Here is a 172,762-nt window from a genome sequence, read left to right as displayed (position 1 = left end):
CGAGGCGGTAAGGCCTTGCACCATGGCCGTCAGCTTGCCGGCGGCGTCCTTGAGGCCGGAAGGCGCGTGCCGCGCCGGGCGAGGCAGCCCTCGACGAGCGTGCGCTGGCGCTCGGTTTCGGCAAGGTGTTCCTCGATCCTGCGGCGGAACTGGGGATAGTTCTCGAGGCGCTGGATCTGGGCCCGCAGCACCTGCTCGGCCTGTTGCTCCATGGCGTGGGCGTCGCGCAGCCAGCGATCGAGCCATTCGTCTTTCGTCGGCATGGTCATGTCTCCGTCGGGTTGTGATGGGCGCGGCGGAGCGGCAACGTGCGAAGCGCACCGGCCGGGAGAGAGGCAACGATGACGCCTGCGAGCGGCCGGCACGCCCCGCGGTTTCCAACCGTAGCGGGTTGCGATGTTTCCGTGCGGCCCGTGGCGCGCTTCAGGTGTTTCGAGCGGCGCCCGGGCCTCAGGCCGCGCCTGTTCGCGCAGGTGCAGATGGCGCGGATTGAACATGGCGTAGTCCTCCAGCGCTTCGAGGTCGGGCATCAGGACCTCGCCGTTCTCGAAGTCGACGACCCCGCGGCGGCGCAGGAACTGCAGCGTCCGGTTGACGTGCACGACGGAGAGGCCGAGGGCATCGGCGAGCTCCGGCTGCGTCACCGGAAACGTGAACCGCCCCCCGTCCGCCAGACCCACCGCCTAAGCCGTGGTAGATCTCGCAGAAGAGATGGGCGGTGCGTTCGCCGGCCGACCGCCGGCCCATGTTGAGGATCCATTCCCGCGAGATCGCCTCCTCGACGAGCGTCGCCCACCACAGGGCGGTCGTGATGCGCGGGAAGCGGGCCGTGATCCCACGGATTTCCTCCGCCGCAGGACGACGACCTCCGCGCGTCACGGCGGCGATGGAATGGTCCATCTCCTCGAGGATGAACACGCGCAGGTCGCAGATGTCGCCCGGCACGAAATAGCCGAGGATCTGCCGCCGGCCGTCGGGCAGGGCCTTGTAGCGGCAGGCGAAACCCGACAGGACGAGATTGACCCCCTGCGGCCGCTCGCCCTCCCCGATGATGATCTCGCGCGGCGCATAGAGCATGGGCTCGGATGCCAGCGCTTCGATCGCGGCCGTTTCCTCGGCGTCGAAAGTGCTGAAGTTGCTCAGTTTTCTCAACAGGGGGCTCATGGCTCGCTCCGTCCTCGTTCTGCGGCCGGGGCGCCCCGGCGGTCGTCATCGCTCAATGCGGAGCCGATCGGCGCGGTTCCGCCGGCGGGGGGAACAATGGGGGACGGGCGCGATTGGGAGGGCATTCGGACAGGGAGAATCGCCATGCATCACATCGACCAGAACATGCGCGCCTGCATCGATGCGTGCCTTCATTGCTACGGGACCTGCCAGTCGACCGCGATGGGCCACTGCCTGGAGCTCGGCGGCGCCCATACCGAGAAGCGGCATTTCACCCTGATGATGGCCTGTGCCGAGATCTGCCGCACGGCCGCGCATTTCATGCTCATCGGCTCCGAGCATCACCGGCACGTCTGTGCCGAATGCGCCGAAATCTGCAGCCAGTGCGCCGACGATTGTGAGCGTATCGGCGACATGCAGGCCTGCGTGGAGGCCTGCCGCACCTGTGCCGAGCACTGCCGCAAGATGGCGGCGTGACCCTGTTCCGCAGCACGGAGGTTTTCATGTCCGACACTCGCCAAGGCATGTCGAGCGACGCCGGCGCCGCAGCGGCGCGCCAGCGTGAGGTGCAGAAGCAGGTCGATGCCGCCGACAGCCGCAAGGACGGTGGCGGCGGCGATGCGCGATGCAGGCCGGCGCGCGCCGCTATCCCGAGCCGCCCTTCCCGGAGCAGCATCACCGCAAGCCCGGCGTCGAGGCCAAGCTCTCGCCGGCACCGATGTACGATGCGCCCTACTACCTCGGCTCGAAGAAGCTCGAGGCAAGACGGCGCTCATCACCGGCGGCGATTCCGGCATCGGCCGGGCCGTGGCGGTGCTCTTCGCGCGCGAGGGGGCGGATGTCGCCATCGCCTATCTTTCGGAGCACGAGGACGCCGAGGAGACGCGGCGTGCGGTGGAGAAGGAGGGCCGCCGCTGTATCCTGCTGCCCGGCGACGTCGGCAGGCAGGAGACCTGCGAGGAGACGGTGAAGCGCGTGCTCGACGAATTCGGCAAGCTCGACGTGCTCGTCAACAATGCCGCCTTCCAGTACCACGCCTCCGACATCGAGGATCTCACGCCGGAGCATTTCGACACGACGCTGAAGACGAATCTCTACGGCTACTTCTTCATGGCCAAGGCGGCGATCCCGCACATGAAGCCGGGCTCGGCGATCATCAACACAGGCTCGATTACCGGCATCGACGGCAGCAAGGAACTCATCGACTATTCGATGACGAAGGGCGGCATCCACGCCTTCACGCGGGCGCTGGCGTCCAACCTCGTGTCGCGCGGCATTCGCGTCAACGCCGTCGCCCCCGGGCCCGTGTGGACGCCGCTCAACCCGTCCGAGCGGCCGCCGGAGCAGGTCGCGCAGTTCGGCGCCAAGGTGCCGATGAAGCGCCCGGCCCAGCCGGAGGAGATCGCGCCCGCCTATGTCTTCTTCGCCTCGCCGCACTGTTCCAGCTACATCACGGGCGAGATCCTGCCCATCATCGGCGGCTACTGAGGCGGAGGACGGAGGCACCCATGGGTGAGTATTTCTGGTTCTTCCTCGTCGCCATCGGCCCGGTGTTGTTCGCGGCCGCCGTCATCTACGTCCTGATGCGGCGCCGGCGGCTGAGCCCGGCGAGCGGGAGAAGCAGCACCGCAAGATCAAGGAGCTCTACGGAGACCGCCGCGAGTGAGCGCGGGGCGGTTTCGCCCCTTCTCAGGCGTCTTCGGCGGAAGGGCCGGTGTAGCGCGCACGGGGCGGATGAGCCTGTCCCCCAGCCGCTGCTCCAGCGCGTGGGCGATCCAGCCGACGGTGCGGCCGACGGCGAAGATCGCGAGCGCCGCGCCCGCCGGCAGGTTGAACGCCCGGCGCAGGGCCACCAACGCGAAATCGATGTTGGGCAGCCGCCCGGCGCTTGCCTGCATGACCTCTGCCAGGGCCTCGCGGGCAGCATCCGCCGGCAGCAGCGGCAGGAGGGCGGCGGCGCGCGGGTCACCCTCCGGATAGAGCGGGTGGACGAAGCCCGGCACGCCTTCGCCCCGCCTGAGCCGCGCCTCCACGACCGCGGCCGCATCGCCGGCCCGCTCCACCTCATCGAACAGGATCTCGACCAGGCTCGTCGTGCCGCCGTGCAGGGGACCGCTCAGGGCCGCGAGGCCGGCGTTCAGGCAGGCGCCGAGCGAGGCGCCCGTCGATGCGACGACGCGCACGGCGAAGGCCGAGGCATTGAGCTCGTGATCGGCGGCGAGCACCAGCGCCCGCCGCAGGATGTCGGCGCCCGTCTCATCGAGGTGCCAGGCCCGGGTGAAATGCCGGTGGATGTCGTCACCGTCCGGCTCCGTCCCGCTGGCCGCGGCGGCGGTCGCACGCAGCAAGGCCGCGGCGCCGGGCCAGAGGCTGCGCACGTCGCGCTGCCAGGCGATGGCGCGGCCGGCGGGAACGAGCGGCAGCAGCGCCTGGCACCGTTCCGTCAGCGGCAGGTGGGCGAGGCGGGCGAGGAGCGCGGCATCCCAGGGGGCTCCTGTGGGCGCCCCGGCAAAGGGATCCCGCCCCTCGCAGTTCCAGAGGAGCCGCGCCGTGTCCTCCAGCGTCGCCGTCTCGGCCCAGCGGGTTGCCTCGTGGCCGCGATAGTAGAGGCGGCCGTCCTCGATGAGCGTGATGGCGGATGCGAGGACCGGCAGGCCCCAGTCGAGCGTCGTCTCCGCGACCCGGGCGGGTCGGCGGCCGGTTTCCTTGCGCCGCTTGAGCGCCTCGATGTCGTGCGCGCTGTAGAGGCGCCGGCGCGGATCGCCCGCGGCCTCGCCCGTGCGGATGAGGCCGCGGCTCACATAGGCATAGAGCGTCGCCCGGCTGACGCCGAGGCTCTGCGCAGCCGCCGCCGCGTCCATGAACCGGTCGTGCTCCGCCACCGTCGCTCCTAGATTGATTACATGAATCAATATTGACTATATGTATTCCAGCGCCATCCTCGCGGCAAGCTTTTCGCGAGGATGACCATGACGAGCCGTTCAAACCCATCACCGCCCGCCCTTGCCCCGCTTGCCGCTCATGCCGCGCCGGGGCTCGACGATGTCATCGCCGCCGAAACCGTGCTGAGCCATGTCGATGGCGCGGCCGGGCGCCTGATCGTGCGCGGGCACGATCTCGAGACACTGGCGGGCCGGAGCTTCGAGAGCGTGCTCGCCCTGCTGTGGCGGGACCTTGCGCCCGAGCCGATGGAGGAGGCCGAGATCCGCAGCGCGCTCGGCCGCGCGCGCACCCACGCCTTCGCGCTCCTGCCGCCGCTGCTGCCGGCGACGGACGGCCTCGCGCCGGTCGAGGCGCTGCGCCTGCTGCTGTCGGCGCTGGCGGACGCGGAGGAGGGGCCGCATCACGTGCTCGCCGTCGCGGCGGTGCCGGTCTTCGCGGCGGCGATCCACCGCCGCCGCGCCGGGAAGGATCCGGTCGCGCCGGATATGGATCTGGGGCAAGCGGCGGATTTCCTCAGGATGCTGCACGGCAGCCCGGCTGCAGAGAGCCACGTGCGCGCGCTCGACACCTATCTCGTCACCGTGGCCGACCACGGCCTCAACGCATCGACCTTCACGGCGCGCGTCATCGCCTCGACCAAGGCGGGGCTGTTCTCATCGGTCATCGGCGCGCTCTGCGCGCTCAAGGGGCCGCTCCACGGCGGGGCGCCGGGGCCGGTGCTCGACATGCTCGACGCTATCGGCGAGGAAAGCCGCATCCGCCCGTGGCTGGCGGAGGCATTGGCGCGCGGCGAACGGCTGATGGGCTTCGGCCACCGCATCTATCGCGTGCGCGACCCGCGGGCCGACGTGCTGAAGGGCGCCGTGGCCGGCCTGCGCGATGCCGGCGGCCGCATCCGCTTTGCCGAGGCGGTGGAGGCGGAGGCCCTTGCCCTGCTCGCCGAGCGCAAGCCGCTGCGGCCGCTCGAGACCAATGTGGAGTTCTATACGGCGCTCGTCCTCGAGGCCGTGGGCTTCGCACGCGAGGGCTTCACCAATGTCTTCGCGGCGGGCCGCATGGCGGGCTGGACGGCCCACGTGCTGGAACAGGAGAAGGCCGGCCGGCTGATCCGGCCGCAGTCGCGCTATGTCGGGCCGATGCCGGCCCCGCGGACGGGCGCCTAGAGCCGGATCCGATCAGGTTGGAACCTGATCGGATCGGACCCGGGGAGCGCGTCCGGCGCTTGAAGGGCAACGTCAGCCGAGCAGGGGCGCGACGCGCTTTACCGCGTCCGCCATGGCGTCCTGCGGCGTCTTCATGCCGAAGACGGCGGCCTGCGTCTCCTCGATGAAGATGTCGTGGGCGCGGGCCTGCTCGTCGAAGGCGGGCAGGTGGATGCGCGAGGCGGCCACCGCCTCGGCCTCCACGGCGGCGTAGGGATAGCTCTTGCCGAAGGCCGGGTCGGCATAGGTCTTGATGCGCACCGGCCCGTTGCCGTTGAGCGCCATCTGCGTCGTCGCGGCGGGCGAGGACAGGTGCCGGATGAAATCCCAGGCGGCGCGCTGGTTCCTGGAATTGGCCGGGATGACGAGCGACCAGAACTCCACCGTCGGGGCATAGCTCGCCTTGCCGGCGAGCGCCTCCGCCATCGGCGGCACCAGCGGCTTGAGCTTGCCCGGATAGCGCGACTTCTGCGGGTCGTTGTAGGAGGCGAGGCGGGCGAAGGGCTGGATGCTCATGGCGGCGCGGCCCTGCTGCATCCAGGTCGTCAGCTCCTCGTTGTTGAGCGTCGCCGTGTTGCGCGGCAGGACGCCGTCCTTGTAGAGCGAGGCGAGCACCGTCAGGGCCTCGACCATCGGCGCCTCGGCCGCCACGATCTTCCGGTCCTCGGTCATGTAGTCGCCATCGAGGCAGCGGGCGATCGTCAGGAAGTTCGAGGCGAAGACCGGCGTGAAGGCGAGGCCGTAGACCTGGGTGCCGTCGTCGCGCTTGAAGGTGAGCTTGCGCGCCGCCTCGACGAGTTCCTCGAAGGTCTTCGGCAGGGCGACGCCGCGCTCCTCGAACAGGGCCTCATTGTAGATGATGACGTTGGTGGCGTGGCGCACGGGCACGCCGTAGAGCGCGCCGTCGAGCTGCAGGGGCTTCACGAGCCCCGGCGCGATGTCGTCGAACTCGGCGATCGGCGCCTCCTTCAGGAAGCTGTCGAGCGGCGTGAAGAGCTTGAGGTTGCGCGGCACGGCCCGGCCGTTGAGCAGATAGGCAACGTCGATCGTCGTCGTGCCGAGCGTCGCCTCGCGCAGGAGGCGCTCGTGGATGGCGTTGACGTCGCCGAGCGTCACCCACGAGGCGGTGTTGCCGCTCTCCTGGCGCCATGCTTCCGTCGCGTCGCCGCCCGGCCCGGTCGTCGCGGCAGCCTGGTGGACGCGATGGCCGAAGACGTTGAGTTCGAGCCCCGCGGCCATGGCCGTGCGCGGCAGGAGGCCGGCGAGCGCGGCCCCGGCCGAGAGCTGCAGCATTTGGCGGCGTGACAGACGCCAGCCGTCATTCCTTGCCCAAGCGATATCCTCCGCCATCGCGGATCTCCTCCGGTTTCGTTGTTTTAATCGCCCGCCGCGCTGCGTCGTCAGGACGGCAGCAGCGGCCTGACCCGTTCGACGACCGATGTCATGGCCGCCTCGGGGCTCTTCATGCCGAGGACCGCCGCCTCGGCCTCTTCCTTGAAGATGTCGCCGGCACGCGCCGCCTCGTCGAAGGCGGGCACCGGCACGCGCGCCACCTTGAGGACGTCGCGCTCGGCATCCGCATAGGGTACCGACGCCCGGAAGCCGGCATCGTCATAGGTCGAGGCGCGGACGGGACCGTTGCCGCTCAGCGCCATCTTGAGCGTCGCGTCCTTCGTCAGCATCGCCTTGATGAAGCTCCAGGCGAGGTCCTTGCGCGTGCTGTTCTTGGGGATGGCGAGGCCCCAGAACTCGACCTTCGCCGGCGCGACCGCATAGCGGTCCTTCAGCGTTTCCGAGATCGGCACGGCCCCCGTCATGATCTTGCCGGCGAACTTGCTCTTCTGCGGGTCGTTGAAGATGCGGTTGCGGCCCATGCTCTGCAGGGCCATGGCGGCGCGGCCCTGCTGCATCCAGGTCGCCACCTCCTCCGTCGTCAGGGCGGCGAAGTTGCGCGGGAAGGCGCCGGCCTCGAACAGGCCGCGCAGCAGGCGGATGGCATTGAGCATGCCCTCCTGATCCGCCACCACCTTGAAATCCTTCGTGATGAAATCGCCGTCCCAGGCGCGGGCGATGTCGATGACATTGGGATAGGTGACGCCCGGCATGCACAGACCGACGCAATTGGTGCCGTCGGCGCGCTTGTAGGTCGAGGCCTTCGCCACCTCGACGAGCTCTTCCATCGTCGCCGGCGGTTTCTCGAAGCCGCGCTCGGCGAGGATGTCGGCATTCCAGTGCAGGCCGGACGAGGCATGCCGCACGGGCACGGCGACGAGCCTGCCGCCGACGGTCATGCCCTCGATGAGGCCGGGGAAGATGTCGGCGACGTCTTCGGGCGGGTCGCTGCGCATGTAGTCGTCGAGCGGCTCGAAGAGCTCGGCCGTGCGCGGCACCGCCTGGGTGTTGAGGATGAAGCCGACGTCGACGCTCGTCTGCGACAGGGAGGCCTCGCGGAACAGGCGTTCCTGCAACGGTCCCGTGTCGAACGTCGTCCATTCGACGGCAATGCCCGTATCGGCCGTCCAGGGGGCGGTGACGTCGCCGCTCTGGCCGGTTGCCACGGTCTTGTGGACGCGGTGGGAAAAGACCTGCAGCGGCGGGCCCTTGGCCGCCTGGCCGAAGGCGATGTTCGGGGCTGCCAGCGCCGCGCCTGCCGTTGCCAGCAGCGTCCTTCTGTCGATCGGTGCCATTCTCGTTCCCTCCCTTCGGGCCCGTTCTGCTGCGGGCCTCGCTGGTGATATGGGCCTAGCCCGGCCGGCCCGGCGTCGGGTCCGGCCCGAAGATCTCGCGGATGGCGGCATCGGCGGCGGCGAAGTGGCTGCGCATGGCCGCCTCCGCCGCGGCGGGATTGCCCTCCTCGATCGCCTCGGCGATGAGGGCGTGGCGCGCCAGCGTCACGCGCCAGTCGTCCATGGTGCGCGCCTCGCGCGCGTTGAAGCGCACCATCATGATGCGCACGACCGGCTCGAGCCCCTTGAGCTGCAGCATGACGAGCCGGTTGTGCGCCATCGCCGCCACCTGGTTGTGGAAGGCGAGGTCTGCCTCGATCCACGCCGGCACGTCGCCGAGCGTCGCCTCCATCCGCTTCAGGATGTCGTGCATCACGGCGATGTCGGCCTCGGTGCGCCGCTCGGCGGCGAGGGCGGCGATATGCGGCTCCAGCATGCGGCGCAGCTCCACCGCCTCGCGCAGGCCGTGCTTCGTGCTGCCTATGGCGAAGCGGTAGAAGCGCGCCAGCGGCCCGCTGTCGATGGCGCGCACGCGGCTGACCTTGCCCTGCTGCACCTGGATGACGCCCATCGCCGCAAGCTCGCGCAGCGCCTCGCGCGCGATCGGCTTGGAGATGCCGAAGGTGGCGGCGATCTGCCCCTCGGAGGGCAGGGGATCGCCGGGCTTGAGGCGGCCGTCGATGATCGCTTCCGTCAAGCGCTCGATGACCGCGTCGCCGAGACGGCTCGGCGCGATGTCGGCGGCGCCGAGGAGCGTCGCCCAGTCATCGGCGCGGGCATCGGTCGCGATGTCGAGTTGATCCTGCATGGCGCCTTCATCGCATAAACCCAGCAGGGTTGCAACCTAGAAACTTATCAGATAGGTGAGATGCAGAGAGGAAACCAGAGGCGGGATCATGCCCGACACCAAACGGCCGGCAGCCGGCCGCATCGCACGGGTTGAGGCGCATCCACTGCGCGCCACGCTGCCGACAGCGCAGCGGACATCGCAGGGCGACTGGGCGACGATCGAGATCGTCGTCGTCGAGGTGGAGACGGACGAGGGCCTCGTCGGCTTCGGCGAGTGCCTCGGCCGGCGCGGCGCGGCCGCCTACGCGCGCTTCATCGAAGGCGTGCTCGCGCCGAGGATCCTCGGCGAGGATGCGCTCGACCGGCGCCGGTTGTGGAACGCCATGCGCGGCGCGCTCACCGGCCGCGTCGGCGGCATGCTGGTCGAGGCTGTCGCCGGTGTCGACATCGCCCTGTGGGATATTGCCGGCAAGGCCGCCGGCATGCCGGTGGCGAAGCTCCTCGGCGGCGTCGGGCGCGGCACGGTCCCGGCCTATGCCTCCTCGATCAACTGGTTCGACGACGCGTCCGTCGAGGCGGAGGTCGCGGCGGCGCTCGATGCCGGCTTCCATCAGATCAAGGTGAAGACCGGCCGCTCCGTGCCCGCCTCGATCGACCGCATCCGCCTCGTGCGCCGCCTCGCCGGCGATGCCATCGGCCTCAGCGTCGATGCCAACTGGGCCTATGACCTCGACGATGCGGTACGCGTCGGCCGCGCGCTCGAGGAGTGCGGCTACGACTGGTTCGAGGAGCCGCTGCGGCCAGAGGACCGCGCGGGCTATCGTCTGCTGCGCGACAAGCTCGACGTGCGGCTCGCCGCGGGCGAAAGCGACTTCACGGCGCTCGACGCCCTGCCCATGCTGCAGGACCGGTCCATCGGCCTCATCCAGCCGGACGTGGCGCGGGCCGGCGGCATCACCGAGACCTGGCGCATCGCCGAGCTCGCGCAGAGCTTCAACGTCGCCTATGCCCCGCACGTCGGCTGGTCGGGCGCCATCTGCGTCGCCGCCAGCCTGCAGCTCGCCGCCGCTGCGGAAAACTGCCTTGCCTTCGAATGCATGGTCTATCGCAACCCTTTGCGCGAGGCGCTGCTCATGGAGCAGGTCGGCGATCCGGCGACGATGGTCGACGGCGCGCTGCCGGTGCCGGCCGGCCCGGGCCTCGGCATTACCGTCGACCGGGCGGCGCTCGCCGCCCACCGCATCACGGAGTGACCGCATGGCGGCCTTCTCGATCTCCGCCATGCAGGAGCCGCGCCGGGCGCTGCCCTATGTCGCCCCCGCGCTCGCGCTGCTCGCCTTCGTCATCCTCATTCCCGCCGCCTATGTGCTGTGGCTTTCCTTCCAGCAATCGACCTTCGGCCGGGCGGCGACCTTCGTCGGCTTCGCCAACTACGCCAAGATTCTCGCCGATCCCTATTTCTGGCGGGCCCTGGGCAACACCGTCGTCGTCGTGCTCATCGTCGTGCATGTCGAGGTCGTGCTCGGCCTCGCCATGGCGGTGCTCTTCGCCGGCGGCCTACCCTTTCGGAAGCTGCTCATCGCCGCCGTCCTCGCGCCTTATGCGGTGAGCGAGGTCGGCGCCGTCGTCATGTGGCGCACCTTGTTCGATCCCGACACCGGTTTCATGACGCGGGTGCTCACCGGCCTCGGCCTGCCGCCGCTCGAATGGTCGGTGGTGCCGAGCCACGGGCTCGCGCTCGTCGCACTGCTCAGCATCTGGCTGCACCTGCCCTTCACCTTCATCATCCTCTATGCGGCGCGGCTCGCCATCCCGAAGGACCTCTACGAGGCGGCGGAGATCGACGGGGCGAGCGCCTGGCAGAGCTTCCGGCGCGTCACGCTGCCGCTGCTCATGCCGGCCATCCTCGTCGCCATGCTGTTCCGCTACATCTTCGCCTACCGCCTGTTCTCGGAGGTGTGGCTGCTGACGCAGGGCGGGCCGGCGCGCTCGACAGAGGTCGTCGCCGTCTACCTCTATCTCGAGGCCTTCCGCTACAACGACTTCGGCGCGGCGAGCGCGACCGGATGGCTGATGGTGGTGACCTCGCTCCTGCTCGCCGCCTTCTACCTGCGCCGGCTCTACCGGGAGATGTTCGCCCGTGCCGACTGATCCTGCCTTCACGCCCTCCGGGCTCATGCGCCTCCTCGGCAAGGCCGTTGCCGTCGCCCTGGTGCTCGCCTGGTCGCTCGGGCCGATCGCGCTCATCGTGAGCGCCGCCTTCACGCCCGAGCGCGACATCTTCGCCACCGGCGTCGCCTGGCGGCCGACCTTCGAGAACTTCGTCGCCCTGTGGCAGCGCTGGGGCGACTTCTTCACCGGGCTCGCCAACAGCTTCATCGTCACCGTGGGCGCGACGCTGCTCGCGGTGCTCACCTCGACGCTCGCGGGCTTCGGCTATTCGCGCTGGCGCAGCCGTTTCCTCTCCGGCTCCGTCTTCGCCATGATCGCGCTGCGTCTCCTGCCGCCCATCGTGACGACGCTGCCGCTGTTCCCGATCGTCAACGCGCTCGGGCTCAACGACACCCATGCGGTGCTCATCATCCTCTATGCGGCCTTCTTCGTGTCGCTCGGCACCATGGTGATGCGCACCTTCATCGACCAGATCCCGCGCGAGCTCGACGAGGCGGCGATGATGGACGGGGCGAGCCAGGCGCAGATCTTCCGCCGCGTCATCCTGCCCCTGTCGGCGCAGGGCATGGTGGCGGTCGCCATCTTCGTCATCGTCTATGCGTGGAACGAGTTCCTCTTCGCCTTCATCTTCACGACGAAGAACGCCAAGACCGCGCCCCTCGTGCTGTCCGAGATGATCGGCTCGCTCGAGGGCGTCGAATGGGGCGTCCTCTTCGCCGCCACCACTGTGCAGCTCCTGCCCATCCTCGCCTTTGTCGTCCTGTGCCAGCGCCATCTCATCGAAGGCCTGACGGCGGGCGCCACCAAGGGCTGAGAAGGACCATCCCGATGACACTCGACCGCCATGAGATCGCTTCGGCCCTGCGTCTCGCCGATCCCGCCCTGTCGCGCTTCGACCCGCTGCGGCGCATCATCGCCTTCGACGATTTCGACCGCGGCTTCTGCGGCTGGACGCAGCTCGTCGGCAATTACGAGGACACGCTCGATGCCATGCATCCGGGCTATGCCCAGCATTCACAGGCCATGCTGTCGACCTTGCCGACATGGGACTTCGGCAGCCATGGCGGCTTCGACGGCAGCTATGCGCTGAAGATCGCAACCCGGCCGCGGGCGGGCGCGCGCAACGTCTCGATCAAGCGGCTCACCTTCCGCCGGCGCGGCCCCATCCGGCTCGAGTTCTACTTCACCTTCAAGCCCGAGGCGAACGAGCTGCGCCTGTCGGAAACCGACGTGCGCTCCATCGGCTTCCTCTACGACCTGCAGACGGGGGACCAGGACGGCGACGCCTGGCGCATCATGCCGCATCTGCGCTTCCTCAACGCGCTCGACGGCGCGCATGTGCAGAAGTGGCAGTTCAAGCGCCGCAACGAGCCCTTCGCCGCGGTCGGCGCCGGGAACAAGACGGTGACGCACTATCACCTGGCGCCGGAAGGGTGGGAGGACATCGCCGGCGGCGGGCAGAGGCTCTGCTACAACGAGATTCCGACCAAGGTGAACTGGCACTACTGCCGCTTCGACTTCGACCTTGCGACCATGCAGGCGACCGGCCTTGCCTGCAACGACCGGGAATTCGACCTGTCGGGCTTCGACAGCATGCGCATCCCGGCCATGCGCAACCTCTGGTGCATGCTGAACCTCGCCTTCTTCGTCGAGACGGACACGGACAAGCGCGCCAGCCTCTTCATCGATTCCGTCTGCCTGTCGGGAGATTTCTGATGCTGCGCGAAAGCCAGGCCGCCGTCGTCGCCCGCAACGAGGAGTGGCGGGGCGCATCCGCCACCGAACCCTACGAGGCCGGCTGGGCGAGCGAGGCCGTCGTCTTCGTGCGCGCCCTGAAGGACGCGGTCGGCGCGCCGGGCCGTGCCCGCGTCGAGCTGTCGCCCGACGGCATGCACTGGGTGGCGGAGGGCAGCGCGTTCGACCTGCCGGTGCGGGCCGGCGAAGTCACCTTCGCGCGCGTCGCGCATTTCGGGACGTGGCTCAGGATCGCCGCGGACCTGCCCGAGGGGGCCGCGCTCACCGTCCTCGTCACCTGGCATCTGAAGGCCTGAGCCATGGGGAGCCCATTCCGCAACGACGGGCGCGTCGCCCTCGTCACCGGGTCGAGCCGCGGCATCGGGCGGGCGGTCGCGCTCGGCCTCGCGCAGAGCGGCGGCGCCGTCGCGGTGCACGGCGCGGAGAGAAGCGCGGCGCTGGACGATGCGGTGGAGGAGATGCGCACCGCCGGTGTCCGCGCCGAGGCGTTCGCCGCCGATCTCGCCGAGGCGGACGCCTGCCGGCGCCTGCCGGAGGCCGTGGCCGAGGCGCTGGGGCCGATCGACATCCTCGTGCTCAATGCGTCCCTCGAGCTGCGCCGCGACTGGCGCGACGTGACGGAGGAGGAGATTGCGCAACAGGTCGCGGTCAATCTCACCGCGAGCCTCCTCCTCCTGCAGGCCGTGGTGCCGGGCATGGCGGCGCGCGGCTTCGGCCGCGTCATCGCCATGGGCAGCATCCAGGAGGTGCGGCCCAATCCGCGCCTGATGGTCTATGCGGCGCTGAAGAGCGCCCAGATCAATGTGATGGTCAACCTGGCGCGCCAATATGCGGCGCAGAACGTCACCTTCAATACGGTCTCGCCCGGCGCCATCGCGACCGAGCGCAACGCCGCCGTCCTCGCCGATCCCATCTATCGGGCGCGCGTGGAGGGCGAGATCCCGGCAAGGCGCATCGGCATGCCGCAGGACTGCGTCGGCGCCTGCCTGCTGCTCGCCTCCGATGCCGGGGCGTACATCAACGGCGCCCGGCTCTTCGTCGACGGCGGCTGGCATGTCGGTTGAGCGGGGCGAGCGCGACCGCCCGCAGGTTCACTGATTCATGCCCGCAGGCGCCGCTGCGGCGCGGGCGATGGCGTCGGCGACGGCATCGTAGCGGTCGCTCAGGATGCCCGTCGCCACGCGGATGTGGCTCGTCGCGCGCACGGAGCATTTGCCGCCCGGCAGGACGGCGATGCCATGGGCGGCCAGGGTCACGAGCGCATATTGCTCCGAGATGACGGGGACCCAGACGCACAGGCCGTCGCCCGCGGGCAGGGCGACGCCGCGCGCGGCGAGCGCCCTGGCAAGGGCTGCGCGGCGGGTGGCGTAGACCTCGCGTGCCGCGGCCACCAGGCCCATGCTCGCTTCATCGTTCAGCAGCCAGGCGGTGGCCGCCTGCAGGAGGCGGCTCGTCCAGCCGGAGCTGAAGCTGCGGTAGGACTGGATCTGCCGGACGATGCCGGCCGAGCTCGACAGCACCGCAAGGCGCAGGTCCGGGCCGAGGGCCTTCGAGAACGAGAGGATGTGCACCACCCGGTCGGGGAAGCGGGCTCCTAGGCTGACGGGCGGCAGCGGCGAGACATCGCCGACGCCGTCGTCCTCGATGATGAGCGTGTCGCTGCCGTCGAGCACGCGGCCCAGCTCGCCGAGGCGCCCGGGCGTGATGGCCCGGCCCGTCACCGAATGGGTGCGCGGCTGGTAGATGAAGGCCGTCGGCTTGCGGGCGAGCGCCCCGGCGAGCGAGGCGGGCAGGGGGCCGTCGTCGTCGCAGGCGACCGGGATGATCTCGGCCCCGAGATCCTCGATGATGTCGAGGAGCCGCATGGCGGTCGGATCCTCGATGGCGACCGAGGCACCGGGCATGACGAGCGCGTGCAGCGCGGCATAGACCGCGTTGTAGCCGCCGTTGGTGGCGAGAAAGGTCTCGGGCCGGTAGGGCCAGCGCCGCTCCGCCGCGGCCTTCAGCTCGGCGAGGATGGGCGTGCGCTCGTAACTGTTGACGTTCTCGGCCGTGGCGCCGTGGGCGAGGGCCTCGGCCAGCGGCGGCAGCAAGGCGCGGTCCGGCACGGCGAGCGACAGGTCGAGCACGCCCTCGCCGAAATAGCCGACGCTGCCCATGCGCGCCGGGCGCGGGGCCACCGTGTCGCCGAAGACCCATGTGCCCTTGCGGCCGCGGCCGCTGATCATCTTCTGCCGCCTGAGCTCGCTCCAGGCCTCGGACACGGTCGCGGGGCTGACGCCCAGCCGGAAGGCGAGGTCGCGCACGGTCGGCAGCTGCGAGCCGATGGGCAGGGCGCCGGAGCGGATGAGGGCGCTCGTCTCGACCGCGATGCCGCGGGCGGTGCGCTCGCTGAGCCGTTCGGCGAGCCATTCGGCGTCATGGGTGCTCATGATTCTCGCTTATAATGTTCAGTAACATAATAGCTATTGATCGGAGATAGTGAACATTCAATTCTCGCCATGGCGACCCGGGGCCACTAGCCGGCCACGGGAGTGGAGCCATGGGAGAGGATGTGTGAAGGTCAGTATTCGTCTCGCGGTGCGTGATTGGGACTATGTGACGCCGCTGCTCCTTGGCGACGTCGCCTCCGAGCGGATCGACCTGAAGATCGAGCGCCTCGCGACCCTGCCGGAGGATTTCGCCAGCGATCCGCGCTTCGACGCGAGCGAGATCTCCTTCAGCCGCTACACGACGGCCCGCAGCCGGGGCGAGACGGCGGTTCTCGGCGTGCCGAACTTCCTCATGCGCGGCTTCCGCCACCGCTGCATCATCACGGCGCGCGACAGCGGCCTCGTGCGGCTCGAGGGCCTCAGGGGCAAGCGCATCGGCGTCACGGGCTGGCAGGATTCCGGCAACACCTGGACGCGGGCGGCGCTGGCGCGCGCCGGGGTGGGCATCGACGATGCCCGCTGGTACGCGGGACGCCTCACCGAGGCCCATCCGGTCACCGACCGGCTCGGCCGCTATGCCCACCCCGGCCGCATCGAGCCGGTGCCCGGCGAGCGGCCGATGCTGGAGCTTCTCGACGAGGGCTGGCTCGATGCCGTCTTCACACCCTTCATGCCGCCCGGCTTCTTCGAGCGGCAGACGCGCTATCGCCTGCTCCTGCCGGATGTGCGCGCCGCCGAGCGCGCCTATTTCGAGGCCGTCGGCTATGTGCCCGGCATCCATGTCCTCGGCATCAAGGCCGCCTTTGCCGCCCAGCATCCGTGGGCTGTCCAGGAGCTCAGCGATCTGATCGACGCGGCGCGGCGCCTGTGGCTGGAGAAGCGGCGCAAGTACATCGACACGACGCCCTGGCTGATCGAGGATCTCGTGTCGACCGGCCGGGACCTGCCGCCCGACTGGGACGCGAGCGGGCTCGGCGCCAACCGCCACATGATCGCGGACTTTCTCGACGAGGTGCGGCGCCAGGGCCTCGCCGACACCGGTCTGACGCCCGAGAGCCTCTTTCCATCGATCGCCGAACTTGCGGGAGAACCGGCATGACCACCTCTTCGAGCACCCGTTCCGTCGCCCGCGTCGCGCTCGGCCAGTTCGCGGTGAGCCGCGACTGGCAGGAGAACGCGGACACAGTGGTGCGGCTGATGCGGGATGCGGCGGCTGGCGGGGCCGCGCTCCTCGTGCTGCCCGAGGGCATCCTCGCCCGCGACATCGCCGATCCGGACATCGTGCTGACGTCGGCCCAGCCCCTCGACGGCCGCTTCATGCAGCAGGTGCTGGCGGCGAGCCACGGCAGCGACCTCACGGTGATGACCTGCATCCACGTCCCCAACGGCCGCGGGCGCGTGTTCAACGTGCTCGTCACCGTGCGCGACGGCGCCATCATCGGGAGCTACCGCAAGCTGCATCTCTACGACGCCTTCGCGGCGCAGGAATCGGTCAACGTCGAGCCCGGCGACGAGATCCCGCCGCTCGTCGAGGTGGCGGGGCTGAAGGTCGGCACCATGACCTGCTACGACCTGCGCTTTCCCGAGCTCGCCCGGCGGCTCGCCGTCGACGGGGCCGAGGTCATCGTCGTCCCGGCGGCCTGGGTGAGGGGCCTCGGCAAGGAAGCCCACTGGGAGGTGCTGGCGACGGCCCGTGCCCTGGAAAATACCTGCTACCTCGTCGCCGTGGGCGAGTGCGGCGAGCGCAATATCGGCGCGAGCATGGTCATCGATCCGCTCGGCGTCGCCATTGCCCGCGCCGGAGAGGCGCCTGCGCTCGTCTTCGCCGATATCGATCCGGCCCGCATCGCCCATGCGCGCGCCGTCCTGCCGGTGCTCGCCAACCGCCGCTTCGCCCGGCCGGAACTGGCGGCACCTGCCGCCGCAACGACGGCGGCAGCCTGACCAGAACCACAAGCAGAGCCAGAATCGGAAGGGGAACGACAACATGAACATCCGCAAGCTCGCCTGCGCCTCGGCGCTCGCTTTCGCCGTCATCCAGGCGCCCGCGCTCGCCGCGTCCGGCGATGTGCCGGCGCAGCAGGTCAACGAGGCGCTGCGCGCCAAACTGCCCGAGAACATCCGTGCCGCCGGCAAGATGGTGTCGGTCAACAACGGCTCCTTCCCGCCCTACGAGATCGTCACCGACACCAATGCGATGACCGGCGCCAGCGCCGATCTGTCCGAGGCCATCGGCCAGATCCTCGGCATCAAGATCGAGCATGCGTCCGTGAGCGGCCTGTCGGCCCTCCTGTCCGGCATCAAGTCCGGCCGCTACCAGTTCGCCATGGGGCCGGTCGGCGACTTCAAGTCGCGCCAGGAAGCCAATGATTTCGTCGATTATGTGCGCGAATACGTCGTTTTCGCCGTGCAGAAGGGCAATCCGAAGGGCATCAACAGCCTCGACGAGGCCTGCGGCAACCGCATCGCCGTGATGTCCGGCGGCTCGGCCGAGCGCGTCATCAAGGCCCAAGCCGAGAAATGCGCTGCCGAAGGCAAGCCGGCGCTCGAGGTGCAGTCCTTCACCGACCAGCCGACCTCGATCCTCGCCGTGCGGTCCAAGCGCTCCGACGCCTTCTTCTCCTCGCAGGCGCCGCTGACCTATTTCGTGCAGCAGGCGGGCGGCGAACTCGAGCTCGCGGCCGTCGGCAAGGCCAACGGCTTCCAGGACCTCTATCAGGGCGCCGTGGTGTCCAAGGGCTCGCCGCTCGGCGAGGTGCTGCTCGGCGCCATCAAGGAACTGGTGGCGAACGGCACCTATGACGTGATCATGAAGAAGTGGGGACTTCAGAACAACATGATCTCCGACCCCGGCCTCAACCTCGCTTCCCAGTGACGGTCATGAGCGCCCCGAGCGTGGATGAGCGCAGGGCCGCGGATGCGGCCCTGCGCGATGTCGCCAACGCCCACCGGCCGATCGCCTGGGAACGCTGGCTCCTGTGGGCCCTCGTCCTCATCGTCGCGACGGATTTCGGCTGGATCGTCGCCAACAACGAGAATTTCGGCTGGCCCGTGGTCGCCGAGTGGTTCACGGCGCCCTCCATCCTGCGCGGCCTGTCGGTCACGCTCGGGCTCACCGTCGTCGCCATGGTGATCGGCGTCATCATCGGGCTTCTGCTCGCCATCGCCCGCATGTCGGACGACCGGCTGCTCAGCTCGCTCGCGGGCCTTTACATCTGGTTCTTCCGCGGCACGCCGCTGCTGGTGCAGCTCATCTTCTGGTACAACCTGTCGACCCTGTTCCCGCAGATCTCCATCGCCATCCCCTTCGGCCCGACGCTGGCGAGCTGGGACACCAACGACCTCATCACGCCGATGACGGCGGCCATCGCGGGGCTGTCGCTGAACGAGGCGGCCTATATGGCGGAGATCATCCGCGGCGGCCTCCTGTCCGTGGACAAGGGCCAGGTCGAGGCGACGGACGCCTTCGGCATGACGCGGGCGCGGGCGCTGCGGCGCATCATCATTCCCCAGGCCATGCGCTCCATCATCCCGCCGACGGGCAACCAACTCATCAGCATGATCAAGGCGACCTCGCTCGTCAGCGTCATCGCCATGGCCGACCTGCTCTATTCCGTGCAGGCCGTCTACAACCGCACCTTCGAGGTCATCCCGATGCTCATGGTGGCGGTGATCTGGTATCTGCTCGTCACCTCGATCCTCAACGTCGGTCAGGGCTTCATCGAGCGCTACTATGCCCGCGGCGAGCGTGGCGCCGGCGGCGACAAGGCTCCCGCGCGGGCGATGGAGGAGGCGATATGAACGTCGCTGCGAGAGACAGCGCGGCCGCGGCCTCCGCCGCCGTGGCGCCGCTGGTGCGTGCGCGCAACGTGCACAAGTCCTTCGGCGCCAACGAGGTGCTGAAGGGGATCGACCTCGACGTGGCGCCGGGCGAGGTGGTCGTCATCCTCGGGCCGTCGGGCTCGGGGAAATCGACCTTCCTGCGCTGCATCAACCATCTGGAGGCGATCGACCGCGGCTCGATCGAGGTCGACGGGGAGCAGATCGGCTACCAGCTGCGGCACGGGCGCCTCAACAAGCTCTCGAGCCGGGCGATCGCCGTGCAGCGCCGCAAGATCGGCATGGTGTTCCAGCAGTTCAACCTCTATCCGCACATGACGGCGCTGGAGAACATCATCGAGGCGCCCGTCGGCGTGCACGGGCAGGACCGGCGCGAGGCGGTGGCCTATGCCATGGACCTGCTCGCCCGCGTCGGCCTGTCCGAGAAGGCGCCCGCCTATCCGCGCCAGCTCTCGGGCGGCCAGCAGCAGCGCGTCGCCATCGCCCGCGCGCTCGCCATCCGGCCGAAGCTGATGCTCTTCGACGAGCCGACCTCGGCCCTCGACCCCGAGCTCGTCGGCGAGGTGCTGAACGTCATGCGCGACCTCGCCGGACAGGGCCTGACGATGATCGTCGTCACGCACGAGATCGGCTTCGCGCGCGAGGCGGCCGATCGGGTCGTCTTCATGGATGGGGGCATCGTCGTCGAAGAGGGCCGGCCCGAGGACATCCTCGCCAACCCGCAGCACCCGCGCACGCGCCTCTTCCTCAGCCGCTTCATCGACACGGCCTGAGGCGCGGGCCGCGGCTCAGACGGCGACGAGATGGCCGGGGCCGGCCTCGGCGAAGTGCTGCGCTGGCGGCGTGAAGCCGACGGGATTGATGGGGCTCCTGCGCTCGCGCAGGGCGAGCCTGCGCGGGCCGTGCCTGAGCGCCGGATCGGCCACCGGCACTGCGGCGAGGAGGTCACGCGTATAGGGGTGGCGCGGATCCGAGAGGACGGCGTCGGTCGGGCCCGTCTCGACGATACGGCCGCGGTCGAGCACGGCGACGCGGTGGCTCATGCGCTCGACCACGGCGAGATCGTGCGAGATGAAGAGATAGGCGATGCCGAACTCGTCCTGCAGCTCGCGCATCAGGGCGATGACCTGGTCCTGCACCGAGACGTCGAGGGCCGATACCGGCTCGTCGGCGACGATGACGCGCGGTCTGGACGACAGCGCCCGGGCGATGGCGAGGCGCTGGCGCTGGCCACCCGAGAACTGGTGCGGATAGCGGTCGAGGCTGTCCGCCGGCAGGCCGACCCGGCGCATCAGCTCGGCCGCGATCTCGCGCCGCGCGGGCGCCGGCAGCCGGTCGTGAATGGCGAGCGGCTCCGTGACCAGCTCGTGCACCGGCAGGCGCGGGTTGAGGCTGGCGTAGGGGTCCTGGAAGACCATCTGCGCATGGCGGCGCAGGGGGCGGACGGCCTGCTGCGACAGGTCGGTGACGTCGCGGCCGCAGATGAGGATGCGCCCGGTCGTCGGCTCGACGAGCCTGAGGATGGAGCGGCCGATGGTCGACTTGCCCGAGCCGGATTCGCCGACGAGGCCGAGCGTCTCGCCGCGCCGCAGCGTCAGGCTGACATCCTCCACCGCATGCACATTGGCGACATGGCGGCGGAACGGTCCCTTGCGGATCGGAAAGCGGGTGACGAGGCCGTCGACGCGCAGCACCTCGCCGGTATCGCCGGCGTCTTCCGCCCTGCCGGCGCGCGGGACGGCATAGATCGGCGCGCCGGCGCCGAGGCGCGGCACGGCCGCGAGGAGGGCGCGGGTATAGGTAGCCTGCGGTGCCGCGAAGAGATCGGCCGTACGTGCCGTCTCCACATGTTCGCCCTGGCGCATGACGACGACGCGGTCGGCCATCTCGGCGACGACGCCCATGTCGTGGGTGATGAAGAAGACGGACGTGCCCGTCTGCTGCTGCAGGGCACGGATGAGATCGAGGATGCCCGCCTGGATGGTGACGTCGAGCGCCGTCGTCGGCTCGTCGGCGATGAGCAGCCGCGGCCGGCAGGCGAGCGCGATGGCGATCATGACGCGCTGGCGCATGCCGCCCGAGAGCTCGTGCGGATACTGGCGCATGCGCCGTTCCGGATCGGTCAGCTGCACTTCGTCGAGCAGGGCGAGCGCCGCCCGCTCCGCCTCGCGTGCGCCGATGCCGCGATGCGCCAGCAGCACTTCCGCCACCTGCTCGCCGATGGTCAGCACCGGGTTGAGCGAGGTCATCGGCTCCTGGAAGATCATCGACATGGCGTTGCCGCGGATGGCGCGCATCGCCGGCTCGTCGAGCCGTGCGAGGTCGACCGCGGGCCCGTCGTGCGGGCGGAAGAGCATCTCGCCGCCGGTGACGGCGCCGCCCTCGCGCTCGATAAGGCGCATCAGCGACAGCGCCGTGACCGACTTGCCCGAGCCCGATTCCCCGACGATCGCCACCGTCTCGCCGGCCCCGACCGAGAAGGAGAGGTTGCGCACCACGGGCGTTGCGCCGCGGCGCGACCGGAAGGCGACGCAGAGGTCGCGCACGTCGAGAAGGGGGGCAGTCATGGCGCCGGTCCTGAACGTCTATTCCGCCGCCTGCGCGACTTGGCTCGCAACTTGCCGAGCGGCCTGGGCTGCGTGGCGCAGGCGGATCTCGGGATGTTCGTGGAAGGGCGGCAGCGGCGTCACCCAGCGCCGTGCGGTCTCGGCGGCGTCGAGCGAGACGGCAAAACTGTCCTTGCCGAAGACACGCCAGTCGATGCGGTCCGACAGTTCGAGCAAGGCGAAGCTGCCGGCGGGCTCGGGATGGGTGGTGAAGCTCTCGGTCAGCGACTGCAGGGTGAAATGCGGCTGGCCGTTCACCATGGTCAGCGTGTTCCAGTGCACGTGGCCGGCGAAGCAGGCGACCGGCACGCGCGCCGCCGCCAGAACGGCCCGCGCCCGCTCGGCCCCGCCGGGATAGGTCGAGGCGTCGGGGTTGCGCTCGAAGTAATAGTTGCCGTCCTGCGCATGGCCGGACACCGGCACGTGGCTGAAGAGGGCGATCGGCTTCGTCGCCGTGCGCACCACGCCGGCGAGCCACAAGAGGTCAGCCTCGGGCAGCACGAAGCCGCCCGGGCGATGGATCTTCGTGTCCGCCCGCCAGATGACGAGCTGCCAGGCGCCGAGATCGACGACCTGATTGCCGAGCGCCTGGCCGAGGATCTCGGCATTGTCGGCGACGGTGAGATGGTCGCGGTCGTGGTTGCCGCAGATGTGGAAGACCGGTGCGGCTACGGCGCGAAAGCCGTCGGCGACCTCGCGCTCCAGGCGCCTGTCGGTTTCCGTGTCGACGTCGGAGATGCGGTCGCCGAGGTCGATCACGGCGTCCGGCCGCGTCTCGTTGGCGAAGCGGGCGAATTCGGCGAGCAGCGGCAGCGCGGCCGTGCCCTTCTTGGTGAAGCTGTCGGCACCGTGGTGGATGTCGGCGACGAGGCAGAGGCGGAGCGCGGTCATGAAAGTCTCGCGGCGGGCGGATGGAGGATCGGGATGAGGGGAGCAGGGCGTGTCCGGCTCCCGCAGGAGGTCAGCCGTCGACCCGGATGGAGCCGGCGCGGAAGTCGAGCACGTAGGGGATGTGGCCCGGCGCCGGCGCCCAGTCGACGGTCTTGCGCATGCCCCAGCTCTCGTAGGGCTGGTAGAGCACGAGGAAGGGCGGGTCGTTCTTGATGCGCTCCATCAATTCGCCATAGGCCTCACGGCGCGCCGCGACGTCGGTGGAGAAGCGGAAGCGGTCCCACTTCTCGGCATAGTCGGCGTCCGTCTTGAAGCGGCCCTCGCCTTCGGAGGGGCCGCCCGGCGCCCACATCACGCCGAAGGAGCCGAAGGGGTCGGGGAAGTACATCGGGTTCGACCAGTTGCGGGCGTTCATCGTCGGGTCGTTGCCCGTCCACTTGTCGTCGACATTGATGCGCGTCTTGACGCCGATGGCGCCCCACATCTCGGCGACGGCCTGCATGGCGAGGAGGCCGTTGGTGTAATAGGTGGCCGAGGTGTCGATGCGGATCTCCTCACCCTTGTAGCCGCTCTCGGCGAGCAGCTCCTTGGCCTTCTCGATGTCGTATTCGAAGGTCTTGAGCTCCGGCATGTAGAGGGCGCCGAAGGGCTCCATGGTATGGCTCGCCGGCACGACGGCCTTGCCCTGCCACAGGGCCTCGCTCAGGGTCTGCCGGTCGATGGCGTGGTTGAGCGCCTGGCGCAGCTTCGGGCTCGCCATCTTCTCGTTGAGCGTGTTGTAGATGAGCACGTGGAAGAGCGGCGTCACCATGCCGGCCGTCTTGAGGTTCGGGTCGGCCTCGACGGTGGCGAGCTGGTCCGGCGGCAGGTTGGTGATGATGTCGACCTCGCCGTTCTTCAGCGCCGTGATGCGGGTCGCCATCTCGGGGATGGAGCGCACGGTGACGCGCTCGAACGGGGCCTTGTCGCCCCAGAACGCGTCATGGCGCTGCCAGACGATGCGCTCGCCGGGAATGAACTCGGCGATACGGTAGGGGCCGGAGCCGACCGGGGCGAGCGCGAAGGCCTCGAAGTCGGAATTCTCGGCGACCTTGGGGTCGCCGGTCAGCCCCTTCACATAGTCCTCGGGCACGATCATCAGCTGCTGCATGTTGATGAGCGTTTCCCAGAGCGGCTCCGGCTTCTTCGTGCGCACCCGCACCGTGAGGTCGTCGACCTTCTCGGCCACGTCGAAGTTGTTCAGCCGGTCCTTCGAGCGCACCGCATAGGGCGGGAAGCTCGCCTGGAACATGCGGTTGAAGGAGAAGACGACGTCGTCGGCCGTGAGCGGCTCGCCGTTGTGGAAGACGACGCCCGGCCGCAGCTTGAACTCCATCGTCAGGTCGTCGATGCGGTTCCATTGCGTGGCGAGGCCGGGCAGGAACTTCGCCTCGGCGGTCGAGTGGTCCTTCTCGATCAGGGTGTCGAAGCTGTTGTAGTAGAACTGCGAGCCGACATTGGAATGGTCGCGGCCCGGATCGAGATAGGGCGGCATGTTGGAGGCGCCGACCTTCAGTTCGGCCGCCAGCGCGGGGGTGAGTGGGGCGAGGCTTGCGAGCGACGTCGCCGCGAGGGCGAGGACGAGCGAGCGGGTCATCATGGCGTGAAGGCCTCCGTTGTGGCGGTCGCGCCGTGCGGCCCGCCGTTGCTTGCTGGGAGGCGGCGGCTGTCCGCCTCCGGTCTCTCGATTGGCGCTCAGCGCTCGCGCAGGCGCACGTCGGTGCGGTCGCGCAGGAAGTCGCCGAGCATCTGGATGACGAAGGTCACGAGGAGGATGAGGAGCGCCGGCGCGGCGACGATCCAGGGCGCCGAGGGCAGGTAGTCGCGCCCCATCCCCACCATGGCGCCGAGCGTCGCCGTCGGCGGGCGCAGGCCGAGCCCGAGGAAGGACAGCGTCGATTCCAGCAGCACGATGTTGGAGATGTTGACCGTGAAGACGACGACCAGCGGCGAGACGAGATTGGGCAGGATGTGCTTGACCGCGATGCGCCAGCCCGAGGCCCCGGCGGCGCGTGCTGCCTCGATGAAGGGCATCTCGCGCAGGCGCAGCACCTCGCCGCGGGTGATGCGGGCGTACTGCTCCCAATAGGCGATGCCGAGCACGGCGATGAGCACGGTGAGGTCGCCGCCGAGGAGCGCCACCGTGAGCAGCGCCACAAGGGTGAAGGGCACGGCGATCTGGATGTCGACGAGGCTCATGACGAGATCGTCGACCCGGCCGCCGGCGATGCCGGCGAAAAGCCCGAGGCTGCCGCCGAGGAGAAGCCCGATGACCGCGCCGAGAAGCGCGACCCCGAGCGTCAGGCGCAGGCCGTGGAGGCAGCGCGAGAGGATGTCGCGGCCGAGCTCGTCCGTGCCCAGGAGATAACCGTCCTTTGCCCCGGCAAGGCCCATCGGCGGCTTCAGCCGCGACAGCAGGCTCTGGGCATTGGGATCGAAGGGCGCGATGAGCGGGGCGGCGAGCGCCAGCACGACGAGGACGAGGCCGAGCACCGCGGTGAGCCGCACGATCCAGTTCATGTCCGCCCAGACGTCGGCGAGCCCGGCGCCGAGGCGCGTGGCGCGGTGGAGGAGCGACGGCGCGGCGGGCGGCGCGGAAAGCGTGGTGTGGACCATCGGCCTTGCCTCCCTCACGACCTTGCCAGGCGCACGCGCGGATCGGCGGCGCCGTAGGCGAGATCGACGAGCGTGTTGATGAGGATGACGGCGAGCGCCACGGCGATGACGCCGAACTGCAGCACCGGGTAGTCGCGCCGGAGCGCGGCGGAGACCAGCATCTCGCCGATGCCGCGCCAGGCGAAGATCGTCTCGATGACGACGTTGCCGGCCGCGGCGAGGCCGGCGATCTGCAGGCCGAGCACGGACAGAATGGTGATGAGCGCATTGCGCAGCGCGTGCTTGAAGATGACCCGCGGTTCGGCGAGACCCTTGGCGCGGGCGGTGCGCAGGTAGTCCTGGCTCAGGACGTCGAGCATGGCGTTGCGGGTGAAGCGCGTCAGGCTCGCGATGTAGAAGGCCGACAGCGCGACGACCGGCATCACGAAATGGGCGAGCGAGCCGTTGCCGGAGCTCGGCAGCCAGCCGAGCCAGAAGGAGAGGGTGAGGATGAGCAGGACGGCGAGGACGAAATTGGGGATGGCGTAGCCGAGGAAGGCCGCGCCCATGATCATGCTGCCGGCCCAGGACTTGCGGTAGACCGCGGCGAGCGTACCCGCCGGCACGGCAACCGCGAGGGTCAGCAGCACGGCACCGACGAGGAGCTGCAGGGAGGGGCCGACCCGCTCCAGGGCGATGGTCGAGACCGGCCGGCGCTCGACGAGCGAAATGCCGAAATTTCCCTCGGCGAGGGCACGCAGGTAGCGCCAGTACTGCTCGAGCCAGGAGGCGTCGAGGCCGTAATAGGCGACGAGGGTCGCCCGGTCCGCCGCGCTGAGGCCTTCGCCGCCGATGAAGTCGACCGCATTGCCCGAGAGCCGGGTGGCGAAGAACACGCCGGTGACGATGACGAGCATCGTCACGACCATGCGCAGCAATCTCGCCAGGGCATATTCGAGCACGGGCCGGTCTCCGCCGTTCGGGTTCGGCAGCACACCTAGCGCCGTCGTGTGACAGTCGAATGAATGTTGCTCAATCAAAAATCATATTGACATTGAGAATATATCAATGAAGCCTCCGCAAGGAATTCGACGACGGCAAATCAGGTGTCCATGTCCCGCCCCCGCGGCTATCTCCTCGACCTCGACGGCACCCTCATCAGCGGCCGCAGGCTCCTGCCGGGCGTGGCCGCGCTCGTCGCCGAAACCGGCGGGCGCTTCGCCATCGTCTCCAACGACGCCGAGCACACGCCGCACGAGCTGTCGCGCCTGCTCGGGCGGCTCGGCCTTGCCGTCGCTGCCGAACGCATCGTCCTCGCCGGCACGACGGCAATCGACCTTGTGGCGCAGCGCCATCCGGGCGCCCGGGTAATGCTGCTCGCGGGGCCGGCGCTGGAGCGCTATGCGCGCCGGCGCGGGCTGCGGCTGTCGACCGGCGCCTGCGACATCATCATCGTCGGACGCGACCGGCGCTTCAGCTACCGGCGCCTCGCGGCAGCGGCGCATGCCGTCTCCCTCGGGGCGAAGCTCGTTCTCGCCTGTCCGGACACGCACCACCGTGGGCCGCTCGGCGAGCCCGTTCCGGAAGTCGGCGCGCTGGCGGCTTCCATCCTCTCCTGCGCCGGGGCGGGCGAGTGCGAGGTGGTGGGCAAGCCCGAGCCGCTGCTCTTCCGCCTCGGCTGCGAGCGGCTCGGCCTTCCGCCGCAGGAGGTGGTCATGATCGGCGACAATCCGGCCACCGACGGCAAGGGTGCCATGCGGGCGGGCATGCGCTTCCTGCACGTCCGGCCCGGCGATTTCGTGGAAGGCCTCGGCGCGATGGAAAGGAAGGTGGCCTGATGGCGGGTCCGGCAAACGGTCAGCAGAAGGATCGGCAGGCGGCGCTGCGCGCGGGCGAGTTCAACGGCGTGCTCGACCGCGTCGCGGTGCTGCGCCCGGACCTGCCGCCGACGGCGGCGCGCATCGCCGACTTCATCAGGGACAACGCCGGCGACGTCATCCACATGTCGGTGACGGAGGTGGCCGAGCGTGCCGGCGCCAGCGAGGGCAGCGTCATCGGCTTTTGCCAGATGCTCGGTGCACGCGGCTTCCAGCAGGTCAAGATCGCGCTCGCCCGCGAATTCGTGCAGCCGGTGCAGTTCATCCACGAGGATCTCGCCGAGACCGATACGGTCGAGGCCGTCATCGACAAGGTCTTCAAGTCGGACCTGCAGGCTTTGCAGGACACGCAGAAGGCGCTCGACGTCGCCGCCATGCGCGCCGCGATCGGCGCGATCCGCAAGGCGAGCCGCGTCGAGGTGTTCGGCATCGGCAGCGCAGCGCCCATCGCCGAGGACGCGCATTACCGGCTGATGCGCATCGGCATCTCCTCGCGCGTCAGCGTCGACAGCCATGTGCAGGCCATCACGGCCTCGCTTGCAGGGCCGGATGTCGCGACGCTCACCATCTCCCACTCGGGCAGCACGGTGGAGACCCTGACGGCGACGCGCCTCGCCAAGGAGGCGGGGGCGACGACCATCTGCGTCACCAATTTCGGCAAATCGCCCCTCCACGCCCATGCCGACATCGTCCTGCACACGCTGGCGCGCGAGACGCAGTTCCGCACCGAGGCGATGACGAGCCGCATCGCCCAACTCGCCGTCATCGACGCCCTTATCGCCGGCCTTGCCCTCGCGGACCACGACCGCTCCGTGGCGACCATCGCGAAGACCTTCGAGGTGCTGACCGACAAGCGCGTCTAGCGACGCGATCCGTCCATGGGCCACAGCGGTCGCCTGCCCATGACGCGCCGGGGCACCGGCGGTAGGATGGCCGTGGCGCCGTTCTATGCGAGGGCGCCACGGGGCGGGACAGGAGTGGGCCATGCCTTTTCTCAACCGCATGGAGGCGGGACGGCGGCTCGCCAAGGCCTTGGCGGGATGGCGGGACGAGGATCCCGTGGTCCTCGCCTTGCCGCGCGGCGGCGTGCCGGTCGCCGCCGAGATCGCCGCTGCCTTCGCCGCGCCGCTCGATCTCGTGCTCGTGCGCAAGCTCGGCGTGCCGCGGCAGCCCGAGCTCGCGATGGGCGCCGTCGTCGACGGGGCCGAGCCCATCACCGTGCGCAACGAGGATGTCATCGCAGGGGCGCAGATTGCGCCCGCGGACTTCGAGGCGGTGCGGGCGCGCGAACTCGCCGAGATCGAGCGCCGGCGCCGCTTCTATCTCGGATCGCGCCCGCCCGTGCGGGTGGAAGGCCGCTGCGCCATCGTGGTCGACGACGGCATCGCGACGGGCGCGACCGTCAGGGCGGCCCTGCGGGCCATCCGCCGCCGCGCGCCGGCGCGGCTCGTGCTGGCGACGCCGGTCGCGCCGCGCGACGTCGTCGCCGATCTCAGCGACGAGGCCGATGCCGTCGTCTGCCTCGAGACGCCGGAGCCGTTCTGGGCCGTCGGCGCCGCCTATCTCGATTTCGACCAGGTGGAGGACGAGGCGGTGATCGCGACGCTGGCGCGCTTCCCGCCGGACGAGGGCAGCGCCCGGTCGTCCGCGCCGCAGCCGTGAGGCCCGTCAGTTCTGTGCCAGGACAAGGCGGGCCCGCGCGAGAACCTCGTCCGGCGTGCCGTCCGTGTCGACGGTCCTCCAGTCCGGCTCGGCGGCGACGTCGCCCGTTTCACGCGTGGCCTGGATCGCGACGACTGCGGCATCCGCATCCGATGCATCGCCGTGGCGGGCCTCGACCCGCGCGAGAAGCCTGTCGAGCGGCGCCGAGAGCCACAGCCCGGTGAAGGGGATGCCGAGGTCGGCGGCGAGCGCTGCGACGGCGGCGCGCTCGCCCGGGCGCTGGTGCACGGCATCGACGATGACCGGCCGGCCGGCTTCGAGCGCCGCCCGGGCATCGCGGCACAGCCTGTCGTAGACCACGGCGGCCGCCGCTGCATCATAGGCGCTGTCCGGCAGGCGCTCCGTTTCCGCCACGCCGCTGAGCTCTTTGCGGATGACGTCGCTGCGCAGGTGAACGGCGCCGGGCGCGCGGCCGACCAGCGGGGCGAGGGCGGCGGCAAGGGTGCTCTTGCCGGTGCCCGAGAGGCCGCCGATGGCGACGAGCCGCGGCGGTCCGGGGTCGAGGACAGCTTCGGCGAGGCTAAAATAGCGCCGGCACTCGGCGCTCGCCCGCTCGCGCGCCTCCTCGTCGAGATGGGCAAGCCCGGCCGCTGTGACCTTGGCCCGGATCGCGGCGCGGACGCTGATGAAGAGCGGCAGCGCGGCGAGCCCGGCAAGGTGCGCCGGCTCTCGGCTCTCGACGAGGTAGCGGTTGAGGAGGAGGTTGGCCTCGCCCTGCAGGTCCCGCTCGATCAGGTCCATCAGCAGGAAGGCAAGGTCGTAGAGCACGTCCGTCGTCGCCAGCGCCTCGTCGAATTCGAGGGCGTCGAACAGGCGCGGCGCCCCGTCGATGAGCACGAGGTTGCACAGGTGAAGATCGCCGTGGCAGCGGCGGACGTGGCCGTCCCGGGCGCGCTGTGCCAGGCGCGCGGCCACGCGCTCGCGTGCGGCGAGCGACTGGCGCGTCAACCGCTCCCTCCGCTGCGGGGGAAAGAGGGCGGGCTGCTCGGCGAGGCTCGTGCCGTTCTCGACGATGATGGCTGCGAGCGCGCCGGCGAAATCCACGTCGTGGCGGACGGGCGCACGCGCGTGAGCCTCGGCGACGGCCCGCGCCATGGCGGCGACGATGGCGGGCGTCAGCGCCCCCTCGGCCGCGAGGCGGTCGAGCGTGCAGGTCTCGTCGAAGCGGCGCATGTGCACCGCCCATTCCACGATCGTGCCCGGGCCGCCGAGATTGAGCGTACCGTCCCGGCGCACGATCGGGACGAGGCCGAGATAGATATCCGGCGCGCCGGGTCGGTTGATCGCAATCTCGCGCTCGCAGGCGGCGCGCCGCTTCTCCAGGCTGGAGAAATCCATGTAGGGGAAGCGCACGGCGCGCTTCACCTTGTAGGCGTCCGCGCCGGTGAGGAAGACGATCGCCCCGTGCGTGTCGATGCGCTTGACGGGGCCGTCCGCGCCATGGCTGTCCGACGAGGCGAGGAAGCGCAGGATCTCGTCCTGGTCTTCGGTGACGTGGGAGATCGGCGTCATCCTGCCTCGAAGGACCGGCGTGGAGCCGCGCGCTCAGTGCTCCGTATGGATGACCTTGTCCTCGGCCTTGCGCACGAGCGTCGCGAATTCCTGCGTATAGTCCGTGACCGCCTGTTGCGCAAAGGCCGTCTGCCGCTCCACCGCCTCCGGAACGTCCCGGCAGCGGCCGAGATCCTGCCAGAAGGAGGCCTGGGCCTCGAGGCGGCGGGCCATGAAGTGCAGCATCTCCGTGCCGAGGGCGACCGGCAGGTCGAATGTCGAGGCCTTGAACCAGAGCGGAAATGCCTCGAGCGGCAATTGCATGTCGCCGGCGTTCGGACGGCGCGGATGCGTGGCTTGCTTGTCCGGGGTCATCGTCTCTCCCTCCCTGTCGGAGAATCCATGCTTGCGCGCGCGGTGGACCGCGTCCTTGATGAAGCGCAATCGTGCCCGGAAAAGACGGCCACTTTCCGGCCGGGGGCTGCGGCGGAGCCTCTTTTGTCAGGTGGCAGGCACGTGGCCTCGCGCGGTGAGGAGATCGACGATGCGCCCGGCTTCCTGCTGCGGCGTCTCGGCCGTGCCGTCGAGGCGAAGGTCGGGCGCCTGCGGCCGCTCGTAGGGGGCGCCGACGCCGGTGAAGTCGCTGACGAGGCCCTGTCGGGCCCGCCTGTAGAGCCCCTTGGGGTCGCGCGAGGCGCAGACATCGAGCGGCGTGTCGACGAAGATCTCGTAGAACGGCACGTCCTTCGCGATGGCGCGGGCGTTCGCCCGGTCCTGGGCATAGGGGGCGATGGCCGCCACGATGGCGATGAGGCCGGCATCGGCGAGGATATGCGCCACCTCGGCGAGGCGCCGCACGTTCTCGGCGCGCTCGGGCGGCGAGAAGCCGAGATCGCGGTTGAGGCCGTGGCGCACGTTGTCGCCATCGAGCACATAGGCGTGGCATCCGGCCGCGGTGAGCTGGCGCTCCAGCGCGTTCGCCACGGTCGACTTGCCGGCGCCGGAGGGGCCGGTGAGCCAGAGGATGGCGGGGGTCTGCCGCCCCGCCGTCGGCCGGTCCGCCGTGTCTGTGTCGAAGCGCTGCCAGTAGAGGTTGGCGGCGGCGTTCACGGCCTCGACCACCATGCCCGCGGCGAGCGTCTGGTTGGTCAGCCGGTCGATGAGCAGGAAGGAGCCGAGCGCGCGGTTGTCGCCATAGCGCTCCACGACCACGGGACGGGCCGTCTCGATGGTGACGGTGCCGATGTCGTTCGCGCCGAGCGTGGTTGCCGGGTCCTCCGCCATGCGCACGATGTCCAGCCGGTTGCGCAGGGCGGTGATGCGGCACGGCACGAGGTCCGTGCCGTGCCGCATGAGCAGCTCCCGGCCCGTGGCGAGTGGCGTCTCGGACAGCCAGACGAGGCGCGCGACCACGTGGTCGACGCAGGCCGGCGCGTTGTCCGGAGAGGCGAAGACGGTGCCGCGGCCGGCCTCGATCTCGCGGTCGAGCACCAGCGTCACGGCTTCGCCTGGCCCCGCTTCCTCCACCTCGCCGTCGAAGGTGACGATCTGCGTGACGCGGCTCGGCTGCCCGCCGGGCAGAGCGACCACGGGATCGTCGCGCCGAACGCGGCCGCCGGCGACCGTGCCCTGGTAGCCGCGAAAGTCCGCATCCGGCCGGCTGACGCGCTGGACGGGGAAGCGCAGGCTGCCGATGCGCGGCGGCGCGAGCGTGAGCGTTTCGAGGAGGCCGAGGAGGGGCGGGCCCGCGTGCCAGGGCATCGCAGCGGCGGGATGGACGATGTTCTCGCCGAGGGCCGCCGAGACCGGCACGGGACGGACATCGAGGCCGAGGCTGTCGGCATGGGTGCGGAATGCCGCCACGATGGCCCCGAACACGCTCTCCTCATGGCTGACGAGGTCCATCTTGTTGACGGCGAGTATGACGTCGCGGATGCCCATGAGGCTGGCGATGGCCGCATGCCGCCGCGTCTGCGGCAGCAGCCCCTTGCGCGCATCGACCAAGAGCACCGCGACGTCGCAGACCGAGGCGCCGGTCGCCATGTTGCGGGTGAACTGCTCGTGTCCGGGGGCGTCGACGACGATGAAGCTGCGCCGCGCGGTCGCGAAATAGCGGTAGGCGACGTCGATGGTGATGCCCTGCTCGCGCTCGGCGGCGAGGCCGTCGAGCAGCAGGGCGTAGTCGAAGCCATCCTCGCCGCTGGCGCAGGCGACGGCCGCCATCTGGTCCTCCGGCACGAGGCCGGCATCGGCCATCAGCCGCCCGAGCAGGGTCGACTTGCCGTCATCGACCGCGCCGCAGGCGAGGACCCTCAGCAGGCCGGGTTCCTCAATCGGTGCGGCGCTCGTCGCGGAGGGATCGATGATGCGCACTCAGAAATATCCTTCCGCCTTCTTGGCCTCGATGGAATCCGCCCGCTCGCCGTCGATGAGGCGGCCGGCGCGCTCCGACCGGCGCGAGCCGCGCAATTCGTCGATGACGGCATCGAGGGTCGCAGCTTCGGATACGACCGCCGCCGTCAGCGGGTAGCAGCCGAGCGTGCGAAAGCGCACCCGCATCGGCTGCGGCGTCTCGCCCGGTGCGAGCGGCAGGCGGGCGTCGTCCACCATGATCAGGCTGTCGCCGCGGCGCACGACGGGCCGTTCGCGCGCGAAATAGAGCGGCACGACCGGGATCGCCTCGGCGCGGACATAGGCCCACACATCGTGTTCGGTCCAGTTCGAGAGGGGGAAGACGCGCATGGTCTCGCCCTCGAGGAGCCGGGTGTTGGCGAGCCCCCACGGCTCGGGGCGCTGCATCTTCGGGTCCCAGCGGTGGCCGGGTGCTCGCACCGAGAAGATGCGCTCCTTGGCGCGGCTCTTCTCCTCGTCGCGCCGCGCCCCGCCGATGGCGGCATCGGCGCCGAGGCGGTCGAGGATCTGCCGCAGCGCCACCGTCTTCATCGCATGGGTGTAGGGGCCGGCGCCGTGGCTGACGGGCGATATGCCGGCCGCGAGCCCCTCATGGTTGGTGTGGACGACGAGGTCAAGGCCGAGCGCCCGCGCCTGCGCGTCCCGGAAGGCGATCATCTCCCGGAATTTCCAGGTGGTGTCGACATGCACGACCTTGAAGGGAATGGGGCCCGGGTGAAAGGCCTTGCGCGCCAGGTGCAGCAGGACGGAGGAATCTTTTCCGATCGAATAGAGCAGAACCGGCCGGCGGAACACGGCCTCGGTCTCGCGCAGGATGTGGATGGCCTCCGCCTCCAGCATGCGCTGATGGGCGCTCAGCATGGGGCGGGCGGTCGAACGGCTTGAAGACGGGGCGGCGCTGGTCGCGTCCTGCATGGCTCGGCAATCGGATCAAAAAAGGAGAAATTGCAAATAACGCAAACAAACAAGCGGAACATGTAGCCGTCGGCGTAGCGGCTGGCAAGCCCGTGGCGCGCGCCGAGGCGAGGGCGGTTGACATAATGTCCCATTATAGGTTTAATATCCTATATCGGATCATTCATGGGGACTGCCGTGGCCATCGCTCCCGAAACCACCGCCAATCTGAAGCTGCCCTATATCGCCGCCGGACAGGCGCAGAAGCACGTGACCCACAACGAGGCGCTGCGCATGCTGGATGCGCTGGTGCAGCTCGCCGTCGCGGACAGGGACCGGTCCGTGCCGCCGGCCGACCCCGCCGAGGGCGCGCGCCACATCGTCGCCGCAGGCGCGACGGGTGCCTGGGCGGGCAGGGACCACCATGTCGCCGCCTTCATGGACGGAGGCTGGTTCACCTTCCCGCCGGCGCCGGGCTGGACGGCCTATGTGGCGGGCGAAGGGCGCCTCTGCGTCTGGACCGGAACGCAATGGGAGGGCGTCGAGGGCGGAGCGGCGACCGAGCTGCACGATCTCGTCGGGCTCGGCATCGGTACCCAGGCGGACGAGGTCAATGCCTTCGCCGCCAGGCTCGAGAATGCCGTGTGGTCGGCGAAATACGCGGGCGAAGGCGGCAGCGGCGCCCTGCGCATGGCGCTCAACAAGGAAGGCCCCGCCGACACCGTCTCGCTCATCTTCAAGACCGACTGGTCGAGCCGTGCCGAGGTCGGCCTCGCCGGCAGCGACAATTTCGAGATCAAGGTCTCGGCCGACGGTTCGCTCTGGACGCAGGCCCTGCGGATCGATCCCGCGAGCGGCGCGGTCACGCTTCCGCAGACGCGGCAGGAATGCGGCCTGCGCAATCTCCTCATCAACGCCCGCGGCCTCGTGAACCAGCGCGGCTATGTCTCGGGCACGGCGACGGCGGCCGCCAGCCGCTACACGCTCGACCGCTGGCGGGTGGTGGCCGCAGGGCAGGCCCTGTCCTGGACCGAGGCCAACGGCTATCGGACCTTCACGGCGCCGGCCGGCGGCGTCGAGCAGGTGATCGAGGGCGTCGACGTCGTGGCCGGCACCTACGTGCTGTCGTGGACCGGCACGGCGAGCGCCAGCATCAACGGCGCGGCCGTGGCGAAGGGCGGCACCGTGTCGCTTGCCGGCGGTGCGAATGTCACCGTGCGCTTTTCGGGCGGCACCTTCGCCTTGCCGCAGCTGGAGCGTGGCACGGTGCCGTCAGCCTTCGAGGTGCGGCCGTTCAGCCAGGAGCTGATCATGTGCCAGCGCTACTTCGAAAAATCCTACAATCTCGAGGTGGCGCCGGGCACGGCGAGCCAGATGGGCCGGCGCAACCAGAACACCTTCCAGATCGCCGCCAACCACCGGGCCGACATTCCCTTCCGCGTCATCAAGCGCGCGGCGCCCACGGTGACGATCTACAACCCGAGCACCGGCGCTGCGGGACAGGTGCGCGCCCAGCCGGATGCCGACATCACCATCGGCGGCATCTACGTGCCCGGCGGGGCCGGTTGCATGATCGACTTCGTCACGACCGCCACGACCCAGGCCGTCTACTGGCACTGGGCGGCCGAGGCCGAGCTCTGATGCGGCGGACGGCCCGCCCGGCCGGGTCGCTCTCGGCTGCGACATGCGCCTGCTTCAGAGTTCCGTCTCGAAGCGCGAGCCTTCGATGACATGCCCGCCGATCGTGGCCGCCGTGCCGCTCCGCTCCGCCCAGGCGGCGAATTCGCGCTCGAAAGCGGCATGGCGGCCTTCGGACACGGCGAGCACGTTGCGCTCACCCGCGATCGGGATCACCGCATAGCCGACGGAGGTGAAGAAGGCGGTGAGCCTCTCCTGCGCCGCAGCGTCGAGCGTCTCGCAGATGAAGGCGGGCCGGTAGGCGGCAATGAGGTGCCTCGCGCCTTCCAGCACCTCGGGTTCCACGCCCTCCACGTCGATCTTGACGGCGGCGACGGGGCGCTCGGCGATCGCCGCGAGCTGCGGCGCATTGAGATAGTCGGGCCGTGCCGGCTGCAGGATGCTGTCCAGCGGCACGGCCTTGACCGTCTCCGTGTGGTCGACCGCCTGGGTCTGCGTGATCTTCTCGCCCGAGCAGAGGCTGAAGAAGCCGTATCTGTGCGGCAGGGTCAGGATTTCCTCCTGCTTCCAGGCTGCGAGATGGCAGGGCACGATGCGCGGATTGAAGCCGTTGAGCTGGATGTTGTAGACGAGCCGCCCGAAGGTCACCGACGACGGCTCGAAGGCGATGGACAGGACGTCCCGCCGGGCCCGCGCCGTCAGCAGCGAGAACAGGCCCGTATAGGCTCCGACGTCGAGGACCATCGCGTTCTGCGGTGCGCTCTCCACCAGGAAGAGCCAGTAGGCGAGGGACCTCGGCTCGTCGAAGGAGCCCTGCCGCATGGCGCCGAGCAGGTTGTCGTCCTCTCCCCACGGTGCGGTGATGCTGTGCATCGTCACGCCGTGCCCGTTGATGGTGATGGCGGAGTTCTGGAAGACGAATTTCTTCACGGGAGATCCCTTGATGGCGGCAGGGGCGGGCGGGGCCGGCGGGGCGCCGTCCTCGGTGAGCATCCAGGCATGGGGCGTGCCGGCGAGCGCCCTTTCCACCTCATCGTAGTTCCGGATGGATTCAGCGAGGCTGCGCGGCGCCTGCTTGACGAAGGAGGGCTTGCGCTGCGTGATCGGATCCGCCGCGAAGGCGCGCGCGATCTCGTCGGCCTTTTCGCGTGCCAGCAGCCCGTCCGCGTCGAACATCTCCTGATAGTCGAGGGTGACGAGGGGGCGGTGCCCGCCGAGCCACCGCTCGATCACCCCCTGCTCGCGCTGCATGTCGTCCATGAAGCGCAGCAGCTTCGGAATGTCGACGACGGCCGAGCGGATCTTCGCTTCGGCCGCATCGGCCGTGTGCCAGATCTTGTTGGCGGCGGCGAGCAGGCCGGAGACGAAGACCTCCAGCAGGTTCTTGCGCGTGAGGTGGATGACCGGCGCGCCCTCGGCCCGCGCGAATTCCAGGAGCCACGGGCGGGCGAGCGGCGCCTGCCAATGCCCGTTGAGGCTGTGCAGGCTGTTGTACTTGACGTCGGGCAGGAGCGTCCTGCCCTCTTCGGCGAAGGTCCCGAGAAATTTTCTGAAATTCTGCGGTGCGTTCGCCGCCATCGCATTCAGCGGATCCTCCCGAACGTAGTCGCGGAGGTGCGTGAAATAGTTGTGGCGATCGCCCAGGCCTTCGGGGTGGAAGATCTCGCCGAGATAATAGAACTGCGGATGGTTTTGCCGGTCGAGGAGGCTGCCCAGCGCGCCGGTTCCCGATCTCTGGCGGGCGACGAGAAGGCCGAAGGGAGGGATCATGATTGTTCCTTCTATGGGGCGGCGGGGCTCGGCGGGAGGCTGAAGGCGGGCGCGCCGACGCCGCAGGATGAGCGGCATTCTTCGCGCCGTCAGAGGGTGTTCTCGTTGAACCAGAGCTCCACGCGCTCGAAGGCGAGGTGGCAGTCGCTCTCCTCACCGCGTGGCGGCAGCCGCGTGATGAGGAGCAGCCGGTCGTTGCCCCGGCTCGTGCCATAGGCGGAGAGCTCGATCAGCGCCTGCCGGCCGGGTCCGACGGTCTGCCAGGCGCTGAGGGCGATGTCGTCCGCGGCGCCACCCCCGTTGAGATGGGCCAGGATGCGTTGCGTCTCCGCGTTGCCGCGCGCCAGGGCGACGGCAGCCTCGACCCCGCCGTTGTTCTCGTTGAGGTTGCGCACATGGGCGACGATGCGGCCGACCCGGCGGTGCGGGCCGCGCAATTCGCCGATCGTCACCTCCCCCGCGAGCGGGTGGACGACGATGCCCTGGGCGCCGCCATGCCATTGCACCGGCTCCCACTCCCGCACGCGCCCCGGCGGATGGACGCGCGAGACCGGCCGTAATTGCTCGCCATGCAGCGCCAGCGGCCGGTCGGGCCCGTCGCCGGGCGGCTGGACGGGGTCGAGGCTCAAGAGGCGGGCAGGCAGCCCGGCCGCGATGCCTGCCGCATCGGTGAGCCCGCCGGAGATCTTCTTGGTCGTCTCGCGTCGCCCCGCCAGAAAGGCGTCCATGGTGGCCGCGATCACGGGCATGACGAGGATGCCCTCGCCCCTCAGCGCACATTCCCGGGCGAAGACCTCGAACCAGAGGTCGCCGGCCCGCGGATCGAACGGCACCCGGGCCGGCAGGTCGCGTCGCAGCAGACAGAACGACGATGCGATGCGGCTCGAGACGAGCGCCATCGACGGCGCCTCGCCGGCATAGGCGCGCAGATAGTCGCTTCTCGCCGTATGCGGGTCGACGAGTTCCACATGGCCGCAGACGAGGCCGAGTTCCGCATCCCGGGCCATCGCGTTGAGCGCGTGGGCGAGAAAGCCCGGCGCGGCCTCGAAGCCGAAGGGGTAGAGCAGCACCGCCTCCCGCTCCAGCGCGGCGAGTCGGCGCGCCAGCATCTCGGGGCATTCGCTCTTGCCGGAGGTGAACACGGCCTGCCAGCCGCGGGCCTCGACACGGCGCGCCTCCGGCCCGTCCGGAGCGAAATGTCCCCGCGGCAGCAGGACATGCACCGCATCCCGGCCGCCCGCGACGTCAAGCTCGGCATCGAGGTGGAGCACGGTGTCGAAATGCCGTTCGAACTCGGCGGGCGAGCGAACGCCGTGGCAGACGACCGTCACGCCCGGGCGCTCCTTCGCTGCCGCGGCGGATCGCGGAACGGGCCACGATGCCGGGCGCAGCCAGTAGGGCGTGTCGGGTGCTACGCTGGCCGGGGCCGACGGCGCCCAGCCCAGGGCCTTTTCCATCGCGGTCGCGAGGCCCGCGACGGAACCATCGAACAGGAGGCAGTTCTCCCCGTCCCGCCAGCGCGAGGTCTCGCCGAAGGCGGGGCAGCGCCCGTTGAGGATGACCTTGCAACCCATCCGGCTCGCCTCGAAGGCGAACAGGCACAGGCTCTCGTAGTCGGACGGCACGACCACGATCGAGCGGGCGAGATGGCTCTCGCGCTCGGCGGCACTGGCGCCGAAGACGAACAGGATCTTCTCCCTGAGCGCCTCCGGCACCAGCGCCCGCAGGCCGGCGATATAGGCCTCGTCCCATCCGTAGGACACGAGCCGGAAACAGCCCTCGTGGTCCGGATGGTTCTCCAGGAAGAGGACCGCGGCGCGGATGAAGAGGTCCGGTCGCTTGAAGGGCTGCAGGCGCGAAGAGAAGATGAAGTCCGCCGGCTTGCGCTCCGCCTGCACCGGGCGGTCGCCATCGTCGAGGAGGATGGGCGGGAATTCCAGCAGAGAGCGCCCCCGCCAGCGCTCCGCGAGGCCGTAGTGCTCCTCGTTGAAGGCCAGCACCGTGCGCTCGTGCCCCACGACGAGATCGGCATGAGCGAGCAGATGGCGCTCGGCATCGAAGAAGATGCCGAGCGAATGGCCGGGATGGTGGGTGAAGCGCTCTGCCCGGTAGATCACCCCCTGCGTGGAATGGATGCGGGCGGCGATGAGCGTCTGCGTGAAGGCGAGGCCGGCGCGCTTGGCTTCGATGCTCGCCGCGGCCCAGCCGCCGAAGTCGGGGAATTCGATGATGTCGAACGGCGCGCCGCGCCTGCGCTCGGCGGCGAGGAGGCCCTGGTAGTACCGATAGGACTCGGCCTGGTGCCATTCCAGCGTCCAGGGATGGGCGCCGGCGCGGGCGAGCAGCTGGGCCGTCAGGTCCGGCCGGCTCGCGAGGTCCGGGCAGACGTGTACCTGCGCCAGCCCGTCGAACGTGCCGGCGAGCAGCATCGACGCATCGGGCCGGCTCGCCAGGAGTTCGGGCGGCACGAGGAAGTGGATCTCAGCCGGACAGCCCATCGCCTCGTTGTGGCGGGCGAAATTGTGCAGCATGCGCCCGATGCCGCCGGGGCCCAGCGGATAGAGCTCGTTGGTCACGAAGCAGATCGCGGGCTTTGGCATGTCACAGCGCCAGGAAGTCGGCATAGCGCTGCGCCGCCAGGGCATGGCGCCGGGCGAGATGGCTGGTGATCATCTCCTGCATGGCCGGAGGGTCGTCGTGCCGGGCCGCGACCAGCCGTTCGATGTCGCGCGCCAGCAGGGCCGGGTTGTCGAGATGCGGCGTGGTGCAGAGCCGTATCAGCGGATCGTCGTCGAACTCGCGGATCGCCAGCGGCCCCGTCATGGCGGGCGTGCCGACGGCCAGGCTCTCGAGCTGGGTCATGGGCTGGCATTCGGCGAGGGTCGCCAGAAGCACGAGCGAGCTGCGCGCCATCTCCTCGAAGAGGTCGCGCCCGCGCAGATAGCCGACGAGCCGCAGCCGGTCGAGATTGACGAGGCTTTCGAGGCCGTTGGGGAAATTGGCGGTCTTGACCTGCTCGATATTGCCGGCCGTGAGCGCGCCGAGCACGTTGGTATACATGTTCTTGCGCCAGCCCGCGTCGAGCGGCGCATAGACCGAGCGCAGGTCCGGCGGCTGCCGAGAGCCCTGCGACGGCAGGTCGGGCGCGAAATTGACGATGAGGCCCGGCCAGTAATTCTCGAAGACGGCGCCGAAATCGGGCTTGACCGAGGCGAGGCCCTGGAGGGAGCCCATGCGGAGACGGATCAGCAGGCGCGCCTGCATGACCATCTCGAAATGATGCTCGAACTGCGCCGTGGTGACGTGCGTGATCGCATGGCAGCGCAGCCCTGCGCCGAAGCGTGACTTCAGGGACAGGAGCAGCTGGTCGGCATTTTCGGAATAGCCTTGGAACACGACATGCGTGATGCCGAGGGCCTGGATCTCCTCTGCGATCTGGGCCTTGTCGGCTTCTTCCAGCGCCCCGTCGGCGGGGATGAGCAGCTTGTGCCCGGGGCAATAGGCCGTGGCCTGGCGGATGCCGTGCCATTCGTGGTGCGCGACGTGCAGGACCCGTTCGAAACCGGCAATGCGATGCGCCGCGCGCAGCATGGCGGGCGTGTCGAAAACCGGCTTCAGAACGTGTTGCGTGCCCGGGGCCGGGCGGGCGTTGTCGCGCGCCTCCGCGACGTTGCCGGCGTGACGGCCCGGGCGGCGCCGGCCCTCGAAGCGGCCGAACAGCAGGAAATGCAGGTAGCCCGAGTGGAGCTCTCCCTTCTGCACGGCGTCCGCCACGTCCGGGTTGTCGGCAAGATAGGCGGCCTCGTCGAAATGATCGGGGACGGGGACGGAGGCCTTCAGCTTCTGCAGGGCCGCCAGCGCCTGGTTCCATCCCGCGTCAGGCTCGAGCGGCCGGATGCGCAGCGACCTCACCAATGTCTTGAGGGACCTTCCGGCCAGGCTGCGGTTGACGCTGCCGATGACCCAGTCGAGATCCGCCCGGTCTTCGTCGCCGGCCGTGTCGGGGACGTTCGGCGGCCGCTGCACCGGGCCTGCCGCGGCCGCCACCTCGCCGGGGCGCATGTCGTCGATGTGGCCGAGGACGAGGCTGAGCGCCACCGCGGCCTTGTCCATGTGGCGGCGCAGGAACGCGTTGCGCACGACCGCCGCAAGTTCGCCGTGCCGGTGCCCTGCCGCAATGACCGAATTGGCATAGACGTTCGCGACCGGGGCCTGGTCCCTGTGGTGGTAGAAGGCCAGCGGCTCCGGCAGGACGCCGATGTCGGCCTTCAGCAGGAACTCCAGGTTGAAGAACCAGTCGCCCAGAACCGGCAGGTCCTCGTTGAAGCCGCCGATCTCGTCCCACACGGGGCGGCGAAACAGGAAGGAGATCGGCGGAAAGAAATTGCCGCGGAGCATCTGCGCCAGTTGCACGTCGCGCACCGCGGTCTGGAAGGGACGGCGCTGACGTTCGATCACCTGATCGTCGCGGATGTCCTCGGAGACGTGGATCGAATGGGTGATGACGCCGCCGTAGCGCCGGCCCCGCGGGCCCGAGAGGAAGGCGACGGTCTTCTCCAGGAAATCAGGCGCCCAGCTGTCGTCGTCGTCATGGATCACCACGAATTCCGATCGGCTCGCCGCGATGCCCGCATTGGATGCGGCCTCCATGCCGCGGCTCTGCGCCAGGGAGAGAAAGAGGACACGGTCCCGGTCGAGCCCGGCCCCTTCGACGATGGACCGCGCCGCCTCCTCGTCGCCGCCGTCGTTGACGACCACCCAGACAAAGTCCCGGAAGGTCTGGCGGCCGATGCTCTGGGCCGCGCGGCGCAGCAGGAGCGGCCGGCTCCGCGTGCGCGTGACGACGGCGACCGTGCGCCAGGGGCAGGCTGCGGCGCACACATCGCCGGGGCAGCATCGCCGGCAGGAAGAGAGGGCGTTGCGATGTCCATATGAAGCTGTCGCATAGTATCGGTTCGGTTTTGGTCCTGCGCCGGGACTCGCTCCCGTATCCCGCGCCTCACGGCCGGCTATCCGAGCCGCGGGAACGGGGCCGCTCTCTGCCGCTCGCTCCGCCGGGACATGAGCCTGCCGTCGCTGCTGCTCGGGCACGCCGCCGGATCGCCCGCACCAGCCTTTCGTCCGCGAGGCCGCGCTCTTCACCGCCGGCGGATGCCGGCCGCTCGAAGGCGCCTGCGCGGCAAGGCTGACCGAGGATCGGTCCCTTGCAGGACGTGAATGCCCCGGGCTCCGGGTGGCGGATCCGGGCAGGCGCTAGGCGCTGTGCTCGGCGCGCTCGTCGCCCGCAGCCCGGCTGGCGCACGTCTTCCTTCCGGAGCACATGCGACAACCCGACCTCGACCTTCGAAGGATCCGGCTATCCCGCCGGATCGCAGCCGTCGGCCGGAGCTGGCATGAGCGTTTCCGCCGGAGGGCAGGTCCCTCGCAGCAAGCGATTACATGGCGGTGCTTCAGGGGAGGTGGTGCTGATAAGAATATGTCATGGGCAATCTTCCAATGAAACGGGATCAGGGGCCGTAATCAAACTAAACCGGCACTATACAAAATAGCTTATTGTCACGTTTGTTTGCAGTCAAGTGGCGCCGGCCGGCCTGCTCCTCGCGTTGCCGTGGCCGCTGCACGGACGACGTGGTCGCCGCCCGGTTGATGTGTGCGAAAGGCCCGCGCGCTCCGTTGCATGGTCGGACGGCAAGTGATCCGGATCACGGGCCGGTACGGAGCGCGTCCGCCCGGCGCGCCTGTCGCTGGGTTTCTCGGGAGTTGGCTGCGACGGCAGCGGTGGCGCGCGTGCTGCGGCGGACTGCCGCATGAGCAGGGCGGCCGCGCCTTCACCTTGCCGGGCGGGCCCGTCTTGACAGGGGTTCGGGGATGCCTGAGGATGCAAAACGCATAAAAATCTAGTTGAATTTTAAAAATCTGAATGCCACGTTTCGCGTATATTTTCTACTTGTCTTATTGGCGCGGGTATTGTGTTAACCTTATCATTGCGCATCTATTCAGGGGTCGTCACGTATCGACCTGAGCAGGCATTGCTGCTGGATCTGGTGTCGGTATTGGCCCAGACAACTGAATGCGTATTGATATTCGCGAATTCCCCGTTGTCGCAGGTTCATCGGGAAGAGTTACTGGCCGTCGGCGGCAGTGCTCGCATCGAGATCATCCAATCGCGCGAGAACGTCGGGCTCGGCAGTGCCTATAATGAGATTCTGCGGCGCGCCGGCCAGTATGGTGGCGATGCGGTGCTGCTCGTCGACCAGGATTCGACATTGCGGCCGCAGGTGGTCCGGCACCTCGCCGATCTGATGGTGGAGCTTGCCGCGGCGGGGCAGCAGGTGGCCGCGGTGGGGGTCCAGCCCGTCGGCCCCCGGCAGGCGACGCCGGCTTTCAAGGACGTGCGCATCTTCCTGCGGCCAGGCCGCGACGGGGCCGCTCGCTTCCGGGCCGTGGATTTCGTGATCTCGTCGGGTTCGCTCGTCTCGATCGCCGCCTATCAGGCGGTCGGGCCTTTCCGCGATGATTTCTTCATCGATGCCGTCGACATCGAATGGTGCTTCCGCGCCTGGCACCGGGGCTTCTCCTGCTGGGTCGCGCGCGACGCCCGGATGGAGCACCGGCTGGGGCGAGGGTCCATTGCGGTGCCGCTGCTGCGGCTCACGCTGCCCGTGCAGCCCCCGACGAGGCTCTACACCTACGTCCGCAACCAGGTGCGCATGCTCGCCATGCGCCATGTGCCGTTGCGCTGGAAAGCCAAGATGCTCCCCTACATCGGCCTCCAGGCCATCGTCTACGCCTTGAAGGGGCGGCGCCGCTCCTATGCGCTGACGGCGATCGCCCGCGGCGTGTGGGACGGGTTGCGGACCATGTCCGCGCCCGCCCAACAGCCGGCGCTGCCGCGGTTCGTTGACGAGATATCCCCGCCGGAGCCTCCCGGCAGCACGGCCGAGCAATGACGCCGATCCGGAAAGATGCGGCGCTCGTCCCGCTCCTTGAGGGCGCTGTGCGCCATCGCGCGGGCTGCAGGCACGAGCACCGAAGCGGATGAGGGCGGCCGCGTCCGGCGCACAATGCCGCAGCGGTCCGTCCCATGCGGTGCCACGCAAACAGCAAGAAACCAGCAGATGTCCCTTTTCCCGACGAGAGCAGACTGGCGGCGCGCCGCCGAGGACCTCACCCAGGGCCTCGCAGCCTGGCATATCTGGTCGCTGCTCGCCTTCAACGACATCAGGCAGCGCTACAAGCGCTCCCGCTTCGGCCAGTTCTGGATCACGCTGAGCACCGGCATCTTCATCGCCGGCATCGGCATCGTCTATTCCTATCTGTTCGATCGCCCGATCGAGACCTACGTGCCCTACCTGTCCGTCAACATCGTCATCTGGACGCTGCTCGCCGGCATCGTCACCGACAGCACGGGCGTCTTCACGCAGGCCGGCCATATCCTCGGGCAGCAGGCGATGCCGAAGACGATCTTCGTCATGCGGGTCATCGTTCGCCAGCTCATCATCCTGGCGCACAACCTGGTCATCATCGCGCTCGTGTTCATGCTCTTCGGCATCGTCCCGACCCCGGCCGTCGTCATGGTCGTTCCGGGACTGCTGCTCGCCCTCGTCGCCTCGCTGCTCACGGCGATGGCGATCGGCCTCCTGTGCACGCGCTTCCGCGACCTGCCCCAGATCATCCAGAGCCTGCTGCAGGTCGCCTTCTTCCTGACGCCGGTGATGTGGCACACCGATCAGCTCGGCGGCCAGGCATCCTACATCGTCGATTTCAATCCCTTCGCCGTCTTCCTCCTCATCGTCGCCGACCCCCTGCACGGGCAATGGCCGGGCGTGGAGCGCTACCTGCAGGCGCTCGCCGTCATCGTTCTGATGGGGCTCGTGGCGGCGCCGCTCTTCGCGCGGTTCCGGGCGCGCATCGTCTACTGGCTGTAAGGAGCCGGCATGCCCTCCATCGCCCTGCACCGCGCCTCGGTCGACTTCCCCATCTACAACTCGCGCAACCGGTCGCTCCGCAACGCCCTGCTGGCGCGGGTAGGCGGCCGGCTGGAGGAGGCGGGCGACCTCGTCACCGTGCGCGCGCTCGAGGATATCTCGCTCACGCTCAATCCCGGCGACCGGCTGGCGCTGGTCGGCCGCAACGGGGCGGGCAAGTCCACCCTGCTGCGCGTGCTCGCCGGCGCCTATGAGCCGACCTCTGGCTCGGCCGTCATCGACGGGCGGGTGTCCTCGCTCTTCGACCTGACGATGGGCATGGACGCCGAACTGACGGGGGCGGACAACGTGGTGCTGCGCGGCGTCTTCCTCGGCATGAGCATCGCGGAGGCCCGCAGCTACATTCCCGAAGTGGCGGAGTTCTCCGAGCTCGGCGGCTTCATGCACCTGCCCATGCGCACCTATTCGAGCGGCATGCGCCTGCGGCTCGCCTTCGCCATCTCCACGGTGCGCACGCCGGACATCCTGCTGCTCGACGAATTCATCAGCGTCGGCGACGAGAGCTTCGTCCGCAAGACGCGCGAGCGCCTGGAGCGGATGATCGACAAGGCGCATATCCTCGTGCTCGCCTCGCACTCCCCGCAGACGCTCAGGGCCTATTGCAACCGCGCGCTGCTGCTGCACGAGGGGCGGATCGCGGGCGAAGGGCCGATCGAGGAGATCCTGGCGCGGTACAAGGAGCAGGCCGCCTGAGCCGGCCCGGAGCTGCGCGACCGGCATTTCCATGATTGTCGCTTTGCGCTAGGAAGCGGCATCGAGCGCGACTCGCACGACGACACTCGACGGGGGAAGGGCGCGTGGCGCCGGCGCCTCTCGTCGGCTGACGGGAGGGCCCACATGGCGAAGCATCCGCGGATTGTCCCGGTCGTTCTGTCCGGGGGCACCGGCACGCGCCTGTGGCCGCTGTCGCGCGAATCCTTTCCCAAGCAGCTCCTGGCGCTCGCCGGCGAGGAGAGCCTGCTGCAGCAGACGCTGGCGCGCGTCGCCGGCGAGCCGGGCTTTGCCGCGCCCGTCGTCATCGCCAATGCGGAGCATCGCTTCGTCATCGCCGAACAGGCACGCCAGGCGGGCATCGCGGGCGTCACCATCGTGCTGGAGCCGGTCGGCCGCAATACCGCGCCGGCGGCGGCGGTCGCGGCGCTGATGGCGGCTGAGAGCGACCCCGATGCGCTGATCCTCATCATGCCGGCCGACCACGTGGTGCAGGACGCCGCCGCCTTCCGCGCCGCGGTGGCCACCGGCGCGGCCGCGGCCTCGGCCGGCCGCCTCGTGCTCTTCGGCATGCGCCCGGACAAGCCAGCCACCGGCTACGGCTACATCCGCCGCGGCGATCCGCTGCCGGGAACCCCTGGCATCAACGTCGTCGCCGCCTTCGTCGAGAAGCCCGACCGGCCGACGGCCGAGGGCTATGTCGCCGGGGGCGACTATTTCTGGAACAGCGGCATCTTCCTCCTGCCCGCTGCCGTCTTCGTCGCCGAACTCGAGCGCCATGCGCCCGCCGTGCTCGCCGCGGCGCGGGAGGCACTGAAGGGCGCCGTGCGCGACCTCGACTTCCTGCGCCTCGCGGAGGCCCCCTTCGCCGCCGGACCATCGATCTCGATCGACTATGCCGTGATGGAGAAGACCGACAAGGCCGCCGTAGTGCCGTCCGAATTCGGCTGGAGCGACATCGGCAGCTGGTCGGCCCTGTGGGAGATCGGCAGCCGGGACACGGACAACAACCTGTGCGTCGGCGACGTGGTGGCGCTCGAGACGCGCGGCTCCTATCTGCGCGGCGAAGGCCGCCTCGTCGCGGCCCTCGGGGTCGAGGACCTCGTCGTCGTGGCGACGCCCGATGTCGTGCTCGTGACGCGGCGCGACAGCGACCAGAAGGTCTCGCAGCTCGTCGCGACGCTGAAGAAGGACGGCCACGCCGCGGCCACGCAGACGCAGCGCGTCTATCGCCCGTGGGGCTTCTACCAGTCCGTGCACGACGGCGAGCGCTTCCAGGTCAAGCGCATCACCGTCAATCCCGGCGCCAAGCTGTCGCTGCAGAAGCATTTCCACCGCGCCGAACACTGGGTCGTCGTCAACGGCACGGCCCTCGTCACCCGGGACGAGGAGCAGATCCTGCTGCGCGAGAACGAATCGATCTTCCTGCCGCTCGGCTGCGTGCACCGGCTCGAGAACCCGGGCAAGCTGCCGCTCAACCTCATCGAGGTGCAGTCCGGCCCCTATCTCGGCGAGGACGACATCGTCCGCATCGAGGACATCTACAAGCGGGTCTGAGAGAGTTGTGCGCTTCGTTCACGGCGTGAACGTCACGCTTGACGTTCACGCCGTGAACGACTATTCGAGCCGCCGGATCGCACGAGACGCAGGGCAGATGGCGGACAAGCTCCCGAACGAGGTCGACCTCGAGTTGCTCGCCTCGCTGGAAAGCGGGGAGGTGGTGACGCAGATGTCGCTGTCGCAGCGCATCGGTGTCTCCATCGGCCTCGTCAATGCGCTGCTCAAGCGCGCCATCCGCAAGGGCTATGTGAAGGCCAGGGCCGCTCCCTACAAGCGCTACGCCTATTACCTGACACCGAGCGGCTTTTCCGAGAAGAGCCGGCTCGTGGCCGATTATCTCGACATTTCCCTGCGCTTTTTCCGCGATGCGCGCGAGCAATATGCGGACGGCTTCCGCCGCCTCGATGTCGTCGGTCTGCGCCGCGTCGTTCTTGCGGGTGCAGGCGAGCTTGCCGAGATCGCCATTCTCGCCGCCCGCGACAACGCGATCGAGGTCGTCGCGGTGCTCGATGCCGAGACCAACCGCGGCCGCGTCGCGGGCGTGCCGGTGGTGCGCGCGCTGAAAGAGGCGCCCGCCTTTGACGCCGTGGTGGTGACGGATGCGCGCACGCCGCAGGCGACCTATGACCGCCTCGGCGGGCAGGTCGACAGCAACCGCATCGTGACCCCGCCGCTGCTGCATGTCTCCGTGGCCGCCGCCTCCGCCGGAGCCGGCACTGAGGCGATCGCTGACGAGACCCTTGCCCGCGGCGAGGATCGACCGGATACCGGCGCGCAGCGCGCGCCAGCAATGGAAGGATGAGCAACTTGTCTAAACGTGCACTCATCACCGGCGTGACCGGCCAGGACGGCGCCTATCTGGCGGAGCTGCTCCTCGCCAAGGGCTACCGCGTCTGGGGCGTGAAGCGCCGTTCCTCGTCCTTCAACACGGCGCGCGTCGACCATCTCTACCAGGACGTGCACGAGGGCGACCCGCGCTTCCGCATGATCTACGGCGACATGACGGATGCGACCAATCTCATCCGCATCGTGCAGGAGATCCAGCCGGACGAGATCTACAACCTCGCCGCCCAGAGCCATGTGCAGGTGAGCTTCGAGACGCCGGAATACACGGCCAATGCCGACGCCATCGGCACCCTGCGCCTGCTCGAGGCGATCCGCCTGCTGAAGCTCGAGGGCAAGACGCGCTTCTATCAGGCCTCGACCTCCGAGCTCTACGGCAAGGTGCAGGAGACGCCGCAGCGCGAGACGACGCCCTTCTACCCGCGCAGCCCCTATGCCGCGGCCAAGCTCTATGCCTACTGGATCACGGTGAACTACCGCGAGGCCTACGGCATGCACGCCTCGAACGGCATTCTCTTCAACCACGAGAGCCCGATCCGCGGCGAGACCTTCGTCACCCGCAAGATCACCCGCGCCGTCGCGGCCATCGAATGCGGCCTGCAGGAGGCGCTCTACCTCGGCAATCTCGACGCCAAGCGCGACTGGGGCCATGCGCGCGACTATGTCGAGGGCATGTGGCGCATCGTGCAGCAGGATACGCCCGAGGATTATGTGCTCGCCACCGGCGAAACCCATTCGGTGCGCGAATTCGTCGAGCTCGCCTTCGCCGAGCTGGGCCGCACCATCGCCTGGCGGGGTGAGGGCGTCGACGAGGTCGGCATCGACGAGGCGAGCGGCAAGACCCTCGTGCGCATCGACCCGCGCTATTTCCGCCCGACCGAAGTCGACCTCCTCCTCGGTGACCCCTCCAAGGCCCGCGAAAAGCTCGGCTGGCAGCACCGCATCAGCTTCCGGGAGCTCGTGAAGGAGATGGTGGAGAGCGATCTCGCCGAGGCCCGTCGCGAGGAACAGATGCGCGCGCTCAGCAACACCGCCGTGCGCAATGGAGCCGCCGGCGAATGACGACCATTCTCCTGACGGGCGGAGGCGGCATGGTCGGCCGCAACATCATCGACCTGTGCCGCGAGCGCGGGATCGAGGTTGTTGCGCCCCGGCGCACCGAGCTCGACCTGACGGATCATGCGTCGACGCTCCGCGTCCTGCGTGAGGTGCGTCCCGACATCGTCGTGCACGCGGCAGGGCGCGTCGGCGGCATCCAGGCGAACATCCGCGAGCCTGTCCGCTTCCTGACGGAGAACTGGGACATCGGCCGCAACATCGTGCTCGCCGCGCGCGAGGCGGGTGTCACGCGGCTCCTCAACCTCGGCAGCTCCTGCATGTTTCCACGCAACAGTCCGGATCCGCTGAAGGAGGAGGATGTCCTCAGCGGCACGCTGGAGCCGACCAATGAAGGCTATGCGCTGGCCAAATGCGCCATCGCCCGGCTGTGCAGCTATGTGCATCGGGAAGATCCCTCGCTGCTCTACAAGACGATGATCCCGTGCAACCTCTACGGGCGGCACGACAAGTTCGATCCGGCCGTGTCGCACCTGGTGCCGGCGGTGATCCACAAGCTCCACGTGGCCAAGCGCGACGGTCTTCCGGAGGTGGAGATCTGGGGGGACGGCACGGCGCGTCGCGAGTTCATGTATTCCGGTGATCTCGCCGACGCCATCCTGTTCGCCGTGGACCGCTTTGCTGAAATGCCGGATGTGCTGAACGTCGGCCTCGGCGAGGACTACAGCGTCAACGAATATTACGCGGTTGCCGCCGAGGTCGTCGGCTACACGGGCAGCTTCGTGCATGACACGACGAAGCCCGTCGGCATGATGCGCAAGCTGCTCGACGTCTCACGGCAGAAGGCTTTCGGCTGGCAGGCGCAGACGTCCCTGCGCGAAGGCCTGCGTGCCACCTACGATTTCTATCTCTCCTCGGGAGCTGCTGATGCGTTATCCGCTCGCTAATTCAAGCTGGGACCACGAGGAGATCGCGGCCATCCAGACCGTCGTCGATTCCGGCATGTTCACGATGGGCGCGCGCGTCGCCGAATTCGAACGCGCCTTTGCCGATTACACCGGCAGCCGCCATTGCGTGATGGTCAATTCCGGATCCTCGGCCAACCTGCTCATGGTGGCGGCTCTGCGCTATCGCAAGCAGGGTGCGCTGGAGCCCGGCGCCGAGGTGATCGTGCCTGCCGTCTCCTGGAGCACGACCTACTATCCGCTTTACCAGTATGGCCTGAAGCTGCGCTTCGTCGATGTCGACCGCGACACGCTGAACTATGACCTCGGCAAGCTCGCCCGCGCCGTGGGGCCGCAGACCCGGGCGATCATGATCGTCAATCTGCTCGGCAATCCGAATGATTTTGCCGAGATCGCAAGGATCGTCGGCGACCGCGACATCGCCCTCATCGAGGACAACTGCGAATCCATGGGCGCGACATTCGAAGGGCGCCAGACGGGCACCTTCGGCGTGATGGGCAGCTTCAGCGCCTTCTTCAGTCACCATATCTCGACGATGGAAGGCGGAATGGTGGTGACGGACGACGAGGAGCTCTACCACATCCTCCTCGCCCTCAGGGCGCATGGTTGGACGCGCAACCTGCCCAAGTTCAATCATGTCTCGACGCCCAAGAGCGACGACCCCTTCACCGAATCGTTCCGCTTCATCCTGCCGGGCTACAACCTGCGCCCCCTTGAGATGAGCGGCGCCATAGGCCTCGCGCAATTGCGCAAATTGCCCAATCTCGTCGCCGAGCGCCGCAGGAATGCGGAACGCTTCCTCGAACTCGTGCGGGACTATCCCTTCCTGCGGCCTCAGCGGGAGATCGGCGAAAGCAGCTGGTTCGGGTTCAGCATGATCGTGGAGTCGGATGCACCGGTTTCACGGGCCGATCTTATCGCCGCATTCACGCGCGCCGGGATCGATGTAAGGCCGATCGTCGCCGGCAACTTCGCCAAGAACGAGGTGCTGCGCTGGTTCGACTACACGATCAGCGACAATTTGCCGAACGCCGAACGCATCGACGAGGCGGGCTTCTTCATCGGTAACCACCACTATCCGCTCGAGGAGGAGTTCACGGTCCTGCGTGCCGCCATCGAGGATGCGGTTTCGTCTCGCGCGCCCGTCTCCGCGTAAGACGGCGCGGATGGAAAGGTTGGAATGACAGTTGCTCCCATGGATACGCCCGCGTCGCCGCAGCAGACGGAAGTGGTGATCCGCGCACGCGCCGATCACCACCTGATACACGACATCGCGGACGTGTGGACGAACCGTGATATCGCCTGGACGCTGGCGCTGCGCGAGATCCAGATCCGCTACAAGCAGTCGCTGATCGGCATCGCCTGGGCCCTGCTGCAGCCCGTGCTGACGACGGCGATCTTCACCTTCGTGTTCAGCTATCTGGCCCGCATTCCGACGGACGGGATTCCCTATCCGATCTTCGTCTTCTCCGGCCTCCTGATGTGGCAGTACTTCAGCCGCGTCGTCGTCGAGGCGTCGGGCTCGCTGGTGAAGAACGAGGCCATCATCACCAAGGTCTTCTTCCCGCGCCTGCTCCTGCCGCTCGTGCCGACTCTGTCGGCGGCCGTCGAGTTCCTCATCGCGCTCGTCGTGCTCGTCGCGATGATGCTCGCCTATGGCATGGTGCCGTCGCCGCTGATCGTCCTTTTGCCGCTCATCCTTCTTGCCGCAGGGCTCCTCGGCTATGGCATCGGGCTCGTGCTCTCGCCGCTCAACGCGATCTATCGCGATGTCGGCATTGCCCTGCCGTTCTTCGTTCAGATCGCCATGTATCTGACGCCGGTGATCTATCCGGTCACCTTCGTGCCGCCGCAGTATCAGTGGCTCTATGCGCTCAACCCGGTGGCGACGCTCATCGACACGATGCGCGCCATCATCATTGCCGCGCCGTGGCCCGGTCTCCTCAGCTATGCGGTCCTTGCCGCATGGGTCATCGGCCTTACGGCGCTCGGGCTCGGCACGTTCCGCAAGCTCGAGCCGGCCATCGTCGACAGGATCTGAGCGATGTCCGCCATCATCACCGTCGACAACCTCGGCAAGCAATATGCATTGAGCGGCACCGGCGCGCCGGCCTATGCCACCTTGCGTGAAAGCCTGGCCGATGCCGCCCGCCGGTTGTTCTCACGCGCGCCGGCAACAGAGCAGAAGGAGGCCGCACGGTCCTTCTGGGCGCTGCGCAACGTCAGTTTCGACGTCGCCGAAGGCGAGGTCGTGGGCATCGTCGGCCGTAACGGGGCGGGAAAAAGCACCTTGCTGAAGGTGCTGTCGCGGATCACGGCGCCGAGCGAAGGCATGGCCCGCATCCGCGGGCGGGTGGGCTCGCTGCTTGAAGTCGGCACGGGCTTCCATCCAGAGCTTTCAGGGCGAGAGAACATCTACTTCAACGGCGCCATTCTCGGCCTGCGCAAGCACGAGATTCGCGCCCGCTTCGACGAGATCGTGGAGTTCTCAGGCGTCGGCGATTTCCTCGATATCCCGATCAAGCGCTATTCCAGCGGGATGAAGATGCGCCTCGCCTTCTCCGTGGCGGCGCATCTCGAACCTGAGATCATGATCGTCGACGAGGTGCTTGCGGTCGGCGATGCCGATTTCCAGAAGAAGTGCCTCGGCAAGATGAAGGACGTGGCGAATTCCGGCCGCACCGTACTGTTCGTGTCGCACAACATGAATGCGGTGATGCAGCTGTGCTCGCGCGTCCTGTGGCTGGAGCGCGGTGGCGTTCGCGAGGACACGCGCGCAGTGCACGAGGTTTGCGGGCGCTATATGAAAGGAGATAGCGTTCAGCTGAGCGGAGAGTTCATTGCAACGGGCGAAAGTGGAATTGATACGGAGTATTTTCGGCTATCGTCGATCCGTATACTGAATAATGATATAGGTGAAGTTAGATTTCCGATATCGAACGATAAGTCCGTCGAGATCGAAATCGATGTATATATAAAGAAAACACACCCCGCGTTAAATTTTGGTTTCGCTATTTTTGGCGATAAAGGGCAAGAAATACTATGGACATTTACTACTGATACTGAAGAGCCGAATTGGCCAGAGCTTGTTGTTGGTAGGAACGTTCTGCGGGCGCGAATACCCCCGAGGCTGCTTAACGAAGGCACGTATCGGATTGATTTTATGGCGTCGCTGCATGCGAAGGAATGGTTTTCTGAGCCTGGAAATACGTCATGTTTTGTTCAGATGCAAATAATGGGAGGGTTGAGCGATTCGTTATACTGGCGAAAGGCAAGGCCTGGGATTGTGGCCCCGGTTCTGCCTTGGAAAAGAATCTATCCTTGACTATAGGGTAGTATCTTTATGATTTCGGACGTTTGTGTGCAACGTTCTGGACTGTATTGTGCAGAGGGGTTGCGGAAGCTCTGAGGCGATCAATATCGTTGGATTCGAAAAGGGGTGGGCAGATGAAGTCACTATTGACGGTCGATAGTAGTGGTGAGGCCTCGGTGAGCAGATATTTACGGAAGGTTATAGCACTGGCAAACAGCATAAGGGGGCCCTCCCCTCTTGATAGCATGCAGGATGTTACAATTGGTCGGAATATCGAAGCGAAACGCGAGGCATGGGTTCTCGAACAGTTGCGCGGGCTTCCATCGGGGGTGCGTGTCCTGGACGCTGGAGCGGGGCAGCAGCGCTATCGTAAACCGGCGGAGGCGATGGGGCTTGAGTATATAGCTCAGGACTTTGGCAAGTATGACGGAACTGGCGACGGAAGTGGGCTTCAAACGGGCAGCTGGAACTATGGTGACTTGGATATCATTTCCGATATTACGGAAATCCCTGTTTCGGATGCATCCTTTGATGCGGTCCTTTGTGTAAGTGTTTTGGAGCATATACCCGATCCGATTTCGGCCTTGAAGGAATTTTCACGTATTCTTAGAGCAGGTGGAAGTTTGATACTCACTGCACCAGCACAATCTTTCGTGCATTTCGCTCCATATTTTTTCTGCAGTGGATTTAGCAAATTCTTTTATAATAGGTATCTTCCTGAGGCGGGGCTCTCTATCGTTAAGCAGGATTTCAACGGGTCCCTGTTTGAGTATCTGGCTATGATTATGCGGCAGCTTCCTGCGCACGGAAATAAATATTCCGGTCTTACGTTATCGCGGAATGAGGAATATGCTATGGTGACAATACTCAAGGCTCTACAGCGGGCGGAGAACACGGATAGTGGGTCGTGGGAGTTTTGCGCAGCCGATGTTATGCTGGTGGCCAATAAGGTCTGACACTCGGTGAGAGCAGGTCGCAGGTGGGTGCTTATCGCGATGCTGATCTAAGCAGGGAGATTACAGGAGTTATGATCGGCAGGCTAACTTCAGGTGTGGATGTTATTATCCCTGCTTATAACGCCGCTCGTTATCTGGAGGAGGCGGTTCGGTCAGCCGCTATGCAGACCTTGCCTCCCGAGAGTATTGTCGTGGCCGATGACGGGTCTACCGATCAAACCCCTCTGATCGCGCAACGACTGGCGCAAGAACTGCCTATGGTTAAATATCTAAAGCTGGAGCATAGAGGGGTTTCAGCGGCTCGCAACGCGGGCATTAGAGCTTCAAGCTCAGCCTATGTCGCTTTCCTCGACGCTGATGACATCTGGCATCCCTGTAAGTTGCAATCGCAGCTGGATGTCTTCTTCAAGGCAGCTGATTCAGTCGGATTTGTGCACACGGGGTATGAGTATATAGATGAGAAGGGGAGTTTAGTTTCTGGCGATCCCATATTTGAGCCAAGACTTAGGGGTAACATTTTCATCGATTTGCTGAAGAATGGATATGTCGTCTCTGGATCGGCGTCAAGTGTTGTTGTGCGGCGCTCAGTTCTTGATCGTGTTGGTTTATTTGATAATGAATTATACTATGGTGAGGATTGGGATATGTGGCTGCGGCTAGCGGCCCATAGCGAAATTGATTTCTGCAATGAAGCGCTAGTAAAGATCCGAATTAATCCAAATAGCGCACAAAGGAAGAATTATGATGATAAAATGATTGATTTTTATTTTCAGTTACTTAGGGTGTATGAGAAGTGGCCTGACCACGTTCTGGAGGATGACGAGGTGCGCGCGAGCCTGCGTGACCGAGCGGGAGTGATGTTATTGCCACTGCTGCGTCGCCCTTGGAAGATCGAGCGATTTTACAGGACTCTTCGGTTAGCTGGGCCTTTCTCAGCGGCTCTTTTTGCTGGGCGCGGTGACCTGTGGTTCAGCGTCGGCCGATGGGTGGCGAGGTACGTTTTCTGGAAGTGGCGGTCCCTTTGGACTCAAATAAGGAAGCCTCTAGGTGGTTGAGAAGCGCGTTGTTGTTCGAATCGTCGGGGGGCTCGGCAACCAAATGTTTCAATACGCCGCGGGATTGGGCCTTGCGATGCATCATGGTGCCAAGCTTGAGCTCGATCTTTCGGCCTTCTCGAATTACACAACTTGGCCATATCAGCTGGACAGACTTCGCGTGCCACAGGACATCACGTGTGAGCAGTCTCAGGAGCCGCTTGGACGGCGCCGTTTCTTAACTCGTTTGCGGTCACGGGCATTCCGCAAGATGGAGAGTAAAGCCAACTATTATCGGGAGCCGCATTTTCATTTTGATGAGAGTTTTTTTAAGCTTAACGATAAAGAGATGCGAATTTTTGGCTACTTCCAGAGTCCAAGTTACTTCGAAAACTGCGGCGATATGCTGCTGAAATATTTTCAGCCTGCGACGCCGTTGGGGGCTATCGCACAAAAATGGGCTGACCGTATTGATGCCGCAAATTGCAGTGTATCTCTTCATGTTCGAAGGGGCGATTATGTGACAAATCTAAACGCAGCTGCGGTGCACAACGCAATTGGAGAAGGGTATTATAAACGGGCAATCGCGTTGATGCGTAGAATTTTCGGAGATGTACAATTCTTCATATTCTCGGATGATTCGGCTTTCGTGGAGCAGATGTTCGGGGATCTTCCTCGAGCTTGTATTGTTCGCACTGATCCCGCGCGTAGTTGGGAAGATATGTTTCTGATGGCCCGTTGCCGGCATCATATTATTGCCAATAGCTCGTATTCGTGGTGGGGTGCGTGGCTGAATGCTTCTCCGGACAAATTGGTCATAGCGCCAGGTCGGTGGTTCACTCGCCAGCGATTGTCCACGACAAACGTTATGGATATTTATCCGGAAGGTTGGATCATTTTGAAATGAACAATTCCATGCTCAGTGTTCTCCTGCCTGTTTACAATGGTGAACCATTCCTGGCGGAAGCGATTGAAAGTATACTGCGCCAGTCATTCAAGAATTTCGAATTTATTATTATCAACGATGGATCGCAAGACAGTAGCGGAGAGATTATTGATTATTACGCTGCGAATGATAGTCGCATTCGGGCCTTTCATCAAGATAACCAAGGGCTCGTTGCCACCCTCAATCGCGGCGTCGAACTTGCCCGTTCCCCCTTCATAGCCCGTATGGATGCTGACGATGTTTCGTTGCCACAGCGGTTTGAACTGCAGCTACCGCAGCTGATCGCTCAACCGCGCCTCGCTGTTGTCGGTGGTTTCATTAATATTGTCGACGAGGAAGGTAGATTTTTGAAGCATGCTGCGTATCCTGTCGGAAAGGATGATGTCGCACGTTTTTTGGAAGCAGACTCGCCGTTTGCCCATCCGACGGTAATAATGCGCCGGAGTGTTGTTGAAGGTATCGGTGGATATCGAAGCGCATATAGATGCGCGCAGGATTATGATCTCTGGTTACGTATTTATGACGCTGGATACGATCTTGAAAATGTGCCGGAAACCATCTTAAATTACAGGCAGCATGCCGGTAGCATTTCGCTTCGCAACGGATGTCAGCAATTGCTGGCCGCGAGGGCGGCGCGCCTAGCGCACAGAGCCAGGCAGAACGATATGCCGGATCCCACCGATCAGGCCGTCCATATCACAAAATCCACGATTTCGGATTTTCCTGCCGAGCTTCGGGGAGATGTCGATGCTGAGTTATTTGCCCTGCAGCATAATATGGGCGCCTTTCCAGCTATAGATGAGCTCTATAGGGCCTTGGATGGGTATCGCATGCTCTCAAAGTACGCGAGGAGGGATGCGAGGCTCGTTCATTTTCATAGATGGGCAGCGCGGGGGTTCTATCTTCACGGAAAATACACGGCGGCTATTAGAGAAGTACTCTATGCTGCATGGCGAGATCCGCTGGTGATAGCGCGGATTCTTCAATTGGCATGTGGTGTTCGGCGGCGGTAATCTGTTTGCAAATTCGATGCCGGACTGCGGCAAACGGGGGTCCAGGAGTTAGATGTATATTTTCCTTTTTAGTCGACTTTCTCAGGTCTCGGCTGCTCGGTCCAATTCTTGGTTCGATGAAGGGAGTGTCGCGCTCTCGGACGGTGGTTCGCGCGCTTGGTGGCAATCGATGTGACGTACCTTTATCCCGAAGGCTGGATCATCCTCAAATGAGCGGCCCCGCGCTCAGCGTGCTCCTGCCGGTCTACAATGGCGAGCGGTTCCTGGCCGCCGCCATCGAGAGCGTGCTTGGCCAGACCTTCGGGGATTTCGAGTTCATCATCATCAATGACGGCTCGCGGGACGGCAGCGCGGCGATCATCGACGGCTATGCCGCGCGTGACCGGCGGATCCGTGCTTTCCATCAGGAGAACCGGGGGCTCGTCGCGACGCTCAATCGCGGCATCGAACTCGCCGTCGCGCCCTTCGTTGCGCGCATGGACGCCGACGATATCGCCCTGCCGCGACGCTTCGAGCTTCAGCTCGCGCGGTTCGAGGGGCGACCGGAACTCGCTGTCGTCGGTGGCTTCGTCAACATCGTCGACGCCGAGGGCCGGCTTCTGCGGGGCGGGGACTATCCCACCGGCGGCGAGGCGCTGACGCGCTTCCTCACGTCGGATGCGCCGCCGCTCGCTCATCCCACGGTCATCATGCGCCGTGACGTCGTTGCGCAACTTGGCGGCTACCGTCCGCAGTACAAGCACGCGGAAGACTACGATCTCTGGCTGCGCATGCACGACGCCGGCTACGCCATCGAGAATGTTCCGGTTCCGGTCCTCGATTACCGGCAGCACGGTGAGAACGTCTCCTTCGTGCACCGGCGCCAGCAGGCTCTCGCGACCATTATCGCTCGTCTCGCCCACCGGGCGCGCGCTGCCGGTCTCGCCGATCCTACGAGCGATATCGACATCATCGGCGACACGACGATCGAGCTGATACCGCCGCATCTGCGCAGGGGCATCGAGGCGGAACTGTTCACGCAAAGACACAACATGCTCTCTCTCGCGGACCTCGCCACGATCGAGCAGGCTCTGCGCGACTATGCGCAACTGCCCGCTGAAGCGCGGCGGGATCCGCGCCTGGCCCATTTCCTGATGCGCGCTGCGCGCGGTTTGTGGGCGCAACGCCGGCGTGGGGCTTCCCTGATGCTGCTCGGGCGAGCGCTGCTGCGGCATCCGAGCGTCGCGCTGCAGCTCCTGCATGGAAAATTGCAGCGGGCCGGGGCAAGCGCTATTTCCAGGGGCGGCCGCTAGCCCGGCCTTGGCATCGGGGCAGGGCTGGCTTAGTAGCCTCGCAAGGCTGATGGAACCTTTCAAACCGATGCATCCCTCCGAGATCAGCGTCGTCATCCCCACCTACAACCGGGCGCACTGCATCGTGCGGGCGCTCGAGAGCGTCTTTGCGCAGTCGCTCGCGCCCGGGGAGATCATCGTGGTGGACGATGCCTCGCACGACGACACGGCGGCGGTGCTCGCGCCCTATGCCGGGCGGATCCGCGTCATTCGGCACGAGACGAACGCCGGGGCTTCCGCGGCGCGCAACACGGGGATCGCCGCGGCGCAAGGCACGTGGGTGGCGTTTCTCGACAGCGACGACGCGTGGCGGCCGGACAAGCTCGCGCGCCAGCTCGCGTTCATGGCCGCCCACGGCATCAACGTCTGCTGCACCAATTGTGATCTCATCTGGCCCGACGGGCAGGTGGAGCCGGCCTACCGGCCCTATCCGCCGCGCATGGAGATCGGTCACTACGTCTGGGGATGCTTCACCTGCCCGGGATCGACGCTGATCGCGCGGCGCGACCTCATCGCGGCCGTCGGCGGCTACGATCTGCGCTATCCGCGCTACGAGGACTGGGACCTGTTCCTGCGCCTCGCCGACCACTCGCAAGTCGTGCTCGGCTTCCTCAACGACTATCTCGCCGATGTCTGGCGCGACTCCTCGGCCAACACCGCCCTCGTCGACAAGGGCCTCGACCTGATGGTGGACGACCACCTCGAGCGCCTGTCCCGGCGGGAAGGGGCGCTCGGCCGGTCCTTCCGGGCCGCCATCGCCTTCGCGCGCTCGTCGAACGAGACCTCGCGCGGCCGCTACCTGGCGGCGGTCGGGCACCTGATGGAGAGCTTCGTGCTCGCCCCGGTGCGCAACGAGGCCTTCCGCATCATCCTGTGGCCGTTCCTCAGGCGCAAATGCCTCGGCACGATGCCGCGCTGACGGACCTCGTGGGAGACGCCTTCAGGCGCGCATCCCCGCGATCAGGGTTCGGACCAGCTTGGCGCCGACCTCGACCAGAGAAAAGGCGCGGTTGCTGCGCAGCCACTCGTTGAGAAGGCCGCCGAAGACGCATTGCAGGGCGCGGGCGGCCGTCTCCGGCTGCCAGCCGGGCGCCAGCGTGCCACCGCGCTCGGCGAGCTGCATGATGCGCAGCAGCCGGTCGGCGACGTCCCGGTTGATCTCCTCCACCTGCGCGGCGACCTCCGCCATCGGGCCGCTCGTCGCATAGGTGCGCGAGAGGATGGCGTGGATGCGCTGGCGGCGCTCGTCGGCGGCTACGATCTCCAGGATGGCGACACCGGCGGTCTCCAGGAGGCCGAGCGGATCCTCGTGCCCGTGCGCCAGCGCGTGCTCCAAAAGGTCCTCCTGCGGCAGGCGCGTGCTCTCGCGCAGGGCCTTCAGCACCTCGGCCTTGTCCTTGAAGTGCCAGTAGATGGCGCCGCGCGTCACGCCGGCGCGCCGTGCGATCTGCTCCAGCGTCGCGCGTTCGGCACCGTGCTCGAAGAAAACCTCGGCAGCCGCATCGAGCACCGCCTCGCGCGTCTGTTCCGCTTCGGCCTTCGTCCTGCGCATTCACAATCCCCTGATCCGACCTTCGGCCTCTTTACAGACATTCATGAATGTATATATGCTGCACTGCAATGTCGACCAGCTCCGTCCGGTGATCCGCCATGGCCATTCGTACAGCTTTTCCCTCGTCAATCGCAAAGCCGCTCGCAGCGACCCTGGTGGCTGCGCTTCTCGCGGCCGCGCCGATCGGGCAGGCGGGGGCCCAGCAGGGCGCGCCGCCGCCGCAGGTCACCGTGGTCGAGCTCGCGGCGCGGGATGTGCCGCTCACCTTCCAGTACGCCGCCCGCATCTCCGCCTTCCGCGAGGTGCAGGTGCGGGCGCGCGTCGGCGGCATCCTGCTGGAGCGCAAGTTCACCGAGGGCGCCCGTGTTAAGGCCGGCGACGTCCTCTTCGTCATCGATCCGGACCGCTACGAGGCGGCATTGGCCGAGGCTAAGGCGCGCCTGCAGCAGGCTGTCGCGCAGCATAACCAGGCGGTGCGCGACGCCGAGCGGGCGGCGAGCCTTTACGAGAAGAACATCGGCAGCGAGAAGGCGCGCGATGATGCCGTCTCCAACGAGGAGCTGACGCGCGCCGCCATGGCTGCGGCCGAGGCGGCGGTCAAGACGGCGCAGCTCAACCTCGACTATACGCAGGTGACGGCGCCGATCAGTGGCGTCACGAGCCTTGAGGAGGTGCCGGAAGGCAGCCTCATCGGCACCGGGTCGGATGCGAGCCTTCTGACCTCCATCACCCAGCTCGATCCGGTCTACGTCAACTTCTCCTTCTCCGATGCGGAGGCGGCCGACATTCGTCGCCTGCTCGCGCGGCAGGAGGAGAGGGGCGGGCATTCCACGGAGCTCAAGGTCGCCATCGCCTTCGGCGACGGAACGGCCTACGAGCGCGAGGGCACCATCGACTTCACCGCGAGCAGCATCGACGTCTCCACGGGGACGCTGCGCGCCCGCGCCGTCGTCGCCAATCCCGAGGGCCGGCTCATCCCCGGCCAGTTCGTGCGCGCGACGATCAAGGGGCTCACCCTGGACGGGGCCATCGTCGTGCCGGAGGGCGCCCTGATGCAGGGGCCGAAGGGGCAGTTCGTCTATACCGTCGACACCGAGGGCAAGGCGCAGGCGCGTCCGGTCACGACCGGCGCGCAGGTCGAGGGCGGCTTCGTCATCCTCTCGGGCCTTGCGGCGGGCGACAGGCTCATCACCGAAGGCGTCATCAAGGTGCGTCCCGGCGCGGCCGTCGCCGCGACCCCGCCCGTGACCAAGGCCCATCTGGCAGCAAGACAATGAACCGCTTCTTCGTCGACCGGCCGGTCTTCGCGGCCGTCATCTCCATCGTCATCGTGCTCGCCGGCATCGTCGCCATCCGCGTCCTGCCGATCGCGCAATATCCCGAGCTGCTGCCGCCACAGGTCGTCGTCTCCGCGACCTATCCGGGCGCGAGCGCGGAAACCGTCGCCCAGACGGTCGCCGCACCGCTGGAGCAGCAGATCAACGGCGTCGAGGGCATGCTCTACATGCAGTCCTCGAACTCCTCGAGCGGCCAGATGCAGCTCACCGTCACCTTCGCGCAGGGGACGGATCCGGACCAGGCCACCATCGACGTCAACAACCGCGTGCAACGGGCGACCTCCTCGCTGCCCGAGGCGGTGACGCGCCTCGGCGTCACGGTAGCCAAGCGCTCGACCTCGATCCTCGGCCTCGTCGCCATGTATTCCGAGGACGGCCGCTATGATTCCACCTATGTCGGCAATTATGCGCTGCTCAACGTCATCGACGATCTGAAGCGCATTCCCGGCGTCGGCGATGCTTCGCTCCTCGGCCAGCTCGACTATTCGATGCGCGTGTGGCTGCGGCCGGACAAGCTCGCTCAGTACAACCTGACGCCGTCCGACGTCGCCGCCGCCATCCGCGAGCAGAACGCCCAGTTCGCCGCCGGCCGCTTCGGCGACGAGCCCAACGACAAGACGGTCGCCTTCACCTATTCGGCGACCACGGCCGGGCGCCTGCCGGACGCCGCCGCCTTCGAGAACATCATCCTGCGCGCGGACGCGAACGGTGCGGCGCTCAGGCTGAAGGACGTGGCGCGCGTCGAGCTCGGCGCGGAGAGCTATGCCGTTCAAGGCAAGCTCAACGGCACGCCGGCGGTGCCGATAGCCGTCTACCTGCAGCCCGGCGCCAATGCGCTCGACACCATGTCGGCGATCAAGACGCGGCTCGACGAGTTGCAGCAGGGGTTCCCCGACGGCATCACCTATCGCATTCCCTATGACACGACGAAGTTCATCGAGGTCTCGATCGAGGAGGTGATCCACACCTTCGTCGAGGCCATCGTGCTCGTGGTGCTCGTCGTCTTCCTCTTCCTGCAGAACTGGCGGGCGACGCTCATTCCCGTCATCGCCGTGCCGATCTCGATCATCGGCACCTTCGCCGGCATGTATCTGCTCGGCTTCTCCATCAACCTGCTCACGCTCTTCGGCCTCGTGCTCGCCATCGGCATCGTCGTCGACGACGCCATCGTGGTGCTGGAGAACGTCGAGCGCATCATGACGAGCGAGGGCCTGAAGCCGCGCCAGGCGGCCATCAAGGCCATGGGCGAGGTGACCGGGCCGGTCATCGCCATCGTGCTCGTCCTGTGCGCGGTCTTCGTGCCCGTCTCCTTCATGGGCGGGCTCGCCGGCGAGATGTACAAGCAGTTCGCCGTGACCATCGCCATGTCGGTGACGATCTCCGGCATCGTGGCGCTGACGCTGACGCCGGCGCTCTGCGCCCTCATCCTGAAGCCGGGGCATCACGAGCCGGCGCTGCCCTTCCGCCTGTTCAACCGCGCCTTCGAGCGGCTGACGGACGGCTATGCGGCGGGCGTCGCCTTCTTCGTGAAGCGCTTCGTCATCGGCCTCCTCATCTTCGCGGGCGTGTGCGGCGGGGCGGCCTATCTCTTCGCCAAGGTGCCGGGCTCGCTGGTGCCGGACGAGGACCAGGGCATGCTCTTCAGCGTCGCCATCCTGCCGCCGGCCGCCTCGCTTGCCCGCACGGAGGCGGCCATGGAGGCCGCGACGACAAATATCGGCAACCATCCGGCGGTGGAGAACGTCTTCTCGGTCGCCGGCTTCGACCTCCTGTCGTCCGGCAGCAAGACGAGCGCCGGCACCGCGTTTGTCACGCTCAAGGACTGGAGCGAGCGCAGGACGCCGGAGCTCGACGCGCGCAACCTCGCCGGCCCCTTCATGGGCATGAATGCCGGCATCAAGGATGCGATGGTGCTCGCCTTCAACCCGCCGCCGATCATGGGGCTCAGCACGACCGGCGGCTTCGAGCTCTATGTCCAGGATCGAACCGGCGGCGGCATCGACGCGCTGGCGGCCGCGACCTCGAAGCTCGTCGAGGCGGCTGCGCAGCGGCCGGAGCTCACCAACGTGCGCACCACCTTCAGCACCAGCGTGCCGCAATATCGCATCGACCTCGACCGGGAGAAGGCGAAGGCCCTCGGCGTGCCGATCAGCTCCGTGTTCGAGGCGATGCAGGCGACCTTCGGCAGCCTCTACGTCAACGACTTCACGCTCTACGGCCGCAACTACCAGGTCAACCTGCAGTCGGAGGCGCCGTTCCGCCAGTCGCCGGACGACATGCGCCACGTCTTCCTGCGGGGCGACAACGGCAGCATGGTGCCGCTGAGCGCCCTTGCCCGGGCGGAGCGCATCATCGGGCCGGACCAGCTCGAGCGCTTCAACGCCTTCAATGCGGCCAAGGTCACGGGCGATCCGGCGCCGGGCCATACCTCGGGCGAGGCCATTGCGGCGATGCTGGCCGCGTCGCAGGAAGCGCTGCCGAGCGGCTTCCAGGTGGCCTGGACCGGATCGGCCTACCAGGAGCTGGCGACGAGCGGCACCGGCGCGCAGGCCATGATCTTCGGCATCATCATGGTCTTCCTGATCCTCGCCGCGCAGTACGAGCGCTGGAGCCTGCCGTTCGCGGTCATCACCGCCGTGCCCTTCGCGCTGCTCGGCGCGCTGCTTGCGGTGTGGCTGCGCGGGCTGACGAACGACGTCTATTTCCAGATCGGCCTCGTGACGCTCATCGGCCTCGCGGCGAAAAACGCCATCCTCATCGTGGAATTCGCCGTCCTGAAGCGCGAGGAGGGGATGAGCGCGGCGGAGGCGGCCATCGCCGCGGCGCGCCTGCGTTTCCGGCCCATCATCATGACCTCGCTCGCCTTCATCCTCGGCGTCGTGCCGCTCGCCGTGAGCTCCGGTGCCGGTTCGGCCAGCCGGCACTCCATCGGCACCGGCGTCATCGGCGGCATGCTGGCGGCGACCTTCCTCGCTACCTTCCTCATCCCGATGTTCTACCGCCTGATCGCCTGGAAGGCGCCGCGGCAGGAGGCTGAGAAGGACGATGACCATGCCGCCATCGAAGAGACCCGGCCGTCCACCGCGGATACCACTTCCACGTAGCCCGCCGACCGTTCGTCACGGGCCATCACATGGCGAATCTCGTCCCTCGCGAAGCTGCCGTTCCTCATAAGAAAGGGACATTGGCATCGCTTGGCACGCCGAAGATGACCTCGACGCCCGTGGCCTATCGGCATGTCCATGAGGATCGCGGCACCGCGCATCCTGCTTCATCAAAGCAGCGATCCAGGGCATCGGGATCGCTGTTGGTCCTGTTTCGCGACTGGCTGCTGCGGCAAGCCCGCAGGTCCGAGCGGCTGCCGACCGCATAAACGACGCCGCCGCCATCGTGTGTGATGATCTCTCCACTCCGGTTCGGGTGGAGCAACTCGCTGGCGCTCGGTTTGCAGGCGGATCGCTGGCGATCCTGGCCTCGCGCCCCCTCCGGAAGACGAAGCGATCGCTTGTGTTCAGCAGAACGGTGCAACCGCACGGGCTCCATTGTGCGCTGCAGCAACGATTCAACTTGGCACTCTATTCATCATACGTATTATGTAGCCAAGGCCGCACAGGTGGCCGCATTCAACGCGTGGGAGGAATGGATGAGCGAGATCCGGGGCGAAGCGCGCTCAAGGCGGCTGTCGGCGTGAAGGCCGAAGAGCCTCGTCGCATCCCCGCCATGCGCTCCCTGCACCAGGACGCCGTGGACCGGCTCGCCGGCTGGATCGTCGCCGGCCGGTTCGACGTTCACGATCCCCTCCCGAACGAGACGGAGATCGGCGCCGAGCTCGGCGTCAGCCGCACGGTGGTGCGCGAGGCCATGCGGACGCTCGCCGCCAAGGGCATCGTCAGCGTGCGGCGCCGACACGGCACGCGCATCGAGCCGCTCGACCGCTGGCACCTGTTCGACCCGCAGGTGATCGCCTGGCGACTCGAGTCCGGGGTCACCCGCGAATTCGTCAATGATCTAATCGGTTTTAGGCTCGGCATCGAGCCCTATGCGGCGGAGCTCGCGGCGCGCAATCCCGATTTCTCTGCGGCGGCCCTCGACGAGGCCTTCAAGCAGATGACGGCAGCCGCCGTCCACGGCGAGGGGGATTATCACGCGGCGGACCTCGTCTTTCACGAGACCATCCTCAACGGCTCGCGGAATCAGTTCCTGCGCCATCTCGTGCCGATCGTCGCCAACGCCCTCAAGCTCTCGTTCCATCTCTCGGTGGTGGACATGGAAAGCGCGCGCAGGGCTCTGCCCCTGCACCGGGCCGTGGCCGACGCCATCATCGGCCACGACGGCGAAGGTGCCCGCCGGGCACTGACGCAACTCATCGAATCGGCGCGGCAGGACATCTACGTCGCACTCTCGACACGACATCTGGAGAATATCGTCCATGCAAGGATTGATCGACCGGACGTTCCGGCTGCTTGAAGTCCTCCTCGTAGGGCTTCTCGTCTGCATGGTCGTCATGGTGTTCGGCAACGTGGTGCTGCGCTACGGCTTCAACTCCGGCATCACGGTGTCGGAGGAGCTGTCGCGCTACTTCTTCGTGTGGCTGACCTTCATCGGCGCCGTCGTCACCTTTCGTGAGCGCGCCCATCTCGGCGTCGAGACCTTGGTCGGTATCTTTCCGCGCGCTGGCCAGCTCATCTCGATGATCCTGTCGGACCTCATCATCCTCCTGTGCTGCGTCGTCTTCTTCTGGGGCACCTGGAAGCAGTATCCGATCAACGCCACGATGACCGCGCCCGTCACGGGGCTGCCCCTCAGCTACGTCTTCGGCATCGGCTTCTTCACGGCGGGCGGCATCGGGCTCATCACGCTGGCGCGCATCCTGCGCGCGCTGACCGGCCGCATCACCGAGGACGAGATCCGCCTCTTCGCCGGCCACGGCACCAGCGAGATCCGGGAGCACGCCGAATGACCATCGTCGTCTTCCTCGCCTCGCTCCTCGGCTCCATGGCGATCGGCACCCCGGTCGCCTTCGCGCTCATCTTCTGCGGCATCGTGCTCATGACCTACATGGGCATCTTCAACACGCAGATCGTCGCCCAGAACATGATCATGGGCGCGGATACGTTCACGCTGCTCGCCATCCCCTTCTTCCTGCTCGCCGGCGAGCTCATGAACACGGGCGGCTTGTCGAAACGCATCATCGATTTCGCCGTTTCCTGCGTCGGGCACATCCGCGGCGGGCTCGGCATCGTCGCCGTCATCGCGGCCGTCATCATGGCGAGCCTCTCCGGGTCGGCCGCCGCCGACACGGCGGCGCTGGCGGCCGTCCTCATCCCGATGATGCGCGACGCCGGCTACAACGTGCCGCGCGCCGCCGGCCTCATGGCCTCCGGCGGCATCATCGCCCCCGTCATCCCGCCCTCGATCGCCTTCATCATCTTCGGGGTCGCCGCCAACGTCTCGATCATCCAGCTCTTCATGGGCGGCATCGTGCCCGGGCTCATGATGGCGATCGCGCTCCTCATCACGTGGAACATCCTCGTGCGTCGGGAGAAGGTCGCGGTGCTGCCGCGCCAGCCCGCCGCGGCGCGCCTCAGGGCGACCGCCCGCGCCGGCTGGGCGCTCGTCATGCCGCTCATCGTGCTCGGCGGCATCCGCTTCGGCGTCTTCACGCCGACGGAGGCGGCCGTCGTCGCCGCCGTCTATGCGCTCTTCGTCGGCATGGTGATCTACCGCGAGCTCAAGCCGCGCGACCTCTATGGCGTGCTGCTGCGCGCGGCGAAGACGACCTCGGTCGTCCTCTTCCTCGTCGCCTCGGCGCTCGTCTCCGCCTGGCTCATCACAAGCGCCAACATCCCGGCGGAGATCGGCGAATTGATCCGGCCGCTCATCGACCGGCCGAAGCTGCTGCTCTTCGTCATCATGCTGCTCGTGCTCGTGGTGGGCACGGCGCTCGACCTTGCACCGACGATCCTCATCCTGTCGCCGGTGCTCATGCCCATCATCAAGCAGGCGGGGATCGATCCGGTCTATTTCGGCATCCTCTTCGTGATGAACACCTGCATCGGCCTCATCACGCCGCCGGTGGGCATTGTCCTCAACGTGGTGAGCGGCGTCTCGCGCGTGCCCCTCGGCCAGGTGATCGGCGGCGTGGCGCCGTTCCTCCTGGCGCAGGTCGCCGTGCTGTTCCTGCTCGTCATGTTCCCTGAGCTCGTGCTCGTTCCCCTGTCCTGGCTGAGGTAGGCCCGGGACGGTGCGAGACATTGTCTGTAACCCTATCGGGAGGAAGAAAATGAAGACGCGTATCCTCGCCCTCGCGGCCGTCAGCCTTCTGGCGCTCGCCCTGCCTGCGACAGCCGAGATCAAGGACCGCAACATCCGCGTGTCCAACGGCGTCAATGCCGACCACCCCGTCGGTGACGGCGTCAAGGCCATGACGCAGTGCGTGACCGACAAGTCCGGCGGCAAGATCAAGCTCACCGCCTTCTGGGGCGGCGCGCTCGGCGGCGACCTGCAGGCGACCCAGGCCCTGCGCTCCGGCACGCAGGAAATGGTCATCACCTCGACCTCGCCGCTCGTCGGCATCGCGCCGGCGCTCGGCGTGTTCGACCTGCCCTTCCTGTTTGCCAACGAGAAGGAGGCGGATGCCGTCCTCGACGGCGAGTTCGGCAAGTACGTCAGCGACATGCTGCCGAACTACGGCCTCGTGAACCTCGCCTATTGGGAGAACGGCTTCCGCAACCTGACGAACTCGAAGGTGCCCGTCGAGAAGTGGGAAGATCTCAACGGGATGAAGGTTCGGGTGATGCAGAACAACATCTTCCTCGATACCTTCAAGAACATGGGCGCCAACGCGACGCCGATGGCCTTCGGCGAGGTGTTCGCCGCGCTCGAGACCAAGGCGATCGACGCCCAGGAAAACCCCTTCGTCACGATCGACACCTCCAAGTTCTACGAGGTGCAGAACTATCTCTCCGTGACGCGCCACGCCTACACGCCCTTCATGGTGCTGTTCTCGAAGCCGATCTGGGACACCTATTCCCCGGAGGAGCAGACGATCCTCAGCGAATGCGCCGTGGTCGGCCGCGATGCGCAGCGCAAGGCGAGCCGGGAGCTCTCCGAGAAGTCGCTCGCCAAGCTGAAGGAGGCGGGCATGAAGGTGAACGAGCTCTCGCCGGACGAGCAGAACCGCATGCGCGAGAAGGCGCAGGTCGTCTACGAGAAGCACGCAGGCTCGATCGGCGCGGACGTGGTGAAGCGCATCCAGGACGCGCTCGCGGAAGTGCGCAAGAACTGACCGGCCCCTGACGCGGACGGGGAGGGCGGCGAGCCGCCCTCCCTGCCGGGGCCGATCACACACCACGACCGGGAATGTCGCGATGAAGATCACCGCCGTCGAGACGCTGCGGCTCGGAGAATTCGCCAACATCGTCTGGATCCGCCTCCATACGGACGAGGGGCTCGTCGGGTTGGGCGAGACCTTCATGGGCGCGGCCGCGGTGGAAGCCTACGTGCACGAGACGGTGGCCCCGAGGCTCCTCGGCCGCGATCCCCGGCAGATCGAGGCCATCAACCGAGACCTCACCGGCTATCTCGGCTGGCGCGGCGCCGGCGTCGAGACGCGCGGCAACTCGGCCGTCGACATCGCGCTGTGGGACCTGTTCGGCAAGACGCTCGGGGTGCCGGTCTCGGTCGCGCTGGGCGGGCGCTCGCGCGAGCGGGTGCGTACCTACAACACCTGCGCCGGCTATCGCTACATCCGCGATGCCCGCGCCCAGGCGGTCGCCAACTGGGGCACCGGCGAGGCAGAAGGCCCCTACGAGGATCTCGACGCCTTTCTGAACAACGCCGACGAGCTCGCGCTCTCGCTCCTCGAGCAGGGCATCACGGGCATGAAGATCTGGCCCTTCGACATCGCGGCCGAGCGCACGGGCGGACTCGACATCTCGGCGGAGGAGCTGAAACGGGCGCTCGAGCCGTTCGAGAAGATCCGCAAGGCGGTGGGCGAGCGCATGGACATCATGGTGGAGTTCCACTCGCTGTGGCAGCTCCCGGCGGCGCAGCGCATCGCGCGGGCGCTCGCGCCCTACGACACGTTCTGGCACGAAGATCCCGTGCGGATGGACTCGCTGGAGACGCTGAAGGCCTACGCCCCGCACTCGCGCGCCATGATCTGCGCTTCCGAGACGCTCGCCTATCCTCACGCCTTCCGCGACTATCTCGCCACCGGCGTGGCGGGCGTCGCCATGCTCGACCTCTCCTGGTGCGGGGGGCTGTCCGAGGCGCGCAAGATCGCCGGCATGGCGGAGGCGCACCACATTCCCGTCGCCCCGCATGACTGCACGGGGCCGGTCGTCTTCATGGCCTCTTGCCATTTCTCGCTGCACGCGCGCAACGCCATGATCCAGGAGAGCGTGCGCGCCTTCTACACGGGCTGGTATCGGGAACTGGTCACGGACCTGCCGCGTGTCGAGCGCGGCGAGATCACCGTGTCGGATGCGCCGGGCCTCGGCATCGAGTTGCTGCCGGATCTCGCAGCGCGCCCCGATGCCGTGGTCAGGATCAGCCGGCCGGACTGAGCCTGCGCTCTCGGCGCGGGATGGCCGCGTGGCCCCCAGCGCTAATGGAAGCAGTTGGTGCGGGCGAGGATCGTGAACGGGTCCAGCTCGAAATCGGCTTCGAGGCTCCTGCCGAAGAGCTGCAGCCAGCGCTCCTGCGCTTCAAAAGCCATCTTCTCCCGTTCCCCGGGACAGGCGAATTTCAAGCCGCCCATGTGCTGGAGGTGGTGGACCATCTCGTGCACCAGCATGGAAAGATCTGCCGAGGTCTTTCCCGACCATCTCTCCGGCAGATAGATCGTCCTCGCCACGGTGTCGTAGATGGCGAGGACATCCTCGCCAGTCTCGATGGGAAGACGAGAAGCCGTGTAGCCGGCTCCGGTGCTGGGCGACACCTCGCGATGGTGAAGGCTGCGCATGTGGCGTCTGGACGCCAGGTTGACAGCCGGCAGCTCCTCGACCGGCGGCAGACCGAACTCGGACGAGAGCCACGCCGCGATCGCCTGCAGCAGAGCTGTCGGCGAATGGCCGGACCCCGTCACGACAGGGGCGCCCGGTTCGACAACAAATCCTGTTCCCGGCAAGACGACCGGCCCGGGGGTGGTTCCGACGCCGGCACGGTGGGCCGGACGTTCCGGCAACTCGCCTTCGGAGGCAGAGCATGCGAGCGGTGCAGCGATCCCGAAAATCACGCCCGCTATGAGCCGTCTGGTTACACAAGTCATCTGTGCCACCATGGCCGTCGCGTCCAGCAAGCCGCCGCCGGTGCACATCAATCCGTGACCTGCGCCTGATGGGTGCGTCGCTTGAATGGGTCTCTCGTGCGGAGGCTGCGCTCATTCAGGTGAAGCCGTCTTGGTCAGCGGCGCACTGCGGCCGGACCGGGATGTGCGCAATTGGCCGATAGCCGGCGCGGTGTGGTATAAAGGGGGTGCTGAGCCTGATGCCGTAGACAGAAATTCGGCAAGGGGCGTTGCGCCATGACAATGCAACGCGATGCGATCCGTCGATGGCGCGAGCAGTACGCCCGGCGCTCCCTCCGCATCGACTTCAGGCCGTTGACGGACGCACCGTTCAGCACCTCCTTCGAGCCGATCTATGATGACCTTCGGGTGGCACGTACGCGGTTCAGCCCCGGCATCACCTTCCGAGACGATGAACTCGTCAAGGATGGCGACGACGCCTTCAGCCTGGTGATCTGCCCGTCGAGAAGCCTCCATGTTACGCACCAGGGGCGCGAAGTCCGCCTGGGGCGAGGCGAGGCCGTTCCCATGCATGTCTGCGAGACGGGGACCGTCGGGTCTTCCGAGGATTTCGCATTCATCGCCGTACTGGTTCCGAGCGCGGAATTGCGTGCGCGGGTGGCTCATCCTGACGACGCTGTGATGCGACGCCTGCCGCGGAGCTCCGAAGCTCTGCAGTTGCTGCGCCACTACATCCATTCGCTGGAAAAGAGCCGCTTCAACGGTTCAGCGGAAGGTCGAGAACTCGTCAGGGGGCATATCATCGACCTGATGTCGCTGGCACTGACACAGGTTGGCAAGGTGGGCGAGAGCAGCCAGAGCGCCATCGTGGCGGCACGCACCGCATCCGTGCTTCAGGAAATCGCGGCCTCCTTCCAGAAGCCGGAACTCAGCGTCGGCCTGGTCGCGCGAACGCTCGGAATCTCGCCACGATACCTGCAGCGACTGCTGGAGATGACGGGTGCCTCCTTCAGTGAGCGAGTGAACGAATTGCGGCTGCAGAAGGCCTTCTCGATGCTCGCGGACCCCTGCAATAGCCGCCGGCTGATTTCGGACATCGCGTTTGAAGTCGGGTTTTCCGACCTGTCGCACTTCAACCGCCTGTTCCGGGCGCGCTTCGGAGGGCCTCCCAGGAGCGTTCGACACCGCGCCAGCGGCGGCGCCTGCGAATGATCCGCCCCGGCCGCATCGGGGCAGGGCGGTCCTTCATGCGCGAGAGGACGGCTGCGGCTGCCGCCCGACAGGTGCGGCAGCCGCGGCGTCGCAGGCGCCCCCCTATACGAGTTCCACCTTGCCGGTCGCCAGATCATAGAGCCCGCCGACGACCTTGACCTTGCCGTCGCTGACGAGCCGCGAGACGATCGGCTCGGCCTTGTTCAGCTCGGCCACGTTGTGGCGCACGTTCTCGATGATGGCGCGGTTGAGCAGGTCGTCGGCGCCTGCCTTCTTGGCCGCCTCCACCGCCGGCTTGATGGAATTGACGAGCTCCGGCAGGTGGCCGGGCAGCTCGGCATTGTCCTTCAGCACCTTGATGGTGGCGTCGACGGCGCCGCAATTGGTGTGGCCGAGGACCATGACGAGCGGAATGCCGAGGAACTTCACCCCGTATTCCAGGCTGGCGAGCCCGTCGGTGTTGACGAAATTACCGGCGACGCGGACGACGAAGAGCTCGCCCGGTCCCTGGTCGAAGGCAAGCTCGGGCGCGACGCGGGAATCGGCGCAGCTCACGATTGCGGCGAAGGGGTGCTGGCTCTCCGCCCGCGCCGCCCGGCCGGCGGAAAAGTCCTTGTTCGCGGCCGTGTTCGCCGCATAGCGGGCATTGCCGTCGACGAGCCGCTTCAGCGCCTCGTCAGGCCCGATGGCATTGGGCGGTGCGCCCGTCTGGGCCACGGCCGGGCCGAGTTGCATGCCGAGCCAGGTCGCGGCGCCGGCGGCCAAAAGTCCCCGCCGCGACAGGTGCAGGCGGTGCCCGCATCGTGGATCATTGCACATGTTCCGCCCCCTATTGATCCGAGATCCTGCGCCAGGCGACCGCCATGACACGCCGCGCCTGCGGGGCCCGCTCACGCATGGCTCCGCATCGACGCGGCATCGCACCCGGCAATAGCCGGATTGTTATACGTTGCGTGCAGGCTTGGAATGCCCAAACTTTGCATGTAGTGACGGGATCGCAAATAATATTGCGTTCATCGTTGCTGCATTTATGGAATATTTTAAGAAACTTTGAGCATACGTGCCGTAGGTGGCGGGGGTACGCTTGAGCGCTGTATCGCAGGACGAACGGGGACCGCTCTCGGGGGAGGCGCTCGCCGACGCCGCAGAGCTCGCAGCGCTGGAGGAAGCTGCCGCGCGCCTGCGCCGGCATCCCGGCTTTCGCGCGGCGCTCGCCGCATATTGCCGGGGGATGAGCAGCCCGGCGCGCATCGACTGGCCGGTCTACAAGCTCTTCGACCAGATCGGCCGCTATATCGTCTGCTACATGCTGATCCACAACTACTACGCGTGGATCTGGGGCGCGGGGCCGGCGCCGACGCTCACCGCCCTGCAGAAGGTTTCCGGCGCCAGTGAGCGGCAGACGGCCGGGTTCGTGGCCGCCCTGAAGTCCGGCCGCCTCATCCTCACCGAGCCCTCACCGAACGATCGCCGGGTCAAGCACCTGCGGCCGGCTCCGCCGATGATCGCGGAAATCGGGCGCTCGGCGCGGCTGTTCATCGCTGCGTCGGATGCCCTTGCGGGCAGGGGCGAGGCGCGCGCTGCGCTGCTCGCGGACAATCACGATCTCCTCGGGGATGTGATCCGCCGGTCCGCCGCCTATGTGCTTGCGCACGGCACCATCATCCACCCCTTTCCGCGCGTTCTGCATTTCGCAGAGCGCGACAGCGGCTACCTGTTGCTGACAGCGGTGTTCGCGGCCCATTTCGATGGCCTGTCCCCGTCCCCCGTGGAGGGCTCGCTGAGCTACCGGCAGCTCGCGCGGCGCTTCCAGGTCTCGGCTGCCCACATCGGCAGCCTGATGAACGAGGCCCAGCGTGAAGGCTGGTTCCACACCGATGGACGCGGCCGGCTTGCCGGCATCGCCCCCGATCTCGTCGAGGAATTCGAGCAATGGGCCTCGTGGCAGATGGTCCATTGCACCGGCCTCATCGAGGCGGCACTCGCCGCAACCGATTCGGCGTCGGTGGAGGTGAGGGGACCGGGCGTTCCTGCCGACGCCGGTTAGCCGAGGGCCGCCGGGCTCTCTTGATGGCTGGGACGGATTCTCCGATCGGGCTTCAACCTGATCGGAACCGGCTCTAAGGCCGCAGGCCCTTCCGTTCGCTGCCGTCGGCATTCACCTCGACCCACGGGCTGCCGCAGGTCGGGCAGGCAGCGGGAGCGGGCGACGCGATCATGCCCATGGTGCGGCAGCGCGGGCAGCCGGCCAGCGCCGGCACCAGACGGGGCGGGCAGGTCCGCATGGCCTCGCTGCAGCGGACGATCGTCTCCATGGCAGCCTCCGGCAGCGGTTGACGCCCGGTGGCTTCTGCCCATCGGGCGAATGTTCAATTCTATCACCGATCGGAACCCCGGCGAAGCCGCAGGCGAGGCTGCATCGCTCTTTCGGCATCTTGACTGTTCGATCAGTCAGTGCATGCTGAGCGCACTTTCCGCCGGGAGCCTCAATGTCCGCACCGAACGCCAGCACAGCCATTCTCGACGCCGCCGAGCGGGTCTTCGCGCTGCACGGCTTCGACGGGGCGAGCATGCGCCAGATCGCGACCGGGGCGGGCGTCGCCCAGGCCCTGCTGCACTATCATTTCGGCTCGAAGGAAAAGCTGTTCGAGGCGGTGTTCGCCCGTCGCTCGGATGCCATCAACGCCGAGCGGGCGGCGCGGCTGGACAGCCTCTTCGGCGACGATGCCGGGCCTCGGCTCGAGGATCTCATCGAGGCGCTCTTCCGCCCCACCATGGAAGCAGGACACAGCGGGCAGGGCGGCAATCTCTTCTCGCGCATCCTCGCCGCCACGGCCAATGCCGACGACGAGCGCTCGCGCAGCCTCATCGGCGCCCACTACGACCCGATCGCCCTGCGCTTCATCGAGGCCTTCCGGCGCGTCGAGCCGCGCCTCGGCGAGGCCGATGCGGTCTGGGCCTACATGTTCGCCATCGGCGTCGGCATGACCATGATGGCGGCGACCGGCCGTGCCGGGCGCCTGTCGGGCGGCGCCTGCGACGACGGCAATGTCGACGCCATCATGACCCGCATCGTGCCTTTCATCGCCGCCGGCATCCGCGGGCTCGTCGAGACCGCCGGCGCGCCTTCCCCGCCCCGCGGGGGGAGGGCCTGACCACACCCGTTTCAGCCCAAACCGAAGACCGGATCGAACCGGCGCCATCCCTCAGGAGGAGACGTCAACCGTGCGTATGTTGTCAGCTGCCGCGCTCGCGGCCCTTATCGCCTCCGCCTCGCTGGCGCAGGCCGAGACCGTCACCATCACGCTCGTCAACGGCCACCCGCCGGTGTTCCGCTGGGTCAAGCACCTGCAGCAGACCTTCGTGCCCGCCGTCGACAAGGCGCTCGAAGGCTCCGGCATCACCGTCAACTGGAAGCAGCAGTACGGCGGCTCGCTCGCCAAGGTGGGCGAGGAGCTGGAGGCGACCCAGGAGGGCGTGGCCGACATCGCACTCGTGCCGACCATCTTCGAGCCGGCCAAGCTGCCCCTGCAGAACGTGACCTACTACACCCCCTTCGTCTCCACCGACCCCGGCGTCGTCACCGAGGCGGTGCAGGTGGTGCAGAAGGAGGTCCCCGCCATGATGAAGGCGTGGGAAGACAACGACCTCGTCTATCTCGGCGGCGGCTTCGGCCTCGACGACTACCTGCTCTTCACCAAGTTCCCCATCAAGAGCGTGGACGATCTCAAGGGCCGCAAGATCGGCACGCCCGGCCCCTCGGTGAACTGGATGAAGGGCACCGGTGCCGTCGGCGTCGCCGGCAACCTGACCGAATATTACAACGCTTTGCAGACCGGGCTCTACGACGGCGTCGTCACCTTCGCCACGGCCGCCGTCCCCGCCAAGATCCAGGAGGTGGCGCCGCACATCACGCGTATCGGCTACGGCGCCCAGTATTCCGGCGGCATCGCCGCCAACCGCGACTGGTGGGAGGCGCAGCCCGAGGCCCTGCAGAAGGCGCTCATCGCCGGCGCGGATGCGTTCGAAAAGGCCTATCTCGACGACCTGCGCAAGGCGACCGAGCAGGCGCTGAAGGACCTGGCCGCCAACGGCGGCATCATCAATGCCGATTCCGAGGCGCTGAAGGCGGCCTACGTCAAGGTGATGGAGAACCCGACGACGGCCTGGGTGATGGAGCTGCAACAGCAGAAGCTGCCGGCTGCCGAGGTGCTGGAGCGCTACATGCAGGCCGTCCGCAACGGCGGCGCCGCCCCCGCGCGCGACTGGGGCAAGAACTGACGGCCCGGGACAGCCGGCGCGGATGAGCGCGCCGGCTGTCGCCCGCAAGGAGGTCGATCCATGGCCGAGACCGTCGAAGGGGCCGAGGGCAAGGCCGAGGACCTGCCCTTCGGCGAGGCATTCCTCGTGCGCATGCTCGATGCGGCGACTGCCGTGCTGAATGCCGCCGGCACGTTGCTCATCGTCGCCGTCATGCTCGCCATCAATGCCGACGTCCTCTCCCGGGCATTGTTCAACGCACCGATCTCCGGCGTGCCGGAACTCGTCGCCATGTCCATCGTCGCCATCGTCTTCCTGCAGGTGCCGCACGCCCTCAGGCTCGGCGGCCTGACGCGCGCGGGGATCCTCATCGAAAGCCTGCCCCCGCGCCTCAGGGCCGGGCTCGAGGTCATCTACTGCCTTCTCGCCGTCGGCTTGTGCATCGTGCTCTTCAACGGACTGATGCCGCTCTTCGAGCGCGCCTACACCCGCAACACCTTCGTCGGCGCCATCGGCGACTTCACCGCCCCGATCTGGCCGGTGCGGCTCGTCATGCTCGTCGGCACGGTGGCGCTCGGCCTGCAGTTCCTGATGCGCGCGGGGCGCGCGGCGCTCTTCGCCGCAGGGCTGGGCAGCATCGAGGAGGCGCGCCCATGAGCGACCTCGCCATCGGCGCCCTCGCGCTCGTCGGCATGATCGGCCTCATCTATGCCGGCATGCACGTGGCCATGGCGCTCGCGCTGTGCTCCTTCCTCGGCGTCTTCGCCATGAAGGGCAACATGGCCGTGTCGGGGCGCATGCTGGCGCTCGCCGCGACGGAATCGATCGAATCCTACATCTTCGGCGTCGTGCCGCTCTTCGTGCTCATGGGCTTCGTCGTCTCGCAGGCCGATATCGGGCGCGACGCCTTCGACGTCGCCAACCGATTGATAGGACGCGTGAAGGGCGGGCTCGGCATCGCCACCGTCGGCGCCAATGCGATCTTCGCCGCGATCACGGGCATCTCCATCGCCTCGGCCGCCGTGTTCACGCGTGTTGCCGTGCCGGAGATGCTGCGGCACGGCTATTCCAAGCGCTTCGCCTACGGCATCGTCGCCGGCAGCTCCGTGCTCGGCATGCTCATCCCGCCGAGCCTGCTGCTCATCCTCTACGGCGTGCTGACGGAACAGTCGGTCGGCGACCTCTTCCTGGCCGGGGTGGTGCCGGGCATCATTCTCGCCATCGCCTTCGGCATCGGCGTCTATGTGATGGCGCGGCGCTGGCCCGCCTTCGCCGGCGGTGAGATCTCGGAGGAGGTGACGCCGCTCTCGGCCATCGCGATGACGGGCAAGGCGGCGCCTATCGTCCTCCTCATCGCGCTCGTGCTCGGCGGTATCTACGGCGGCTTCTTCACGCCGACGGAGGCCGGCGCCGTGGGCGCGCTCGGCGCCGTCCTCATCGGCTTTGCCCGCCGCGCCCTGCCGCCCGGGCGCATCTGGCGCGTGCTGACCGACACCGGCCAGGTGACGGCGGCCATCTGCTTCCTCATCATCGCCGCCAGCATGTATTCGCGCATGCTGTCGCTGAGCGGCCTGCCGGAGGCGTTGAGCGGGATGATCGCGGCGAGCGACATCGGCTACTGGGGCATCGTCCTCGCCTATGTCGCCCTCGTCATCGCCATGGGCATGCTGCTCGACAGCTCCTCCATCATGCTCATCGTCATCCCGCTCTTCATGCCGATCATGAAGGCGCTCGCCATCGATCCGATCTGGTTCGGCATCATCACCGTGCTCGCCGTCGAGGTCGGCCTGCTGACGCCGCCCTTCGGCCTGTCCGTCTACGTCATCAAGGGCACCTCGCCGGACAGGACGCTGAAGCTCGGCGAGATCTTCGCCGGATCGGCGCCCTTCGCGGCGATCATGCTCGCCGTCATCGCCCTTATCCTCGTCTTTCCGGGTCTCGCCACGGGCCTCGTCGGACGCTGACCTCAAGAACGCACCAGGGACGTCAAGCCATGGCCCGACGCATCGTCGACCTTTCCGTCGCTCTCGAGACCGGCATCGCCTCGGACCCGCCGGGCCACCTGCCGTCGATCGACTATCTCGACCACCGCGCGACGGCCGCCGACATGGCGGGCTTCTTCCCCGGGGCCACCGTCGCCGACCTGCCGGGCGGCGAGGGCTGGGCCATCGAGCGGCTCGCGATCTCCACCCACAACGGCACCCACCTCGACGCGCCCTACCATTTCCATTCGACCATGGACGGCGGCAAGCGGGCCATCACCATCGACGAGGTGCCGCTCGAATGGTGCTTCAACCCGGGCGTGAAGCTCGACTTCCGCCACCTGCCGGACGGCCATGTCGTCAGCGCCGCCGAGGTGGAGGCGGAGCTCGCCCGCATCGGCCATCGGCTGCGCCCGCTCGACATCGTCGTCGTCAACACCTCGGCCGGCGCGCGCTACGGCGAGGCGGACTACGTCTCCTCCGGCTGCGGCATGGGGCGCGAGGCGACGCTCTATCTGACGGAGCGGGGCGTGCGCATCACCGGCACCGATGCCTGGAGCTGGGATGCGCCCTTCGTGCACACGGCAAGGCGCTTCGCCGTCGAGCACGACCCCTCGATCATCTGGGAGGGGCACCGCGCCGGGATGGAGCGGGCCTATTGCCACATCGAGAAGCTGGCGAACCTCGACCAGCTGCCGCCCACCGGTTTCACCATCGCCTGCTTCCCCTTCAAGATCCGCGGCGCCTCCGCCGGTTTCACGCGCGCCGTCGCGATCTTTGAGGACTGATGAGGCCCGCTAGAACGAGGACACGTCCCATGTCGCAGCAGATAACGCCGCAGCAGACAGCCACTCCGGCGAAGAAGGCCGCCGCCAAGGTCATCATCACCTGCGCGGTGACGGGCGGCATTCATACGCCCACGATGTCGGACGCCCTGCCGTATCGCCCGCAGGACATCGCCGAACAGGCGATCGCCGCGGCAGAGGCGGGCGCCGCCATCCTCCACCTGCACGCCCGCGACCCGGAGGACGGGCGCCCGACGCCGGATCCGGCCGTGTTCATGCAGTTCCTGCCGCGCATCAAGCAGGCGACGGACGCGGTGGTGAATATCACCACCGGCGGCGGCCTCAACATGACGGTCGAGCAGCGTCTCGCCGCTCCGCTCCAGGCACGGCCCGAGATGTGCTCGCTCAACATGGGCTCGATGAACTTCGGCATCTATCCGCTCGCCGACCGCTACAAGAGCTGGAAGTTCGACTGGGAGGAGCCCTATCTGCGCGGCACGGACGACTTCATCTTCCGCAACACCTTCCGCGATATCGAGCGCATCCTGAAGATGCTCGGCGAGGAGCACGGCACGCGCTTCGAGCACGAGTGCTACGACGTCGGCCATCTCTACAACGTCGCTCATTTCGTCGACCGGGGGCTCCTCAAGCCGCCGTTCTTCATCCAGATGATCTTCGGCATCCTCGGCGGCATCGGCGCCGATCCGGACAACCTCTCCTTCATGAAGCGCACGGCGGACAAGCTCTTCGGCGACGACTACCGCTGGTCGGTGCTGGCCGCGGGACGCCACCAGATCCCCTTCGCCACCCAGGCGGCGATGCTCGGCGGCTCGGTGCGCGTCGGCCTCGAGGACAGCCTCTATATCGGCAAGGGCAAGCTCGCCGCGAGCAATGCCGAGCAGGTGGCGAAGATCCGCCGCATCCTCGAGGAACTCGGCCTCGACATCGCGACGCCGGCAGAGGCGCGCGAGATGCTCGCGCTGAAGGGCGGCGACAGGGTCGGCTTCTGAGGTTGGCCGTGATGCGCCCCAACCCCATCGACGGCTTCATCGTCGACCGCGCGGCCATCCGCTATGTCGGCGAAGGGCTGCAGCGGCCCGAATGCATCCTTGCGGAGCGCGACGGCTCGCTGTGGTCGGCGGATGCGCGCGGCGGCGTCGTGCACATCCGGCCCGACGGCACGCAGCGCCTCGTCACCCAGCGCGTCGCGGAGGGCTTCGCCACGGCGGCCGACGAGGAGACCCGCTTCGTCGCCGGCACCCTGCCGAACGGCCTCGCCTTCGCCCGCGACGGCGACATCGTCATCTCCAACTTCGGCACCGACTGCCTCGAGGTGATGACGCGCGACGGCGAGACGCGCACCCTCGTCGACAGCATCGACGGCGAGCCCATCGGCAAGGTCAATTTCGTCCTGCGCGACAGCCGCGACCGCCTGTGGCTGACGATCTCGACACGGGTGAAGAACTGGATGCGGGCGATCAGCCCCAACATCGCCGACGGCTTCATCGCCCTCTACGACCGCGGCCGATTGCGTGTTGTCGCCGACGGCTTCCATTTCACCAATGAGATCAGGCTCGATGCGCGCGAGGAATGGCTCTACGTGGCCGAGACCTGCGGACGGCGCGTCACGCGCCTGCGCGTCGGCGACGACGGCAGCCTCAGCGACCGCGAGATCTTCGGCCCGACCGATCACGGCGCCTTCATCGACGGCATCGCCTTCGACGCCTTCGGCAATCTCTGGGGCACCCATGTGATGACGGACCGCATCTTCGCCATCACGCCCGGGGGCGACCTGCGCATCCTCCTCGACGACGACAACGACAGCGCCGCGGGCAGGGCGCTGATGGCGGCCTTTGCGCGCGATGAGGCGACACCCGAGCTGATGCTGGCGGCCGGCGGCACCATCGCCCCCTGGTTCGCCAGCATCACCTTCGGCGGCCCCGACCTGTCGACGGTCTATATCGGCAGCCTGAGGGCGGACAGGATCCCGTATTTCCGCTCGCCGGTGCCGGGCTTGCCGATGGTGCACTGGTAGACGTCGGTTCGGGCTTCCGGATTCGGGGGCTCGGCGGCGCTCCACGCGCCTGCCGGCCCTCGCATTTGCCGTGGGTATATGCCATTTGCGGCCTCTCGTTCGGCCGCTGCATGGATGGGCATTGCCTCGATGTCACCTGAACCCCCGCTTCCCGCCGCATATCTCGAACGTTGGCGACTTGTCCCCGACGGACCGCCGGTCATGACGCATACCAGCCTGCTCCTGCCCGTGCTGCAGAATGGCGTGCCGGCCATGCTCAAGCTGACGCGCGACGCCGAGGAGGTGCATGGCGGCAGGCTCATGCAGTGGTGGGACGGCGACGGTGCCGCGCGGGTGCTGGCGCGCGCCGACGGAGCGCTGCTCATGGAGCGGGCGCCGGGCAGCCGGTCGCTTCTCCCCCTTGCCGTCGACGGCGGCGACGATGAGGCGACGCGGATCATCTGCGCGGTGGCCGCGAGGCTCCACGCCCCGCGCGGCAATCTGCCGGACGGCCTCGTGCCGCTCGCGGAGTGGTTCGCACCCCTTTTCCCCGCAGCACGGGCCCACGGCGGCTTCTTCGCCCATGCCGCCGCGGCGGCCGAGGCAGTGCTGGCGTCCGAGCGCGAGATCACGGCGCTGCACGGCGACCTCCACCACGACAATATCCTCGATTTCGGGGCGCGCGGCTGGCTCGCCATCGATCCCAAGCGCCTCGTCGGCGAGCGCAGCTTCGAATATGCCATCCTCTTCTGCGACCCGGATCTCGGCGATCCGGCCATTCATCTCGCCCGGCGGCCCGACATCTTCGCGCGCCGCCTCGCCATCGTCAGCGAGGCTGCGCGGATCGAGCGGCGCAGGCTTCTCAAATGGATCCTCGCCTGGTGCGGCCTGTCGGCCGCCTGGGCGATCGGCGACGGCGAGAGCGCGCCGATCGAGCTCGCCGTGGGCGAGATGGCACGCGCGGCCCTCGCAGAACCCATCGCGATGAAAGGCGGCTGAACGTTGAGGGCGGACAACGTCCGGCCCGTCAGTCCTGATGCTACCCTCGGCGTGATCGGGACGATGCAAATCTCGTCTTGACACGTATATTCGAATTATCGTAGATTCGCAGCAATGAACATCGACAGCCAAACCATGCAGCGGGCTGCGGACGAGGCCAGCGAGCTTCTCAAGGCCCTGGCCAACCGGCATCGCCTGTTGATCCTGTGCCAGCTCATCGACGGGGAGAAGTCGGTCGGCCAGCTCGCGGAGTTCCTGGGTATCCGGGACTCCACCGTGTCGCAGCACCTGGCGCTCCTGCGCCGTGACCGGCTGATCGCCGGCCGGCGGGACGGGCAGACGATCTGGTACCGGATCGAGAGCGAACCGGCGCGGGCGATCCTGGTCGCCCTCTACCAGTCCTTCTGCGAGCCTCAGGTGCCGGAGGCCGCGGGCGCGGAGGGCTGAGCGGGACTGCGGAGTGGGCTGACGGTGGTGCTGACCGCCGCGGCCGGAGCGGGACGTCGAGACGGGACGCCGGCCTGCGCCCCTCGGGTGCGCGGGGTTTTTTATACCTTAACGATTGCAAATAGTCGCAATCGTTATCGTGAAAGTGTCAACCGAAGGCGATGGCCTTCACGCGAAAGGGCATGATCATGACGAGGAATATCGGAGGCATCGACCGGGCGGTCCGGATCATCGTCGGCCTCGCGCTGCTGTCGCTCGCCGCCTTCGTCGAAAGCGATGCGCGCTGGTGGGGGCTCCTCGGTTTCGTTCCGTTGCTGACGGGCCTGTTCTCGGTCTGCCCGCTCTACACGATCCTTGGCGTCAACACCTGTCCTGTCACGGGAGAGCGCAGGTGAAGCGCGTCTGGATCACCGAAGCCCTTGCCGTCGGCGAGCAGATCCGGCCCGAGGACGTCGAAACGCTCGCCGCCGCCGGCTTCGCGGCCATCGTCAACAACAGGCCGGATGGCGAGGCTCCGTGCCAGCCGGAGGCTGAAGCGATCGCCACGGCGGCGCGGCGGGCCGGGCTCGCCAGCATTCACCTGCCGGTTGTCGGCACCGACATCGGCGAGGACACGGTGCGGGCCTTCCAGCGGGCCTTGGCCGCCAGCCGGGGCCCGGTCCTCGCCTTCTGCCGCTCGGGGACGCGTTCCCTCACGCTCTGGGCCATCGGCGAAGTACTCGATGGCCGGATGGCGAAGTGCGATCTTGTTCCCTTCGGGGCCGAGCGCGGCTTCGATCTCTCCGCCGCAGTCGGCTGGCTGACGACAAGGGGCGTGCCGGACACCGGCCCTCAGACGCGTATCAGGAAAGGAACAGCCATGGCGCAGCAACCCGAAGTGACCGGCTTCTTCGATCCTCGCACCTGGTCGGTCCAGTATGTCGTTGCCGACCCGCAGACGAGGAAATGCGCGATCGTCGATCCCGTCTTCGACTTCGACGAGAAGTCGGGCCAGACGGCCTCGAAGAACGCCGATCGCATCCTCGCCTTCATCAGGGAGAAGGGCTACGAGGTCGAGTGGATCCTCGACACCCATCCCCATGCCGACCATTTCTCGGCCGCGGCCTATCTCAAGGAGAAGACGGGCGCCCCGACGGCCATCGGCGCGAAGGTGACGGAGGTCCAGAAGCTCTGGAAGGGCTTCTACAACTGGCCGGACTTTCCGGCCGACGGCTCGCAGTGGGACCGGCTCTTCGCCGACGGCGACACCTTCAAGGTGGGCAGCATCGACGCGCGGGTGATGTTCTCGCCCGGCCACACGCTCGCTTCGATCACCTATGTCATCGGCGATGCGGCCTTCGTGCACGACACGCTGTTCATGCCGGACAGCGGCACCGCGCGTGCGGATTTTCCCGGCGGCAGCGCCAGGGTGCTGTGGCGCTCGATCCAGGACATCCTGGCGCTGCCGGACGAGACCCGCATCTTCACCGGCCACGACTACCAGCCGGGCGGCCGCGAGCCGCGCTGGGAATCGACCGTCGCCGAGCAGAAGGCGAAGAACATCCATATCTCGGAATTCAGAACCGAGGAGGCCTTCGTCGCCGCCCGTGAAGCGCGCGACAGGACCCTGCCCATGCCCAAGCTGATCCTGCAGTCGCTGCAGATCAACACCAATGGCGGGCGCCTGCCGGAGCCGGAAGGCAACGGGCGGCGCTATCTCAAAATCCCGCTCGACCTCCTCGAGGGCGCGGCGTGGGAGTGAGGTCCGTGACGGAAAGGCCCTTCGACGAGTTGTCCGACATGAAGGAGAAGGTGGGCGATGCGTCCGCCTTCCTGAAGAAGATGTCGAACCCAGACCGCCTGCTGGTCTGCTGCGCGCTCGTCGAGGGCGAGCGCTCCGTGCGCGACCTCGAGGAGACGCTCGGCATCCGGCAGCCGGGCCTGTCGCAGCAGATCGCGGAACTGCGCGAAGCCGGCCTCGTCACCGGCCGCAAGGAGGGCAAGCACGTCTTCTACCGGCTCGCGGATCCACGCGTCCAGGCCTTCATCGAGACCATGCACCGGCTGTTCTGCGAGACCGGTGCGCCGCGCCGGCGTTCGCCGGCCTGACACGAGATCGACCCATGACAGAGTTCACGCCCGTCGCCTCCTTCCTCGGGGGCACGATGATCGGCCTTGCGGCCGTTCTCCTCATGGCCGTCCATGGCCGCATCGCGGGCATGACGGGCATCCTCGCCGGCCTCTTGCCGCCGCTCGCGGCCGACTGGGCCTGGCGCGCGGCCTTCATCGCCGGGGCCATCGGCGCGCCGGCGCTGATTGTCGCGCTGGCGGGCCGGTCCGCCATCGCCTTCGAGAGCGGCGTGCCGGCCCTCTGGCTCGTCGTGGGCGGGCTCGTCGTGGGCATCGGCGTCCATTTCGCCTCCGGCTGCACCTCCGGACACGGCGTGTGCGGGCTCGCCCGCCTGTCGCCGCGCTCGATGGCGGCAACGGTGACCTTCATGGCCTCGACCGCCGCCACCGTCTTCGTCATCCGCCACGTCCTGGGAGGCTTGTGATGGCGCGCATCGTCCTCGCCCTTCTCGCCGGCCTCGTCTTCGGCACCGGCATCGCCGTGTCGGGCATGATCAACCCGGCCAAGGTGCTCAACTTCTTCGACCTTGCCGGATCATGGGATCCGTCGCTCGCCTTGGTGATGGGCGGCGCCCTCGTCGTCACGGCGGTCGGCTACCGTCTCGTGCTGCGGCGGCCGCGCCCGCTCCTCGAAGAGACCTTCCATCTGCCGACGGCGCGGCGGATCGACCTGCCGCTCGTTTCCGGCGCGGCCGTGTTCGGCATCGGCTGGGGCATCACCGGCTTCTGCCCGGGCGGCGCCGTGCCGGCGCTCGGCCTCGGGCAGCCGAGCGCGCTCGTCTTCGTCGGCTCGATGCTCGCCGGCATCGCGCTGGCGCGTTTCGTCCGCGGCGGCCTTGCCGGGCGGGCCCGGTCGCGCGCCGCCTGACGGTCTTCCGGAGCGAGGCAACCATGCGCAGCGCCGCAGCAAGGCTTGAACGCTACCTGCCGCTCCTGGCGTGGGGCCGGGCCTATGACCGCGCCAGCCTCGTGAGCGACCTCGTGGCGGCGCTGATCGTCACGATCATGCTCATTCCGCAGTCGCTGGCCTATGCCATGCTCGCCGGCCTGCCGCCGGAAGTCGGCCTCTATGCGTCGATCCTGCCGCTCGTCGCCTATGCGCTGTTCGGCACCAGCCGCACGCTCGCCGTCGGGCCTGTCGCCGTCGTCTCGCTCATGACCGCCTCGGCCGTCGGCGAGATCGTGGCGCAGGGGACGGCGGGCTATCTGACGGCGGCCGCGGCGCTGGCCCTCCTCTCCGGCGCGATGCTGGTGCTGATGGGGCTCCTGCGGCTCGGTTTCCTCGCCAATTTCCTGAGCCATCCGGTGATCTCCGGATTCATCACCGCCTCCGGCATCCTGATCGCGGCGAGCCAGCTCAAGCACATCCTCGGGGTTCCGGCCGGCGGCGACACGCTGCCCGGCATCATCGCCGCGCTCGCCGGCGCCGCCGCGGGCGTCAATCTCCATACCGCCGCCATCGGGATCGGCGTCCTTGTCTTCCTGCTCTTCGCCCGCACGCGGTTGAAGCCCTTGCTGATCCGGCTCGGCCTCGGGCGGCGCGCGGCCGATCTCCTCACCAAGGCCGCGCCGATCCTCGCCGTCGCCGTCACGATCCTCCTGGCGAAGGGCCTCGACCTTGCCGCGCACGGTGTTGCGCTCGTCGGCGCCATCCCGCAGGGGCTGCCGGCGCTCGCCGCGCCGGACATATCGCTCGATCTTCTGGCGCAGCTCGCCGGGCCGGCCTTCCTGATCGGCATCATCGGCTTCGTCGAATCCGTCTCCGTCGCGCAGACGCTCGCCGCCAAGCGGCGCCAGCGCATCGTGCCGGACCAGGAGCTGATCGGGCTCGGGGCCGCCAATATCGCGGCCGGCCTGTCGGCGGGCTATCCGGTGACGGGCGGCTTCGCCCGCTCGGTCGTCAATTTCGATGCGGGGGCCGAGACGCCGGCGGCGGGCGTGTTCACGGCCGTCGGCATCGCGGTTGCGACCCTCTTTCTCACGCCGTTCCTTGCGGCCCTGCCGCAGGCGACGCTCGCCGCGACCATCATCGTCGCCGTGCTTTCGCTCGTCGACATCCGGGCGATCCGCCATGTGTTCGCCTATTCGCGGGCCGATTTCACGGCGATGGCGGCGACCATCGTCGTCACGCTGTCCCTCGGCGTGGAGCCCGGCGTCGTGGCGGGCGTCGGTCTGTCGCTCTTCCTTTTTCTCTATCGCTCGAGCAGGCCGCACATGGCCATCGTCGGCCAGGTGCCGGGCACGGAGCATTTCCGCAATGTCGCGCGCCATAGGGTGCTGACGGAGCCGCACATCCTCTCGCTGCGCGTCGACGAGAGCCTCTATTTCGCCAACAGCCGCTATCTGGAGGACCGGATCGCGCAACTGGTGGCGGAGCGGCCGCAGGTCCGCCACATCGTGCTGATGTGCCCGGCCGTCAACGAGATCGACGCGAGCGCGCTCGCCAGCCTCGAGGAGATCAACCGCCGCCTCGCCGATGCCGGCATCGCCTTTCATCTGAGCGAGGTGAAGGGGCCGGTCATGGACCGACTGCGGCGCTCCGATTTCCTCGACCAGCTGACGGGCGAGGTGTTCCTCAGCCAGTTCGCGGCTGTCAGCAGGCTGCGCGGTGCGGAGCACCGGCCGCTCGCGGTGGTCTAGGTCAGCGGCTTCCGATCCTGTCGGTGGCGGCAGGGTGCCTTTGATCGCCGTCAATGCAGCAAGGCGTGCCCCCGCGCAGCATCAGCCCGTTCACGACCGGAGGGTGGGGATCATGCCGTGCACGGGCCGAGGTTGCCGCCGCGCAAGGGGGCTCCAACGAATATTCGCACTTGCGCATATACGGCAGGCGGCGTATAGAATTTTCAGAAATTTCTGAAATTAATGTCCGGATGTGCGGCCATGAACCTTCCTCCCCTCGTCCAGTCCTTCGTGCTGCATTTCGGCGAGATGGGCAGTCGCTGGGGCATCAACCGCACGGTCGGGCAGATCTATGCGCTGCTCTATGTCTCGCCACAGCCGCTCTGCGCCGATGAGATCGTCGAGGCGCTCGGCATCTCCCGCTCCAATGTGTCGATGAGCCTGCGCGAGTTGCAGGCCTGGAACCTCGTCCTGCTCAAGCATTTGCCCGACGACCGGCGCGACTTCTTCACGACGCCGGACGACGTCTGGCAGATCCTTCGGACGCTCGCCGAGGAGCGCAAGAAGCGCGAGATCGACCCGACCCTCTCGGTTCTGCGCGAGATTCTGATGCAGAAGCCGGGCAATGACGACGAGCGCTTCGCCCAGGAGCGCATGGCCGAGATGCACGGGCTGATCGAGCGCCTGACGACCTGGTACGACGACGTCAAGCAGCTCGACACCGACCGGCTCGCCATGCTGCTCGGCCTCGGCTCCCGCATCACCAAACTCCTCGAAGCCAAGGACAGGATCGTCTCCATCGGCCGCCGGAAACCGGCAGCGCGCGAACGCGAGGAATAGAGATGGCACGGGCCGGCACGATCAGCACCGCTCCGACGACGGCCGCGCGGGCCGCCGTTCTTCCGGTGAGCGACGATCGTGCCGTCGCGCAGGGGGCGGGTGCGGGTGAAAGCCGCGCCACCACCCGCGCACAGCGAAACGCTGCGACGCGCACCGGCGCGATTCTCCAGGCGGCGGCCTCGCTCCTGTGGATCCCGCAGGCGGGATTGCTCGCTTTGTCGGTCGCGGACATCGCCGCCGGCGGCGGCGTCGACGCCGTTCTCCTCAATGCGGCCGGCGTCCTGCTCATCGGCATCGCGCGCGCGCTCCTCGATGGGCTCGGCGGCCGCATGGTCTTTCGCCAGGCGCGCGCCGTGCTCGCGGAGCAGCGCCGCGAGGCCGTGGCGGCGCTTGCCGCGCGTTCCCCCGTCGATGTCGGCCGCCCGGCGGCCGGCCTCGCCGCGAGCACGCTCGCCGAACAGGCCGAGGCCATCGTGCCCTATCTTTCGCGCTTCCAGCCGGCGCGGCTGCGGGCGAGCATCGTGACGGTCGCCATCCTTCTCGTCGTGCTCGCCTGGTCCTGGGCCGCGGCGCTCGTGCTCCTCGTCGCCGCGCCGCTGATCCCCGTCTTCATGGCGCTCGTCGGCTGGCGTGCGAAAGCCGCGAGCGAGGCGCAGCTCGTCGAGCTCGGCGGCATGAACGCCTTCCTGCTCGACCGGCTGCGCGGCCTTGCCACCATACGCTCGCTCGATGCCGTCGATGCCACGGCGCGGCGGCTCAGGGCCGATGCCGAGAGCCTGCGCATCAGGACCATGGCGGTCCTCAGGATCGCCTTCCTGTCCTCGGCGGTGCTCGAGCTTTTCGCCGCCCTCGGCGTCGCCATGGTCGCCGTCTATGTCGGCTTCCACCTCCTCGGCCAGCTGCCCTTCGGCACCTGGGGCGATCAGCTCACGCTCGGGGAGGGGCTCTTCATCCTCCTGCTCGCGCCCGCCTTCTTCGAGCCGCTGCGCGACCTGTCCGCCGTCTGGCACGACCGGGCGGCGGGCGAGGCGGCGCTCGATGCGCTCGCGCGCCTGTCGCAGAAGGGCTGCGACCTGCCCGGCGCGGAAGACGGGCACCCGTTGCCCGGGCCGGTTGCCGGTGCTGCGCCGTCCGTCCGCATCGAGAAGCTGCGCTTCGGCCATGCGGGGCGGGGCGGGCCGGTCTTCGACGATTTCAACCTCGTGGTGGCGCCGGGCGAGCGCGTTGCGCTGCTGGCGCCGAGCGGCGGCGGCAAGTCGACGCTCATCGTCCTCCTCGCTGGCCTCGTCACGCCTGAGAGCGGCCGCATCCTCATTGCCGGTGAGGCCCTCACGGCCCGGAGCGCCGGGCGCCTGCGCCGTCGCATCGCCTGGATCGGCCAGCGTCCGCATGTCTTCGCGGGGTCGCTCGCCGCCAATGTCACGCTCGGCCGGGACGGGATCGGCCGGGATGCGGTCGAGGACGCGCTGGCTCTCGCCGGCCTCGCCGAGGTGGCGGAGCGGCGGGGCGCGGCTTCGGTCGGCGAGAACGGCGTCGGCCTGTCGGGCGGGGAGGCATCGCGCCTTGCGCTCGCGCGCGTCGCGGCGGCGCCGGAGGCCGGCCTCATCCTCGCCGACGAGCCGACCGCCCATCTCGACAGCGTGACCGCCGCGAGCATCACCGAGGCGCTCATCCGGCTTGCCGAAGGGCGGACGCTGATCGTGGCGACGCACGATCCGGTGCTCGCCGCCCGCATGGACCGCATCGTCCATCTCTCGGCGACACGCCTGGAGGACGCCGCATGACCGGGCTTGTGCGCCAGCTCCGTCCCGTCGCCGGGCTCTTCCTCTCCGGCAGCCGTGCCATGCTGCTCGCGGGTGTGCTGCTGTCGGTCGCGACGGCCCTCTGCGGCATCGCGCTTCTCGGCCTCTCCGGCTGGTTCATCACCGCGACCGGGATCGCAGGGGTCTCGGCCGCCACGGCGCTCGCCTTCGACGTCTTCGTGCCGTCCGCCGGCATCCGCTTCCTTGCGCTCGCGCGGACCGCGTCCCGCTACGGCGAGCGGCTGACGACACATGACGCTACGCTCGCCGTGCTCGCCGCGCTGCGTGAGCGCCTGTTCCGCGGCTGGGCGCAGCCCGGTGCCGCGCGGGACCTCGTCAAGCGGCCGGCGCGCCTCCTGTTCCGCCTGACGCTCGACATCGACGCTCTCGATTCGCTCTACCTGCGCGTCATCGTGCCCATCATCGGCGCTTGTGCCGTCGCGCTTGCGGCGGGTGTCGCGCTGGGGCTGATGCAGCCGCTCCTCGGCCTGTCTGCCGCCGGCTTCCTCATCCTCGCCGGTGCCGGCCTGCCGGCTGCTGCGGCCGTGGCGGCGCGGCGGCCCGCGCGGCGCCGCGCCCATGGGCTCGAGGTGCTGCGCTCGCGCGCCATCGACCTCGTGAGCGGCCAGACCGAGTGGATCATGGCCGGGCGGCTCGCCGCGCGGCAGGACGGCTTGGCGGCCGCCGACCGCTACCTGTCCGCGAGCGACGATGCGCTGAACCGCATCGAAGTGCGCACCGGCGCCGGTTTCGCCGTCGCGGGGGCACTGCTTCTCGCCGCCACCCTCGTCGCGGTCGCGCTGCTGGCCGAAAGGGGCGCCATCGGCGCGCCGGTCGCGGCGCTCGGCCTGCTGGTGGCCCTTGCGGCGATGGAGCCCTTCGCGGCGCTGCGGCGGGGCGCGGTCGAGCTCGGCCGCACTCTGCTCGCGGCCGGACGGATCGCGCCGCGGCTCGCTTCGCCCTTGGAAGCAGCAGGCCCCGTCGCGCCGCCCGCCGGCATCGCCGCCCGTCTCGATCGCGTCACGGTGCGGCATCCGGGCGCCGCGAGGCCGGCCCTCAGCGCCATCACCCTCACCATCGGCGAGGGCGAGCGCATCGCGCTCATCGGTGCGAGCGGTGCCGGCAAGTCGACCTTGCTCGGCCTGCTGGCCGGTGAGGTCGCTCCGCAGGCCGGCCAGGTCGCGCGCCGCGCGGCGACGCTGCTCACCCAGCGCACCGAGCTGTTCCAGGATTCCCTGCGCGACAACCTGCGCCTCGCCGATCCGCGGGCCGACGATGCCCGCCTGATCGAGGCGCTCGACGCCGCCGGCCTCCGGGACGACGTCGAGGCGCTGCCGAACGGGCTCGACACGCGCCTCGGCGAGGGCGGCCACGGCCTGTCGGGCGGGCAGGCGCGGCGGCTCGCCTTCGCGCGGCTGCTGCTGCGCCCGACATCGCTCTGGCTCTTCGACGAGCCGACCGAGGGGCTCGACGGGACGACGGCACGCGACGTTCTCGCCCGTCTTCGCACGCGCGCCGGTGACCGGACGATCGTCATCGCGACGCACATCAGGCGCGAGGCGGAGGCTGCCGACCGCCTCGTCATCATGGATCGGGGGACCATCACCGCCATCATCGCCCGCGGCGAGCCCGGCTTTCATGCCGCCCTCGCCGCGCTGCGACCCGACTGACGGTATTCGACCGCAGCAAGGCGCCGCCCCCAAGCGACGCCGCAAGCACAGGGGGCCCGGGCAAGCCGGACTTGAAGTCAAATGGAACTCGACATCGTCGCCCTATCGCGGCTGCAGTTCGCGATGACCGCGCTCTACCACTTCCTCTTCGTGCCCTTGACGCTCGGCCTGTCCGTGCTGCTCGCCATCATGGAAACGGTCTATGTCATGACCGGCCGGCCGATCTGGCGCCAGATGACGAAATTCTGGGGCACGCTGTTCGGCATCAACTTCGTGCTCGGCGTCGCCACCGGCATCGTCATGGAATTCCAGTTCGGCATGAACTGGAGCTATTACAGCCACTACGTCGGCGACATCTTCGGCGCGCCGCTCGCCATCGAGGGCCTGATGGCCTTCTTCCTCGAGGCGACCTTCGTCGGGCTGTTCTTCTTCGGCTGGGACAAGCTGTCCAAGGTCGGGCACCTGATGACGACCTGGGCGGTGGCGCTCGGCTCCAACTTCTCGGCGCTGTGGATCCTGATCGCCAACGGCTGGATGCAGAACCCGGTCGGCTCGGCCTTCAACCCCGAGACGATGCGCATGGAGGTGACCGACTTCTTCGCGGTGCTGTTCAACCCCGTCGCGCAGGCCAAGTTCGTCCACACGGTCTCGGCCGGCTACGTCACCGCCGCCATCTTCGTGCTCGGCGTCTCCGCCTGGTATCTCCTCAAGGGGCGATACACGGAGCTCGCCAAGCGCTCCATGACCGTGGCCGCGTCCTTCGGCCTCGCCGCCTCGCTGTCGGTCGTCGTGCTGGGCGACGAGAGCGGCTATCTCTCCACCGAGCACCAGAAGATGAAGCTCGCCGCCATCGAGGGCATGTGGGAGACGGAGCCGGCGCCGGCCGCCTTCACCCTCATCGGCTTCCCCGACCAGGAGGCGCGCGAGACCCATTACGCGGTCAAGATCCCGTGGGTGATGGGGCTCATCGGCACCCGCTCGCTCACCGAGCAGATCCCCGGCATCGACGAACTGGTCGCACGGGCCGAGGGGCGTATCCGGCAGGGCATCTCGGCCTTCGACGCGCTGCAGCAGATCCGCGCCGCCGGCGGGGCGGACAAGGTCGCTCCCGAGGTCCGTCAGGCCTTCGAGAACAACGGCCACGATCTCGGCTATGCGCTGCTCCTGAAGCGCCATGTCGACGATCCGCGTGCGGCGAGCGAGGCGGAGATCAGGCAGGCGGCCTGGGACATGGTCCCGCACGTGCCCACGCTGTTCTGGTCCTTCCGCATCATGGTCGGGCTCGGCTTCTTCTTCATCGGCCTGACCGCGCTGTTCTTCTACCTGTCGGCGCGGCGCCGGCTCGACCACTATCCCGGCCTGCTGCGCCTTGCGGTCCTCGCCATACCGCTGCCGTGGATCGCGGCCGAGCTCGGCTGGGTCGTGGCGGAGTTCGGCCGCCAGCCGTGGATCATCGAGGGCGTGCTGCCGACCGCCGCCGCCGTCTCGAGCCTCGGCGCCTCGACGGTGCTCCTCACCATCATCGGCTTCGCCCTGATCTACACGGTCCTCATCGTCATCGAGATGGCCCTGATGGTCCGCGCTATCCGCAAGGGGCCGGAGGAGGACGAGGAGCCGGAGGCCGAACTCGTTCCCCAGTCTCTCGTCGCTGCAGAGTAAGCGCCATGATCCTGCATCAACTCATCGACTACGAAACCCTGCGTGTCGTCTGGTGGCTGCTGCTCGGCGTGCTGCTGATCGGCTTTGCCGTGATGGACGGCTTCGACCTCGGCACGGCCGCGCTGCTGCCCTTCGTCGCGAAGACGGACGTGGAGCGGCGCGTCGTCATCAATGCCGTCGGTCCCGTCTGGGAAGGCAACCAGGTCTGGCTCATCCTCGGCGGCGGCGCCATCTTCGCTGCCTGGCCGCCGCTCTATGCCGTGTCCTTCTCGGGCTTCTATCTCGCGATGTTCGCGATCCTGTTCGCGCTCATCCTGCGCCCGGTCGGCTTCAAGTACCGCTCGAAGCGCGACAGCGCGGCCTGGCGGGCCGGATGGGACTGGGCCCTCTTCGTCGGCGGGCTGGTGCCGGCGCTCGTCATGGGGGTCGCGGTCGGCAACGTCCTTCGCGGCGTGCCCTTCCGGCTCGATACGGACCTGCGCATCTTCTACGAGGGCACGACGCTCTTCGAGCTGCTGAACCCCTTCGGCCTCCTGTGCGGGCTCCTGTCTGTCGCCATGCTCGTCATGCATGGCGGCGCCTGGCTCGTGCTGAAGAGCGAGGGCCCGGTCGCCGAACGCTCGCGCACCTACGGCAGCATCGCGGCGCTCGTCACGGCCGTCCTCTTCGCGCTCGGCGGGCTGTGGCTGTGGCTCGGGGTCGACGGCTACCGCATCACCAGCGAGATCGCCACGACCGGCGCCTCGAACCCGCTCGCCAAGACCGTCGAGCAGGCCCCCGGCGTCTGGTTCGAGAACTACGGGCGCCACTCCTGGATGATGCTCGCGCCGCTCCTCGGCTTCGCCGGTGCCCTCGGCAGCCTCGCCTTCTTCAAGGCCCGGCGCGAGGTTCCGGCGCTGCTGGCCTCGTCGGTGTCGATCCTCGGCATCATTTCGACGGTGGGGCTGTCGATGTTCCCCTTCATCCTGCCCTCGTCGATCGACCCGCAGTCGAGCCTGACGGTATGGGACGCGTCCTCGAGCCATCTGACGCTCTTCATCATGCTCGTGGTCACCGTGATCTTCGTGCCGCTCGTCGTCGCCTACACCGCCTGGGTCTACCGCATCCTCTGGGGCAAGGTGGACGCCAAGGCGATCAGCGACGGCAGCGGCCACGCCTATTGAACGCGCAAGGAGAGTGCAATGTGGTACTTCGCCTGGCTTCTCGGCCTGCCGCTCGCAGCCGCCTTCGCCGTCCTCAACGCCATGTGGTACGAGCTCATGGACGACGCGGCGAAGCGGCGGACCGAGCCCGTCCTCGTTCTGGACGGCGAGCGCCCGTCCCGCTGAACGCGAGGAGACGCCGCCCCCGGGCGGCGTCTTGCCGTTGGTGGCCGGCCGAAGCTCAGCTGTAGGGCGACCAGCACGGCTGGCGCGGGCCGTAATGCGGCTGGTAGCTGTTGTCGTAGGCGCGGTAGGACCGATAGTGGGCATAGCACCAGCGGATGTGCGCGGCCGGCAGGGGCGGCGTGAGCGCCCGGCCGGCCGCAACGCCCGCGGCGAAGGCGGCCGGCGGGAACCAGTAGCCGTTGTGGTACCGGTAGCCGGGGCGGGCCACCACGAAGCCGCGGTAGCCGTTGTAGTAATAGATGCCGCCGACGGCGTAGAAGCCGCGGCGATGCACGATCCTCTCGACGAGATCGGCCTCCGCGACCGAAACGGGCATGAATGCGCCGGCGGGGAACGCGGGCGGCATGGCGGCGGCCGGCGTCGCCGCCGAAACGAGCGCGAGCGCGACGGCGCCGCCGGCTGTGAGCAGCCTGTGTCTCATTGGATCTCCCGGGGCTGGGGCTTGTGGGGAAGGGACTGGTCTAGCGCCTGAGCGCCCGCAGTTCGGAGAGCGACAGCGCGCGGTCGCCATCCGCGTCGGCACGCAGCAGGCGATCGGGAACGAACCGGGCGAACTCCTCCCGCGAGATGCGGCCGTCGCCGTTCGCGTCCATGCGCTCGGCCCTCGCCTCGAGCCCTTCCAGCGATGCGGCCTGGAACCTGCCGGCCTCCTTCAGGCGCGCGGCTGCCGCCTTCGCTTCCTCGGGGTCGAGAAAGCCGTTGCCGTTGCGGTCCATCCTGTCGAAGAAGCGCCCGCGGGCTTCCGCGATCTCCGAGAACTGCAGGGTCCTGTCGCCGTTGCGGTCCATCTGCCTGAACATCTGACGGGCTCCGGGGCCGTCGGAGGCGCAGGCGCTGCCCGTGACGAGCAGCAACATCGCCGCCGCGAGAGCTTTCCACTTCATGCCGATCTCCGTTCGTGAGGAGCGCTGTAGCGCTCCGACGACGGTTCTACGCAGGCCGGCGGGCGCTCCTACGCGGCGCGCAAGTTCGCTTGCAGCGCGTAGGACGAGACGCCGCGGACCGTATTGGTCGAGGCTGGCGCAGTTGCGGCTGCGCGGCTGGAACGGAGGGAAACTCGCCATGAACACTCTTATGAAGATGGCCCTTATGGCGCTCGCAACCCTGGGCGCGACATCCCTCGCGGTGTCACAGACCCGGCCGGCGCCGGATATGCGTTTCATCGAACGTCTCGACGCCGATGGCGATGGCGTCCTGTCGCAGGACGAGGTCGCCGCGGCGCGGCAGCGTCTCTTCGCGCGGCTCGACCGCGACGGCGATGATGCGATCGATGACAGGGAGATCGAAGCCCTGCGCGACGCCGTCATGGATCGCGCGGTCGCCCTGCAGGCGCGTCTCGGCCGCGCGTGGCGGCGGATGGATACGAACGGCGACGGCCGGGTCTCGGCAGAGGAATTCCGCGCCCGGACGATCCTGTTCGATGTTGCCGACCGCGACGGCGACGGCCGGCTGTCGTCCGCCGAAATCGCCTTCATGCGCGACCTCATCCTCGGCGGCCGCGGTTGACGACGGTCCTTTTCCGACGGCCACTGTCACGTTCAGGGAGTGCCTCCATGCGTTTCTCAGCCACGACTGTCCCGGTCCGGCTCTGTCTTGCCGTTCTCGGCCTCGTCGCGACGGGCGGGGTCGCGCCTGCAGCGGAGTGGACGCGCGGCACCGTCCACGGGGGCCAGGTCAGCCGCCATGCCACCGGTGACGGCCTCGTCTACAGCGGCCAGACGACACGCGTCGGCCCGAACGGCGGCACCTACAGCGCGAGCGCGACCTGCCTCAACGGCGTCGTCGACCGCTGCCGCCGAAGCTACTCGGCGACCGGGCCCGGCGGCCGGACCTATTCCGGCGAACGGGTGAGCGCGCGCGGGCCGTTCCGGGTGCGCTCGGTCGGCCGCATCACGGGTCCCGACGGCGGCGTCGCCGTCGGTGGCCGCCGGCGCTGGAGGTGAGGCGGGGTGGAGCGGGGGCAGGCGCGCGATGCCGCGGAAACGCCGGGACAGGGCGAGGACGAGCGCCTGCTCGCCCGCATCGCGGCTGGTGAGCAGGCGGCGCTCGTCCGGCTCATCGACCGCCATGGACGCGGCCTTCGCCTCTTCGCCATGCGCTATCTCGGCAGCGCGGACGACGCCGAGGACGCGGTGCAGGACGTGTTCGTCACGGTGTGGAAACGCGCTGGGCGGTTCGACCCCGCAAGGGGGCGGGCGACGACCTGGCTCTACCGGATCACAACCAACCGCTGCATCGACATGCGCCGGTGGCGCAGCCTGCGCGTCTTCGTCGGCCTCGACGAGGTGGCGGAGACGCTGCCGGCGACCGGCGTCGACGCCGACATCCGCCTGTCGGCGCGGCAGGAGCTCGCGGCAGTGCGCCAAGGCCTCGCGCGCCTGCCCGAGCGCCAGCGCATGGCGCTGCTGCTGCGGGCCGTGGCCGACCTCGACGTCCCGGCCATCGCCGAGGTCATGGGATCGAGCACGGGCTCGGTCGAGCAACTGCTCGTGCGGGCGCGGCGCACGCTGCGCGAACGCACGACGGACGTGAGCGCAGACAACAAACAAGAAGAAGGGACGTTGCGATGAACAGGGACGATTTCGAGCAGCTTCGGCGCCGCTTCGGCGAGGACGTGGCCGCATGGCCGCCGCCATACCGGCAGGAGGCAAGGTCCTTTCAGGAGGGGGGCGGCACAGACGACGACCTCGACCGCCTGCTGCGCGCAGCTATTGACGCCCCGGCCGACGAGCGGGCGCTGGCGCGCAAGGTCCTGTCGCGGATCGAGGGATCGCGCCAGCCGGCTCATGTCCTGTCCGCCTCCTTGCGGCATATGCCCTATTCCGCTGTCGCCGCTTGCCTGGCGCTGGTCCTCGTGGTGGCCGCCGCCGCCGGCTACTGGCTCGGCGGACGGGGCCCGGAGGCGGCGAACGACACGCTTCTTGCGTTTGCGGCGGGTGAGCCGGCGGGCCTCGACGATGTCGTGGAGAGCCTTGGATCCATCGGAGGCGAACTGTGAAACGCGTTGTCCCGATCCGGCTCCTTCTGGCCGCCGGCCTTGCGATCTCGCTCATCGCGAATGTCTTCCTCGTCGGCTTCATCGTCAGGGGCGAGCGCCAGGCGCGTGGCGCGGGTTTCCTCGCCGAGAGCATTGCCACGGCCTATCCTGAGGAGATTCGCGCCGGCTTCCGCCGTCAGCTGCGGGACAACCGGCCACGCGTGCTGGATGCCCTGCGCAACCTGCGCGATGCAAGGCGCACCCTTGCCGCAACGGCCAACACGCCGCCGCTCGACGAAGCGGCGGTGGAGCGGGCGATGGAGGACGTGCGCACCGCGACGGATGCGCTGCAGCGGCTCATGCAGGATCTCCTCCTCCAGACGCTGCGCGCCCAGCAGGGGGCGGACAGGCCCTGATGGGCCCGTCCGCGGATATGCACTCGCGTGGGCGACGCGGCGTGGCCGCATGCGCCCATCCGTGCTCCCGATGTGCATGAGAAGCCCTCCGCACGGCGCGGAACGGCCCCCACGCCTGCGGCGGCTCCGCAGATGTGCCGGGCCCGTTGATCCTCGTCAAGAGATCGCCGCGCGCGTTCCTTTAGTCTTCGGCCACCGATGCCTGCCCATGGTGCCGGCCACCTGCGGGTGCGGCGCGCAGGCGCAACGGAAGGAGCTGATCATGGCACGGAAGATGAAGGCGGCGATTTTCGTCGAACCGAACCGCATCGTCCTCGACGAGAAGCCGATGCCGGACGTCGGCCCGCTCGACGCGCTGATCCGTATCACCACCACCACGATCTGCGGCACGGACGTGCACATCCTCAAGGGCGAATATCCTGTGGAACGGGGCCTGACCGTCGGCCACGAGCCGGTCGGCGTGATCGAGAAGCTGGGTTCTGCGGTCGAGGGCTACCAGGAGGGCCAGAGGGTCATCGCAGGGGCGATCACGCCGAGCGGCCACAGCGCAGCCTGCCTCTGCGGCTGCCATTCGCAGGACGGGGCGGGCACGCGGCACGGCTTCAAGCCCATGGGCGGATGGCGCTTCGGCAACACGATCGACGGCGCCCAGGCGGAATACCTGCTGGTGCCGGACGCGATGACCAATCTCGCCCCCATCCCCGATGCACTCAGCGACGAGCAGGTGCTGATGTGCCCCGACATCATGTCGACCGGCTTCTCCGGCGCCGAGCGGGGGCGGGTGAAGATCGGCGACACCGTTGCCGTCTTTGCGCAGGGACCGATCGGCCTGTGCGCCACCGCAGGGGCACGGCTCATGGGCGCGACGCGGATCATCGCCGTCGACGCGGTGCCCGCGCGCATGGAGATCGCCCGCAGGATGGGTGCGGATCACGTCGTGGACTTCAGCAAGGTCGATCCGGTGGACGAGATCATGCGGATCACCGACGGGCGCGGCGTCGATGTGGCCATCGAGGCACTCGGCCGCCAGGAGACGTTCGAGGCCGCGCTGCGGGTGTTGCGGCCGGGCGGAACGCTCTCGTCGCTCGGCGTCTATTCCGGCGATCTGACGATCCCCCTCGGCCCCTTCCACGCCGGGCTCGGGGACCACACCATCGTCACCACCCTGTGCCCCGGCGGCAAGGAGCGCATGCGCCGGCTGATGGAGGTCATCGCCTCGAGCCGTCTCGACACGCGCCCGCTCGTCACGCATCGTTTCCCGCTCGACCGGATCGAAGAGGCCTACGATCTCTTCGCCAATCAGCGCGACGGAGTGCTCAAGGTCGCCATCACGCCCTGAGCCCGACCTTCATCGTTATCGGCCCACCGCGCCTGATCCCGCGGTGGGCGCTGCAGAGGAGCTCCACGGCATGCGCAGCCTGACTTCCGCACCCGATGCCACGCCGTCGGCCCGTCCTGCCCAGGCCGGCGCCTGCGTGGAGCAGGCCGTGCTGGATCTCGACCGGGCCTGGCATGCCGTCACGCCGGCCGAGGCGCTGCAGGCGGCCGGATCGTGCCCGGACGGCCTCAGCGAGGCGGAGGTGGCGCGACGCCTCGAACGCTTCGGCCCCAACCGCCTGCCCCAGGGGCAGCGGCGCAGCGTGCTCACGCGCTTCCTGCTGCAGTTTCACAACCTGCTCATTTACGTGCTGCTCGGCGCCGCCGTGCTTGCGGCGGTGATCGGCCACGAGACCGACGCCCTCGTCATCGCCGCCGTCGTCATCGTCAACGCGATCATCGGCTTCGTCCAAGAGGGTCGCGCGGAGGAGGCGCTCGAGGCCATCCGCGCGATGATCGATCCGCACGCCTCCGTGATCCGCGACGGCCGGCGCGTGACGACCGCGGCGGACGAGGTCGTGCCGGGAGACATCGTCCTGCTCGAGGCGGGCGACCGGGTGCCCGCCGACCTGCGCCTCGTCAAGGCGCGCAGCCTGCGTGTGGACGAGGCCATCCTCACGGGCGAATCCGTTCCGGTCGACAAGGCGCTGAACCCCGTCGACGTCGATGCGGCCCTCGGCGATCGCGTCTCGATGGCCTTCTCCGGCACCTTCGTCACCGCCGGCCAGGGCACGGGCGTCGTCGTCGCCACGGGCGCCGCGACGGAGCTCGGCCGCATCAGCACGATGATCGGTGCCGTCGAGCAGCTCACCACGCCGCTCGTGCGCCAGATGGACGAATTCGCGCGGCAGATCTCCGTCGCGGTGCTCGGCATCTCGGCTCTCGTCTTCGGCTATGCCGTACTCGTACAGTCCTATGGCCTCGACGATGCCTTCATGGCGGTGGTGGGCCTTGCCGTTGCGGCCATCCCGGAAGGCCTGCCGGCCGTCATGACGATCACGCTTGCCGTCGGCGTGCAGCGCATGGCCCGCCGCAACGCCATCATCCGGCGGCTCCCGGCCGTGGAGACGCTGGGCTCGGTCTCCGTGATCTGCTCGGACAAGACCGGCACCCTGACCCGCAACGAGATGATGGTGAGCGCGGTCGTCACCGCCGACCGCGAGATCACGGTCGACGGCACGGGCTACCGGCCCGAGGGCGACTTCCGGGCGAAGGACGGGCGGGAGCTCGATCCGGCCGCCGATCCGGTGCTGGAGGAGCTGTCGCTGGCAGCGCTCCTCTGCAACGACGCGCAGCTGCGGCGGCGGGACGGCGACTGGATCGTCGACGGCGATCCGATGGAAGGGGCGCTGGTGTCGCTCGCCATGAAGGCGGGGCACGACACAGCCGCGGCGCGCGCCGGCTTTGTCCGCCTCGACGAGGTGCCGTTCGATTCCCGTCACCGCTACATGGCGACCTTGCACGCCCGCAACGGGCACCCGCCCGTGGCCTATGTGAAGGGCGCGCCCGAGCGCATCGTCGCCATGGCGGCGCGCGTGGCGACCCTCGATGGCGAAGAGCCGATCGATCGCGCGGCCTGGCACGGCCGGATCGATGCCCTCGCGGCTGGCGGGCAGCGCGTCATCGCGCTCGCGCGCCGGACGATGGGCGAGGGCGCCCGCGAGCTGGCGTCGGACGATGTCGAGCGCGACCTGACGCTGCTCGGCCTCGTCGGGCTGATCGATCCGCCGCGCCCGGAGGCGATGGCCGCCATCGCCGAATGCCGGGCGGCCGGCATCAAGGTCAAGATGATCACCGGCGACCATGCGGCGACCGCGCGCGCCATCGCGCTCCAGCTCGGCCTCGCGGACGACCCGAAAGCGGTGACCGGCCAGGACCTCGACGCCGCCGGCGCGGACGATTTCGACAGATACACGCGCGAGGCCACCGTCTTCGCCCGCACCAGCCCCGAGCACAAGCTGCGCCTCGTGGAGGCGCTGCAGCAGGACGGCTCCATCATCGCCATGACCGGCGACGGCGTGAACGACGCCCCGGCCCTGAAGCGGGCGGATGTCGGCGTCGCCATGGGCGGCAAGGGCACGGAAGCGGCGAAGGAGGCGAGCGAGATGGTCCTCGCCGACGACAATTTCGCCTCCATCGTCGCGGCCGTGCGCGAGGGGCGCACGGTCTACGACAATCTGACCAAGGTGATTGCCTGGACGCTGCCGACGAACGGCGGCGAGGCCTTCACCATCATCCTCGCCATCCTCTTCGGCCTCACCCTTCCCATCACGCCCGTCCAGATCCTGTGGATCAACATGATCACCGCGGTCGCCCTGGGGCTCACCCTCGCCTTCGAGCCGACGGAGCCCGGCGCCATGCGGCGCCCCGCGCGCCCGGCCGGCCAGCCGCTGCTGTCCGGGCGCCTGCTGTGGCGTATCCTCTTCGTCTCCGCACTGATGGTCGCCGGCACCTTCGGCATCTATGCCTGGGCGAGCGCCCGGGGCCTCTCCGTCGAGACCGCGCGCACGATGGCCGTCAACACCATCGTCGTGATGGAGATCTTCTACCTGTTCAGCGTCCGCTACGTGCACGGCACGTCGCTGACCCTCCAGGGCGTCCTCGGCACGCCCGCCGTGCTCATGGGGCTCGCGACCGTCGTCGTCGCGCAGCTGGCCTTCACCTACCTGCCCTTCATGCAGACGGTCTTCGGCAGCAGCCCGGTATCCTTCACCGACGGGCTGGCGATCATCGCCGTCGGCGTGGCGCTCCTCGTGATCGTGGAGGTCGAAAAGCGCCTCGTCTCCCGGTGAGTTCTCCGCCGGGCCCGATGCATCGTGCCGCTCACGCCGCGCCGGCGGCAGACGGGCGGGGCAGCACGAAGGGGGTTGCCGGCACGGCGCCGACGCTCAGCCGGACATCGAAGACGTCGCGCAGGAGCGCGTCCGTCAGGACCGTCTCCGGGGAACCGTCGGCGAAGACGGCGCCCGCCTTCATCACGACGAGCCGGTCGCCATAGGCGGCGGCGAGGTTGAGGTCGTGCAGGATGGCGAGCACGGCGACGCCCTCGCTGGCGAGGCGCCGGGCGTGCTCGAGCAGGCCGAGCTGATGCCTGAGATCGAGGCTCGCGACCGGCTCGTCGAGGAAGAGCGCGAGGTGCTTCTCCCGCCTGCCGCCGACCATGAGCTGGCCGAGCACGCGGGCGAACTGAACCCGCTGCTGCTCGCCGCCGGACAGGGTCTGGTAGTTGCGACCGGCGAGATGGCCGACATCGGCGGCGGCGAGCGCGCGGCGCATCATGTCCCTCCGCTCGGCCGCATTGCCGGCCCCGTCGAGCCCCAGGCGCACCACCTCGGCGACGGTGAACGGGAAGGCGAGCTGCGCGCTCTGCGGCAGCACGGCGCGTTTCGCGGCGAGGCGCCACGGCGGCATCGCGGCGACCGGCGTTTCGCCATAGACGACCGTGCCGCTCGCCGGCGCGACCTCTCCGGCAAGAACCCTGAGCAGCGTCGACTTGCCGGCGCCGTTCGGCCCGATGACGACGGTGAGCTCGCCGGCAGCGAGTGCGAGGTCCGTCGGCGCGAGGATCGTCCGGCCGGCGGCCTCGAGGCTGATGCCGGTGGCGGTGACGACGGCGGTCATAGGGCGAGGCTCCGACGGCCGGCGAGCAGCAGCCAGAGGAAGAAGGGCGCGCCGATAGCCGCGGTGACGATGCCGATGGGCAGTTCCGCGGGCTGGACGAGCGTGCGTGCCAGCATGTCGGACAGTACGAGCAGCATGCCGCCGAGGAGGGCGCTCGCAGGCAGCAGCACGCGGTGGTCGGGGCCGATGGCGAGGCGCAGCAGATGCGGCACGACGATGCCGACGAAGCCGATGATACCCGAGACGGCGACCGAGGCGCCGACGGCGATGGCGACCAGGAGGATCGCCACCTGCTTCAGCCGCTCGACGGCGATGCCGAGGTGAAAGGCCTCCGCCTCGCCCAGTGCCAGGGCGTTGAGCCCGCGGGCGAGGAACGGCACGGCAGCGAGCACGGGCAGGATGGCCGGAGCGACCGTCGCCGTCTTCGCCCAGGTGGCGCCGCCGAGGCTGCCGAGGGACCAGAAGGTGAGGTCGCGCAGCTGCCGGTCGTCGCTGAGGAAGGTGAGGACCCCGGTGAGCGCGCCGGCGAGGGCCCCGAGCGCGACGCCGGCGAGGAGCAATGTCGCGACGGAGGTGCGGCCGGCGCGGGTCGCGATGCGATAGAGCGTGAAGGTGGTGAGAAGCGCGCCGCCGAAGGCCGCCATCGGCAATGTGACGAAGGGCAGGGGCCCCGTGACGGCGACGAGGCGCTCCCCGAGAACGATCATGCCGGCGGCGAAGAGGGCGGCCCCGGAGGAGACGCCGGCAAGGCCCGGATCGGCGAGCGGGTTGCGGAACAGCCCCTGCATCAACGCACCCGAGACGGCGAGCGCCGCCCCGACGAGGAGACCGAGCAGGGTCCGTGGCAGGCGGATGCCGACGACGACGAGCGCATCGCGCGCCATCTCCTCCGGCACCGCCCCGGTGAGCACGGCGCGCAAAACCGCGACAACCCGGGAGGGGGCGAGGGCGAGCGCCCCGATGCCGATGGACAGCACCGAGACGATGACGACGCCGGCGCCGAGCAGGAGGAAGAGCACGAGCACGCGCAGCCGGCGCCGCGCCAGTGCTGCGTCGATCGCATCGCTGGCCATGGCGGCATCCGTGCTCACGGCGCTTTCTCACCCGTCGCCAGCGCCGGATAGAAGGCGCGCATCAGTTCCCCGGCTGCCTGCGGTGCACGCGGGCCGAAGCCGAGGACGAGTTGCCCGTCCATGGTCACGAGCGCCCGCCGGCTCGCCGCCGGCGTGCCGGCGAAGGCGGGCGCGGCGAAGACCTCCTCGGCGCGACCGGCCGCATGGCCGCCGTTGGCCATCATGACGATGACGTCCGGCGCCGCGGCGATGATGGCCTCGTCCGTCATCGGCTTGAAGCCCTCGATGGCGCCGGCTGCGTTCTCCGCACCCGCGAGGCGCAGGATCGCGTCGGCCGAGGTGGCGTGTCCGCCGACGAGCGGCCGGCCATTCTGCATGGCGAGGACGAAGAGGGCCTTGACCGGCTTCTCGATGCGCTCCCGCGTCGCCGCGAGGTCGGCGAAGCTGCGGCGCACCTCGGCGGCAAGCACATCGGCTTTCGCCTCCGTTCCGGTCAGCCGGCCGATGGTCTCGATCTTCCCGACGATCCCCTCGGGCGTCGGCTCATCCGGGAGCTGCGTGAAGGGCACGCCCGTCTCCTTGATCAGCCTGATCGCGTCGGGCGGCCCGGCATTGCCGATGGCGATGACGTGCGACGGGTTGAGCGCGATGATGCCCTCGGCCGGCAGGGCGCGGACATAGCCGACGTTCGGCTTCTCCTTCAGCGCCTGCTCGGGAAATGTGCTGGTCGTGTCGACGGCGGCGATGCGCGCCTCGAGGCCGAGGGCGTAGAGGATTTCCGTGACCGCGCCGCCGACGGCGACGATGCGGTTGCCGCCCGGCGGTTCGCCCGCCTGCGCCAGTGCGAGCGGCGCGGGAGCAAGGAGGAGGGCGGTGGCGAGCAGCCCGTTCAAGGCGCGCCGTGACAGGAGGTGTTGCAGTCTGCCGGTCATGGCGGTCACTTCGTCAGGATGAGCTTGTCATTGGCCGTGATGCGCAGGTGATAGCGCTCGCCGTTGTGCAGCAGCACCACCTCGCGCCCGCCCGCGAAGAGCGAGCGCACATCGATGGCGGGCGGCTCGGTGGCCTTGAGCGGAGCCTGGCTCGGCGCGGAAGGCAGGGATGGCGTGGACATGGCGGCGGCCGCTTCCTTTTAACTGTTCAAAATTTTGTTTTGAACGATTCTCAACTTTGCAGAAGTTTTGAATAGTACAAAACTACTGTCGATTTGCTTCGATTGACGTGCATACACAAGGCGTATAGGAAGCGCAAATGCGCTCCTCGGCAGGAGCGCGACAGCGCCAGCCAGCCGGGGCCCCGAAGCCCGCAGCCAGCCAGCCGAACCAGACAATTCGGACATTCGGGGGCTTCGATCACATGCGCGTTATGGCTCGCGCGGCGCTCTGCGCCACGGTTTCCTTCATGGCTCTGTCGGCCGCTCTGGCGCAGGAGGGGGCTGCCCAGCAGGCTGCCGCTCCGGGCGGGGAGGTGACGCTCGACGAGATCACGGTCACGGCGACGAAGACCGAGGACAGGGTCATCGATGCGCTGGCGGGCGTCAGCACGGTCAGCGAGCGCGACATCACCCGCCTGCAGCCCTCGCGCATCTCGGACGTGTTCCTCGGCGTGCCGGGCGTCACGACGTCGACGGACGTCAACGATCCGGGCCAGGCCATCAACATCCGCGGCATGCAGGATTTCGGCCGCGTGGCCGTGCTCGTCGACGGTGCCCGGCAGAACTACGGCAAGAGCGGGCACGGCGCCAACGGCAGCTTCTACCTCGATCCCGAGCTCGTCGGGGGCATCGACATCACGCGCGGTCCGGTGTCGACGATCTACGGCTCGGGCGCCATCGGCGGCGTCGTCGCCTTCCGCACGCGCACCATCGACGACGTCCTCGACGAGGACGAGCAGATCGGCGTCGTCCAGCGCCTCGGCGCCGGCACCAACGGCGCCAATTTCCTGAACAGCACGATGATCGGTGCGCGGCTCGGCACGGCGGCCGACATCTTCGGCCAGTTCGTCTGGCGCAACGAGACGCCCTACAAGGACGGCAGCGGCACGACCATCCGCGACACCGGCAGCCAGATCTCGGCCGGCAACGTCAAGTTCAACCTGCGCCCGGCGGACGGCCACACCATCTCGGCGACCGCGCTGTTCCAGGAATACAGCTACACCAACAGCGCCTACAACGATGCCGGCCAGGCCGTCGGTGCGCGCTTCGGCCACGAGGTGCAGACCGGCACCTATACGCTCGGCTACCGCTTCCAGCGGCCGGACGTGCCCTGGCTCGACCTGTCGATCAAGGGCTATTACGCCACGACGACGGACGACCAGCGCCTCATCAACCCGACCTCGGCCTATAGCTTCCTCGGCGCGCGTGCCGGCGCGGCGCGGCGCTTCGATGTCGGGACCCTCGGCTTCGATGTCTACAACACGGCGCGCTTCAGCACGGCCGCCGTCGACCATGCGCTGACCATCGGCTTCGATGCGTTGCGTGACGACGTCACCACCACCGACACGGCCGGCGGCTTCGCCTCGGCGCTGACGCCGTCGGGCCGGCGGCGCCTCGCCGGAGCCTTCGTCCAGGACGAGCTGCGCTACGGCGGCTGGCTGCGCGTCATCGGCGCCCTGCGCTTCGACGACTACAAGCTCGAGGGCGGGGGCAATGAATCGAGCGGCAGCCGCCTGTCGCCGAAGATCACCGTCGGCGTCACGCCGATCGAGGGCATCGAGCTCTACGGCACCTATGCCGAGGGCTATCGCGCGCCGACCGTAACGGAGACGCTGATCGCCGGCACGCACCCTTTCCCGGCCTTCAACATCCTGCCCAACCCCGGCCTGAAGCCGGAGGTCGCCAAGACCTGGGAAGCCGGCGTCAACGTGAAGTACGACGGCATCTTCACCGAGAACGACAAGTTCCGCGGCAAGGCCAACGTCTTCCTCAACAACGTCACCAACTTCATCGACATGGTCGAGGTCGGCGAACCCTACCGGATTCCGGTGGCGCCGGGCTTCCCGGCTGCGTTCTGCCGATTCCCCGGCACGCCTTGCGTCGAATTCTACGACCAGCAGTACCAGAACGTCGCTAAGGCGCGGCTCACGGGCGTCGAGCTGGAGGCCGCCTACGACTGGGGCGGCGGCTTCATCTCGCTGGCGGCGACGCATATCACCGGCAAGAACAAGCAGACGAACATGCCGCTCAACAGTGTCATGCCGGACCAGGTCAGCACGACGCTCGGTCTGCGCTTCCTCGACGACAAGCTGACGGTCGGCACGCGGCTCACCTTCGTCGACAATTCCAGCGAGGCGGTGTCCAACCCCACCAAGGGCTACGGTCTCGTCGACCTGTTCGCCTCCTATCAGTACAGCGACCGGATCCGGGGTGACGTCATCGTCAAGAACGTGTTCGATCGTCAGTACACGCAGTATCTCAATTCCGAGCCGAGCCCGGGGCTGACAGCCAAGTTCGCGCTCACCGTCAAGTTCGCGGCGAAGTAGTTGCAGTCACAGCAGCCGGGGGAGCCGATGCCGACGATTCCGATGGATACCGCGATACCGGTTCTGCCCAGCCGCGATTTCGCGCGCACGATCGCCTTCTACGGGCGGTGCGGCTTCGCCCTCGCCAATCGCTACGAGGATTACCTGATCCTGCGCCGCGACGGCATCGAGCTGCACTTCTTCGCCTTTCCCGAGCTGGAGCCGGCGAAGAACATCGCCGGCTGCTATCTCAGGGTGAGCGATCTTGCGCCCTGGCGGGAGGCTTTCGAGGCCGCGGGCCTGCCGCGGGAAGGTTGGCCGCGGCTCACGGATGCGGCCGACACCAGCTACGGATTGCGCGAATTCGCCGTGCTCGACGAGGATAACAACCTCGTCAAGTGCGGCGCGCCCCTGGCGCCGTAGGGCGCCTGCCCAGATCCATCCAAGGAGAAGAAACCATGTACATCGCCATGAACCGCTTCAAGGTTCATCCCGATTCCTGCGCCGACTTCGAGCGGGTCTGGCGCGAGCGCGACGTCTACCTGCATGAGGTGTCGGGGTTCGTCGAGTTCCACCTGCTGCGCGGGCCCCAGCACGACGACCACGTGCTCTATTCCTCGCACACGGTCTGGGCGAGCAAGGAGGCCTTCGAAGGCTGGACGAAGTCGGAAGCCTTCCGCAACGCCCACAAGGATGCCGGGCAGAACAAGGTGCTCTACCTCGGCCATCCGCAGTTCGAAGGTTTCGAGGTCATCCAGACCGTCACCAAGGACGGCGAGCGGGTGAACGCCGCCGCCTGAGAGCGAGAACCCCCATTCTGGAGACGGCAGAACGGGCGCGCTCCTGCCGGGGCGCGCCCGCTCCCGTTCCGTTCCGCTCAGGCCGCGGAAAACGGCTGAGGCACAGGTCGGCGCCAAAGCGGAAGACCCGCCGATTCAGGGAATGTTAGAGACCGGTGCGCATAGTGCCGGCCGCGGGCGGGCGCGTGCCCTGCGACGCCTGCATGGGCGGATCGACAGCGACAACACGTGAGGCGCTCCGGTGCTGGACCTTGTGACCGGCTTCGTCCTGTTCTCGGCCGCGGTCGCGACGGTCATGGCGGTGCTTCTGTATGTCTGGCTGCGCAACCGCCGCCATTACGGCAGCCTGTTCTGGGCCGCGGCCTTCGCATCGCTGGCGGCGGGCAGCCTGCTGATCGGCGCGCGCGGGCAGATCGCCGATCCCCTCTCCATCCATCTCGGCAATGCGCTGATGCTGCTCGGCTTCGCGCTGCTTCTGGCCGGCATCGCCAGCGTCAACCGGGAGCCGCTGCGCCTCGTCTTCCTGCTGCCGCTCGGCATCTGGCTTGTCGGCATGGCGGCGCCGCAATTCGCCGGCAGCGTCGCCTTTCGCATGGTGCTCTATCACGAGGCCGCGCTCGTCGCCTATGCCCTGATGGCCTGGAGCCTGTGGCGGAGCCGGCGCCGTTCGCCGGCAAGGCTCATGCTCTTCTATCTCAGCTGCGCCAGCGTCGCGACGAGCGCGGTCATCATCGCGGCCGTCGTGCTCTGGCCGCCCGAGGATTTCCTGACCTATCGCCTCGGTCCCTATGTCCTCATCGCCGGGACCATGGCGCTCATGGGCACGGTGCTCGTGGGCGGGCGGCTCCTGAACGAGGATGCCGACGTCACGCTCACGGTCCTCGCCGAGACCGACGACCTCACCGGCGTTCTCAACCGTCGCGGCGTTACTCGCCGGTTTGCGGCCCTCCGGCATGCGGCCGGACAGCCGCTCGTCGGCGTTCTGATGTTCGATCTCGACCATTTCAAGCGTATCAACGATGCTCACGGCCATGCGGTGGGCGACCAGGCGCTCGTCCATTTCGCGGCGGTGGCGCGGGCGCATCTGCGGGACGGCGACATCTTCGGCCGGCTCGGCGGCGAGGAGTTCTGCGCCATCCTGGCGGTCTCATCGGCCGGGGAAGCCGTTGCGGTGGCGGAACGGATCCAGTCGGCGCTCAAGGCGGTGCCGCTCGTCACCGCCGCCGGGCATGTCGGCGTCACCGTCAGCACGGGCGTCTGCGTAGAACCTGCCGGAGGCGCGACGCTCGAAGCGCTCCTCAGCGCTGCCGATGCCGCGATGTACCGGGCGAAGTCGCGCGGCCGTGACTGTATCGTTGCCGATGTCGCCCGTGCCTCCCGGGATCTTCGCAGGGCTGCCGGCTGACAATCCCGGGAAGAGTGCTCTGGAATGGCGTCGCAGGCTGGCCATCCCGCCTGGCAACAGCCGTCCTTTGATCACACGTGCCGTCAGATCAATTCGCGATCCGAGCGAATTGCAGATCGTAATATTCATCGGGAAATACGAACGAGTTTTATGCCTTCACGATATGAAAGCATGATATTCGCGTTCTTGGAAATTGTAATAATTACAAAATACGAGCTTTATATTGCCAGTACGGAGATGAAGTCATAAGACGCGCCATCCGCCGATGGTGGCGGACGCCCATTGGCGTGACATCCCTTCGTACGAGAGAATGGCCATTCCCGGTCTTGCAAGACATGCCGGCGCCGCCTGCGTCCTGATCGCCCTTTCGGCGGCGTGGTGGCTCGCTTCGGCGGGCGGGCTCGTCTCGGCCTTCCTGCTGCCGCTGCCCGAGACGGTGCTGGCGACGGGCTGGGAACTCATCAGCGACGGCACGCTCGGCGCGCATGTCGCGGTGAGCATCGGGCGCATCCTTGCGGGCTATGGCCTTGCCGTGGCGCTCGCCCTGCCGCTTGCCTTCCTCTTCGGGGTCTCGCCGGCGGCCCGCCAGGCCTTCGAGCCGGTGCTGGAGTTCCTGCGCCAGGTGCCGCCGCTCGCGATGATGCCGCTCCTCATCCTCTGGCTCGGCATCGGCGAGGCGCAGAAGATCGGCATCATCGTCCTCGCCTGCTTCTTTCCCATCTTCCTCGGCGCGCTCGGCGGCATCGCGCAATGCGATCCGAAACTCGTCGAGGTCGGCCGCGTCTGCGGGCTCGCACAGCGGGACATCCTGCGCCGCATCGTGCTGCCGGCGGCGCTGCCGTCGATCGTCATCGGCCTGCGCCTCGCGCTGGGGCAGGGGTGGCGCGCGCTCGTCGGCGCGGAGCTCGTCGCCTCAGCGGCGGGGCTCGGCTACATGATCGTCGATGCCGAGCAGCTGGCGCGCACCGACATCGTCATCGTCGGCATCTTCGTCATCGGCACGCTCGGCCTCCTCGCCGATTTCGGCGTGCGCCGGCTGATCGCGCGCACCGCGCCGTGGCTGCGCCAGCGCACCGAGATCACCCATGCTTGAGCTCCGTGGCCTCGGCAAGCGCTACACGGTCCGCGAGCGGGAGGTCGTGGCGCTGGCGGAGGTCGACCTCGCTTTGCCGCCCGGCAGCTTCACGGTCGTGGTGGGCCGCTCGGGCTGCGGCAAGTCGACCCTGCTGCGCCTGCTCGCCGGCCTGACCGCGCCGACGACGGGCGAGATCAGCCACAGCCGCGGGCGACCGACCGTCGGCTGCGTCTTCCAGGAGCCGCGGCTGATGCCGTGGCTCACCGTGGCCGGCAATGTCGGCTTCGGCCTCGTGGGGAAGGTCGCGAAGGTCGAGATCGCCGCGCGGGTCGAGGCGGCACTCGCGCTCGTCGGTCTCGCCGATTTCCGGCACGCCTATCCGGACCAGCTGTCCGGCGGCATGGCGAGCCGGGTGGGGCTGGCGCGCGCCCTCGTGCTCGAGCCCGAGCTGCTGCTGCTCGACGAGCCCTTCGCCGCGCTCGACGCCTTCACGCGCCGCGGCCTGCAGGGCGAACTGACGGACATCTGGCTGGCACGCCGGCCGACCGTCGTCTTCGTCACGCATGACGTCGAGGAGGCGGTGCTGCTCGCGGACGAGGTCGTTCACATGGATGGCGGCCGAATCATCGGGCGCCGGCCGGTGCCGCTCCCGCGCCCGCGCGATGCGACGGACCGGGAGCTCGTCGCCCTGCGCCGCGCTATCCTCGACGACCTTTCGGGCGGCGCGGGCCGGCGGCCGCAGCCCGCCCAGGACTTCTTGCACCGCGACCCCTTCTTGCAACAGGAGACGACTCCGTGATCCCGACGACCCGCCGCAGCATCATCACCGCCGCCCTGGCGCTTGCCGGGGCATTCTCGCTGGCCGGCGCGGCAGGCGTCGCCACGGCCGCCGAGAAGCCGAAGACGGTGCGCATCACCTATGTGGCATCGCCCTTCAACGTGCCCTCCATCGTCATGCGCGCCAAGGGCTACCTCGACGAAGCCTTCGCGCCCTTCGGCATCACCGTGGAATCGCCGGAGATCACCTCGGGCGCCCAGCAGGTGCAGGCCATCGCGGCGGGCGAGATCGACATCGCGAGCGTCCTCGGCGGCTCCTCGGCCATCCTCGGCAAGGCGAACGGCGCCGACGTCATGGTGATCGCCGCCTACAGCCGCAATCCGGAAGCCTACGGCATCCTCGCCGCCAAGGGCGGGCCGGCCTCCGTCGCCGATCTCAAGGGCAAGACCGTCGCCGGTCCCAAGGGCACCGTCCTCAACCAGCTGCTTGCGGCGGCGCTCAAGGCGAACGGCATGACGCTCGCCGACGTCGACTACATCAACATGGACCTCGGCGCGGCCCGGGCCGCGCTGCTCGCCGGCAAGGTCGATGCCGCGACGCTCGCCGGCAACAACGCGCTCGCTGTGGAGCAGGCCGGCGGCCATGTCATCGTCAACGGCAAGGGCCTCCTCAACCCGACGACGGTCATCGGCGTGCGCGGCGCCTTCCTGAAGGAGCACCCGGACCTCGTCGAGGCCTATCTCGCCGCCCATCGCAAGGCGCTCGACTTCATGGCGAAGGAGCCGGAGGAGGCGCTGAAGCTGGCCGCCGAGGAGCAGAAGATCTCGCTCGAGGACGCCCGCCGCATGAACGCCTGGTACGACTTCACCCTGGCGATGACGGACGCCGACGTCGCCAATCTCGCTGCCGACCAGGACTTCATGGTCGAGGCCGGCATGCTGAAGAAGACCATCGACGTGAAGGCCGACCTCATCGCGCCGATCGCCTTCGGCAAGTGAGGCGGCGATGATCGACGCTCTGCTTCTGGATTGCGAGCAGACCGAGGGCGGCGTCAACTTCCTCATGAAGAGCGTCGATCTCGGCTCGCGCCTCGACGTCGTGCCGCTCTACGAGCTCGGCGGCGTCGACCTTGCCGCCTATCGCGGCCTGCTGATCGGCCTCCACGCCGATCAGCGCTACCTGCTCGCCCGTAAGGCGCAGCTCGAGGCCTTCCTGAAGGGGGCGGCACCATCGTCTTCTGCGGGCATGTCGCCTATCCGTTCCTTGACGAGCTGGCGCCCTACCGGGCCATTCCCGACTATACGGTCGCGGATCTCGAAGTGGTGCGGATCGCCGACCACCCCGTCTGGGAGGGGGTCGATCCGGCGCATCTCACCTTCCGGCGGGGCGTCGCCGGCTTCTATGGACGCGGCGCCAATCCGCCGCCACCCGGCGCGCGCGTCATCCATGCGCTCGGCCCGGGCCGCCATCCGGTCGATTTCGAGGCAAGGCCCGCCGCCGGTGGGCGCCTGCTGGTCCATGCGGGGGCGGACCTGTGGGGCTACGTGGATTCGGGCACGAGCGCCGCACGCATGGCCCCGCAGCTTCTCGACTGGATCGCCGCTGAGGAGGACACGCGATGAGCCTTGCGGTTGTCGAAGGCGGTTCCTACTACCACCACGAAACGATCAACGCCCCGCGGTTCCGGGACCGTTTCGACCATGCCTTCTATGCGCCGGACCTCGCGGAAGGTGATCTCGACGGCTTTGCCGCGGTCATGGTGGCGGACCGGGTCAGCCCCACGGTCCTGCGCGCCAAGCGGCGGCTCTTCCTGCGCTACCTCAGTGAGGGCGGCACGCTGATCGTGCTCGGCGAGAACCAGGCGCATACCTGGGCGCCGGGCGTCGAATGGACCTTCAGGCCGACGAATTTCTGGTGGTGGCTCGACAAGGGGACGGATCCCGGACACCGGATCGCCAATCCCGACCACGAGATCTTCCGCCACGTGTCGCAGCGCTCGGTGGTGTGGCACTTCCACGGTCTGCTGCACCCGCCGCCCGGCGCCATCCCGCTCGTCACCATCGCGCCCGAGATGGGCGGCGGGCCCGACGGCACCCTGCTCTACGACCATCCAGGCGTCGCCGGCGGCAAGGGGCGGCTGGTGGTGACGACGCTCGACCCCTTCTACCACAACGGCAGCCACTTCATGCCTATGGCGACCGCCTTCCTCGGCGGGCTGCTCGACTGGACCGACGCGACCTTCCGGCGCTGATGCCGGTCGTTTGAACATGAGTTCAGATTGGTGCGTGCGTTGATCCTCCCCCGCAGGGGGAGGTGGCGCACGAAGTGGCGACGGAGGGGGCACGCGGCTCAGACTGTGAACACCATCCCCGGCCTCGACCCCGCCCGTCTCGCGCCTTCGAACTCGGGCTTGTTTGAGTTCGACATCTTGAATGCCCGAAGTCGGATAAATCCGACTTCGGATGGCGCGATCCATCCTCTCCTCAAGGGGAGGGATCAAGCCGAAGCCAAGCTCAAGCCTCCGGCGCCGCGTTTTATTCAAACTGTCTAGCGCGGCGCCTGGTCGAGCCGGGCCTTTTCCGCGGGCGTCAGGTGCCGCACGGCACCCTTGGGCAGGTCGCCCAGCATGAGGCCGCCGATCGCGACGCGCACGAGGCGCAGGACCTCGATGCCGAGGGCTTCGAGCATCCGCCGGATGTGGCGGTTCCGACCGTCGTTGAGCACGATCGCGAGCCAGGCGTTGCGCTGTCCGGCCCGCAGCACGGCGGCCGATCTGGCGCACAGGTGCTCGCCGTCGACCGTCAGGCCGGCGGTGAGGCGGGCGAGCACCGCCTCGTCCGGCACGCGGTCGATCTGCACGTGATAAGTCTTCTCGACATCGGAGGCCGGGTCGAGGAGGCGCTGGGCCCAGCGCGTGTCGTTGGTCATGAGGAGAAGGCCCTCGCTCGCCTTGTCGAGGCGGCCGACCGGCGCGACGAAGGGCAGTGTGAGCCCGTCAAGGCAATCGTAGACCGTTGCCCGCTCCGCGGGGTCGTCGCGGGTGGTGACGAGCCCCCGCGGCTTGTTGAGCATCAGGTAGACCTTGCGCTCGGCGACGACCGGCTTGTCGTCGACCGTGATGCGCGCCCGGCCTGGATCGACCCGGATCGTCGCATCACGGACCGTGCGTCCGTCGAGCTTGACGCGACCCTCGGCGATCAGGGCCTCGGCCTGCGTGCGCGAGCAGAAGCCGAGCTTCGACAAGGCGCGCGGCAGGCTGACGACCGCGCCTGCGGTGTGCCGGGGCCCGCCTCGGCCCCTCGGAAGAGGTCGGTTCACGGCCGGCCACCGGGGGCGCGGGCCGCTGCGTCACGGGACGCGCGGGGCGGGCAGGAGATAGGACCTGCGTGCAATTGATCCTGCTCCTGCCGGATGGGTTGCCGGCAGGCGCTTTAGGGTCTTCCATGCCGCAATGCAATATCGCTGCTGCAATGCAGCGCTGCCTTTCCCGCCGGCCGCGGCCCGGCCGGTCAGTCCGGCAATCCGGTGTAGTTCTCGGCGAGGCTCGTCGCGGCGGCGCGCGAGGACGTCAGATAGTCGAACTCCGCCCGCTGGATGCGGCGGCCGAAGGCGCCGGTCGTCGGGAAGACGTGGAGCAGCGACGTCATCCACCAGGAGAAGCGTTCCGTCTTCCAGGTGCGGGCGAGGACCTTGGCCGAATAGCCCTCGATGCCGGCGCCGGACTTGTCGCCATAGTGCTCGATGAAGGCATCCGCGAGCAGCCGCACGTCGTGCATCGCCATGTTGAGACCCTTGGCGCCGGTCGGCGGCACGATGTGGGCGGCATCGCCCGCAAGGAACAGGCGGCCGAAGCGCACCGGCTCGGCGACGAAGCTGCGCAGCGGGGCGATGGATTTCTCGATGCTCGGTCCAGTCGCGAGCCGCTCGGCCACCTCCGGGTTGAGGCGGCGCCGCAACTCGTCCCAGAAGCGCTCGTCCGACCAGGCCTCGACCTTCTCGTCGGCGTCCACCTGCACGTAATAGCGGCTGCGGCTCGGCGAGCGCATGGAGCAGAGCGCGAAGCCGCGCTCGTGGTGGGCGTAGATCAGCTCCTCCGCCACGGGCGGCTTGTCGACGAGCACGCCGAGCCAGCCGAAGTGGTAGACACGCTCGAAGATCTGGATCGCCTTCTTCGGCACGCTGACGCGTGTGACGCCGTGGAAGCCGTCGCAGCCGGCGATGAAATCGCAGGCGATCTCGTGCGTGACGCCGTCCTTGCGGTAGCGCACGCGGGGGCGCGTGCCGTCGAAATCGTGGATCGAGACGTCCTCGGCCTCGTAGATGGACAAGGCGCCGGACCCTGCCCGCGCCTCCATCAGGTCGCGCGTCACCTCGGTCTGGCCGTAGACGGTGACGTGGCGGCCGATGAGACCCGAGAAGTCGATGCGGTGCATGTCGCCGTCGAAGGAGATCTCGACGCCGTCGTGCACGAGGCCTTCCGCCTTCAGGCGCTCGTCGACGCCGGCACGGGCGAGGAGTTCGACCGTGCTCTGCTCGAGGACGCCGGCCCGGATGCGGCCGAGGACGTAGTCGGCGCTGCGCCGCTCGATGATGACGGCCTCGATGCCGGCCCGCTCCAGCAGCCGGCCGAGCATGAGCCCGGCGGGCCCCGCCCCGATGATCGCAACCTGGGTACGCATGTCGTCCTCCCCGCGGCCTTCGCGGCCGCTCGTCATTGGCGACAAGTCTGTGGAGCGCAGGTGCGATTGCCAATGGACGGAGCGGACAAAGAGTTGGACGATACGAACATGACCGACATCCCCGTCTACGCCCTCTACGGCGAGAACACCTACTCCGAGGAGCAGAACTGGCTGCACTGGGAGACGATCACGTCGCGCAGCCGGCTCTACGGCTTCCACATCGCCCCGCACCGGCACGAGCAGTTCTTCCAGGTGCTGTTCCTCGCCCGCGGCGCGGCGCGGGTGACGCTCGACGGCCTGGAGACGGCGCTTGCGGCGCCGGCGCTCGTCACGGTGCCGGCGCTCACCGTGCACGGCTATGCCTTCTCGCCCGACGTGGAAGGCTTCGTGCTGACGCTCTTCGAGCGCGACCTTGCTGGCCTCCTCGCCGAGGTGCCGGACATCCTGGCCGGCTTCGCGCGGCCGTGCATCCTCAGGCCCGAGACGGAGGGGCTGTCGCCGCTCGCGGCCGACATCGCCCGCCTCGCGCAGGAGGCGGACCGGGCGGCACCCGGCCAGGCGCTCGCCGTCAGGGCGCGGCTGGTGCTGCTGTTCCTCGCCATCCACCGCATCGGCCTTGCCGCCCCGGCCGCGGCGGACGGTGCGGCCGCCGTCACGGCCCGGCACCTGCGCGCCTTCCAGGCGCTGGTCGACCGGCATTACCGGGACAACCGCGCGCTGTCCTTCTATGCCGGGGCGCTCGGCATGAGCACGACGCATCTCAACCGCATCTGCCGGCGCGAGCTCGGCATCACGGCGCTCTCCGCCATCGAGGGCCGCGTCCTTGTCGAGGCCAAGCGCTACCTCAAATTCAGCGCCCTCAGCGTCAAGGAGATCGGCATCATCCTCGGCTATGCCGACCCGGCCTATTTCACCCGCTTCTTCACGCGGGCGGCGGGCGTGACGCCGAGCCGCTTCCGTGCCCTCTCGCGGAGTGAGGAGGCGGCGCTCACAGCCTGAGCACCTCCACCGTGTCGCGGATGGCGCGCGAGAGGATGTCCATCGCGGCATTTCCGGTCTCGCCCTGCCGCGTCGTCAGGCCCACGGCGCCGCGCGTCTCGGAGGTGTCGATCGGCAGGAGCCGCAGCAGGCCGTCGGCCACGTCGGCGGCGACGACGCCCTCGGAGATGATCCACACGGCATCCGAGCTGCGCACGAAGGCGCGGCCGAACGCGTCCGACACCGTCTCGATCTCGCCGGGCAGCTCGGCGATGCCGTGGGCGAGCAGGAAGCGCTCAACGAAGGGGCGGATGACGGAGCCGCGCGTCGGCATGAGGATCGGGAATTCCCGGATGCGCGCGAAGTCGAGCCGGCCCGACAGGAGGGGGTGGCCGGCGCGCACCACGAAGCGGACCTGCTCGGCATAGAGATGCTCGAAGGCGAGGCCCGCCATCTGCTCCGGCGCGGCGAGGCGGCCGACGACGATGTCGAGCTGGCCGAGGCGCAACTGGTCGAGCAGCACGATGTTCTCGCCGGTGACGATCTTGGTCTGGCTGCCGGTCTCAGCCGCCAGGAACTGCGCCATGGCGCGCGGCATGATGCGCGTCGAGACCGTCGGCAGAGCGCCAATGCGGATGGGCGGGCCGCCGCCCGCCCGGGCGCGGGCGACGCTGTCGATGCCCTGCTGCACGGCGGCGAGGCTCGCCCCCGCATGGCGCAGGAACAGTTCGCCGTAATGCGACAGGCGGATGCCGCGGCCCTCGCGGTCGAACAGAGGGGCGCCGAGGATAGCCTCGAGCTCGCGGATCGTCTTCGTCACCGCCGGCTGGCTGACGTTGAGCACCTCCGCGGCCTTGCCGATGGAGCGCTGGCGGGAGACTTCGAGAAAGGTCCTCAAGTGGCGCAGGCGCACGCGACCGTCAGCCATCCAGGCCTCCACAACAGATAACGTACAGGTTATCATAAGCGGCGCTTTTATCATTTTACAGAAAGATTTTCGCGCAGCACTATGACGCCAACGAATGACGGCACCGTCCACCGCAACGAGCGCGGGGCGACAAGCCGGACGTGGGAGGAAGGGCTCAATGCCGACCGAGGACGAACCGTCCGAGCGCTATCTCCAGGGCCTCGCCACGCGGCGCACGGTTCTCGGCGAGGCGCATGTCGAACGGGCGCTCGCCAACCAGAGCGGTTTCGACGGCCCGTTCCAGTCCCTCATCACCGAAGCCGCCTGGGGCCACGTGTGGTCGCGCGAGACGTGGACGAAGCGCGAGCGCTCCATGGTCACCATCGCCCTCCTGGCCGCCCTCGGCCATTACGAGGAGATGGCCATGCACGTGCGCGCCACGGCCCGCACCGGTGCGACAATGGACGACATTCGCGAAGCCCTGCTGCATGTTGCCATCTATGCCGGCGTGCCGGCCGCCAACCAGGCGATCAAGGTGGCGCGCGAGGCGCTCGCCGGCATGAAGGAGGACGAGGGGCATGGAGACGAGGGGCATGGACAAGCGGCTCTCTAATCTCGCGTCCGAGGCGGCGCCCTTCATGGCGCGCGACCGCGGCCGGCATCCGCCGGCCTATGCGCCCGGCTACAAGTCCAGCATCCTGCGTGCGCCGGGCGAGGCGCTCGTCTCCTTCGAGAGCACCTTGTCGGAGAAGACCGGGCCGGCCTTCGGCCACAACGTCATCGGCGCGCTCGACAACGACCTCATCCACAATTTCGCCAAGCCGGGCGAATCCGCCATCGGCGAGCGCATCATCGTGCACGGCCGCGTGCTCGACGAGAACGGCCGGCCGGTGCCGGACGTATTGGTGGAATACTGGCAGGCCAATGCCGGCGGTCGCTATCGCCACAAGCGGGAAGGCTATCTCGCCCCGCTCGATCCCAATTTCGGCGGCTTCGGCCGCTCGCTGACCGACAGCGAAGGGCGTTACTGGTTCCGCACCATCCGCCCCGGCGCCTATCCCTGGCCGAACGGCGTCAACGACTGGCGCCCGGCCCACATCCACTTCTCGGTCTTCGGCTCCGGCTTCGCCCAGCGGCTCATCACGCAGATGTATTTCGAAGGCGACCCGATGATCGCGCAATGCCCGATCGTGCGCACGATCGCCGACCCGGCGGCCATCGCCCAGCTCGTCGCGGCGCTCGACATGGCCAATGCGGTGCCGATGGACAGCCGCGCCTACAAGTTCGACATCGTGCTGCGCGGGCGCCGCTCCACCTTCTTCGAGAACCGGCCGGAGGGGAACTGATGGTCCAGCACCTCGACCGCCTCAGGGAAACGCCGTCGCAGACCGCGGGCCCCTATGTCCACATCGGCCTGACGCCGAATGTCTGCGGCATCACCGGCGTCACGCCGGAGGACCTCGGCGCCCGCATGGTGGCCGACGGGGTCCGCGGCGAGCGCATCACTATCCGCGGCCGGGTGCTCGACGGGGCGGGGCGGCCGGTGAACGACTGCGTCGTCGAGATCTGGCAGGCGGATGCCGCCGGGCTCTACAACAGCCCGATGGAGCATCGCGGGGCCGCCGACCCGAACTTCACCGGCTTCGGCCGCTGCGCCGCCGACGAGGAGGGCGTCTTCTCCTTCGACACCGTGAAGCCCGGCCCCGTGCCCGGGCCGCGGGGGGCGACCATGGCGCCGCACGTGAGCTTCTGGATCGTCGCGCGCGGCATCAACATCGGCCTCCACACGCGCATGTATTTCTCCGACGAGGAGGCGGCGAACCGGGACGATCCCGTGCTGCGCCGCGTCGTGCCCGCCCGCGTGCCGACGCTGATCGGCCGGCGGGAGGGCGACACCGTCCATTTCGACATCCGCCTGCAGGGCGAAGACGAGACCGTTTTCTTCGACGTTTGAGGGCAAAGCCTGATGGCGACTTTCATGAGCCTCGCCGAGGCCGTCAGCAGCAACCTCTTCGACGGCGACACCGCCGCCTTCGAGGGCTTCACGCATCTCATCCCCCACGCGGCGGCGCACGAGGCCATCCGCCAGGGGCGGCGCGACCTGACGCTGGTGCGCATGACGCCCGACATCGTCTACGACCAGATGATCGGCATGGGCATGGCGAGAAAGCTCGTCTTCTCCTATGCCGGCAATCCGGGCGTCGGCCTGCTGCGGCGACTGCGCGACGCGGTGGAGAACGGCTGGCCGCATCCGGTCGAGATCGAGGAGCATTCCCACGCCGCCATGGCCAACGCCTACGAGGCGGGCGCGGCGGGCCTGCCGTGCGCCGTCTTCCGCGGCTACAAGGGCGCGAGCCTCGCCAGGGTCAATCCCAACATCCGCTCCGTCACCTGCCCCTTCACCGGCGAGGAACTGGCGGCGGTGCCGTCGATCCGCCCGGACGTGACCTTCATCCACGCCCAGAAGGCGAACCGCCGCGGCGACGTGCTCATCGAGGGCATCATCGGCATCCAGAAGGAGGCGGTGCTCGCGGCAAGGCGCGCCGTCGTGACCGTGGAGGAGGTGGTGGAGGATTTCGCGGGCGTCCACCCCAACGCCTGCGTGCTGCCGCACTGGACCGTGAAGGCCATCGCCGTCGTGCCCGGCGGCGCCCATCCCTCCTATGCCCACGGCTATTACGCCCGCGACAACCGCAGCTACCTCGAATGGGATGCGATCGCCGCCGACCGGGAGGCTTTCACGGCGTGGATGAAGCAGAACGTTCTCGACAAGGACGCGGACGTCTTCGCGGGCCGCGTCGCAGCGCTGAGGGCCGCACGATGACGGGCTTTACCTCCGACGAGATGATGACCATCGCCGCGGCGCGGGCGCTGAAGAACGACGATGTGTGCTTCGTCGGCATCGGCGCCCCCTCGGCAGCCTGCAACGTGGCGCGCCTCACCCACGCGCCGGACATCACCCTCATCTATGAGAGCGGCACCATCGGCACGGCGCCGGAGGTGCTGCCTTTGTCCATCGGCGACGGGGAATTGTGCGAGACGGCGGTGACTACCGTCTCGGTGCCCGAGATGTTCCGCTACTGGCTGCAGGGCGGACGCATCAGCGTCGGCTTCCTCGGCGCGGCGCAGCTCGACCGCTTCGGCAACATCAACACCACGGTGATCGGCGACTACCAGAAGCCGAAGGTGCGCTTGCCCGGCGGTGGCGGCGCGCCCGAGATCGCCTCCTCCTGCGGCGAGATCTTCATCACCATGAAGCAGTCGAAGCGCGGGCTCGTGGACAAGATCGACTTCTTCACCTCCTTCGGCCATGGCGAGGGCGGCCATGCGCGCGAGAGGCTCGGCCTCAGGACCAAGGGCCCGACGCTGCTCATCACCGACCTCGCCATCTGGAAGCCGGACCCGGAGACGAAGGAATTCACCGTCACCTCGCTTCATCCGGGCGTGACGCGCGAGGCGGTGCAGGAGACCTGCGGCTGGCAGGTGCGCTTTGCGGCGGGCCTTACCGAGACGCCGGCCCCGACGGCGCTCGAGCTCGACACCCTGCGCGCCCTGAAGGCCCGCACGGCCGCCGCGCACGGCGGGCAGGAGGTGGCCTGATGGCGGAAGCCTTCATCTGCGACTACGTGCGCACCCCCATCGGCCGCTTCGGCGGGGCGCTGGCCGGCGTGCGGGCGGACGATCTCGCCGCCGTGCCGCTGCGGGCGCTCCTCGCCCGCAACGCCGCGCTTGATGCGGCGGCGATCGACGACGTCATCTTCGGCTGCGCCAACCAGGCGGGCGAGGACAACCGCAACGTCGCCCGCATGGCGCTCCTGCTCGCAGGCCTGCCGGACAGCGTGCCGGGCACCACCATCAACCGCCTGTGCGGCTCCGGGATGGACGCGGTGCTCACAGCCGCGCGCGCCATCCGGGCGGGCGAGGCCGAGCTCATGATCGCCGGCGGCGTCGAGAGCATGAGCCGCGCCCCCTTCGTCATGCCGAAGGCGGAGAGCGCCTTCTCGCGCCATGCCGAGATCCACGACACGACCATCGGCTGGCGTTTCGTCAATCCGCTGATGAAGGCGCAGTACGGCGTCGATTCCATGCCCGAGACGGGTGAGAACGTGGCGGCCGAGTTCGGCGTCTCGCGCGCCGACCAGGACGCTTTCGCCCTGCGTTCGCAGCAGCGCGCCGCCGCTGCCATCGCCTCCGGCCGCCTCGCCCGCGAGATCGTGCCGGTCGCGATCCCGCAGCGGAAGGGTCCGGATGTCGTCGTCGAACGCGACGAGCATCCGCGCGAGACGACGCTCGAGGCGCTCGCGCGCCTGCCGACGCCCTTCCGCCAGGGCGGCACGGTGACGGCGGGCAACGCCTCCGGCGTCAACGACGGCGCGGCCGCGCTCGTCATCGCCTCCGAGGCCGGGGCGAAACGGCACGGGCTCACGCCGATCGCGCGCATTCTCGGCGGCGCCGCGGCCGGGGTTGCGCCGCGCATCATGGGCTACGGCCCGGTGCCGGCGACGCGCAAGCTGTGCCTCAGGCTCGGCATGGCGCCGGAGAACTTCGAGGTCGTCGAGCTCAACGAGGCCTTCGCCTCGCAGGGGCTCGCGGTGCTGCGCGGGCTCGGCATCGCGGACGACGCGCCGCACGTCAATCCGAACGGCGGTGCCATCGCCCTCGGCCATCCGCTCGGCATGTCAGGGGCCCGCATCACCGGCACGGCGGCGCTGGAGCTCGCCGCCCGCAAGGCCCGTCACGCCCTCGCCACCATGTGCATCGGCGTCGGTCAGGGCATCGCCATCGCGCTCGAGGGTGTGTGACGGCATGAGCGCTTCGCCCTTCGACCATCCGTTTCTCTCCGGCCTCCTCGGCGATGAGGAGACGAGGGGGCTCATGGGGCTGGAGGCGGAGCTTGCGGCGATGCTGCGCTTCGAGGCTGCGCTGGCGCGGGCCGAGGCCGAGGAGGGCGTCGTTCCCGCAGCCGCCGCGGCGGCGATCGAGGATTTGTGTGGCGCCTTCCGCCCCGACATGGCGGCGCTCAACCTGGGGGCGGCGCGCGACGGCGTCGTCGTGCCGGATCTCGTGCGCCAGCTACGCGCCGGCCTCGCGGAGCCGCACAGGGCGCATCTGCATTTCGGCGCCACCAGCCAGGATGTCGTCGACACCGCTCTCGTGCTGCGCCTGAAGGAGCTCGCAGCCAGGTTCGACGCACGGCTGACAGAGCTCGACACGGCGCTCGCCTGGCTGGAGCGGGATTTCGGCGGCAAGGCGCTGATGGGCCGCACGCGCATGCAGGACGCCCTGCCGATCACGGCGGGCGACCGCATCGCCGCATGGCGGCAGCCGCTCGCGCGCCACCGCGCCCGGCTCGCCGAACTGGCGCCGCGGCTGTTCGTCCTGCAGTTCGGCGGCGCCGTCGGCACCCTCGACAAGCTGGGTGATCAAGGGCCGGCTGTCGCGCGGCGCCTTGCCGGGCTGCTCGATCTCGCCGCGCCCCAGCGCCCCTGGCACACCGCGCGCGACGGCATCGTCGAGTTCGGCGGCTGGCTCGCCCTCGTCACCGGCAGCCTCGGCAAGATGGGGCAGGACATCGCGCTCATGGCGCAGAATGCCCTCGGCGACATTCGCCTCGCGGGCGGCGGCGGCTCGTCCGCCATGCCGCACAAGGAAAATCCCGTCGGCGCCGAGGTTCTCGTCGCGCTCGCGCGCTACAACGCCGCCCTCGCGGGGGCTCTCTCGGGCGCGATGGTGCACGAGCAGGAGCGCTCCGGCGCCGCCTGGACGCTCGAATGGCTCGTGCTGCCGCAGATGCTCGCGGCAACCGGGGCCGCGCTCGCGACAGCGGGGCGGCTCGTCGGGCAGATCCGCTCCATCGGGGCGCAAGAAGACGGCTAGCCGGCCGGCATGGCGGCCGGCGGGAAGGAACGAACGGGGACTTGCGATGGACATTTCTTTGCTGATCGACGGCGAGGCCTGCGGGGCGGCGAGCGGGGCGACCTTCGAGCGCCGCGATCCCGTCACCGGCGCGGTCGCGACGCGCGCGCCCGCCGCCCGCAAGGAGGATGCCGTCGCTGCCGTCGCGGCGGCCGAGCGCGCCTTTGCCGCATGGTCGCAGACCGGCCCCGCCGAGCGGCGGGCGTTGCTCGCCAAGGCAGCCGACGCGATGGAGGCGCGCGCCGCGGACTTCACGCGCGCCATGATGGAGGAGACGGGCGCGACGGCCGGCTGGTCCGGCTTCAACGTGCATCTCGCCGCCGGCATGCTGCGGGAGGCGGCGGCGATGACGACGCAGGTCGCCGGCGAGGTGATCCCCGCCAACAAGCCCGGCACGCTCGCCATGGCGGTGCGCCAGCCGCGCGGCGTCTGCCTCGGCATCGCGCCGTGGAATGCGCCGGTCATTCTCGGCACGCGCGCCGTCGCCATGGCGCTCGCCTGCGGCAACACGGTGGTCCTCAAGGCCTCCGAGATGTGCCCGGCGACGCACCGGCTCATCGGCGAGGTCTTCGCCGACGCCGGCTTCCCCAAGGGCGTCGTCAATGTCGTCACCAATGCGCCCGACGATGCGGCCGAGGTGGTCGCGGCGCTCATCGCCCATCCCGCGGTGCGGCACGTCAACTTCACCGGCTCGACCAAGATCGGCAAGGTCATCGCCCGGCTCGCGGCCGAGGAGCTGAAGCCCGTCCTGCTCGAGCTCGGCGGCAAGGCGCCGCTCGTCGTCTTGGACGATGCTGACATCGACGCCGCGGTCAACGCGGCGATCTTCGGCGCCTTCATGCACCAGGGCCAGATCTGCATGTCGACTGAGCGCATCATCGTCGACAAGAGCATCGCGGATGTCTTCGTCGAGAAGTTCGCGGCACGGGCCGCGGCGCTGCCGGCGGGCGATCCGCGCGGGCAGGTGGTCATCGGCTCGCTCGTCAGCCGCGAGGCGGCGGAGAAGATGGACGCGCTCATCGCCGATGCCGTCGCCAAGGGCGCCAAAGTTGTCGCCGGCGGCAGGCGCGAGGGCACCATCGTCGCAGCGACCGTGCTCGACAACGTGACGCGCGAGATGCGCGTCTATGGCGAAGAATCCTTCGGCCCCGTCAAGCCGGTCATCCGCGTCGACGGCGAGGAGGAGGCCGTGCGGGTGGCGAACGACACGGAATACGGCCTGTCCTCAGCCGTCTTCAGCCGCGACATCCGGCGGGCGCTCAAGGTGGCCGGGCGCATCCAGTCCGGCATCTGCCATATCAACGGGCCGACGGTGGCGGACGAGCCGCAGATGCCCTTCGGCGGCGTCAAGGCGAGCGGCTACGGCCGCTTCGGCGGCCATGCGGCGATCGCGGAGTTCACGGACCTGCGCTGGGTGACCATCGAAGATCCCGGCCAGCACTATCCCTTCTGAACGGGGAGAGCTTTCACGAGAACCGGGGCGGCGAGAACAACAACAACGGGCCGCTCCACCCGGCCTCCCACAGGGTGGGGGCCAGATCAGGGGAGGAACAGATGAAACGGAACTGGATCGGTCAGGCAGTCCTCGGCCTTGCGCTCGCAGGCCTTGCGGCGACGGGTGCGGCCGCGCAGGAATTCACCTTCAAGCTGCACCATTTCCTCGGCCAGCAGGCGCCGGCGCAGACGGACATGCTGGAGCCGTGGGCGCGGCAGGTGGAGCAGAACTCCGGCGGGCGGGTGAAGATCGAGATCTTCCCCAACATGACGCTGGGCGGGCGCCCGCCCGAGCTCATCCAGCAGGCGCGTGACGGCGTCGTCGACCTCGTCTGGACGTTGAACGGCTACACGCCGGGTCTCTTCCCGCGCACCGAGGTGTTCGAGCTGCCCTTCGTTTTCGTCAACGATCCGAAGGCGGCGAACCTCGCCATGCGCGAGATGTTCGAGAGCGACCTCAAGGAGGAGTACAAGGGCGTCGAGGTGATGTTCCTGCATGCCCATGCGGGTCAGGCCATCCAGACGCGCGACAAGCTGGTGCGCCAGCCGTCGGACCTCAAGGGCCTCAAGATGCGCATCCCGACGCGCACCGGCGCCTGGGTCATCGAGGCGCTCGGCGCCGCCCCGGCGGCGATGCCGGTGCCGGAGCTGCCGCAGGCGCTGCAGAAGGGCGTCGTCGACGGCGCCTTCATTCCGTGGGAGATCATCCCGGCGCTGAAGATCCAGGACCAGACCAAGTACCAGATCGAGGGCCATGACCAGACGCGCTTCGGCACCAGCATCTTCCAGGTGTCGATGAACAAGGCGCGCTGGGACGCCTTGCCGCCGGAGATCCAGAAGGCCTTCCGTGACGCCTCGGACGAGGCCTGGCTCGCCAAGGCCGGGGACACGTGGCGTGCGATCGACGAGCGCGGCATCAAGGTCGCCGTCGCCGCCGGCAACGAGCACATCACGCTGACGCCCGAGGAGACCAACGCCTTCCAGGCCGCGCTCGAGCCCGTGGTCTACCGCTGGATCGGCGAGGTGAAGGGCCAGGGCATCGATGGCGAGGCGCTCGTCAAGAAGGCACGCGAGCTCATCGCCAAGCACGGCGGCAGCAACTGATGTCCATGCAGGTCAAGGAGGAGGGGGGCGGCCGCTTCGGCCCCCTCCACACCCTCATCACCGTCTGGGCGCTCGCCGGCGGCGCCCTCATCGCCCTCGTCGTGGTGGTCAACGTGCTGTCGGTCGCCGGCAGCGCCCTCTGGCGCCCCTTCCCGGGCGATTTCGAGATCACGGAGATGGGGGTCGCGGTTGCGGCCTCGATGTTCCTGCCCTATTGCCAGCTCAACCACTGCAACGTGACGGCCGACATCTTCACCGCCGGCCTGCCGCCGCGCTGGGTGGCGGCGCTCTCGGCGCTCGCTTCGCTCGTCGCGCTCGGCTTCAGCCTGCTGCTGCTGACCCGCATGTATGCCGGCATGCTGGACCAGAAGGCCTACAGCTACACCACCGCGATCCTGCAGCTGCCGCACTGGATGGCCTATGCGGTCTTCCTCGTCTCGCTGTTCCTCCTCGCCATTGCCGCGGTCATGACGTTCCTCGGGAACGTCCGGGACGCCAGGGCCTGACCGCATGACGCAACCGCTCCTCATCGGCCTTGCCGGCCTCGGCGTCCTCGTCTTCCTCATCGCGATCAGGATGCCCATCGCCTATGCCATGATCCTCGTCGGCGGCGTGGGCGTGACGCTCCTCAACGGCCCGGCGATCTTCATGAGCCAGCTGAAGACGCTCGCCTACGGCCAGTTCTCCGTCTACGACCTTTCGGTCGTGCCCATGTTCGTGCTGATGGGCGCGCTCGCGACGCGAGCGGGCCTCAGCCAGGACCTCTTCCGGGCGGCGAACGCATGGCTCGGCTGGCTGCGCGGCGGCACGGCCATGGCGGCGATCGCGGCCTGCGCCGGCTTCGGCTCCGTCTGCGGCTCCTCGCTCGCCACCGCCTCGACCATGGGGCGCGTCGCGCTGCCGGAGCTGGCGCGCTACCGCTATTCGGGGGCGCTCGCCACCGGCACGCTCGCCGCCGGCGGCGTGCTCGGCATCCTCATCCCGCCCTCCGTCGTCCTCGTCATCTATGCCGTCATCGTCGAGGCCAACATCGTCACGATGTTCATGGCCGCCCTGCTGCCGGGCCTCATCGCCGTCGTCTTCTTCATCCTGACGATCGCGATCTACGTCCTCCTGCGGCCGGACGCCGGCCCCCGCGGCAGCGCCGGAGAGCGGGCCGAGTTCATCGCGGCGACGAAGGGCATCGTGCCCGTCCTCGTCATCTTCGGCCTCGTCATCGGCGGCATCTATGCCGGGCTCTACAATCCGACCCCGGCGGCTGCCGTGGGCGTCTTCCTCGTCGCCGTCTTCGGGATCTTCCGCGGCAAGCTCGACCGGGCGGGCGTGAAGGGATCGCTCCTCGAGACGGCCGGCACCACGGGCATGATCTACCTCATCCTGCTCGGTGCGGAGATGCTCAAGATCTTCATGTCGCGAGCCGGCGTGCCGCAGGCGACGGCGGAGTGGATGGCCCATTCCGGCCTCGCGCCGATGACCGTCCTCCTGCTCCTGCTGCTCGCCCTCGTCGTCCTCGGCTGCCTGATGGACAGCCTGTCGATGATCCTGCTCGTCATCCCGTTCTTCTGGCCGGTCCTCGTCGAGGTGAACGGCGGCCTCTACCAGACGGCGGATGTGGCCGGCTTCGGCATGAGCACCGAGGATCTCAAGATCTGGTTCGGCATCCTCGCCCTCATCGTCGTCGAACTCGGGCTCATCACGCCGCCCGTGGGCATGAACGTCTTCGTCATCTCCTCGATGGCGAAGGACACGCCGATGAGCGAGACCTTCAAGGGCGTCATGCCCTTCTTCGCGGCGGAGCTGGTGCGCGTCGCCCTGCTCGTCGCCTTCCCCATGATCACGCTCTGGCTGCCGAAAGTGCTGGGAGGCTAGACCATGGACACGATGACCGCCGGCGGCGCCATCTTCACGCGTCTCAAGGCGCTCGGCGTCGACTATGTCTTCGCCAATTCCGGCACCGATTTCCCGCCCGTGATCGAGGGGCTAGCCGAGGCGGCGGCGAAGGAGATCCCGCTGCCGCGCGCGCTCGTCATCCCGCACGAGCACGCGGCCATGGGCATGGCGCACGGCTATTACCTCATGAGCGGGCGCAGCCAGGCCGTGATGCTGCACACCAACGTCGGCCTGTCGAACGGCGCGACCGGCGCCATCAACGCGGCCTGCGAGCACGTGCCGATGCTGCTGATGTCCGGCCGCACGCCGGTGACGGAGGAGAAGCGCTTCGGCGCCCGCACGGTGCCTATCGCCTGGGGGCAGGAGATGCGCGACCAGACGGCCCTGGTGCGCGAGGCCTGCAAGTGGGACTACGAGCTCAAGTTCCCCGAGCAGGTCGGCGGCCTCCTTGATCGGGCCTGGGCCATCGCCAATTCGACGCCGAAGGGACCTGTCTATCTGTCGCTGCCGCGCGAGACCCTGTGCGAGGCGACGGCGCGAGAGGGGCTGGAGGGTCCGCCGAGCCTCAGCCCCGTTGCCGTCGCGCCCGATGCCGCGGCCCTGGCCGAGGCCGCGCGCCTCCTCGCAGGGGCCGAGCGGCCGCTCGTCATCGCCCAGCGCGGGGCGGGCGATGCGGCGAGCTTTACCGCCTTCGGCCGCTGGGCCGAGGCATGGGGTATCGCCGTCTGCTCCTGGTGGGCGACGCATCTCGCCATCTCCACGGAGCATCCCTGCCACGTCGGCGCCGATCCCGGCCCGTGGCTCGCGGAGGCCGACGTCGTCCTCGTGCTCGACTGCCTCGCCCCGTGGTGGCCGGACCGGCACGCGCTGCGCCCCGACACGCGGGTCATCCACATGGGGCCGGACCCGCTCTTCAGCCGCTTCCCGGTGCGCAACTTCCGCTGCGATGTCGCCGTCGCCGGCGAGAGCGCCGTGACGGTGCCGGCGCTCATCGATGCGATGGCCGGTCTTGCCCGCGACGAGGCGGCCATCGCTGCGAGGCGGGCCCGGCTCGCCGAGGCTTCCGAGGCAACGCGCCGGGCGGCGCGCGAGAAGGCGGCGGACGTGCGCCGCGGCATCACCAAGACCTATGTCAGCCTGTGTCTCGGCGAGGCGCTCGACGGGCTCGAGGCGAGCGTCTTCTCCGAGCTCGGCACCCAGCTCGGCACCCTCAAGCGGAGCGAATATCGCTCGTGGTTCCAGGAGCCGCATTCCGGCGGGCTCGGCTGGAGCTTTCCCTGCGCCCTCGGCGCCCAGCTGGCGGAGCCCGACCGGATTTGCGTCGCGACCATGGGCGACGGCTCCTACATGTTCGCCAACCCGACGGTCTGCCACCAGATCGCGGAGGCGCTCGCCCTGCCGGTGCTGGTGATCGTGCTCAACAACGAGGAATGGGGCGCCGTGCGCGCCTCCGTCGCCGGGCTCTATCCGGGCGGCCATGCGGCCCGGGCAAACGAGATGCCGCTGACGGCGCTGAAGCCGTCGCCCGACTTCACCCAGACCGCCGCCGCGAGCCGTGCCTGGAGCCGGCGCGTCACCGACCCGGCAGAGGTGCCCGCGGCCATTGCCGCGGCGCTCACCGTGATGCGCGAGGAACGGCGCCAGGCGCTCCTGGACATCCGGGTGCTGCCGGATTGAGCGGATTCCTCCTTTCCGGTATCCCTCCCGGAAAGGAACGCTGATGCGGAACGGGACCACATCGTCGGTTGCGGTGCCCGCATCCTCGACCCGTTCAACTCGTTCATCGGTGACGAAAGCCATTCATGCAGCGCAACATCCTCGTCATCGGCATCGGCGCCGGCAACCCGGAGCATATGACCGTTGAGGCCATCAAGGCGCTCAATCGGGCGGACGTGGTCTTCATTCCCGAGAAGGGCGCGGAGAAGGAGGAGCTCGCGGCTTTGCGGCGCGGGATCTGCGACCGCTTCATCGAGCGGGCGGGCGTGCGCCGCGTTTCCTTTGCTGTACCGCAGCGCGATGCTTCGGGCGGCTACCGCAGCGGCGTCGAGGACTGGCACGAGGCCATCGCCGGGATCTACGAGGCGCTCATCCGTGATGAGCTCAACGAGGCCCGCACCGGCGCCTTCCTCGTCTGGGGCGACCCGTCGCTCTACGACAGCACCCTGCGCATCCTCGAGCGGGTCGAAGCGCGGGGGGCATTGAGGCTCGCCGTCGAGGTTATCCCCGGCATCACCAGCATCCAGGCCCTCGCCGCGAGCCATCGCGTCGTCCTCAACGACATCGGCAAGCCTGTGACCATCACGACGGGCCGGCGCCTCGGCGAGGATTTCGACGGGGAGGGCACGACCGTCGTGATGCTCGACGGCGGCACTGCCTTCGCCGGGCTCGATCCCGACACGCGGATCTGGTGGGGCGCCTATCTCGGCACGCCGGACGAGATCGTCATTGCCGGCCGTCTCGGCGACGTCGGTGACGAGATCGCCCGCACCAAGCAGGCGGCGCGGGCGAGGAAGGGCTGGATCATGGACACCTATCTCCTGAAGAAGCAGGAGAGGTGAGGGGCGTTCGCCCCGTCATCCCGGATCAGCCTTCGAGGGATGCGTCGAGGGTGATCTCGGCCTTGAACAGCTTGGAGACGGGGCAGTTCGCCTTGGCCTTGGCGGCGAGCTCCTGGAACTTCGCGTCGTCCGCGCCCGGAATGCGGGCTTTCAGCGTCAGGTGCACGGCCGGAATGGAAAAGCCGCCGTCCGCCTGCTCCAGCGTGACCTTCGCCGTCGTCTCCATGCGCTCGGCCGTGAGGCCCGCCTCGCCTAGGATGAGCGACAGCGCCATGGTGAAGCAGCCCGCGTGGGCAGCGCCGATGAGCTCCTCCGGATTGGAGCCGGCCACCCCCTCGAAGCGGCTCGAAAAGCCGTAGGGGTAATCCTTCAGGGCGCCGCTCTGCGTGGAGAGGGCGCCGCGGCCGTCCTTGAGGCCTCCCGACCAGACAGCCGATCCCGTACGATTGATCTTCATGCCTCGCTCCTGTGCTGGATCCGAGCCGGATGGCCCAGGCCTCATGTTAGGCGCTCATTTCGGACAATTATCTGACGGGCACCCCGCGCTCCGGCTCTCGCGTTGACAATCTCGAGAAACGTTGATATCAACCTTTTTGTGCGAGGTTGCTCGGATGCGCCGGCAGGCGGCTGGCGAGAAGGCCCTGTCGCCGAAGCAGCGGCGCGGCCGCGGGCGGCTCTCTCTCCCCTTCCGGAGGCCAATCATGAGTGGAATGTGTCCCGTCGTCCATTTCGAAATGCCCTATGACGACCGTGAGCGCATGGCGGCGTTCTATCGCTCCGCCTTCAACTGGCAGAGCGAGATGCTGGGTCCCGAGATGGGCCATTACGTGCTTGCGTCGACGACGGAAACGGATCCCGAGACATGCGCGCCGGTCAAGCCCGGCATGATCAACGGCGGCTTCTATGGGCGCCACCCCGAATGGCCGGCGCAACATCCGTCCGTCGTCGTCGCCGTGGAGGACATCCGGGCGGCGATGCGCAAGGTGACGGAGGCGGGCGGGGAGGTGCTCGGCGAGCCGATGGCGATCCCCGGCGTCGGCGAATACGTCTCCTTCTACGATACGGAAGGAAACCGCGTCAGCATGCTCCAGCCCGAGCCGCGTGCCGGCCAGCCGGCCTGAGCCGGCTCGAAACGCCCTTCAATCCCGATCGGAGCCACCCATGGCCAACGCGATCTTCGTCAATATGGCGGTCTCGGACCTGAAGCGCTCGATGCGCTTCTTCGAGGCGCTCGGCTATTCCTTCAACCAGCGCTTCACTAACGACGAGGCGGCGGCGCTCGTCATCTCCGACACCATCTTCGCCATGCTGCACACGCCGGGCAGCCTGCGCCGCTTCACCAAGAAGGACATCGCGGATGCGACCCGCACGACCGAGGTGCTGCTGGCGTTGCAGCTCGACAGCAAGGAGGCCGTCAACGCCATGATGGACAAGGTGCTCGCGGCCGGCGGCAAGGAAGCGCGCGAGCCGGGCGATCACGGCTTCATGTTCGAGCGCAGCTTCGAGGATCCGGACGGCCACATCTGGGAGCTGTTCTGGATGGATCCGTCGGCGATGCCCGCCTGAGGAGGAGACGATGACCCACCATCCGCCCATCATTCCCTGCCTGTGGTTCGACCATCAGGGCGAGGAGGCGGCGGCGCTCTATGCGTCGCTCCTGCCCGATTCCGCCACGGGCACGGTCACGCGCTACGGCAAGGCCGGCCAGGAGGTGCACGGCCGCGAGGTAGGCTCGGTGATGACGGTGGAGTTCCGCCTTGCCGGGCGCGACTTCCTCGCTCTCAACGGCGGCCCGCTTTTCAAGTTCACGCCGGCCGTGTCGCTCTTCGTGCACTGCGGCTCAGAAGCCGATGTCGACAGGCTCTGGAACCGGCTTGCCGAGGGCGGCAACGTGCTGATGCCGCTCGATCGCTACGACTGGAGCGACAGATTTGGCTGGCTGAGCGACCGCTTCGGCCTGTCCTGGCAGATCATGCTCGACCGTTCGCCGCGCACCGCCATCGAGATCACGCCGTCGCTCCTGTTCACCGGGAATGTGGCCGGGAAGGCCGAGGAGGCGATGCGCGCCTATACGAGCCTCTTCCCCGCGGCCGAGATCGCGGATCTGCACCGCTACGGACCGGGCGAGAACGATCGCGAGGGCAACGTGAAATACGCGCGCTTCGCGCTGGCCGGCCAGAGCTTCAGCGCCATGGACAGCAGCATGCCGCACGGCTTCGGCTTCACCGAGGCCTTCTCCTTCCAGGTGCTGTGCGACAGCCAGCGCGAGGTCGACCATTACTGGGAGGGGCTCGGTGCGGGCGGCGACGCCACGGCGCAGGAATGCGGCTGGCTGAAGGACCGGTTCGGCCTTTCCTGGCAGATCGTGCCGGCCGTGTTGCCGAAGATGCTCTCCGGCCCCGACCGGGAAGGCGCCGAGAGGGTCATGGACGCCCTCTTGAAGATGAAGAAGCTCGACATCGCAGCGCTCGAAGCCGCTCACGCGGGCCGGGCCTCATCCTGACAGGCGAAAGGGAAAAGAGATGGTTTCGATATCTGCGACCGGCCGGCCGCCGCACTGGTACTGGCTGGTTGCCGGCCTTGCCCTCCTGTGGATGCTCTTCGGCGCCATGGCCTGGACCGTCGACCTGATGACCGACGAGGCCACCGTCGCCGGGATGAGCGAGGCGCAGCGCCAGCTCTACGCCGCGCGGCCACAGTGGCTCTTCGCCGTCTACGGCCTCGCCATCCTCAGCGGGCTTGCCGGCGCGCTCGGGCTCGTCCTGCGCAAAGGCTGGGCGGTGCCGGCTTTCGCGGTGTCGCTCGCCGCCATCGTCCTGCAGTTCGGCTACACCTTCCTCGTCATGGACGCGATCGGCCTTCTCGGCTTCGTGGCCTTGCCGTTTCCCCTGCTCATCTTCGCCATCGGCGTCTTCCTCCTATGGTTCGCCGCCGAGGCGAGGAAGCGCGGCTGGATCGCGCGGTGATGCAGCCGCACGAGAGGCCGGGCGGCTGAACGATGCCCGGCCTTCATGTCGTCGAGGCTGTCCAATGAGCGTCGAGACGGTCCTCGCTCAGCAGTCGTCCATCAGATTGAACAGGCAATCGCCGCGCGCCGTCAGGGTGGGGAAGCGCCGGCAGCTCACCATGCCGCTCGCGGGGAAGGTGAGCGTCACCGGTTCGCGCATGGGGCTGTCGGGGAAGAAGATGCGGCCCGCCTCCTGCCCGGCGGTGACGCGCGCGCCGACCGCAACGGAGGGCTGGAACAGCCCGCTCTCCGGGGCATAGACCGCCGCCGTGCGGCCGAGGGAGCGCATGAGCCGGGTGCCGCTCGGGCCGATTTCGGCCATGCCGGGCACGATGCCGTAACGGGCGAGGACGCGGCGCAGCCCGGTCTCGGCGACGGCAAGGCCTTCGGGCGACAATGTTGCGCCGCCGCCGAGCTCGGTCGTCAGCGCCGGGATCCCCCGCTCAGCCGCGCGTGCATAAAGCGTCGTCGCGCCGCCACCGCCGCTGCCGTCGGTCAGCACGCTGACCGGTGCGCCGAAGGCCTCGATCAGCTCCCTGACGTGGGCGGCATGCCCCGGCGTGCGGCCCGGATGGGCGAGGGCGAGCGGCAGATAGTCCAGCGAGCGCCCGCCGGAATGCAGGTCGATGACGGCATCGGCCATCGGGAAGAGGACGCTGTCGACGTAATGCGCGAGCATCTGCGTCGGCGAGCCGGCCGCCTGACCGGGGAAGAGGCGGTTGAGATTGCCGTCGTCGAGCGGCGACACCCGCCGTCCGGCCATGACGGCCGGGAAATTGAGCGCCGGCGCCACGATGACCCGGCCGTTGACGCGTTCCGCCGCCAGTTCCTGCACGAGGCGGATCAGCGCGATCTGGCCTTCGTATTCGTCGCCGTGGGTGCCGGCGGTCAGGAGCAGGGTGGGGCCCGTGCCGTTCCTGATCACGATGAGCGGGATCGGGATCCAGCCGTAGGCGGAAAGGTCCGAGGAGTGGGGCAGGCGCAGGTAGTCCACCTGCTTGCCGTCACGCTCGAAATCGACGGCGGACCAGATCATGCTCGGCTGCGACATGGCAGGTTCCCGGGTTATGGCCAGACTAGAGGATCTGGCTGAGAAAGAGGCGGGCCCGGTCTGTCTTCGGCGCGTCGAAGAACATGGCCGGCGGCGCTTCCTCGACGATGCAACCGCCGTCCATGAAGACGATGCGATCGGCCACCTTGCGGGCGAAGCCCATCTCGTGCGTGACGCAGAGCATGGTCATGCCGTCCTCGGCGAGCCGCGTCATGACCTCGAGCACCTCCTTGATCATCTCCGGGTCGAGCGCGGAGGTCGGCTCGTCGAACAGCATCACCTTCGGGTTCATACACAAGGCGCGGGCGATGGCCACCCGCTGCTGCTGGCCGCCGGAAAGCTGGCTCGGGTACTTGTCCGCCTTCTCCGGGATGCGCACGCGCTCGAGATAATGCCGGGCGACCGCCTCGGCTTCGCGGCGCGCCATGCCGCGGGCACGGGTCAGCGCAAGGGTGCAGTTGCGCAGCACGGTGAGGTGCGGAAAGAGGTTGAAGTGCTGGAACACCATGCCGACGTCGCGGCGGATCTCGTGCATGTCCCGCACCTTCGGCCCGACCTCGCAGCCGTTGACCATGATGCGGCCGCGCTCGTGCTGCTCCAATTGGTTGATGCAGCGGATGAGCGTCGACTTGCCGGAGCCCGAGGGGCCGCAGATGACGACCTGCTCGCCGGCCCGCACGCTGAGGTCGATATCCTTGAGCACGTGGAAGGAGCCGTACCACTTGTCGAGACAGGTGATCTCGACCGCGATGTCCGTCTGTGCGGCGCCGGCCGCCCGGGGTGAGGTCATGTCCATGATTTCGGTCTAGCGCTTCGCCGAGGCGAGAAGCCGCTGCTCCAGCAGGCGCACGAACTGCGCGATCGTGACGGCGAGGATGAGGAAGAGGATGCCGACGATCACCATCGGCTCCGCATAGCGGAAGGTGTCGGAGGCAACCTCCATGGCCGCCCCCAGCATCTCCGGCACGGCGATGACGGCGAGATAGGGCGTCGCCTTCAGCAGGGAGACGAAATAGTTGCCCATGGGCGCCGCAACGTTGCGCAGCATCTGCGGCGCCACCACGAAGACGATGGCGTCAATCCGGGTGAGGCCGAGCGCCTTGGCGGCCTCGAACTGGCCGGCGGGGATGGAATCGATCCCGGCCTTGAACACCTCGGCGAGGTAGCCGCTGTAGTAGACGCTGAGCGCGAGCACCCCGACGACGAGGGCGGGCATCGTCACGCCGTAGAACGGCAGGACGAAATAGAGGAAATAGATCTGCACCAGCACCGGCGTCGAGCGGATGAAGTCGATGACGAAGCGCATCAGGTAGCCCATCGGCTTGCCCGTGCGGCGCAGGATCTCGAGGAGGAAGCCGAGCAGGGCGGCGCCGAAGCAGCTGACGATCGCGACCGCGATGGTCATGCCCATCGCCGCGAGGATCGTCGGCACGATGGAGAGCGCGAAGGAGAAGTCAAAGGTCACGCTGTCCCCTCCCTTCGATGCTGACGCGCTTCTCGACCCAGCGCCCGAAGATGGTCGCCGGGTAGCAGACGAGGAAATAGGCGACGAGGAGCGCCGTATAGGTGCCGACCGGGTTGTACTGGAGCTGCGAGATCTCCTTCGCGCGGAAGGTCATGTCCGTCAGCGTGATCAGCGAGACGAGGGCGGTGCCCTTGATGAGCTGAATGAACTGGTTGATGAAGGTTGGCGTCATGGCCTTGAAGGCCTGCGGCAGCTCGATCAGCGCGAGGATCTGCAGCCGCCGCAGCCCGAGCGCCCGCCCGGCCTCAACCTGGCCCGGATCGAGCGCCTGCAGCGCGGCACGGACCGACTGGCTGCCGTAGCCGCCGATGTTGAGGCCGAGCGCCATCGCCCCGACCGTGATGCCGGACAGCGTGATGCCGAAGCTCGGCAGCGAATAATAGAAGACGAAGAGGAGGATGATGACCGGCGACGAGCGCCAGAACTCGATGATCGAGGTGACGACGACGCGCGCCGGACCTGCCGTGAAATGCTGCAGGATGCCGAAGACGAGCGCGAAGGGCACGGCATAGAGCATGCCGTAGAAGGTGATCGTCGCCGTGACGCCGAACCCTTCGAAGATGCCTGCCAGAATGGCGAGAAAGCTCACGGCTGGGACCCCCGCGATCGTCGCTCGCCGCTCATTCGGCGGCGCAGATGGCGGCCGTCGTCAGATCGGGCGCGTTCTCGGCATCGGAGAAGCCGTAGCGTTCCATGATCGTCTTCACCGTCCCGTCCGCCATCAGCTTCTTGAGCTCGGTGTTGTAGGCGTCGCGCAGGGCCGTATCGTTCGGGCGGAAGGCGATGGCCGTGTACATGGCGGCCGGGCGTCCGTCCTTGACGAGGCCGGTGAAGGGCGTCGCGCGCTCGAGGCCCTTCACATTGGGGTCCTGGAGAAGCGACACGACCGTCGGCGCCGAGATGGTCGCCGCATCCGCACGCCCCGCGAGCACGGCCGAGACGAGCGCCTGCGTCTCCTGCAGCTGCAGGATCTGGCCTTCCGGCACGCCCGCGTCGATGGCGTTGCGCGTGTTGAGGGTGCCGCGCCCGCCCGCGAGCTTGATGTCGGGATTGGCGGCGATATCCGCATAGCTGTGGATCTTGCGCGGGTTGCCTTCCTTCACCAGCAGCCCGTCGCCGACGGACAGGTCCGGCTCGCTGAAGATGACCTGCTCGCAGCGCTTCGGCGTGATGGCGATGCCGGAGGCGATCATGTCGAAGCGGTTGGCGTTGAGGCCCGGGATGAGCGCGCCGAATTCCGCGATGACGAATTCGATGTCCTTGACGCCCAGGCGCTCGAAGGCGGCGCGCACGATGTCGGGATGGTAGCCGGTCGCCTTGCCGTCCTCGCCGCGGAAGCCCCAGGGCGAGCGGTTGTGGATGCCGATGGTGAGCTTGCCGGAGGAGAGGCGCTCGGCGAGCGCCTCGTCGGCCGCCGCCGCAGGCGGCGTGCCGAGGGTCGCGGCCGCGAGGCCGGCAAGAAGCCCGGCGGCAAGTGCAAGGCGTCGGGAAATCGTCGTCATGTCCTGTCCCCTCTTTGTTGTGACGCGCGGCCGCGTCAGATCGTGCCGGTCGCGCGGCTCGTCGTATCGAGACCGGCGCCGAGATGGTTCAGAAAGCGGTCGATGTCGGCGGCGAGATCCGCCGGGTCTTCGAGGCCGATGCTGACGCGCAGCACGAGGTCGTCGCCCGCCCAGGGCCGCGCCGTGCGGAAGCGGCGCACGGGCATGGGCGCCATCAGGCTGCGGGTGCCGCCCCAGGACGCGCCGATGGCGAAGGTCTCCAGCGTGTCGAGCGCCCCCGCGACATGCGGCACGGCCTGCGGCTGGAAGACGACGCTGAACACGCTGCTCGCACCGGTGAAATCCCGCCGCCAGAGCGCATGGCCGGGGCTGTCCGGCCGCGGCGGATAGAGAACCTGCGCGACGGCGGGGTCGGCGGCGAAGCGTTCCACGAGGTCCGCCGCGACGCGGCTGGCATGGGCGAGGCGCACGGGCATGGTCTCCATGCCGCGCAGGACGAGCGAACAATCGTCGGGCGAGACGCCGATGCCGTAGCGGCCGAGCGTGGCGCGGACGGCGCGCGCGTGCTCCGCATCCGCCAGGGTGATCGAGCCCATGAGAACGTCCGAGTGGCCGGAGAAGAACTTGGTCAGCGCCTCGACAACGATATCGGCGCCATGGGTCAGCGGCTTGAAGTTGAGCGGGCTCGCCCAGGTGTTGTCGCAGCCGACGAGGGCGCCCGCGCGGTGGGCGGTGGCGGCGATCGCCGGCAGGTCCTGCACCTCCATGGTGGTGGAGCCAGGCGATTCCACCCACACGAGGCGCGTGCGCTCGTCGAGCAGGCGCTCGACCTCGGCGAGCGAAGTGGGGTCGTAGAAGACGGCCTCGATGCCGAGCTTCGCGAGGTCCCGCCCGGCGAAGTCGCGCACCGGGGGATAGGCGGTGTCGGCGATCAGGACCCGATCGCCCGCGGCAAGGAAGGTCAGCATGGCGAGCGTGATCGCCGCCTGCCCGGAAGGCACGAGGAGCGTGCGTGCGCCGCCGTGCAGGGCTGTGATGCGGCGCTCCAGCGCCCGTGTCGTCGGCGTGCCGGCGAGGCCGTAGGTGTAGCCCTCGTCGCCGCGTTGCTGGCGCGTGGCATAGGCCTCGGCGTCAGGGAAGACGATGGTGGACGCGCGATAGACCGGCATGGCGAAGCTCGCGAAGCCGTCGGTGCTCACCGCGGGCGTCGTCACACATTGCGTCCAGTCGTTCATGGGATGCGTCCTCTCCATGAGGAGGGTTGCACCACAGCGGGCGTTATGCTGTCCAATATTAATATCGAGCTATTCTATTCCTGTAGGTTATAAGGATGCCGGACCCATGAACCAGCGGCAGGTCGAGGTCTTCCATGCCGTCATGACCAACGGCACTACCTCACGCGCCGCGGAGGTGCTGCGCATCTCGCAGCCGGCGGTGAGCAAGGCGGTGCAGGAGCTGGAGCGCTCGGTCGGCTTCCAGCTCTTCGACCGCGCGAGCGGGCGCATGGTGCCGACGGCGGAGGCGCAGCTGCTGCACCGGGAGGTCGAGGCCTCCTTCATCTCCATGCAGAACCTGCGCAGCGCGGCTGCCCGCATCCGCGACTTCGGCTCGGGCAAGATCCGCATCGCGTCCCTGTCCGCGCTCAGCACCAATATCGTCCCGAGGGCACTCTTCGCCTTCCAGCAGAAGCATCCGAACGTCGCCATCACCTTCCAGGCGCGCATGTCCTCGATCGTGAAGGACCTCGTGGCCTCGGGCCAGTTCGACGTCGGGCTCGCCGCCGACGAGATCGACGTGACCGGCGTGGTGGCGACGCCCTTCGCCACCCACAGGGCGGCGATTGCGGTCGCCGCCGGCCACCCGCTGGCGGAGCTGCCGGTGGTGCGGCCGGCCGATCTCGACGGCCTTCCCTTCATCGCCCTTGCGCCGGAGGACACGACGCGGCGGGAGGCGGACATCATCTTCGCCCGCGAGGGCGTCAAGCCGCGCACGGTGATCGAGACGCCGTACTCGACCACCGTCTGCGCCATGGTGGAGGCGGAGCTCGGCTGCGGCCTGGTCAACCCGCTCACGGCCGCGCCCTACCTCGGCAGCCGACTGATCCTCAAGCCGTTCGAGCCGGCCATCCACTTCCGCACCTTGCTCCTGCTGCCGCCCGGTCGCCCGCCCTCGCGCATCGTCGACGACTTCATCGCCGCGCTCAGGACCGTGATCGCGGCGCGGGAGGACAGCCCGCCCCACGCCGGTGGGGCGGGACGAGGCCGTTCCGGGGTGTCCCCGGCACGCCATCATCGTGCATAGTGTCGGCGATTCCCCGGCGGCCCGGCTGCCGGCTTGGCGAGACTGGAGGACAGGGCATGATCGAGACGCGCGCCGCGGTGGCCTGGGAGGCGGGCAAGCCGCTCACCATCGAGACGGTCAGGATCGAGGGGCCGAAGGCGGGCGAGGTGCTGGTCGAGGTGATGGCGACGGGGGTCTGCCACACCGATGCCTATACGCTGTCGGGGCTCGATTCCGAGGGCAAGTTCCCGGCGATCCTCGGCCACGAGGGGGCGGGCATCGTGCGCGAGGTCGGCGCCGGCGTCACGACGCTCAAGCCCGGCGACCATGTCATCCCGCTCTACACGCCCGAGTGCCGCAACTGCAAATCCTGCCTCTCGCGGCGCACGAACCTGTGCACGGCGATCCGCGCTACGCAGGGCCAGGGCGTGATGCCGGACGGCACCAGCCGCTTCCGCTGCGACGGCGAGACAGTCTTCCACTACATGGGCTGCTCGACCTTCGCGAATTTCACGGTGCTGCCGGAGATCGCGCTCGCCAAGGTGCGCGAGGACGCGCCCTTCGACAAGATCTGCTACATCGGCTGCGGCGTCACCACCGGCATCGGCGCGGTCATCTACACCGCCAAGGTGTGGCCGGGGGCCAATGTCGTCGTCTTCGGCCTCGGCGGCATCGGTCTCAACGTCATCCAGGGCGCGCGGATGGTGGGTGCCGACAGGATCATCGGCGTCGACATCAACCCCGCCAAGGAGGCGATGGCGCGGAAGTTCGGCATGACCGACTTCGTCAACCCCAAGGAAATCGGCAACGACAAGGTGGTGCAGGCGATCGTCGACCTCACCGGCGGCGGGGCGGACTTCTCCTTCGACGCCACGGGCAATGTCGACGTGATGCGTCAGGCGCTGGAGTGCTGCCACCGCGGCTGGGGCGAGTCGATCATCATCGGCGTCGCCGAAGCCGGCCGGGAGATCGCGACGCGGCCCTTCCAGCTCGTCACGGGGCGGGTGTGGAAGGGCACGGCCTTCGGCGGCGCGCGCGGGCGCACGGACGTGCCGAAGATCGTCGACTGGTACATGGAGGGCAAGATCAACATCGACGATCTCATCACCCACACCATGCCGCTCGACGAGATCAACACGGCCTTCGACCTGATGCACGAGGGCAAGTCGATCCGCTCCGTCGTCATCTACTGACGAGGCGCCGATGTCCTTCGAGATCCTCAGCCGCTCCCGCGCCTTCGGCGGCACCCAGCTCGTCTGCCGGCACGCCTCGCGCGAGACCGGCACCGCGATGCGCTTTGCCGCCTTCGTGCCGCCGCAGGCCGAGGGCGGGCGCAAGGTGCCTGTCGTGTGGTTCCTCTCCGGCCTCACCTGCACGGAGGAGAACTTCACGGTGAAGGCCGGCGCCCAGCGCATTGCCGCCGAGCTCGGCCTCATGCTGGTCGCGCCGGACACGAGCCCGCGCGGGGAGGGTGTGCCGGACGATGCCGAAGGCGCCTATGACTTCGGCCTCGGGGCCGGCTTCTATGTCGATGCGACGGAGGCGCCGTGGGCGCGCCATTACCGGATGAAGAGCTATGTCGAGGCGGAGCTGCCCGCGCTCATCGCGCAGGAACTGCCGGCTGACATGGACCGGCAGGGCATCACCGGCCATTCGATGGGCGGGCACGGGGCGCTCACCATCGCCCTGCGCGCGCCGGAGCGCTTCCGGGCCACCTCGGCCTTCGCGCCTATCGTCTCGCCCATGAACTGCCCATGGGGCGAGAAGGCGCTGGCGGGCTATCTCGGGCCGGACCGCGCGGCGTGGCGCAGCTATGACGCCTGCGCGCTCATCGAGGACGGAGCACGGCTGCCGGAGATCCTCGTCGATCAGGGCACGGCCGACACCTTCCTCACGCGCGAGCTGAAGCCGGAGCTGCTGGAAGAGGCATGCCGCAAGGCCGGCATCGCGCTGACCCTGCGCCGCCAGGAAGGCTACGACCACTCCTATTTCTTCATCGCCACCTTCATCGAGGACCACCTGCGCTGGCACGCGGCGCGGCTCGGCTGAGGCAGTCGTCGCGGCGAACGGCGCGCGTGTTGCAATCCGAAGGCGAAGGTCACACGTGCGAATCGTGTCGGGCGCGTCCTGGCACGGCGCTGCCGGCCGGCTAAAATGGCGGCGCAGGAGCGCCTCCGGTGACGTCGACGCTTCGCAAAATTAGCGCGCTGCCACCAAGGCCTCGCTGTATGCTTCCCTCTGAAACGCTATGTCCGCCTGCGCATCGTGCTGCGGGCCAGGAGCCGCGCCGCCGAGGGGCTCAAGCCGCTGGAGCTGGCGCGCATCGGCGAGCGTGACGGGTATCGCGTCGACACCGATGCCTGGCGCAACCACAAGTCCGGCTTCTTTGCCGAACGTGGTGAACGGCCTCCATCTCGGCGCGATCTGCAGGACCTGCGGGACGGGCAAGATCCGCCGTCGGGACGGCCAGGCGATGCTCATGAGCCGGAAACCGGCCGCCGTGCACGCCCCGCCACTTCACAGCGAACGTGCCTCCCGCCTTCTTCAGGTGAAGGATACCGAGCGCCGCATTCAATACGTGCCACCTGCCGACTGGCGCGCGCTCGAGGCCGGATGACCGAGCGACGCGGACAGTTCCTGAGCGCAGGCCTTGAGCACGCCAAGATAGGCAGCGTGATTCCTCAGGCCATCCTCCTTCGGCGCGACGAGGCAGAGCGTGGCGATGCAAGTCGCGTCACTGCGGTAAACCGGCACCGCGAAGCAATGGGTAAAGGTCTCGACCGCACTGTTGAAGGTGAAGTGGCCGGCTTCGCTCGCGCTGCGCACCTGGGCGATGAACTCGGCCGGGGCGAGCCATTCCCCGTTCGGCAGGCGGAAGTCCTCTTCCGGGATGAAGGCCAGGATCTCGTCGTCGCTCATGTGGGTGACGAAAAGGCGCCCGGAGGCGGTCCACGGGATCGGCACCCGCTCGCCGATGCTGGAGGAGATGCGGAAGGGCCGCTTGCCCTCGCGCATCTGGACAACGACATATTTGTTGCCGTCGAGCAGGCACATCTGCGCCGTCTCGCGCGTCTCTTCCGTGATGCGCGTCAGGAGCCGGTCGCCTTCCCGCATCAGGTCGAACTGCTCGGCATAGGCCGTTCCGAGGAAGTAGAGCTTGCGGCCGAGGAAGACCCGGCCGTCGTCGTCCTGGTATTCGAGCACGCCCTGGCGCAGCAGCAGGTTGACGAGCTCGTAGACGGACGAGCGCGGCACGCCCATGCGCTGGGCGATCTCATTCGGTCGCATCGGCTTGCGGGCAAGGCGCAGGAAGTCGAGGATCTCGAACGCGCGGTCGAGCCCGCGCGCCCTGCGGCCGGTCATCTCCGCCGAAATCTCGTCCATGCACCTCTCCCGTGGCGGCCGCATCGTGCCGCCGGTTACCCCTTGGCCTTATAGGCCACGCAGTCGATCTCGACCTTGCAATCGACCATCATGCTCGAGCGCACGCAAGCGCGGGCCGGCGGATGGGCGCCGAAATATTCCGCGTAGATCCCGTTGAAGGTCCAGAAATCGCGCGGATCGTCCAGCCAGACGCCGATGCGCACCACGTCCTCGACGCCGTAGCCGGCCTCATGGAGGATGGCGATGAGGTTCTCGATCGCCTTGCGGGTCTCGGCGACGATGCCGCCGGGGACGATCTCGCCGCCCGCCATGGCGACCTGACCGGAGACGTAGAGCCAGCCGTCCGCCTCCACGGCGCGGGCGAAGGGCAGGGGCTGCTTGCCTGCGCCGGTCTCGCCGGCGCCGTAACGTTTGATGGACACGTCGGTCTCCTTGTTCAGCGGAAGGTCGAAGTCTTGAGGAACTCCGCCAGACGTTCGGTCTTGGGCGTGACGAACATCTCGCGCGGATCGCCCTCTTCCCCGATGCGTCCCTGGTTCATGAAGATGACCCGGTTCGCCACCTCGTAAGCGAAGCGCATCTCGTGGGTGACGATGAGCATGCTCATGCCGTCCCTGGCGAGATCCTTGATGACCTGCAGGACCTCGTTGACGAGCTCGGGGTCGAGCGCCGAGGTCACCTCGTCGAAGAGCATCAGCAGGGGGTTCATGGCGATGGCGCGGGCGATGGCGACACGCTGCTGCTGCCCGCCCGAGAGCTGGCCGGGATAATGATCCTTGCGCGCGAGGAGGCCGACCCGCTCCAGCCAGCGCTCGGCGATCGTGCGTGCCTCCGCGCGCGGCAGCTTCTTCACCTTGATGAGGCCGAGGGTGACGTTGTCGAGCGCCGTCAGGTGCGGGAAAAGGTTGAACTGCTGGAAGGCCATGCCGGTCAGCAGCCGCTGGCGGGCGATCTCCCGCTCCCTCTTGCGCCGGCGCATGCCGCCAACCGTCTCGTAGCCGATCTCCTCGCCGTTGATGCGGATGGTCCCACCCTGGAACTCTTCGAGCATGTTGATGCAGCGCAGCATGGTCGTCTTGCCCGAGCCGCTCGAGCCGATCACGCAGACGACGTCGCCCTTCGCCATGTCGCAGTCGACGCCCTTGAGCACCTCCGTCGCGCCGTAGCGCTTGTGCAGGTCGCGGATTTCGAGAAGCTTGGTCATGACGGCGGCTTTCACGAGGGAATGGTGGTGCGGCGCTCGACATATTTGCCGAAGCGCTCGATGCCGTAGTTGACGACGAAATAGAGCGCGCCGGCGAAGAAATAGAACGGCAGGCTCATGAAGGTGCGGGAGATGATCTCCTGCGTCGTCAGCAGCAGTTCGCCGACGCCGATGATGGAGAGCAGGGTCGAGGCCTTGACCATCTCGGCGGCGGTGTTGACCCAGGTCGGCAGGACGTGGCGGATGGCCTGCGGCGCGAGCACGTAAATGAAGGCCTGGTGGAAGGTGAGGCCGATCACCTTGGCCGCCTCGGTCTGGCCGCGGGGGATCGCCTGGAGCGCCCCGCGCAGCATCTCGCCGACATGCGAGCTGCAGAAGACGGCGAGCGCCAGCACGCCCGCCTCGAACGGGTTGAGCTGCAGGCCGATGGTGCTGAGCATGTAGTAGCTCGCCAGCACCAGCACGAGCACCGGCGTGCCGCGGATGAAATCGGTGTAGCCTCGCATCAGCCAACGCAGCGGCAGCGCGCCATAGGTCAGCGCAAGGCCGACGAGGACGCCGAGGAGCGAGCCGGCGACGATGGCGAGGAGCGAGATGGATACCGTGCGCCACAGCCCTTCGAGGAGGATGTAGCGGACGATCCAGAGCTCGTTGAGGAAGGGGCCGAGTTCCATGGCCTCACCGCAGGATGGCGAGCCGGCGCTCGATGCGGCGCATGAGCGCGGCAAGCACCGTACAGGTGGCGACATAAAGGCAGCTCGCCACGATCCACGTCTCGACCACGCGGAAGGTCTCGACGTTGATCTTGCGTGCCTCGAAGGTGAGCTCGGGTACGGCGATGGCCGCGGCGAGCGACGTATCCTTGAATAGCGAGATGAAGGTGCTGGACAACGCCGGCAGTACATTGCGCAGCATCACCGGCAGGGTGATGGAGGTGCGGATCTGCATCTCGGTGAGACCGATGGCGAGCCCTGCCTCGCGCAGGCCCGGCGGCACGGCGATGAGCCCGGCGCGGAAGACCTCGGCGAGATAGGCGCCGGAATAGATGGCCAAGGTCGCGATGAAGGAATTGATCTTGTCGAGCCTGACGCCGAGCTGCGGCAGCGCGAAATAGGTGAAGAGCACCAGCACCAGGATCGGCGTGTTGCGGATCACGGTCACGTAGAGCCCTGCCGGCCGGCGCAGGAGGCCCGACGGCGAGCGCAGCGCGAAGGCGACGACGAGGCCTATAACGCAGCCGATGGCGATGGCGACGATCGCCAGCATCAGGCTGAGCCCGAGGCCGGCGAGGAGCCGGTCGAAGCTGCGCCAGACGGCGCCGAAATTGAGAGTGTAGCCCATGACGGGGAGGGTTCTCCGCCGGTCGCGGGAGGCGGCGCGGGCGCCGCCTCGGCGCTGCCGCTTACTTGAACTCGACGGGGAATCCGATCTGCGGCGGGGCGAGATCGACGCCGAACCATTTCTTGAAGGAGGCCGCGTAGAAATCGAACTCGACGCCGGTCATGGCCTCGTGCAGGGCCGTATTGACGAAGTTCAGCCAGTCCTGGTCACCGCGGGCAACGGCACAGGAATAGCTCTGCGGATTCCAGCCATAGCCGGCATCCTTATAGCGGCCGGGGTTCTGCGTCATGAACCAGGCGATCGACGACTGGTCGGTGGCCGCGGCGTCGGCGCGGCCGGATTCGAGCGCCTGGTAGATCAGGTCGACGGATTCGTACTGATCGACCTTCGCCTGCGGCAGGGCCGCGTGCACCATGGACTCGGCATAGACGTTCTGCAGCACCGAGATGGTGACCGAGGAGCCGGCGGCCTTGAGCGCAGCATAATCGGCATAGCTGCCGTTCGCCTTCAGCATCAGGCCGACGCCCTCGCGGTAGTAGGGAATGGTGAAGGCGACCTGCTGGGCACGCTCGCCGGTCACCGTCATGAACTGGCAGGTGATGTCGACCTTGCCCGTGGTGATGTTGGGGATGCGGGCGTCCGACGACTGGGTGACGAACTCGATCTTTTCCGGGTCGCCGAACAGGGCCTTGGCGATCACGCGGCCCATGTCGATGTCGAAGCCCTGCAGCTTGCCGTCAGCGCCCTTGAAGTGCCACGGCGCGTTGGTGCTGCCGGTGCCGAGGACGAGGCGGCCGCGGGAGAGCACGTCATCGAGCTTGCTCTTGGCCGGCTGGGCTTCTGCGGCGGTGGTCGAGAGAATGGCGGCGGCCGCGAGCACGGCCGCGAAACGGCACTGGCTGAACATGGTGGTTCCCCTGGTTATATTGTCCAATATAGAAGACATGTGTCTTCAATACTGGATTGACGCATTCTTCGTCCTGCCGCATAGCTTGTCAAGCGATGCGAACGCCGCCCGGACGCAAGGAGAGGGAGTGGATGGACGCAGCAATCGAAACGCCCGCCGTGGTCGTCGACCTCGACGTGACGCGGTGCAATATCGACCGCTTCCAGCACTATGCGGATGCGCACGGGCTCAAGGTGCGGCCGCACATCAAGACCCATAAGCTGCCGGCGGTCGCCGCCCTGCAGCTCGCCGCGGGCGCGGTCGGCATCACCTGCCAGAAGGTATCGGAGGCCGAGGCGATGGCGGCAGCCGAGCCGGCCATTACCGATATCCTCATCACCTACAACATCCTCGGCGAGGCAAAGCTGGCGCGGCTGCGCGCCTTGGCGGAGCGGGTGCGACTTTCGGTGGTCGCCGATAGCACGGTGGTCGTCGAGGGGCTGTCACGCACCTTCGCCGGGGCCGGGGTGCCGCTCAGGGTGCTCGTCGAGTGCGACACCGGCGCCCGGCGGTGCGGCGTCGCGACCCCGCAGGATGCCGCCCGGCTCGCGTCAAGGATCGCCGCTTCGCCGGGCCTGAGTTTCCACGGCCTCATGACTTACCCGCCGGTCGGTGGCACGGCGGCCGTCCAGGCCTTCATGAGCGAGGCACGGGGACTGATCGAGGCGGCGGGCCTGCCGGTCGCGGTCATCTCCTCCGGCGGCACGCCGGACATGATGGCGGCGCATCAAGCGCCGATCGTCACCGAATACCGGCCCGGCACCTATGTCTACAACGACCGCTCGCTGGTGAGCCGTGGCGTCTGCGGCTGGGACGACTGCGCGCTGACGGTGCTCGCCACCGTCGTCTCCGTCCCGGCGCCGGGACGCGCCATCATTGATGCCGGCAGCAAGGTGCTGACTTCGGATCTTCTCGGGTTGACCGGCTACGGCCACGTTCTCGGCCGACCGGACATCGTCATCGATCAATTATCGGAGGAGCATGGGCGGCTCGTCAGCGAAGGCCCGATCGACCTGACCGTCGGCGAGAGGGTGCGCATCGTGCCGAACCATGCCTGTGTGGTAACCAATATGGTCGACAGCCTGCACATCGTCTCTACAGACGCCGCGGATGTGATCTGGCCCGTAGTCGCCCGCGGCAAAGTCATCTAGCCCAAACGGGGCACCGATGCCCGACCCGTTCGCCCCGAATGATGTTCAGCGTGTGACGATCGCTGGTGGGACCACTGTCCGAAGGGGCGAGTAATTGCGAGTTCTCGCCAAGCGAGACCAACGAAATCCGAGGACCTGTGGGAGAGACACAGGCGCCGCCGCGAGGCTTGCGCGACCGGCCGTTCGGTGCAGCCGACCCGGGGGGACCGCGCGACTGATGGCGGCGACAATGCGAGCCCGGGCAGGCTGTGCCCACGTCTTTCCTGCTGCGACACGCGGCATCACGGGAGGACTTTGAGACGTTCCGGCGCTCGCCTTCAGCCTGCAGAGAGGTTGGTCCCGGAGCAGAATGAGCCGTGCCGGGCGTGATCCCTCGCAGGATCATCTGTTTTTGATTGCACCGTCCGCGGTGTCGGGGGCGGAACCCTCGTCATGTTTCTCTCCCGATGTCGGTGAACAGGCGAACGAACAGCTGTCCGCTCGGCGGCAACGGCCGCTCAACCAGGGAAATCAGGGAGAACTGCGTCGTATAGCGCAACGCCTCGGCATTGCCGACTTCCACGAGAGGGTAGCGAGGCGCGAGCATCCCGGCATAGTGGGTCGGCAGGAAGCCGACGAAGCCGCCGCTTGCGATCATGGTCGCCACCGCTTCCAGGCCGAAGGCGACGGCGCGCCGTCCGACCTCCAGCTGCTCGGCGAGGGTTTGTGTGCGCCGGTCGTTGGTGCGCGTCACGAGCACGGAGCGGCCCTCGCGAAGGGCGGCAAGATCGCACCCGGGCGCGGCCGCATAGAGGCGGAACTCCTCGGAGAAAAGCGGCCGGTACGCGAGCTTTGTGTTGCCCGTCGGCTGACCGCTGATCGCAAGATGGGCGCGCCGCTCGACGACGTCGCGCACAAGGTCGTTGGGCAGGCCGACCGACAGATTGACGGTCACGTCCGGTGCGCATCGGCGGAAGCGCTCCAGTGCCTCGGCCATTCTGCACTGCGGATTGGACAGGCAGTTGTCGGCGATACCGATGCATAATTCACCCGTCAGGATGTCGCGGGCGAGATTGAGCTCATGACGCACCGCCTCCAGGGCGTCGCAGGCGGCGATGCTTGCGCGCAGGGCACGCTCGCCGAAATCCGTCAGTTCGAAGCCCGCCGGCCCGCGGAAGCAAAGGCGTGCCCCGAGCCGGGTTTCAAGCGCCTGCAGATGGCGGCTGATGGTCGAGCGCTCCATCCCGAGCTTTTCTTCAGCCGCCGAGAGCCCGCCTGCCTCCGCGACACCGCGGAAGATGCGCAGGAGCCTGAGGTCAGCCTCCGTGACAGGCGGCACAGGTGTGCGCGCGTGCTGGTTCATGTTGCATCCTCTACAACCATGGTTTTGCACATCGCTATTCTCGCTACGGTGCCGCAGGACCTAAGCTATCCCTGTGCAGTACTTCTGCAGAAGAAGCCTTGTTAGGAAGCATCTGCCGAAATATTCGGCAGGAGAGAGGATTGCTTGGAGGAGCCATGGCACTGCCATTGACCGTCCCGCCCACTACGAAGCACCAGAGCTTTCTTTGGTCTCCCATCTCGACGGATCTCGACGCGCTCGATGCACACGTCGCCATCCTGGGCATTCCCTTCGGCAGCGCCTACGAGGCCACCGCCATCACCAACGACCAGACAAGGGCACCGGACGCCGTGCGGGCAGCGACGGACCGCGTCTGTCGCGGGCTCGAGCGCTATGACTTCGACGTCGGGGGCCCGATTTACGGTGGGCGGGCGCTCAAGGTCGTCGATGTCGGCAATGTACCGGCCGACATGACGGACCTTGCGAGCCATTACCGCCGGGCTGAAGAGGCTGTACGCAAGATTCTTGCCGCGGGCGCCATGCCAGTCACCATCGGCGGCGACCACGGCATTCCCATCCCGATCCTGCGGGCTTTCGAGGGCAGGGGGCCGATCACCCTCGTGCAGGTCGATGCGCATATCGACTGGCGCGATCATGTCAACGGCGTGCGAGACGGCCTCTCCAGTCCCATACGCCGCGCGTCCGAGATGTCGCATATCGGCGAAATCTTCCAGATCGGCATCCGCTCCCAGGGCAGCGCCCGCCCGGAGGAGGTCGAGGCTGCTGCGGCCTACGGCGCCAACATCATTTCCGCATACGAGGTGCACGACGGTGGCATGGAGGCCGTGCTCGCCCGTATTCCCGATGGTGGGCAGTACTACATCACCATCGACGCAGACGGCCTCGATCCGAGCATCATGCCCGCAGTTGAAGGGCCGGCCCCGGGCGGGCTCACCTTCCATCAGGTGCGCAAGCTCATCCACGGGCTGGTCGCCAAGGGCCGGGTGCTCGGCATGGACATCGTCGAAATCACCCCTTCGAGCGACGTCAACATGATCTCCGCCATCACTGCGGGGCGCCTCATCGTCAATCTCATCGGCGCGGCGGTGAGGGCGAACTACTTCGACGCGCCGCCCGCCTGAGGCGGCACATCGATCGAAAACGGCCGTTCCAACAACGAAAAGAGGGGTAGTGCCATGTCGATCATCAATCCATCACCTGTCGGTCGCAGAACCTGCAGCTTGCTCACGGGGGCCGTTTGCGTCGGCTTGGTTTTCGCCTGGCCAGCGCAGGCCGAGACGACTTTGGAGAAGATCAGGCGTACGGGTGAACTGACAGTCGGCACGGAGGCGGCCTTTCCGCCCTTCGAGTTCGTCAAGGACGGCAAGATCGTCGGTTACGGCTCGGATATCCTGGCAGAGGTGGTGAAGGAGCTCGGAGTCAGGAAGCTCAACCAGCTGGATCTGCCTTGGCAGGGCATCCTGCCCGGCGTGCTCGCCGGCAAGTTCGATTTCGTGGCGACGACTGTCGGCATCAACGAGGAACGTGCCAAGCGCTATGCCTATACGATGCCCATTGCCGATGGCATGCCCTATGCCATGAAGCGCAAAGGCGACGCGATCACGAAGATCGAAGATCTCAACGGCAAGGTTGTCGGAACCCAGCTCGCCTCCTCGACCGAGCCTGTGGCACGTGCACTCGATGCCAAGCTCAAGGCGGCCGGCGGCCCCGGTTTCAAGGAGCTCAAACTCTTTACGGCCTTCCCGGAAAGTTACGTGGCGCTCGCCAATGGCGAGATCGACGCCGTCATTCAGTCGCTGCCGAGCCTTGCGGTGCTGGTGAAGGAAAAGCCCGACGTCTTCGAGCTTGCCATGCCGACGCCCAAGGACGGTGGCTTCACCTATCTTGCCTGGGTCACACGCCCTGACGACAAGGAGTTGCGCGACGCGATCTCCGACGTCATCCGCAAGATGCGCGACGACGGACGTCTCGCCGCCCTGCAGGAGAAGTGGTTCGGCTTCGCGATGACGATTCCGGACGAGGGTTACCTGCCGCCCGGCGCCATGTAGCGCCGCCCACCGCGCCGCCCAGAGGCCGGCGGCGTGGTTCTTGCTCCGCATTGTCGAGGCTTTCCGGCGGGCGCCGCGCCGCGGCCGCGTTCCGCAAAGCCTCCCATCCAACGCAGGGGGAAAGATCCGGCAATGGGCTTCAAATTCGAATATCTGCTGTCGATCCTGCCGGATCTCGCCTTGGCGGCGCTGGTCAATGTGCGGCTTGCCGCCGTCATCATCGCGATAGCGCTGATGCTCGGCACCATGCTGACCGTGCTGCGCTCGCTCAAGCTCCGCCCTGTCAATGCGGTGGTCGCCATCGTCATCAGCTTCGTGCGTGGCACGCCGCTGCTGATCCAGATCTTCATTGCCTATTACGTCCTGCCGGCGGTCGGGCTCGACCTGACGCCGGAGGTTGCGGGAATTGCAGCGATCTCGTTCAACAGCATGGTTTTCGTCAGCGAGAGCATGCGTGGTGGCCTTGCCTCCATCGATCCAGGGCCTCTGGAGGCCGCGACGGCGCTTGGCCTCAGGCCGCCCGTCATCTGGTGGAAGGTGGTTCTGCCCCAGCTGTTCCGCCGCATCGCTCCAGTGCTCATCAACGAGGCGACCATCGTCGTCAAGGGGACGGCTCTGCTCTCGGTCATCACCGTGGTCGACGTGCTGCGAACGGCCCAGCAGATGGCGAGCTCAAGCTATCGGCCCTTTGAAACCCTCGTCGGCGCAGCCCTCGTCTTCCTGGTCGTCAACCTTGCCATCAGCCTGGCCGGCAAGACTGCCGAGGCCCGGTTCGCAGCGACGCGGATGTGATGCCATGCGTTTCGATGCCTCCATCCTTGTCGACTACTGGCCGCTCCTGGCCGAGGGTGCCTGGCTGACGCTCCGCATCACCATTACGGCCTTTGCACTGGGCTATTTGGCGGGCATAGCGGTCGCGCTGCTCGCCATCCTGCCCGGTCGGCTGCCAAGGCTGATGGCAAGCGTCTATATCGAGACGCTCCGCAACATCCCCTTCATCATCATTCTCTTCGTCGTCTACTACGGGCTGCCTTTCTCCGGCGTTAGACTGCCGGCGACGCTGGTCGGCACGGCGGCGCTGGCACTCTTTGCCTCCGCCTATTACGCCGAGATCGTGCGCGCGGCGATCCTTGCCCTGCCGCGCGGTCAGTTCGAGAGCGCACGCGTCGTCGGCATGTCGCCGGCCCAGGCGATGTGGCACGTCGTGGCGCCCCAGGTGCTGCGAACGCTGGTGCCGCCGTCGACCAACATGACCCTGACGATGATGAAGGAATCGGCGGTGCTCTCCTCGGTCACCGTGCCCGAGCTCACCTACCAGAGCCTCATCGTGCAGGGGAACACCTTCGCACCCTTCGAGGTCTTCGCCGCTGTCGCAGCCATCTACTGGCTCATTGCCATCGGCATCGCCGAAGCGTCACGGCGGCTCGAGCGGCGCGTCGGCGCCACCCAAGCCGCGAGCGTGTCGGCAAATCCGATCGCCGTGCGCTACCTTTCTCTGGATGCGCGGAGGCCGTCATGACAGCACAGCCGATCCTGCGCGTTTCGGCGCTTTCCAAGGAATTCCGCGGCACGAGAGCGCTCAATGAGTTCTACCTCGATGTCGCCGAAGGCGAGATCGTCGCCTTGATTGGCCCGAGTGGTTGCGGCAAGAGCACGCTTCTGCGCTGTCTGACGTGGCTGGAACAGCCCGACGACGGCTTCATCGAGGTGGCGGGCCGGCCCTTTGGCCGCGCCCTCATGCCGCGTGGTGTCGTGCGCCGCCAGTCGCGGCGCGAGATCGATGCGCTCCGGCCGAAGATCGGCCTCGTGTTCCAGCAGCTCAACCTGTGGCCGCACTTGACCGCCGTCGAAAATGTGGTCCGGCCCCAGACGGTGGTGCTCGGCCGGGCGCGTGCCGAAGCAACGCGCCGGGCGGAGGAACTGCTCGGGCGCCTCGGCCTCGCCGATCGGGCAGGACGCTATCCCCATGCCCTGTCCGGCGGCCAGAAGCAGCGTGTCGCGATCGCCCGGGCACTCGCCATGGAACCCGCCCTGATGCTCTTCGACGAGCCGACATCGGCGCTCGATCCCGAACTTGTCGGCGAGGTGCTCACGGTGCTGAAGTCGCTCGCCGCGACGGGGATGACCATGCTCGTCGTGACGCACGAGATCGGTTTTGCCGTCAACGTCGCCGATCGCATTGCCTTCATGGACGCCGGCGCGATCATCGAGGAGGGGCCGGCGCGCGAGGTTGTCGCCAACCCGCGCGCGCCGCGCCTGCGCAGTTTCCTCGACCTCGTACTGGACAGGGCGCAGCCGCCCTCCGGCGAGACCCTCGCTTTACCGCAGACGGAGTAAGCCATGCCGCGTGTCAATCGCCCCTATGTAGGGATACCGTCCTTCCTGCGCTCGCGCATCGTCGAAGATATCGCCGACCTTGATGCCGCGATCGCCGTTCTTGGCGTGCCCTTCGACGAGGGCTCCCCCTTCCTGCCCGGCAGCCGGCTTGGGCCGCGTGCCCTGCGCGAGCATTCGCTGCGGTTCGCCAGCGGCCGAGGGTATTACGATCCGGAGACGCGGCGCGAATATCTTGTCGAGGAGATGACCCGAGGTCTCATCGCCGATGCCGGCGACGTCGATGTCCACCCTGCCAACGCCGAGCGCACCTTTGCCAACATCACCGAGGCGGTGCGCGGCATCATCGCGCGCGGCGCCATGCCCATCGTCCTCGGCGGCGACCATTCCATCACCTATCCGATCTTTCGCGCCTTCGACGAAAAGCTGCACGTCATCCATTTCGACGCGCATACCGACTATGCGCCCTTCGAGAACGATCTCAGGCACACCAACAGCCACGCCTTCCGCCACATCGCCGGCATGGGCAACACGCTCTCCCTGACGCAGGTCGGCATCCGCAGCCTGCGCCATTCGCCGGACCAGGTGGAGGAGGTCATCGCGTCCGGCAACCGCATCATTCCGATGGGCGAGTTTCGCCGCCTGGGGCCGGCAGGCATCGCGGCGCTCCTGCCGGAAGGCTCGCGCGTCTATGTCTCCATCGACGTCGATGCGCTCGACATGTCGCTGGTACCGGGTTGCGTCTCGGCCGAGCCGAACGGCATGAGCTATCCGGAGCTGCGCGACAGCCTGAAGGCGATCGCCGAGCGCCACGACATCGCGGGCTTCGACTTCGTCGAGGTCAATCCGCCGCTCGATGTCGGTACGGGCGTTACCGCCTATCTCGGTGCGCTGACCGTCATCGAGTTCCTCGGCCACATCTGCGCCCAACCACGTTGGGCGGCGCGCCGTCGTGCTCGGGCGGCTTGAGAAGGAGAAGGTCCCATGGCGATCACGCGCGACATCATCCCGGCCACCCGCGGCAAGGCCCTGCGCTTATCCGCAGGCGAGGCCGTCAAGGTCATCAACACGCATGGGGCGCAGGTGGTCGACACCTGGGCCTTCTGCGTCGAGGACCTCTCGCACCACATGTCGATGGAGCACACGCGCGTCGAGAACGGCCGGCTTATGCCGGCCGTCGGGCAGACGCTGTTCACCAACAGGCGTGAGCCAATCCTTGTCCTGGAGGAGGATACCTCGCCGGGCATCCACGACACGCTGATGGCAGCCTGTGACCGGTGGCGCTATGAGCACCTTGGCTGCACCGAATATCACCGCAACTGCGCCGACAACATGGTCGAGGCAATGGCCGGGATCGGCCTCGAGGCCGCATATGTGCCGCAGCCGCTCAACCTTTTCATGCACATCCCCATCAATGGCGACTTCACCCTCACGCAGGGAGAGCCGCTGACCAAGCCGGGCGACTACGTCACGTTGCGGGCGGCGCGGGACTGCTACGTCGTCTTCTCCGCCTGTCCGCAGGACATCACGCCGATCAATGGTGCCGGCCGCAAGCCGACGGAGGCGCATATCGAGGTCGCAGGCTAACGACCTCGCACCTTTCGCATCGGCTGCTGGCGCCGCAACGGCGCGAGCGGCTTACGCAGCGAGCCCTTGAGGCGCATGAAATCGGCCTTCTGTGGCGTGTTCAGTGGCTTACCGTTCGCTAGCGTGCCCCGTCGCGCAATTCGGATAGGCAATGAACCAGCTCCGAAGGGGCAGAACCGTGAATTGCGCGAGGCGCAAGGGCGCGCGCTTTGACTTCGACCAGTAATGTTGATATCAACCTAATTGAGCGGAGGCGGGGGGCCCAGGCGGTGATCGGTTCGCCGCACACCAGCGGAGGATATCATGCAGCACCCGGTTGTCTCGCGGGAGGAGTGGCTCGAGGCACGCCGCGCGCTCCTCGCCAAGGAGAAGGAATTCACGCATCTGCGCGACAAGGTGAACGCCGCCCGTCTCGCGCTGCCGTGGGTGCGGGTCGACAAGCCCTATGCCTTCGACACGCCTCAGGGACGCAAGACGCTGGCGGAGCTGTTCGCCGGCCGCAGTCAACTCGTCGTCTATCATTTCATGCTCGGGCCGGACTGGGAGGCGGGCTGCACCGGCTGCTCCTTCCTCGCCGACCATCTCGACGGCGCGCTGCCGCATCTCGAGAACCATGACGTGACCATGCTTGCCGTCTCGCGCGCGCCGCTCGACAGGATCGAGGCCTACAAGCGCAGGATGGGCTGGCGCTTTCCGTGGGTGTCGTCGCACGGCAGCGACTTCAACTATGATTTCCACGTCTCCTTCACGCCCGAGGCCCTGGGCAAGGGCAGCGTCTACTACAATTACGAGATGATCCCGCGCGAGCAGGCCCATGATGAACTGCCGGGGCTCAGCGCCTTCTACAGGGATGACAACGGGGAGGTGTTCCACACCTATTCCAGCTATGCTCGCGGCGGCGAGGAACTCATCGGCACCCTCATGATCCTCGACCGGGCGCCGCTCGGCCGCAACGAGCACACGATCATGGACTGGGTGCGCCGTCACGACGAATACGAGGCGGCGCCGGCCGGGCGCGCCTGCTGCGCCTGAAGCCCCGTTGCCCCAACCACCACGAAAAGCCTGGAGATGACGATGCAGAAAGCAGAACCGACGCAGGAGCACCGCTGGCTCGAACAGCTCGTCGGCGAGTGGGCCGTGCGGAACGACGCCCCCGCGCCCGGCCAGGAGGAGACCGCGGAATGGTCGGAGACCGTGCGCTCGCTCGACGGCATCTGGTTCGTCAGCGAAGGCAGCGGCGACATGCCCGGCTGCGGTCCCATCCAGACCCTGCTGACGCTCGGCTACGATCCGCAGAAGAAGCGCTATGTCGGCACCTGGATCGGCTCGATGATGACCTACCTGTGGGTCTATGAGGGCACGCTCGACGAGACCGGCAAGGTGTTGACCCTCGACTGCATCGGCCCTGACTTCGAGCGGCCGGGCGAAACGGCGCGCTATCAGGACATCGTGACGATCATCGACAGGGACAATCGCAAGTTCACGGCCCGTCTGCAGAAACCGGACGGATCGTGGAGCGAAATGATGAGCGCCCATTATCGCCGCAAGGCCTGAGCCTGCACGTCCGGCCGACCGTGTCCTTCGAGGCGCCCCGCCATGCGGGGCGCCTTTTCGTTATGGTACGGGGCGGCCGCCAATATGCTCTTTGCGGTATTGTTTATTTCCAGCAATTGCTGCAATAAAAAAGAGCGTTGGCAGCCGAAAATCGCCTCCCATCCACAGTTTAAAAACATTATAAACTGAAGCCGCCGGCTGTTTTCCGATCTGTCGGGATCATCAATATTGAGATATTGCGGTAAAAAATGCGCGGACATGATGCGCGGTGGAGCTCGCCGACCACATGACCGCCATCGTTAGCAAGGCGGACAACATGACGGAACCGGACAGCAACGGGGATTTGACCTTGAACATGATGGAACGGCCGGCCGCAGAGGCCGTGGCTATGAGCGGACGGGCCAGGCAGCTCAAGGCCCAAACGCATGAGACGCACGAGGCGCTGGACAAGCGCATCATGGCCGGTGCGCCCTTCGCCGATCGCGGCAATTACGGCCGCTTCCTCGCGGTGCAACATGCCTTCCACCGCGACATCGACGCGCTCTATTCGAACCCGGCGCTCGATGCCCTCCTGCCCGATCTCGCCGGCCGGCGACGCCTGGCACAGATCGAGCAGGACATCATCGATCTCGGCGGGACGGTGCCGGAGATCGCGGCGGCGCCGGCTTTCGGGGCGAGCGCCGACCTGCCGACGGCGCTCGGCTGGCTCTATGTCGCCGAAGGCTCCAACCTCGGTGCCGCCTTCCTCCTCAAGGCGGCGGCGGTGCTCGGCCTGTCGGAGACGTTCGGCGCGCGCCATCTCGCCGGCCATCCCGACGGCCGCGGCCTGCACTGGCGCACCTTCACCGCCGCCCTCGACGGCATCGCGCTGACGGAAGACGAGGAAGGCCGCGTGATCGCAGGGGCGGAAGCCGCCTTCAAGCGCGTGCATGGCCTCGTCGAGGTGCATTTCGGCTGAACGGGCCTCGCGCCGGACGGCTCAGCAGCCGCCCGTAACTCCAAGACGCTCGACGAGGCCGTCCCTCTCGCGCCAGGCACCGGCGAGCATCGCGCCGAGAAGGTCGGCATAGGTCCAGCCGGCCGCCTGCGCCGCGATGGTGCACAGGCTGTCCTGGTCCTCGCGCCCGGGCCTGCCGGCGCCGGTGAGGTTCGGCTTCATGTTGAGGTCGAAGAGCCGGTAGCGTCCGTCGGCTCCCGCCCGGCAGTCGATGCGGATGATGGTGCGCGCCTCGACCACCGCGGCCGCGGCCGCGCAGGCGGCCATGACGGCCGCAACGGCGGGTTCTGCGGCCTCGTGCGCCGTCAGCGCGACGCTGTTGCGCGTGACGGCGACGAGGCCGTTGTAGGGCGCCACGTCGTCGTGGTGGTCGAACCGGCGCACCGGCGGCAGGCACCAGGCCTCCTGCGCATGGCGGCCGTCAGGGCCGGGCAGGCCGGCGGGAAGGACGGCGACGGTCAGTTCCTCGCCCGGCAGGAAATCCTCGATCATGACGATGTCGCCGAAGGTCGCCGCGGCGAGGAGGTCGCGGGCGGCGGCCTGCAGGGCGGCAATGCTGCGGACCACCGTCACGCCCTGGCTGCCACGCCCGCGCACCGGCTTGACGACGAGCGGCAGGGCGAGCCCTGCTTTTTTGAGAAGGGCCGCGTCGATCTCCGCGATCGCCCCAACGCCATGACGGGCCTCGCGCGCCGCCAAGATCGACCCGGCGACCGGCAGGCCGGCCTCGCGCAGCCGCAGGTTGGTGAGGAACTTGTCGTCGGCGCGCTGCACGGCGTCGGGCCGGTGGCCGACGATGAAGCGCTCGCCCATCACCTGCGCCAGCGGATGGCCCTCGAACAGCACGGTATTAGCCCACAGCACCGTTGCCCCGCGGTCGATCGCCTCGGCGATGCCCTGCGGCGTGTCGGGAAAGACCCAGTCGAGGTTTCGCGACGGATCGGGATCGCGGACCGGCGTCAGGACCGGCACCCCGGCCCCTGCGAGGGCGAAGCCGATGTCGGCGCCGCTGTCGGAATAGCCGCCGGGCTTGGCGTCCTTGCGCAGGCCGCCGATGACCGGTGGCGGCAGGGCCTGGTAGAGGAGGGCGACCTGCGCTCCGGCGCGGGCGGCTTGATCGATCATCGGGCAGGAACCTCCGGCTGGGGCCTCATCAGCGGCGTGAATCGTTCGCGCCGGATCGATTCATAACTCTCGTTGGACGCCGGATTCCACGCGTGTTTCCTCGGAAAGGGTCGCAAAAACCGGTCCGGGAGCCGTGATGATCGTTCTCCACCGCATCGATCCCCGCCGCAACATGGCGCGTTTCTATGCCTTGTCCATCGAGCGAAACCTGCTCGGCGAATGGTCGCTCGTCCGCAACTACGGGCGTATCGGTCGCCGTGGGGTCTTCCGGCTCGACATCTGCGGCAGCCGTGCCGATGCCTGCGCCGCCGCCCGGCGTCTTGCGCAGCGCAAGGCGCTGAAGGGCTATGTGCCGGCCTGATGCGCCTGAAGACCCGCCGGATGTCCCCTTGCGACGGGATCACAAAACCGGTGATTGTCCTCGCCGGCTTGATCCTGCGCCTTCGGGACGCTATCCGGGCGGCTCCTCGGTCTTCCTGCCGCTGAAAGGGTGAAGGATGAGCACAGCGCAGGCCGTCCTCGCGCATCCCGCCCCGCACGACTGGCATGGCGCCCTCGACGGCGACCTTGCCGCCCTGCGCGAGCGCGTCGCGAGGCCGGACGACGAACGGGACTTCCTGCCGGCGGCCGAGCTTGTCGTGCCGGACCGCCTCGGACCGCTGCTCGACCGCTATGCCGCCCGCTTCGACCCGGGGCTCCGCGCCTCCGCCGTCTCCTTCTGGAGCCTCTACCATCTCTCCGGCGCTATCCTGCCAATCGCCGCCTTGGCGATGCTCTCGGACCGGATGCCCGCGGCGGCCTTGTCGCAGGTCTCCTTCACCTTTTCGGCGGAGGGGGAAAGCCGGGCCGCGCGCATCGTGCCGGACGAGACCCTCGGACCTTGCGACGCGATCGCCGTGCTGGAGGCGCTGATCACGGACCACCTGGAGCCGACAGTCGCGGCGCTGGTCGCGGTCAGCGGGCTCGCGCCGCGGCTCTTCTGGAACAATGCGGCGAGCTATTTCGATTGGGTGGTGCGCGCCGCCGCCATCCATCCGCGCGTGCCGGGCGAGCGCGCCGCGGCGGCACTCCGGCTTGCCGAGGCGGCAGTGCTGCCGTGCGGGGCGCCCAATCCCATGCACGGGGCGATCAGGCCGGTCATCGAGGACGGCGTCGAGACGCGCCGGCGTAAGGTCTGCTGCCTGCGCTACAAGCTGCCCGGCGTTCCCGGCTGCGGCGGCCTGTGCCCGCTGCCGGCCGTGCGGCAGGCCGGGCGGGACCAGTAGGTTCCGAACCTACGCCACCGCTTCGGCATTCGCGGCCGCGCGTTCGGCCGCCACCTGCTCGATGTTCTGCCGGATGCCGGGGTGCTTGGCGAGGAACCCTTGGAAGGCCCGCACGTCGAGGCGCAGGAGGAAGCAATAGCTGATGGCATGCACGTCCGACTGGCGCGGCCGGCCGTGGAGCAGGGCCATCTCGCCCACGACGTCGCCGCGCCCGAGGCGGACCTTGCGGCCCGGCAGGCTCACCTCGAGGGCGCCCGAGGCGACGAAATAGACGGCATCGCCCGGCGCGCCGCGGCGGATGACCTGTTCTCCCGGGATGACGAACAGGGGCTGCAGCAGCTTCGTCACTTCCGTGAGCTGCTCGCCCGTGAGATCCGCGAACAGCGGCAGCTCGCCGACGAGCTCGCGCGCGTTGAGGGCAAGATCGAGCCGGCGCTGGCGGTCCGCCTCCTTGCGGTCGGCATCGACGGAGCGGCGCAGGTTGTCGTAGAGCTCCGGGCCGATGAGGCCGTCCTCGAAGAGGACGATGTACTCGAGCTCCTCCTGCCTCAGCGCGATCTTGCGCAGCAGCCGGCGCTCCAGCGATTCCGCATAGAGCGGGTATTGCAGCCTCAGAGCGTCGAGGCCGGCGGCGACGGCCTCCTGCCGCCGGTCGACGATCTCGTGCAGCACCTCGCCGACGCGCAGCCCGAGGATGGGCACGATCTTGCTGTCGATGAAGGGGCTCAGTTCCTCCAGCACCGTGCGTGCGACGAAGAGCATTTCGAAGCGCCGCGCAAGCAGGCGCTCCAGCGGCCCGCTCGCATGGAGGCGGCGATGGAGGAACTGGGCGAAGCCGAACTTCCAGTCGAAGGCGAGCGTCTGTTTGGCGGCGCGCTGATATTCCGACCAGCCGCCCGTGCGGGCGCGGTCGAGCAGCGTCTCCGCCTGGGCGAGCAGCGAGGGCAGGAGCGCGGCCGAGACGGTGCGCGCCCGCATGCGTTCGATGACGATGTCGCGTTCGCGTCCGGCGAGCGTCAGAAGCCCGAGCGACAGGCGCTCCTTGTCCGTCAGCTCCCGGCCCTGCCCGGCGCTCGCCGCCTCGTCGATCCGCTCGGCATAGCGGCGGGCCTCGGCGAGGGCTGTCGCGGAGGCGACCCGGTAGGCCTCGGCCGCGCGGGCGACCGCCTCGCGCACGTTCTCGAGCGCGACGGCGAGCACTTGGCCGCGCATGGCGGCGTCGCGGGGCGACAGGAGATTGAGGCCGAGCGAGGAGATGACCCAGCGCATCGTGGTGCCCTGGATGAGCAGCGTGAAGAGGACGAAGCCGGTGGCGAGGATGGCGACGAAGCGCTGGACGTCGTCGGGGACGATGTCGTTCTCCGTCACGGCGAGCGCCAGCGCCAGCGTGACGGCGCCGCGCAGCCCGCCCCACAGGATGACGACGCGGTAGGGGATGCTGACCGGCGGCGAGAGCTTGAGCAGGCTCAAGAGCGGCAGGAGGGCGAAGAGGATGACGGCGCGCGCGGCGAGCGCCGCGGCCGCGACGACGAGGATCAGGAAGAGATCGAACAGCGACAGGCTGGCGAGCAGGCGCGGCACCAGAATGGCGGCGAGCACGAAGACGAGCGAGCTCGCCCAGAAGGCGATCTGGTCCCAGATGCCGGTCAGATAGCTCCATCCGTCCGGCGAGGCGCGCGACGGGCCGATCAGGCTCAGCGTCATGCCCGCGACGACGACGGCGATGACGCCCGAGACGCCGAGCAACTGCTCGCAGGCGATGAAGACGAGATAGGCGAGGGCGAAGCTGATCGAGACGGCGGCCGAGCGCTGCTCGGGCATCTTGCCGATAAGCCAGGCCGCCGCGCGCGCGGCGAGATGGCCGACGAGCGCGCCGCCGCACAGCGTCCAGAGGAAGGAGAGGGCCGCATCCCCGAACCCCGGCGTCTCGCCCGCGACGAGGATGGCGAGGAACACCGAGAACAGCGTGATCGCTGCGGCGTCGTTGAGCAGGCTCTCGCCCTCCACGAGCCGCCCGAGGCGCGCCGGCGCGCCGATGTCGCGGAAGATGCCGACGACGGCGACGGGGTCCGTCGTCGCCACGATGGCGCCGAGGAGGAGGCAGACGAGCAGCGGCTGGCCGGCGAGCGGCAACAGCGCCAAACCGATGACGGCGGTGGCCACGACGACGGCGAGGACGGCGAGGACGAAGATCGGCACCCAGTCGGGCATCATCTGGCGCACGTCGAGCGTCAGGGCCGTCTGGAAGATGAGGGTCGGCAGGAAGACGTAGAGGAAGACCGTCGAGCCGATGGGAAAATCGAGGATGGCCCGGGCCGGCTCGTTGAAGGCGTCGGTCAGCTCCGTATGCAGCAGGAAGGAGGCCGCGGCTCCGATGAGCATGCCGATGGCCGCCAGCACGACGCTGAACGGCATCCTGAGCGCCCCCGCCAGGGGTTGGGCAAGGCTGATGACGAGGAGCAGGACGCCGATGACCGCCAGGATGACCGGTAATGCCAAGATCGCTCCAGCCCCCATGCTGCTTGCTGCGCCAGGTCTTTCTTAAGCAGACGCAACGATGCGGTCGAGGCCCGGCGCAGCGGAAATTGCATTTCGCGAAGAAGACCGGCATCGCGCGCCGCGTCAGGGCCGCCCGGCGCGCTCCTCGAGCACCTTGACATAGGTGCGGCCGGAGGCGGTGACATGCGCCACCATCAGGCGCTCGAAGGCCGCGAAGTCCCCCGCCTCGAAGAAGCGCAGCAAGCTGCGGTGCTCCTCGTAGGAGGTCGGGTTCTGGACGTCGATGGGCGAGCTGAGGTTGGTGCGCAGCGCCGCGATCTTGCCTGCCGCGAGGCGGTAGGATTCCTCGATGTAGGAATTGCCGCAATGGGCGAACAGCGCCTCGTGCAGGGCGGTGTCGGCGCGGCCATAGGCGACGTTGTCCCGTTTCCCGAGGGCCTTTTCCATGTCGGCGATGGCGGCGGCCATGGCCGCGATCGTGCCGTCCCTGTCATGGCGGAAGGCGAGTTCGGCGGCGCGCGGCTCGATGACGGAGCGGAACTCGCACAACTCCGCGATGTCCTCCGGGCTCGGCCTGAAGACGAAGCTGCCGACCTGGGGCCGGATGGTGACGAGGCCCTGCAACTGAAGCTGGTTCAGCGCCTCGCGCACCGGCGTGCGGCTGACGCCGAAGGATTGCGCCAGCGTCTCCTCGGCGATGATGGCGCCGAGCGCCAGCTCCCCCTCGATGATGGCCTGGCGCAGGCGCAGCATGACCTTGGCGGAGAGCGACTTGGGAGGATCGAGCCTGAACGATTTCATCAGGGGGATGTCTGATTCCGGAGACGGACATTCATTCCGGAAAGGCTCCGGCCGTCAATGACGCCGGCCGGCACGGGCCGCCTGGGCCCGCGCCGGCCGACCGCCGCTCAGTTGCCGCGGACGCGCTTCAACTCGTCGAAGACGAGGGTCAGCGCCTCGTCGCCGATGGCCTTGCCGTGGCGCTCGTAGATGACCTGCGCCTTCTCGCGGATGCGCGCCATTTCCTCCGGCGTGATCTCGTTCACCTCCATGCCCTGGGCCTTGAGGTTGGCGAGGCTGACCTCGGACTTCTCGCGATTGACCTTGCGCTGCTCCTTCTGGCCCACGGCCGCGCAGTTCTTCAGCACCGCCTGCTCCTCGGGCGACAGCGTGTCCCAGGTCTTCTTCGAGAAAAGCACGAGCGTCGGGCTGTAGGCGTGCTTGGTCAGGGTGAGGTACTTCTGCACCTCGTAGAACTTCATGTTCTCGATGTTGTTGAAGGGGTTCTCCTGCCCGTCGACGGTCTTCGTCTCCAGCGCCGAATAGACTTCGGAGAAGGCGAGCGGCACGGCATTGCTGCCGAGCTCCTTGAAGGTGTCGATGAAGATGTTGTTCTGCATCACGCGCATCTTCACGCCCTCGAAATCCTCGGCCTTGGTGATCGGGCGGCGCGAATTGGTGGTGTGGCGGAAGCCGTTCTCCCACCAGGCGAGGTTGATGACGCCGGCAGCGGGCAGCTTGGCGGCGAACCACTCGCCGGCCTTGCCATCGAGCACCTGGTCGGCCTCCTGCTCGTTATTGAACAGGAACGGCAGGTCGAAGACGCCGAGCTCGGGGACGATGGAGGTGAGCGGCGCGGTCGAGGTCAGCACCATCTCGAGCGAGCCGGTGCGCACGCTCTGGGTGGCGGTGAGGTCGTTGCCGAGCGCGCCGTCCCAATAGGCCTGGATCTTCATCTTGCCGCCGGTCTTCTCCAGCGTGCAGGCGCCCATGGCGGCAAGGCCGTTGCCCATGGGATGCTCCTTGCTGACGCCGTTGGAGACGCGGAAGGTGCGCTCCTTGAACTCGGCCTGCGCCGATGCCCCGGTGAACAGCACGGCGGCGGCGAGGCCGGCGCCGGCGAGCTTGTAGCAGAACCTGGTCTTCATCTTCGTTTCCTCCTCCGGTTGTTATGAGAGCCATTTCAGCGGGATGAGCACGAGGTCCGGGAACAGGACGAGCAGGAACAGGACGGCGATCTCCGCCCACAAGAAGGGCCACAGGCCCTTCATCAGGTCGCTCATGGGGATCTTGGCGACGCCGCAGATGACGTTGAGCACGATGCCGACCGGCGGCGTGATGAGGCCGATGGCGTTGTTCATGATGAACAGCACGCCGAAATAGACCGGATCGATGCCGGCCTGCTTGATCACCGGCATCAGCACCGGCGTCAGGATCATCAGCGTCGGCGCGAAATCGAGCGCGGTGCCGACGATGACGACGATCGCCATGATGACGAACATCAGGAGGATCTTGTTGCCCATGAAGGGCTCGAGCATCGCCGAGACCTGGCCCGGCACGTCGGAGAGCGTGATCAGCCAGGCGGAGACGAGCGCCGCCGCAATCAGGAAGACGACCACCGCCGTGCTGCGCGCTGCGGCTACGAGCAGCGGATAGAGCTGTCTGAGCGGCAGTTCGCGATAGACGAAGGCGCCGACGACGAAGGCATAGACGCAGGCGGCGACGCCGGCCTCGGTCGGGGTGAAGATGCCGAACTTGAGCCCGCCGATGATGCCGAGCGGCATGACGAGCGCCCAGATGCCGTCGACGCCCGCCTTGAGGCGCAGGCCCCAGCCCTGCTTCGGCAGGATCGCGACCTTGTCCTTGCGCGCCACCCACAGCCAGGTGAGCACAAGCGCGGTGCCCATCATCAGGCCGGGGAAGATGCCGGCGAGGAAGAGCTTGCCGATGGAGACATTGGCGATGACGCCGAAGACGATGAGGCCGATCGACGGCGGGATGACCGGGGCGATGACGCCGCCGGCGGCAATGAGCCCGGCCGAGCGCGGCACGTTGTAGCCGGCCTGGCGCATCATGGGGATGAGCAATGTGCCGATGGCCGCGGCATCGGCCGCGGCGCTGCCCGAGATCGCCGCCATGACCACCGCGGCGAAGATCGCGACGAGCCCGAGCCCGCCGCGGACATGGCCGACCCAGGTGAGGGCGAAGGCGACGATGCGCTTGGAGATGCCGCCGGCGTTCATCAGTTCGCCGGCCAGCATGAAGAAGGGGATGGCGAGCAGGGGAAAGCTGTCGGCGCCCTCGATGAGCTTCTGCGACAGGATGGTGGCGTCGATCTGGCCCTGCATCACCATCAGCGCGACGGCGCAGCCGAGGAGTGCGAAGGCGATCGGCATGCCGAGCGCCATGGCGCCGAGGAGCGAGATGGTGAAGACGGCGACGGTCATGGCCGCACCTCGCGGGGCACGGTCTCTTCGCTCTCGTGCACCTCGATCAGTTCGTCGTCGCGGATGCGGCCGGTGGCGATGCGCCAGAGCTTGTGCACCGCATGGGCGCCGATGCCGACCGCCGTGACATAGGCGATGCCGAAGATCCAGATCATGGAGAGCCCCGTGACCGGCGCGCCCGTCGTCGCGTTGACCTCGTGCTGCTGCCATGCGCCCCAGAACAGCATGACGCAGCAGGCGAGGATGAGGGCCTGGCTGAGCGCGAGGCAGACGATGCGGCCGCGGCGCGGCAGCATCAGGAGGACCGTCTCCATGCCGAGGTGCGAGCCGTCGCGCATGGCGACGACGGCGCCGATGAAGGTCAGCCAGACGAAGAAGAAGCGGGAGAGCTCCTCGGAGACGACGATGCCGGAGTTGAAGACGTAGCGCAGCACGACATTGCCGAAGACCATCACCACCATGCCGAGCAGCAGCACCGCGAGCAGGGCGTCGACCAGCTTGAAGGCGCGCTCGATCATCACACCACCTTGCCGGGATTGAGCAGGCCGGAGGGGTCGAGCGCCGCCTTCAGCGTGCGCATCAGCGCGATCTCTGCCTCGCTGCGGGCATGGCCGAGCCACTGCTTCTTCAGGGTGCCGATGCCGTGCTCGGCCGAGATGCTGCCGCCGAGCTCCTTCACGAGCCCGTAGATGATCGCGTCCATGGCCGGCTTCGGCTGGGCGGCGGCGGCAAGGCCCGGCACCCAGGTGACGAGATGCAGGTTGCCGTCGCCGATATGGCCGTAATAGACGCTGTCGCAGCCGGGGATCGCCGCCTCGAGCGCGGCTTTGCAGCGGCGCGCGAAGTCGTCCATCCGCCCGACGGCGAGGCCGATGTCGTAGGACACGTGCGGCCCGAGCACGGCCGGGAATTCGGCGCAGGCATCACGCAGGGCCCAGAACGCATCGATGTCGGCCAGCGATTGCGCCACGGCCGCGTCGACGAGCAATTCCTGCTCCATGAGGCCCTCGAGCCAGCTCTCGAAGCGGGGCCGGTCGATGGTCTCGTCGGTGCCCTGTGCCTCGACGAGAACGTAGAGGCCGTCTCCCGGCGCAACCGGGCTGCGCACGCCGGCGCGCTCCGTCACCACCTGCCAGTAGTCCGGCCACATCACCTCGAAAGCCGACAGCAGCGGCCCGAGGCCGCGGCGGGCGGCAGCGAGCAGGGCAACCACCCGGTCGTAGTCGGCGAGCTTGCACAGGGCCGCCATCGTGCACTGCGGCTTCGGAAACAGGCGCAGCACGACGCGGGTGACGATGCCGAGCGTGCCTTCCGAGCCGATGAAGAGGTGCTTCAGGTCGTAGCCGGCGTTGTTCTTCAGGAGCTTGTTGAGATTGGTGATGATGGTGCCGTCGGGCAGCACCACCTCGAGGCCGAGCACCAGCTCGCGCATCATGCCGTAGCGAATGACGCGATTGCCGCCGGCATTGGTGGAGAGATTGCCGCCAATGGCGCAGGAGCCGCGCGAGCCGAGGTCGAGCGGGAAGAGGAAACCTGCCTCGTCGGCCGCATCCTGCACACGCTCCAGCGGCGTGCCGGCCTTCACCGTCATGGTGGCGCTCGCGGCGTCGACCTCCTCGATGCCGCTCATCCGCTCCAGCGACAAGGCAACCCAGCCCTCCTCCGGCGTGGCGCCGCCGCACAGGCCGGTAAGGCCACCTTGCGGAACCACGGGGAAGCCCACCGAGCGGCAGACCTTCAAGGTCAGGGCGACGCCGGCGGCGTCGAGCGGCCGCACCACCGCGACCGGCCGGCGCGGCGCCTGCGGGCTCCAGTCGTTGCAATTGCGCGCGGGGACGTCGTCGCCGACGAGAACGGCGCCGGGGCCGAGCTGCCGGCGCAAATCATCGAGAACCTGCTGCCGCAGCGCAGGCGTGGTGATGACGTGCATGATCCTCCCCGACGACATCTTATATGTAAGGTACTAGCATATATGCTGTGACGAGGCCGTCAATGGCGGACGTGCAGAAGGGACTGCAAGGAGCTTTCGAACAGCGGAGAAGGGGAGGCGGCAGGGGCCGGCAAGTGGGCGCCATGCGCTGCTGCCGGCATCCCGCAGGTGCCGGGCGATGGGCGAGGGTGTGGAGGGCTTCGTTGGCCCGAGGCGCTGCAGCGCGTTTTGCGGGCTGCAGCGCCGGTGATGCCGGGGCGCGAGTAGGGAGGCGGCGCCGGTTCAGTGTCGGATCGGTCGGCGCGGCTTCAGCCGGCAGGCGGCAGGCGCCGTTATCGACTCAGGGGCCCCCGGCCACCCGGGCCGCGTGCCGCGCGACGATATAGCCGAAGGTGAGCGCCGGGCCGAGGGTGATACCGGCCCCCGGATAGGCGCCGCCCATGATCGAGTTCATGTCGTTGCCGCAGGCATAGAGCCCGGCGATCGGAGCGCCGTCCTCGTCGAGCACCTGCCCGTCGGCATTCGTCGCAAGGCCCGCGCTGGTGCCGATATCGCCGGGGAAGATCTCGACGGCGTAGAAGGGCGCCGCGCTGAGCGGGGCAAGGCAGGGGTTGGGCGCGACCTCGGCATCGCCGAGATAGGTCTGGTAGGCGGTGCTGCCCTTGCCGAAGGCGGTATCCTGCCCTTGGGCGGCATCGGTATTGAACTGCGCCAGCGTCGCTGCCAACCCGTCGGCATCGATGCCCGCCGCCTCGGCCAGCTCGCGGACGGTGCGCCCGCGGCGCAGATAGCCCGAGCTGAGATAGGGTCCGATGCGGCCGGGGAAGGGCGGCACGGCGCCGAGGCCGTAGCGGCGCAGCGCCCGGTGGTCGCAGACGAGCCAGGTGGATGTTCGCCCGTCCTCCGCCAGGGCCGTGAGCATCCCCTGCACGAAGTCGTGGTACGACACCGCCTCGTTGACGAAGCGCCGCCCCGCATGGGTGACGGCGATGACGCCGGGCTTCGCCCGGTCGAGGAAGAGATGCGGAAAGGGGCGTCCGCCGTCGCCGTCCGGCAGGAGCGATACCGGCGTCCAGAAGGCCGGATTGCTGTTCGAGGTGACGAAGCGGGCGCCCGCCGCCCGGCCGATGCGGATGGCATCGCCCGTGTTGCCGGCCGGGGAGAGCGAATGGAAGCGCAGGGGCGTTTCGGCCTGCGGCATCGTCTCGCCCCGCAGGTCCACCCCGTGCGGGAAGCCGCCGGTGGCGAGCACGACGCCGACGCGCGCCATGATGGTGCGGCGGCCGTGCCGGCCTTGGGTCTCGATGCCGGCGATGCGCCCGCCCTCGCGCACGAAGCCGGTGAGGCCGGTCTCGAGGAACAGCGGAATGCCCAGGCCGAACAGCGTCTCGGCGAGGCGGCCGGCCACCGCCTGGCCAAGCACCAGCCGCGTGCCGCGCGGATGGGCGAGCCGGTCGCGCAGGTGGCGCAGCACGAGCCGCCCGGCATGCAGCGCCGAAGGCAGCGAGCGGCTCATCTTCAGGAAATGGCCGATGTCGATGCGGTTGAGCATCAGGCCGCCGAGGATGGTGAAATCCTCGATCGGCGGCCGCAGGCGCGCAAAGTGACGGCCGAGGCGGCGGCCATCGTAGTCCTGGGCGTCGAGCACCCGCCCGCCGAGCGCCGCGCCCGGCACGTCCGGATGATAGTCCGGCGAATAGGTGCGGCAGTCGAACTGCAGGGCCGTGTTGGCCTCGAAGAACGCGACCATCTCCGGCCCATGGCGCAGGAAGGCCTCGACGAGCGCGCGATCGAAGCGGTTGCCGGCCTCGGCTGCGATATAGGCGAGCGCCGCCTCGGCGCTGTCGTTGATGCCGGCCGCCCGCATCTTCGGATTGTCGGGGATCCAGATGGCGCCGCCGGACACGGCCGTGGAGCCGCCGTAGGTCGCCTCCTTCTCCACCACCGCAACGTCGAGGCCGTGCAGCCTGGCCGTGATCGCCGCCGCCATGCCGGCCGCGCCCGAGCCGACGACGACGAGGTCGTAGGCCTCGGCCGGCGCCTGATCCTCAAAACTCATCGCGCCGCCTCCGGGCGCGGGTAGCGGCCCATGGCCCAGCCGCCGTCGACGCGCACCGTCTCGCCGGTCACGAAGCCGGCCGCATCGCCGAGGAGGAAGGCGATGACGCGGGCGACGTCGATCGGCTGGCCGACGCGACGCAGCGGCGCCTGCTCGATGAAGATGTGCCGGCGCCAGGTCTCGCTGGCGATGCGCTCGCGCGTCAGCGGCGTCTCGATGAGGCCCGGCGCGACGGCGTTGATGCGGATGTTCTCCGGCCCGTAGTCGGTCGCCATCTGCCGGGTGAGGCCGGCAAGCGCCGCCTTGCTGGCGCTGTAGCCCGCGCTCGCCGTGGCGCCGACGATCGAGTAGATCGACGCGACATTGACGATGGCACCGCCGCCGGCCGCACGCATCGCGCCGACGGCGAAGCGCGACAGGCGGAAGGCGCTGACGAGGTTGACGGCCAGGAACTGTTCCAGCTCGGCGTCGCCCGTCTCCTCGGCCATGCCGCCGCGGCCGATGCCGGCATTGTTCACCAGGCCATCGAGTGGACGGCCGATCGACTGGAGGGTCTGCGACAGGCGCTCGGGCAGGGCGGGGTCCGTCACGTCGGCCAAGAGCGGAACAACTCCCGCCGTGCCGGCAGCGAGGCGGGCAAGGCCGTCCTCGTTGCGGTCGACCGCAATGACGCGAGCACCATCGCCGGCGAGAAGCCCGACCGTCGCCTCGCCGATGCCGGAGGCGGCGCCGGTGACGATGATGAGCCGTCCGGCGAGCGATGGGGATGAGGTCATGTCCGGTCCTCCGAGTCAGAAGCCGAGCGAGCCGCCGAGCGAGCGGCCGCCGTCGACGATGAGCACCTGGCCGGTGATGAAGCCGGCCTTCGGCGAGGCGAGGAAGGCGACGGCGTGGGCGATGTCCTGCGACTCGCCGAGCCGGCCCGAGGGCTGCAGCGCCCTCAGGGCATCGAGATTGGTGTCCGAGCGCGCGCGCAGCATCTCGGTCTCGATGACGCCCGGCGCCACGGCATTGACGGTGATGTCCCGGTCCGCGAATTCGAGCGCCATCGCCCGCGTCAGCCCGGCGACGGCCGCCTTCGATGCGACGTAGTGGGCATAGTGGCGCGCCCCGAGCATCGCCCGCGAGGCGATGTTGACGATCCTCCCGCCCGGCTTCATGACCCGCGCCGCCGCCTGCGAGAGGCCGAAGAGGGCGACGAGGTTCACGTCGTACATGCGGCGGAAGTCCTCCGGCGTCAGTGCGAAGACATCCTTCACGTCGAAGATGCCGGCATTGTTGACGAGCACCGCGAGCTCGCCCGTGCCCGCGATCAGCTGCGCGCAGGCGGCGCTGTCGCAGATGTCGAGCACGGCCGCTTCCGCGGCGCCGCCCGCCTCGCGGATCAGCGCCGCGGTCTGCGCGGCGCGCTCGCCGTCGCGCTCGGCGACGATGACGCGGTAGCCGTCATCCGCGAGCGCCATGGCGATGGCGCGGCCGATGCCGGCGCCCGCGCCGGTGACGATGGCGGCGGGACGGGAGGATGCTGTGGTCATGGCGTCCTTGATGCTCCTGGGGCAGGCCGGCCGGAGGCGGGAGGCCCCCGGCCGGTGCCGTCACTTCAGGCCGAAGCTGTTCTCGTCGATGCCGGCGTAGAGGTTATCCTTGAGCACCTTGGCGACGGCATCGGCATCGGTGCGGTCGACGCCCTCCATCAGGCCCTTCCACTTCTTCTGCAGCTCGAGGAAGGTGGCGATGACGTCGCTCGGATCCTCGACCTTGCGCTCGGCCACGGCGGTCTGCGGCAGCTTCTCGACGAGGGCGGCCTGGAAGGCGGCGAGCTTCTCCGCAAGGTCCGCCGCCGGCTCGATGATCTTGAGGCCGCGCTGCTTGGAGCCTTCGAGCGCCGCCTGCACGCCCACGTGGTAGGCGACCTGGGCGCGCGCGACGCCGACGGCCATGCTGTCGAGCAATGCGCGGCGCTGGGCCGGTTCCAGCTCCTTCCAGAAGGTCGGGTTGTAGACGTAGTTGGCGCCGACCACGACGCCCATGGGCAGCAGGGTGACGGACTTCGCCACCTCCCAGAACTTGTTGCCCTTGTCGAGGTTGGTCGGGTCCGACATCGTGCAGTCGATCGAGCCGCGCTCGAGCCCTGAATAGACGTCGCCGATGGGCACCGAGACGGGCACGCCGCCGAGCGACTGCACCCAGGCGGTCTGGGCGCCGCCGGCGGTGCGGATCTTGAGCCCCTTGGCATCGCCGGCCGCCGTGATCGGCTTGACGCAGACGAAGTTGTAGACCGGCGTCGAATAGCCG

Annotated in this window: 171 protein-coding genes and 4 pseudogenes (1 of these 175 cut by a window edge); 114 read left to right on the top strand and 61 right to left on the bottom strand. The window is 68.2% G+C overall.

Annotation, left to right across the window (positions count from 1 at the left end):
- Window positions 1-29: 29 nt before the first annotated feature.
- The 3 genes and pseudogenes from AL346_RS24855 to AL346_RS25985 form a co-directional block, all read right to left on the bottom strand.
- Window positions 30-263, bottom strand: coding sequence for a DUF892 family protein (locus AL346_RS24855; RefSeq protein ID WP_245303262.1), 234 nt, complete (start codon window positions 261-263; stop codon window positions 30-32).
- A gap of 297 nt (window positions 264-560) precedes the next feature.
- Window positions 561-644: pseudogene (locus AL346_RS25990) on the bottom strand (helix-turn-helix domain-containing protein); the annotation flags it as partial.
- Window positions 645-933: 289 nt separating this feature from the next.
- A pseudogene (locus tag AL346_RS25985) lies at window positions 934-1,077 on the bottom strand (cyclic nucleotide-binding domain-containing protein); the annotation flags it as partial.
- A 231-nt stretch (window positions 1,078-1,308) separates the two neighbouring features.
- Here AL346_RS25985 and AL346_RS24420 point away from each other — a divergent pair.
- Window positions 1,309-1,641: a four-helix bundle copper-binding protein gene (locus AL346_RS24420; RefSeq protein ID WP_019401732.1), complete on the top strand. Its 333-nt coding sequence runs from the start codon at window positions 1,309-1,311 to the stop codon at window positions 1,639-1,641.
- 26 nt (window positions 1,642-1,667) lie between these two features.
- Window positions 1,668-2,652: pseudogene (locus AL346_RS24415) on the top strand (SDR family oxidoreductase).
- A 146-nt stretch (window positions 2,653-2,798) separates the two neighbouring features.
- On the opposite strand, the gene AL346_RS24410 reads toward AL346_RS24415, so the two are convergent.
- A complete protein-coding gene (locus AL346_RS24410; RefSeq protein WP_245303247.1) occupies window positions 2,799-4,046 on the bottom strand; it encodes a citrate synthase family protein in 1,248 nt (415 codons plus the stop codon).
- 87 nt (window positions 4,047-4,133) lie between these two features.
- Here AL346_RS24410 and AL346_RS24405 point away from each other — a divergent pair, with 87 nt between their 5' ends.
- Window positions 4,134-5,270: a citrate synthase gene (locus AL346_RS24405; RefSeq protein WP_082312663.1), complete on the top strand. Its 1,137-nt coding sequence runs from the start codon at window positions 4,134-4,136 to the stop codon at window positions 5,268-5,270.
- A 72-nt stretch (window positions 5,271-5,342) separates the two neighbouring features.
- Here AL346_RS24405 and AL346_RS24400 read toward each other — a convergent pair whose 3' ends face one another.
- Genes AL346_RS24400 through AL346_RS24390 form a run of 3 tightly spaced genes read right to left on the bottom strand, consistent with a single transcriptional unit; the run spans window position 5,343 to window position 8,843 of the window.
- Entirely contained in the window at window positions 5,343-6,659 is a 1,317-nt protein-coding gene (locus AL346_RS24400; RefSeq protein ID WP_082312727.1) for an ABC transporter substrate-binding protein, read from the bottom strand.
- Between the two features lie 50 nt (window positions 6,660-6,709).
- Window positions 6,710-7,996 (bottom strand): ABC transporter substrate-binding protein, encoded by a 1,287-nt coding sequence (locus AL346_RS24395; protein WP_019404305.1) that lies wholly within the window; start codon window positions 7,994-7,996, stop codon window positions 6,710-6,712.
- A 55-nt stretch (window positions 7,997-8,051) separates the two neighbouring features.
- On the bottom strand, window positions 8,052-8,843 hold the full coding sequence (locus AL346_RS24390) for a FadR/GntR family transcriptional regulator (protein WP_019404306.1): 792 nt from the start codon (window positions 8,841-8,843) through the stop codon (window positions 8,052-8,054).
- A gap of 88 nt (window positions 8,844-8,931) precedes the next feature.
- Between AL346_RS24390 and AL346_RS24385 the strand changes: the two genes are divergently transcribed.
- The 6 genes from AL346_RS24385 to AL346_RS24360 are packed head-to-tail and all read left to right on the top strand — an operon-like array spanning window position 8,932 to window position 13,815.
- Window positions 8,932-10,077, top strand: coding sequence for a mandelate racemase/muconate lactonizing enzyme family protein (locus AL346_RS24385; protein ID WP_019404307.1), 1,146 nt, complete (start codon window positions 8,932-8,934; stop codon window positions 10,075-10,077).
- A 4-nt stretch (window positions 10,078-10,081) separates the two neighbouring features.
- Window positions 10,082-10,975 (top strand): carbohydrate ABC transporter permease, encoded by an 894-nt coding sequence (locus AL346_RS24380; protein WP_019404308.1) that lies wholly within the window; start codon window positions 10,082-10,084, stop codon window positions 10,973-10,975.
- The gene (locus tag AL346_RS24375; RefSeq protein ID WP_245258958.1) at window positions 10,965-11,810 is read left to right on the top strand and encodes a carbohydrate ABC transporter permease; all 846 of its coding nucleotides are present in this window, start codon (window positions 10,965-10,967) and stop codon (window positions 11,808-11,810) included. Before AL346_RS24380 ends, AL346_RS24375 begins: the two co-directional genes overlap by 11 nt.
- Window positions 11,811-11,824: 14 nt before the next feature.
- On the top strand, window positions 11,825-12,712 hold the full coding sequence (locus tag AL346_RS24370; RefSeq protein ID WP_019404310.1) for a DUF6772 family protein: 888 nt from the start codon (window positions 11,825-11,827) through the stop codon (window positions 12,710-12,712).
- On the top strand, window positions 12,712-13,047 hold the full coding sequence (locus AL346_RS24365) for a hypothetical protein (RefSeq protein WP_019404311.1): 336 nt from the start codon (window positions 12,712-12,714) through the stop codon (window positions 13,045-13,047). Before AL346_RS24370 ends, AL346_RS24365 begins: the two co-directional genes overlap by 1 nt.
- A 3-nt stretch (window positions 13,048-13,050) precedes the next feature.
- Window positions 13,051-13,815, top strand: coding sequence for an SDR family NAD(P)-dependent oxidoreductase (locus AL346_RS24360; RefSeq protein WP_019404312.1), 765 nt, complete (start codon window positions 13,051-13,053; stop codon window positions 13,813-13,815).
- A gap of 27 nt (window positions 13,816-13,842) precedes the next feature.
- Here the strand turns inward: AL346_RS24360 and AL346_RS24355 are convergent, their stop codons facing one another.
- Complete coding sequence (locus AL346_RS24355) at window positions 13,843-15,183, bottom strand: aminotransferase class I/II-fold pyridoxal phosphate-dependent enzyme (protein WP_019404313.1); 1,341 nt, start codon at window positions 15,181-15,183, stop codon at window positions 13,843-13,845.
- A gap of 124 nt (window positions 15,184-15,307) precedes the next feature.
- Between AL346_RS24355 and AL346_RS24350 the strand changes: the two genes are divergently transcribed.
- The 5 genes from AL346_RS24350 to AL346_RS24330 are packed head-to-tail and all read left to right on the top strand — an operon-like array spanning window position 15,308 to window position 19,796.
- Window positions 15,308-16,282 (top strand): nitrate ABC transporter substrate-binding protein, encoded by a 975-nt coding sequence (locus AL346_RS24350; protein ID WP_053194238.1) that lies wholly within the window; start codon window positions 15,308-15,310, stop codon window positions 16,280-16,282.
- Window positions 16,279-17,127 carry a deaminated glutathione amidase gene (locus tag AL346_RS24345; protein ID WP_053194236.1) on the top strand — a complete coding sequence of 283 codons (849 nt, stop codon included), beginning with the start codon at window positions 16,279-16,281 and terminating at the stop codon, window positions 17,125-17,127. Before AL346_RS24350 ends, AL346_RS24345 begins: the two co-directional genes overlap by 4 nt.
- A gap of 43 nt (window positions 17,128-17,170) precedes the next feature.
- Window positions 17,171-18,058, top strand: a complete 888-nt coding sequence (locus AL346_RS24340; RefSeq protein WP_019402026.1) for an ABC transporter substrate-binding protein — start codon at window positions 17,171-17,173, stop codon at window positions 18,056-18,058.
- Between the two features lie 5 nt (window positions 18,059-18,063).
- Window positions 18,064-18,984, top strand: a complete 921-nt coding sequence (locus tag AL346_RS24335) for an amino acid ABC transporter permease (RefSeq protein ID WP_050996587.1) — start codon at window positions 18,064-18,066, stop codon at window positions 18,982-18,984.
- Window positions 18,981-19,796 carry an amino acid ABC transporter ATP-binding protein gene (locus AL346_RS24330; protein ID WP_019402024.1) on the top strand — a complete coding sequence of 272 codons (816 nt, stop codon included), beginning with the start codon at window positions 18,981-18,983 and terminating at the stop codon, window positions 19,794-19,796. Before AL346_RS24335 ends, AL346_RS24330 begins: the two co-directional genes overlap by 4 nt.
- A gap of 15 nt (window positions 19,797-19,811) precedes the next feature.
- Here AL346_RS24330 and AL346_RS24325 read toward each other — a convergent pair whose 3' ends face one another.
- The 5 genes from AL346_RS24325 to AL346_RS24305 all read right to left on the bottom strand — a co-directional run bounded on the left by AL346_RS24325 (window position 19,812) and on the right by AL346_RS24305 (window position 26,116).
- The gene (locus tag AL346_RS24325) at window positions 19,812-21,590 is read right to left on the bottom strand and encodes an ABC transporter ATP-binding protein (protein ID WP_019402023.1); all 1,779 of its coding nucleotides are present in this window, start codon (window positions 21,588-21,590) and stop codon (window positions 19,812-19,814) included.
- 18 nt (window positions 21,591-21,608) lie between these two features.
- Window positions 21,609-22,520 carry a metallophosphoesterase gene (locus tag AL346_RS24320; protein ID WP_019402022.1) on the bottom strand — a complete coding sequence of 304 codons (912 nt, stop codon included), beginning with the start codon at window positions 22,518-22,520 and terminating at the stop codon, window positions 21,609-21,611.
- Window positions 22,521-22,590: 70 nt separating this feature from the next.
- A complete protein-coding gene (locus tag AL346_RS24315; RefSeq protein ID WP_245303246.1) occupies window positions 22,591-24,159 on the bottom strand; it encodes an ABC transporter substrate-binding protein in 1,569 nt (522 codons plus the stop codon).
- 95 nt (window positions 24,160-24,254) lie between these two features.
- Window positions 24,255-25,175, bottom strand: a complete 921-nt coding sequence (locus tag AL346_RS24310) for an ABC transporter permease (RefSeq protein ID WP_019400460.1) — start codon at window positions 25,173-25,175, stop codon at window positions 24,255-24,257.
- 14 nt (window positions 25,176-25,189) lie between these two features.
- The gene (locus AL346_RS24305; RefSeq protein WP_026014825.1) at window positions 25,190-26,116 is read right to left on the bottom strand and encodes an ABC transporter permease; all 927 of its coding nucleotides are present in this window, start codon (window positions 26,114-26,116) and stop codon (window positions 25,190-25,192) included.
- A 150-nt stretch (window positions 26,117-26,266) separates the two neighbouring features.
- Here AL346_RS24305 and AL346_RS24300 point away from each other — a divergent pair, with 150 nt between their 5' ends.
- From AL346_RS24300 to AL346_RS24290, 3 genes are all read left to right on the top strand, one after another.
- Window positions 26,267-26,992 (top strand): HAD-IIA family hydrolase, encoded by a 726-nt coding sequence (locus tag AL346_RS24300; protein ID WP_019400458.1) that lies wholly within the window; start codon window positions 26,267-26,269, stop codon window positions 26,990-26,992.
- Window positions 26,992-27,894: a MurR/RpiR family transcriptional regulator gene (locus AL346_RS24295; protein ID WP_019400457.1), complete on the top strand. Its 903-nt coding sequence runs from the start codon at window positions 26,992-26,994 to the stop codon at window positions 27,892-27,894. Before AL346_RS24300 ends, AL346_RS24295 begins: the two co-directional genes overlap by 1 nt.
- Window positions 27,895-28,015: 121 nt before the next feature.
- The gene (locus AL346_RS24290; RefSeq protein ID WP_019400456.1) at window positions 28,016-28,693 is read left to right on the top strand and encodes a phosphoribosyltransferase; all 678 of its coding nucleotides are present in this window, start codon (window positions 28,016-28,018) and stop codon (window positions 28,691-28,693) included.
- A gap of 6 nt (window positions 28,694-28,699) precedes the next feature.
- Here the strand turns inward: AL346_RS24290 and AL346_RS24285 are convergent, their stop codons facing one another.
- The 4 genes from AL346_RS24285 to cysD all read right to left on the bottom strand — a co-directional run bounded on the left by AL346_RS24285 (window position 28,700) and on the right by cysD (window position 33,571).
- Window positions 28,700-30,265 (bottom strand): AAA family ATPase, encoded by a 1,566-nt coding sequence (locus tag AL346_RS24285; RefSeq protein WP_019400455.1) that lies wholly within the window; start codon window positions 30,263-30,265, stop codon window positions 28,700-28,702.
- A 33-nt stretch (window positions 30,266-30,298) separates the two neighbouring features.
- Window positions 30,299-30,619 (bottom strand): phasin family protein, encoded by a 321-nt coding sequence (locus tag AL346_RS24280; protein ID WP_156332940.1) that lies wholly within the window; start codon window positions 30,617-30,619, stop codon window positions 30,299-30,301.
- Between the two features lie 126 nt (window positions 30,620-30,745).
- Window positions 30,746-32,617, bottom strand: coding sequence for an adenylyl-sulfate kinase (gene cysC, locus AL346_RS24275; RefSeq protein ID WP_019400453.1), 1,872 nt, complete (start codon window positions 32,615-32,617; stop codon window positions 30,746-30,748).
- Window positions 32,618-33,571 (bottom strand): sulfate adenylyltransferase subunit CysD, encoded by a 954-nt coding sequence (cysD, locus tag AL346_RS24270; protein ID WP_082312725.1) that lies wholly within the window; start codon window positions 33,569-33,571, stop codon window positions 32,618-32,620. It abuts the gene before it with no gap.
- Between the two features lie 165 nt (window positions 33,572-33,736).
- On the opposite strand from cysD, the gene AL346_RS24265 reads away from it, so the two are divergent.
- Window positions 33,737-35,191: a DUF2793 domain-containing protein gene (locus AL346_RS24265; protein WP_053194232.1), complete on the top strand. Its 1,455-nt coding sequence runs from the start codon at window positions 33,737-33,739 to the stop codon at window positions 35,189-35,191.
- A gap of 54 nt (window positions 35,192-35,245) precedes the next feature.
- Here AL346_RS24265 and AL346_RS24260 read toward each other — a convergent pair whose 3' ends face one another.
- The 3 genes from AL346_RS24260 to AL346_RS24250 form a co-directional block, all read right to left on the bottom strand.
- A complete protein-coding gene (locus AL346_RS24260) occupies window positions 35,246-36,958 on the bottom strand; it encodes an FkbM family methyltransferase (protein ID WP_053194231.1) in 1,713 nt (570 codons plus the stop codon).
- 89 nt (window positions 36,959-37,047) lie between these two features.
- Window positions 37,048-39,558 carry a glycosyltransferase gene (locus AL346_RS24255; protein ID WP_040404179.1) on the bottom strand — a complete coding sequence of 837 codons (2,511 nt, stop codon included), beginning with the start codon at window positions 39,556-39,558 and terminating at the stop codon, window positions 37,048-37,050.
- 1 nt (window position 39,559) lies between these two features.
- Window positions 39,560-41,839 carry a glycosyltransferase gene (locus AL346_RS24250; protein WP_053194229.1) on the bottom strand — a complete coding sequence of 760 codons (2,280 nt, stop codon included), beginning with the start codon at window positions 41,837-41,839 and terminating at the stop codon, window positions 39,560-39,562.
- Between the two features lie 1,088 nt (window positions 41,840-42,927).
- On the opposite strand from AL346_RS24250, the gene AL346_RS24245 reads away from it, so the two are divergent.
- The 16 genes from AL346_RS24245 to AL346_RS24190 all read left to right on the top strand — a co-directional run bounded on the left by AL346_RS24245 (window position 42,928) and on the right by AL346_RS24190 (window position 59,593).
- On the top strand, window positions 42,928-43,908 hold the full coding sequence (locus AL346_RS24245) for a glycosyltransferase (protein WP_256381331.1): 981 nt from the start codon (window positions 42,928-42,930) through the stop codon (window positions 43,906-43,908).
- 168 nt (window positions 43,909-44,076) lie between these two features.
- Window positions 44,077-44,886 carry an ABC transporter permease gene (locus AL346_RS24240; protein WP_019401847.1) on the top strand — a complete coding sequence of 270 codons (810 nt, stop codon included), beginning with the start codon at window positions 44,077-44,079 and terminating at the stop codon, window positions 44,884-44,886.
- A 9-nt stretch (window positions 44,887-44,895) separates the two neighbouring features.
- The gene (locus tag AL346_RS24235; RefSeq protein ID WP_019401846.1) at window positions 44,896-45,639 is read left to right on the top strand and encodes an ABC transporter ATP-binding protein; all 744 of its coding nucleotides are present in this window, start codon (window positions 44,896-44,898) and stop codon (window positions 45,637-45,639) included.
- Between the two features lie 144 nt (window positions 45,640-45,783).
- Window positions 45,784-47,214: a mannose-1-phosphate guanylyltransferase/mannose-6-phosphate isomerase gene (locus AL346_RS24230; protein ID WP_019401845.1), complete on the top strand. Its 1,431-nt coding sequence runs from the start codon at window positions 45,784-45,786 to the stop codon at window positions 47,212-47,214.
- Between the two features lie 97 nt (window positions 47,215-47,311).
- Window positions 47,312-48,019 carry a winged helix-turn-helix transcriptional regulator gene (locus tag AL346_RS24225; protein ID WP_019401844.1) on the top strand — a complete coding sequence of 236 codons (708 nt, stop codon included), beginning with the start codon at window positions 47,312-47,314 and terminating at the stop codon, window positions 48,017-48,019.
- Window positions 48,016-49,122: a GDP-mannose 4,6-dehydratase gene (gene gmd, locus AL346_RS24220; RefSeq protein ID WP_019401843.1), complete on the top strand. Its 1,107-nt coding sequence runs from the start codon at window positions 48,016-48,018 to the stop codon at window positions 49,120-49,122. The genes AL346_RS24225 and gmd overlap by 4 nt, the downstream gene beginning before the upstream one ends.
- A complete protein-coding gene (locus AL346_RS24215; RefSeq protein ID WP_019401842.1) occupies window positions 49,119-50,063 on the top strand; it encodes a GDP-L-fucose synthase in 945 nt (314 codons plus the stop codon). The genes gmd and AL346_RS24215 overlap by 4 nt, the downstream gene beginning before the upstream one ends.
- Window positions 50,044-51,237: a DegT/DnrJ/EryC1/StrS aminotransferase family protein gene (locus AL346_RS24210; protein ID WP_019401841.1), complete on the top strand. Its 1,194-nt coding sequence runs from the start codon at window positions 50,044-50,046 to the stop codon at window positions 51,235-51,237. Before AL346_RS24215 ends, AL346_RS24210 begins: the two co-directional genes overlap by 20 nt.
- A gap of 24 nt (window positions 51,238-51,261) precedes the next feature.
- The gene (locus AL346_RS24205) at window positions 51,262-52,122 is read left to right on the top strand and encodes an ABC transporter permease (protein WP_082312715.1); all 861 of its coding nucleotides are present in this window, start codon (window positions 51,262-51,264) and stop codon (window positions 52,120-52,122) included.
- Between the two features lie 3 nt (window positions 52,123-52,125).
- Complete coding sequence (locus AL346_RS24200) at window positions 52,126-53,406, top strand: ABC transporter ATP-binding protein (RefSeq protein ID WP_019401839.1); 1,281 nt, start codon at window positions 52,126-52,128, stop codon at window positions 53,404-53,406.
- A 122-nt stretch (window positions 53,407-53,528) separates the two neighbouring features.
- Window positions 53,529-54,350, top strand: a complete 822-nt coding sequence (locus tag AL346_RS24890; protein ID WP_082312714.1) for a bifunctional 2-polyprenyl-6-hydroxyphenol methylase/3-demethylubiquinol 3-O-methyltransferase UbiG — start codon at window positions 53,529-53,531, stop codon at window positions 54,348-54,350.
- Between the two features lie 23 nt (window positions 54,351-54,373).
- The gene (locus tag AL346_RS24885) at window positions 54,374-55,405 is read left to right on the top strand and encodes a glycosyltransferase family A protein (RefSeq protein WP_156332938.1); all 1,032 of its coding nucleotides are present in this window, start codon (window positions 54,374-54,376) and stop codon (window positions 55,403-55,405) included.
- Window positions 55,398-56,291, top strand: coding sequence for an alpha-1,2-fucosyltransferase (locus AL346_RS24880; RefSeq protein WP_082312710.1), 894 nt, complete (start codon window positions 55,398-55,400; stop codon window positions 56,289-56,291). Before AL346_RS24885 ends, AL346_RS24880 begins: the two co-directional genes overlap by 8 nt.
- Window positions 56,273-57,343, top strand: coding sequence for a glycosyltransferase (locus tag AL346_RS24875; RefSeq protein ID WP_156332937.1), 1,071 nt, complete (start codon window positions 56,273-56,275; stop codon window positions 57,341-57,343). Before AL346_RS24880 ends, AL346_RS24875 begins: the two co-directional genes overlap by 19 nt.
- A 209-nt stretch (window positions 57,344-57,552) precedes the next feature.
- A complete protein-coding gene (locus AL346_RS24195; RefSeq protein WP_019401837.1) occupies window positions 57,553-58,635 on the top strand; it encodes a glycosyltransferase in 1,083 nt (360 codons plus the stop codon).
- A 49-nt stretch (window positions 58,636-58,684) separates the two neighbouring features.
- Entirely contained in the window at window positions 58,685-59,593 is a 909-nt protein-coding gene (locus AL346_RS24190; RefSeq protein WP_157672231.1) for a glycosyltransferase family 2 protein, read from the top strand.
- A gap of 21 nt (window positions 59,594-59,614) precedes the next feature.
- On the opposite strand, the gene AL346_RS24185 is transcribed toward AL346_RS24190, so the two are convergent.
- Window positions 59,615-60,226 (bottom strand): TetR family transcriptional regulator, encoded by a 612-nt coding sequence (locus tag AL346_RS24185; RefSeq protein WP_019401835.1) that lies wholly within the window; start codon window positions 60,224-60,226, stop codon window positions 59,615-59,617.
- 98 nt (window positions 60,227-60,324) lie between these two features.
- On the opposite strand from AL346_RS24185, the gene AL346_RS24180 reads away from it, so the two are divergent.
- Together AL346_RS24180 and AL346_RS24175 are read left to right on the top strand one after the other, a co-directional pair.
- Window positions 60,325-61,503, top strand: a complete 1,179-nt coding sequence (locus AL346_RS24180) for an efflux RND transporter periplasmic adaptor subunit (RefSeq protein WP_053194227.1) — start codon at window positions 60,325-60,327, stop codon at window positions 61,501-61,503.
- Window positions 61,500-64,667, top strand: coding sequence for an efflux RND transporter permease subunit (locus AL346_RS24175; protein WP_053194225.1), 3,168 nt, complete (start codon window positions 61,500-61,502; stop codon window positions 64,665-64,667). Before AL346_RS24180 ends, AL346_RS24175 begins: the two co-directional genes overlap by 4 nt.
- On the opposite strand, the pseudogene AL346_RS25980 reads toward AL346_RS24175, so the two are convergent.
- Window positions 64,661-64,828: pseudogene (locus AL346_RS25980) on the bottom strand (thiamine pyrophosphate-binding protein); the annotation flags it as partial. The gene AL346_RS24175 and the pseudogene AL346_RS25980 overlap by 7 nt on opposite strands.
- 302 nt (window positions 64,829-65,130) lie before the next feature.
- Between AL346_RS25980 and AL346_RS24170 the strand changes: the two are divergent.
- The 5 genes from AL346_RS24170 (at window position 65,131) to AL346_RS24150 (ending at window position 70,133) form a co-directional block, all read left to right on the top strand.
- Window positions 65,131-66,030 (top strand): FadR/GntR family transcriptional regulator, encoded by a 900-nt coding sequence (locus tag AL346_RS24170; protein ID WP_245303245.1) that lies wholly within the window; start codon window positions 65,131-65,133, stop codon window positions 66,028-66,030.
- Window positions 65,993-66,523 (top strand): TRAP transporter small permease, encoded by a 531-nt coding sequence (locus tag AL346_RS24165; protein ID WP_026014850.1) that lies wholly within the window; start codon window positions 65,993-65,995, stop codon window positions 66,521-66,523. The genes AL346_RS24170 and AL346_RS24165 overlap by 38 nt, the downstream gene beginning before the upstream one ends.
- On the top strand, window positions 66,520-67,797 hold the full coding sequence (locus AL346_RS24160; RefSeq protein ID WP_019400608.1) for a TRAP transporter large permease subunit: 1,278 nt from the start codon (window positions 66,520-66,522) through the stop codon (window positions 67,795-67,797). The genes AL346_RS24165 and AL346_RS24160 overlap by 4 nt, the downstream gene beginning before the upstream one ends.
- A 49-nt stretch (window positions 67,798-67,846) precedes the next feature.
- On the top strand, window positions 67,847-68,851 hold the full coding sequence (locus AL346_RS24155) for a TRAP transporter substrate-binding protein (RefSeq protein WP_019400607.1): 1,005 nt from the start codon (window positions 67,847-67,849) through the stop codon (window positions 68,849-68,851).
- An 82-nt stretch (window positions 68,852-68,933) separates the two neighbouring features.
- Window positions 68,934-70,133, top strand: a complete 1,200-nt coding sequence (locus tag AL346_RS24150) for a mandelate racemase/muconate lactonizing enzyme family protein (RefSeq protein ID WP_019400606.1) — start codon at window positions 68,934-68,936, stop codon at window positions 70,131-70,133.
- A gap of 41 nt (window positions 70,134-70,174) precedes the next feature.
- Here the strand turns inward: AL346_RS24150 and AL346_RS24145 are convergent, their stop codons facing one another.
- Window positions 70,175-70,849, bottom strand: a complete 675-nt coding sequence (locus AL346_RS24145) for a DUF6647 family protein (protein ID WP_157672207.1) — start codon at window positions 70,847-70,849, stop codon at window positions 70,175-70,177.
- 243 nt (window positions 70,850-71,092) lie between these two features.
- On the opposite strand from AL346_RS24145, the gene AL346_RS24140 reads away from it, so the two are divergent.
- Complete coding sequence (locus AL346_RS24140; RefSeq protein WP_019400604.1) at window positions 71,093-72,028, top strand: AraC family transcriptional regulator; 936 nt, start codon at window positions 71,093-71,095, stop codon at window positions 72,026-72,028.
- Between the two features lie 102 nt (window positions 72,029-72,130).
- On the opposite strand, the gene AL346_RS24135 is transcribed toward AL346_RS24140, so the two are convergent.
- Entirely contained in the window at window positions 72,131-72,847 is a 717-nt protein-coding gene (locus tag AL346_RS24135) for a carbonic anhydrase (RefSeq protein WP_026014849.1), read from the bottom strand.
- 265 nt (window positions 72,848-73,112) lie between these two features.
- Between AL346_RS24135 and AL346_RS24130 the strand changes: the two genes are divergently transcribed.
- On the top strand, window positions 73,113-74,075 hold the full coding sequence (locus AL346_RS24130) for a hypothetical protein (RefSeq protein WP_019400602.1): 963 nt from the start codon (window positions 73,113-73,115) through the stop codon (window positions 74,073-74,075).
- A gap of 73 nt (window positions 74,076-74,148) precedes the next feature.
- Here the strand turns inward: AL346_RS24130 and AL346_RS24125 are convergent, their stop codons facing one another.
- Window positions 74,149-74,343: a hypothetical protein gene (locus tag AL346_RS24125; RefSeq protein ID WP_019400601.1), complete on the bottom strand. Its 195-nt coding sequence runs from the start codon at window positions 74,341-74,343 to the stop codon at window positions 74,149-74,151.
- A gap of 174 nt (window positions 74,344-74,517) precedes the next feature.
- Here AL346_RS24125 and AL346_RS24120 point away from each other — a divergent pair, with 174 nt between their 5' ends.
- From AL346_RS24120 to cydX, 21 genes are all read left to right on the top strand, one after another.
- Entirely contained in the window at window positions 74,518-75,183 is a 666-nt protein-coding gene (locus tag AL346_RS24120; RefSeq protein WP_019400600.1) for a TetR/AcrR family transcriptional regulator, read from the top strand.
- 76 nt (window positions 75,184-75,259) lie between these two features.
- Entirely contained in the window at window positions 75,260-76,309 is a 1,050-nt protein-coding gene (locus AL346_RS24115) for a C4-dicarboxylate TRAP transporter substrate-binding protein (RefSeq protein WP_053194223.1), read from the top strand.
- 60 nt (window positions 76,310-76,369) lie between these two features.
- Window positions 76,370-76,945 (top strand): TRAP transporter small permease subunit, encoded by a 576-nt coding sequence (locus AL346_RS24110; RefSeq protein ID WP_019400598.1) that lies wholly within the window; start codon window positions 76,370-76,372, stop codon window positions 76,943-76,945.
- Window positions 76,942-78,252: a TRAP transporter large permease gene (locus AL346_RS24105; protein ID WP_019400597.1), complete on the top strand. Its 1,311-nt coding sequence runs from the start codon at window positions 76,942-76,944 to the stop codon at window positions 78,250-78,252. Before AL346_RS24110 ends, AL346_RS24105 begins: the two co-directional genes overlap by 4 nt.
- Window positions 78,253-78,281: 29 nt before the next feature.
- Entirely contained in the window at window positions 78,282-79,058 is a 777-nt protein-coding gene (locus tag AL346_RS24100; RefSeq protein ID WP_053194221.1) for a cyclase family protein, read from the top strand.
- Between the two features lie 29 nt (window positions 79,059-79,087).
- Window positions 79,088-80,065 (top strand): 3-keto-5-aminohexanoate cleavage protein, encoded by a 978-nt coding sequence (locus AL346_RS24095; protein ID WP_019400595.1) that lies wholly within the window; start codon window positions 79,088-79,090, stop codon window positions 80,063-80,065.
- An 11-nt stretch (window positions 80,066-80,076) separates the two neighbouring features.
- On the top strand, window positions 80,077-81,090 hold the full coding sequence (locus tag AL346_RS24090; protein ID WP_085952971.1) for an SMP-30/gluconolactonase/LRE family protein: 1,014 nt from the start codon (window positions 80,077-80,079) through the stop codon (window positions 81,088-81,090).
- Window positions 81,091-81,219: 129 nt separating this feature from the next.
- Window positions 81,220-82,068, top strand: a complete 849-nt coding sequence (locus AL346_RS24085) for an aminoglycoside phosphotransferase family protein (protein ID WP_040403518.1) — start codon at window positions 81,220-81,222, stop codon at window positions 82,066-82,068.
- Between the two features lie 114 nt (window positions 82,069-82,182).
- Window positions 82,183-82,515 (top strand): helix-turn-helix transcriptional regulator, encoded by a 333-nt coding sequence (locus AL346_RS24080; protein ID WP_019400592.1) that lies wholly within the window; start codon window positions 82,183-82,185, stop codon window positions 82,513-82,515.
- A 188-nt stretch (window positions 82,516-82,703) separates the two neighbouring features.
- On the top strand, window positions 82,704-82,910 hold the full coding sequence (locus AL346_RS24075) for a DUF2892 domain-containing protein (protein WP_026014847.1): 207 nt from the start codon (window positions 82,704-82,706) through the stop codon (window positions 82,908-82,910).
- A complete protein-coding gene (gene blh / locus AL346_RS24070) occupies window positions 82,907-84,256 on the top strand; it encodes a bifunctional sulfur transferase/dioxygenase Blh (RefSeq protein WP_019400590.1) in 1,350 nt (449 codons plus the stop codon). Before AL346_RS24075 ends, blh begins: the two co-directional genes overlap by 4 nt.
- Before the next feature lie 38 nt (window positions 84,257-84,294).
- Window positions 84,295-84,603: a helix-turn-helix transcriptional regulator gene (locus AL346_RS24065; RefSeq protein WP_019400589.1), complete on the top strand. Its 309-nt coding sequence runs from the start codon at window positions 84,295-84,297 to the stop codon at window positions 84,601-84,603.
- A gap of 14 nt (window positions 84,604-84,617) precedes the next feature.
- Window positions 84,618-85,049 (top strand): YeeE/YedE family protein, encoded by a 432-nt coding sequence (locus AL346_RS24060; protein WP_019400588.1) that lies wholly within the window; start codon window positions 84,618-84,620, stop codon window positions 85,047-85,049.
- Entirely contained in the window at window positions 85,049-85,492 is a 444-nt protein-coding gene (locus AL346_RS24055) for a DUF6691 family protein (RefSeq protein WP_019400587.1), read from the top strand. Before AL346_RS24060 ends, AL346_RS24055 begins: the two co-directional genes overlap by 1 nt.
- Window positions 85,493-85,515: 23 nt before the next feature.
- Window positions 85,516-87,264 carry a SulP family inorganic anion transporter gene (locus AL346_RS24050; protein ID WP_019400586.1) on the top strand — a complete coding sequence of 583 codons (1,749 nt, stop codon included), beginning with the start codon at window positions 85,516-85,518 and terminating at the stop codon, window positions 87,262-87,264.
- 240 nt (window positions 87,265-87,504) lie between these two features.
- Window positions 87,505-88,083: a GbsR/MarR family transcriptional regulator gene (locus AL346_RS24045; protein ID WP_019400585.1), complete on the top strand. Its 579-nt coding sequence runs from the start codon at window positions 87,505-87,507 to the stop codon at window positions 88,081-88,083.
- A gap of 2 nt (window positions 88,084-88,085) precedes the next feature.
- Complete coding sequence (cydD, locus tag AL346_RS24040) at window positions 88,086-89,867, top strand: thiol reductant ABC exporter subunit CydD (RefSeq protein WP_019400584.1); 1,782 nt, start codon at window positions 88,086-88,088, stop codon at window positions 89,865-89,867.
- Window positions 89,864-91,555: a thiol reductant ABC exporter subunit CydC gene (gene cydC, locus AL346_RS24035; protein WP_053194219.1), complete on the top strand. Its 1,692-nt coding sequence runs from the start codon at window positions 89,864-89,866 to the stop codon at window positions 91,553-91,555. The genes cydD and cydC overlap by 4 nt, the downstream gene beginning before the upstream one ends.
- Window positions 91,556-91,636: 81 nt before the next feature.
- Window positions 91,637-93,214, top strand: coding sequence for a cytochrome ubiquinol oxidase subunit I (locus tag AL346_RS24030; RefSeq protein ID WP_019402076.1), 1,578 nt, complete (start codon window positions 91,637-91,639; stop codon window positions 93,212-93,214).
- Window positions 93,215-93,219: 5 nt separating this feature from the next.
- A complete protein-coding gene (gene cydB, locus AL346_RS24025) occupies window positions 93,220-94,377 on the top strand; it encodes a cytochrome d ubiquinol oxidase subunit II (RefSeq protein WP_019402075.1) in 1,158 nt (385 codons plus the stop codon).
- An 18-nt stretch (window positions 94,378-94,395) separates the two neighbouring features.
- Complete coding sequence (gene cydX / locus AL346_RS24020) at window positions 94,396-94,542, top strand: cytochrome bd-I oxidase subunit CydX (RefSeq protein WP_019402074.1); 147 nt, start codon at window positions 94,396-94,398, stop codon at window positions 94,540-94,542.
- Between the two features lie 55 nt (window positions 94,543-94,597).
- Here the strand turns inward: cydX and AL346_RS24015 are convergent, their stop codons facing one another.
- Both AL346_RS24015 and AL346_RS24010 read right to left on the bottom strand, forming a co-directional pair.
- Window positions 94,598-95,023: a BA14K family protein gene (locus AL346_RS24015; protein ID WP_019402073.1), complete on the bottom strand. Its 426-nt coding sequence runs from the start codon at window positions 95,021-95,023 to the stop codon at window positions 94,598-94,600.
- Window positions 95,024-95,063: 40 nt separating this feature from the next.
- On the bottom strand, window positions 95,064-95,486 hold the full coding sequence (locus tag AL346_RS24010; RefSeq protein WP_019402072.1) for an EF-hand domain-containing protein: 423 nt from the start codon (window positions 95,484-95,486) through the stop codon (window positions 95,064-95,066).
- Between the two features lie 190 nt (window positions 95,487-95,676).
- Here AL346_RS24010 and AL346_RS24005 point away from each other — a divergent pair, with 190 nt between their 5' ends.
- From AL346_RS24005 to AL346_RS23975, 7 genes are all read left to right on the top strand, one after another.
- Window positions 95,677-96,108 (top strand): EF-hand domain-containing protein, encoded by a 432-nt coding sequence (locus tag AL346_RS24005; protein WP_019402071.1) that lies wholly within the window; start codon window positions 95,677-95,679, stop codon window positions 96,106-96,108.
- 47 nt (window positions 96,109-96,155) lie between these two features.
- Window positions 96,156-96,545, top strand: a complete 390-nt coding sequence (locus tag AL346_RS24000; protein WP_019402070.1) for a hypothetical protein — start codon at window positions 96,156-96,158, stop codon at window positions 96,543-96,545.
- Between the two features lie 6 nt (window positions 96,546-96,551).
- Window positions 96,552-97,172 (top strand): RNA polymerase sigma factor, encoded by a 621-nt coding sequence (locus AL346_RS23995; protein WP_019402069.1) that lies wholly within the window; start codon window positions 96,552-96,554, stop codon window positions 97,170-97,172.
- Window positions 97,169-97,600 carry a hypothetical protein gene (locus tag AL346_RS23990; protein ID WP_019402068.1) on the top strand — a complete coding sequence of 144 codons (432 nt, stop codon included), beginning with the start codon at window positions 97,169-97,171 and terminating at the stop codon, window positions 97,598-97,600. Before AL346_RS23995 ends, AL346_RS23990 begins: the two co-directional genes overlap by 4 nt.
- Entirely contained in the window at window positions 97,597-97,995 is a 399-nt protein-coding gene (locus tag AL346_RS23985) for a periplasmic heavy metal sensor (protein WP_019402067.1), read from the top strand. The genes AL346_RS23990 and AL346_RS23985 overlap by 4 nt, the downstream gene beginning before the upstream one ends.
- Window positions 97,996-98,257: 262 nt before the next feature.
- Complete coding sequence (locus AL346_RS23980) at window positions 98,258-99,334, top strand: NAD(P)-dependent alcohol dehydrogenase (protein WP_053194248.1); 1,077 nt, start codon at window positions 98,258-98,260, stop codon at window positions 99,332-99,334.
- Window positions 99,335-99,404: 70 nt separating this feature from the next.
- A complete protein-coding gene (locus AL346_RS23975) occupies window positions 99,405-102,164 on the top strand; it encodes a cation-transporting P-type ATPase (RefSeq protein WP_019402065.1) in 2,760 nt (919 codons plus the stop codon).
- A gap of 31 nt (window positions 102,165-102,195) precedes the next feature.
- Here AL346_RS23975 and AL346_RS23970 read toward each other — a convergent pair whose 3' ends face one another.
- The 4 genes from AL346_RS23970 to hemP are packed head-to-tail and all read right to left on the bottom strand — an operon-like array spanning window position 102,196 to window position 105,180.
- Window positions 102,196-102,993 (bottom strand): heme ABC transporter ATP-binding protein, encoded by a 798-nt coding sequence (locus AL346_RS23970; protein WP_019402064.1) that lies wholly within the window; start codon window positions 102,991-102,993, stop codon window positions 102,196-102,198.
- Window positions 102,990-104,066, bottom strand: a complete 1,077-nt coding sequence (locus tag AL346_RS23965) for an iron ABC transporter permease (protein WP_019402063.1) — start codon at window positions 104,064-104,066, stop codon at window positions 102,990-102,992. Before AL346_RS23965 ends, AL346_RS23970 begins: the two co-directional genes overlap by 4 nt.
- Window positions 104,067-104,080: 14 nt before the next feature.
- Entirely contained in the window at window positions 104,081-104,998 is a 918-nt protein-coding gene (locus AL346_RS23960) for a hemin ABC transporter substrate-binding protein (protein WP_019402062.1), read from the bottom strand.
- A 5-nt stretch (window positions 104,999-105,003) separates the two neighbouring features.
- On the bottom strand, window positions 105,004-105,180 hold the full coding sequence (gene hemP, locus AL346_RS24870) for a hemin uptake protein HemP (RefSeq protein ID WP_019402061.1): 177 nt from the start codon (window positions 105,178-105,180) through the stop codon (window positions 105,004-105,006).
- 287 nt (window positions 105,181-105,467) lie between these two features.
- Here hemP and AL346_RS23955 point away from each other — a divergent pair, with 287 nt between their 5' ends.
- The 9 genes from AL346_RS23955 to AL346_RS23910 all read left to right on the top strand — a co-directional run bounded on the left by AL346_RS23955 (window position 105,468) and on the right by AL346_RS23910 (window position 113,834).
- Window positions 105,468-107,546, top strand: a complete 2,079-nt coding sequence (locus tag AL346_RS23955) for a TonB-dependent hemoglobin/transferrin/lactoferrin family receptor (protein WP_245258886.1) — start codon at window positions 105,468-105,470, stop codon at window positions 107,544-107,546.
- A gap of 27 nt (window positions 107,547-107,573) precedes the next feature.
- Window positions 107,574-107,948 (top strand): VOC family protein, encoded by a 375-nt coding sequence (locus AL346_RS23950; protein ID WP_050996596.1) that lies wholly within the window; start codon window positions 107,574-107,576, stop codon window positions 107,946-107,948.
- A gap of 35 nt (window positions 107,949-107,983) precedes the next feature.
- Entirely contained in the window at window positions 107,984-108,325 is a 342-nt protein-coding gene (locus AL346_RS23945; RefSeq protein ID WP_019402058.1) for an antibiotic biosynthesis monooxygenase, read from the top strand.
- A 241-nt stretch (window positions 108,326-108,566) separates the two neighbouring features.
- Entirely contained in the window at window positions 108,567-109,730 is a 1,164-nt protein-coding gene (locus tag AL346_RS23940; RefSeq protein ID WP_019402057.1) for a diguanylate cyclase, read from the top strand.
- Between the two features lie 310 nt (window positions 109,731-110,040).
- Window positions 110,041-110,823 carry an ABC transporter permease gene (locus AL346_RS23935; RefSeq protein ID WP_019402056.1) on the top strand — a complete coding sequence of 261 codons (783 nt, stop codon included), beginning with the start codon at window positions 110,041-110,043 and terminating at the stop codon, window positions 110,821-110,823.
- Complete coding sequence (locus AL346_RS23930) at window positions 110,816-111,604, top strand: ABC transporter ATP-binding protein (protein ID WP_019402055.1); 789 nt, start codon at window positions 110,816-110,818, stop codon at window positions 111,602-111,604. The genes AL346_RS23935 and AL346_RS23930 overlap by 8 nt, the downstream gene beginning before the upstream one ends.
- The gene (locus tag AL346_RS23925; protein ID WP_019402054.1) at window positions 111,601-112,581 is read left to right on the top strand and encodes an ABC transporter substrate-binding protein; all 981 of its coding nucleotides are present in this window, start codon (window positions 111,601-111,603) and stop codon (window positions 112,579-112,581) included. The genes AL346_RS23930 and AL346_RS23925 overlap by 4 nt, the downstream gene beginning before the upstream one ends.
- Before the next feature lie 321 nt (window positions 112,582-112,902).
- On the top strand, window positions 112,903-113,205 hold the full coding sequence (locus tag AL346_RS23915) for a hypothetical protein (protein ID WP_053194215.1): 303 nt from the start codon (window positions 112,903-112,905) through the stop codon (window positions 113,203-113,205).
- Window positions 113,202-113,834 (top strand): hypothetical protein, encoded by a 633-nt coding sequence (locus tag AL346_RS23910; protein ID WP_019402052.1) that lies wholly within the window; start codon window positions 113,202-113,204, stop codon window positions 113,832-113,834. Before AL346_RS23915 ends, AL346_RS23910 begins: the two co-directional genes overlap by 4 nt.
- 296 nt (window positions 113,835-114,130) lie before the next feature.
- Here the strand turns inward: AL346_RS23910 and AL346_RS23905 are convergent, their stop codons facing one another.
- Both AL346_RS23905 and pobA read right to left on the bottom strand, forming a co-directional pair.
- Window positions 114,131-114,901 (bottom strand): pseudouridine synthase, encoded by a 771-nt coding sequence (locus tag AL346_RS23905; RefSeq protein WP_026015117.1) that lies wholly within the window; start codon window positions 114,899-114,901, stop codon window positions 114,131-114,133.
- Window positions 114,902-115,092: 191 nt separating this feature from the next.
- Window positions 115,093-116,262: a 4-hydroxybenzoate 3-monooxygenase gene (pobA, locus tag AL346_RS23900; protein ID WP_026015116.1), complete on the bottom strand. Its 1,170-nt coding sequence runs from the start codon at window positions 116,260-116,262 to the stop codon at window positions 115,093-115,095.
- 108 nt (window positions 116,263-116,370) lie between these two features.
- Between pobA and AL346_RS23895 the strand changes: the two genes are divergently transcribed.
- A complete protein-coding gene (locus tag AL346_RS23895; protein ID WP_019402049.1) occupies window positions 116,371-117,261 on the top strand; it encodes a helix-turn-helix domain-containing protein in 891 nt (296 codons plus the stop codon).
- Here AL346_RS23895 and pcaQ read toward each other — a convergent pair.
- Entirely contained in the window at window positions 117,251-118,168 is a 918-nt protein-coding gene (gene pcaQ / locus AL346_RS23890; RefSeq protein WP_019402048.1) for a pca operon transcription factor PcaQ, read from the bottom strand. The genes AL346_RS23895 and pcaQ overlap by 11 nt on opposite strands.
- Before the next feature lie 157 nt (window positions 118,169-118,325).
- Between pcaQ and pcaC the strand changes: the two genes are divergently transcribed.
- The 13 genes from pcaC to cobF all read left to right on the top strand — a co-directional run bounded on the left by pcaC (window position 118,326) and on the right by cobF (window position 131,109).
- Entirely contained in the window at window positions 118,326-118,760 is a 435-nt protein-coding gene (gene pcaC, locus AL346_RS23885) for a 4-carboxymuconolactone decarboxylase (protein WP_019402047.1), read from the top strand.
- A complete protein-coding gene (gene pcaH, locus AL346_RS23880; protein ID WP_019402046.1) occupies window positions 118,741-119,493 on the top strand; it encodes a protocatechuate 3,4-dioxygenase subunit beta in 753 nt (250 codons plus the stop codon). The genes pcaC and pcaH overlap by 20 nt, the downstream gene beginning before the upstream one ends.
- Window positions 119,493-120,101, top strand: a complete 609-nt coding sequence (pcaG, locus tag AL346_RS23875) for a protocatechuate 3,4-dioxygenase subunit alpha (RefSeq protein ID WP_019402045.1) — start codon at window positions 119,493-119,495, stop codon at window positions 120,099-120,101. The genes pcaH and pcaG overlap by 1 nt, the downstream gene beginning before the upstream one ends.
- Window positions 120,102-120,113: 12 nt before the next feature.
- On the top strand, window positions 120,114-120,971 hold the full coding sequence (locus tag AL346_RS23870) for a CoA transferase subunit A (RefSeq protein WP_019402044.1): 858 nt from the start codon (window positions 120,114-120,116) through the stop codon (window positions 120,969-120,971).
- A complete protein-coding gene (locus AL346_RS23865) occupies window positions 120,968-121,747 on the top strand; it encodes a CoA-transferase subunit beta (RefSeq protein WP_019402043.1) in 780 nt (259 codons plus the stop codon). The genes AL346_RS23870 and AL346_RS23865 overlap by 4 nt, the downstream gene beginning before the upstream one ends.
- Complete coding sequence (pcaF, locus tag AL346_RS23860) at window positions 121,747-122,949, top strand: 3-oxoadipyl-CoA thiolase (RefSeq protein WP_019402042.1); 1,203 nt, start codon at window positions 121,747-121,749, stop codon at window positions 122,947-122,949. Before AL346_RS23865 ends, pcaF begins: the two co-directional genes overlap by 1 nt.
- Before the next feature lie 4 nt (window positions 122,950-122,953).
- Window positions 122,954-124,024: a 3-carboxy-cis,cis-muconate cycloisomerase gene (locus AL346_RS23855; RefSeq protein WP_019402041.1), complete on the top strand. Its 1,071-nt coding sequence runs from the start codon at window positions 122,954-122,956 to the stop codon at window positions 124,022-124,024.
- A gap of 46 nt (window positions 124,025-124,070) precedes the next feature.
- The gene (locus tag AL346_RS23850; protein ID WP_053194213.1) at window positions 124,071-125,516 is read left to right on the top strand and encodes an aldehyde dehydrogenase; all 1,446 of its coding nucleotides are present in this window, start codon (window positions 124,071-124,073) and stop codon (window positions 125,514-125,516) included.
- Between the two features lie 101 nt (window positions 125,517-125,617).
- Window positions 125,618-126,661: a TRAP transporter substrate-binding protein gene (locus tag AL346_RS23845; RefSeq protein WP_019400282.1), complete on the top strand. Its 1,044-nt coding sequence runs from the start codon at window positions 125,618-125,620 to the stop codon at window positions 126,659-126,661.
- Window positions 126,661-127,167: a TRAP transporter small permease gene (locus AL346_RS23840; protein WP_019400281.1), complete on the top strand. Its 507-nt coding sequence runs from the start codon at window positions 126,661-126,663 to the stop codon at window positions 127,165-127,167. The genes AL346_RS23845 and AL346_RS23840 overlap by 1 nt, the downstream gene beginning before the upstream one ends.
- Before the next feature lie 4 nt (window positions 127,168-127,171).
- The gene (locus tag AL346_RS23835; RefSeq protein ID WP_019400280.1) at window positions 127,172-128,530 is read left to right on the top strand and encodes a TRAP transporter large permease; all 1,359 of its coding nucleotides are present in this window, start codon (window positions 127,172-127,174) and stop codon (window positions 128,528-128,530) included.
- 3 nt (window positions 128,531-128,533) lie between these two features.
- Window positions 128,534-130,228 carry a thiamine pyrophosphate-requiring protein gene (locus AL346_RS23830; RefSeq protein WP_019400279.1) on the top strand — a complete coding sequence of 565 codons (1,695 nt, stop codon included), beginning with the start codon at window positions 128,534-128,536 and terminating at the stop codon, window positions 130,226-130,228.
- Window positions 130,229-130,353: 125 nt separating this feature from the next.
- On the top strand, window positions 130,354-131,109 hold the full coding sequence (gene cobF, locus AL346_RS23825) for a precorrin-6A synthase (deacetylating) (protein ID WP_019400278.1): 756 nt from the start codon (window positions 130,354-130,356) through the stop codon (window positions 131,107-131,109).
- Between the two features lie 25 nt (window positions 131,110-131,134).
- On the opposite strand, the gene AL346_RS23820 is transcribed toward cobF, so the two are convergent.
- On the bottom strand, window positions 131,135-131,566 hold the full coding sequence (locus AL346_RS23820) for an OsmC family protein (RefSeq protein WP_019400277.1): 432 nt from the start codon (window positions 131,564-131,566) through the stop codon (window positions 131,135-131,137).
- Window positions 131,567-131,810: 244 nt separating this feature from the next.
- Between AL346_RS23820 and AL346_RS23815 the strand changes: the two genes are divergently transcribed.
- The 4 genes from AL346_RS23815 to AL346_RS23800 are packed head-to-tail and all read left to right on the top strand — an operon-like array spanning window position 131,811 to window position 134,075.
- Window positions 131,811-132,230, top strand: a complete 420-nt coding sequence (locus AL346_RS23815) for a VOC family protein (protein WP_245258828.1) — start codon at window positions 131,811-131,813, stop codon at window positions 132,228-132,230.
- A 40-nt stretch (window positions 132,231-132,270) separates the two neighbouring features.
- Window positions 132,271-132,675 carry a VOC family protein gene (locus AL346_RS23810; RefSeq protein ID WP_019400275.1) on the top strand — a complete coding sequence of 135 codons (405 nt, stop codon included), beginning with the start codon at window positions 132,271-132,273 and terminating at the stop codon, window positions 132,673-132,675.
- Between the two features lie 10 nt (window positions 132,676-132,685).
- On the top strand, window positions 132,686-133,612 hold the full coding sequence (locus tag AL346_RS23805) for a VOC family protein (RefSeq protein ID WP_019400274.1): 927 nt from the start codon (window positions 132,686-132,688) through the stop codon (window positions 133,610-133,612).
- 19 nt (window positions 133,613-133,631) lie between these two features.
- Complete coding sequence (locus AL346_RS23800; protein ID WP_019400273.1) at window positions 133,632-134,075, top strand: hypothetical protein; 444 nt, start codon at window positions 133,632-133,634, stop codon at window positions 134,073-134,075.
- A gap of 87 nt (window positions 134,076-134,162) precedes the next feature.
- Here the strand turns inward: AL346_RS23800 and AL346_RS23795 are convergent, their stop codons facing one another.
- From AL346_RS23795 to AL346_RS23770, 6 genes are read right to left on the bottom strand one after another with little or no spacing between them, the layout of a single operon-like run.
- A complete protein-coding gene (locus AL346_RS23795; RefSeq protein ID WP_019400272.1) occupies window positions 134,163-135,167 on the bottom strand; it encodes a succinylglutamate desuccinylase/aspartoacylase family protein in 1,005 nt (334 codons plus the stop codon).
- Between the two features lie 25 nt (window positions 135,168-135,192).
- On the bottom strand, window positions 135,193-135,963 hold the full coding sequence (locus AL346_RS23790) for an amino acid ABC transporter ATP-binding protein (protein ID WP_019400271.1): 771 nt from the start codon (window positions 135,961-135,963) through the stop codon (window positions 135,193-135,195).
- Between the two features lie 9 nt (window positions 135,964-135,972).
- Window positions 135,973-136,632: an ectoine/hydroxyectoine ABC transporter permease subunit EhuD gene (ehuD, locus tag AL346_RS23785; protein ID WP_019400270.1), complete on the bottom strand. Its 660-nt coding sequence runs from the start codon at window positions 136,630-136,632 to the stop codon at window positions 135,973-135,975.
- On the bottom strand, window positions 136,622-137,281 hold the full coding sequence (locus AL346_RS23780; RefSeq protein WP_019400269.1) for an amino acid ABC transporter permease: 660 nt from the start codon (window positions 137,279-137,281) through the stop codon (window positions 136,622-136,624). Before AL346_RS23780 ends, ehuD begins: the two co-directional genes overlap by 11 nt.
- Window positions 137,282-137,312: 31 nt before the next feature.
- Window positions 137,313-138,194 (bottom strand): ectoine/hydroxyectoine ABC transporter substrate-binding protein EhuB, encoded by an 882-nt coding sequence (gene ehuB / locus AL346_RS23775; RefSeq protein ID WP_019400268.1) that lies wholly within the window; start codon window positions 138,192-138,194, stop codon window positions 137,313-137,315.
- A gap of 35 nt (window positions 138,195-138,229) precedes the next feature.
- The gene (locus AL346_RS23770; protein WP_019400267.1) at window positions 138,230-139,429 is read right to left on the bottom strand and encodes a PLP-dependent aspartate aminotransferase family protein; all 1,200 of its coding nucleotides are present in this window, start codon (window positions 139,427-139,429) and stop codon (window positions 138,230-138,232) included.
- A gap of 106 nt (window positions 139,430-139,535) precedes the next feature.
- Here AL346_RS23770 and AL346_RS23765 point away from each other — a divergent pair, with 106 nt between their 5' ends.
- The 3 genes from AL346_RS23765 to fghA are packed head-to-tail and all read left to right on the top strand — an operon-like array spanning window position 139,536 to window position 142,523.
- Window positions 139,536-140,495, top strand: a complete 960-nt coding sequence (locus tag AL346_RS23765) for a LysR substrate-binding domain-containing protein (protein ID WP_082312706.1) — start codon at window positions 139,536-139,538, stop codon at window positions 140,493-140,495.
- Between the two features lie 59 nt (window positions 140,496-140,554).
- Window positions 140,555-141,667, top strand: a complete 1,113-nt coding sequence (locus AL346_RS23760; protein WP_026014899.1) for an S-(hydroxymethyl)glutathione dehydrogenase/class III alcohol dehydrogenase — start codon at window positions 140,555-140,557, stop codon at window positions 141,665-141,667.
- 10 nt (window positions 141,668-141,677) lie between these two features.
- Entirely contained in the window at window positions 141,678-142,523 is an 846-nt protein-coding gene (fghA, locus tag AL346_RS23755; protein WP_019400868.1) for an S-formylglutathione hydrolase, read from the top strand.
- 150 nt (window positions 142,524-142,673) lie between these two features.
- On the opposite strand, the gene AL346_RS23750 is transcribed toward fghA, so the two are convergent.
- The 7 genes from AL346_RS23750 to AL346_RS23720 all read right to left on the bottom strand — a co-directional run bounded on the left by AL346_RS23750 (window position 142,674) and on the right by AL346_RS23720 (window position 147,310).
- On the bottom strand, window positions 142,674-142,955 hold the full coding sequence (locus AL346_RS23750; RefSeq protein ID WP_026014900.1) for a hypothetical protein: 282 nt from the start codon (window positions 142,953-142,955) through the stop codon (window positions 142,674-142,676).
- 90 nt (window positions 142,956-143,045) lie between these two features.
- On the bottom strand, window positions 143,046-143,858 hold the full coding sequence (locus AL346_RS23745; protein ID WP_019400870.1) for an IclR family transcriptional regulator: 813 nt from the start codon (window positions 143,856-143,858) through the stop codon (window positions 143,046-143,048).
- A gap of 35 nt (window positions 143,859-143,893) precedes the next feature.
- The gene (locus tag AL346_RS23740; RefSeq protein ID WP_019400871.1) at window positions 143,894-144,280 is read right to left on the bottom strand and encodes a RidA family protein; all 387 of its coding nucleotides are present in this window, start codon (window positions 144,278-144,280) and stop codon (window positions 143,894-143,896) included.
- A gap of 14 nt (window positions 144,281-144,294) precedes the next feature.
- Window positions 144,295-145,062, bottom strand: coding sequence for an amino acid ABC transporter ATP-binding protein (locus AL346_RS23735; protein ID WP_019400872.1), 768 nt, complete (start codon window positions 145,060-145,062; stop codon window positions 144,295-144,297).
- Window positions 145,063-145,073: 11 nt separating this feature from the next.
- Window positions 145,074-145,736, bottom strand: coding sequence for an amino acid ABC transporter permease (locus AL346_RS23730; RefSeq protein WP_019400873.1), 663 nt, complete (start codon window positions 145,734-145,736; stop codon window positions 145,074-145,076).
- Between the two features lie 4 nt (window positions 145,737-145,740).
- Window positions 145,741-146,403, bottom strand: coding sequence for an amino acid ABC transporter permease (locus tag AL346_RS23725; RefSeq protein WP_019400874.1), 663 nt, complete (start codon window positions 146,401-146,403; stop codon window positions 145,741-145,743).
- Window positions 146,404-146,464: 61 nt separating this feature from the next.
- Window positions 146,465-147,310, bottom strand: coding sequence for a transporter substrate-binding domain-containing protein (locus AL346_RS23720; RefSeq protein WP_019400875.1), 846 nt, complete (start codon window positions 147,308-147,310; stop codon window positions 146,465-146,467).
- A gap of 131 nt (window positions 147,311-147,441) precedes the next feature.
- Between AL346_RS23720 and AL346_RS23715 the strand changes: the two genes are divergently transcribed.
- Window positions 147,442-148,500: a D-TA family PLP-dependent enzyme gene (locus tag AL346_RS23715; protein WP_019400876.1), complete on the top strand. Its 1,059-nt coding sequence runs from the start codon at window positions 147,442-147,444 to the stop codon at window positions 148,498-148,500.
- Window positions 148,501-148,930: 430 nt separating this feature from the next.
- Here the strand turns inward: AL346_RS23715 and AL346_RS23710 are convergent, their stop codons facing one another.
- The gene (locus AL346_RS23710) at window positions 148,931-149,842 is read right to left on the bottom strand and encodes a LysR family transcriptional regulator (protein ID WP_019400877.1); all 912 of its coding nucleotides are present in this window, start codon (window positions 149,840-149,842) and stop codon (window positions 148,931-148,933) included.
- 155 nt (window positions 149,843-149,997) lie between these two features.
- On the opposite strand from AL346_RS23710, the gene AL346_RS23705 reads away from it, so the two are divergent.
- The 9 genes from AL346_RS23705 (at window position 149,998) to AL346_RS23665 (ending at window position 157,365) form a co-directional block, all read left to right on the top strand.
- Window positions 149,998-150,963, top strand: a complete 966-nt coding sequence (locus AL346_RS23705; RefSeq protein ID WP_026014902.1) for an agmatinase — start codon at window positions 149,998-150,000, stop codon at window positions 150,961-150,963.
- Window positions 150,964-151,017: 54 nt separating this feature from the next.
- Window positions 151,018-151,890, top strand: a complete 873-nt coding sequence (locus AL346_RS23700) for a transporter substrate-binding domain-containing protein (RefSeq protein WP_040403630.1) — start codon at window positions 151,018-151,020, stop codon at window positions 151,888-151,890.
- 132 nt (window positions 151,891-152,022) lie between these two features.
- A complete protein-coding gene (locus tag AL346_RS23695) occupies window positions 152,023-152,682 on the top strand; it encodes an amino acid ABC transporter permease (RefSeq protein WP_019400880.1) in 660 nt (219 codons plus the stop codon).
- A 4-nt stretch (window positions 152,683-152,686) separates the two neighbouring features.
- Entirely contained in the window at window positions 152,687-153,409 is a 723-nt protein-coding gene (locus tag AL346_RS23690; RefSeq protein WP_019400881.1) for an amino acid ABC transporter permease, read from the top strand.
- On the top strand, window positions 153,406-154,227 hold the full coding sequence (locus AL346_RS23685) for an amino acid ABC transporter ATP-binding protein (protein WP_019400882.1): 822 nt from the start codon (window positions 153,406-153,408) through the stop codon (window positions 154,225-154,227). The genes AL346_RS23690 and AL346_RS23685 overlap by 4 nt, the downstream gene beginning before the upstream one ends.
- Window positions 154,228-154,230: 3 nt before the next feature.
- A complete protein-coding gene (locus tag AL346_RS23680; protein WP_019400883.1) occupies window positions 154,231-155,193 on the top strand; it encodes an arginase family protein in 963 nt (320 codons plus the stop codon).
- A 15-nt stretch (window positions 155,194-155,208) separates the two neighbouring features.
- Window positions 155,209-155,811, top strand: a complete 603-nt coding sequence (locus AL346_RS23675; protein WP_019400884.1) for a DUF1989 domain-containing protein — start codon at window positions 155,209-155,211, stop codon at window positions 155,809-155,811.
- Between the two features lie 303 nt (window positions 155,812-156,114).
- The gene (locus AL346_RS23670) at window positions 156,115-156,843 is read left to right on the top strand and encodes a thioredoxin family protein (protein ID WP_019400885.1); all 729 of its coding nucleotides are present in this window, start codon (window positions 156,115-156,117) and stop codon (window positions 156,841-156,843) included.
- A gap of 36 nt (window positions 156,844-156,879) precedes the next feature.
- Window positions 156,880-157,365, top strand: coding sequence for a DUF1579 domain-containing protein (locus AL346_RS23665; protein ID WP_019400886.1), 486 nt, complete (start codon window positions 156,880-156,882; stop codon window positions 157,363-157,365).
- On the opposite strand, the gene AL346_RS25260 is transcribed toward AL346_RS23665, so the two are convergent.
- Window positions 157,347-157,625, bottom strand: coding sequence for a hypothetical protein (locus tag AL346_RS25260; RefSeq protein ID WP_156332932.1), 279 nt, complete (start codon window positions 157,623-157,625; stop codon window positions 157,347-157,349). The genes AL346_RS23665 and AL346_RS25260 overlap by 19 nt on opposite strands.
- A 98-nt stretch (window positions 157,626-157,723) precedes the next feature.
- On the opposite strand from AL346_RS25260, the gene AL346_RS23660 reads away from it, so the two are divergent.
- On the top strand, window positions 157,724-158,323 hold the full coding sequence (locus tag AL346_RS23660; protein WP_040403633.1) for a biliverdin-producing heme oxygenase: 600 nt from the start codon (window positions 157,724-157,726) through the stop codon (window positions 158,321-158,323).
- A gap of 21 nt (window positions 158,324-158,344) precedes the next feature.
- On the opposite strand, the gene AL346_RS23655 is transcribed toward AL346_RS23660, so the two are convergent.
- Entirely contained in the window at window positions 158,345-159,487 is a 1,143-nt protein-coding gene (locus AL346_RS23655) for a hypothetical protein (protein ID WP_019400888.1), read from the bottom strand.
- 136 nt (window positions 159,488-159,623) lie between these two features.
- Between AL346_RS23655 and AL346_RS23650 the strand changes: the two genes are divergently transcribed.
- Window positions 159,624-159,848, top strand: coding sequence for a WGR domain-containing protein (locus tag AL346_RS23650; protein ID WP_019400889.1), 225 nt, complete (start codon window positions 159,624-159,626; stop codon window positions 159,846-159,848).
- Between the two features lie 136 nt (window positions 159,849-159,984).
- The gene (gene fhuF / locus AL346_RS23645; protein ID WP_019400890.1) at window positions 159,985-160,752 is read left to right on the top strand and encodes a siderophore-iron reductase FhuF; all 768 of its coding nucleotides are present in this window, start codon (window positions 159,985-159,987) and stop codon (window positions 160,750-160,752) included.
- 9 nt (window positions 160,753-160,761) lie between these two features.
- On the opposite strand, the gene AL346_RS23640 is transcribed toward fhuF, so the two are convergent.
- From AL346_RS23640 to AL346_RS23595, 10 genes are all read right to left on the bottom strand, one after another.
- Window positions 160,762-163,251, bottom strand: a complete 2,490-nt coding sequence (locus tag AL346_RS23640) for a cation:proton antiporter (RefSeq protein ID WP_053194211.1) — start codon at window positions 163,249-163,251, stop codon at window positions 160,762-160,764.
- Window positions 163,252-163,374: 123 nt separating this feature from the next.
- Window positions 163,375-164,052, bottom strand: a complete 678-nt coding sequence (locus AL346_RS23635) for a GntR family transcriptional regulator (RefSeq protein WP_019402649.1) — start codon at window positions 164,050-164,052, stop codon at window positions 163,375-163,377.
- A 107-nt stretch (window positions 164,053-164,159) separates the two neighbouring features.
- The gene (locus tag AL346_RS23630) at window positions 164,160-165,179 is read right to left on the bottom strand and encodes a TRAP transporter substrate-binding protein (protein WP_019402650.1); all 1,020 of its coding nucleotides are present in this window, start codon (window positions 165,177-165,179) and stop codon (window positions 164,160-164,162) included.
- A 21-nt stretch (window positions 165,180-165,200) separates the two neighbouring features.
- Window positions 165,201-166,478 carry a TRAP transporter large permease gene (locus tag AL346_RS23625; protein WP_019402651.1) on the bottom strand — a complete coding sequence of 426 codons (1,278 nt, stop codon included), beginning with the start codon at window positions 166,476-166,478 and terminating at the stop codon, window positions 165,201-165,203.
- Window positions 166,475-166,996 carry a TRAP transporter small permease gene (locus AL346_RS23620; RefSeq protein ID WP_019402652.1) on the bottom strand — a complete coding sequence of 174 codons (522 nt, stop codon included), beginning with the start codon at window positions 166,994-166,996 and terminating at the stop codon, window positions 166,475-166,477. Before AL346_RS23620 ends, AL346_RS23625 begins: the two co-directional genes overlap by 4 nt.
- Window positions 166,996-168,408 (bottom strand): FAD-binding oxidoreductase, encoded by a 1,413-nt coding sequence (locus tag AL346_RS23615; protein WP_019402653.1) that lies wholly within the window; start codon window positions 168,406-168,408, stop codon window positions 166,996-166,998. Before AL346_RS23615 ends, AL346_RS23620 begins: the two co-directional genes overlap by 1 nt.
- A 340-nt stretch (window positions 168,409-168,748) precedes the next feature.
- Entirely contained in the window at window positions 168,749-170,467 is a 1,719-nt protein-coding gene (locus tag AL346_RS23610; protein ID WP_019402654.1) for an FAD-dependent oxidoreductase, read from the bottom strand.
- A complete protein-coding gene (locus AL346_RS23605; protein WP_019402655.1) occupies window positions 170,464-171,243 on the bottom strand; it encodes an SDR family NAD(P)-dependent oxidoreductase in 780 nt (259 codons plus the stop codon). Before AL346_RS23605 ends, AL346_RS23610 begins: the two co-directional genes overlap by 4 nt.
- A 15-nt stretch (window positions 171,244-171,258) precedes the next feature.
- Window positions 171,259-172,002 carry an SDR family NAD(P)-dependent oxidoreductase gene (locus tag AL346_RS23600; protein WP_019402656.1) on the bottom strand — a complete coding sequence of 248 codons (744 nt, stop codon included), beginning with the start codon at window positions 172,000-172,002 and terminating at the stop codon, window positions 171,259-171,261.
- Between the two features lie 60 nt (window positions 172,003-172,062).
- On the bottom strand, window positions 172,063-172,762 hold the 3' portion of the coding sequence (locus tag AL346_RS23595; protein WP_019402657.1) for a C4-dicarboxylate TRAP transporter substrate-binding protein. It continues 428 nt past the right edge of the window; 700 of the gene's 1,128 nt are visible here — the last part of the coding sequence; its start codon lies beyond the right edge, outside the window; it ends in the stop codon at window positions 172,063-172,065.

This window comes from Chelatococcus sp. CO-6, assembly GCF_001271345.1.
Classification (GTDB): domain Bacteria; phylum Pseudomonadota; class Alphaproteobacteria; order Rhizobiales; family Beijerinckiaceae; genus Chelatococcus_A; species Chelatococcus_A caeni.
Note: the sequence above shows the minus strand (reverse complement) of the source record. Positions and strands in the feature narration are given on the sequence as shown.

Coding starts and splice junctions, on each gene's coding strand:
- AL346_RS24855 (WP_245303262.1), bottom strand. CDS start 263: ATGCCGACGAAAGACGAATGGCTCGATCGCTGGCTGCGCGACGCCCAC.
- AL346_RS24420 (WP_019401732.1), top strand. CDS start 1,309: ATGCATCACATCGACCAGAACATGCGCGCCTGCATCGATGCGTGCCTT.
- AL346_RS24405 (WP_082312663.1), top strand. CDS start 4,134: ATGACGAGCCGTTCAAACCCATCACCGCCCGCCCTTGCCCCGCTTGCC.
- AL346_RS24400 (WP_082312727.1), bottom strand. CDS start 6,659: ATGGCGGAGGATATCGCTTGGGCAAGGAATGACGGCTGGCGTCTGTCA.
- AL346_RS24395 (WP_019404305.1), bottom strand. CDS start 7,996: ATGGCACCGATCGACAGAAGGACGCTGCTGGCAACGGCAGGCGCGGCG.
- AL346_RS24390 (WP_019404306.1), bottom strand. CDS start 8,843: ATGCAGGATCAACTCGACATCGCGACCGATGCCCGCGCCGATGACTGG.
- AL346_RS24385 (WP_019404307.1), top strand. CDS start 8,932: ATGCCCGACACCAAACGGCCGGCAGCCGGCCGCATCGCACGGGTTGAG.
- AL346_RS24380 (WP_019404308.1), top strand. CDS start 10,082: ATGGCGGCCTTCTCGATCTCCGCCATGCAGGAGCCGCGCCGGGCGCTG.
- AL346_RS24370 (WP_019404310.1), top strand. CDS start 11,825: ATGACACTCGACCGCCATGAGATCGCTTCGGCCCTGCGTCTCGCCGAT.
- AL346_RS24365 (WP_019404311.1), top strand. CDS start 12,712: ATGCTGCGCGAAAGCCAGGCCGCCGTCGTCGCCCGCAACGAGGAGTGG.
- AL346_RS24360 (WP_019404312.1), top strand. CDS start 13,051: ATGGGGAGCCCATTCCGCAACGACGGGCGCGTCGCCCTCGTCACCGGG.
- AL346_RS24355 (WP_019404313.1), bottom strand. CDS start 15,183: ATGAGCACCCATGACGCCGAATGGCTCGCCGAACGGCTCAGCGAGCGC.
- AL346_RS24345 (WP_053194236.1), top strand. CDS start 16,279: ATGACCACCTCTTCGAGCACCCGTTCCGTCGCCCGCGTCGCGCTCGGC.
- AL346_RS24340 (WP_019402026.1), top strand. CDS start 17,171: ATGAACATCCGCAAGCTCGCCTGCGCCTCGGCGCTCGCTTTCGCCGTC.
- AL346_RS24335 (WP_050996587.1), top strand. CDS start 18,064: ATGAGCGCCCCGAGCGTGGATGAGCGCAGGGCCGCGGATGCGGCCCTG.
- AL346_RS24330 (WP_019402024.1), top strand. CDS start 18,981: ATGAACGTCGCTGCGAGAGACAGCGCGGCCGCGGCCTCCGCCGCCGTG.
- AL346_RS24325 (WP_019402023.1), bottom strand. CDS start 21,590: ATGACTGCCCCCCTTCTCGACGTGCGCGACCTCTGCGTCGCCTTCCGG.
- AL346_RS24320 (WP_019402022.1), bottom strand. CDS start 22,520: ATGACCGCGCTCCGCCTCTGCCTCGTCGCCGACATCCACCACGGTGCC.
- AL346_RS24315 (WP_245303246.1), bottom strand. CDS start 24,159: ATGATGACCCGCTCGCTCGTCCTCGCCCTCGCGGCGACGTCGCTCGCA.
- AL346_RS24310 (WP_019400460.1), bottom strand. CDS start 25,175: ATGGTCCACACCACGCTTTCCGCGCCGCCCGCCGCGCCGTCGCTCCTC.
- AL346_RS24300 (WP_019400458.1), top strand. CDS start 26,267: ATGTCCCGCCCCCGCGGCTATCTCCTCGACCTCGACGGCACCCTCATC.
- AL346_RS24295 (WP_019400457.1), top strand. CDS start 26,992: ATGGCGGGTCCGGCAAACGGTCAGCAGAAGGATCGGCAGGCGGCGCTG.
- AL346_RS24290 (WP_019400456.1), top strand. CDS start 28,016: ATGCCTTTTCTCAACCGCATGGAGGCGGGACGGCGGCTCGCCAAGGCC.
- AL346_RS24285 (WP_019400455.1), bottom strand. CDS start 30,265: ATGACGCCGATCTCCCACGTCACCGAAGACCAGGACGAGATCCTGCGC.
- AL346_RS24280 (WP_156332940.1), bottom strand. CDS start 30,619: ATGACCCCGGACAAGCAAGCCACGCATCCGCGCCGTCCGAACGCCGGC.
- cysD (WP_082312725.1), bottom strand. CDS start 33,571: ATGCAGGACGCGACCAGCGCCGCCCCGTCTTCAAGCCGTTCGACCGCC.
- AL346_RS24265 (WP_053194232.1), top strand. CDS start 33,737: ATGGGGACTGCCGTGGCCATCGCTCCCGAAACCACCGCCAATCTGAAG.
- AL346_RS24260 (WP_053194231.1), bottom strand. CDS start 36,958: ATGATCCCTCCCTTCGGCCTTCTCGTCGCCCGCCAGAGATCGGGAACC.
- AL346_RS24255 (WP_040404179.1), bottom strand. CDS start 39,558: ATGCCAAAGCCCGCGATCTGCTTCGTGACCAACGAGCTCTATCCGCTG.
- AL346_RS24240 (WP_019401847.1), top strand. CDS start 44,077: ATGTCCCTTTTCCCGACGAGAGCAGACTGGCGGCGCGCCGCCGAGGAC.
- AL346_RS24235 (WP_019401846.1), top strand. CDS start 44,896: ATGCCCTCCATCGCCCTGCACCGCGCCTCGGTCGACTTCCCCATCTAC.
- AL346_RS24230 (WP_019401845.1), top strand. CDS start 45,784: ATGGCGAAGCATCCGCGGATTGTCCCGGTCGTTCTGTCCGGGGGCACC.
- AL346_RS24225 (WP_019401844.1), top strand. CDS start 47,312: ATGGCGGACAAGCTCCCGAACGAGGTCGACCTCGAGTTGCTCGCCTCG.
- gmd (WP_019401843.1), top strand. CDS start 48,016: ATGAGCAACTTGTCTAAACGTGCACTCATCACCGGCGTGACCGGCCAG.
- AL346_RS24215 (WP_019401842.1), top strand. CDS start 49,119: ATGACGACCATTCTCCTGACGGGCGGAGGCGGCATGGTCGGCCGCAAC.
- AL346_RS24210 (WP_019401841.1), top strand. CDS start 50,044: ATGCGTTATCCGCTCGCTAATTCAAGCTGGGACCACGAGGAGATCGCG.
- AL346_RS24205 (WP_082312715.1), top strand. CDS start 51,262: ATGACAGTTGCTCCCATGGATACGCCCGCGTCGCCGCAGCAGACGGAA.
- AL346_RS24200 (WP_019401839.1), top strand. CDS start 52,126: ATGTCCGCCATCATCACCGTCGACAACCTCGGCAAGCAATATGCATTG.
- AL346_RS24890 (WP_082312714.1), top strand. CDS start 53,529: ATGAAGTCACTATTGACGGTCGATAGTAGTGGTGAGGCCTCGGTGAGC.
- AL346_RS24195 (WP_019401837.1), top strand. CDS start 57,553: ATGAGCGGCCCCGCGCTCAGCGTGCTCCTGCCGGTCTACAATGGCGAG.
- AL346_RS24190 (WP_157672231.1), top strand. CDS start 58,685: ATGGAACCTTTCAAACCGATGCATCCCTCCGAGATCAGCGTCGTCATC.
- AL346_RS24185 (WP_019401835.1), bottom strand. CDS start 60,226: ATGCGCAGGACGAAGGCCGAAGCGGAACAGACGCGCGAGGCGGTGCTC.
- AL346_RS24180 (WP_053194227.1), top strand. CDS start 60,325: ATGGCCATTCGTACAGCTTTTCCCTCGTCAATCGCAAAGCCGCTCGCA.
- AL346_RS24175 (WP_053194225.1), top strand. CDS start 61,500: ATGAACCGCTTCTTCGTCGACCGGCCGGTCTTCGCGGCCGTCATCTCC.
- AL346_RS24165 (WP_026014850.1), top strand. CDS start 65,993: ATGCAAGGATTGATCGACCGGACGTTCCGGCTGCTTGAAGTCCTCCTC.
- AL346_RS24160 (WP_019400608.1), top strand. CDS start 66,520: ATGACCATCGTCGTCTTCCTCGCCTCGCTCCTCGGCTCCATGGCGATC.
- AL346_RS24155 (WP_019400607.1), top strand. CDS start 67,847: ATGAAGACGCGTATCCTCGCCCTCGCGGCCGTCAGCCTTCTGGCGCTC.
- AL346_RS24150 (WP_019400606.1), top strand. CDS start 68,934: ATGAAGATCACCGCCGTCGAGACGCTGCGGCTCGGAGAATTCGCCAAC.
- AL346_RS24145 (WP_157672207.1), bottom strand. CDS start 70,849: ATGGTGGCACAGATGACTTGTGTAACCAGACGGCTCATAGCGGGCGTG.
- AL346_RS24140 (WP_019400604.1), top strand. CDS start 71,093: ATGACAATGCAACGCGATGCGATCCGTCGATGGCGCGAGCAGTACGCC.
- AL346_RS24135 (WP_026014849.1), bottom strand. CDS start 72,847: ATGTGCAATGATCCACGATGCGGGCACCGCCTGCACCTGTCGCGGCGG.
- AL346_RS24125 (WP_019400601.1), bottom strand. CDS start 74,343: ATGGAGACGATCGTCCGCTGCAGCGAGGCCATGCGGACCTGCCCGCCC.
- AL346_RS24120 (WP_019400600.1), top strand. CDS start 74,518: ATGTCCGCACCGAACGCCAGCACAGCCATTCTCGACGCCGCCGAGCGG.
- AL346_RS24115 (WP_053194223.1), top strand. CDS start 75,260: ATGTTGTCAGCTGCCGCGCTCGCGGCCCTTATCGCCTCCGCCTCGCTG.
- AL346_RS24110 (WP_019400598.1), top strand. CDS start 76,370: ATGGCCGAGACCGTCGAAGGGGCCGAGGGCAAGGCCGAGGACCTGCCC.
- AL346_RS24105 (WP_019400597.1), top strand. CDS start 76,942: ATGAGCGACCTCGCCATCGGCGCCCTCGCGCTCGTCGGCATGATCGGC.
- AL346_RS24100 (WP_053194221.1), top strand. CDS start 78,282: ATGGCCCGACGCATCGTCGACCTTTCCGTCGCTCTCGAGACCGGCATC.
- AL346_RS24095 (WP_019400595.1), top strand. CDS start 79,088: ATGTCGCAGCAGATAACGCCGCAGCAGACAGCCACTCCGGCGAAGAAG.
- AL346_RS24090 (WP_085952971.1), top strand. CDS start 80,077: ATGCGCCCCAACCCCATCGACGGCTTCATCGTCGACCGCGCGGCCATC.
- AL346_RS24085 (WP_040403518.1), top strand. CDS start 81,220: ATGTCACCTGAACCCCCGCTTCCCGCCGCATATCTCGAACGTTGGCGA.
- AL346_RS24080 (WP_019400592.1), top strand. CDS start 82,183: ATGAACATCGACAGCCAAACCATGCAGCGGGCTGCGGACGAGGCCAGC.
- AL346_RS24075 (WP_026014847.1), top strand. CDS start 82,704: ATGACGAGGAATATCGGAGGCATCGACCGGGCGGTCCGGATCATCGTC.
- AL346_RS24065 (WP_019400589.1), top strand. CDS start 84,295: ATGAAGGAGAAGGTGGGCGATGCGTCCGCCTTCCTGAAGAAGATGTCG.
- AL346_RS24060 (WP_019400588.1), top strand. CDS start 84,618: ATGACAGAGTTCACGCCCGTCGCCTCCTTCCTCGGGGGCACGATGATC.
- AL346_RS24055 (WP_019400587.1), top strand. CDS start 85,049: ATGGCGCGCATCGTCCTCGCCCTTCTCGCCGGCCTCGTCTTCGGCACC.
- AL346_RS24050 (WP_019400586.1), top strand. CDS start 85,516: ATGCGCAGCGCCGCAGCAAGGCTTGAACGCTACCTGCCGCTCCTGGCG.
- AL346_RS24045 (WP_019400585.1), top strand. CDS start 87,505: ATGAACCTTCCTCCCCTCGTCCAGTCCTTCGTGCTGCATTTCGGCGAG.
- cydD (WP_019400584.1), top strand. CDS start 88,086: ATGGCACGGGCCGGCACGATCAGCACCGCTCCGACGACGGCCGCGCGG.
- cydC (WP_053194219.1), top strand. CDS start 89,864: ATGACCGGGCTTGTGCGCCAGCTCCGTCCCGTCGCCGGGCTCTTCCTC.
- AL346_RS24030 (WP_019402076.1), top strand. CDS start 91,637: ATGGAACTCGACATCGTCGCCCTATCGCGGCTGCAGTTCGCGATGACC.
- cydB (WP_019402075.1), top strand. CDS start 93,220: ATGATCCTGCATCAACTCATCGACTACGAAACCCTGCGTGTCGTCTGG.
- cydX (WP_019402074.1), top strand. CDS start 94,396: ATGTGGTACTTCGCCTGGCTTCTCGGCCTGCCGCTCGCAGCCGCCTTC.
- AL346_RS24015 (WP_019402073.1), bottom strand. CDS start 95,023: ATGAGACACAGGCTGCTCACAGCCGGCGGCGCCGTCGCGCTCGCGCTC.
- AL346_RS24010 (WP_019402072.1), bottom strand. CDS start 95,486: ATGAAGTGGAAAGCTCTCGCGGCGGCGATGTTGCTGCTCGTCACGGGC.
- AL346_RS24005 (WP_019402071.1), top strand. CDS start 95,677: ATGAAGATGGCCCTTATGGCGCTCGCAACCCTGGGCGCGACATCCCTC.
- AL346_RS24000 (WP_019402070.1), top strand. CDS start 96,156: ATGCGTTTCTCAGCCACGACTGTCCCGGTCCGGCTCTGTCTTGCCGTT.
- AL346_RS23990 (WP_019402068.1), top strand. CDS start 97,169: ATGAACAGGGACGATTTCGAGCAGCTTCGGCGCCGCTTCGGCGAGGAC.
- AL346_RS23980 (WP_053194248.1), top strand. CDS start 98,258: ATGGCACGGAAGATGAAGGCGGCGATTTTCGTCGAACCGAACCGCATC.
- AL346_RS23975 (WP_019402065.1), top strand. CDS start 99,405: ATGCGCAGCCTGACTTCCGCACCCGATGCCACGCCGTCGGCCCGTCCT.
- AL346_RS23970 (WP_019402064.1), bottom strand. CDS start 102,993: ATGACCGCCGTCGTCACCGCCACCGGCATCAGCCTCGAGGCCGCCGGC.
- AL346_RS23965 (WP_019402063.1), bottom strand. CDS start 104,066: ATGGCCAGCGATGCGATCGACGCAGCACTGGCGCGGCGCCGGCTGCGC.
- AL346_RS23960 (WP_019402062.1), bottom strand. CDS start 104,998: ATGACCGGCAGACTGCAACACCTCCTGTCACGGCGCGCCTTGAACGGG.
- hemP (WP_019402061.1), bottom strand. CDS start 105,180: ATGTCCACGCCATCCCTGCCTTCCGCGCCGAGCCAGGCTCCGCTCAAG.
- AL346_RS23955 (WP_245258886.1), top strand. CDS start 105,468: ATGGCTCTGTCGGCCGCTCTGGCGCAGGAGGGGGCTGCCCAGCAGGCT.
- AL346_RS23950 (WP_050996596.1), top strand. CDS start 107,574: ATGCCGACGATTCCGATGGATACCGCGATACCGGTTCTGCCCAGCCGC.
- AL346_RS23945 (WP_019402058.1), top strand. CDS start 107,984: ATGTACATCGCCATGAACCGCTTCAAGGTTCATCCCGATTCCTGCGCC.
- AL346_RS23935 (WP_019402056.1), top strand. CDS start 110,041: ATGGCCATTCCCGGTCTTGCAAGACATGCCGGCGCCGCCTGCGTCCTG.
- AL346_RS23930 (WP_019402055.1), top strand. CDS start 110,816: ATGCTTGAGCTCCGTGGCCTCGGCAAGCGCTACACGGTCCGCGAGCGG.
- AL346_RS23910 (WP_019402052.1), top strand. CDS start 113,202: ATGAGCCTTGCGGTTGTCGAAGGCGGTTCCTACTACCACCACGAAACG.
- pobA (WP_026015116.1), bottom strand. CDS start 116,262: ATGCGTACCCAGGTTGCGATCATCGGGGCGGGGCCCGCCGGGCTCATG.
- AL346_RS23895 (WP_019402049.1), top strand. CDS start 116,371: ATGACCGACATCCCCGTCTACGCCCTCTACGGCGAGAACACCTACTCC.
- pcaQ (WP_019402048.1), bottom strand. CDS start 118,168: ATGGCTGACGGTCGCGTGCGCCTGCGCCACTTGAGGACCTTTCTCGAA.
- pcaC (WP_019402047.1), top strand. CDS start 118,326: ATGCCGACCGAGGACGAACCGTCCGAGCGCTATCTCCAGGGCCTCGCC.
- pcaH (WP_019402046.1), top strand. CDS start 118,741: ATGGACAAGCGGCTCTCTAATCTCGCGTCCGAGGCGGCGCCCTTCATG.
- pcaG (WP_019402045.1), top strand. CDS start 119,493: ATGGTCCAGCACCTCGACCGCCTCAGGGAAACGCCGTCGCAGACCGCG.
- AL346_RS23870 (WP_019402044.1), top strand. CDS start 120,114: ATGGCGACTTTCATGAGCCTCGCCGAGGCCGTCAGCAGCAACCTCTTC.
- AL346_RS23865 (WP_019402043.1), top strand. CDS start 120,968: ATGACGGGCTTTACCTCCGACGAGATGATGACCATCGCCGCGGCGCGG.
- pcaF (WP_019402042.1), top strand. CDS start 121,747: ATGGCGGAAGCCTTCATCTGCGACTACGTGCGCACCCCCATCGGCCGC.
- AL346_RS23855 (WP_019402041.1), top strand. CDS start 122,954: ATGAGCGCTTCGCCCTTCGACCATCCGTTTCTCTCCGGCCTCCTCGGC.
- AL346_RS23850 (WP_053194213.1), top strand. CDS start 124,071: ATGGACATTTCTTTGCTGATCGACGGCGAGGCCTGCGGGGCGGCGAGC.
- AL346_RS23845 (WP_019400282.1), top strand. CDS start 125,618: ATGAAACGGAACTGGATCGGTCAGGCAGTCCTCGGCCTTGCGCTCGCA.
- AL346_RS23840 (WP_019400281.1), top strand. CDS start 126,661: ATGTCCATGCAGGTCAAGGAGGAGGGGGGCGGCCGCTTCGGCCCCCTC.
- AL346_RS23835 (WP_019400280.1), top strand. CDS start 127,172: ATGACGCAACCGCTCCTCATCGGCCTTGCCGGCCTCGGCGTCCTCGTC.
- AL346_RS23830 (WP_019400279.1), top strand. CDS start 128,534: ATGGACACGATGACCGCCGGCGGCGCCATCTTCACGCGTCTCAAGGCG.
- cobF (WP_019400278.1), top strand. CDS start 130,354: ATGCAGCGCAACATCCTCGTCATCGGCATCGGCGCCGGCAACCCGGAG.
- AL346_RS23820 (WP_019400277.1), bottom strand. CDS start 131,566: ATGAAGATCAATCGTACGGGATCGGCTGTCTGGTCGGGAGGCCTCAAG.
- AL346_RS23815 (WP_245258828.1), top strand. CDS start 131,811: ATGAGTGGAATGTGTCCCGTCGTCCATTTCGAAATGCCCTATGACGAC.
- AL346_RS23810 (WP_019400275.1), top strand. CDS start 132,271: ATGGCCAACGCGATCTTCGTCAATATGGCGGTCTCGGACCTGAAGCGC.
- AL346_RS23805 (WP_019400274.1), top strand. CDS start 132,686: ATGACCCACCATCCGCCCATCATTCCCTGCCTGTGGTTCGACCATCAG.
- AL346_RS23800 (WP_019400273.1), top strand. CDS start 133,632: ATGGTTTCGATATCTGCGACCGGCCGGCCGCCGCACTGGTACTGGCTG.
- AL346_RS23795 (WP_019400272.1), bottom strand. CDS start 135,167: ATGTCGCAGCCGAGCATGATCTGGTCCGCCGTCGATTTCGAGCGTGAC.
- AL346_RS23790 (WP_019400271.1), bottom strand. CDS start 135,963: ATGGACATGACCTCACCCCGGGCGGCCGGCGCCGCACAGACGGACATC.
- ehuB (WP_019400268.1), bottom strand. CDS start 138,194: ATGACGACGATTTCCCGACGCCTTGCACTTGCCGCCGGGCTTCTTGCC.
- AL346_RS23770 (WP_019400267.1), bottom strand. CDS start 139,429: ATGAACGACTGGACGCAATGTGTGACGACGCCCGCGGTGAGCACCGAC.
- AL346_RS23765 (WP_082312706.1), top strand. CDS start 139,536: ATGAACCAGCGGCAGGTCGAGGTCTTCCATGCCGTCATGACCAACGGC.
- fghA (WP_019400868.1), top strand. CDS start 141,678: ATGTCCTTCGAGATCCTCAGCCGCTCCCGCGCCTTCGGCGGCACCCAG.
- AL346_RS23750 (WP_026014900.1), bottom strand. CDS start 142,955: ATGAGCATCGCCTGGCCGTCCCGACGGCGGATCTTGCCCGTCCCGCAG.
- AL346_RS23745 (WP_019400870.1), bottom strand. CDS start 143,858: ATGGACGAGATTTCGGCGGAGATGACCGGCCGCAGGGCGCGCGGGCTC.
- AL346_RS23735 (WP_019400872.1), bottom strand. CDS start 145,062: ATGACCAAGCTTCTCGAAATCCGCGACCTGCACAAGCGCTACGGCGCG.
- AL346_RS23730 (WP_019400873.1), bottom strand. CDS start 145,736: ATGGAACTCGGCCCCTTCCTCAACGAGCTCTGGATCGTCCGCTACATC.
- AL346_RS23725 (WP_019400874.1), bottom strand. CDS start 146,403: ATGGGCTACACTCTCAATTTCGGCGCCGTCTGGCGCAGCTTCGACCGG.
- AL346_RS23720 (WP_019400875.1), bottom strand. CDS start 147,310: ATGTTCAGCCAGTGCCGTTTCGCGGCCGTGCTCGCGGCCGCCGCCATT.
- AL346_RS23715 (WP_019400876.1), top strand. CDS start 147,442: ATGGACGCAGCAATCGAAACGCCCGCCGTGGTCGTCGACCTCGACGTG.
- AL346_RS23710 (WP_019400877.1), bottom strand. CDS start 149,842: ATGAACCAGCACGCGCGCACACCTGTGCCGCCTGTCACGGAGGCTGAC.
- AL346_RS23705 (WP_026014902.1), top strand. CDS start 149,998: ATGGCACTGCCATTGACCGTCCCGCCCACTACGAAGCACCAGAGCTTT.
- AL346_RS23700 (WP_040403630.1), top strand. CDS start 151,018: ATGTCGATCATCAATCCATCACCTGTCGGTCGCAGAACCTGCAGCTTG.
- AL346_RS23695 (WP_019400880.1), top strand. CDS start 152,023: ATGGGCTTCAAATTCGAATATCTGCTGTCGATCCTGCCGGATCTCGCC.
- AL346_RS23690 (WP_019400881.1), top strand. CDS start 152,687: ATGCGTTTCGATGCCTCCATCCTTGTCGACTACTGGCCGCTCCTGGCC.
- AL346_RS23685 (WP_019400882.1), top strand. CDS start 153,406: ATGACAGCACAGCCGATCCTGCGCGTTTCGGCGCTTTCCAAGGAATTC.
- AL346_RS23680 (WP_019400883.1), top strand. CDS start 154,231: ATGCCGCGTGTCAATCGCCCCTATGTAGGGATACCGTCCTTCCTGCGC.
- AL346_RS23675 (WP_019400884.1), top strand. CDS start 155,209: ATGGCGATCACGCGCGACATCATCCCGGCCACCCGCGGCAAGGCCCTG.
- AL346_RS23670 (WP_019400885.1), top strand. CDS start 156,115: ATGCAGCACCCGGTTGTCTCGCGGGAGGAGTGGCTCGAGGCACGCCGC.
- AL346_RS23665 (WP_019400886.1), top strand. CDS start 156,880: ATGACGATGCAGAAAGCAGAACCGACGCAGGAGCACCGCTGGCTCGAA.
- AL346_RS25260 (WP_156332932.1), bottom strand. CDS start 157,625: ATGTCCGCGCATTTTTTACCGCAATATCTCAATATTGATGATCCCGAC.
- AL346_RS23660 (WP_040403633.1), top strand. CDS start 157,724: ATGGAACGGCCGGCCGCAGAGGCCGTGGCTATGAGCGGACGGGCCAGG.
- AL346_RS23655 (WP_019400888.1), bottom strand. CDS start 159,487: ATGATCGATCAAGCCGCCCGCGCCGGAGCGCAGGTCGCCCTCCTCTAC.
- AL346_RS23650 (WP_019400889.1), top strand. CDS start 159,624: ATGATCGTTCTCCACCGCATCGATCCCCGCCGCAACATGGCGCGTTTC.
- fhuF (WP_019400890.1), top strand. CDS start 159,985: ATGAGCACAGCGCAGGCCGTCCTCGCGCATCCCGCCCCGCACGACTGG.
- AL346_RS23635 (WP_019402649.1), bottom strand. CDS start 164,052: ATGAAATCGTTCAGGCTCGATCCTCCCAAGTCGCTCTCCGCCAAGGTC.
- AL346_RS23630 (WP_019402650.1), bottom strand. CDS start 165,179: ATGAAGACCAGGTTCTGCTACAAGCTCGCCGGCGCCGGCCTCGCCGCC.
- AL346_RS23625 (WP_019402651.1), bottom strand. CDS start 166,478: ATGACCGTCGCCGTCTTCACCATCTCGCTCCTCGGCGCCATGGCGCTC.
- AL346_RS23620 (WP_019402652.1), bottom strand. CDS start 166,996: ATGATCGAGCGCGCCTTCAAGCTGGTCGACGCCCTGCTCGCGGTGCTG.
- AL346_RS23615 (WP_019402653.1), bottom strand. CDS start 168,408: ATGCACGTCATCACCACGCCTGCGCTGCGGCAGCAGGTTCTCGATGAT.
- AL346_RS23610 (WP_019402654.1), bottom strand. CDS start 170,467: ATGAGTTTTGAGGATCAGGCGCCGGCCGAGGCCTACGACCTCGTCGTC.
- AL346_RS23605 (WP_019402655.1), bottom strand. CDS start 171,243: ATGACCTCATCCCCATCGCTCGCCGGACGGCTCATCATCGTCACCGGC.
- AL346_RS23600 (WP_019402656.1), bottom strand. CDS start 172,002: ATGACCACAGCATCCTCCCGTCCCGCCGCCATCGTCACCGGCGCGGGC.